Origin of the sequence: Pseudomonas sp. B707 (genome assembly GCF_022496685.1) — a bacterium.
Lineage (GTDB): Bacteria > Pseudomonadota > Gammaproteobacteria > Pseudomonadales > Pseudomonadaceae > Aquipseudomonas > Aquipseudomonas paraglycinae.
Map to the genome: position 1 here is coordinate 111,231 of NZ_WTVE01000035.1, position 201,780 is coordinate 313,010.

Below are 201,780 nucleotides of genomic sequence, written 5' to 3' on the forward strand. Positions count from 1 at the left end.
TCAGCGTGCAATTGACCCAGACCGACGGGTTTTACCATTTGAGCGTTGAAGATCAGGGGCCGGGTATCGATGAAGCGGACCGGGCACGACTGTTCGAACGGTTCTACAGCCGGGGCAATCCCGAGGGCGCGGGCCTGGGGCTGACCATCGTCAATACCATCGCCACCCGTCTGGGTGGGCGGATCACCCTGGAAAACCGGGTCGAGGGAGGCCTGCGGGCGACGCTGTCGATTCCCGCTGGTTGACCAGGTCTTGAGACCGTTTGAGTCAAGGCGCAACCATCGGCGGCGCCCTGCCTTGCAGGGTGATTGAGTCGGCATCGGGGCGCGACACCGTCTCCGGCACCGCCACCCAAAGCAGCACCAGCGCCGCCATCGCCACCCCCGCCAAGGTGAGGAACGCAACGCTGTAACCGGCCTCTTGTACCACGATGCCCGCCAGACTGTTGCTCAATGCAGCACCCAGACCGAACACCGTTGAAATCGCCCCGAGACTGACATTGAAATGCCCGGTCCCCTGCGTCAGGTCTTTCACCACCACCGGAAACAGCGCGCCGAAAATCCCCGCGCCGATGCCATCGAGCAACTGCACCGAAACCAGCCACCACGGTTCGTTCGACAGCACATACAACACGCCACGCAACGGCAGGATCAGAAACCCCGCCAGCAGCAACGGCTTGCGTCCCCACAGATCCGCTTTCGCTCCCACCAGCAGCGCGACCGGCACCATCACCAGTTGCGCCGCGACGATGCAGGCAGACGTGAGCGGCGTGGCCATCTGCAGATTGGCCTGCGCCAGTTTCTGACTCACCAGCGGCAACATCGCCGCGTTCGCCAGATGAAACAGCGCGCAGCAAATCGCAAACATCAGCAACGGTCGGTTGGTGAGCAACACGGAAAGCCCCGAAGGCTGCTTGCCCTGCCCCGTTTCGCTGGGATTCAGGCCTCGGGCGAGATCGTGGTCAATCGCGTCTGCCGACACAAAGGAAACGGCAATCACACTGGCCAGCGCCATGACCGCCATCAAATAAAACACCGCGACCGGGCCGAACAGGTACGCGGACAAACCGGCCAACAACGCGGCGCAGGCGTTGCCGGCGTGATTGAAAGTTTCGTTGCGCCCGGTTCTTCGCGTGAAGGCACGAGGCCCGGTAATGCCGAGGGTGATCGCGCAAATGGCCGGCGCGAAAATCGAAGCGGCGACGGCACTGATAGCTTGCGTCACCGCCACCAGGCTGAACGACGTCACAAACGGCAGCAGCAGGCAGCTTGCGGTGACCACCAGCGCGGCAATCGCAATCAGAGACCGTTTGAAGCGCGTGCTGTCGACCAGTGCGCCTGCCGGGGTCTGCGTGATGAGCGCGGCGATCCCGGCAATCGTCATCACCAGACCAATGCTCGCCGGCTCCCAGTGGTGAATCGCCAGCAGGTAAATCGCCAGATAAGGACCGAGCCCGTCACGCACATCGGCGAGGAAGAAATTCAGGCTGTCGAGGGACAGGTTGTTGCGGCGATCGAGGTGAGTGGCCACGGGTAACGTCTTCGTTGTCGAGGTTCTGCGAGATGACTCAACCTCCGCAAATCGAATGACCTTTTGCCAAGCGTTTTAGTTGCATGAAACAGCTTCTTTACTGGCCCATCAACAACTCGCGCTCGCCTTCGCACAACCCCACCACGTAATCCCAGACCACACGCAACCGCACCGATTTGTGCAACTCGCGCCGCGTGCTAATCCAGTAACTGCGCTCGATGCTCTCATCCGGCAACAGCGCCACCAGATCCGGATCTGACGCCGCCATGTAACAAGGCAGCACCGCAATCCCCAGCCCCGAGCGCGCCGCCTGCTGCTGGGCGATCACGCTGGTGCTGTGAAACACCACCCGTGGGTTGCGGCAGAAGCTGTTGAGAAACATCAGCTCCTGACTGAACAGCAGATCATCGACATAGCCGATCCACGCATGCCGGCCAAGATCCTCGCGGCTGCGCAATGGCGGCGCGTTGTCCAGGTAGGCGCGGCTGGCATAGAGCGCGAGCCGGTAATCGGTGAGTTTGCGGGTGACCAGCATGTCCGCCGCCGGCCGTTCCAGGTGAATGCTGATTTCCGCCTCGCGGTTGAGGATGCTGACGAAGCGCGGTACCGCCACCAGTTCCACTTCCAGCCCCGGATAGCGTTCGAACAACCCGATCATGCGGCTGGCCAAAAACATGATGCCCAGCCCTTCCGTGACGCCGACGCGAATCTTGCCCAGCGGTGCGGTGGACTGGGTGATTTCTTCCTGGGCGAGCAGCGCGACGTTTTCCATCGCTTCGGCGTGTTTGAGCAGCGCCTCCCCCGCCGGGGTCATTTCGTAGCCTTGGGCGTGCTGGACGAAGAGCGCGGTGCCGAGGCTTTTTTCGATGGCCTCGATATGCCGGGCCACGGTGGCGTGGGTGGTGTTCAGGCGGCGGGCGGCAGTGAGCAAGCGGCCGCTGCGCTGCAACTCGAGAAAGAACCGCAGGTCGTTCCAGTCGAACATGGCTTGTCCTTGTCGGCTATCGTCAGGGAGCGCTGTTTGAAAACGCACAGCGGCTGCGCAAAAACTAACATTCTTTTGACGAAAGCTAACAACTAGGATGACCGATAACAAAAACAATAAGCGAGGTCAGGGAATGCAGACTTCCCTCGATGAATTCGATTACATCGTGGTCGGCGCCGGACCGGCTGGGTGTTTGCTGGCCAATCGGCTGTCGGCGGATCCGCAGCAGCGCGTGCTGCTGCTGGAAGCCGGCGGGCGCGACAACTACCCGTGGATTCACATCCCCGTGGGTTACCTGTTCTGCATCGGCAACCCGCGCACCGACTGGTGTTTCAAGACCGAAGAGCAACCGGGCCTCAATGGCCGCGCGCTGAGTTATCCGCGCGGCAAGGTGCTGGGCGGCTGTTCGTCGATCAACGGCATGATCTACATGCGCGGCCAGGCCAACGACTATGACGGCTGGGCCGCCGAGGGCAATCCGGGCTGGGCCTGGAATGACGTGCTGCCGCTGTTCAAGCAGAGCGAAAATCACTTTGCTGGCGCAGCGGAATTCCATGGCGACAAGGGTGAATGGAGGGTCGAACGCCAGCGCCTGTCGTGGCAGATTCTCGATGCGTTCCGCAGCGCTGCCGAACAGAGCGGCATCGCCAGCATCGATGACTTCAACCAGGGCGACAACGAGGGTTGCGGCTACTTTCAGGTCAATCAGAAGGCCGGGGTGCGCTGGAATGCGGCGAAGGCGTTTCTGAAGCCGATTCGCGATCGGGCCAATCTCACGGTATTGACCGAAGTCGAAGTGGATCGCGTTCTGTTTGAAGACGGCCGCGCCTCGAAAGTCAGCGCCCGTTGGCAAGGTCAACAAAAGAGTTTCAAGGCGCGCAAGGAGATCGTGTTGTGCGCCGGCTCCGTGGGCTCGCCGAGCATTCTGCAACGCTCCGGAATCGGCCCGCGTCCGCTGCTCGAAAAGCTCGGGATCGGCGTGGTGCATGAGCTGCCGGGCGTCGGCGGCAATCTGCAGGATCACCTGCAACTGCGGCTGATCTACAAACTGGAAAACGCCCGCACCCTCAACCAGATCGCTGGCAGCGTGTGGGGCAAGATGGGCATGGGCCTGCGCTATCTGTATGACCGCAGCGGGCCTTTGTCGATGGCGCCGAGTCAGCTGGGCGCGTTTGCCCGATCCGGGCCGGAACAGACCTCGGCCAACCTCGAATATCACGTGCAGCCGCTGTCGCTGGAGCGTTTTGGCGAACCGCTGCACAGCTTCCCTGCGTTCACCGCGTCGGTGTGTGATTTGCGGCCGCAGAGCCGGGGCCGAATAGAGATCCGTTCCGCCGATCCGCAAGAAGCCCCGCTGATTCAACCCAATTACCTCAGCCATCCCGAAGACCTGCGCGTGGCCGCCGATGCGATTCGCCTGACCCGGCGCATCGTCAGCGCCCCGGCCCTGCAAGCCTTCAACCCGGTGGAATACCTGCCAGGCGCCAGCCTGCAAACCGAAGAACAACTGCACGAAGCGGCGGCGAAGATCGGCACGACGATTTTTCACCCGGTCGGCACCTGTCGCATGGGTAATGACGCGGACGCGGTGGTCGATGCGCAACTGCGGGTGCATGGCGTGCCGGGCCTGCGGATTGCCGATGCGTCGATCATGCCGCGCATTACCTCGGGCAACACTTGTTCGCCTACGCTGATGATTGCTGAAAAAGCGGCTCAGCTGATTCTCACCCCAACCGCCCGGAGTTTTCCCGCCGAAGAAAAAGCACTGACCGCACTCTCTTGACCAAAGGAACAGCGGCGCACGCCCACAAGGTCGGCGCCGACAGTGGAAACAACAAAAACAATCACTGTGAGGGATACCGATATGTCAGAACACGTTCAGCCTCTGGACGCCGTGCGCAGCACGGACGCCAGCCCCGATACCCGAAAGGTCATCTTCGCCTCGTCCCTGGGGACGGTGTTCGAGTGGTATGACTTCTTTCTCTACGGCGCCCTGGCGGCGGTCATCAGCAAGCAGTTCTTCGCCGGGGTCAACGACACCACGGCGTTCATCTTCGCACTGATGGCGTTCGCCGCAGGCTTCATCGTGCGGCCGTTCGGGGCGCTGGTGTTCGGTCGGTTGGGGGACATGATCGGGCGCAAATACACCTTCCTCGCGACCATCATCCTGATGGGCGTAGCGACCTTCGCGGTGGGCCTGCTGCCGACCTACGCCAGCATCGGAATCGCCGCGCCGATCATTCTTGTTGTGTTGCGCATGCTGCAGGGCCTGGCCCTTGGCGGCGAATATGGCGGCGCCGCAACTTACGTGGCGGAGCACGCGCCGATCGGCAAACGCGGTTTCCACACCAGCTGGATTCAATCCACTGCCACCCTCGGTCTGCTGCTGTCGCTGCTGGTGGTGCTCGGTTGCCGCTACTTCACCGGCGATCAGTTCGAAGTCTGGGGCTGGCGTATTCCGTTCCTGCTGTCGATCGTGCTGCTGGGCATTTCCACCTGGATTCGCCTGAGCCTGCATGAGTCGCCGGCCTATCTGAAAATGAAAGAGGAAGGCAAAACCAGCAAGGCACCGATCCGCGAATCCTTTGGTAAATGGGAAAACCTCAAGGTCGTGCTGATCGCACTGTTCAGCATCAACGCCGGCCAGGCGGTGACCTTTTATGCGGCGCAGTTCTACGTGCTTTTCTTCCTCACCCAGTTCCTGAAAATGGACCCGGCGGTGGCCAACAGTCTGCTGATCATCAGCGTGGTGATCGGCGCGCCGTTCTTCATCATTTTCGGCTGGCTGTCGGACAAGGTAGGGCGCAAACCGGTGCTGATGCTCGGCCTGCTGCTGGCCACCGCGCTGTACTTCCCGATCTTCAAATCCCTGGCCCACTACGCCAACCCGGCCATCGACCACGCCAGCCGTCAGGCACCGATCACCGTGGTGGCTGACCCGGCGACCTGCACCTTCCAGTTCGATCCGGTGGGCAAGGCCAAATTCGACAGCCCGTGCGACAAGGTCAAGACCTTCCTGGTCAAGCAAGGCCTGCCCTACTCCAGCGTCGCCGCCCCGGCGGGCAGCGCGGTGCAAGTGAGCGTCGGCGATGTGAAACTCGACGGCTTCGACGAAGCAGCCTTACGCGGCGCCATCACCCTCGCCGGTTATCCGCAACAGGCTGACATGCAGCAGATCAACAAACCGATGATCGTGGCCCTGATCGTCGGCCTGATCATCATCTCCGCCATGTGCTACGGCCCGCTCGCGGCGCTGATGGTCGAACTGTTCCCGACCCGCATCCGCTACACCTCGATGTCTCTGCCGTACCACATCGGTAACGGCTGGTTCGGCGGTTTCCTGCCGACCGTGTCGTTTGCGCTGGTGGTGTACACCGGGGATATCTTCTACGGGCTGTGGTACCCGGTGCTGATTACCGGGGTGAGCCTGGTGGTGGGGATGATCTGTCTGCGGGAGACCAAGAATATCGACCTCGACAAGAACTGATGCAGGCTGTCGCTGACGGGGCAGTTCCTCGTCAGCGACGTACCGTGCGGCCACTCGTCGGCGCTGTAGAACTTCTCGCGGGTCCCGATTTGCTTCGGCAAAAACTCGTCTACGATAAATCAGACCAATAGACCCTACGACGCAGAAAAGCGTTCGTGGCGTGGGGGTACGAGCCTCTGGACCCGAGGATCCTCCCATGCCTGCCAGCCTGTTTTCGTTCGCCAAAAATTCGATCACCCTCGACGCCCGTCCGGATCGCCTGGATCTGCGCGATCGCCTTTTCACTCCACGGGCGCAATCACTCCCCGCCTCCTTTCCGTCGGACGAGGACATTACCGGCAAACTGGCCGATTACCTCGGCCGGGGCATGGTGCTGTATCAGGGCAACGAAGGGGCGTGTACCGGTTTCGGACTTTCGGCGGTGATCAACTACCTGTTGTGGCGGCGTGACAGTCAATCGGTGCTGACCAGCCCGCGCCAGCTCTATCACCTGGCCAAGCTCTATGACGAATGGCCGGGTGAAGACTATGCCGGCTCCAGTTGCCGTGGTGCGTTGAAAGGCTGGCACAAACACGGTGTCTGCGAGAGAAGTCTCTGGCCCTACACCGTCGCACCGAACGGCTCGGTACCCGACTTTGAGGCACCCACCGACAACTGGGCAGAGGATGCCGTGACGCGGCCCCTGGGTGTTTACTATCGGGTTGAAAAGGATGACATCACCGCAATGATGGCGGCGCTGTATGAAACCAATGCGCTGTATGTCTCGGCCAATGTGCACAAGGGCTGGGATTTGCCAGCCACAGGCAAACCGGGTCCCAAGGTGTTCCAGAGCACCTCCCAGCTGCCTGTCATCAAGTGGAAATCAAAAGTCGAAGGCGGCCATGCCTTCGCTCTGATCGGCTACACCCACGAAGGTTTTATTGTGCAGAACTCCTGGTCCACAGACTGGGGCTTTTCGGGCTTCGCGATCCTGACCTACGAGGACTGGCTGGCCAACGGCACCGATGCCTGGACCGTTGCCCTCGGTGTGCCGATCAAGCACGGCGCCATCACACGCAGCACCAGACCTTCGAACAGCCGCAACGTTGTTCAGTCGGCATTTCTGGGGGCCCTGCCCTCCGCAAGCGCAAAGCGCGAGGGCATGTCACTGCTCTCCTTCGATTCTTCGATGGTTACCCGCAAGGGACCGCCCGCTCTGACCACGGATCAAGCCTATGGAATGACCGTGGTCATGGAGAACAACGGCAGCATCGGCCCGCGCCTCACCGATGTAGAGAATGTGCGCGCAGGCGTGGCCCGAATCGTCCGGGAAGCTCCGAAGGTCTGGTACGGCAATCTTCCTGATGCAACCCGACCCGACAAATTGCGTATCGCCGTGTTCTCCCACGGCGGGCTGAACAACGAAGCCGACTCGATCAAGCGCATTTGTGCGATGGCCCCGTACTTTCTCGAAAACGGTATCTATCCGTTATTCGTCACCTGGCGCACCGGGGTTCTGGAAACGCTGATGGACATCGTCAAGGACACATTGCCCGGCTTGTTCCCCGAGGCAGGCGGCTTCGGTGACATTTTCAAAGTGGTCAAGGACAAGGCCGCCGAAGGCCTCGATCGCACGGTGGAAATGATCACCAAAAAACTCGGTGGCGACCAGTGGAGCCAGATGAAACAGAATGCCGAGGCCGCAGCGGTCAGCGGTTTCACGCCCCGTGGTCTTGTGGAAATGACCCTGAACCTGCAGGCGCTGGTCAATGATCTGGGCGCCGATAAAGTCGAACTGCACCTGATCGGGCATTCGGCGGGGTCACTGATCAACGGACATCTGATTCGCCTGCTCTGGGCCAGGCACTTGCCAATTGCAACCTCGACCCTGATGGCTCCCGCGTGCACCCTCGATTTCGCCAACCGGACTTATCGCAGTGTCATCGAAGGTGGCGGACTGCAACGCGATGATTTCCACATGCACATCATGTCGGACAAGCGCGAACAGGATGACAATGTCATCGGTGTCTATCACAAATCACTGCTTTATCTCGTCTCCCGTTCCTATGAAGAATTGCAACGCATGCCCCTGCTGGGCATGGCCAAGAGTCTGGATGGCGCGTACCAGGATTTCAGCGATCCCAAACTCAGCGAATGGAACATCGCCGCGCAAGACATGACGACTCAATGGAACGCTTTTTTCTGGGACAACGACGTTCCTGCCGGCTTTGCCGCGACCGGTAGCGGTCTCACGCACCCCCGGGCGTCAACCCTGCACATCTATAACGACCCGAAAATGACCTATGGGCCACACACCAAGGCCGACACCTCGCATGGCGGGTTCGATAACGACTTGAACGTGATGACCACCACACTCAAGAACATCCTTGGGCTCGACGCCGACGCCAGGCTGGATCAACCCTTCATTGACCTGGATTATTGAGCTACGGAGAGCGCTCATGGCTCCTTCAGTCATCGCGCCACCGGGCGCACAGACGTTGCTGCACAGTGTGCAGATTCAGGCCAATGACCCCTGGTGCCCGACATCGGTAATGCTTGCCGTCGGTCAACGCTATTTCTTCCGCGCCACCGGCAACTGGTTCGACTGGCACGAAGAACACAACGTCAACGGCGCGGCCGTCCCGAAGCTGAAACTGTTTCTGCCACTCATCCGGTGCAAGGCACAAGGTGCCACATGGTTCACCCTGATCGGTTCGATCGACAAGGATTCGCACAGTTTTTTTCCCATCGGTGATGGCAGCCGCTGGCCGAACGGTTGGGTCGCACCGGCCAGCGGACAACTCAGGTGCTTCGCCAACGACGTGCTGTTGATGTATCGCAACAACACAAGCGCGATCACCCTGCAGGTCTGGACTTAGGTGCCTTCCTGTCGCTATGCAGAAGTGCTGAACAGTCTGGACGTAGCAGCACCCTGAAGACGTCGTTCGGACTCAATGAATGGAGCCGGCAACGCGCCGGTTCCCGAGCGTTTTTTCCGACAAAAAGAGACTGCCGACATGAATTACGAAAGTGAAGACGCACTGGCAAAAATCAACCTGGCCATCTGGCAACATGAGCAGCCCGCACAAAAAATGGCACCGGGCGCCGCTGGGGGATTCTTCTTTGGTTCCGATGGTGTGGATGTAGTTGCCCAGGGAGATTCCTGGTTCGACTACTTGCCAGGGGTGGACATCATCAAATGGCTCAAGCTGACATCCGGCTACAAGATCAAGAACTTCGCCACGGGCGGCGACACCCTGGAAAATATGGTGTACGGCACTGAAATCAAAGAAGGATCATGGACCCGGAAACCGACGGAATTCGTCGAGGTACTGGCAGAAATCAAACGCACGAAACCGGCGTTCTTTCTGTTTTCGGCCGGTGGCAACGACATCGCCGGGGACGAGTTCGCATCGTTTCTGAACCATGCCGACAGTTCGCCTCCTTCTCTACTGCGAACCGCATACGTCACCGACATCATCGACCGGGTGTTTCGAGGTGGTTACGAAGACATGATCAAGAAGGTCAAGGCTGCCAGCCCCAAGACCAGAATCATCTTCCACGGCTACGGCCGCGCCGTTCCGACCGGTAAAGGTGTGGTCAACATCGGCAACTATCGCTTCATCGGACCGTGGATCCGTCCGTCGCTGACCCGCAAGAACATTCTCGACCCACAGGTGCAGCGCAAGATCGTGGCGGACTTTATCGATCAGCTCAACGTGATGCTCCAGTCAGTCGCCAACAGCCATCAAGACGTCTACTTCCTCGACCTGAGAAACTTGATCAACGACGATGACTGGATCAACGAACTGCATCTGAATGCACTCGCATACAAACGTGTAGCGCAGGTGTTCGAGAATAAAATGGACGCACTGTTATCACCGAAGCTGGCGGCCATCCAGACGAAAGCCAAGGCGGTCGCACAGGCGTCGTTCCAGTTGCTTGAACAATCGTTGGAGAGCACCCAACCGGGGGCGCCGGCCCAGGCTCATCGTGCGGCAGCTGCGCCACCACCGGCCATCAAGCACACACGAAGCCGCAAAGCGGAGTCGGCGAAAGCCAAATCGACGACCCGGCGCAAAGGCAAGTGAGCATCAACCGGCCGCCCTCTGCGGGCGGCCGGTTGCGTTCAGACCTCGGCATCCAGCAATTCGAATTTCACCTGATCAGGGTAGAACGCAACATAGTCCTTGATTTGACTGACTGATATTTTCGGATGCTCGTACGTCCACACCGCATTCGCTCCTTCATGCCCCGGCACTTGCAGACTGAAATAGTTGGCATCGCCCTTGTACGGGCAGTAAGTGGTGTGATCGGTGCGGGCGAAGTACTTCTCGTCGATGTCTTCGCGCGGGATGTAGTAGACCGGCGGGTAATTGGCTTCGAGCAGCACCAGCGCTCGGGCAGACGCAGCTACCTGTATGCCGTGGAATTTCACAAGGAGGCAGCCTGGCTGCTCGGCGATGGTGATAACGGGACTGGGACCGGAAGTTTTCATCGGTTTCTCCTGACTGCGGCGAAGGCACCGGTTCAGGTATAACCCATGCGGGGGCATCTCGTCGGGTTCGCAGCCGAACGGCCTTTCTTCGATCAGATATGACCGCCGCTTGCGGAGGCGGCGGATTCTGGTTTCATATCACGCCCAAAACGCCCACCGACAGGAGTCATCATGCGCAAGGATTACCTGGCTTTTTTCATCTCGCTGTTCCTGTCGCGGCTGGCGGATCAGATCCTGTTGTTCATCGTGCCGTTGGTGGTATTCCAGACCACCAACAGCGCGTCCTGGGCGGGGCTTGCATTCTTCGTCGAGTCGCTGCCGCGTTTTCTCGCGTTTCCGTTGTGCGGGGCCCTGTGCGACAAGTTCTCGCCCATCAGAATCCTGCACATCAGTCAGGTCTACCGGGCGCTGCTCTGCGTGCTGGCAGTAGGGCTTTATGCCGTCTTCGGCGGTATCGCATGGCTGGTGGTGCTGTCAGCGCTGTGCGGCGTGCTGACGACTCAGGGCATCATGGCCCGCGAAGTGCTGATGCCGCATATCTTCCAACACTACAGCTACACCAAAACCCTTTCCTACTCGCAGATAGCCGACCAGACCGGACTGGTTCTGGGGCCCTTGGTGGCGGCATTGCTGCTGGAGGTTTCGGCTTGGCACTGGGTGGTGCTGTGGGTGGCCGGACTGTTCCTGCTGGCGGACCTCAGCATGCTGGTGTGGCAACGTTTCAGCCGTATCGCCCTGGAGGTGTTCGAGCAGCATCAGGACATCTGGCTGCAGCCTCTGCGCATCGCTTTCAGGCATATCCGCGAACTGGCGGAGCTGAAAAAGATCATCACCCTGGCAGTCGGGGTCAACCTGATTGTCGGGGTCACCCTGGCCACTTCGGCGGCCATGGTGCTCGGTCAATACAGCGCCGGCAAGGACGACTACGCCGTGCTGCAAGCGGCTGGCGCGGTGACCACCATCGTGATTCTGTTTTTCCTCGCCCGGGTGGTATTGCCGTTGCGCGTACTGGGTGGCGTTGCCTGTTCGATGCTCGCCGCCGGCGCCTTCATCAGCGCCCTGAGCCCGAACCTGGCGGGTTATGTGCTGGGTTTCCTGTTGATCGTCGGCTTCGACAAGATGTTCAACGTTTACATGCGCAGCATTCGCCAGCGAGTCATTCCCCCTCAGGACTTCGGCAAGACCGTGGGCGTGATCACCCTGCTCAACAACTTGTCGCAACCGCTGGCCGGTCTGTTGGTCGCACTGCTCGCCGCGCCATTGGGGACGCAACGTGTGATTCTGATTCTGGCCGTGCTGGCGACGCTGCTGGGCGTGGCGGCTCTCTGGTGGTTTGCCAGAGTACGTAATGCCCACGCCACGTCGATCCTCGAGACCGAGCAGTAACGGATTTCACTGTCGTAGAGCGATGTCCAAAAACAAAAAAACCGCAACCTGCGAAGGACTGCGGTTTTTTCGTTTCAGATTTTCCGTTTTCAGATCAGGCGACGATATCGGTCGCCACGGCCTGCCCCACCACACCCACGGCGAAGTCCACCGAGCCCTGGCCCGTCAGGTCGATGATCAGGCTGGTCTGGTTGGTCTGTTCGAAGTACGTAAGGATCGCATCGCCCGCGTGCCCGGTGAAGCCGCTGACGAAGTTCAGCGTGGCTGCGCCGGTGGCGAACCCGGCGATGCCCGACAGGTCGATCTTGTCCAGGCCGCTGGTGAAATCCATGATCCAGTCCGGCGAAGTCATGGTCGAGTCGCTGGCCGCGCCGAACACGAAGGTGTCTGCGCCTTCACCACCCCACAGCGAATCACCGCCGCCACCGCCGTAAATGATGTCGTTGCCGGCACCGCCGATCAGGTCGTTGGCCGCCGCGTTGCCGATCAGCAGGTCATTGCCCGAACCGCCAATGGCGTTTTCCACGGTCACGCCGTGGGCGATGGACACGTTGCCCACCAGACCGCCGACGTCGGAGAACGAACCTTCGTTGAGGTTGATCTTCTGGTTCTGGCTGAAGCCGGAGAAATCCAGGGTGTCATTGCCGCCGCCGTCCCATACCGAGAACACCACTTTGGAGGTGTTCGACGTGGCGCTGTAGAAGTCGCGATCGGCGTTGGAGTTGAAGCCGTACACGGTGTTGTCGGCACGGGTTTCGAAGTTGGCGCCGTAGAGTTTCTGTACTGCGACGATGTCATCCATCAACGGTGCCGAGGCGTAGGCGCCGCTGCCGTCCTTGCTGAAGTTCTGGTCGGTGTTGGCCTCGCTCCAGTAGCTCATCAGGCTGTAGCCACGGGTGTCTTCGGCGTATTTGGCGTCACCGTAGGTCGGGTTGCCGTTGCCGGCGTTGTAGGCGCCCGGGTGCGACAGGCCAAGGGTGTGGCCGATTTCGTGGGTCAGAGTCTGACGCCCGTAGTTGTTGGTGTCCGGGGTCTTGTTGACCTGGTACTGATCGTTGATCAGGTACCACGATTGGCCGTCGTAGCTGCTGCCCTGTGGCAGGTAGGCGAACGCTGCGCCGCCGGTGCTGACGTCGTAGTTGCCGAAGGTCATGTGACCGTCGCCACCCTTGCCCTCGGTGAAGGTCACGTTGGCCACGTCCGACCACGATTGCATCGCCAGCACGGCCTGGGCCTTCTGCTGGGCGCTGAACTCGCTGAAGTTGCCGAGTTTCGGGTTGTAGTTCGACGGTTTGTCGGTCAGGAAGGTGTAGGTCAGATCAATCTTGCCGTCGGCATTCCTGTCCTGCCACGACATGCCCTTGCGCAGGATTTCGTCGGCAGCCTGGTCGGCGGTGAACGACGGCTTACCGTTGACGGTCCCGGTGCCGCGATCATACAGGTGGCTGAAAGTGTCGACGGCGGTGAAGGCGCTGCTGGCCTGGGAGGAAGGTTGAGACATGGTGTACGTCCTTGTTTCTGAAGAGTCAGTGTCAGACAGAAAAGCGGCGATCTTCTGGCGAGATCGTCCTGTCACTCGCCTTGTCAGGCAGATTGAACCTGCCACAGCCGCCAACGGGGGCGCTAATCAATTTCTCGATAGCGTCCCGGATTGCCCCGACGCACGCTGTCATGACCGGCAATCCTTTTATCTGTATATCCATACAGATAAAAGTTGCCCGAACGCCCGACTCAGGCCATCCTGTGCGCCTCTTCGGGCAATGATCGACGACGGTGGTTATGCGGCTGTACCTCTGTGAAAAACCCTCCCAGGCCAAGGATATTGCGGCCGTGCTCGGCGCCAAGCGTCGGGGCGACGGCTGCTGGCTGGGAACGGATGTCACGGTGACCTGGTGCATCGGCCACCTGCTGGAAACCGCGCCGCCGGACGCCTACGACGCTAAATACAAGCGCTGGGTGCTGGCCGACCTGCCGATCATCCCGGACAAATGGAAAATGACCGTCAAGCCGCGTACCGCCAGCCAGTACAAGGCGGTCAAGCGCCTGCTCGGCGAGGCCAGCGAACTGATCATCGCCACCGACGCCGACCGCGAGGGCGAGATGATCGCCCGGGAGCTGGTCGAGCATTGCCGCTATCGCGGACCCATCCGCCGTTTGTGGCTGTCGGCGCTGGACGAAGCGTCGATTCGCAAGGCGTTGGCGTCGCTCAAACCGGGTGCTGAAACCTTCAGCCTGTATCACTCGGCACTCGGGCGCTCGCGGGCGGATTGGCTGATCGGGATGAACATGAGTCGGCTGTTCACCCTGCTCGGCCGGCAATCGGGCTATCAAGGCGTGCTGCCGGTGGGCCGGGTACAGACGCCGACCTTGCGACTGGTGGTGGATCGCGACCGCAGCATTGCCGATTTCGTGCCGGTCGCGTACTGGGCCATCGACGTGCAACTACTGCACAACGGCACGCCATTCACTGCGCAATGGCGTGCGCCAAACGATGCCTGTGACGATCAGGATCGCTGCCTCAATCAAGCCCTCGCCCAGCAAGCGGCCGCCGCAATCAGCAGCGCTGCCAGCGCCCGGGTGATCAAGCTGCGCACCGAACGCATGCGCGAAGTGGCGCCCCTGCCCTTCGATCTGGGCACCTTGCAGGAAGTCTGTTCGAAGAAACTCGGTCTCGGCGCCCAGGAAACCCTCGACATCGCCCAGGCCCTCTACGAAACCTACAAAGTCATCACCTACCCGCGCAGCGATTGCGGCTACCTGCCCCTGAGCCAGCACAGCGAGGCGCCGGGGATTCTCGCGGCGTTGCGTCAGGCCGACCCTAGCCTCGAAGCGCTGCGTGAGCATCTGGAGCCACAGCGCCGCTCTCGCGCCTGGAACGACGCCAAGGTCAGCGCCCACCACGGCATCATCCCGACCGCTGCTGCGAAAAACATGGAGCGCCTGACCGGCAAGCACCGCGCGGTCTACACGCTGATTCGCGCACGGTATCTGGCGCAGTTCCTGCCCAATCACGAATACGACCGCACCCAGGCCGATTTCGATTGCGCCGGGGAAGCCTTGCGCGCGGTTGGCAAGCAGATCATCGAGCCGGGCTGGAAACGCGCGTTGCCCGAAGCGCTGGCCCCGGCCAAGGGCCGAGAAGCCCCCGCGCCGCAAACGCTACCGACGCTGACCCAAGGTGCCGAATGCGCCGTGGCGGACGTGAAGCTCAAGGACCTGTGGACACAGCCGCCCAAGCCCTACACCGAAGGCGACCTGATCAAGGCGATGAAGAACGTCGCCAAACTGGTGGAAGATCCGCTGCTCAAGCAGAAACTCAAGGACACCACGGGCATAGGCACCGAAGCCACCCGCGCCTCGATCATTCAAGGGTTGCTGGATCGTGGTTATCTGGTGAAGAACGGCAAGGCGCTGTCCGCCACCCCCGCCGCCTTCAGCCTGATCGACGCCGTGCCGCGCGCGATTGCCGACCCCGGCACCACGGCGATCTGGGAGCAGGCGCTGGACATGGTGCAGAGCGGCGAAATGAGTCTGGAAGAGTTCGTCACCAAGCAGGCCGCGTGGATGAGCAAACAAGTGACCCGCTGCGCCGGACTGAGCCTGACCATCAGCGGCCCGCCGCCTGCCGGTAAGGCCGCTGCGCCATGGAAGAACAAACGCAAGACCACCCGGCGCAAAACCACCGGAACCAGCAAGCGTGCGGCAAAACCGGCAGCCAAATAGCCCGCTGCACGCTACTGTTTCTGCAGTGATGGTCAGGAGGCAGCCGCATGTCTGTCATCGAACTGCGCGTCGCCCGGCGTGACGAACTGGACACCCTCGAAAACCTGATGCAGTTCTACACCTATGACTTCAGCGAGTGGCTGCCGCTGAAGCTCGGCGGGCATGGGTTCTTCCCGATCCAGTTGAAAGACGATTACTGGCGCCAGCCGGCGACGCGGCCATTCCTGATCCACGTTGACGGTGAACTGGCGGGATTCGTGACCGTGGATGACCACCTCCTCATCGAAGGCGCCGACTACAACATCGGCTATTTCTTCGTCAGCCGACGCTGGCGTGGCCAAGGCGTCGCGCAGTTTGTCGCCTCTGCCCTCTTGAGCCACCTGCCCGGTCGATGGCAGATTTTCCATGTCGACGCCAACCTGCCTGCACAGCGGTTCTGGGCCCGGCTCATCCCTGAGCTGAGCGGCGGCGACTTTACCCGCCAGACCAAAACAGTGGACGGCTATCCCTGCACGTTCTACTGCCTGCGCAGCCTCTCTCCCGCTGCCTGACCGCCGCTTTTTTCATTCCAGAATGACTTTGTCCGACAATATGTAGTGACCAAAAATAATCACTACAAAACCGTTGACGGCATCGTTTTGCTTTTGCATGATGCAGACGTCTCCCCGATCGGGAGCACTGGCAACACGCTTGAGCAAGCTCGTCTGACCGCCGAGCTGTTTTTTCCGGATACACGCTGCCCACAAGGCAGATTGAAGAAGCTGACCTGGCCTGAACGTCCAGTACAAGGACGAGAAGCGCTGGCGAAAATTCTCAAGACGCTTGTGGTCGACCCTGAAAACGTCGTCAAGGAGCCTCCCGGTTTTCGCTGCTTCTCCTCGTTGTGACGCTATTGCGTAGCAGTTATTCAACACGACTACATGCAACAGACGCATGACCCCGTACTTCACACGGGCGACCGCTGACGTCCTGGTTTCGGTGCCAGGGATCAACTAACCGATGGGCTACCTGTATTAGCGAATCAACTTTGAAAGATCACCAGACTGGTCAAGGGGCAATATCATGAATCTGAACAATCAACCTACTATCGAAGAACTGGCTCGTATGTTCGCTGCGCAAAAAGACAGCCACGACAGCCATATTCTGTGGATCAGCAAGTCGGGTCAGGTCCATATCGACTGCCTGTCGCCCCATGCTGGTGAAGAAGAGTTCGACCGGAACAACCAGAACCTGCTGGCCCGCCTGAAGATGTACCGCCGCGGCCACGGCTATGTCGGCAAGAAAGCCGCGGCCGACAAGGACTTCATCGGTAATGTTCTGCAAACGCTGAAACAGGCGTGGGACTCGATGCAGAACAACAACGAAGTTCGGGTGATTGATCGGTTCTGCTAAGTTAAAACTTCAATAAACAAAAGGGCCTGCTTCGAAAGCGAAGCAGGCCCTTTTTATTGCTCGCAAAAAAAGCTCATGAACGAGTTTCCAGCACCAGCTTCATGAACGCCTCAGCCGCCGCACTGTGATAGTTGTTCTGGCGCCGCAATAACGCCGCTCCCCGCTGCGGCGCCTCGCTTTCGACACGCAACCGGCGCAACGCCCGGTCCTCGGTCGCAATCGCCTCCGGCAACATGGTCGCAATCGGCGCATGCCGGATCACTTCCAGCAACGTACTCACCGAGTTCACCTCGATCTGCACCTTGGGCGTGATGCCGTGCTGACGGAAATACTCGTCAATCGATAGCCGTGTGATGAAATCCGGCGCCAGCAAGGCGAAATCCAGCTGCGCAATGTCATCCGGGGTCAGCACCGATGAGCTGTCGTACAGCGGATGCTCGCGCCCGACCATTACCCCCAACGTCTCGACAAATGCCGGAATGCATTCAATGTCCGGATTGCGCACCGGGGTAAAGGCAATTGCAATATCCAGCGAGTCATCCGCCAGCCCGGCCTCGATGTCATCCATCGACAACTCGAAAATCTCCAGGTGAATCCCCGGATACCGCGCCACGTAATCGCGCACCAACGGCCCCACCAGATACGCCATGAATGTCGGCGTCATCGCCAGGCGCAGCGAGCCTCGGGTCAGATCCTTCACGTCATGCAACGCGCGCTTGCCCGCCTCCAGCTCCACCAGCACCCGTCGCGCGCATTCGATATAGGCCTGCCCGGCATCAGTCGGCTTCACCGAGCGCGAGGTGCGATCAAACAGATCCACACCGAGGCTTTCTTCCAGTTGGCGGATCTGTTGCGACAGGGTCGGCTGCGACACGTGCAGCGCCTCGGCCGCCCGGGTGAAGCCGCCGTGATCGGCCACGGCCAGCAGGTATCGCAAATGTCGCAGCAGCATGGGACGCCCCATCTATAGGCAGTGCTTATGCCTTGCATTGTATATCGGTCTTGGACGCTATGGATCAATCGGCAGAAGATGAATCCCACACAGCAAGCCAACCCCGAAAGGAGAAGCACCATGCAATCCCAAGCCTACAACGACAGCCGCATCGCCCTGACCACCCGCGCCCTGGATGCCAAGGCTGAGAAAAACCTGTCGTGGCAGGATCTGGCCGACGGCACCGGCCTGAGCCTGGCCTACGTCACCGCCGCCCTCCTCGGCCAGCATCCACTGCCGAAAGCCGCCGCCGAAGTGGTCGGCGACAAGCTTGAGCTGAGCGCCGAAGACGTCGCCGCCCTGCAAATCATCCCGCTGCGCGGCAGCCTCGACGGTGTGCCGACCGACCCGACCATCTACCGCTTCCACGAGATGATCCAGATCTACGGCACCACCCTGAAAGCACTGGTTCACGAGCAGTTCGGCGACGGCATCATCAGCGCGATCAACTTCAAGCTCGACATCAAGAAAGTCGAAGACCCTGAAGGCGGTTCCCGCGCCGTGGTCACCCTCGACGGCAAGTTCCTCCCGCTGCGTCCGTTCTGACCCCTCCGGGCCCGCACCCCGCGTGCGGGCCCCTCCAAACCTGAATTGCCAAATCGTAACCCCATCTGTCTGGAGGCTGCCCCATGCAAAAAATTCTGCTGACCCTTGCCCTGCTCGCCGGCCTTTGCACTCAAGCCCAGGCCGATGACGAAGCCGCCGCTTACCGCTACGGCATGTCGCTGGATATCGCCGAAGTCGTGAGCATCACCCCGGTCGCCGACGTCTGCGGCGTAGTGCCGGTCGAGATGACTTACCTCGACAGCCACGGCGCAAAACACATTCTTCAATACAGCGAATTCGGCACCGGCTGTTCGAACTGAGAGGACACACCATGAAAAACCTGATCGAAGGCTTCCTGAAGTTCCAGAACGAGGCGTTTCCACAACGCACCGAACTGTTCAAACACCTGGCGACCACCCAAACCCCGGGCACCTTGTTCATCACCTGCTCCGACAGCCGCGTCGTCCCGGAACTGCTGACCCAGCAGGAGCCCGGCGAGCTGTTCGTGATCCGCAACGCCGGCAATATCGTGCCGTCCTACAGCCCGCATCCGGGCGGGGTCTCGGCAACGGTGGAATACGCGGTGGCTGTGCTCGGCGTGACCGACATCGTGATCTGCGGCCACTCCGATTGCGGCGCCATGACCGCCATCGCCCAGTGCAAATGCATGGATCACCTGCCCGCCGTCAGCGGCTGGCTGCAACACGCCGAGTCGGCGAAAGTGGTGAATGAATCGCGACCGCACGCCAACGACGCCGCCAAACTGAGTTCGATGGTGCGGGAAAACGTGATCGCGCAACTGGCGAACATCCAGACTCACCCGAGCGTGCGCCTGGCCCAGGAGAAAGGCCTGCTGAATCTGCACGGCTGGGTCTACGACATCGAGACCGGCTCGATCGACGCGCTGAGTGCCGACCGCCGTACCTTCGTCTCGCTGGCCGAGCAACCGTCGACGTGCGCGGTGTACGGTCAGGCAGTTGATGCTGCTTGAAAACACAACGCCGCGCCCGTCATTGCGACGGGCGCGGCGTTGTTCTGTTCAGCGTTTTACGCCCAGATCGATTTGCGTCATGCGGCTGCGTACGGTGAACACACCGTCACCGGAGAGAATCGCGCTGCGGGCAAACAACCGGCCGCTTTCCCAGTTCGAAAGACCCAGTTCCGGCTTGTTCAGCGCGTACTGACCATCGACCCAACGAGTGATGCCGTTGCCCACGAACGGCGCGTTGACCGCGCTGTAGAAGCGCTCCTGAACCGCCGCGTCTTCGCTGATCAGCGACACCGTGAACTGCGGGCTGTAGCGATTGAACAGCGCGATGGCCTGATCCAGATCGTCGACGATCATCAGGCTGGTTTCCGGGGTTTCTTCCCATTCCCACTCGCGGCCCAATTGCGCTTCCGGCAACGGCTCGGCCAGGGCTTCGGTCTGGTAACCCTCGGCGCGATAGACCTCGACCGTCGCGTTCTGCCAATCGCTCGGCAGGTAGCTTTCGCTGCCTTCGACGATGTGCAATTTGCAGCCCTGACCGCGCGCGGTACCGGCCTGCTGCAAGGCATCGAGGAACAGCGGCACCAGTTCGGCAGCACGGTCGCGCTGGATCAGGCAGACATTCAAGGTGTTGCAGACCTTGCGATCCAGCGAGTTACGCACCACAGCGGCAAAGCGCTTGGCGTCGGCATCGCGATCGGCGATCAACCACGCGCCACCGGTGCCGTGCAGGCTGACGGCGGTGCCGGCCTGCTGGGCGATGCTGCCCAACTGACTGACCGCACGCCCCGAACCACGGGCCACCGCCAGCGACAGACGCCGGTCGGCGAACATCGCCCAACCGGCGGCGTGGTTGACACTCTCCACCAGCGACACCGCACCCGCCGGCAGACCGGCATCGGCCAACGCCGGGTTCAGAGCGTGGGTGACGATGGCTTGCGCGGTACCCAGCGCATCGCTGCCAATACGCAGCACGGCGGTGTTGCCGGTGCGCAATACACCGGCGGCGTCGGCGAAGACGTTCGGCCGGCCTTCGAACACGAACGCGACGATGCCCAGCGGCGATACCACCTGCTCGACCTTCCAGCCGTCGTGATCGACGCTGCTGATCACCTTGCCGCGGGTGGCCGGCGCATCACGCCAGGCACGCAGACCGGCGATCATGTCGCGGCGCATCCGCTCGTCGGCGAGCAACCGGGTGGTGGAGCGACCGCGCGCCTTGGCCCGTTCGATGTCGGCGAGGTTGGCGGTTTCGATCAGTGCCCAGGCGTCCGGGTTTTCCAGACGTTGGGCAAACAGATCGAAGAAGCGGCTGATGGCCTCATCCGGCACAGCGGACAACGCCGTAAACGCCGCCGCTGCACGCTCGATCGCCACCGATGCGGCCTGCTGATCCACCACCGGAATCAGCAACAGCTCGCCGCTCACCTGCTCCACCAGCAGATGGTCGCCGGGTCGGAAACGCTCGGCCAGTTCGGGGCTGACCACGGTGACGCGGTTACCGGCGAAAGGGATAGGCGTGCCAGCGACGAGACGTTCGAGCGCGAGAGACATGGAGCGGATTCACCATATTGAGGGCGGCCGGAAAATGTATAGGTTGGCCTCCCTCAAAGCAACACGGGCTCAGAACACCGACCAGCCAATCCGCGAACTGAGCATTTCCAGCGCCGCCATCCCCGCCAGCGAATTGCCCGCCGTGTTCAGTTCCGGCGACCACACGCACACCGTGAACTGCCCCGGCACCACCGCAACGATGCCGCCACCGACGCCGCTCTTGCCCGGCAGGCCGACGCGATAGGCGAAGTTGCCAGCCTCGTCGTAGAGGCCGCTGGTGGCCATGATCGAGTTGACTTGCTGGGTCTGGCGTCGGCTGAGGATCTGTTCGCCGCTGTGTTTGCAGAAACCGTCGTTGGCCAGGAAGCAGAACGCCCGGGCCAGGTCGATGCAGCTCATGCGCAACGCGCAGTGGCTGAAGTAGCTGCGCAGCACCGCTTCGACGTCGTTGTGAAAATTGCCGAAGGATTGCATCAGGTAAGCCATCGCTGCGTTACGCGCGCGGTGCTGGTACTCGGAGTCGGCGACCTTGCCGTCGACCATCACCTGCGGGTTGCCCGACAGCCGCCGCACGAAATCGCGCATCGACAACGCCGGTGCCGCAAAGCGTGACTGGTTGATGTCGCAGATCACCAGCGCCCCGGCATTGATGAACGGATTGCGCGGACGGCCGCGTTCGAACTCCAGCTGCACCAGCGAGTTGAACGGTTGGCCGGACGGCTCGTGGCCCAGACGCTCCCAGATCGCCTCGCCGGAATGTTCGATGGCCTGCACCAGGCTGAACACCTTGGAAATACTTTGCACCGAGAACGGCGTCTCGGCATCGCCGGCGCAATACATCTCGCCGTCATTGCCATATACGGCGATGCCCAATTGATTGGCCGGCACGGTGCCGAGGGCGGGAATGTAGTCAGCCACCTTGCCCTGCCCGATCAGGGGCCGGACAGCGTCAAGGATCTCGTTCAACAGCGCTTGCATGCCGGGTCTCGAAGTCTCGCCCCATGGGATTGCGGGGACACCGTGGCTAGACGCTGCGCCCGGCAATCGAATCACACCGGCGCTCTGTATCTCAGTGTGTACGGCCCGACGCCCGACACATCCCGCGCACAAATCCGGCCCTTCGCGACACATCAGCGATACAGCCCGGCGCTCAAATGAACCTGTCGATCGGCAGCCCCGATCAAGCCTTTGAACTCAAACATCGCATCGGAGATTCACCATGACCAAGCGCTCGAAAACCTCCCTGACCCTCGGCCTGCTGCTTGCCGGTGGCCTGGCCCTGTCCAACGCGGCTTCGGCTTCCGAAGCGTTCAGCGTCAAGCAACTGGATCACGGCTACAGCCAGTCCCAGGCCAAGGCCGACTCGGCGGAAAAAACCTCGGAAGGCAAATGCGGCGAAGGCAAGTGCGGCGCCGGCGAGTAACCCTTTTCACGGGGCACGTTGGTGCCCCGTTTTCTTTTGAATGAATGGAGCCTTCCCATGACCACAGCTCTCTCGTCGGCCGTCAAAGGCCTGCACTGGAACCTCGACCGCGCCGGCCAGTGGCTCGCGCCGCTGACCTTGCGCCTGTTCATCGCCTGGGAGTTTTTCGAATCGGGACTGGAGAAATTCAACGGCCAGAACTGGTTCGAAGACATTCAGGAGCGGTTTCCGTTTCCCTTCGACCACTTGCCGGCGACGCTGAACTGGGAGCTGTCGATGTGGGCAGAGCTGATCTGCGCGCTGGCGATCCTGATCGGATTCGGCACGCGGATTTCGGCGATTTCGCTGATTGTCGTGACCGTCGTCGCCACCGCTGCCGTGCACTGGCCGGCGGACTGGTCATCGCTGAGTGAACTGGCCCAGGGTTACGCGATCACCAACAAGGGCTTCGGCAACTTCAAACTGCCGGCGATCTACCTGGCTGCGCTGGTGCCGCTCGTATTTGCCGGGGCCGGCAAGTTGAGCGTGGATGCGTGGCTGGCGCGGTTTTTCTGGAAACGCGCCAGCCGCTGAGGATCAATGCGCCCGGTCCAGCCCCGCCAGCAACGCGCTGTCTCGGCTGTAAATGTCCGGCGCGTAGAGCACGCGACCCTGGCCATCGACCTGTGCCGTCCAGTAAGTCATGAGGATCGGCACCGGATTGCTCAGGCGGAATTCATGGGTGGTGCCGGTGGCGAGCAAGGTGTCGGTGCGCGCCTTCTCCGCCGGGCTGAGCAGGAAATCGCGCAGTTTCATCGGATGCTCGACCCGCACACAGCCGGAACTGAACGCCCGTGGCCCCTTGTCGAACAGCGCCTTGCTCGGCGTGTCGTGCAGGTACACCGAGAACGGGTTGGGGAAACGAATGACCATCTGCCCCAGCGGGTTGCGCGGCCCGGCGTCCTGACGCAGAAGGATGTTGCCGGGGTTGTCCCAGTCGATGTCGGCGGCGGCCAGCGGCTGGCCGTTGGCGTCGAGCACTTGCAGGTTCTGGCGGCTGAGGAAGGTCTGGTCCTTGCGGATTTCCGGCAGCTTGTCTTCCTTCCAGATGGTCGGCGGCACGGTCCAGGTCGGGTTCAGGGTCAGGCGCGTGACCCGGGATTTGAGCAGCGGGGTCTGGCGTTCGGCGCGCCCGACCTGGGTGCGGGTCTGCCACACCGGCAGGCCACCCTGATAAAGCGTCAGCTCGGCAGCGGCGACGTTGACCAACAAACCGTCCGGCTCCATGTCCTGGGCCATCCAGCGGAAACGTTCAAGGTTGACCCGCAACTGTTCGCGGCGGGTCAGCGGACTGATGTTGAGTTCGGCAATCGTCCCCGGCCCGACCACCCCGTCGGCCTGCAACGAATGGTTGGCCTGAAAGCTCTTCACCGCCTCCACCAATACGCCGTGATAAGCGTTGTCCGGCGTGCCGACCACACTGCTCAGGTAGCCTTCGCTGTAGAGCCGGCGGGCCAGTTCCGGCACGCGTTTGTCTTCCATGTCCGGACGCAGCAACGGGCCGTTGCCCACCGACGTCCATTGGGGCAAGGCTTTCAGGCGTTGAGCTGCGTAGAGATGGCGCAAATTCTGATACTGCGCCAGCTGCGGTCGGGCCAGATCGAAGGCAGCCGGAACGTTGTGCACGCCCGGCACGGCGATCGCCAGCAATTCAGCCTGACGGTCGCGAGGCGTTTCGTCGGAATGCCACAGAGGTTCGAAGTGCGATTGCAACAGGCGGCCGTAATGCAGATCCTGCAGGGCTTGCAGGTAGTAACGGCTGATCTCGATGTCGGCGCACAGTTCGCCGTCCTGCGGGGCGGTGAGCGCCACCGGATAGCGTTTCGGATTCAGGCCATCGTCCGCCAACAGCTGCAATTGCGCATGCAAGGCCGGCAATTGCCCGCCATCGGCCCACACCGGCAGCCAGTCCTGCTGCTGGTAGAATGCGCGCAATTGATCCAGCGCCGGGCCGTTGAGGCTGGTGCCGATCGTCGGGCACGCCTGGGGCAGGCTGATCAGCGCAGCCTGCAGCGGGCTCTGTGGCTCGATGGGCATTTCCGTCGGCACGGGCGGCAGCGTCGGGAGTCCCGGCAACGGCTCTTCGGCGCAAGCGACAAACGGCGCAGCGAGCAAACAAATGCTCAAGTAGCATGCGTACTTTTTGAACAACTGCTTTACTCCAATCCATGGCCGTCTTGATTGACGGTCAACCTTACCTCAGGTGCGGTGCACAGTCAGGCCCGATTCGCGGGCTTGCCGGGAACGACTGGACGTCAGGAGCCTAAGTGCCAAACAAGTAGCAAGTGGAGACTCACTTTAAATGTTGACGTTTTTGCGCCGACTTCTGCTGACTGCCACCGCCATTGGCGTGCTGACCAGTCCAGCCTTTGCCGCCGGCACCACTTCGCCGGTTCTGTACACCAGCCTCGCGCACGCCGCTCCGGAACTCAATCCCCAGGCGCTGAAAGGTGCCTTGAACGCCATGCAATGTGCGATCAACAACGGCGCGAAGCAGTCCCGTCACCTGGCGATCATCGACTATTCGCAGCCGTCCACCGAGCGTCGGTTGTGGATCTTCGACCTGACCCGGAAAAAACTGGTGCTGCGCGATCTGGTCGCCCACGGCTCGAACTCCGGGGAAAACTTCGCCACCCGGTTCTCCAACCGTGAAGGCAGTTTTCAGTCCAGCCTCGGCCTGTTCCGCACCCAGGAAAGTTACCAGGGCACCCACGGTTACTCGCTGCGCATGGATGGTCTGGAACCGGGCGTCAACGACATGGCCCGTGACCGCGCCATCGTGATCCACGCCGCCGACTACGTGAACCCGTTCTGGAGCAAACGTACCGGCCGTCTGGGCCGCAGCCAGGGTTGCCCGGCCGTGCGACCGCAGGTGGCCAAACGGGTGATCGACAGTCTGAAGAATGGCCAATTCATGTTCTCCTGGTACCCGGATCAGCAGTGGCTGAAATCCTCGCCGTACCTCAACTGCCAGCCACAACAGATCGCGAGCATTCTCAGCACGCACGCCAGCTGAATACTCTGTGGGAGTGCGCTGGCTCCCACAGGTTCGGTTTATTACAGATTTGTCATCGAGTTGTCGGTTTGCCGAGCGGATCGCCCGGTAGCTTGAAGTTGTCCCGGCCCAAACGCCGATCAACTTCAACGACTCGAGTGACCCATCATGAAAACCCTGATCCTCGCCTTCACCGCCCTCCTCGCCACCGGTTCCGTGTTCGCCGCCCCTGCACCGGACGCTGCCGTCATTCATGACAAAACCGGTTTCTTCGTGCACCTGGATGTCGACAAAGTCCTCTCCAGCACCGATATTTCCCAGGCTTGCGGCGTGATCCCCGCGCGACTCAACTACCTCGACCACCAGGGCCGTGAACATGTGCTGGACTATCAAGTGCAAGGCAGCGGCTGCACCAACGACCATTGAGGCGCAGTGCCCATGAATATCCTTGTTGTCGAAGACGAACCCAAGGCCGGCAACTACTTGCTCAACGGCCTGCAGGAACTGGGCTACAGCGTGAGTCTGGCCCGGGACGGCGCCGACGGTCTGCACCTGGCGCTGGAGTTCGACTTCGACGTGATCGTGCTGGACGTGATGATGCCGAAAATGGACGGCTGGGAAGTCCTGCGCCGGCTGCGCAAGGAGACCGACACGCCGGTGCTGTTCCTCACCGCCCGCGACGACATTGCCGACCGGGTCAAGGGCCTGGAACTGGGCGCCGACGATTACCTGATCAAACCGTTTTCCTTCGCCGAACTGGTGGCGCGCCTGCGCACCCTGACCCGGCGCGGGCCGATCCATGAAGAGGAGCAATTGCAGGTGGCCGATCTGCAGATCGATGTGCTCAAGCGCCGAGTCACCCGCGCCGGCAACCGGATCACCCTGACCAACAAGGAATTCGCCCTGCTGCAACTGTTCGCCACCCACACCGGGCAAGTGCTGTCGCGCTCGCTGATCGCCTCGCGGGTGTGGGACATGAATTTCGACAGTGACACCAATGTGGTCGATGTCGCCGTGCGCCGCCTGCGGGCGAAGATCGACGATCCGTTCCCGCTCAAGCTGATCCACAGCGTGCGCGGCATCGGCTACCGCTTCGATACCCAACCATGAAAATCGCCGGCACGTATTCCCTGACCTTGCGTCTGGCGCTGGTCTTCGCCGTGCTTGCCTTCGCCGCGCTGGGAGGCCTGGGCGCGGCGCTGTACAACCAACTGGAAGCAGCTCTGATTCGCCGCGACGACATCCAGTTGGTCAGTCGCGTCGATCAGTTGCGCACCTTCCTCAACGACAGCAACACCCTGGAACTGATCAAGAACAAGCCGGCGCTGTTTCAGAACATGCTCGGCAACCGCGAAGCCTTGCTGACCATCGGCGCACCCGGCCAGCCGCCGTTGCTGGTGGTCAACCCCGGCAACCTCGCCACTCCGAACTTGTCCGCCGTACCGATCGATCATCCGATGGCCCTGAGCGATGTACAGCACTTGCCGAGCGTCGACGGTGTGCCGTTTTCGGCGGTGGCGGCGACCATCGACTCGGGCGATCTGGGCAACCTGCAGGTGCTCACCGGACGCCTGATGACCGAGCGCACGGCGATGCTCGCCAATTACCGGCTCAGCGTGTACGGCCTCGCGTCACTGGCGGCGATTGTGCTGGCGCTGGTCGGCTGCCTGCTGGTGTATCGCGGCCTGCTGCCGTTGCGGCGGATTGCCCGGCACGCCCACGGGATCGGCATCGCCAACCTCGGCGAACGCCTCGACCGCCACGGCACGCCTCGGGAATTGCAGCCGATGATCGAAGCCTTCAATGCGATGTTGGACCGGCTCGACCGAGGGGTTGCGCAACTGAGCCAAGTCTCCACCGACATGGCCCACGAACTGCGCACACCGATCAACAACCTGCTCGGGGAAACCCAGGTCGCGCTGCAACAGAACCGCAGTGTGGACGCCTATCAGCAGTTGCTCGCCTCCAACGTCGAAGAACTCGAACGGCTGGCGCGGATGCTCGACAACATGCTGTTTCTCGCCCGCACCGACCCGGCCAGCGCGCTGAGCCAGCGGCAGGAACTGGACGCCGGCGATGAGATGCAACGCATTGCCGATTACTTCGAAGGCCTGGCCGCCGATGTCGGCGTCACCATCGAGGCCAGTGGCAGCGGTGTGATCTGGGCCGAACCGATGCTGCTGCGTCGGGCCCTGGCCAATCTGTGCGCCAATGCGATCAAGTACGGCGCGGCGGATTCGACGCTGCAGGTCGAAGCCATCGCCGAAGCGGACGGCAGCTACCTGCGGGTACGCAATCAGGGCGCGACCATTCCGGCGGAACATCTGTCGCGGTTGTTCGAGCGCTTCTACCGCGTCGATCCGTCCCGCGAGCGTTCGGCCCAATCCAACGGACTGGGCCTGTCGATTGTCGCGACCATCATGCAATTGCATCAGGGCCGCTACAGCGTCAGCAGCGCCGACGGCGTCACCTGCTTTGAACTGTTCTTTCCGGCACGGGAGACGCGAGACGCAGGTGCGTGAAGGCACCGAGCGCAAACGCCGCGAACATCAATGCCGAGGCCACGCCGAAAGTCATGTGCAACCCGGCCGCAATAACTTCGGCCGGTGCCTGAGTCGGATCGTCCGTGGCCAGTGCAAACACCGCGCCCATCGCCGCCGCCCCGGTGATCAACCCCAGATTGCGCGACAGCCCGAGCATGGCCGAGACCACGCCGCGCTGATCCTGAGCAACGCCGGACATCAACCCGGTGTTGTTGGCAGCCTGGAACAGCGCATAACTCAAGGCCACCACCGTGATCGGCAGCACGTATGCAAGCACTCCGAAACTCACCGGAAACAGCGCCAGCAGACCGCAACCGCAAGCCAGACCGAACAACGCGCCCGGCACCATCCGCCGCGCGCCGAAACGATCCACCAGCCGCCCGGCCGGTACGCCGCTGAACGCCGCCAGCAACGGCCCGATCGACAGCACCAGTCCTACCTGCGTGCTGGTGAGACCCAGGCCTCGGCTCAGGTAAAACGGCCCGACCACCAGCGTGGTCATCATCACCGTCGTGACCAGCAAGGTCAGCGCCAGACTGCTGCTGATTCGCGTGTCGGTGAACAATGACAGATGAATCAGCGGCGCCTTGCTCCGCTTCTCGACCAGGATGAATACCCCCACGCCCAACAGGCTGAGCAACAGCAACGTCGTGGTGAATCCATCAACCGTCATCGCCAGTGCATAGGCCGCCAGCGTCAGCATCAATACGGCGGTGCCGGGATAATCAAATGCAACACCCGAGCGCACGCTCCGATCCTTCGGCAGGTAGCGATACACCAGCCACGCATTGAGCAATCCCAACGGCACGTTGATCACAAAAATCGACTGCCAGCCGACATGCGCCATCAACAGCCCACCGAGCGACGGCCCGAGGGTGGTGCCGGTGGCCGACATCGTGGCCAGCAACCCCATCGCACTGCCGGCCCGGGATTTGGGCACCGCATCGGCCACCAGCGCGACCGTCAGCGCAAACATGATTGCCGCGCCGAGGCCCTGCACCGCCCGCGCACCGATCAGCCAGGCAAGGCTCGGCGCCAGTGCGCAAGCCAGCGAAGCAGCGGTAAAGATGCCGATGCCGATCAACAACAAGCGCCGTCGACCGAAGCCGTCACCGAGCCGCCCGACGCTGACAATCAACGTGGTGATCGCCAGCAGGTAGGCCAGAACGATCCACTGCACTTGTTGAAACGTCGCATCGAATGCCGCCGCCAGCGTGGGCAATCCGGCGTTGGCGATGCTGGTATCGAGCGACGGCATCAACATCGACAGCGCCAGACTGGTCAACGCCCAGCAGGCTGAAGGGCTCAGGGGTTCTCGGTGCATGGGGGGCTCACAGGGCAAAGGTCATGCGACACAGCCTGAGCCTCGACAATACAAGGCGCAAGACGCATGCTTCGCACTTGATACCTGCATGGAACGCCACGTCATGAATGCACCGGATCTGAACCTGTTGATCACCCTCGACGTGCTGCTGAGCGAAGGAAGCGTCGCCCGCGCCGCCGAGCGCCTGCGTTTGAGTCCGTCAGCCATGAGCCGGGCGCTGGCCCGGCTGCGGGAAACCACCGGCGATCCGCTGCTGGTGCGCGCCGGTCGCGGACTGGTGCCGACCCCGCGTGCGCTGGAGCTGCGCGACCGGGTCAGTTATCTGGTGCAGGAGGCCGAAGCGGTTTTGCGCCCGGCAGAAGTGCTCGATCCTGGCCAGTTGCGGCGCACCTTCACCCTGCGCAACACCGACGGTTTTGTCGAAACCTTCGCCGCCGCCCTGCTCGCCCGCATCGCCGAAGAGGCGCCTGGCGTGCGCCTGCGCTTTGTGCAAAAAGCCGACAAGGACAGCACGCTGCTGCGCGTAGGCCGGGTGGATCTGGAAACCGGCGTGGTCGACGACAGCACCGACCCGACGCTCCACAGCCGCATCCTGTTCCACGATCAGTGGATTGGCGTGGTGCGTGAGGGGCATCCGTTGAGCAGCGGAAAGATCAGCGCCAAACGCTTCGCTTCGGGCCAGCACATTCTGGTGTCACGCCGTGGGCGCAGCAGCGGACCGGTGGACGAAGCGCTGCTCGCCTTAGGCCTGACGCGGGACATCGTCACTTCATTCGGCGGATTTTCGGCGGCGCTGACGCTGGTCCGTGAGTCGGACCTGATCGCCACCGTTCCGGAACGTCACACCAGCAAACTGCGCACGGGCCTGCACAGCTTCGCCCTGCCATTCCGGATGCCGGACATCAGCGTGTCGATGCTCTGGCACCCGCGCATGGACGCCGACCCGGCGCACCGCTGGTTGCGCCATTGTGTGCGCGAAGTTTGCGCCTAACGCGCATCCCCGCCAGCAGGTTTGTAGAACAGAAATTTCCTGGTCTCGGCGGTTTTTCTGTATTCCTTGGCCCAACTTGGATGAACGTTGCGGTCGTGGAAATACAGGGCGCCATGGGTGCGGTCGGTGAGCTGGCGGTTCAGCGCCTTGCCGGCGATTTCCTTGGCCAGCGCGTATTCGGCATCTTCCTTGACCTGATCCGGACGCCCGTCGCACCACCAGGAAAACTGGCAGCTCTTGGTTTCCGAGCCCTGCTTGACCACCTCGCACACCGTGCCCGGAAAGCCGTCATGCCCGAGGCGATTCATCACCACACTGGCCACGCCTTCCATGTCGGCATTGTCCTTGCCCTTGGCTTCCCAATAGATACTGCGCGCCAGACAGGTGATCGGGTCGTCCAGCGGAGCGGCGCCAGCGGGGTCGACCGCCTGCGCTTCGGTCGGGGTGATGGCTTCGGATTTGGGTGCCGGGGGCGCGTCGGGTTTGTCGGCGGCCTTCTCTTCCAGAACCTCGGCTTTCGCTTCGGCCTTTTCCTTGATCGGTGCCTGATCGGTGGCCAGTGCCGCGCCGCTCAGCAAGGTCAACGCAAGACAGCAAAGCAACCCGTTCAATTGCATGATCATTCTTCCGGCAGGGCCCGATGCGGGCGAAGTGTTACGTGGTTGAGACGCCCGGTTTCCGGGGCCTTCGCAGAGTATAGACGGCAAATTGCACGGAATCGTTCTGCAGAAAAATCCGCGTTGTGAAGAAAAAGACATTGCACGAACCGGGGCCCTTTCGCGCATGATGTGCGCACTCAGCCCAAGGGAGATTTCCATGCGCTTCATGCCATCCGTTCTGCGACTTGCCGCGTTGTCCGTGGGCCTGGCGCTGGCCACTTCGGCCATGGCCACCGACGAGTCGCAATTGATCGAATCGATCAACAGCTACCGCAGCCAGCCGCAGCGTTGTGGCAGCCAGGCGTCCAGCGAATTGCCGCCGCTGTCGGCCGATCCGCGCCTGATTCTGCCGGCCAGCGGCGTGGTGGATTTGCAGCAGGCGATGTCCAGCGCTCGCTACCCGATGGTCAACGTGCAGGCGATTACCCTGAACGGGCCAAGGGATGCGGCGTCGGCGATGAAGGCGATTCAGGAGAGTTTCTGTCAGGTGGTGCTGGATCCGCAGTTCGTCGATATCGGCGTCAGTCGCGCCGACCGTGACTGGCGCATCACCCTCGCCCGACCACTGCTGTCCGCCCGCCTCGGCGACGGTCAGGCTGAAGGCCAGAAACTCCTCGAACAACTCAACGCCGCCCGCGCCCAACCGCGCCAGTGCGGCAGTCAGGCATTCGCAGCGACTGCACCGCTGGCGTGGAACGCGGTGCTCGGTGGCGTTGCCCAGGAGCATAGCCGCGAGATGGCCAACAACAATTATTTCGACCACAAGGACCGCAACGGCGGCACTCCCGGCGACCGCGCGGAACTGGCCGGTTACAGCGGCCAGCAGGTCGGCGAAAACATCGCCGCCGGGCAGGACACGGTGCAGAAAGTCGTTGCCGGCTGGCTCGCCAGCCCCGGCCATTGTGCCAACCTGATGAACCCGCAGTATCGCGAACTGGGCGCTGCCTACGCAGTCGATCCGAAGAGCAGCGCCGGGATTTACTGGACTGCGATGTTTGGCGGGGAGTAAATCCCGCGCAATAAAAACCGGAGCCAGGCTCCGGTTTTTTTATGGTCAATGAGTCCTCATTCCCGCCGCATACATCGCCAGTTTCAGCAGGCTCGCCACCACCGCCAGCGAGACCACGCTGCCCAACCAGATCAGCAGCAGCCAGCCCAGACGCTTGTACCAGGGGCTGGATTTCACCTCACGCGAATCAATGGTAGCCATCGCCAATCCTCACTTTGCCGCGGAACACGTAGTAGCTCCAGAAGGTGTACATCAGGATCACCGGCAGGATGAACAGCGCGCCGATAAGGGCGAACAACTGACTGGTGGCCGGTGAAGCCGCCGCCCACAGGCTGACCGACGGCGGGATGATGTTCGGCCAGAGGCTCAGCGCCAGCCCGATGTAACCAAGGAACATCAGCACCAGGGTGAACACGAACGGCCAGTGGGTGTGGCGCTGACGCAGCGAACGCAACAGCCCGAACAGCGCCAGCACCGCCAACACCACCAGCCCGGCGAACACGGTCAGGTGCGCATGGTTGAACCAGCGGCCAGCCAGTTCCGGATGCAGTTGCAGCGTCCACGCGCCGATCACCACCACCATCGCCAGCAGCAGCCACGCCAGCGGACGGCTGTAGTGACGCATCCGCGATTCGAGCATGCCTTCGGTCTTGACCAGCAGCCAGGTGCTGCCGAGCAAGGCGTAAGCAATCACCAGACCGACGCCGCAGACCAGCGGGAACGGCGCCAGCCAGTCGAGACCACCACCGGCGAACTGTCGATCCACCACCGGAATCCCCGCCACATACGCGCCGATCACCACGCCCTGGGAGAACGTCGCCAGCAGCGAACCGCCGATGAATGCCCAATCCCACAGATGACGTTTTTCAGCCGGCGCCTTGAAGCGAAACTCGAACGCCACACCGCGGAAAATCAGCCCTGCGAGCATGAAGATCAGCGGCAGATACAGCGCCTCCAGAATCACCCCGTAAGCCAGCGGAAACGCGCCGTACAACGCCGCGCCGCCGAGCACCAGCCAGGTTTCGTTGCCGTCCCAGACCGGTGCGACGGTGTTCATCATCACGTCGCGTTCCTGCTCGTCGCTGATCATCGGGAACAGGATCCCGAGGCCTAGATCGAAGCCGTCCATGATCACGTACATCATTACCCCGAAGGCAATGATCACGCCCCAGATCAACGAGAGATCGATACCTTGAATACCCATGACTCAACGCTCCTTTTTCAGTGGATCCGGGTCGCGGATTCGAGGTTGTCGGTGACCGCCGACAGTGGCCGGCGCGGGGTCTGCACCTGAGTGCCTTCGGGCGGATGTTCGTGGTGCGGCTGCGGGCCCTTGCTCACCAGTTTCATCATGTAGCCGATACCCACGGTGAACACCGAGCAGTAGATGACGACGAACAGCGCCAGCGAGGTGCTCATCTGCGCCACCGAGTGATGGGACGCCGCGTCATGGGTTCGCATCAGGCCGTAGACCACCCACGGCTGACGCCCGACTTCGGTGGTGATCCAACCCGCCAGCAGCGCGATCAGGCCGCTCGGCCCCATCAGCAGCACCAGCCGCTGGAAGCCGCGATGCCGGTAGACCTTGCCATTGCGCCGCAACGCCAGGCCCAACACACCGACGAGGATCATTAACATGCCCAGCCCGGCCATCACGCGGAAGCTCCAGAAGATCACGGTCGAGTTCGGCCGGTCTTCTTTCGGGAAGCTCTTGAGCGCCGGTATCTGCTTGTCGAGGCTGTGGGTGAGGATCAGGCTGCCGAGGTACGGAATCTCGATGGCGTATTTGGTTTTCTCCGCCTGCATGTCCGGGATGCCGAACAGCACCAGCGGGGTCGGCCCGTTGTCGGCGTTTTCCCAGTGGCCTTCGATGGCGGCGATTTTTGCCGGTTGGTGTTCCAGAGTGTTCAAGCCATGGGCGTCACCGACCACCGCTTGAATCGGCGCCACGATCAGCGCCATCCACAGCGCCATGGAGAACATCTTGCGCACCGGTTGGGTGTCGTTGCCACGCAGTAAATGCCAAGCCGCCGAAGCGCCGACAAAGAACGCCGTGGCGACGAATGCGGCAATCGCCATGTGCGCCAGACGGAACGGAAACGACGGGTTGAACACGATCGCCAGCCAGTCCAGCGGCATCACTCGACCGTCAACGATTTCGAAGCCTTGCGGAGTCTGCATCCAGCTGTTGGAGGCAAGAATCCAGAAGGTCGAGATCAGCGTGCCGATGGCGACCATCACCGTGGCAAAGAAGTGCAACCCTCGGCCGACGCGGTTCCAGCCGAACAGCATCACCCCGAGGAACCCGGCCTCGAGGAAGAACGCGGTCAGCACTTCATAGGTCAGCAACGGCCCGGTGACGCTGCCGGCAAAGTCAGAGAATCCGCTCCAGTTGGTGCCGAACTGGTACGCCATGACCAGCCCCGAGACCACGCCCATGCCGAAGTTGACGGCGAAGATCTTCGACCAGAAGTGGTAGAGATCGCGGTAAGTGTCGTTACGGGTTTTCAGCCACAGGCCTTCGAGCACCGCCAGGAAACTCGCGAGACCAATGGTGATCGCCGGGAAAATGATGTGGAACGAAACCGTGAACGCGAATTGAATTCGCGCCAGGTCCAGTGCCTCCAGGTTGAACATGATGATGTCCTCATCCAGGCTGAAAAGCGGCAGCACACGGCCGGGCCACCGCCAGGCGCGAACGCCTGCAGCCAGTCAAAATGCAAAAGGGTTGGATCGCGTGAGTCGGCTACGCCACCGACGACGGGATCAGGTTGCTCGCCTCGGCCGCTTCGAGGCGGATCGCCACGAACTTGGAGGTCGGCGTGTAGGTGCGGTCACCGTAGCTTTCCAGCGGCACCAGCGGATTGGTTTCCGGGTAGTACGCGGCAGCCTGCCCGGCCGGAATGTCGTAGGCGATCAGGGTGAAACCGCTGACCCGACGCTCACGCTCGTCATCCCACAGCGCTACCAGATCAACCTTCTGTCCCGGTTCAAAACCGAGCCGGCGGATGTCCTGCTCGTTGGCGAACACCACGTCGCGCATCCCGTATACACCGCGATAACGGTCGTCGAGGCCGTACAGCGTGGTGTTGTACTGATCGTGAGACCGCATGGTTTGCAGGATCAGATGCGGTTTGACCGGCAGGTTGCGCACGCCTTCGCTGATCAGATGTTCCGGCAGCACACACGGGGTGAACTGGGCCTTGCCGGATTCGGTTTTCCAGATCCGGTCGGAAGCGTTGTTGCCGAGGTGGAAACCACCCGGGATCAGCAGCTTCTCGTTGAAATTCTCGAAGCCCGGAATCACGTCGGCGATCAGGTTGCGGATGCGCCCGTAGTCGCCCACCGCCCATTCCCAATCGATCGGGTGCTTGCCCAAAGTGGCGGCGGCGATCCCGGCAATGATCGCCGGCTCGGATTTCAGATGGGCCGACTTCGGCTTCAGTTGGCCGAACGACAAGTGCACCATGCTGAAGGTGTCTTCCACCGTCACGCCTTGCGGGCCTTCGGCCTGGACGTCGATGTCGGTACGGCCGAGGCACGGCAGAATCAACGCATCACGCCCGGTCACCAGATGGCTGCGGTTGAGTTTGGTCGAGATATGCACGCTCAGGTCGAGTTTGCGCATCGCGGCGTGGGTGCGCGGGGTGTCCGGCGTAGCTTGAGCGAAGTTGCCGCCGAGCCCGATAAACACCTTGGCTTCGCCACGTTCCATGGCACCAATCGCCATGACCGTGTTGTGGCCGTGCATCCGCGGCACTTTGAAGTTGAAGCGTTTTTCCAGGGCGTCCATCAGCTCGGTCGGGGCCAGTTCGTTGATGCCCATGGTGCGGTCGCCCTGCACGTTACTGTGGCCGCGCACCGGCGACAGCCCGGCACCCGGACGGCCGACATTGCCGCGCAGCAGTTGCAGGTTGATGACTTCCTGCAGGGTCGGCACCGAGTGCACGTGTTGGGTCAGGCCCATGGCCCAGCACATGATCACGCTCTTGGCCCGGGCATACATGCGCGCTGCCAGTTCGATGTCATGCAGCGGCACACCGGACTGCTCGACGATGTGCTCCCAGTTCGTGGCATCGACTTCGGCCAGGTAGCTGTCGAGACCCGAGGTGTGCTCGGCAATGAAGGCGTGATCGAACACCGGTTCGCCGCCGGTGGCCTGGGCTTCACGTTCCCATTGCAGCAGGAACTTGGCCATGCCGCGAATCATCGCCATGTCGCCGCCCAGTGCCGGACGGAAGTACGCGGTGTTGGTCGCTTCCCAGCCGTTGCTGAGCATCTCGATCGGGTTTTGCGGATTCTGGAAGCGCTCCAGCCCACGTTCCTTGAGCGGGTTGATGCACACCACTTGAGCGCCGCGTTTCACCGCTTCTCGCAGCGGTTCGAGCATGCGCGGGTGGTTGGTGCCGGGGTTCTGGCCGATCACGAAAATCGCATCGGCGTGGTGCAGGTCTTCATAGACCACCGTGCCTTTGCCGACGCCCAGGCTCTCGCCCATGCTCACCGCACTGGCTTCGTGGCACATGTTCGAGCAGTCCGGGAAGTTGTTGGTGCCATAGGCGCGGACGAACAACTGATAGAGAAACGCCGCTTCGTTGCTGGCGCGACCCGAGGTGTAGAACTCGGCCTCGTGAGGCGATTTCAGGCCTTTGAGGTGCTTGGCGATCAGCGCGAAGGCATCGTCCCAGGTAGTTTCCACATAGCGGTCGACCCGCGCGTCGTAGCGCATCGGATGGGTGATCCGGCCTTGGTATTCGAGCCAGTAATCGCTTTGTTCGGCCAGGGTCGAGACCGTGTACTTGTTGAAGAATGCCGGGTCGACCAGGCGGCCGGTGGCTTCCCAGTTCACCGCTTTGGCGCCGTTCTCGCAGAACTTCAGCATGCTCGCGCCGGGTGCCTCACCCCAGGCGCAACCGGGGCAGTCGAAGCCGCCGTTCTGGTTGGTCTTGAGCATGGCGCGGATGTTTTTCAGGGCGTTTTCACTGCCCAGCCAGTTCTTGGTGAGGCTGATGACAGCGCCCCAACCCGCAGCGGCGCCCTTGTAGGGTTTGTAACGGTCGACTTGTGACATGGGACTTCTCCATGACGATGCACACAGGCAAAAACCTGATCGGGTTTAAACAGCGACGACTGACTTTCAAGTTAAAAAAGCGGTCGTTTCGTTTGACGGGGCCAAGGATAGGAACCGCTGCAAAAACTTGTCTAATCGCTATTAATGACTGCGTTATCGAAAGCATCTATCACGGACTTGAACCCTTTAAATACGGGCACTTGCAAAACCAGGAAGTGAAAAATACGGAATAATTATTTCATCATCGACAGCATCAATCGGCCGGTAATCAAGAGTGATTGGACGCTGTCTCAAGTTGCTCATAACCTGCGCCGACCCAATCCCTTCAATAGCGGATTTCACCCAAGCGAGGCTGTCATGTCAGAGCGCGTCTTGATCGATGGTTACAACCGCCGCGTCGACTATCTGCGCATGTCGGTCACCGACCGCTGCGACTTTCGCTGCGTGTATTGCATGGCCGAAGACATGCAGTTCCTGCCGCGCCAACGGGTGCTGACGCTGGAGGAGATCTATCAACTGGCGCAGAGCTTCGTTGCATTGGGCACCCGCAAGATTCGCCTGACCGGCGGCGAGCCGTTGATTCGCCCCGGTGTCGTCGGGTTGTGCAAGCAGATCGCCGCCCTGCCCGGCCTGCGCGAACTGTGCCTGACCACCAACGGCTCGCAGCTCGGCAAACTGGCCAGTCCGCTGTTCGACGCCGGGGTCAAACGCCTCAACGTCAGCCTCGACAGTCTTGATGCCGAGCGCTTCAAGCAGATGACCCGCACCGGTGACCTGACTCAGGTGATCGACGGCATCGACGCCGCGCGCGCCGCCGGATTTACCCGCACTAAACTCAACTGCGTGGTGATGCAGGGCCGCAACGATCACGAGATCAACGATCTGGTGCAGTTCGCCATCGAACGGGATCTGGACATTTCCTTCATCGAGGAAATGCCGCTGGGGATCATCAGCGAACACAGCCGCGCCGAGTCGTTCTTTTCCAGCACCCAGGTGCGCGAAAAGATCGCCGAGCGCTACACCCTGATCGACTCCGCCGAGTCGACCCAAGGCCCGTCGCGCTACTGGCGGCTGGCGGAAGCGCCGCACATCCGGCTGGGGTTCATCTCGCCCCACAGCCACAACTTCTGCGGCACCTGCAACCGGGTGCGGCTGACCGTCGAGGGGCGTTTGCTACTGTGTCTGGGGAACGAGCATTCGGTGGACTTGAAGGCGGTGCTGCGGGCTCATCCGGGTCAACCGGAGCGCTTGGAGAAAGCCATCATCGAAGCGATGAAACTCAAGCCTTACCGGCACAACTTTGAAGTGAACGACGACGTGCAAGTGGTGCGTTTCATGAACATGACCGGCGGTTGATCCGCCACGTTTTCAAGGCAGAGAGCCGCATGATCATCCGACCCAAGGTCAATCAATTCGCCATTCTCTTCACCCTCAAAGGCTCGATTGCCAAACGCATCGCCCTGCGCGCCCTGATGGTGACGCTGCTGGCATCGGCCATCGTGCTGGTGGAAATGCTCCACCCGAGCAACTTCACCAAGGTCAACGCCACGCCGTTCACCTTGCTTGGTCTGTCGCTGTCGATCTTCATGAATTTTCGCAACAACGCCTGCTACGACCGCTGGTACGAAGCGCGCAAGGCCTGGGGCGAAGTGATCGTGCATGTGCGCTCGGTGATTCGCGAGACTCATGTGATCCGCGAATCGGTCCAGCGTCGCCTGTTGCTGCTCAACCTCGCTGGTTTCGCCCATGCACTGAATGCGCGGTTGCGCCGGGAAGACGAAGCTGCCGCCAGCGCCCAATGGATCACCCCGCAGCACGATGCGCAGGTGCCGGATTACAGCGGGCGCATCCTGCAGACGGTGGGTCAGCAATGCTCCGATCTGCACGAATCAGGCGATCTCAGCGAATGGCGTTACATGCTGCTGGCCAATCACCTGACCAGCCTGACCCAGGCGCAGGCGGTGTGCGAGCGGATCAAGAACACGCCGCTGCCCTTCCCTTACACCCTGCTGCTGCACCGCACGATTTACCTGTTCTGCATCCTGCTGCCGTTCGCCATGGCCGAACCGCTGGGCTGGCTGACGCCGCTGTTCACGGCGATTGTCAGCTACACCTTCTTCGGGCTGGATGCGATTGCCGATGAGCTGGAGGACCCGTTCGGCCGGGATGAAAACGATTTGCCGACCGATGCGCTGGTGCGGGGTATCGAGCGGGATATTCTCTCGGAGCTGGGGACTGAGCCGTTGCCGCCGGCGCTGAAACCGGTGGACTACGTGCTCAGTTAATCGACTGCCTCCCATTCCGGGGAGGGAGACTCATCAATCCAGATGCGCCCAGGTCATGCGAAACGACGCGCCGCCCCACGGCGAATCGCCGACCTCGACCTGCCCGCCATGGGATTGCGACACCCGCCGCACCAGCGCCAGACCGAGGCCGAAGCCGCCCGTGCGGCGGTCGCGGCTGGCGTCCAGGCGCGAGAACGGTTCGAAGATTTTCTCCCGGCCTGCCAGCGGCACACCCGGCCCGTCGTCGTTGACCTGAACTTCGTACTGATCGCCGATGCGCACCAGCGACACTTCGACCCGCTGCTCGGCATAACGAATGGCATTGCGCAGCAGATTGATCACCGCCCGCGCCATGAACCGCGGTTCGATCCGCACTTCATCGACCCGGCAATCAACGATCAGCAACTGCACCCCGGCCGCCTCGGCCTCCAGCGCCACGCTGCCGACCACGCTGTCCAGCCAGTTGGCGGCCTGGATGTTTTCGCGGGTGATCACCGTCGCGCCGCGTTCGAGGCTGGCGTAGGTCAGCAGTTCGGAGACCATTTCTTCCAGCTCGCCGAGGTCGGCATACATGTCGGCGATCAGTTCGCGGTTCTGGCTGGCGTCCGGTTGCTGCTTGAGCTGATCGAGCTCGAACGACAACCGGGCAATCGGCGTGCGCAGTTCGTGGGAGACCGCGTTGGTCAGTTCGCGCTGATTGGCGATCAGGCCTTCGATGCGCGCCGCCATCAGGTTGAAGTGGCCGGCCAGGTCGCGGATGTTCGAGCGCTTGGACAGCTGGATCCGCACCGAAAGGTCGTTGTCACCGAAACGCTCGGCGGCGAGGCGCAGTTTTTCCAGATCGCGCCAGTGCGGACGAACCCAGAAGTACAGGACGATGCCCAGCAGCACAGCCAACATCAGGTAGGCCCCGGCAATGTAGAACGGCATCAGGCTCAGCTCAGGCGGCAGTTTGATGCTGAGCAACTGCGAACCACCATCGATATTGCTGATGAACTGGGTGTAATCGTCGCGGATCACCAACAGATCCTGGGCCAGTTCGGCTTTCTCCTGATCGTTAAGGTTCAGTTGGTCAGCCTCGACCAGGCTCAACGTCAGCCCGTAGTGCGGCCGCAATGCCTCCAGTTGCGCCTCGCGCGCCGCGCCCTGCTGGTCGCGCATGTGTTCGACCAGCGACCACGCTTGGCCGCGAACCGCCTCACGGTTGTAGGCCTGCATCTGGTTGTCGAGCAACGCGTTGAAGGTGTGCTCGACGGTTTGCAGCGCCGCCACCAGCCCGACGGTCATCACCAGAAACAGCCCGAGAAATAACCGCAGCATCTACAACTCCCACGCGAACGGATTGAACAGATAACCCTTGCCCCACACGGTCTTGATGCAGACCGGCTCGCGAGGGTTGTCCTTGAGTTTGTTGCGCAACTTGCTGATGTACACGTCGACGCTGCGGTTGAGGCCATCGAAGGCGATGCCGCGCATGCGGTTGAGAATGTCATCGCGCGACAGGATCTTGCCGGCGGCGCTGGCCAGCAGCCACAGCAGCTCGAATTCCATGGTGGTCAGTTCGATCAGCTCGCCCGCCAGACGCACTTCGCGGCAACTGCGGTCGATGACCAGATTGCCGAATTCCAGCGAGCTGACCACACCGCTGTCCGGCACCTGCCGGCGTTGCAGCGCGCGCAGGCGTGCGAGCAGAACAGGCGGCTTGATCGGTTTGATCACGTAGTCGTCGGCCCCGGACTCGAGGCCCAGAATATGGTCGAGGTCATCTTCCTTGGCCGTCAGAATAACAATCGGTGTGTCCGACACGCTGCGGATTTCCCGGCACACGTGCAGGCCGCTCTGCCCCGGCAGCATCAGGTCGAGCACCACCACTTTGGGCTTGAATTCGAGAAACGCGGCCACGGCCAGATCGCCGCGATGCACCGTGCGAACCTCGTAGCCGTGTTGTTCGAGAAAGTGAGCGATCAGCGTGGCCAGCCGCTCATCGTCTTCCACCAGCAGGACTCTGCCAAAACCCAGGTTATCCATAACAACCGCCGCCAACCGCTTTGTGAAGTGGGCGCCATTATGGCGGCATTCGCGGGCGAGTCGTTTATCGCAGGCAGCAAAAACCGGCCTCTGGGGCCGGTTTTCGTTGATGTTTCATACTCTTAAGAGTTTTTAACAATTCATGCCGCGACGGGTACGCCGCTGTGGAAGCGGAATTCCTCGTCCGGCGATTCGATCAGGTCCTGCTCGGCAGCGCGGACTCTCTCGATCACTTGCGCGATGTCCTTGGCGTCACCGTACTGATAGGCCAGTTTCAGGTAACCCTGGAAATGACGGGCCTCGCTTTTCAGCAGGCCGAAGTAGAACTTGCCGAGTTCATCGTCCAGATGCGGCACCAGCGCTTCGAACCGCTCGCAACTGCGCGCTTCGATGAAGGCGCCGACCACCAGGGTGTCGACCAGTTTCACCGGTTCGTGGCTGCGCACCACTTTGCGCAGGCTGGAAGCATAACGGCCGGCATGCAGCTGGCGCAGTTCGATCTTGCGTCGCTTCATGATGCGCATCACCTGCTCGTGGTGCACCAGTTCTTCCCGGGCCAGACGCGACATCATGTTGATCAGATCGACGTGGGAATGGTACTTGGCGATCAGGCTCAACGCGGTGCTGGCGGCCTTGAACTCGCAATTCTTGTGGTCGATCAGCAGGTTTTCCTGATCGGCCAGCGCGGCTTCAACCCAGGCATCAGGCGTGCGGCAACCAAGGAATTCGTGGATTTCGGGAAGGATCATGGGGCTCACGGTCAAAAGGTGTTCGAGCGAAGGGCGCCGATTATACCGGCCTGCCCGCAGACCACCAGCGGCCCGCGTTGATATGCATCAAGTCGCAGACGGATGCGCAGCAACTATAGTTGTGCAACGCCGTGCCTTTTCATTGCTGGAGACTCACTCATGCAAGCCATTCGCAGCATTCTGGTGGTCATCGAACCCGAACACGCGGAAAGCCTGGCGCTCAAGCGCGCCAAGCTGATCGCCGGGGTGACCCAGGCCCATCTGCACCTGCTGGTCTGCGACAAGAAGCACGATCACGCCGGCATGCTCAGCGTGCTCAAGGCCGCGCTGCTGGCGGACGGCTACAGCGTCACCACCGAACAGGCGTGGAACGAGAGCCTGCACGAAACCATCATCGACGTGCAGCAGGCCGAAGGCTGCGGACTGGTGATCAAGCAGCACTTCCCCGACAGCTCGTTGAAGAAGGCCCTGCTGACCCCGGCGGACTGGAAACTGCTGCGCCACTGCCCTACTCCGGTGCTGCTGGTGAAAACCGCCGGTTCGTGGAAGGACAAAGTGATTCTGGCAGCGGTCGACGTCGGCAATGCCGATGGCGAACACCGTCATCTGCACACCACGATCATCGACCACGGCTTCGACATCGCCAGCCTGGCCAAGGGGCATCTGCACGTGATTACCGCCCATCCGTCACCGATGCTGTCGGCGGCGGACCCGACGTTCCAGCTCAAGGAAACCATCGAGGCGCGCTATCGCGAGCAATGCCGGGCGTTTCAGGCTGAATTCGACATCGATGACGCTCACCTGCACGTCGAGGAAGGCCCGGCGGATGTGTTGATTCCGTTCATGGCGCACAAGCTGCAGGCGGCGGTGACCGTGATTGGCACCGTGGCGCGCAGCGGTGTGTCGGGGGCGTTGATCGGCAATACGGCCGAACAGGTGCTGGATCAATTGGAGAGTGATGTGCTGGTGCTCAAACCGCAGGAGGTTGAAGACCATTTGGTCGAATTGGCGGTGAAGCATTAAGTATTGCGGCGCCGGTAAGGCCGTCATCGCTGGCAAGCCAGCTCCCACAGGGACTTAGGTGTGCACTCCATGGAGAGCTTTACACCATCATTGTGGGAGCTGGCTTGCCAGCGATAGCAATAGATCAGTCGCCGAGGGCATCCTTGAGGAAACCGGGCGCAATGTAGCGTTGATAGTGCGCTTCCGACAGCAGGAAAAATTCCCGATCAATGGCATCGCGCAGTTCCGGCAGGTTCCAGTCGCGAAACTCCGGCAGTAGCACCATCCCGTAGGCTTCCAGATTAATGATCACCCGCGCGCCCCGGGCGATCAGCTGATACGCCCAGCAATATTCCGACTGATGCGGCACGAAGCGGATCTTGCGCTGTTCCAGTTGCAGACGCAGGCGCGCCGGATCGAAGACCTCGACCTTGCTCGCCATCACTTGTGACAGCAATTGCTCAAGACGCAGCCACACCGCACGCTTTTCTTCCTCGTTGTAACCGTTCCAATGGATCACTTCGTGGTGGAAACGCTTGCAGCCACGGCACACCAAATCACCGTAAACGGTGGAGCAGAGGCCGACGCAGGGGGTCTTGATGGTCTGATTGGGCATAAATGGGCAGAACACTTGAAACGCGGAACAGGTCGGCATGTTAGCCCTTTGTCCGCCATTCATCACCCCTCAAACGTCAGGGGCAAGCGCCGGATCAGGGTTTGCCCGAGCCGCGCACAACGCAACCAAAGTCCAATAGAGCGCGACTTACCTTTAAATTTTTTTTGCCGTAGAATCAGCCAGCCTTTTTAGGCGCCAATGTCCGTTAGAAGCTGTTTTCAAAGCGTCACGAGCACAGTCGTTCCTTCAGAGCGGTGTTGGCGTAGGGTTTTTCCAGCGGGGAAAAGCCCAACGCCAACCCTCATCAGCTCCCCGTTCTGCAGGCGTAAAACTTTGAAAGCAGCTTCTGTAAGGAATTGCCGGTAATTCTGGCCGAACGACCCACAACGTCGTGAGGAGCATGAGTACGGCAATTTCGGGATGAGCGTCCCGGACACCCATTTGGGACCACTGATGAGGGTAATAACTGTGCTTGAAGCCTACCGCAAACATATCGAAGAGCGTGCAGCCCTGGGTATCGTTCCCCAGCCGCTTAACGCCGAACAAACTGCAGGCCTGGTCGAGCTGCTGAAGAATCCTCCGGCTGGCGAAGAAGCTTTCCTCGTTGACCTGATCACCAATCGCGTACCACCAGGAGTGGACGAAGCCGCCTACGTCAAGGCCGGTTTCCTCTCCGCACTGGCCAAGGGCGAAGTCTCCTCCCCTCTGCTGGACAAGAAGCGCGCTGTAGAACTGCTCGGCACCATGCAGGGCGGCTACAACATCGTGACCCTGGTTGAACTGCTGGACGACGCCGAGCTGGCGCCAGTGGCCGCCGAAGAACTCAAGCACACCCTGCTGATGTTCGATGCCTTCCACGACGTGGCTGAAAAAGCCAAGAACGGCAACGTTCACGCCAAGGCCGTGCTGCAATCCTGGGCTGACGGCGAGTGGTTCAAGAAGCGCCCTGTACTGGCCGACAAGATCAGCCTGCGCGTCTTCAAGGTCACCGGCGAAACCAACACCGACGACCTGTCCCCTGCCCCGGACGCCTGGTCGCGTCCCGACATCCCGCTGCACGCCCTGGCCATGCTGAAAATGGCCCGTGACGGCATCGTTCCGGACGAGCAAGGCAAGACCGGCCCGATGAAGCAGATCGAAGAAATGCGCGGCCAGGGCTTCCCTATCGCCTACGTCGGTGACGTGGTCGGTACCGGTTCCTCGCGTAAATCGGCGACCAACTCGGTGCTGTGGTTCTTCGGCGACGACATCCCTTACGTGCCGAACAAGCGCGCTGGCGGTTTCTGCTTCGGCAGCAAAATCGCTCCGATCTTCTACAACACCATGGAAGATGCCGGCGCACTGCCAATCGAGTTCGACGTATCGAACATGAACATGGGCGACGTGATCGACCTGTACCCGCACGCAGGCAAAGTCTGCAAGCACGGTACTGACGAAGTCATCACCACCTTCGAAATGAAGACCCCGGTCCTGCTGGACGAAGTCCGCGCCGGCGGCCGTATCCCGCTGATCATCGGCCGTGGCCTGACCGAGAAGGCTCGCGCCGAACTGGGTCTGCCAGCGTTCGACCTGTTCAAGAAGCCGGAAGCACCGGCTGAAAGCACCAAGGGCTTCACCCTGGCGCAGAAAATGGTCGGCAAGGCTTGCGGTCTGGCAGAAGGCAAAGGCGTTCGTCCTGGCACCTACTGCGAACCGAAGATGACCACCGTAGGTTCTCAGGACACCACCGGTCCAATGACCCGTGACGAACTGAAAGACCTGGCGTGCCTGGGCTTCTCCGCTGATCTGGTGATGCAGTCCTTCTGCCACACCGCGGCTTATCCGAAGCCGATCGACGTGACCACCCACCACACCCTGCCTGACTTCATCATGACCCGCGGCGGCGTTTCCCTGCGTCCGGGCGACGGCATCATCCACTCGTGGCTGAACCGCATGCTGCTGCCGGACACCGTCGGTACCGGTGGTGACTCGCACACCCGTTTCCCGATGGGCATCTCGTTCCCGGCCGGTTCCGGTCTGGTCGCGTTCGCCGCTGCCACCGGCGTCATGCCGCTGGACATGCCGGAATCGATCCTGGTGCGCTTCAAAGGCAAAATGAAACCTGGCATCACCCTGCGTGACCTGGTTCACGCCATTCCTTACTTCGCCATCCAGAACGGTCTGCTGACCGTCGAGAAGAAAGGCAAGAAAAACGCCTTCTCCGGCCGCATCCTGGAAATCGAAGGCCTGGAAGGTCTGACCCTGGAACAGGCGTTCGAACTGTCCGACGCCTCGGCCGAACGTTCGGCTGCCGGTTGCACCATCAAGCTGTCGAAAGAGTCGATCACCGAGTACCTGCAGTCCAACGTCACCCTGCTGCGCTGGATGATCGGCGAAGGCTACGGCGATGCGCGTACCCTGGAGCGTCGTGCCCAAGCGATGGAAGCCTGGATCGCCAACCCGCAACTGATGGAAGCCGATGCCGACGCCGAATACGCCGAAGTCATCGAAATCGATCTGGCCGACATCAGCGAGCCTGTACTGTGCGCGCCGAACGATCCGGACGACGCCCGTCTGCTGTCCAGCGTTGCTGGCGAGAAAATCGACGAAGTGTTCATCGGTTCGTGCATGACCAACATCGGTCACTTCCGCGCTGCCGGTAAACTGCTGGATCAGGTCAAGGGTCAGCTGCCAACCCGTCTGTGGCTGTCGCCGCCGACCAAGATGGACGCTCACCAACTGACCGAAGAAGGCTACTACGGCATCTACGGCAAGGCCGGCGCTCGCATGGAAATGCCAGGCTGCTCGCTGTGCATGGGTAACCAGGCACGCGTTGAGCCGAACAGCACCGTGGTGTCGACTTCGACCCGTAACTTCCCGAACCGTCTGGGCGACGGCGCGAACGTCTACCTGGCCTCGGCTGAGCTGGCGTCCGTTGCTTCGATCCTGGGTCGCCTGCCGACCGTCGAGGAGTACATGGAATACGCTGGCAAGATCGACAGTATGGCGGCCGACGTTTACCGCTACCTGTCCTTCGACCAGATTGCCGAGTTCCGTGAAGCTGCTGCGAACGCCAAGATCCCTGTCGTTCAAGCCTAACGCTGCAACGCAATGAAAAACGCCGCCCATCGCGAGATGAGCGGCGTTTTTTTTATGCCTACCGAGTAAGGCCTATCCCCGCGTTGATCGTTCCCACGCTCCGCGTGGGAATGCAGCCAAGGACGCTCTGCGTCCCGAACCGTGACGCAGAGCGTCACAAGAGGCATTCCCACGCAGACGGTTCGACGCCTCGACGTGGGAACGATCAACCGCAAACCATACAGGCACAAAAAAGGCCGACCTGCGAGGCAGGTCGACCTTTCTGTTTCACAAGATCAAACGGGATCCTGTGTTGAACCTCAAGCAGTCAGCGAGTAGATCAACGCCGAAATCGCCACCAGCCCCACTGCGGTGACAAACACGTTCGACATCTGCCCACGATAACGGGCCATCGCCGGCACTTTGCGGATCGCGTACATCGGCATCAGGAACAGGATCGCCGCGATGACCGGGCCACCGATGGTTTCGATCATGCCGAGGATGCTCGGGTTCAGGGTCGCCACGATCCAGCACACTACCAGCATGAACGCCGCCACAATGCGATCCAGGGCCTTGGCGCCCGGACGCTTGCCGCTTTTGACGATCAAGCCTTTCAGGCCTTCGCTGGCACCGATGTAGTGACCGAGGAACGACTTGGAGATCGCCACGAACGCAATCAGCGGCGCCGCGAACGCGATGGTCGGGTTGCTGAAGTGGTTGGCCAGGTACGACAGGATCGACAGGTTCTGCGCCTTGGCTTCCGCCAGTTGCTCCGGCGACAGGGTCAGTACGCAGCTGAACACGAAGAACAGCACCATCACCACCATCAGCAGATGGGCGCGGGACAGGATCTGCGAGCTGCGCTCGTCAGCGTGAACGCCATAACGACGCTTCTGATCCACCGCAAATGCCGAGATGATCGGCGAGTGGTTGAACGAGAACACCATCACCGGAATTGCCAGCCACAGCGTGTGCAGCAGCGCCGACGGCGCCGGCACTTGCGAAGCCGTGGTCAGGATGCCGCCGTTCCAGTGCGGAATCAGGTACACCGCCAGGAACAGCAGCGCGACGATGAACGGATACACCATCAGGCTCATGGCCTTGACGATCACTTGCTCGCCGCAGCGCACCACGGCCAGCAGGCCGAGGATCAGCACGAACGACAGCAGCGCGCGCGGTGGCGGCGTGATGTGCAGTTGGTGTTCGAGGAAACTGGCGACCGTGTTGGTCAGGCCGACGCTGTAGATCAGCAGGATCGGGAAGATCGCGAAGAAGTACAGCAGAGTGATCAGCGCGCCGGCCTTGATGCCGAAATGCTGTTCCACCACGTCAGTGATGTCGGCGCCTTCGCGACCGGAAAGCACGAAGCGGGTCAGGCCGCGGTGTGCGTAGAACGTCATCGGGAAGGCCAGCAGCGCGAGGATCACCAGCGGCCAGAAGCCACCCAGACCTGCATTGATCGGCAAAAACAGGGTACCGGCACCGATGGCCGTCCCGAACAGTCCCAACATCCAGGTAGTGTCATGGCGATTCCAGCTCGACAGTTCGGCTGGTGCTGCCGCTTCAAAGCGTTGTTCCACGCTATTGGCCTGATCATTCATCCGGTCGGATCTCCGCATTCCGGTCACTTGCCACTCGGTCAGGACGCGTCGGAAAAAACCGACAGACATGCTCCGGCCGAAACAGGGGCGCGATTCTCCGCGATAAATGAGCAGAAGCAAAGACTTAGCTGAGGAATGGTTGTACGGAGCAGATCGGAGGCTTGTCGCTTTTGGGAAAAAGCCTGTCGGCGCCAGATACGCGACATGTCGTTTTATGACATGTACCGGCGCCGAATGAGCCATGGGAAAGCCCGATCAGATCGATCGGGCCAATATGAAGCCGAGGAACATGCAAAAGATGCCCAGACCCATCAACCCCCAGATCGGGCGCATTTCTTTCCTGTCTTTGATACGTATTTTTTCGGCCCACTCATCGTGTTCCCGTTCCAGTTGTTCCATTCTGGCTTTGGCGTCATAGGTGCTCATGTTAATTTCCTTTTGAGTCATGTGTCTGAAGATTGCGAAAACGAACGCTCAAAACTTGAAAAAGACGCCTGCCAATGCCGCGCTTGCCGTCAACACGCCGGCCACCACCGCAACTGGATAAAAATACGTCTCCCACTTCAGCTTCTTCTGTTCCGCCATAAGCTTCTGCCGCTCAGCTATCAGTTTTCGCGTTTCGTTATGCAGCCTGTCGAGTTCCAGGTTTTCGCGGTTGTTCTGAAGCATTGGCCTTCCTTGGCTGATGGCAATTTCCGTCCGGATTACTGCTTCGTCATGAAGAACGCATCCCGTCCTGCTCTCTATAATTCCGCGCTTCTCACCCCGCCGTATAGCGGATGAATCCGGCAGCACTCGTAGGCAACATCCGTAAATCCCGCAGGACGGTGCGTCCATTTCCTAACGTTTTTAAACAACCTCACCGTCTGGCATTTTTCGGCTATACCCAATGGCGAATTGACTGACATCCCCGTCCAGTCCCCTCACCTGTGGAGCCATCCCATGCCTCTCGTCCGCGTCGACATCAAGAAAAACCCGGACCCGACGTTCGCCAAACGCATTGGCGAAGTGATCTACGCCGCCCTGCGCAGCGAGATCAATGTGCCGGAACACGACAATTTCCAGGTGCTGGCCGAGCATGACGACCAGCACTTCGTCTATGACCCGCAATACCTGGGGATCCAACGCAGCGACGGCATCGTGTTCATCCAGCTGACCATCAGCGAAGGCCGCACCGTGGAGATGAAACAACGGCTGTTCCAGACCATCGCGCGCAACCTGAACCAGCAACTGGCCGTGCGTCAGGAAGACGTGTTCATCAATCTGGTGGAAGTGAAAAAAGAGAACTGGTCATTCGGCAACGGCATCGCCCAGTACGTGACGTGATCCAGTGACCGCCAGCGCCGACATCACCTTCTGACGAAGCACCCGCGCGCTCCCCGCATCAGCTCCTACACTGCCTGATGCGGGGCAGTGCCGGCCATTGCCAAAACGCTCTGGAATCAGCACTCTGAACCGACTTTTGCGCCCGAAGACCGACGATCACAGGAGCCGAGCAATGCCCGCCACCGTTCTGGTACTGGTTGAAACCATCAATGACTATTTGCCGATTCTCGAGCGTCAGGGTTTTCACCTGATTCTCGCGCCGACCCCTGCCGAACGCGCGCAAGCCATCGCCACCCACGGGGCACGGATCGACGCGGTGCTGACCCGTGGCCCACTGGGTTTATATGCTGAAGAAATCGCGGCCTTGCCCGCGCTGAAAATCATCTGCGTGATCGGCGCCGGTTACGAGCAGGTCGACCTGCAGGCCGCCAGCGACCGTGGCCTGACCGTGACCAACGGCGCAGGCGTCAACGCTTCGTCGGTGGCCGACCACGCCATGGCGATGCTGCTGGCGCTGGTGCGGGACATTCCGCGCTGCGATGCCGCAGTGCGTCGCGGCGAGTGGCCGAAGATCATGCGCCCGTCGCTGGCCGGCAAGCGTCTGGGGATTCTCGGTCTGGGCGCAGTGGGGATGGCGATTGCCAAACGCGCAGGCCTGGGCTTCGACATGGAGATCAGCTACCACAACCGTCAGGTGCGCAGTGACGTGCCTTACGCGTTCTGCTCGACCCCGACCGAACTGGCCCGGGCCTCGGACTTTCTGGTGGTCGCCACGCCCGGCGGCATCGGCAGCCAGCATCTGGTGACCCGCCCGGTGCTTGATGCCCTGGGGCCCAATGGTTTCATCGTCAACATTGCCCGCGCCAGTGTTATCGCCACCGCCGACCTGATCAGCGCGCTGGAACAGCGGCGAATCGCCGGCGCAGCGCTGGATGTTTTCGATCACGAACCGCAAGTACCCGATGCGCTGAAGGGCCTGAGCAACGTGCTTCTCACCCCGCACGTCGCCGGGCTGTCACCGGAAGCCACCCAAGGCACCGTGGAGCTGGTGGGCAAAAATCTGGTGGCGTTCTTCTCCGGACAACCGGTGCTGACGCCGCTCCAGTTGCCGCCGAAACTCAACAACCAGCGCGTGCACTAAAGCACGCCGAGCAAGGTCCACAGACGCCGGGATTCGGCGTCTGCCGAAATCAGCTCGCCGAGCAACTCACTCAACGGCTTGTTGCCCCACTCCACCCCGCGCCGGATCAGATACGGCACCGGGCTGTGGGGTTCGGTGCGGGCCAGGTACTCGGCGATCAGCAGCAATTGCCGATAAGCCTCTTCTCGACTGGCCGGTTCGCGCGGCACTGGCGCGGCTTCGGGCGTGGCCGCGACAGACGCTTCAACCGGTGAGACTGCGACCGGCGCAGGCGGCGGTGCCGACAGTGGTTGTTGTGGGTGCATGGCGATGAACTCCTGAACCAGTATCAACAACGCTTGAAGGGTGTCCTGCAACGGCCCGAGCCCCGGCCCCTGATCTCCCAGATACGCATCGCACCAGGCATCGAGACGCTGCAGGTGTTGCAGGCTCAGCAGCAGATTGCCTTGATGGCGCAGCCAGAACGCCATGGGCGTGGCACGCACCTGCTCGATGAGTTTCTTGTGCTCGCTGCGCGCCGTTTCGGCCGACGCCTTGGCGCCTTTGGAGTCGTTGGCCTGCACCTGCCGCACCTGAATCCGCCGCCAGGTTTCGAGGGTGTAGCCCTCAAAATCGCTGTTGTTGGCGCCAAACAAAGGCACCCGGGTCAGCAGCACTTCACTGTAGCGTCGCACCAGCCATTCCAGCGGAATCGCTCTCCACGACTGGTCACCGTCGTCGGCCTGCGGATGCAGATGTTCGGGATAGCGCTCACACAGACCGGCAATCAGCGCCAGACTGCCCGGCAGTCCATCGAGTGCCTGCAAATGCAGCCAGGCCTCGCCCAGCCAGGCGCTGAGCATCAGGTCCTTGCTGCGTTCGAGCAATAACGTGGTGGTCAGCCGCTCGACTTCCGGCCAGTTGGCGCGTTTCAGGGTCGACTGCCAGACACCCGTGGGCAAACTCGCGTCGTCCTCGCGGCGCAGATCGCGCAACTGGTCGTACTCGCGCTCATAGCGCAGATCCGCACCACAGGGCGCGTCGTCGCTGATGGGCGCGAGCAACTGATCGATCAGGTCCGGCAACGGGGTCGAGGGCAGGCTCACAAATCCTCCTTCTGCGATTCAAGGGCGGCGGTGGTGCCGGTCACCTGGAACGGTGAGCGCGGCGCGCGGGTCGGCAACGGCGGAATCGACAACGGCAGTTTCGAGCCCTGGCTCATCAGCGACACACGCACGAACATCCGGGTGAATTCGCTGGTCACGCTGTCGTTCTGCGCGGTAACCGGCAGGCGCAGGCTCAGCGGAAAATCGGTGTAATCCATGCTCGGCTGGCGCTGCACCGAGAAGTGCGCGCGCATCAGGCGCAGCAGCGACCACGGCCCGCCATACTCCCAGCCGGCCTCCAGATCACGCACCACCAGGTTCGGTTGCAGCGGATCGTTGACCGGACGCTCCTTGCCGTTGCGCGCCCAGCGCAGGGTCAGGCGGATCGGCTGGCCGGGCATCCAGCGCAGGTTCGGCTGATCGGCAGCGGGATAGCTGATCTGCTGATTGCCGGCCAGCAAGCCCCAGGCAATCACTTGATCGGCGCCCTTCTCCTCTTCGCGGTCGGTGCGCCAGCGCACGTCCAGCTCGACGCCGAGAATCCCGCTCTTGTCGCGCACGAAAAGTGGCGTCAGCCAGACGCTGGCCTGCTTCACCCGGTTGAGAAAATCTTCTGCCGCCAGCCGCTCCGGGGTCTGGCTCAGGACCAGTCCGGCCTGGGCCACCGGCAAGCGCTTGTCGATGATTTCCAGAAAGTGCTGGACCCGCGCCGGGTCGGCATCCTGCGCCTGCACGCCGTTGGCAAACGGAAAGCGGTCGGCCAGGTATTGATTGAAGTAGGTGGCCAGCTCGTTCCACGCGGCGGCCGCCTGTTGCTGTTGCAGAAACTGGCAGCGTTGCAGGGCCGACTGTTGCAACTCCACCGCCCGCATCGCCAGGGTGCCGCGCCCGCCGGTCAGATTGGCGGTCTGCAACACCTGCACGCAGGAACCGGTGTCCATTTCAATGAAGTCGCGGCTGACCAGTTGCTCGATCTGCGCCGGTGAACTGGCGGGGTTGGAATCCTTGTACTTGAGCAATTCGTCATTGAGCGCGCTGAACTGGGTCACGCGCTCGTAATCCAGCGCCGACAGATTGCCCTGCTGGGTCTTCAGCCACTCCAGCGCCGGAGCGCGACGCTCGGTGATGCCGAGCATGGTGTTGAATTGCTGCTTGAGGCTCAGTTTCAGATCCTGCACGTCGCTGGCGCCGTAGAGTTGCAGGCCGAGGTTTTTCGAGCCGTCCCACTGACTGATTTCCGTGCGGCCACCGAACAGCGGCTGCGCGGTGATTTCATCCAGCCCGCCAACGATCTGCGCCATCGCCCGGCGGTTCAGCGCCCCTTGCAGACGTGCCGCCAGATCACTGCGATGGACTTCGATAAAGGCTTTTTGCAGGTTCATCGCCTGCACGGCCTGCACGTTGAACACCGCGTAGGGATGAGTCTGGTCATCGTGATCCTTGAGACTCAACCACATCGCTTGCGCGGCGGCAGTTTCGGCCGCTTGCAGCAATGCTTCGCGATAGGCCGGCGGAATGCGCGGCAACTCTTCGGCGACGTAGCTCTTGTAGCTGGCGAAATAATTCAGCGACTCGTTGAGGTCATCGCCGTCCACGGTCTGACCCTGCCTGTTGACGCTGTCCTGACTGGCGCGCAGGGCAATCGAGACGAAGTCACGCTTGAATAGCGCCTGCACCGCGTTGTTGAGCTTGACCACCTGATCCTGCAACGCCAGTTGCCCGCTGCCCTGCTGCACCAGCAGATTGCCCCGCGAACCCACCTGGGCGATCCATTGATCGCGAAAACTCTGCTGCAACTTGCCGGCCTGCGCATCAAGCTGCTGCTCTACGGGCGGGCCCAGCAATGAACTCTTGCGCACCTTGTCGAGAAATTCGCGATAACCCGGCACCAGTTCCTGACCCTTGCCGCGACTCCAGGTCGAGTTGGTCAGGGCGATCGCCGCTTGCAGGTCGTCGATCAGCGCGCGCAGGTCTTCCAGTTCGGTGAGGCTGTTGCCACTCCCGGCTTCAAGCTGTTCCAGATGCAACTTGAGGTAGCCGGCCTTGCTGACGAAGTTGTCGGCCAGAAAATACTGATCGAGCCAGCGCTCCATCAGCCCGGTGAAATTACTCACGATCAACGGCCGTTCAACGCTCAGATCCAGCGCCTGCAAGTCGCCGCCATCACTGGCTGCGAGCAGCCGGTTGTAGTAGGCGGCATGGGGCAAGGTGCCGGCGTTGAGGTTGAGTGAAAGCGCGCTGTTGCTCAGCTGCGCCAAATCCTCCAGCGGCGTCCGCTGATTGTTCTGCACCTGAGCGAACAACTGGTTCTGTTGTTCCAGACGCAAGGCCCGCTCGACCAGATCCGTGGCCTTCTGATAATTCTGCCACTGCGCCGGGTCTTCGCTTTCGACGCTGGTACGCCGGTCGGTGGCGCGGATCGCCTTGATTTTCGCCAGCTCCGCGACCAGCAGATCGTGCAGCGGTTGCAGCATGTGGCGCTGGGTCGATCTGAACACTTCCTGTTCGAGTCGCCCGTCCAGCGAAGAAAACCACGACGTCGGAAAGGCCAGCGAAACGTAGTGCCAGTGCGGCGCCCGTTCCAGCACCCGCCAGAAGTTCTGCACGTTGCGCCGGGTCGGCTCGACCCGATGCTCGTCGTCGGTGACCGCCACGTAATTCTTCTGTGCGCCTTGCAGCAGCCGCGCCAGTTCATGAGCGTCCTTGACCGATGCGTGCCAGACCCAGAACATCGCCACCGCCCAGACCACCCCGACCACCAGCGCCACCCCGGCGGTCACTCGCTGCCAGCGCTGGCGCAAGCGCAACAGGCGCGGCACGCCCTGGGCCAGTCCGCGTTCGCCGACGATTCGCTGGCGCCACAACTGACGCACAAACGCACTTTGCTGCAGGCCGCTGTCATCGGCAGAAAAACCGTCCAGCGCATCGTCGGCCGGCTGATTGGCCGTCAGGTAAACGCCACGAAAACATGGCGCCTCGCCCTGAGCGTTGCCTTGAAACACCGGCTCCAGCACGTTCTGCAAACCGCGGCGCAGGATTTCCAGACGTTCCGGCAAGGCGTACAGATCCGCACTCAAATGCCCGGACAAGGTGCCGATTTCGATCACCGCTTCCGCCACCGCACGGTGCAACCGATCCAGCGCCTGATCGCTCCATTGCCCCTGCCACACCGCATCGCGGGCATAGGGCGACGACCAGCCCAAGGTGCGATCGCGGGCCTCGTCCGGCAAGGCGCTGATCAGTTCCTGAAATCCCGGCAGTTCTTCCAGCCCGGTGATGACCACGTACACCGGCAGGCTCAGACCAAAGCGCTGCAACAGATCGATGAAACGCCGACGCGCCGCCAGACCGAGCTGCGTGGCCTGTTCCAGATTGCTCAGCCGACTGACCGGCACCGTCCAGATCACCCCGTCCAGCGGCCGCTTGCTGCGCAGGCGCAGGATCAACCCGAGCAAGCGCCACCAGCCGCCGCGTTGCAGGTGCATGCCGTCTTCCGGCAGAAACAGCGCCTGCGGCACCACCAGCACCGCGCCTTCGGAGTCCGACCACCAACGGCCGAACCACGCCGGTTTGTCAGTGGGTTGCAAACGCCATTGAGTGGCGAGTTGCGCGCCCTGGGTTTCATCGCCGAGCATCAGCAGCCACGGCATCTGATAACGGTCGTGGGCGCCCTGCTCCTGTTCCATGTGCCGCACGGCGGCGTAGAAACTGCGGATCGCCGCGCCGCTCTGGGTGCGCAGCCACCACACCGCCACCGCGATGATCACCAGCAGCAGAAGGATGGCGACCACCCAGGCCACAATCGTCAGGGTACTCATGAGTCTTGCTCCGGCGCCGTCAGCGTATCGGGCGCCTGCAACACCGGCTCCAGTTCCTGACGGATGTCGCGCCACAGAAACTGCCCGAGCCCGGTCAGCAGCAGAATCATCGCCAGAATGCCCAGCGCCAGACGAAAGCCATCGGGCAACGCCGTGCGCACCGGCAACTGCAAGGGTGTCGCCAGCGAAGGCTGTACCAGTCGCTGACTGACACCCGCGTAATCGGCCTCGTCCTGCCAGGCAAACGTGAACAGGGCCCGCCGCCATTTTTCCCGTTGCACCTGACCCTGCTCACCGCGCAGGCGTCCGTGGAAACCGAGGATCAGGCACTGCAAATACACGTTGGCCAGATCGCGAGTGGTGGGCTGCTGTTCATCGAGCAAGGTCTGGATCGCCGCCGGCACTTGCTCGCCGGCCTGACGGCTGGAATACAGTCGCGACTCCAGGGGTTTTTCCTGCCAGGCACTCTGGCCCGGCCACGGGCTGAACAACAGGGTCTCATCGACCAGCGCGACAAAGGCATACACCAACGCCTTGACCTGTTCGGTCGCCGAATCGCCCACTCGGGCAAACGCGGTGCGCCACAACCGTTGCGAAGCCTGGGTCGAGAGTTCGACCACGGTTTCGACCAGCGCCGCTTCGTCCTCGCTGTCCTTGGGCAACTGGCTCCAGTCCTGCGACCACTGCTGCCACGTCTGGCGGAACGCACTGCTCAGCGGAGCGTCCTGCAACCCGAGGCTTGCGGCACTTCCTTGCGACATACGACGTTCCTTGTGTGATCAGGCACGTTCACTGTTCTGGGCGACAAACAACACCACTTGCCACGGGCTGCTGGTCAGCCGGGTGGCCGGCGCGGCGATCATCAGCGGCAGTTGCGCGTCGAACCAGCTGCCTTCGGCGGTCACCACGAACAACCGGGTGTCTTCGCCGACGCTGTAAGCCACCTGCTCGCTGCGGCTCATGGCCTGATGCGTCAGACCGCTCATGCGCTGGCGGCTGAGCAACGCGATGTGCGGCGCCGAAGCGATGATCGCGCCCCGCAACCACTCGCCGGCTGCCTGCTCGCTTGCACCGTTGGGCATGCGCAGGCCGATGACCAGACGCTGGCTCGGTTGCTCGTCCGGCAACTGAATGGAAAAGCTCTGCTCGCCGCGCTCGAACGCGATGCTGCGATAACCGGCGCGGATCAGTTCCAGGGTGTTTTCCAGCCAGTCGAGCAACGGTTCGTAACCGCGCTGCAATTCGAGAAAATCCAATGGCGCAAAAGCCGGCACGCCCGCCAGCGGATCCAGCGCCGACCACGCACCGGCGAGTCCCAGCAGTTGCACATAAATGCTTTGCGGATGAGCGACACGACTGATCAGCGCCCCTTCCACTTCCGGCAACCGCGCCCACAACGCCGTCATCTGCCGACGGATTTCCAGCGCGTCATCCTGATTGCCGGCCTGCAGCGCCTGGCGCAATCGCCCGCCGAGAAACAGGCACTTCTCCCGCGCCCGCGCGCAGAGCCCGGCCACCCGTCGACCCAATGGCGATTCCGGCAGCAGGACCGGTGTCGGCGGCGTGTACGGCAACGGCAGGAAACCGCCGCCCTCCTTGCGGATTTTCAGCAGCGGCAGGCAGATCGAATCGGCTTTGTTCAGTTGCGTACACAGCCGTGGATTGGGACGCCACACCGTGATCGATTCAGGAAATTCACCGCTGGTGAGATCCGGTAACGCCTCGCCGACCACCGATTGCAGACGCCCCTTGAGCGGCAACAACTGGCCGGCGCGCCACAGCGGACTGATCGCCAGATAAACCGTCACCGTCGCATCGTCCGTGGCGTCGATCGCGGCAGCGATGTCCAGCTCCAGCGTCGGGTCAACGCCGACTTGCAGATTGACCGGCAGACCGTCCGGCATCGTCCCTTGCAACGACAGCACCCGCAGCACCCCGGCACTCATCGCCGAAGGGTCGAACTCCATGTGGCTGATCCCGAAGAACCATGGATTGCACGCCTGAGCCAGATGCGCGCCGAGCGCCTCGGCCCGCAGGCCCTGTAACTGAAAATGCTGTGGCAGCAATTGCATGCCTTCATGCCAGCAGACCGCGTCAGGTAGCAGACTCATACGACTCCCTTCGACTGCACCGCGAACCGGCGGCGGACGGTGTGTTTCAGTTTTCCTTGCTGACCAGGCTCATCTCGCGACTGTCGAACTTGAGCCATGCGTCGCTCTGATCGTCCAGCCGCAGGCGGTGCGCTCCGGGAGTGTTATAGCTGGCGAAGACCAAAAGTCCAGCCGCCCGCTTGCCCCCCAAAGGGAACGGCTGGCGGTCGATGAATTGCCCCGGCACCAGCTCCAGCCCCCACACGCTCATCAGCTGACGATAGTCGCGCTGGTACTGCTCGCGCTCGGCAAACCACTGACGGGCACTGATGCCCGACAGTTGCTTGAGCAGATCCGGATCGTTGACCGCGATGAAATCCACGGCGATCGGAGTGTCGTCATTGGCCTTGGGAGCGACGTCGAGGGTCAGGCTGTCGAGATCGACTTTCGGCCCGAAAAACGAACAACCGGCGAGCAGCGCAAACCCGATTGTTAGAAAAAGTCGTGCAGACAAAATGAATTTTCCTTTTCGCCAGTCAGTCCAAAAAAGTTTTTCGCTTGCATTTTTATAGACCTGTTCTAGCGTCTTGGGTAGTTCGGTTCCTACAGCCGAATGAGGAAGGTTTGTCAAAGGAACGACAGGTCATCTGCCACCCTTTCTAACCTGTGGTCCAGCAAGGGAAAGCGATGAACGGGCCTCCCCGATGCATTGCGCCCGCTCATCGCATCGGAGTCCGCCGACATGGCAGAAAGTACCCAGCACAAGCTCGACCGGGTTCGCCCGCCCCGCGTGCAAATCACCTACGACGTCGAAATCGGCAATGCCATCGAGAAAAAGGAATTGCCGCTGGTAGTCGGCATCCTCGCCGACCTCTCGGGCAAGCCGCTCGAACCCTTGGCAAAACTGACCGAACGCCGTTTCACCGAAATCGACCGCGACAACTTCAACGACGTCCTCGCCTCCATCGCCCCCCGCGCCACGCTGCAAGTCAACAACACCCTCAGCGGCGACGACAGCAAGCTCAACATCGAACTCAACTTCAAGCACATCGACGACTTCGACCCGGTCAAGGTGGTGGAGCAAGTCACGCCGCTGCGGCGCCTGTTCGAGGCCCGCCAGCGTCTGCGCGACCTGCTGACCAAACTCGACGGCAATGACGATCTGGACAAGCTGCTGCGCGACGTCATCGCCAACACCGAAGGCTTGCAAGAGATCAAGTCGGCCCGCCCGGACACCGCTGTCCCGGCCGCTGATGCCGAAGCTCCGGCCGAACCGCAAGCCTGATCGTCCACCTGACCGAGGAAGAATTCGCCATGCCCGCCGCCGCCCAGAATCAAGCCAGCGAAAATGCTGCCGCCGAGACTTTATCCCTGCTTGATCGAATCATCGCCGAGGGCCGCATGGCCCATGACGACAGTCAGCAGGATTACGCCCGCGACATGCTCGCGGAATTCGCCACCCAGGTGCTCGACGAAGGCATGGCCATCGACAAGGACACCGTGGCGATGATCAACGACCGCATCAGCCAGATCGACGAGCTGATCAGCGCCCAGCTCAACGAAGTGCTGCACCACCCGGACCTGCAAAAACTCGAAGCGTCCTGGCGTGGCCTGCACATGCTGGTGCAGAACACCGAAACCAGCACCCGGCTGAAACTGCGCCTGCTCAACGTGACCCAGAAAGAGCTGCAGAACGATCTGGAAAAAGCCGTCGAGTTCGACCAGAGCGCGCTGTTCAAGAAGATTTACGAAGAGGAATACGGCACCTTCGGTGGCCATCCGTTCAGCCTGCTGGTGGGTGACTACACCTTCGGCCGCCACCCGCAGGACATCGGCCTGCTGGAGAAACTGTCGAACGTCGCCGCGGCCGCCCACGCCCCCTTCATCGCTGCTGCCAGCCCACGGCTGTTCGACATGAACAGCTTCACCGAACTGGCGGTGCCGCGTGACCTGTCGAAAGTGTTCGAGAGCCAGGAGCTGATCAAGTGGCGCTCGTTCCGCGAAAGCGAAGACTCGCGTTACGTCTCCCTGGTGCTGCCGCACTTCCTGCTGCGCCTGCCTTACGGCCCGGACACTTCGCCAGTGGAAGGCATCAACTACGTCGAAGACACCAACGGCACCGACCACAGCAAATACCTGTGGGGCAACGCCGCGTGGGCGCTGTCGCAACGTATCACCGAAGCCTTTGCCAAATACGGCTGGTGCGCGGCGATCCGTGGCGCTGAAGGCGGCGGCGCGGTTGAAGGTCTGCCGGCGCACACCTTCCGCACCAGCTCCGGTGATCTGTCGCTGAAATGCCCGACCGAAGTGGCGATCACCGACCGCCGCGAGAAAGAGCTCAACGACCTCGGTTTCATCGCCCTGTGCCACAAGAAGAACAGCGACATCGCGGTGTTCTTCGGCGGTCAGACCACCAACAAATCCAAGGTCTACAACACCAACGAGGCCAACGCCAACGCACGGATCTCGGCGATGCTGCCGTACGTGCTCGCGGCCTCGCGTTTCGCCCATTACCTGAAGGTGATCATGCGCGACAAGGTCGGCAGCTTCATGACCCGCGACAACGTGCAGACCTACCTCAACAACTGGATCGCCGACTACGTGCTGATCAACGACAACGCGCCGCAGGAAATCAAGGCGCAGTACCCGTTGCGTGAAGCGCGGGTGGACGTCACCGAAGTCGCCGGCAAGCCTGGTGCCTATCGCGCGACGGTATTCCTGCGGCCGCACTTCCAGCTCGAAGAGCTGACCGCGTCGATCCGCCTGGTTGCGACCCTGCCGCCACCGGTAGCCGCCTGACCTGCACACGCCCGCAGGGTTTTCCTGCGGGCGCCTCCCGTTTGCCTAGCGCGACACCTTTCAGGAGTTTCAAGCGATGGATGCAATCATTCTCGACCTCGGCGGCGACATCAAAGGCGACAGCCTGCTCGAGGGTTACGCGGACAAGATCGAAGTCATGTCCTACAGCCACAACGTGGCGATGCAAGTCACCAACGACGTCAGCAACTCGGAGCGCACCTCCGGCAAGCCCCACGTCGGCGAGTTCACCCTGACCAAATTCGTCGACACCTCCACACCGTCGCTCAACGAATACTGCTGCGCCGGCAAACCGATCCCGGAAGCCAAGATCACCATCGGCCGCAACGCCGCCGAAGGCAGCGGGCAACTGCTGCCGTTCATCATCTACACCCTGACCAACGTGGTGATTTCCAACGTCAGCGTCAGCGGCGGTACCGGCGGCAAACCGGTGGAAACCCTGTCCCTGAACTTCACCAAGATCAAATGGGAACTCACCGCGCAGAAAGACGACGGCACCAAGGAAGGCACAGCGGCCTCGACCTGGGACATGGCCGCCAACAAGCTCGTCAGCTAACCCGGCGGCGCGGCCATGGCAGGCACCGGCTTACTTCCACCGCTGTTCGAACGCCTCGCCTCGAGCGAGGGCGACGAGGCGCGGGAGTTCGATCGGCAGGATTTGCTCGACTCGGTGCACGCCGAGCTCGGGCGCCTGTTCAACACCCGCCGTGGCCCGCGCCCCCTGACCTCCCCGCCCAGTGTCATCGACTACGGCATCGCGGACTGGAGCGCCCTGCAACAACAGCGCAGCGATGACCGGCGTCGTCTGGCGCGGGACATTCGCGAAGCCATCACCCATTTCGAACCACGCCTGCTGCTCGGCGAGGTTCAGGTCAATCCCCTGCCCGAGCACCCGCAGCGCCTGAGCATTCGCCTGACCGGTGAATTGCGCAGCGGCTCGCAGCACTGGCCGGTGGCATTTGTCATCGAGCCCTGCAACGAAGGGCTGGAGGTGCGCCATGAGCGACTCGATTGACCCGCAATTGCTCGACTACTACCAGCGCGAACTGACCTGGCTGCGACATGCCGGCGGACAGTTTGCCGAACGCTATCCGAAAGTCGCACGACGGCTGGAACTGTCCCCCGGCGAATGCCCCGATCCGCACGTCGAACGATTGCTGGAAGGTTTCGCCCTGCTCGCCGCACGTCTGCAACGGCGGCTGGATGACGACTACGCCGAATTCAGCGACGCGCTGCTCGAACAGCTTTATCCCCTGGCCATGCGCCCGTTGCCGTCGTGCGCGATCGTCCAGTTCGAACCGGACCCGAGCAAAGGCAACCTCGACGGCGGCTATCCCCTCCCCCGGGACACGCCATTGTTCGTCACCACCAGCAAGGGCGAGAGCATTCACTTTCGCACCAGCGCCGCCGTGCGTTTGTGGCCAGTCGAAGTCAGCGAAGCCTTGTTGCTGGGTAGCGATGAAGCCCAGGCGCTGACCGGTGTGGCGCAGTCCCGCTCGGCGTTGCGCCTGAGTCTGCGTTGCCTCGGCGACAGTCAGTGGTCCGAGCTTGGCATCGAACACTTGCGCATTCACCTGGCCGCATCACCAGTGATCAACGCCAGCCTCTATGACCTGCTCGGCGCCCACGCGGTGCAGGTGCTGGCCGGCTCGCCGGGGAGCATTCCCGCCGGCGTGAAAGGTCTGCCGAAGATGGTTGGTTTCGCCGACGACGAAGTGCTGCTGCCGGACGAAGACGGCGTGCATCCAGGTATGCGCCTGCTGGCCGAGTACTTCGCGTTCCCGGACAAATTCCACTTCTTTGATCTGCCACTGTCCGGCGTATCGAGTGACAGCCAGACGCTGTATCTGTACATCGTTTTTGATCGGGCCCCGGCCGGCCGATTGCACTTGCAGGCCAGCGATATAGCGCTGGGCTGCGCGCCGGTGATCAACCTGTTCCCGCGCACTTCGGAGCCGCTGCGCCCGGACGGCACCCGCAGTGAGTATCGACTGATCGCCGACAGCCACCGGGAAAACAGCGTCGAGATCCACAGCATCCGCAGCGTGCGCGCCAGCTCCGCCAGCGGTGTGCAACGGCTGCCGGCGTATTTCGGCAGCCAGCACAGCAGCGGTGACCGGCAACGTTACTGGCATGCGCGGCGAGTCAACGGACAGACGCCGAACCGGCTCGGCAGCGATCTGTTGGTCAGCGTTGTCGACACCCGTTTCGAACCGCAGACCGATCTGCCCGATTACAGCCTGACCGCCGAACTGCTCTGCACCAATCGGCATCTGGCCCAGAGCCTGCCCGCCGGTACACCGCTGGGTTTCGAACGGCCGGGTCCGGTGGCGTGGGCACGCCTGCGCAATCCCCCGAGCCCGCAGAGCCTGCCGCGTCTGGACGGTGATTCGCGCTGGCGGCTGGTCTCGCAACTGACCCTCAATCATAAGTCGCTGGTCGAAGGGCCGCAGGCACTGGATGCGCTGAAGGAAATCCTGACCCTGCACAACCTGCGCGATGAAGCCAGCGCCCTGCGCCAGATTGAAGGTCTGCTGAGCCTCGGTTGCGAACGAGTAATCGGCCATGTCGGCGCCGACGCCTGGCGCGGCTGGCGCAACGGGCTTGAAGTGCAATTGCAGCTTGATCCACAGCATTTCGTCGGCAGCAGCGCGGTGTTGTTTTCAGCGGTGCTCGCGCAATTCTTTTCGGTGTACGCCACGGCCAATCGCTTTGTGCGCACGGTGCTCATGCAGGCAGACAAGGAGGTCAAGGCATGGCAACCCCAAGCCGGCATGCCCCTGTCGCTCTGACCCTGAGCCAGCGCCTGCGCCGTGATCCACAGGCGTTCGAATGGTTGCAGGCGTTGCTGTTGCTGGAGCGCGAACAGCCCCAGGCCGACGCCCTTGGTTCGGGTACATCGCCACAGGCCGAAGCGCTGAAATTGCGCGGGCCGCTGACGCCGTTGTTCGCCGCCAGCCAGATCGAAAGCCTGGAAGAAAACCCCGGTGAACCGCTGACCCTGAACTCGCCGATGTTCGGCCTCGGCGGCCCCGACGGCCCGCTGCCTTACGCCTATCAGGAATGGCTGCAACAACGTGCGCGGGCCAAGGATCACGCGCCCGCCGAGTTCCTCGACCTGTTCCAGCATCGGCTGCTGAGCCTGCTATACAAGGTGATGCGCAAACACCGGATCGCCCTCGGTTTCACCACGCCCGGCGCTTCGCCCGTGCAGGCGCAATTACGGGCGCTGACAGGGTTGTTGCCCAAGTCCCTGCAGGAACGCCAGGCGATTCCCGACTGCGCCGTTCTGGCCTGCACCGCGTTGTACGCCGATGGCCGCCGGTCATTGGCGGGGTTCGCGGCGATTGTCCGTGAGCAGTTTTCCGTGGCGGTGGAACTGAGCGCTTACGAGGGGGCGTGGCGTGAGATTCCACGTGCCAGCCGCAGCGTCATGAAGGCCGGCGGACGCAATCTGCAGCTCGGCCGCAGTGCTGTCGCCGGTACTCGGGTCTGGGATGAACATGCCGGAATTCGTCTGACGCTGGGGCCGCTGCCATCGACGCAGGCCGCGCGATTCCTGCCGGAAGGCGAAGCGCATCCGGCACTGGCCAGCCTTGCTGCGCTGTATTTCGGCCCGGATCTGGACGTGAAACTGGTGCTGCTGGTGCGCGGTGCGGGGCCGCTGCAACTCGGCCGACAAACCCCGGCCCTGCTGAGCTGGAACGGTGGCCTGCAACGCCAGACCAGCCTCGCCGTGCAACGGATCGAAACCCGCCTGCGTCAGCTGGAGATTACCTGAAATGGAACTGGCCAGCCTGATCGGACGCCTCAACCCGGACAACCGCCGCGCCCTCGAACGTGCCGCGCAACGGTGTTTGCAGCGCGGGCATCACTTTGTCGAGATCGAGCATCTACTACTGGAGTTGCTGGATATCGAGGGCGGCGATTTTGCTTTTCTGCTGCCGCGCTTCGGGCTGGAGCGTGATGCGCTGACGGCGGAGATCAACAAGGCGCTGGACCTGTTCAAGACCGGCAGCACGCGCACGCCGGCGCTGTCTTCGCACACGCTGGGATTGTTGGAAGACGCCGTGGTGCAGGCGAGTGTGCTGGGGATCGACAGCATTCGTTCCGGCTTGCTGTTGCTGGCGCTGATCGATCGCGACGAACGCCGCAGCCTGCTGCTCAACAGCGCGTCGTCATTGCTGCGAATTCCGAAAGAAGCCTTGCGCGCAAACCTGCTGGAATGGACGGCAAACTCCCGTGAGCACGTTGGCCCGCGCTCTGTGTCTTCGGGGAGTCCAACGCCACGGCAAGACTCTGTGCTCGATCAATACACCCAGGATCTGACCGCCGACGCCCATGCCGGGCGCATCGACCCGATCGTCGGTCGCGATGGCGAAATCCGCCAGTGCGTCGACATTCTTCTGAGACGCCGGCAGAACAACCCGATTCTGGTCGGCGCACCCGGAGTCGGCAAAACTGCCGTGGTCGAAGGCCTGGCACTGCGCATCGCCGCCGGGGATGTGCCGCCGTCGTTGCAGGAAGTCAGTTTGCGGGTGCTCGACCTTGGTTTGCTGCAGGCCGGGGCCGGGGTCAAAGGCGAATTCGAACAGCGGCTCAAAGGTGTGATCGACGCAGTTCGCAGCGCCGACAAGCCGATCATCCTGTTCATCGACGAGGCCCACACGCTGATCGGCGCTGGCGGTGCCGAGGGTGGCAGCGACGCGGCCAACTTGCTCAAACCCGCGCTGGCCCGAGGAGAGTTGCGCACGCTGGCCGCGACGACCTGGATGGAATACAAAAAATATTTCGAGAAAGACCCGGCCCTCGCCCGCCGCTTCCAACTGGTGCAGGTGGAAGAGCCGGACGAAACCACCGCCGTGGAAATGCTACGTGGCGTCGCCGCCAAACTCGAACAGCATCACGGCGTGCAAGTGCTGGATGCCGCGATCCACGAAGCGGTGAAACTCTCGCACCGCTACATCTCCGGCCGCCAGTTGCCGGACAAGGCCATCAGCGTCCTCGACACCGCCTGCGCCCGGGTCGCCCTCGGCCAGCACGACGTGCCGCCACCGCTGGAGAGCCTGCGCCACCGTCAGCAAAGCCTCAAAGAAGAAGTTGAACGCCTGCGCCGGGAACAGGCCACGGGGCTTGATCACCGCGAGCGCATCACCCTGCTGGAAAGCGAATCGAAGACCAACGTCCAGGCCATCCGCGAACTTGAAACCCGCTGGAGTGAAGAGCGCGTGGCGGTGCGTGAACTGCTCGACACTCGCCGCGAATTACTTGACCTCAGTGAACGCGCCGACAGCGACAAACCGGATGAAGCCACCGACAGCCGCATCGATCACCTCGCCGCCGAACTGCTGCGCCTGGAAGCCGGGCTCGATGCGATTCGCCAGGACGATCCGCTGGTGCCCGAACAGGTCGACGGCAAAACCGTCGCCGCCGTGATCGCCGGCTGGACCGGCATCCCCGTCGGCAAAATGCTCGCCGACGAAGCCCACGCCGTGCGCACCCTCGGCACACGCATGGGCCTGCGAGTGATGGGCCAGAGCACTGCGCTCAACACCATCGCCCAACGATTGCAGGCCTATCGTGCGGGTCTCACCGATCCGCAAAAACCGGTTGGCGTGTTTCTGCTGGTCGGCCCCACGGGCGTTGGCAAAACCGAAACCGCGTATGCGCTGGCCGATGCCTTGTACGGCGGCGAACGCAACCTGATCAGCATCAATCTCTCGGAATATCAGGAAGCCCACACCGTCAGCCAGCTCAAGGGCGCACCACCCGGCTATGTCGGTTACGGCAGCGGCGGCGTGCTGACCGAAGCCGTGCGGCGCAAACCGTATTCGGTGGTGTTGCTGGATGAAATCGAAAAGGCGCATCCGGATGTGCTGGAAGCGTTTTACAACGTGTTCGACAAGGGCTTGATGGAAGACGGAACCGGGTTGGTGGTCGATTTCAAGAACACCGTGATGCTCGCCACCAGCAATGTCGGCGCCGAACTGTTGCTCGATACACCGACTACACAACTCGGCTCGGAAGTCTTCAACGAGGCGCTGCACAAAGTCCTCCTGCAAGCCTTCCGCCCGGCTTTTCTGGCACGCATGACGGTGGTCGCGTATCGGCCGCTGGATGAGCAGACGCTGGAAGGGATTGTGCTGGCGAAGCTGGAAAAACTGCGGGGCCGTTACAAGGCGGCTACCGGCAAGCAGTTCGAGTTTGATTCGGGAATCGTCAAAGCCGTGCTCGCCAAATGCAGCGCAGCAGGCGCGCGGGATGTCGAGAACGTGCTGATGACGCAGGTGACAGGGAAATTGGCGGAGTGGGTGTTGGAGTAAATGACGTACTGTCATTGAAAGCTAAAAAAATACAGGAGTTAATGGAATGCCGTTACCCAGCGCGCCTCAACAGAGACCTGTTATCAACGTTTTGTCACCGCACAATCCCAACCATCTCTGCATCCTCAGTGTTGTGCTGGGTGTCATCGGGCAGCATGTCACCACCAAGAGCCCGGAAGAGGTACAGGCCTACACTCACCCTGGTGAAAGTACCATTTATGTTGCAGCGAACAAAAATGGCGAGTCATTGATTGCCGCCTGTGAGGTGCTTCTAACCGCCATACACCCCGGTGGTAGTAATGCACTCATGGAAGCGGCCAGAATTCTCCATGTGTTGTTCTCGGAAACGGACCGAGTGATCAATCAGAACATCCCGGAATACGAGTTGCAGGAAAGCTGGCTGAAGAGCAATCAGGTTGGTAATAAAAATGGCAATTGGGCGACAGACGAAAACTCCAAACTGGTCAGATGGAAGTTTCTCGATCGCGCGCCGATCATTCCTGACACCAAACTTTACGTTACCAACATGCCCAGCAAGACCGCGGAGGAAAAGGCAAAGGTCGCCGAAAAAATTCTTGAATTGACCTACAACCCCCGCCTCAACACCAAACAACTCAATAACCTATTGAATTTGGTCAAGGCATTCAAAGAGCAGAAACCATTGCCACGTACGGTGGTGCTGAGCCCGATAACAAAAATAACCAACACTCCTCCAACACCGCATGCCCTGCAATATGTAGAGAATGATGGCTACCATGCGGAAATTTCGCTGATGCGAGCTTTGATTATCGGCAGTGGCTTCAAACCCGTTATCAAGGGAAATCTGGGCGGTAAAAAAGCCGCATGCGCAAAGTGCAGCGCCTGGTTCAGCAAGGTTAAAACGCTGTCGGCGAATCAGATTGATCCTTCTTTTCCAAACGAAGCTGAATTCGGTAATTTGCGACCACAACGACAATCACCTACCAATTGGGCGGCGCCAAAGTTCTCCCCCCACGTTTTTTCCTCGACTGACTTCACTGTTTTCAAAACGGTGTATGAAGGCGCCGGCAAGGTCACGACAAGCGCAGAAGAAGAACTCATGGAATTCACTTGAGGCTGGTCAGCCCATCACAACAGAGTCGCCAACGTCTACGTTCAGGGGATTTAGGGGATTTAAGGGGACAGATTTATTTATGCGAAACAAATAAATCCGTCCCTTCAGGAGAGCAGCAAGCCTATTGGTAAATTTTCAAGATTGCAGGCCTTTAACGGGACTAACGCCAATGCCATTGAATCCGGAATACAAATCCACCACTGTCAACGTAAACGGTAGCAACGTCACGGTGCCTCTTTATGCAAAGGCAACTTTGACATCGACCAACATGACCGGCGGCTCGGGTCCGGATCAGTCCTTGCGACCACCGGGATTCGTGTCCGGTACTTGCCCGGAACATCATCAACGAGGGCATCTGATTGGAAACAAGCTGGGCGGCAGCGGAACCGATCTTCGGAATCTGGTAACACTGACCGAAGGTAGCAACCATCCAATCATGTATGAGTACGAAGCCATGGTTTACGAGTACGTGAAGAAGAATCCCGGGATCGAGTTTGTGTATCAAGTCACCGCACAGTACGACACCTCGCGCTACTTGGTTGCGCAAGTTGCACCCGGTGGTTCGACATCCGGGGCTGCCAACAATCCTTACTGCCCGCTTCCCTGCCCGGAATCTTTACGAATCGACTTTTTCTACGCAGAAGCACCTGGAAAGTTGAATTACCCATTGATATATCGGGTTTTGACGGAGCATGGTGAAGGCTGGAACACTGGACCGCTCTATATTCTCAACGGCGTGTACAAGTTTCACGAAGGTAGCCCGAAACATGTCGCCCAAGGCTGCTGGGCATCGTGAGGTGACTATGAGCTTCGATATTTTCCCGACACTCGAACACGAGATAAGGCTGAGCCCTCCTGAGCGCGCGGTCACACTGATCGCTGCCTGCAATACCAATGAAATCGGCCGATTCAATGTTCGTGAAACCGTCTATCAAACACTCATTGGCTCCAGACCCGAACAGCGAAAAACTCAGTCCTGGATATTTACCTCCAGTGTGATCCGCGCACAGACGGACAGCCGCGATCGGGTCATGGTGTTTGTCAGCGTCAAGAAAAAATATTTGAAAAAAGTATCTGACTCACTCAATGGATGGAGCTGCCCCCACGGGACGCCAATGCAGGTCATCAAAGTTCAACATGGCATCGCATCCTCACAACTTGTTTTTGCGAATTCTTGATCGGAGGCAATGCGGATGCCCCGCTCCACCGACAGCAACACTACGCTCTCCCTCACCGCCACCTCGCTGTCGGCGCTTTACCCTGAGTCGCTCTCCGGTGAGGAAACCCTGAACAACCTCGGCGTTCAAACCCTCAACGGATTGAATGACGGTACCTCGCTCACCCTCACCAGCGCCGTTGCCACCCACGTCACCACCACCCTGCACAACGACGCTCAATTGCGCCCGTTCGATGCCTTGGTCGCTGAAATTCGCCAACTGCCTGCCGATGCCACCGCCGAGCGCTATCAGTTGGTTTTAAGACCGTGGCTCTGGTGGTTGACCCTGGCCAGCAACAACCGCGTATTCCAGAACCTCACCACCTCCGACATCGTCACCACAATCTTCAAAGCTCACGGTTTCACCGATTTCAAACTCTCACTGACCGGCAGTTACACCCCACGTGAATACTGCGTGCAGTACGGAGAAACCGATTTCGCCTTCGTCTCGCGCCTGCTGGAGGAGGAAGGCATCTTCTGGTTTTTTACCCATCAAGACGGCAAACACACGCTGGTGCTGGGCGACAGCAACGACGCCTTCGTACAGATTCCCAACGGGCCGAAGGTCAAGTATCTGGGTCAGCAATTGGGTGAGCGCGAGCTGCACGGCATCCGCTCAGGCCAGGTGTGTCTGCAAGCGGTGGCCGAGGTGTACAAGGCGACGGATTACGAGTTCACCACGCCGACCACTTCACTCTATGGCCAGGCCGAAGCCGTGGCCGGACCGCGTTCGATCTACGAGCATCCCGGCGGTTACAACGCCAAGGCTCGGGGCGATGCATTGACCAAACAGCGGGTCGACGGGCTTCGCAGTGAAGAGAAACGCTTTGTTGGCGAAAGCGACTGCCGCTGGCTGATTCCAGGCCACTGGTTCACCCTCGACGGCCACGAAAACGCGAGCCTGAACATCGACTGGGTCGTCACTCGGGTGACCCATGACGCCAGCCACGAAAGCTATCGCAATCGCTTCGAAGCAATCCCCAAGGCCACGCCGTTTCGTCCGCAACGCCTCACGCCCAAACCGCGCATGCACCCGCAGACCGCCATCGTAGTCGGCAAGTCCGGCGAGGAAATCTGGACCGACGAATACGGCCGGATCAAGTTGCAGTTCCCGTGGGATCGCGACGGCAAGAATGACGAAACCAGTTCCTGCTGGGTGCGCGTGGTGCTGCCGTGGAGCGGCAAGGGTTTCGGCATGCAGTTCGTGCCGCGGATCGGTCAGGAAGTCATCGTGACCTTCATCGACGGGGATCCGGACCGGCCGCTGGTGACCGGTTGCGTCTACAACGGTGATAACGCCCTGCCCTATGCCTTGCCGGCGAACCAGACCCAGTCGGGAATCAAGACCCAATCGTCCAAGGGTGGCGGTGGTTTCAACGAACTGCGTTTCGAGGACAAGAAAGACGCCGAAGAAGTGTTCCTGCAAGCGCAGAAAGATCTGAAGATCAACGTGCTCAACGACACCACCGCCACCGTCGGCCACGACGAAACCCTCACGGTGCAGAACGCCCGCACCCTTACGGTCAAGGAAGGCGACGAAACCGTCACGCTGGAGAAAGGCAAACGCAGCGTGACGATCCAGACCGGCAGCGACAGCCTCGATGTGAAGGACAGCCGCACCGTGAAAGTCGGCGCCGACCAGAACCACAGCACCGGCGGCAACTACACCGACAAGGTCACCGGCGATTACAGCCTGACGGTGGACGGCAACCTGACGATCAAGGTCAGCGGCACCCTCACCCTGCAAAGCGGCGGCAGTTTCACGATCAAGAGCGGTGCAGATCTGGCGACTTCGGCCAGCACTTCGATCACCCAGAAGGCCGGCACCGCCATGACCAATCAGGCCGGCACTTCGCTGGACAACAAGGCCGGAACCACGCTGACCAACGACGCCGGCATCAGCCTGACCAACAAGGGCGCTGCCTCACAGACCGTGGACGGCGGCGGCATGCTGACCATCAAGGGCGGGCTGGTGCAGGTCAACTGACAAGGAGAAGCCATGGCGATCACACCACTGGATCTGCAGCAGGATGACAAACACCTCAAGGGGCGATTGCAGGACGGCCAGCTCGACGGCCCGTTGAACATCAAGGATGACGGGCGCCCGCAGGCGGATCTGAATTACAGCCAGGGCGAATTGCAGGGCACGTCCCTGCTCTATCACCCCAATGGCAAGGTTTCGGCGCAGATGCCGTTTGTGCGTGACAAGCTGCAAGGCATTGCCAGTTTCTACGCGCCCGAGGGCTGGCTGCAGCGCAAGGCCAGCTATCGGCGCGGGTTGTTGCATGGCGAGGCGTTCAATTACTTTCCGGACGGGCAAGTAGCGGAGGCCGAGTTCTATCGCGATGGCGTGCGTGAGGGGCGCTATCAGCGCTTTCATCCCAACGGCAAGCCGGCGGTGGATGCGCGTTATCTGAATGGGCAGTTGATGGAACCGGAGCAAGGGTTTGCCGAGGACGGGCGGCCGCTGGATGCCGATGGCAAACCGATTTCCCGGGTGCGCTGGTGGTTTCGCAAATGGACGGATCCGCAGCAGGCCTGAAAAGCCCCCTCACCCTAGCCCTCTCCCGAAGGGAGAGGGAACCGATCCGGGAATATTGGCGAGTTCCACCGACGTGAAAGATTTGCGCTGAATCCATAATCGCTCGGTCGATCAGGTCGATGTAAGCCGAATGACACCTCGGTCGGCTCCCTCTCCCTCCGGGCGGTCCGACGTTTCGGGAGGGCTGGGGTGAGGGCCATGGATTTAACGACAAGCGAAGAAGCTCAGGGAATCAACATCTGCATCTGCCCCGGCATCACGATCTTGATCACCCCTGCCCAGTTGCACATCAACGTGCTGTTGGCATCGATCGCCGGCATCCCGCCCAGCAGTAAGGTCGGCGCACCGCCGGGGATCCACGGCGTGGCGGTGGCGGGAATGCACGGCATCGGCGTCAACACGCCCAGCGCCGCAGCCGTGGCAGCAGCGACCATCGGGTTGGCCATGCTCATGCACATGCCGAACGTGGTGACGTTGACCAGCGGAATGTGATCCATGATGTTCGCCGCCGGCATCCCGCCGGTCAGCGTGCGGTTGACCGGCAGCACGTTGAGCACCGCCGGTGCGGCACCGAAACTGCATTGCAGGGTGGCGCTGGCACAGACTTGCGGGCAGCCCATTTCAAAGCTCCTTCGTAAACAAGGCATACGCGCTAAACCTTAGTCGCCAGCGGCCCCGCGCGCACATTCCCAAAGGTGATTATCGTCCAACACGCTAACCTATAAGACCGAACCGCGCTTGTGACGACCCGAGCGCGCCATTAGATTAGCCAATGATGTGTGGCCTCCAAAATAAGCAGAAGGGATAAGCATGGCGCTTACTGACCAGTCCACCCGTATCCGCTCTGGCGAAGAACTCGATGCCAGCCTGATCGATCCGTACCTCAAGGCGCACATTCCGGGCCTGACCGGCACGCCGCAGATCAGCCAGTTTCCCGGCGGCGCGTCGAACCTGACCTACCTGCTGGAATACCCGGACCAGGAATTCGTCCTGCGCCGTCCGCCGTTCGGCCACAAAGCCAAGTCCGCCCACGACATGGGCCGCGAATTCCGCATCCTCAACCAGTTGCGCGATGGCTTCCCGTATTGCCCGAAAGCCTACGTGCACTGCACCGACGATTCGGTGATCGGCGCCGAGTTCTACGTGATGGAACGGGTCAAGGGCATCATCCTGCGCTCGGACCTGCCGCCGGAACTGGGCCTCGACCCGGCCAAAACCGAAGCCCTGTGCAAGAGCTTCATCGACCGTTTCGTCGAACTGCACCGCGTCGATTACAACGCCTGCGGCCTCGGCGATCTGGGCAAACCGGAAGGCTACGTCGCCCGCCAGATCAAAGGCTGGAGCGAGCGTTACGAAAAAGCCCTGACCCCGGACGCACCGCACTGGGAACAGGTCAAAGCCTGGCTCAACGACAAGATGCCGGCCGATCACCCGACCTCCAGCATCGTGCACAACGACTACCGCTTCGACAACGTCATCCTCGACCCGAACAACCCGATGCAGATCATCGGCGTGCTCGACTGGGAACTGACCACCCTCGGCGATCCGCTGATGGACCTGGGCAACACCCTCGCCTACTGGATCCAGGCCGACGACCCGGCACCGGTGCAACTGATGCGCCGCCAGCCAAGCCACGCGCCGGGCATGCTGACCCGCCGCGAATTCGTCGATTACTACGCCGAGCGTTCGGGCATCCAGATCGACAATTTCGACTTCTACTACACCTACGGCCTGTTCCGCCTGGCCGGCATCGTGCAGCAGATCTACTACCGCTTCTTCCATGGCCAGACCCAGGACAAACGCTTCGCGCAGTTCATTCACATGAACAAACTGCTGGAGCAGATGAGCCTGCAGGTCATTGCCAAATCCAGCCTCTGATGACGGCGTTATAACAAGGCTTACTACAAGGGAATCCCATGTCCAAGACTCAGTTGTTCGACCTCGACGGCAAGATCGCTTTCGTCTCCGGCGCCAGCCGCGGCATCGGTGAAGCCATCGCCAAACTGCTGGCCCAGCAAGGCGCCCACGTCATCGTTTCGAGCCGCAAACTCGAAGGCTGCCAACATGTGGCCGACGCCATCATCGCCGCCGGCGGCAAGGCCACCGCCATCGCCTGCCACATCGGCGAAATGGAACAGATCAGCCAGGTCTTCGCCGGGATCAAGGAACAGTTCGGGCGCCTGGACATCCTGGTCAACAACGCCGCGACCAACCCGCAATTCTGCAACGTACTGGACACCGACCTCGGCGCCTTCCAGAAAACCGTCGACGTGAACATTCGCGGCTACTTCTTCATGTCGGTGGAAGCCGGCAAGCTGATGCGCGAAAACGGCGGCGGCAGCATCATCAACGTAGCGTCGATCAACGGCATTTCGCCGGGGATCTTCCAGGGCATCTACTCGGTGACCAAAGCCGCCGTGATCAACATGACCAAAGTCTTCGCCAAGGAATGCGCGCAATTCGGCATCCGCTGCAACGCCCTGCTGCCAGGCCTGACCGACACCAAGTTCGCCTCGGCCCTGGTGAAGAACGACGCCATCCTGAAACAGGCCCTGACGCAGATCCCGCTCAAGCGCGTAGCCGACCCGAGCGAAATGGCCGGCGCCGTGCTGTACCTGGCGAGCGATGCCTCGAGCTACACCACTGGCGTATCGCTGAACGTGGACGGCGGATTCCTGTCCTGATCCGCTTCTGACGCAAAACAAAAGGCAGCCCAAGGGCTGCCTTTTTCATGCCTCCAAAACCTTCGGCAACTGCCAGCCGAAATGCACCGACAACAACCGCAACAACAAACACGCCGCCCCCGCCAGCAACGCAGCCGCCACCGGCGGCACACCCAGCCTGCGCCCGACAATCAATACCGCCGCACCGACAAACGCCGAACTGGCATACAGATCCGCCTGCAACACCACCGGCACCCGCGCCAGCACAATGTCACGCAGCACCCCGCCGCCGACCCCGGTAATCGTGCCCATCAGCATGGCCACAAACGGCGAGATCCCGAAATTCAACGCCTTCTGCGCCCCGGCCACGGCAAACAACGCCAGACCCGCCGCATCCAGCACGATCAGCGTCGAACCGGACCAACCCAGCACCTGCTCATGAAAAACAAACGCCACCCCGCCCATGGCAAACGCCAGCGCCGGATAACGCCAGTCCGCCACAGCCTTGGGCGGCGTCGCACCGATCAACAGATCACGCGTCACCCCGCCACCGAGCGCGACGATGAACGCAATCACCATCACCCCGAGCAGATCGAGCTGACTGCGCATCGCCGCAATCGCGCCTTCAACCGCAAACACCGCCGTACCGACCAGATCGGCCACCAGCACAATCCACTCGACCCGCGCCTTCACAGGCGCCCGGCTTATTGAGTGACGCAACGGGTCTTGGTGATGTGTCGAGTCACTTGCCCGTCGGCATACGCATCACCGGCGACCTCGGTATTTTCCATGACCTGACAAGTCCGCTCAGGCGGCGGAGGCGGTGCTGCCGGCGGAGGGGGTGGAGGACTGGCGCAACCACTGAGCAGCACCAGACCGAAAGCCGACAACAACGAAGAACACACGCGTTTCCCAGGATTGTTCATAGGATGACCCGCGATGAATGGAAGAAAACTCCCGTCGCCGAGCAGGACAACGCCCGGTTATGGAAACCGAACCACTCATTCCTTATAGACCAGTGGGGGGTGAGTGCCAGTGAAATGGTGGGATTGGGGGGAATTGGCTGTCGATTTTGGGCGGAGTTGTTGATTGGATCGTGGGTTCCGACGAATCGAGGACAACCTCAAGAGCCGGCCCTCACCCCAGCCCTCTCCCGGAGGGAGAGGGGGCCTACGGAGTTGTTCATTCGAGTTACATCGACCTGAACCAGCGAGGCGAACTCAGGTTTTGAAGAGCACAGTCGGCCTTACGCTCTTCACACTTCACACTTCACACTTCACACTTCACTCCCCACCCCTCACCACCCGCTCTTAACCACTCAAAACGATGAGCGTTAGCTCGAGTACCGCTTTTGATCGCAGGGCCCGTCGGCAGGCTGAGTGGAGGGATTGATCCGGGGGTGGGAGCGCAGCGACCGTGCGGCGCAGCCGCATGCATCGAGAGGAGGTGCAGCGAAGCAAACCGTAGGCGATGCCCCCGGATCAATCCCGGAGCGAAGGAACACCGAGCCAAAGCGAGGTGCCGAACGTCAGGGTAAAGCCTTTTTGGTTACTTTTGAGGCGTTTGTCAAAAGTGACCCGCTGTAAGAGCGGAACCGCCAGCCGCAACACCCGAAGAAACGGATACACACCCAAACCCAAAAACAGCATGGTCGGCCCAAAGGCCGCCAAGTTCAACTGGGCGAGCGCAAAGAATTACTCTCAAGCTCATACCGCAACTCACCAATCAAAGCATCCACCGCCTCTGGAGTTCGCAAGGCACCAAGACTCAACCCACTAATCACCAGATCCACCCGCCCCGAAACCGGCTCATAAAGCTTCACAGTCAGCGAATGATCCCCATCCACCACACACTCACAAGCCAACGGCGAAAAACTACGCTCAAGCCGAGCCCGCAACTGCGCCAGATAAATCATAGCGCCAGCTCCACACAACCAGGCTCAACAACCAACAACACATTCATAAAGGGCTGATCCATTAGCAGGTTCCAAAAAGACACGATCACCAAAAAAATGCATCGCACCTCAACAGACTAAGAACACCCCGCCCGATCAAACACCCGAATTTGCACCCCCTGAACTAGTGCATTTGCACCTTACCGCTGCCCCCGACCGCCCCCCGAAAACAACCCACGCTCGCGAGCCCAGACAATCGCCTCGCTGCGACTGTGCACATCCAGCTTCGAATACACCGTCGCCACATGATTGCGCACCGTGTTCGGCGCCAGCTTCAGCCGCGCAGCAATCTCCTTGTCCGCCAGCCCCTCACAGATCAGCGCCAACACATCACGCTCCCGGGCCGTCAGATCGGTGAACGACACGCTCGGCAGCTGCGGCGAGTTGACCTTCTTCACATTGGCCAGCTTTTCGATCAACGTCCGACTGAACCAGGATGCATCCTTCATCACCTCTTCAATCGCCGCCACCAGCTCAAGCTCGGTGCGCTTGCGCTCGGTGATGTCCATCAGCACCAGCAGATAGCACACCGCGTCCTGGATGTTGACGGTGTCGGCGGACATCGCGCACTCCAGCAGCTCGGCGTCTTTCCTGCGGATCCGCATATCGACGCGGTCAACGCGGCCGGTTTTCTCCAGTGCCGCCAGTAACCGGGCGCGTTCCGCCGGTTCATCGATGAAGTCCAGTTGCGCGACGGTCTTGCCGAGCACGTCGTCGCTCTCGTAAGCCAGGGTATCGAGAAAGGCCTGATTGACGTCGATCAGCCGCTGCTCATCGGCGCTGCAAATCAGGATCGGTACCGGCGTCAGGCGAAAGGCCTTGGCGAACCGCTCTTCACTCTGGCGCAGGGCGACTTCGGCCTTATGCCTGAGCTCCATGTCGACAAACGAAAACAGCATGCAATCCTCGTCATTGAGCACCAGCGGCTGCCCCGCGACGATCACCTGTTTAATGCCACCGTCCGGCAATCGCAGCTCGGCCTGCATCTGCGGGATCGTCGCGACATCGCGCAGGCGCTGGATCGCCAGGTCCTTGCGCTCGGCCTGTTCGAGAATATCCAGCTCATAGGTCGAGGCGCCGATCACTTGATCGCGGGTGTAGCCAGTCATCTCCAGGAACCCCGGATTGACCTTGATATAACGCAAGTCGCTGAGACGGCAGATCACCGCCGGCGCCGGATTGGCATTGAAGGTTTTTTCGAAGCGCTGTTCGGCATTGGCCCAGTCGGTGACGTCGCTCATGATCAGCACCAGCGACTCGATGTCGCCGTCGCGATCGGTCAGCACCATGCTGCGCACGCTGTGCACCCAGGTGCGTTCCTCATCACTGTTCGGGGTGACTTCGACCAACACGTCGCTGAAGGTTTCGCCGGTGGCTACGCGGCTGATCGGGTATTGCTCCGGTGTCAGCGTGTGGTTGTTGCGATAGCGCAGGTTGAAGCGCTCGACGTATTCCCCGGCATTGTTGCCCAGCTCGCCGATCCGGCTGACGCCATGCATCGCCAGCGCCGCCTCGTTGGCCCAGAGAATCGTCTGGTCGAGTTCCAGCAGAATCACCCCGTCGGACAGCCCGGCGATGATCTGCTGCAACTGACGGCGATTGGTTTCGGTGGTCAGGACGTCCCGGCTCATTGGTTCTCCACAAGTTCGCGCATGTGAAGTTTACGACCGCAGGCCGTTGTGATCGTGCCGGGCAACTTTGTCCCCGATTACCGAGCGCTGTGATCGACCAGCTCGCGCAGCGTATCGAGAAACAGCTTGAGCACCGGCGAGGCATCGTCCGCTCGATAAGTCGCGTACAGCGGCACTTGCGGCAACGCCGGGGTCAGGCGCCGGAACACCAGTCCGGCGGGAGCCAACTGCTCGATCGATGCGGGTAACAGCGCCACGCCAAACCCGGCGCGAACCAGACTGAGCAAGGTCTGCACCTCGATCACCTGCTGGCGGATCTGCGGAGTGAACCCGGCCTGAATGCAGCACTGATAGAGAAAATTGGCGAACCGCGACTGCTTCAATTCCAGCGCCACAAACGGCTCCTGCGCCAGATCAGCCGGCGCCAGCACCTCGCGTCGGGCCAGCGGGTGATCCTGCGGCATCACCACATGGATCGGTTCATGGATCAGCAATTCATTGCGCAATTGCGGGTCGTCATAACCGACGCGGAACACGCAGGCGTCGATGCGTTTTTCCTTCAACGCCTTGACCTGGGCCGCCGGGGTCATTTCATGCAAACGCCAGGTCACCTGCGGATAGCGCTCGCGAAACAGGTGCAGCGCCTTGGGCAGCACGCCGACCATCACCGAACTGATCATGCCGATTTCCAGCTCGCCCAGTTGCCCGCGACCAGTTTGGCGGGTCAGGTCCAGCGCCCGCTCGAGTTGCTCGAACACCAGCGGCGCCTGCTCCTTGAGCATCTGCCCCGCCGCTGTCAGCTCGACCCGATGGTGGCTGCGCTCGAACAGCGGCGTGCCGAGTTCTTCCTCCAGCAAACGAATCTGCTGGCTCAGCGGCGGCTGGCAGATGTGCAGCCGTTCGGCGGCGCGACCGAAGTGCAGCTCATCGGCCAGGGCCATGAAGTACCGCAGCAAACGCAGGTCCATGGCGACTTACCCCAGGTTCAGTGGCGTGGAACGCTGACGCACCCCGGTCAGGCTGAACAGCGCATTGGCAATCGCCGGGACCACCGACGGACTGCCCAGCTCCCCGACGCCGCCCGGTTTGTCCGGCTGGCCATCGAGCACGAGAATGTCCACCGGCGGCATGTCGGACATGCGGGTGACGCGATAGTCGTGGAAATTGCTCTGCACCACTCTGCCCTGCTGGATGTCGAGACGATCGAATAGCGCGTGGCCGAGGCCCCACATCAATCCGCCGTAAATCTGCTCCTCGACCCCGCCGGGCGACACCGCCAGACCGCAATCGACCACACAGGTCAGCTTCTCGACCCGCACCTTGCCGTCCACTTTCGCGACCCGCGCCACCACGGCGATGAAACTGGTGTAGCCCTGATTGGTGGCGATCCCCAGCGCCGTGTCCGGCGGCAGTTTCTGGCCCCAACCGGCGCGTTCAGCGGCCTGCTTCAGCACCGCCACATGCCGTGGCCGCTCCTGCATGTTGACCAGCCGGAATGCCAACGGATCTTCACCGGCCGCGTGGGCCAGTTCATCCATGAAGCTTTCCACGGCGAACACGTTGGGAATGAAGCTCACCGAGCGATACCAACCGCTGGGCACGTTGCTTTCGTGTTTGACCCAGTTCAGCTCCAGGTGCGGCGGACGGTAGGCGAAGTCCCACGCGGTGATCGCTTCGGTGGTGCTGTAATCCATGTGATCCGGACGCTCGAAATAGCCCGGCTCCCACTGTTCCGGCGAGGCAGGCGACACCGCGTGCAGTTGCAGCGCGGTGAGTTTGCCTTGGGCATCCAGCGCGCCTTTTACCCGATGCAGCGTGGCCGGGTGATTGAACAGCGCGTGCATCTCGTCTTCGCGGCTGTTGAGCAGTTTCACCGGCACGCCGGTCTTCTGCGCCAGATACGCGACCTCGAACAACCAGTATTTGGCTTCCCGCGCACCGAAGCTGCCACCGGACACCAGCTCATGAATGGTGACTTTTTCCTTGCCGATGCCGCACACGGTTTGCGCCGCTTCCAGCGCCGACGACGGCACCTGCACGCCGCCCCAGTAGGTGATCGCCTTGTCCTTGACCTGCGCGGTGATGCAGATCGGCTCCAGCGGGTTCTGCACCTTGTAGGGCATGGTGTAATCGGCTTCGAGCAGCTTCGCCGCACCCCGCCATCGTCCCGCGACATCGCCCTGGGCCATGGCTTTGACGGTTTGCGTTGCCGGGTCGCTGATCGCTGCGATCTGCGCCCTGGCCAGATCGGCGCTGTCGAAGCCGGCCAGCGGGGAATCGCTCCATTTGATCTCCAGCAGCTTGCGTCCCTGTTGCGCGGCCCAGAACGTTTCGGCCAGTACCGCGACGCCTTCGAGGTTGCCACCGAGCACGTCCGACCGACCGGGAATCGCGATCACCTTGCGCACACCCGGCACCTGCAACGCGGCCGCCGAATCCACCGCGACAACCTTCGCGCCCACTACCGGTGCGCGTTGAATCACCGCCACCAGCATCCCCGGCAACTGCACGTCGATGCTGTACTTGAAGCGTCCGCAAACCTTGGCCGCCGCATCGCGTTTGTGGCGCAGTTTGCCGATGTACTTGAACTGCGCCGGATCCTTCAGCGTGACGTTAGCCGGTGCCGGCAGATGCGCCGCCGCGCCGGCCAGTTCGCCGTAGCCGAGGCTGCGTTTGCTCGATGCATGCACGACCCGGCCTTCCTCGGTAGAGCAACTGTCGGGGCTGACTTTCCACTGCTGCGCCGCCGCACTGATCAGCAGCGCCCGCGCCGTGGCGCCAGCCATGCGCAAGCGATCGTACTCCAGCGACACACTGGTGCTGCCGCCGGTGGAGAAGACTTTCCAGACCGGATGAATGTAGGTGTCGAAGAACGGATCTTCCGGGGTGATGACCTGCACCGTCATCGGGTTCACGTCCAGTTCCTCGGCCACACATGCGGCCAGCGCGGTCTGGGTTCCGGTACCGGAATCGTGCTTGTGCACCACCAGTTTCACCGTGCCGTCGGGCAGCACGCGCACCCAGGCGTTGGGTTCGAATTCAGTGGCCGAGGTTTTCGCTTCAGTCGCCGCCGCACCGGAAGGCAGGTACAGCGCAATCGCCAGACCGGACGCCACCGTCACCGCCTGCTTGAGAAACACTCGGCGCGAGGGTTCATGAAGCGTGCCGTCGATGAGGCTCATCACGCCTCCTTCGGCGCATTCGCCGCACGTTTGATCGCTTTGTTGATGCGCCCGTAAGTGCCGCAACGGCAGATATTCCCGGACATCGCGTTGCGGATCGAGTCATCGTTGACCGGTGCGCCGGTGTTGAGCAGTGCGGCGGCGGACATGATCTGCCCGGATTGACAGTAGCCGCATTGCGGCACATCTTCGGCGACCCAGGCCAGTTGCAGCGGATGGTTTTCGCTGGGCGACAGGCCCTCGATGGTGGTGATGCTGTGGCCCGCGACGGCGGCCAGCGGCAACTGGCAGGAGCGCACCGCGACGCCGTTCAGGTGCACGGTGCAGGCACCGCACAGGCCCATGCCGCAACCGAACTTGGTGCCGGTGAGTTTCAACTGATCACGCAACACCCATAACAAGGGCATGGAGGGGGACGCCTCATCCAGCTCGCGTCGTTCGCCGTTAACCGTGAATGCAATCATTGTCAGGCTCCAAAAGAGCGGCCCGTCTTTGTGCGGGCCTGGTGACCGATTATTGGAACCCCCGGCAACGCGCGGCCAGCGACGATTTCTGCCAACCGGTGTAAGCAGGACTAACAACATGTACAAGCGATACCCGTCGGTGCAGTCCATGAGCGCGTTCATTCACGCGGCGCGCAGCGGCAGTTTTTCCAGCGCCGCGCGCAAGCTCGACCTGACCCACAGCGCGATCAGCCAGCAGATCCGCGCCCTGGAAGACTTCATCGGCCAGCCGCTGTTCGTGCGCGAAGGCGGCGGCAGCAACCTGACCGACGCCGGGCAGCTGTTTGCCAGCGTGCTGTCGGATGGCCTGGCGCAGATTGACCGGGCGCTGTCCTCGGTGAAAAACCGCAGCGTGGCCCAGCGACTGACCCTGGATGTGGACAGCGAACTGGCGCAGAGCTGGCTCAATCCGCGCTTGCCGCAGTTGCTCGACGGCTTGCCGGATTACGAAGTGACAATCCTGTCGATGCCGCGCAGTGATCGCAGCACGTTCGAACGGGTGGACCTGTCGCTGCGCTATGGCTATGGCGATTGGGACGATTGCGAAATGACGCAGATCTGCGGGGATCGGGTGTTGGCGGTTGCGTCTCCGGCGTTGCTTGAGCGGCATGGTTTGCAGGTGCCACTGGGCCCGGCGCAGATTCTTGAACTGCCACTGTTGGGGTATACGCGACGGTCGTGGATTCCGTGGCTGGATGCGGCGGGGATGACACCGACCGAACCGCCGGCGCGAGTGATTTTCGATAATGCGGCGAATCTGATTGCGGCGGCTGAAGCGGGTGTTGGTGCGGGGCTGGTGCGTGGATTACTGGCTGCCGATGCGTTGCGCAGCGGGCGGCTGGTGGCGTTGAACGAGGCGCAGATTGCGGCGCATTACAACCTGTATGCGGTGTGGCCGCATGGGCAGGCTGAGCGGGTCGCGCCGGTGGTTGAGATCATCAAACAGTTGGCTCTGAGTACGCTTGAGAATGCTGCCCTCACCCTAGCCCTCTCCCAGAGGTAGAGGGGACCGATCGGGGGATGCTCAAGAAGTCCGCCGACCTGAATCTGCTTTACCGAATCCATAATCGACTGGATCTTTCAGGTCGATGTACAGCGCAAGACACCTCGGTCAGTCCCCTCTCCCTCCGGGAGAGGGCTAGGGTGAGGGCAGGCTTTTGATCTTCCCCTATATCCCAGAAGTATCACCACCCCACCCAATTAATATTGTACGAACCCTCCCCCGCCTTCCAATACTCGCCTCAAGCAACCACCCACCCGGGCCGGATGCGAACAGGCGAGGGAATGCGCGAGTGCTGCGCATAGAAACGGCCGATTGCCCGGGACGTGGATGCTGTGAGCCGCAAGGCTCCCTTCCCCGCTATCAGGAGATCGACTTCAATGATCATCGATATCAGCTGCTATCCCACGGATCTCGTGGACCTCGCCTGGAGGCATGACGGTGACCCGTTCACCGGCGAGCGTCTGCTGGAGATGATGGATGGCCCGTACATGGTCAACGGCAAGCCTCGCCGCATCGACAAAGCCTTCATCCAGCCGCCGCAGGGCAACACCATCTACACCTGGACCGACGGCGAATTGTCGGGCCGCGAATCCATCGACGCCTACATGGCCTACACCCTGAAAATGGTCCAGACCTACCCGGACCGTTTCATCGGCTGCTTCGTCTACAACCCGCGCTGCGGCGTGGAAAACGGCGTCGAGGCGATCGAGCGTTACGTGAAAGAACACGGTTTCAAGATGGTGCAGATGCAGGCCAACATGCACGCCTACCGTCCTGACCGCGCGCTGGACTGGGTCCGTCCGGCCTTCGAGAAATGTGCCGAGCTGGGCATCCCGGTCAAGCTGCACACCGGCGACGGGCCTTACAGCATCCCGTCGGAATGGGTGCCGATGATCAAGGAGTTCCCCAACGTCGATTTCATCATGGCCCACTTCGGTGTGCAGACCGGCGGCGTCTACGTGTTCGAACCGATGCAGTGGGCGATGGAGCTGCCCAACGTCTATTGCGAGTCCGGCTGGTGCCTGCAATCGCGGATCGTCGAGTTCGCCAAGGTCCTGCCGACCCACAAGATCCTGTTCGGCACCGACACCCCGCCGAACGAACCGGGCATGTGGCTGCGCCTGCTCGAAGTGCTCTGCCACGAGCCGCCGCAGGGCCTTAACCTCGACGAGGACACCCTCGAAGACTACCTGGGCAACAACACCGCACGGATGATTGGCCTCGAGCCGTCCCCGCCGCCGCGTTCCGTTTCCGAAGCAGAGGCGCAACTCAAGCGCCCCGTCACCACCCAACTGGCCAGGAGCTGAACCGATGATCATCGACACCCATCTGCACCCCACCAACCTGGTCGACGAGGCCTGGCGCCACACCGGCGAACCGTTCACCGGCGAGCGCATGCTCAAGCTGATGGACGGCCCGTACATGATCAACGGCAAGCCGCGCCGGATCGACATGGGTTTCATCCAGCCGCCACCGGGCAACACCGGTTATCGCGACGGCAACCGCCGTGGCCGCGAGGGCGTGCGTGACTACATGTCCTATGTGGCCGAACTGTGCGTGAAGTACCCGGACCGCTTCATCGGCAACTTCAATTTCAACCCGCGCTGGGGACCGGAAAACGGCGCGGCGGAGCTGGAATTTCACATCAAGGAATACGGCTTCAAGATGCTCAAGCTGCACGCCAACATGCACGGCTATCGCCCGGATCGCGCACTTGACTGGCTGCGCCCGGCGATGAAGGTCTGCGCCAAGTACAACATCGTGGTGCTGATCCACACCGGCGACGGCCCGTACACCATTCCGACGATGTTCTACCCGATCATCCGCGAGTTCCCGATGGTCAATTTCATCATCGGTCACTTCGGCATCCAGACCGGCGGCAACTACTCGTTCGAAGCGTTCTGGATGGCGATGGACACGCCGAACGTGTACTGCGAATCCGGCTGGTGCTTCCAGTCGCGGATCGTCGAGTTCGCCAAGGAGCTGCCGCGCAACAAGATCGTGTTCGGCACCGACTCGCCGCCGAACGAACCGGGCATGTGGCTGCGCGAGCTGGAAGTGTTGTGCTCGCCGGCGCCGCAGGGCCTGGGGATCGACGAGGATCACCTTGAGGATTACCTGGGCAACAACATCGCCCGGTTGTGCGGGATCGAACCGACCCCGCCGCCCAAGGATCTGGCCGAAGCGGACATTCGCCTGACCACGACCTACCTCTAAACAGGGTCTGACCCGGCTTCAACCCAGCCACACAGCGACTTTACAGGCGCGAAGATGATCCGGCGTTCGCTCGACCGGCAGGCCAACGGCTTGTCGATCGAACGCCAGCCTCACCCCTGCGCGCCTGCTTTTTACGAGGTGAAACCATGACCCGTTCGACGCTCGGCGACTCTCAGGATTTTCACGTATTCATCGACGCCTATCGCCGCCAGTACCCGGACGATGTGCTGACCATCACCCAACCCCTTTCTGCCGATCAGGACGTCACCGCCCTGGTCGATGCCCTCGCCGCTCAGGGCCGCGATCCGCTGCTGATCTGCGAAAACGTCGGCAACCTCGGTGTGCCGGTGGCGACCAATCTGTTCGCCTCCCGTCGGCGCATCGCCCGGCTGTTCGGCGTCAGTGCCGCGCAGTTGCACGAAACCTTCCAGACCCGCGCCAACCAGCCGATCGCGCCGCGCTACGTCGAAACCGGCCCAGTGCTCGACGAAGTCTTCGAAGGCGAAACCCTGGACCTGGCGCTACTGCCGATGCTCAAGCATTTCGACAGTGATCGCGGCCCCTACATCACCAACGCGATCATCATCGCCGAGGACCCGCAGACCGGCATCGCCAACATGAGCTACCACCGCTCGATGCGTCACGCCCGTCAGGCCCTGGCTACCAGCCTGCATTCACGCGGGCATCTGTGGCGGATGCTGCAGACCGCCCGCGAACGCGGCGAAGAACTGCGCGTGGCCATGGTCGTCGGCGCGCATCCGCTGTTCATGCTCGCCGCCGCTGCACGCCTGCCCTACGGCAGCGATGAACGCGCAGTGGCCGGCGGGCTGTTCGGTGCGCCGCTGGAACTGGTGAAGACTCCGCGCTACGGCATCGGCGTGCCGGCTTACGCCGAGTTTGTGCTCGAAGGCGCGATAGACCCGACGGCCTATGCCGAAGAAGGTCCGTTCGGCGAATTCAGCGGTTATTCCTCGGATCGCTCGACCAACAACGTGCTGCGCGTCGATACCCTGTTGCGGCGCAAGGACGCGTGGCTGGTGGACGTGATGGGCGGGCGCTACGCCGAGCACCTGACCCTGGCGCGGCTGCCACGCGAAGCGGAGATGAGCGAGAAGCTCAAGGCACGCTTCCCCGCCGTCACCGCCGTGCATTACCCGAACTCCGGCACGCATTTTCATTGCTACGTGGCGCTGGATCAAAGCCGCGACGGCGAGGCCCGGCAGATCATGCTGGCCTTGCTCGGCTGGGATCCGTACCTGAAAACCGTGATCGCGGTGGACAGCGATATCGACCTCACCGACGACAGCCAGGTGCTGTGGGCGCTGGCCACGCATTTCCAGCCGCACCTCGACATATTCACGATTGACGGATTGCCCGGCAGTCCTCTGGATCCGTCGTCCTCGGTCAATGGCACCACATCGCGCATGGGGCTGGATGCCACGCGCGGTTCTGGGTTTGACGGGATCAAGGCACAGCTCGATCAGGACGTGCTCGAACGCGCGCGGCAACTGCTTGAAGGTCTGCCATCGTGAACCACCAGCGGATGGTGGTCGGCATCAGCGGCGCGTCCGGCTTCATCTACGGCGTGCGCCTGCTGGAGTTGCTGGCCGAGCTGAACATCGAAAGCCACTTGATCATCAGCCGCGCCGCGCTGCTGACCATGGCCCACGAAACCGACTACAAACTGGCCGACGTCACCGCCCTCGCCAGCCATTACCACCGCGCCGACGACGTGGCCGCCGGGATCGCCAGCGGTTCGTTCCGCTGCCTGGGCATGGTGGTCGCGCCGTGTTCAATGAGGACGCTGGCGGAGATCGCCACCGGCACCTCATCGGGGCTGATCGGCCGCGCCGCCGACGTCACCCTCAAGGAACGCCGCACCCTGGTGCTGATGGCCCGCGAGACGCCACTGACCCTCGCCCACCTGCGCAACATGACCGCCGTCACCGAGATGGGCGGCATCATCGCCCCGCCGGTCCCGGCCTTCTACGCCCGCCCAGACAGCCTGGCGCAAATGGTCGACCACAGCCTCGGCCGCGTCCTCGACCTGTTCGGCCTCGATGCCGGCACTGCGCTGCGCTGGGGTGAAACTCCGGCCCCCAGCCAAATCCAGCCTCACTCCCCTTCATCGTGCACCGGTCTATCAATACCAAGGAGCCTCACATGAACACCCCCTTCAACGCCCCGACCCCGAACACCAAAATCCCGGTCACCATCCTCACCGGGTTCCTCGGTGCCGGCAAAACCACCCTGCTCAATTACATCCTCAAGGAGAACCACGGCCGCAAGATCGCGGTGATCGAAAACGAGTTCGGCGAAGTCGGCATCGACGGCGATCTGGTGCTCAGTTCCGAGACCGAAGAGATCTACGAAATGGTCAACGGCTGCGTCTGCTGCACCGCCGAAGTCCGCGAGGACCTGGTGCGGATCGTCCGCGAACTGGTGGCGCGTCCGGTGCGGCTCGACCACATCCTGATCGAGACCAGCGGCCTGGCCGACCCGTACCCGGTGGCCCAGAGTTTCTTCATCAACGACCCGATCGCCGAGGAAGTCGAACTCGACGCCATCGTGACCATGGTCGATGCCAAACACATCGCCCAGCATCTGGAAGATTTGCAACTGGACGGCGTCGACAATCAGGCGGTGGATCAGATCGTCTGCGCCGACCGCATCGTCATCAACAAGGTTGATCTGGTCAGTTCCGAAGAGGTGGAAACCCTGCGCGGCAAGATCCGCGGATTGAACGCCACGGCGGATCTGGTGACCTCGACCCACGCACAGATCGACCTGTCGAAGATCCTCGGCATCGGCGCCTTCGAATGCACGCAGAAGCTGATGGAAATCGGCGCGGATCAGCACGATCACGATCACCACGAGCATGACCATCACGCTGAAGAGCCCGATCACGAGCACGACCCGAGCGTGTCCTCAGTGGGCATCGCCGTGGACGGCGCAGTCAACCTGATGGCCTTCCACCGCTGGATCAGCGAGTTGCGCAGTTCCCAAGCCGACAACCTGTACCGCATGAAAGGCGTGCTCGCGGTGGCCAACGAAGACCAGCGCTACGTGCTGCAAGGCGTGCACAGCCTGGTGGAGTTCCGCGCCTCGACCGCGTGGGGCAGCGAGCCTCGCTCGAGCAAGATCGTGTTCATCGGCCGCGACCTGGATCGGGCGGCGCTGAACCAGGGCTTCGCCGCCTGCCTGGCCGGCTGAAACCCGGCATCGGAGCCGGTGGATGGCGGTTCCGGGCACACAGAACGAATACCCCTCTGTACCGAATAACAACAGCTAGAGGTGATTCCCCATGTCGTCAGCCAGTTCCTCCTCCACCGTCCACCCTGTCGACCGCGTCCTGCCGGTGCGACAGATGCTCACCCTCGGCCTGCAACACATGGCCGTCTCGTACATCGGCGCCATCGCCGTGCCGTTGATTGTCGCCAGTGCCCTGAAGATGTCCCACGCCGACACGGTGGTGCTGATCAGCACCACGCTGTTCTGCTCCGGCATCGCCACCCTGTTGCAGACCGTCGGTTTCTGGAAGTTCGGCGTACGCCTGCCGATTCTGCAAGGCGTGGCGTTCAGCAGCGTCGGGCCGGTGATCGCCATCGGCAGCAACCCGGAGGTGGGATTCTCCGGGGTCTGCGGGGCGGTGATCGGTGCGGGGATTTTCACCATGTTGATCGCGCCGTTCGTGGGCCGCTTGCGACGGTTTTTCCCGCCGGTGGTGACTGGCTGCATCGTCACCGTGATCGGCTTGCAGCTGTTTCCGATTGCTTATGAATGGGTCGGCGGCGGGCGCAACGCGAGCAACTTCGGCGCGCCGGCGTTTCTCGCCGTGGCCGTGGTGGTGTTGCTGACCATCCTGCTGGTCAACCGCTATGGCAGCCCGTTGCTGCGCAACATGGCAGTGCTGGTCGGGATGCTGGTGGGCGCCGGTCTGGCTTACGGTCTGGGCATGGGCAACTTTCACAGCGTCGAGGACGCGCCGTGGCTGACCGTGCCCTATCCGTTCTACTTCGGCTTGCCGACCTTCAGTCTGATCCCCATCGCCACCATGGTGGTGGTGATGATCGTGCAGATGGTCGAATCCATGGGGCTGTTCGTGGCCATTGGAGACATTGTCGACAAACCGGTGGAAGACAAACAGGTGATCAACGGCCTGCGCGCCAATGGCCTGGCCAGCACCATCGCCGGGATGTTCGCCGCGTTTCCGTTCATTGCCTTCATGGAGAACGTCGGGCTGGTGATCCTGACCGGCGTGCGCAGCCGCTGGGTGGTGGCGATCAGCGGTCTGTTGATGTGCTCGATTGCGCTGGTGCCGAAGGCCGGGGCGATCATCGCCTCGATGCCGACCGCCGCGCTGGGCGGTGCCGGCATCGCCATGTTCGGCGTGGTTGCAGCGGCCGGGATCCAGACCCTGGCCAAGGTCGATTACGAGCGCAATCGCTACAACGTGCTGATCGTCGGTTTCACCATCGCCGCCGCCCTGGTGCCGGTGCTCGCCCCGACCCTGTTCAAACAACTGCCCGAGTGGTCACAGCCGTTCCTGCACAGCAGCGTGGTCATCGCCTGCCTGGTGTCGGTGCTGCTCAACGCGGCGCTCAACGGCGTCAGCGTGCCAGAAACCACACCCGGCAAATCCGCCTCGCACATCCTCTGACTGGAGCTGCCCATGACTCAACTTCAAAACATCCTGATCAAGCACCCGGTGGCGGTGATGACCGGCCTGCGCGGCCCCCGTGCCCGGGCCGGCGCGGTGGACATCCGCGTGGTCAACGGCCGGATCGCGGAAATGTCCGCCAACCTTGAGCCGCAACCCGGTGAGCGAGTGATCGACGCGCGAAATTCGGTGGTCTACCCGGGCTGGATCAACACCCACCATCACCTGTTCCAGAACCTGCTCAAAGCCGTGCCCGAAGGTTTGAATCAGGACCTGCAAGGCTGGCTGGCCAGCGTGCCCTATCCGCGCCTGAACCGCTTCACCCCGCAACTGGCGCGGATCGCCGCACGGCTGGGGATGGTCGAACTGCTGCTGTCCGGCGTCACCACCTGCGCCGATCACCATTACCTCTACCACGCCCACGGCAGCACCGAGACCGGCGACTTGCTGTTCGACCTCGCCGAGGAATTCGGCCTGCGTTTTGTGCTCTGCCGTGGCGGTGCGCTGGAGTCGGCGAGCGCACACCCAGGCTTCTCGAAAACCGCGCTGCAACCGGAATCCCTGGAGCAAATGGTCGGCGATATCGAACGGCTGAAATCGCGCTACCACCAGGACACCCCGGATGCTCTGCGCCGGGTGGTGGTGGCGCCAACCACGCCGACCTTCTCGCTACCGCCAACGTTGTTGCGCGAACTGGCGCACACCGCCCGAGGCATGGGATTGCGCCTGCACACGCACCTGTCTGAAACCGAAAACTACGTGAACTTCTGCCGCGACAAGTACAACTGCCTGCCGGTGGAATTCGTCGCCGAACACGAATGGCTCGGCCCGGACGTCTGGTTCGCCCACGCCGTGCACCTGCAACCGGGGGAAATCCGCATGCTCGCCCGGACCGGCACCGGCGTCTCCCACTGCCCGGTGAGCAACGCCCGGCTGGGCAGCGGCGTCGCACCGATCCCGCAGATGTATGAGGCCGGCGTGCCGATCTCCCTCGGCGTCGACGGCGTGGCCTCCAACGAATCCGGAAGCATGGTCGGCGAAGCCAACACCGCCTGGCTGATCCACCGCGCCGAACAAGGCGCCTCCGCCACCACCGCCGAAGACGTCATCCACTGGGGCACGGCCGGCGGCGCGCAAGTCCTTGGCCTCGGTGCGGTCGGCACACTGGAAATCGGCCAGGCAGCGGACCTGGTGATCTACAGCCTCGACCATCCACGCTTCTACGGTTTCCACGACAGCGCCGTCGCACCGGTCGTCGCGGGTGAGCCGATTGCCGTGAAATACAGCCTGGTGGGTGGGCGGATCGTCGTCGACAACGGCGTGATTCCGGGGCTGGATATCGAGCGGATGCGGGCCGAGGCCTGGGAGGGTGTGCAGGCGATGATGAAGGTCGACGATTGATGGATGACCGGTGGGAGCGACGGTGCGACGATTCGCCTCGTCGGCTCCCGCCGGCGGCATTAGCGCCCTGCGCTTTTGTCGACTAACGTTAGTACCTCATCGGATTGAGCCCCTGCCGGTTACACCGGGCTCTTGATCAAGGAGAGACTGATGACATCCCGCCGCCTCATCGAACAGACCTATCGCACCTGGTCCAGCCCCATCCTGCTGGAGCTGAAAAAGCGCGAGCACCAGATGGCGCCGGCCGAACGCCAGGCGCTCGAGAATGTGCTGGTGGAAAGGCGATTGCTGGACGTTGGCAACCCGAACGGCAGTGACCGTCGCAAAGGTTCGGCGAACACCAACGAAAGACCCGGGTAGTCGCAAGCCAACGTGCAAAAACTGTGGGAGCAAGCTCGCTCCCACAGGTAAAGCTTTGCCTGGCAATAGAATGTTTTGCCGACCCATCCAGCTCTGTCCGTGTTCACGCCGCGCGTTGCCCCCCGGCCACCGCCGCCGAAGCTGCCAGCATCGCGCGAAGCAACACCGCACACCCGGCCGCCAGATCGTCCGGCGCGGCGTTTTCGATTTCGTTGTGGCTGATGCCGCCTTCGCACGGTACGAAGATCATCCCGGCCGGACCCAGTTCGGCGAGGAAAATCGCGTCGTGGCCGGCGCCGCTGACGATGTCCATGTGCGACAGGCCCAGACCTTTGGCGGCGCCGCGCACGGCTTCGACGCAGCCCTTTTCGAAATACAGCGGCGGGAAGTCGGCGGTCGGGGTCAGTTCATAGGTCAGGCCGTGTTCCTCGCAGGTCGCTTCGATGACTTGCTTGACCTCGGCGATCATCGAGTCGAGGCGTGCCGGTTCCAGGTGGCGGAAGTCGAGGGTCATGCGCACCTCACCCGGAATAACGTTGCGCGAGCCGGGATAGGCTTGCAGGCAACCGACGGTGCCGCAGGCGTGGGGTTGGTGCCCGAGCGCCGCGCGATTGACCGCGCCGACGATCACCGAGGCGCCGACTAGGGCGTCCTTGCGCAGGTGCATCGGGGTCGGACCGGCGTGGGCTTCGACGCCGCGCAGTTTCAGGTCGAACCACTTCTGCCCCAGTGCGCCGAGCACAACACCGATGGTTTTCTGTTCGTCCTCAAGGATCGGGCCTTGCTCGATATGTGCTTCGAAATAGGCGCCGACCTTGTGCCCGCTGACCTTGCGCTGCCCGGCGTAGCCGATGGCGTTCAGCGCTTCGCCGACCGTAACGCCGTCGGCATCGACCTTGGCCAGGGTCTCTTCGAGGGTGAATTTTTCCGCGAACACGCCGGAGCCCATCATGCACGGGGCGAAGCGCGAGCCTTCCTCGTTGGTCCAGACCACCACTTCCAGCGGTGCCTCGGTTTCCACGCCGAGGTCGTTGAGAGTGCGCAACACCTCGACCCCGGCCAGCACGCCGAAGCAGCCGTCGAACTTGCCGCCGGTGGGCTGGGTGTCGATATGGCTGCCGGTCATCACCGGCGGCAGGTTCGGATTACGGCCGGGACGACGGGCGAAGATGTTGCCGACTTCATCGACCGTGACGCTGCAACCGGCGTCCTTGCACCACTGCACGAACAGGTCGCGGGCCTGGCGATCGAGGTCGGTCAGCGCGAGGCGACAGACCCCTCCCTTGACCGTGGCGCCGAGCTTGGCGAGCTCCATGAGCGACGCCCACAAGCGGTCGCGGTTGATGTGCTGATGGGTCGATTGCAGAACGTCTACGGCTGCGTTCATGGGGATCTCCTCAGGCAGTTAGTTCCCACGCTCTGCGTGGGAATTCATCCATGGACGCTCTGCGTCCGCTGTGGGGACGCGGAGCGTCCCGGGCTGTGTTCCCGTGCAGAGCGTGGGAACGATCATCTGCTATACCGGTGTTTTCACGGCAGAAGGCTGCGCACGCATCGCGCACAACCCGTAATAGATCAACCCGCCCAGCGCCGAGCCGGTGAACCAGCCGTAGCTGTAGAACCAGCTGAACGCGCTGCTGCCCAGCGACAGCAGGGTCAGCACCACCGGCACGCCGAAGGCGATGAACCCGGCCCAGTTCCACGCCGGGTACACGTCGTCGCGGTACAGGCCGGCCAGGTCCAGTTGCTGTTTCTTGATCAGGAAATAGTCCACCACCATGATCCCGGCGATCGGCCCGAGCAGGCTGGAATAGCCCAGCAGCCAGTTCGAATACACGGTTTCCAGGCTGACATCGGAGACGATCAGCCCGAGCTTCTTCAACAGCTCATGGCCCATCAGCGCCAAGCCGACGAACCCGGTGAGGATCACCGCTTTGGTGCGGTTGATCACCTTCGGCGCGATGTTCTGGAAGTCGTTGGTTGGCGAAACGATGTTCGCGGCGGTATTAGTCGACAGCGTGGCGATAATGATCAGGGCCATGGCCACCGCGACCCACACCGGGCTCTGGATATGGCCGATCAGCGTCACCGGATCGGAGACGCTGACGCCCACCAGTTTCACCGAAGCGGCGGTCATCACCACGCCCAGTGCGGCGAACAGGAACATGGTCAGCGGCAGGCCGAAAATCTGCCCGAGGATCTGATCCTTCTGGCTGCGGGCATAACGGCTGAAGTCGGGAATGTTCAACGACAGGGTGGCCCAGAAACCGACCATCGCCGTCAGCCCGGCGGCGAAGTAACTGACCACACTCGCGCCCTCGGGACGCTTCGGCGGAATCGCCAGCAGTTCAGTCATCGAAACATTCGGCATGGCCCACACCAGCAACCCGATGCCGACCGCCACCAGCAGCGGTGCCGACAGGGTTTCCAGCCATTTGATCGACTCGGCGCCACGGATCACCACCCACAGGTTCAGCGCCCAGAAGACCATGAAACCGATCACCTCCCCCGTCCCGCCAAGGGATTTCCAGCCCTCGAACACCGAGCCGAGAAACAGGTGAATTGCCAGCCCGCCAAACATGGTCTGGATGCCGAACCAGCCGCACGCCACCAGCGCGCGGATCAGGCACGGCACGTTGGAGCCGAGAATCCCGAACGACGAGCGCAGCAGCACGGGAAACGGAATCCCGTACTTGGTGCCGGGAAACGCGTTGAGCGTGAGGGGAATCAAGACGATGACGTTGGCAAACAGAATCGCCAGCAAGGCCTCGCCGACGCTAAGGCCGAAATACGCGGTGAGGACGCCGCCGAGGGTGTAGGTCGGCACGCAGATCGACATGCCGACCCACAGCGCGGTGATGTGCCATTTGTTCCAGGTTCGTTCGCGCACCTTGGTCGGTGCCATGTCGTGGTTGTAACGGGGACTGTCGAGGACGTCGCTGCCGGCTTCGAGTTCGAACAAGCCGTCGCGCTCGGTCACTTGCGATCTGTTCTGTTGCATGGCCGCTCCACTGTTCTTCTGATTATTTTTTTGCTCATCAGGCGGCTGCACACGCAGGTGCGAGCCGGACGATGGCCGGAGGAACTGACAACTTTCATGCACCGGCCATGGTGTCAGCGGCGGCATCAATAAACGTGCCGGGTGCCCCGCTTTCGCATCGGGCCGTGCTTCTATTTTTTTGTAACCGACTGATGTTTATCAGTTTTAATTATTCACCTGGTGAGGCCGCGAAAACTTGACTGAACACTCAGGCTAAATGCCAGGCAAGTTGTCCGAACTGTCAGGACTCAATCTGGTGCACTGCATTATTTTTCTTCAGAACGCCTCACCCGCAGCTCAACTTCAAGCGGCTGATTTCACATAGGAAATCTTGCTCATATTTCCAACCTGTCAAGTGCGTCAAAATGGTGAAGCGCCTCACCATTTTGGTGATTTTGTATTTTTATCGTTATTTATCAACGATTTAAAACAGTAATAAGCTTATAAAAAATAATCTTGATCAATTGCAGAACTGCGACTAGCGTCTATTCCTGACAGCGCTGACAAGATTACGCATTTGGCGCTGCAAACAATAAAACACTAGAACCGGCACAAGTCGGTCATGCCTGCGAGGAACTCGGAATGTCTCTGTTGATCCGTGGCGCCACCGTTGTTACCCATGATGAAAGTTACCGCGCCGATGTCTATTGCGCTGACGGCGTGATCAAAGCCATTGGTGAAAACCTGGATGTTCCCGCCGGCGCCGAAGTACTCGACGGCAGCGGCCAATACCTGATGCCCGGCGGCATCGATCCGCACACCCACATGCAACTCCCGTTCATGGGCACCGTGGCCAGCGAAGATTTCTACAGCGGCACCGCCGCAGGCCTGGCCGGCGGCACCACCTCGATCATCGATTTCGTGATTCCCAATCCGCAGCAGTCGCTGCTCGAAGCGTTTCACCAGTGGCGCGGCTGGGCGGAAAAGTCCGCCTCCGACTACGGCTTCCACGTCGCGATCACTTGGTGGAGCGAGCAGGTGCGGGAGGAAATGGCCGAGCTGGTCAGCCATCACGGGATCAACAGCTTCAAGCATTTCATGGCCTACAAGAACGCGATCATGGCCGCCGACGACACGCTGGTGGCGAGCTTCGAGCGCTGCCTGGAACTGGGCGCGGTGCCGACCGTGCATGCGGAAAACGGCGAGCTGGTCTATCACCTGCAACGCAAGTTGATGGCCCAGGGCATCACCGGGCCGGAAGCGCATCCGCTGTCTCGGCCCTCACAAGTTGAAGGCGAAGCCGCGAGCCGGGCGATCCGCATCGCTGAAACCATCGGAACCCCGCTGTACCTGGTGCACGTCTCGACCAAGGAGGCCCTCGACGAAATCACCTATGCCCGCAGCAAGGGCCAACCGGTCTACGGCGAAGTGCTGGCCGGGCATCTGCTGCTGGACGACAGTGTCTATCAGCACCCGGACTGGCAGACCGCCGCCGGTTACGTGATGAGCCCGCCGTTCCGCCCGCGCGGGCATCAGGACGCGCTGTGGCATGGTTTGCAAAGCGGCAATCTGCACACCACCGCCACCGACCATTGCTGCTTCTGCGCCGAGCAGAAAGCCGCCGGCCGCGACGATTTCAGCAAGATCCCCAACGGCACCGCCGGCATCGAAGACCGCATGGCGGTGTTGTGGGATGAAGGGGTGAACTCGGGACGGTTGTCGATGCAGGACTTCGTCGCTCTCACCTCCACCAACACCGCGAAGATCTTCAACCTCTACCCGCGCAAAGGCGCGATCCGCGTCGGCGCCGATGCCGACCTGGTGCTGTGGGACCCGCAAGGCACCCGCACCATCTCCGCCAAGACCCACCATCAGCAGGTGGATTTCAACATCTTCGAAGGCAAGACCGTGACCGGTGTGCCGAGCCATACCGTCAGCCAGGGCCGGGTGGTCTGGGCCGACGGTGAACTGCGCGCCGAGCGTGGGGCGGGCCGGTATATCGAACGGCCGGCGTATCCGGCGGTGTTTGATTTGCTGAGCAAGCGGGCTGAGTTGCACAGGCCTGTGGCCGTCAAGCGCTGATTCCCTGATTGCCGATGATCGTTCCCACGCTCTGCGTGGGAATGCCTCAAGGGACGCTCTGCGTCCAGTGACGCGGAGCGTCAAGGGCTGCATTCCCACGCGGAGCGTGGGAACGATCAAACACAACACAAAAAACCACTGCCCGACAGAGGCAGAAAACCTCAAATAACCGTGAGGCAAAAAACCGTGATCGAGACCCTGAACCATCTCCCGCACCCGCACGAAAGTGCGGCCGCCCTCGCCGGCCACTTCACCGATCTGGCGCCGCCGCTCAACGACCGTCAGGCGCATCTGGAAGCCTCGCGCTGCCTGTATTGCTACGACGCGCCGTGCGTGAATGCGTGCCCGAGTGAGATCGACATTCCGTCGTTCATCCGCAATATCCATCAGGACAACGTGACAGGCGCCGCGCAGAAAATCCTTTCGGCAAACATCCTCGGCGGCAGTTGCGCGCGGGTCTGTCCGACCGAGATCCTCTGCCAGCAAGCCTGCGTGCGCAACAACGCCCACGAATGCGCGCCTGTGCTGATCGGCCTGCTGCAACGCTATGCCGTGGACAACGCGCACTTCACCGAGCACCCGTTCCAGCGCGCCGCCGCCACCGGTAAACGCATCGCCGTGGTTGGTGCCGGCCCGGCGGGTTTGTCCTGCGCGCATCGCAGCGCCATGCATGGTCACGACGTGGTGATTTTCGAGGCACGGGAAAAGGCTGGCGGGCTCAACGAATACGGAATCGCCAAGTACAAACTGGTCGACGACTACGCGCAGAAGGAACTGGATTTCCTCCTGCAGATCGGCGGCATCGAAATCCGCCACGGCCAGAAACTCGGTGAGAATCTGACCCTCAGCGAATTGCACCAACAGTTCGACGCGGTGTTCCTCGGTCTAGGCCTGAACGCTAGCAAGCAACTCGGCCTGGCCCACGAAGACGCCCCCGGCCTGCTCGCCGCCACTGACTACATCCGCGAATTGCGCCAGGCCGATGACCTGTCGCAACTGCCGCTGGCCGAACGTTGCATCGTCCTCGGCGCCGGTAACACCGCCATCGACATGGCCGTGCAAATGGCCCGCCTCGGCGCCCGCGACGTCAATCTGGTCTATCGCCGTGGCGCGGCGGACATGGGCGCCACCGGCCATGAACAAGACATCGCCAAGGCCAATCAGGTGCGACTGCTGACCTGGGCGCAACCGGACGAAGTGCTGCTCGACGCGCAAGGCAAGGTGCGCGGCATGCGTTTCGCCCGCACCCATCTGGTGGATGGTCGCCTGCAAACCACTGGCGAGACGTTCGAACTGGCCGCCGATGCGATCTTCAAAGCCATCGGTCAGGCCTTCGACGGCAGCGCCCTCGCCGACCCGCTGGCCCGCGAACTCAAGCGTCAGGGCGAACGCATCCAGGTCGATGAAAACCTGCGCACCAGTATCCCCGGCGTGTACGCAGGCGGCGACTGCACCAGCCTCGATCAGGACCTGACCGTGCAAGCGGTGCAACACGGCAAGCGCGCCGCTGAGGCGATCAACGCTCAACTGATGCTTAATGTGGAGGCTGCGTAAATGGCCGATCTCTCGATTGTCTTCGCCGGTATCAAAGCCCCCAATCCGTTCTGGCTGGCCTCCGCGCCGCCGACCGACAAGGCCTACAACGTGGTGCGCGCCTTCGAGGCCGGCTGGGGCGGCGTGGTCTGGAAAACCCTGGGTGAAGACCCGGCGGCGGTCAACGTGTCGTCGCGTTATTCGGCGCACTACGGCGCCAACCGCGAAGTGCTGGGCATCAACAACATCGAACTGATCACCGACCGTTCGCTGGAAATCAACCTGCGGGAAATCACCCAGGTGAAGAAGGACTGGCCGGATCGCGCGCTGATCGTGTCGCTGATGGTGCCGTGCGTCGAAGAGTCGTGGAAACACATCCTGCCACTGGTGGAAGCCACCGGCGCTGACGGCATCGAGCTGAACTTCGGCTGCCCCCACGGCATGCCCGAGCGCGGCATGGGCGCGGCGGTCGGTCAGGTGCCGGAGTATGTCGAGCAGGTTACGCGCTGGTGCAAGACCTATTGCTCGCTGCCGGTGATCGTCAAACTCACACCGAACATCACCGACATCCGCGTCGCCGCCCGCGCCGCGCATCGGGGCGGCGCCGATGCAGTGTCGCTGATCAACACCATCAACTCGATCACCAGCGTCGACCTCGAACACATGGTCGCCCTGCCCACCGTCGGCAGCAAAAGTACCCACGGCGGTTATTGCGGCTCGGCAGTGAAGCCGATCGCGCTGAACATGGTCGCGGAAATCGCCCGTGATCCGCAGACCCAGGGCCTGCCGATCTGCGGCATTGGCGGCATTGGCAGCTGGCGTGACGCGGCGGAGTTCATCGCCTTGGGCAGCGGCGCGGTGCAAGTGTGCACAGCGGCGATGCTGCACGGTTTCCGGATTGTCGATGAAATGAAGGATGGCTTGTCGCGGTGGATGGACAGCCAGGGTTACGCCAGCATTGCCGAGTTTTCCGGGCGCGCGGTGGGCAATACCACGGACTGGAAGTACCTGGACATCAATTATCAGGTGATTGCGAAGATCGACCAGGAGGCGTGCATTGGTTGCGGGCGTTGCCACATTGCCTGCGAGGACACTTCACACCAGGCCATCAGCAGCCTGAAACAGGCCGATGGCACGCACACATATGAAGTGATCGATGATGAGTGTGTGGGGTGCAATCTGTGCCAGATCACCTGCCCGGTGGCGGATTGCATCGAGATGGTGCCGATGGAGACGGGCAAGCCGTTTCTGGACTGGAATCATGATCCGAGGAATCCGTATCACGTTGCTGTCTAGATTGCCTGCTGATCCAGAAGTCCCCTCACCCTAACCCTCTCCCCGAGGGAGAGGGGACTGATTGGGGGATACTGACGAACTGCACCGACGTGAGAGTTTTGCGTTGAATCCATAACCGAAACAGATAGAACTACGCTGTGAATCCATAACCGAAACGGCCGGAACAAGGCTTTGAAACCATAATCAACTCGCTGGTTCAGGTCGATGTAACCCGCAAGACACCTCGGTCGGCTCCCTCTCCCTCCGGGCGGTCCGACGTTTCGGGAGGGCTGGGGTGAGGGCCAGCTTTTGACTTTCAAGGTTCTAATCCAATCCCCCGCAAGATCACGCTGGTCACCGTCTGCACCGCCCGCTCGAACTGCATGTCCGACAGCGGCTGATGCTCATTCAAAATATTCACCTGATGATCAAAGTCCGCATAGTGCTGCGTCGACGCCCAGATCATGTACAGCAGGCTAGAAGGCTCCACCGGCAGAATCCGCTTGTCCTCCACCCACTGCCGGATCTTCGCCTCCTTCATCTTCGCCCAGTCATACAGGCTCACATCCAGCGCCTCGCCGAGGGTCGGGGCGCCGTGGATGATTTCGTTGGCCCAGACTTTCGACCCGTAAGGCCGGCTGCGCGAGTGGTTCATCTTGGCGCGGATGTAGCTGCTGAGCACCACGCGCGGATCGTCGAACATCTCGAAGCACAGCGCGTCCTGCTTCCACACTTCCAGCAGGTCGAACAGCACTGCGCTGTACAGTTCGCTCTTGGTCGAAAAGTAGTAATGCAGGTTGGATCGCGGCAGCTGCACTTCAGCCGCGATGTCCGCCATGGCGGTGCCGCCGAAACCTTTTTCGGCGAAGACTTTTTCCGCCGCCAGCAGGATCTTGTCGACGTTGGTGCGGCGGATTTCGATCTTGTGATTGCCCATGAGGGCTCCCTGAAGACAACGTTGTTGAAGACTAGCATCCGCTCTGGGCAAGGGGCGACAGCCGAGAACGATTCTTCACACACTTGGGCTTTTTTCTGGTTTAGGATCGCCCTCCTTCTCCCCGTCAGACACTGAAGGATCTGTCCATGACCATTCGAAAGCGCATCGCTGCGGATGATCCGCAGCTCGCCGCACTGTGGGAGCGCTCGGTCCGCGCCACTCACGACTTCCTCCCGGAAGACGATATCCATCGGCTGTTCCCGCTGGTGCGTGACACCTACCTGCCCGCGCTGGATGTGCAGGTTTTCGAGAACCCCGATCACTCCCCGGCAGGCTTCATCGCTACCGACGACGACACCGTGCAGATGCTGTTCATCGACCCGGCTCAGCGTGGCCAAGGTATCGGCCGACGCCTGCTCGACCACGTCCGGCGCCCGTTGCTGAAGGTCGACGTCAACGAACAGAACCCGCAAGCCCACGGCTTCTATCGGCACTACGGATTCGAAGACATCGGCCGCTCGGCACTCGACGGCGAAGGCCGGCCCTTTCCGGTCATTCACATGCGCCTGAAAGCCCTGTGATCCAGGTTCTATACTCAGCCCGCCATTTCACTGAAAGGAATCTTTCCATGTCGATGAAAAACCTGTTCACCACTGGCGCGCTGCTGGCCTCGCTGATCGTCACTTCCCAGGCCTTCGCCCACGCCCATCTGGAAAGCCAGACCCCGGCCGCCGACAGCACCGTCGCGGCACCGGCGGATCTGCGCCTGGTGTTTTCCGAAGGCGTCGAAGCCAGCTTCACCAAAGTTACCGTGACCCACGACGGCAAGCCGGTGAAAGTCAAACCGCTGACCACCGAAGGTGACAAGAAAACCCTGATCGTCACCCCCGAAGCACCACTGACCGCTGGCGAGTACAAGGTCGAATGGCATGCGGTGTCGGTCGACACGCACAAAAGCGAAGGCGCCTATCAGTTCAAGGTTGGCCAGTAATTCATGAGTGAAGCGCTGGTGCTGTGCCGGTTCCTGCATTTCATCGTGGTGTTGATGCTGTTCGGGGCCTGGCTGTTCCGGCCGCTGCTGCTCAAGGGTGAAGCGCCGGCACTGGATCGGCAGTTGGCGCGACTGGCTCGCTGGCTGGTGGCGATTGCCCTGCTCAGCGGCGTCATCTGGGCGTTGTTGATTACTGCAAGCATGGCCGGTTCGGCGGCTGCCGCTTTTGATCCGGCCACCGTCGAGCTGGTTCTCGGTCATACGTTTTTCGGTCAGGTCTGGCGCTGGCATCTGTTGATCAATGCGCTGTTGCTGGCGTTGCTGTTTACGCCGTGGCGTTCGAACCGGCCATTGCGGCTGGGCCTGAGCGCGCTGCTGCTGATGACGCTGGCACCGGTCGGACACGGGGCGATGCTCGATGGCTTCAGCGGGCAAATGCTGATCCTCAATCAAGTCATTCACCTGACGTGTGTCGGCGCCTGGCTCGGCGGGCTGCTGATGCTGGTGATGATCCTGCGCCAACCTGACAAAGACATGCGCGAAATCTTGCAGCGTTTCAGCGGACTCGGTTACGCACTGGTCGCCGGCCTGCTGATCACCGGGCTGATCAACGTGCGCGTGCTCACCGGCCAATGGTGGCCGACACCGCTGTTCTCGGGATTCGCCCTGATACTGCTGATCAAGGCGCTGCTGGTGTCCGGCATGCTTGCACTGGCGCTGTTCAATCGCGTGCGGATCAACGATTGTGAACAACGGCTCGACACCCTCAAGCACAGCGTCATGCTCGAATGGCTGCTGGGGATCGGCGCCGTGGCGGCGGTGTCCGTGCTCGGCACCCTGCCGCCAATGATCGCCGCCTGAGGTCAGTGTTTCTGGGTGTCGCCCGCCGCCGTATCAATGCTGACCACCACCGACATCCCCGGCCGCAAACGCTCGCTCTCCTGCTGATCTGGATCGATGGTGATGCGCACCGGCACCCGCTGGGCGATTTTCACGAAGTTGCCGGTGGCGTTGTCGGCCTGCAACAACGCGAATTCGGAACCGGTGCCCGGCGAGATGTGCTGCACGTGGCCGGTGAATTTGCGGTGGTTCAAGGCATCGACGGTGAAGCTCGCCGGTTGCCCGACGCGCACATTGTCCATCTGGGTTTCCTTGAGGTTGGCGATCACCCATTTCTGGTTCGGCACCAGCGCCATCAACTGCGCCCCGGAGTTGACGTAGGCGCCGAGGCGCACGCCAATCTGCCCCAACTGACCGTCACGTGGAGCAATGATCCGAGTGTTGGACAAGTCGATCCGCGCCAGCTGCACCGCCGCCTCGGCGCTGGCCACCGCCGCTTCCAGAGAGCCGCGATTGACGATCACCGTTTGCAGATCCTGCCGGGCGATTTCCAGATTGGCCTTGGCCTGCGCCACCGCCGCAATGCTTTGGGCGTTGGCGGCCAGCGCCACGTCCATCTCGCGCTTGGACACGGAGCCGTCATTGACCAGCGCTTTGTTGCGTCGCAGATCCGCCTCGCTTTTGCGTAGCTGCGCTTCGCTGTCGGCCACCACCGCCTGACGTAACTTGATCGTCGCCTCGGCGCTGTTGCGCTGCTGCACCACGTTGGCCAGTGAAGCTTTCTGCACCGCCAGTTGTGCCAGCGACTGGTCGAGACGTTGCTGATAGATACGATCATCAAGACGCACCAGCAAATCCCCTTCCTTCACAAACTGGAAATCCTGCACCGGCACTTCAAACACATAACCGCTGAGCTGCGGACCGATGATCGTCACCTGCCCGCGCACCAAGGCGTTTTCGGTGGTCTCAACTGCGCTGCTGAACGGCGGTAGCTGCCAGGCGTAAAGCACGATCAGCACACCGACGATAGCAATCGCGGCAAACCCCAGCGATGAGATGATCCGCACCCGCAACGAGCGCGGCTCGGTGTTCGGTGATGACGGCGGCGCCACACCTTCAGGGGTGGCGGCGATGGCATTGGTGGTCGTGGTAGTCGGTTCGGTCATGAAGAAGTGGAACCGCTGGAAGGTACGGAAGGTGTCGGGGCGACGGCTTTGGTGGTGCTGATCAGCCACAGCGCACGGATGGAAATCCAGATCATGGTCAGGATCGCGATCACCGCGATCAGCATGAACACATCGTTATAGGCCAGTACGTTGGCTTCGCGGGTAGCGGCGTTGGCCAGGCTGCGAATGCCCTGCAGATTGCGCAGACTCGGGTCGGCAATCACGGAACCGACCGCCGACCCGCCGCTCTGCACCCGGGCGGCGACGCGGGGATCAGACATCACCAGTTGCTCGACGATGTGGCTGGAATGAAACTTCTCGCGCACGATCTGGAACGTCCCCAGCAACGCCGCGCCGATCAGACCGCCGAGGTTGTTGCAGATCCCGAACAACACCGAAAAACTCACGAGGTTGCGCGGGTTGGTCAGCACGTTGCGCGTGCCCAGCACCATGGTCGGGCCGAGGAAAAAGGTACTGCCGAACGCCAGCAGGAACTGGCTGAAATACAGGTTGCCGGGGCGGGTCAGGTTGTTCGATGAGCTGTCCATGATCGAGCCGGTGGCCATCAACGCCAGCGAAATGATCAGCGGCATCAACAGGTGTTTCGGGTCGATGGTCAGCGCACTGGTCAGCAGCCCGGCGACGCTGCCGATCAGCATCACCACATACAGGCTATGAAGCTGCTGGCTGCTCATGTTCAGGTTCTGCATGAAGCCCACGGCGCCAGTGGATTGCTCCGAGGTCACCATGCGAATCAGGATCACCGCCAGCGCCAGGCGGATCATCACCCCGCTGCCGAGCCAGCGGGTCATCAGCATCGGGTTGCTGCGGTTATGTTCGATGGCCAGCCCCGCGAGAATCAGCGCAATCGACGCGGCCAGGGCGATACCGATCCAGTCGGCTTCCAGCCACCAGTCGATCCGCCCCAAGGACAACACCGCGCACAACAGCGCGACGCCGCTGGCGAGGATCGCGAAGGTCAGGAAGTCGAGCGGTTCGAAGGTCTTGAACCGGTCACCCGGCGGAAGTTTGAGCATCAGGACGCAGCCCAGCGACAGCAACGCCATGCCCAACTCAAACAGGTACAGGCCGCGCCATTCGGCGATCTGCAGCAGGTCTTCGGAAAACAGTCGCGCCAGCGGCAAGGCCAGCTGTGAAGTGCCGAGGCCCAGCACCAGCGCCTTCATCCGCCATTTGGCCGGGAACGCCTGCACCATGTAATACAGGCCCAGCGAGCTCAACGCCGCGCCGACCATGCCGTGGGCCGCACGCACGGCAATCGCCGAATTCAGGTCATTGACGAACAGATGGCCGAAGGTCACCAGCGCATACAGCACCAGAAACACCTCGGTGAACGCGCGCAAGCCGAACTGCTGGCGAAACTTCACCAGCAGCAGGTTCATCGACACGTTGGTCATCACGTACGCCGCCGGTAGCCAGGCCATCTCCGCCGTGGTCGCCCCGAGCGCGCCTTGCAGGTAAGGCAGGTTGGCGACCACCAGCGCATTACCCAGCCCACCGGTCACCGCCACAAGCACGCCCACCAGCGCATAAGCCAGGCGCTTGGGGTTGGAATGCAGCGGCGTCGAGGGGGAACCGGGCAGACTGGGCTTCTCGTGCGGCTGCCAGTTGCGCGGGGCGTATTGGTTCATTGATTGGCCTTATACGGTGATGGCTTGAGTTTGCCGCAAAACTGCAGCCAAACACATATCCCTGTGGGAGCGAGCCTGCTCGCTCCCACCAGAAATTCGTGCATCGCAATTCGTAAATTTTGTTTAAAAGTCATCTCGCCCGCAGCGGATTTTTCCCGGGCCTGGCGAATGCCAACCTTGCTTCACTTCTCAACCTGCAAGGTGCCCGATATGACCACTCCCCGCTGGCAACGCTCCCCGCGTCTGCTGAAAAACCTGCTGGCCGCCACGCTGTTGCTGCCCGCCCTCGCCTTTGCCCAAGAACGCCCGTGGCCGGACGGCTCGCAACTGGTGATTTCGGTGTCGATGCAATTCGAAACCGGCGGCCAGCCCGAAGGCGCTGAAAGCCCGTTCTCCGGCACACCGCTGCCAAAAGGCTACCCGGACCTGCCGGCACAGACCTGGTTTGATTACGGCTACAAGGAAGGCCTGTGGCGCATGCTCGATCTGTGGGATCGCACCGGCATCAAAGTGACCTCCCACGTGGTCGGCGAAGCGGCGCTCAAGCACCCGGAACTGGCCAAGGCGATTGCCGAGCGCGGTCATGAACTGGCGGCCCACGGCATGCGCTGGGCCGACTCGTACAACATGAATTACGCCCAGGAAAAACAGTTCATCGGCGACGGCGTCGCAGCGGTGGAGAAAATCACCGGCCAGCGCTCGGTCGGCTACAACGCCAACTGGCTGCGCCGCAGCCCCAATACGCTGAAGGTGCTGCAGGATCTGAACTTCACCTATCACATCGACGACGTCAGCCGCGACGAGCCGTTCGTGACCATGGTCCGTGGGCGCAAATTCGCCGTGGTGCCGTACACCCTACGCAACAACGACATCGTGCTGATCGAGGGCCGTCACTACTCCGCCGAGCAGTTCTATCAGCAACTGGTGCTGGAATTTGATCGCCTCTACGCCGAAGGCGCGAGCAAGCGGCGGATGATGTCGGTGAGCCTGCACGACCGTATTGGCGGCACGCCCGCGATGGTCGAGGCCATGGAGCGTTTTATCCGGTACGCCCAGTCGCATCCGAAGGTGAGTTTCATGCGCAAGGATCAGATCGCACAAATCGTGCTGACCGAAAAAAATCCACTGATCGATAACACGGAGGCGCTCTACAACCAATAAAAGCGGCCCGAAGCAGCCTTCCTCACAGCATTTGGAGGGCTGCTCGCTCACGGGAAGTCATCGTACGACGCCCTGTTGACTTTTCCGGAAAACCTCGCAAATATCCGCAACCATGTTGTACGACGACGTATAACAAATAATAAAAACAACAAATGAAACAGGGAGCGTCACAGTGAGCACATTCGTCTGCAATTCCGTCCGCACGTCCCGTTTTTCTACCCCCCGCCCGCGTTCCACCCTGAGCCTGATCGGCTGCGGCAGCCTCGCCCTGGTTTTGCCAATGAGCGCAGACGCCGAGGGCTTCATCGAAGACAGCAAAGCCACCCTGAACCTGCGTAACGCCTACTTCAATCGCAACTTCGTCAACCCGAACTATCCGCAGGGCAAGGCTGAAGAATGGACGCAGAACTTCATCCTCGACGCCAAATCCGGTTTCACCCAAGGCACTGTCGGCTTCGGCCTGGACGTACTGGGGCTGTACTCGCAGAAGCTCGATGGCGGCAAAGGCACGGGCGGTACGCAGCTGCTGCCGATCCACGATGGCGGGCGCCCGGCGGACAATTTCGGGCGCCTGGGCGTGGCGCTCAAAGCCAAGGTGTCGAAGACCGAATTGAAGGTCGGCGAATGGATGCCGGTGTTGCCCATCCTGCGCTCGGATGATGGCCGCTCCCTGCCCCAGACGTTTCGCGGCGGCCAGATCACCTCTACCGAAATCAATGGTTTGACCCTTTACGGTGGCCAGTTCCGTGGCAACAGCCCGCGCAACGATGCCAGCATGGAAGACATGTCGATGAACGGCCGCGGCGCATTCACGTCCGACCGCTTCAACTTCGGTGGCGGCGAATACACCTTCAACGACAAACGCACCCTTGTCGGTGTGTGGTACGCCGAACTCAGCGACATCTACCAGCAGCAGTACTTCAACCTCAGCCACAGCCAGCCGCTGGGCGACTGGACACTGGGCGCCAACCTCGGATTCTTCACCGGCAAGGAAGACGGCAGCGCCCAGGCCGGCGACCTCGACAACAAAACCGCTTTCGCCATGCTCTCGGCCCGGTACGGCGGCAACACGTTCTACATCGGCTTGCAAAAGCTCAGCGGCGACGATGCCTGGATGCGCGTCAACGGCACCAGCGGCGGCACCCTGGCCAACGACAGCTACAACGCCAGTTACGACAACGCGCAGGAGCGTTCCTGGCAGATCCGCCACGACTACAACTTCGTAGTCCTCGGCGTCCCCGGGCTGACGCTGATGAACCGCTACATCAGCGGCGACAACGTGCACACCGGCACCATCACCGATGGCAAGGAATGGGGTCGCGAATCGGAACTGGCCTACACCGTGCAGAGCGGCCCGCTGAAGAACCTCAACGTCAAATGGCGCAACGCGACGATTCGCCGGGACTTCAGCACCAATGAATTCGACGAGAACCGGATCTTCATCAGTTACCCGATTTCCTTGCTGTAGACCCGAACATGGCATGAGCGGAAGGTGAATCAGCCTTCCGTCATTTACACCGAAAGTCGCGTTGACAAGTTCCGGAAACCCTACCGATACTTCAGCGCAGTCATACGACAACCTACAACAAACCTAATAACAACGTGTAAGGGATTGCCATGACGTCCACCCCCACCGCCCCAACTCCGTTCAATCGCCTGCTGCTGACCGGCGCCGCCGGTGGCCTGGGCAAAGTCTTGCGCGAACGTCTGCGCCCCTACGCCAACGTACTGCGCCTGTCGGACATCGCTGCCCTCGCCCCGGCCATCGATGACCGCGAAGAAATCGTGCTCTGCGACCTCGCCGACAAAGCTGCCGTGCATCAGCTGGTCGAAGGCGTGGATGCGATCCTGCACTTCGGCGGTGTCTCGGTGGAGCGCCCCTTCGAAGAAATCCTCGGCGCCAACATCTGCGGCGTATTCCATATCTATGAAGCGGCACGCCGACACGGTGTGAAGCGGGTGATCTTCGCCAGCTCCAACCATGTCATCGGCTTCTACAAACAGGACGAACACCTCGACGCCAGCTCTGCTCGTCGCCCCGACGGCTACTACGGTCTGTCCAAGTCCTACGGCGAAGACATGGCCAGTTTCTACTTCGATCGCTATGGCATCGAAACCGTCAGCATCCGCATCGGCTCGTCGTTTCCCGAACCACAGAACCGCCGAATGATGCACACCTGGCTGAGCTTCGACGACCTCACTCAACTGCTCGAACGTTCGCTGTACACCCCCAACGTCGGCCACACCGTGGTTTATGGCATGTCCGCCAACAAGGACGTGTGGTGGGACAACCGCTTCGCCAGCCACCTCGGTTTCGAGGCCAAAGACACGTCCGAAGTGTTTCGCGACAAGGTCGAGGCGCAGCCGATGCCCGCCAGCGATGACCCGGCGCGGATCTATCAGGGCGGCGCCTTCGTTGCGGCCGGCCCGTTCGGCGATTGATCGCTGCGCTTGTCCGTCTCCAAAAGCACAAACCAAGGGAATGAGTATGCAAGCCGAATTGATCGTCGACGCCCGCAACGCGGTCGGTGAAAGCCCGGTCTGGGTGCCACAGGAAAACGCCTTGTACTGGGTCGATATCCCCAACGGTGGTCTGCAACGCTGGAGCGCCGACACTGGCCACGTCCATGCCTGGAAGACTCCCGAAATGCTTGCCTGCCTCGCCCGCCACAGCAAGGGCGGCTGGGTGGCCGGTATGGAGAGCGGGTTCTTTCACTTGCAACCGCACAGCGATGGCAGCCTCGACAGCGAGCAACTGGCGAGCGTCGGACACAGCCGTCAGGACATGCGTCTGAACGACGGTCGCTGCGACCGTCAGGGCCGGTTCTGGGCCGGCAGCATGGTGCTGAACATGGGCCTGAATCTGCCCGAGGGCCGGCTCTATCGTTACGGTGCCGGGCAAACAGGCGTGATCGAGGCACAGCTTGATGGCTTCATCGTGCCCAACGGTCTGGGCTTCAGCCCGGACGGCAAAACCATGTACCTGTCGGACTCGCACCCGAACGTGCAACTGATCTGGGCTTTCGATTACGACACCGAGACAGGCACACCCTCCAACCGCAGGGTGTTCGTGGACATGAACCATTTTTACGGCCGTCCCGACGGCGCTGCCGTGGATGCCGATGGCTGCTACTGGATCTGCGCCAACGATGTCGGCCTGATCCATCGTTTTACCCCCGACGGTCGCCTTGACCGCTCGCTGCAGGTACCGGTGAAAAAACCCACCATGTGCGCCTTCGGTGGCAGCCGGATGGACACTTTGTTCGTGACCTCGATCCGCCCCGGCGACGACCAGGATCCGCAATCGCTGGCCGGCGGCGTGTTCGCCCTCAACCCCGGCGTCAAAGGCCTGCCGGAGCCATTGTTCGACGACCTGCTGTAACCCCCTGCTGCATCGCTGTGCCTTGAACACAAAAATAACAAGACTGGAGAACCCCTCATGGACTTCAAACGCACGTTGCTCGCCGCCGCTCTCCCCCTCGCGCTCACCTTCGGCAGCGCCGCCCATGCGCTGGAAATCAAATTCGCCGACATCCATCCCGCCGGTTATCCGACCGTGGTCGCTGAAGAACAGTTGGGCAAGACCCTGGTTGCCGAAAGTGACGGCAAGCTGACCTTCAAAATGTTTCCTGGCGGCGTGCTCGGCTCGGAAAAGGAAGTGGTCGAACAGGCTCAGGTCGGCGCCATCCAGATGGCCCGCGTCAGCCTCGGTATCGTCGGTCCGGTGGTGCCGGACGTGAACGTGTTCAACATGCCGTTCGTGTTCCGTGATCAGGCGCACATGCGCAAGATCATCGACGGTGAAATCGGTGACGAAATCCTCGACAAGATCACTAACTCCGAATTCAACCTCGTGGCGCTGGCGTGGATGGACGGCGGCACGCGCAACATCTACACCAAGAAACCGGTGCGCAGCCTCGAAGACCTCAAGGGTATGAAAATCCGTGTGCAGGGCAACCCGATGTTCATCGAAACCATCAACGCCATGGGCGGCAACGGGATCGCCATGGACACCGGCGAAATCTTCAGTGCGCTGCAGACCGGCGTTATCGACGGCGCGGAAAACAATCCGCCGACCCTGCTTGAACACAACCACTACCAGAACGCCAAGTTCTACAGCCTGACCGGGCACCTGATCCTGCCCGAACCGATCGTGATGTCGAAAATCACTTGGGAAAAACTCACTCCCGATCAGCAGACCCTGGTGAAAAAAGCCGCCAAGGCTGCGCAGGCCCAGGAGCGCACCTTGTGGGATGCCAAGTCGGCCAGCAGTGAAGAGAAACTCAAGGCCGCCGGCGTCGAGTTCATCACCGTCGACAAGAAACCCTTCTACGAGGCCACCGCTTCGATCCGCGAAAAATACGGCGCGCCCTACGTCGACCTGATCAAGCGCATCGAAGCCGTTCAGTAACCTCCCTGCCCCCAATACAAGGCCCGGCAGCGCTGGCGTCGCTCGACGCTCACGCCTGCCCGGTTACGGTGGAACCCGATGAAGAATTTGCTGCTGCGCATCAATGACCGGATTTACATGGCCTGCATCTGGGTCGCCGGTCTGTCGGTGCTGACCATTTCCCTGATCATTCCCTGGGGCGTGTTCGCCCGTTACGTCCTCGGCACCGGTTCAAGCTGGCCGGAGCCCACCGCCATCCTGCTGATGATGGTCTTCACCTTCATCGGCGCCGCCGCCAGCTATCGCGCCGGTGCGCACATGGCGGTGGCGATGGTCACCGATCGCCTGCAACCGAAGATGCGCCGAACCATGAGCATTATTTCGCAAGTGCTCATGGGCACCATCTGCCTGTTCATGACCATCTGGGGCACCAAGCTGTGCCTGTCGACGTGGAACCAGTTCATGAGCGCCCTGCCGACATTGCGGGTCGGCATCACCTACATGCCGATCCCCGTGGGTGGTGCGCTGACGCTGATTTTCGTGCTGGAAAAACTGTTGCTCGGCGATCAAAGCAATCGCCGCGTGGTGCGGTTCGACCTGGTTGAAGAAAACGAAGGGGCTGCCTGATGGACGCATTGATTCTGCTGGGCAGTTTTATCGCACTGATCCTGATCGGCATGCCGGTTGCCTACGCGCTCGGGCTGTCGGCGCTGATCGGCGCATGGTGGATCGACATCCCGTTTCAGGCCTTGATGATCCAGGTGGCGGGCGGGGTGAACAAATTCTCCCTGTTGGCGATTCCGTTCTTCGTGCTGGCGGGCGCGATCATGGCCGAGGGCGGCATGTCGCGACGGCTGGTGGCGTTCGCCGGGGTGCTGGTGGGGTTCGTGCGTGGCGGGCTGTCGCTGGTCAACATCATGGCCTCGACCTTTTTCGGTGCGATTTCCGGGTCGTCGGTTGCTGATACGGCGTCGGTGGGTTCGGTGCTGATCCCGGAAATGGAGCGCAAAGGCTACCCTCGGGAATTCTCTACAGCGGTCACCGTCAGTGGTTCGGTGCAGGCTCTGCTGACTCCACCGAGTCACAACTCGGTGCTCTACTCGCTGGCCGCCGGCGGCACCGTTTCGATTGCTTCGCTGTTCATGGCCGGCGTGGTGCCGGGTCTGCTGATGAGCGCGTGCCTGATGGTGTTGTGTCTGATTTTTGCGCGCAAACGCGACTACCCCAAGGGCGAAGTGATCCCGCTGCGCGAAGCCCTGAAGATCTGCGGCGAAGCCTTGTGGGGCCTGATGGCGATGGTGATCATTCTCGGCGGGATTCTGTCGGGGATCTTCACGGCCACCGAGTCGGCGGCCATTGCCGTGCTGTGGTCGTTTTTCGTCACCATGTTCATCTACCGCGACTACAAATGGAGTGAACTGCCGAAACTCATGCACCGCACAGTGCGCACCATTTCCATCGTGATGATTCTGATCGGCTTCGCCGCCAGTTTCGGCTACATCATGACCCTGATGCAGATCCCGGCGAAGATCACCACGCTGTTCCTGACCCTGTCCGACAACCGCTACGTGATCCTGATGTGCATCAACGTCATGCTGCTGTTGCTCGGCACCGTGATGGACATGGCGCCGCTGATCCTGATCCTCACGCCGATCCTGATGCCGGTGATCCTCGGTATCGGCGTCGACCCGGTGCAGTTCGGCATGATCATGCTGGTCAACCTCGGTATCGGCCTGATAACGCCACCGGTGGGAGCCGTGCTGTTCGTGGGTTCGGCGGTGGGCAAGGTCAGTATCGAAAGTACGGTGAAGGCGCTGCTGCCGTTCTACGCCGTGCTGTTCCTGGTGCTGATGCTGGTGACCTACGTTCCAGCGCTGTCGCTGTGGTTACCGCATCTGGTGTTGTAACGCTGACGCTGTGGCGAGGGCGCCTGGTTCTCGCCACAGGTTTTGTCTCACGCACACAGCAACATGTAAGCGGCGACCACCAGACATACGCTGGCAAACCCCACCTGCAACGTCCTCGCCGGCACCCGCGCGCAGAGTTTGCGGCCGATGATCATGCCGACGATGCTGGCCACGATGAACGACGCGCCAAGATGATCGATCCGCACCCCGGCATGGAACGCGCCGATCACGCCGATGGCGGAAATCAGGCTGATGACCATCAAGGACGTGGCGACGATCCCGCGCATCTGCACATCGGTCAGTTGCTTGAACGCCGGCACGATCAGAAACCCGCCGCCAACCCCCAGCAACCCGGACACCACGCCGGTGACCGCGCCCAGTGCCGCGAGGGTCGCGGTGCATTTGGCGGTCCAGTCGAAACGGCCGGTCTGCTCATTGAGCATGCAGTTCTTCTGGCCCCAACTGGCGTGGCCATGGTCGCTGGGTCCCTGCTGCTGGCGTTCGCGGCGCAGCATGCGCCACGCCACCATCACCATCAGCAGGCTGAACAGGATCATCAGGACCTTTTCCGGCAACTGATGGGCGAAGTAGATGCCCACCGGCGAAAACACCGCGCCGAGCGCCGCGATCAGTAGCGCCGCGCGATAACGCACCAGACCATGGCGCAAACCATCGATCGCGCCGACCGCCGCTGCGCTACCCACCGCAAACAACGCCACCGGCGCCGCCTGCGTCATCGTCCAGCCCAGCCCGAGCACCAGCGCCGGCACGGCGAGAATCCCGCCGCCGGCCCCGGTCATACCGAGGATCAATCCCATCACCACGCCAAACAGGCTTGCCAGCAACATAGAGTGTTCTCAGTCGATCCTGGACAGGCTTGTCAGCCATTCGCGGCCCTTGAGCATGCCGTTCCAGTAGAACCACGGCAGCAACGTCGCCTTCAGCCACCACGCGGAGCGGCGCGGCACGGTCGGGTCGAGGGGAAAGGTTGGCAGCAGTTTTCCGCCATAGCCGAACTCGGCGAGGATCACCTTGCCCTTCTCCACCGTCAGCGGGCAGGAACCGTAGCCGTCGTACTTCAACGGCAGCGCCAGTTCTTTGCGCACCGCCAGCAGGTTTTCCGCCACCACCACAACTTGCTTGCGCACTGCCGCGGCGGTTTTCGCATTGGTGGTGCCGCAGATATCGCCCAAGGCAAACACTTCGGGATAGCGCGGGTGTTGCAGGGTGTGCGGGTTGACCTCGCACCAGCCGGCGGCATCGGCCAGCGGACTTTGCGCGATGAAGTCCGGTGAAACCTGCGGCGGAACGACGTGCAGCAGATCGAAAGTCTTGGCCTGGCGGGTGACGTTACCCTCCGCATCCTTGACGTCGAACCAGGCGGTTTTCGCCGGGCCGTCGACCTTCACCAGATTGGAATTGAACGCCAGCCGCGCGTTGTATTTGTCGATGTACTTCATCAGCGGCGGCACAAAGGTCGGCACACCGAATAACGCAGCTCCGGCCAGATTGAACTCGACCTCGACCTTGCTCAGCACGCTGCGCTTGAGCCAGTGATCGCAGGACAGGTACAGCGCCTTTTGCGGCGCGCCGGCGCACTTGATCGGGATCGACGGCTGGGTGAACAGCGCTTTGCCGCCGCGCAGTTTCTGCACCTGATCCCAGGTGTATTGCGCGTGCTGATAGCTGTAGTTGGAGGTGACGCCGTGCTGGCCGAGGCTTTCCTGCAGGCCTTCGATCTTCTCCCACGCCAGGCGCAGGCCGGGGCAGACGATCAGGTTCTGATAGGTGATGGTGCGTTGATCGTTGAGGGTGAGACGGCGCTGGTCGGGGTCGATGCCGGTCACGGCTGCCTGAATCCAGGTGGCCTGACGCGGCATCACCTTGTTCATCGGTCGGGCGGTGTCTTTGGCATCAAAGGCGCCACCGCCGACCAGCGTCCACGCCGGCTGGTAGTAATGCAGGGTGCTCGGCTCGATCACCGTGATTTTCAGGCCGGGATCGCGCTTGAGCAGGCTCGCGACAAAACCGATGCCGGCAGTGCCGCCGCCGATGACCACGATGTCCGCACTGATGGATGGGCCCCAGTGTTGATCGTTCATTGTTTGTTCCTTATGGCTGCACGCAAGGATAGCCGGGTCTATTGCGCCCAGCTTTTGAGCACGGCTCCGCAGTAGAGTCCGGAAAGGGTTTTCATCACCTGGATCACTTCGTGACTGGCGAGACCGTAAAAAATGTACTTGCCTTCACGACGGGTCGCGACCAGCCCTTCATCGCGCAGGATGCCCAGTTGCTGGGACAGGGTAGGCTGACGCACGCCGGTCATTTTCTCCAGCTCGCCGACGTTGCGCTCGCCCTGGGTCAACTGGCACAGGATCAATAGCCGATCCTCGTTGGCCAGGGCCTTGAGCAGCGAACAGGCCTTGGAGGCCGAGGCCCTCAGCTGGGCGACTTCACATTCGGTCAGACTGGATTGCATTTGCAGGATGCCTTCAACGTCACTTAAGCTGCGGACATTATGTGTTTACATAAAGTGTTGCAACCTGACTTTTCACCTTCCTGCACAGGACCGCGTACATGCCCGCGCTGATTGAAGCTTTCCTCGACCCCGCCTCTTCGACCTACAGCTACGTGGTCTACGAGGCCGACGGCGGGCAGTGCGCAATCGTCGATCCGGTGCTTGATTACGACGGCGCCGCCGGCCGCACCTGCACGGCTCAAGCGGACAAGATCATCGCCTTCGTGCACGCCCATAACCTGCAAGTGCAGTGGCTGCTGGAAACCCACGCCCACGCCGATCACTTGTCCGCCGCGCCTTATCTGCGCCGGGAACTGGGCGGGAAAATCGCGATTGGCGAATCGATCAGCAAAGTGCAGAACGTGTTCAAGGCGCTGTTCAACCTGGAACCGGAATTTCGCGTCGACGGCTCGCAGTTCGATCACCTGTTCGCACCGAACGAATCGTTCAGGATCGGCAATCTCAAGGCCACCGCCCTGCACGTTCCCGGCCACACCCCGGCGGACATGGCTTACCTGATCGACGGCGAACAGATCCTGGTGGGCGACACGCTGTTCATGCCCGATGTCGGCACCGCCCGTTGCGACTTTCCCGGCGGCAACGCCCATCAATTGTTCAATTCGATTCACAAACTGCTGGCCTTCCCCGCCAGCGTGAAGCTCTACGTCTGCCACGACTACCCGCCGCAAGGTCGCGACTCGCAGTGCCAGACCACAGTGGGTGAACAGCGCAAAAGCAATATCCACGTGCATGACGGCGTCGACGAAGCCGCGTTTGTCGAGATGCGCACCAAGCGCGATGCAGGGTTGGGCATGCCGACGCTGTTGCTGCCGGCGATTCAGGTGAATGTGCGCGCAGGAAATTTTCCACCGGCGGAAGGCAATGGCGTTGTTTACCTGAAGATTCCGATCAACTCCGTGTAAGAAAAAATCATTGAAGGAACCGGAAACAAGGGGATTCGTACCTGTCACGTCGGATCCCATGAACTGGGCGTAATCTCGGCCGACAGGCAGACTTCATGGGGTAATCAACCCATGGAGATTTGGCAATATGGATATTCGCCGTAACCATCGCGACCTGACGCCGGAACAGAAACACGCCTTCGTAAATGCCATTCTGATACTGAAAAACCAGACGCCCAGCGTGCTGCGCCCGGGCCAGCAGAGTCGCTACGATGACTTTGTACAGATCCACAAGAATTCCATGGGACGAGGTAACCCGATCTTCCCCAACCCCCATGGAACCCCTTTATTTTTTCCCTGGCATCGCGTCCTGATTCGCCAGTTCGAGCTTGAACTGCAAGCCGCCGCAGACAACCCGACCATCACGCTGCCGTACTGGAACTGGAGCATGAATGGTGCGGATGACCCCTTTACTGACGATTTCATGGGCAGAGACGGCGACCCGACGCAAAACCAGCGGGTAACCATTGGCCCGTTTGCCCTCGAGCGTCGTTTATTCGGCATAAAGGTCTGGGATGGTGAGACAGGAGATCCTGGCTTGCGGCGCAACTTCGGAGCAGGCCCCTCACCGCTCCCCTCTGCGCTGGATGTCGAAACCTTATTGAACAGAACGCCCTACTGGCTCGAACCGACCGGATGGGAAAATCTGACGGAAATGATGCACAACGATGTGCATGCCTGGGTTGGAGGCAACATGGGCGAAGCCTCCTCTCCCAACGATCCGTTGTTCTTCTTGCACCACTGTTATCTCGACTTTCTCTGGGAGCGCTGGAAGCGCAAACACCCGACCGAGCCGGTGATCGCATTTCCCGAGAACGCACCACACGGGATGCTCGGTTCAACGCTGATGTTCAATCCGGACAATGAACCTGCGCCCTGGCTTCAGCCTTTCAGGGTGGAACAGACCTTGAACACGGCAAGTCTGGATTACGGCTATGCCGATCTCTGATCAGGGCTGAGCACTCAGCTCCCGAGGATCAGGCCATTGGCCGGTAATGGCAGTGCCGTTTTGTAGCGCACCTGCTTGAGGGCAAAGCTTGACCGGATGTTCGCCACACCGGGGACTTTGGTCAGAAAGTCCATCATGAAGCGTTCAAGCGCCTGAATGGTCGGCACCAGCACGCGGATCAGATAATCCGGGTCGCCGGCCATCAGGTAGCACTCCATGACTTCGGGGCGGTCGGAAATCGCCTCTTCGAAATGCTGCAGCGCTTCCTCTACCTGTTTCTCGAGACTGACGTGGATGAACACGTTGACGTGCAGCCCCAGCAGGTCGGCATCCAGCAGGGTCACCTGCTCGCGGATCAGCCCCAGCTCTTCCATTGCCTTGACCCGGTTGAAGCACGGCGTCGGCGACAGATTGACCGAACGGGCCAGGTCGGCGTTGGTGATGCGCGCGTTCTCCTGAAGGCTGTTGAGAATGCCGATGTCGGTACGGTCCAGTTTGCGCATGAGATAAAACCACCTGTTTTTTATGTTTATGCAGAATTTCTATCTGCAAATGATCTTCAGCGCAACGAAACAGAGAGAAATATTCTTCTTGCCCGGGCCTATGATTGTTGTAGGACAAGATTTCTTTTATCGAAGAATGACTGCCAGCTCACTACAAGAAATTCACAAGATCGAGCGTAGAAGCCATGACCCAAGCGTATGAACCGCTGCGTCTGCACGTCCCTGAACCCTCGGGCCGCCCAGGCTGCAAAACCGATTTCTCCTACCTGCATCTGACCGATGCGGGCACGGTGCGTAAACCTTCCATCGACGTTGAACCGGCCGACACTGCCGACCTGGCTCGTGGCCTGATCCGCGTGCTCGACGACCAGGGCAACGCTCTCGGCCCGTGGGCTGAAAACGTGCCGGTCGAGATCCTGCGCAAAGGCATGCGCGCCATGCTCAAGACCCGGATCTACGACAACCGCATGGTGGTCGCCCAGCGTCAGAAAAAAATGTCGTTCTACATGCAGAGCCTTGGCGAAGAAGCCATCGGCAGCGCCCAGGCCCTGGCCTTGAACATCGACGACATGTGCTTCCCGACCTACCGCCAGCAAAGCATTCTGATGGCTCGCGACGTACCGCTGGTCGACCTGATCTGCCAACTGCTGTCCAACGAGCGCGATCCGCTCAAGGGCCGTCAACTGCCGATCATGTACTCGGTCAAGGACGCAGGCTTCTTCACCATTTCCGGCAACCTCGCCACTCAGTTCATTCAAGGCGTGGGCTGGGGCATGGCCTCGGCGATCAAGGGCGACACCAAAATCGCCTCCGCCTGGATCGGCGATGGTGCCACCGCCGAATCGGACTTCCACACCGCCCTCACCTTCGCCCACGTTTATCGTGCGCCGGTGATCCTCAATGTGGTCAACAACCAGTGGGCGATCTCGACCTTCCAGGCCATCGCCGGTGGTGAAGCCACCACCTTCGCCGGACGCGGCGTCGGTTGCGGCATCGCTTCCCTGCGGGTCGATGGCAACGATTTCTACGCGGTCTACGCCGCCTCCGCCTGGGCTGCAGAACGCGCTCGCCGCAACCTCGGCCCGACCATGATCGAATGGGTCACCTACCGCGCCGGCCCACACTCGACTTCCGACGATCCGTCCAAATACCGTCCTGCCGACGACTGGAGCCACTTCCCGCTGGGCGACCCGATCGCCCGCCTGAAACAGCACCTGATCAAGGTCGGCCACTGGTCGGAAGAAGAGCACGCCGCCGTAAGCGCCGAGCTTGAAGCCGAAGTGATCGCTGCACAGAAACAGGCCGAACAGTACGGCACCCTCGCCGGCGGCCAGATTCCAAGCGCCGCGACCATGTTCGAAGACGTCTACAAAGAGATGCCTGAGCACTTGAAGCGCCAGCGTCAGCAGTTGGGAATCTGACATGAACGATCACAACAACAATATTCAGTTGGAAACCGCCATGACCACGACCACCATGACCATGATCCAAGCCCTGCGCTCGGCCATGGATGTGATGCTTGAGCGTGACGACAACGTTGTGGTGTTCGGCCAGGACGTCGGCTACTTCGGCGGCGTATTCCGTTGCACCGAAGGCCTGCAGACCAAGTACGGCACCTCGCGGGTGTTCGATGCGCCGATTTCCGAGAGCGGCATCGTCGGTGTCGCCGTTGGCATGGGCGCTTATGGTTTGCGTCCGGTCGCCGAGATTCAGTTCGCCGACTACGTGTACCCGGCGTCCGACCAGATTATTTCCGAAGCCGCCCGTCTGCGTTATCGCTCGGCCGGCGAGTTCACCGCCCCGATGACCCTGCGCATGCCCTGCGGCGGCGGCATCTACGGCGGCCAGACCCACAGCCAGAGCATCGAGGCGATGTTCACTCAGGTCTGCGGTCTGCGCACGGTCATGCCTTCCAACCCGTATGACGCCAAAGGCCTGCTGATCGCCTCCATCGAAAACGATGATCCGGTGATCTTCCTCGAGCCGAAACGCCTGTACAACGGCCCGTTCGACGGCCATCACGACCGCCCGGTAACCCCGTGGTCGAAACACCCGCAAGCTCAGGTGCCGGACGGTTACTACACCGTGCCGCTGGACGTTGCCGCCATCACCCGTCCGGGCAAGGACGTGACCGTACTGACCTACGGCACCACCGTTTACGTATCGCAAGTTGCGGCCGAAGAATCCGGCGTTGACGCTGAAGTCATCGACCTGCGCAGCCTGTGGCCGCTGGACCTGGAAACCATCGTCAAATCCGTGAAGAAAACCGGCCGTTGCGTGGTGGTTCACGAAGCCACCCGCACCTGCGGTTTCGGCGCCGAACTGGTGTCGCTGGTGCAAGAGCATTGCTTCCACCACCTGGAAGCGCCGATCGAACGCGTCACCGGTTGGGACACCCCCTACCCGCACGCGCAGGAGTGGGCGTATTTCCCTGGGCCGTCCCGAGTGGGCGCGGCGCTGAAACGGGTCATGGAGGTCTGAATGGGCACGCACGTTATCAAGATGCCGGACATCGGCGAAGGCATCGCAGAAGTAGAACTGTCGCAGTGGCACGTCAAGGTCGGCGATCTGGTCGTTGAAGATCAGGTGCTGGCGGATGTGATGACCGACAAGGCAATGGTCGACATTCCGTCGCCAGTCCACGGCAAGGTGATTGCGCTGGGCGGTCAGCCGGGTGAAGTGATGGCGGTCGGCAGTATTCTGATCAGCATCGAGGTTGAAGGCGCAGGCAATCTGAAGGAGTCGGACAAACCGGCACCTGTGGCGGCGAAAGAAACTCCAGTCGCAACCAAAGTTGAAGCTGTCGTTGAAAGCAAACCTGCTCCCGCCGCACCACGTCCGGCAGCTGCCGTTTGCCAGGGTCCGATGGTTGCTCGCCAAGCCGATGAGCGTCCGCTGGCCTCGCCGGCCGTGCGCAAGCATGCGCTGGACCTGGGCATTCAATTGCGTCTGGTGCGCGGTTCCGGCCCGGCCGGTCGCGTGTTGCACGAAGACCTCGACGCCTATCTGGCGCAAGGTCAGTCGAAAGCTTCGGCGCCGGTCGCCGCCGCGTACACCCAGCGCAACGATGAAGAGCAGATTCAGGTTATCGGCATGCGCCGCAAGATTGCCCAGCGCATGCAGGACGCCACTCAGCGTGCCGCGCACTTCAGTTATGTCGAGGAAATCGACGTCACCGCGATTGAAGAGCTGCGTGCCCACCTAAACGAAAAACACGGCGCGAGTCGTGGCAAGCTGACCTTGCTGCCGTTCCTCGTGCGCGCACTGGTCGTCGCCCTGCGCGACTTCCCGCAAATGAACGCCCGTTACGACGACGAAGCCCAGGTCATCACCCGCCTCGGCGCGGTGCATGTCGGCGTCGCTACCCAAAGCGATGTCGGCCTGATGGTGCCGGTGGTGCGTCACGCCGAAGCGCGCAGCCTCTGGGACAGCGCGGCGGAAATCTCCCGCCTCGCCACCGCCGCCCGCAACGGCAAAGCCAGCCGCGATGAACTCTCCGGCTCGACCATCACCCTGACTAGCCTCGGCGCCCTCGGCGGCATCGTCAGCACCCCGGTGCTGAATCTGCCGGAAGTGGCGATCGTCGGCGTCAACAAAATCGTCGAACGCCCGATGGTCGTCAAAGGCCAAGTGGTGATCCGCAAGATGATGAACCTCTCCAGCTCCTTCGATCACCGCGTGGTCGACGGCATGGACGCGGCGCTCTTCATCCAGGCCATTCGTGGCTTGCTCGAACAACCCGCGACCCTGTTTGTGGAGTGATGGCATGCAAACTCTGAACACCACGCTGCTGATCATCGGCGGCGGCCCCGGCGGTTACGTGACGGCCATTCGCGCCGGGCAACTGGGCATTCCGACCATTCTGGTCGAGGGCGAATCGCTGGGCGGCACCTGCCTGAACATCGGCTGCATTCCGTCAAAAGCACTGATTCATGTGGCCGAACAGTTTCACCAGACTCAGCATCACAACCAGCATTCGGCACTGGGCATCAGCGTTTCGGCGCCGACCCTCGACATCACCAAGAGCGTCGAATGGAAGGACGGCATCGTTGATCGCCTGACCACCGGCGTCGCCGCGTTGCTAAAGAAGAACAAGGTTCAGGTCATCAATGGCTGGGCCAAGGTCATCGACGGCAAGACCGTGGAAGTCGGCGACACCCGCATCCAGTGCGAACACCTGGTGCTAGCCACCGGTTCGAAAAGCGTCAATCTGCCGATCCTGCCGATTGGCGGGCCGATCATATCGTCCACCGAGGCGCTGGCGCCGAAGTCGGTGCCGAAACGCCTGATCGTGGTGGGCGGTGGTTACATCGGTCTGGAGCTGGGCATTGCCTATCGCAAGCTCGGCGCCGAGGTCAGTGTGGTCGAGGCGCAGGATCGGATCCTGCCGGCCTACGACGCCGAACTGACCCAACCGGTGCACGATGCGCTGAAGCAACTGGGCGTGAAGCTGTACCTCAAGCACAGCGTGCTGGGCTTCGACGGGACATTGCAGGTGCGCGATCCGAACGGCGACACCCTGAACCTGGAAACCGATCAGGTGCTGGTGGCCGTCGGTCGCAAACCCAATACCCAGGGCTGGAACCTTGAAGCCCTGAACCTGGACATGAACGGCTCGGCGCTCAAGATCGACAGCCGCTGCCAGACCAGCATGCGCAACGTCTACGCCATCGGCGACCTGAGCGGCGAGCCGATGCTGGCCCACCGCGCCATGGCCCAGGGCGAAATGGTCGCCGAGCTGATCAGCGGCAAGACCCGCGAATTCAACCCGACCGCCATCGTTGCCGTGTGCTTTACCGACCCGGAACTGGTGGTCGTCGGCAAGACCCCGAAAGAGGCCAAGGCGGCGGGACTTGACTGCATCGTGTCGAACTTCCCGTTCGCGGCCAATGGCCGGGCGATGACGCTGGAATCGAAAACCGGCTTCGTGCGGGTGGTCGCCCGTCGGGACAATCATGTGATTGTCGGCTGGCAGGCGGTCGGTGTCGGGGTGTCGGAGCTGTCGACCGCGTTCGCGCAAAGCCTGGAAATGGGTGCGCGACTGGAAGACATCGGCGGCACCATCCACGCGCACCCGACACTGGGTGAAGCGGTGCAGGAAGCGGCGTTGCGTGCGCTTGGGCACGCGTTGCACCTGTAACGCTCGGTCGCAGATCGTTCCCACGCTCCGCGTGGGAATGCCTCCACGGACGCTCCGCGTTCGGCTGTTGGGACGCAGAGCGTCCCGGACTGCATTCCCACGCAGAGCGTGGGAACGATCAAAGGCAGAGATTTCGGGCTGCGAAACCGCTCAAGAATGAAGTATTGTTGTGCCCATCCAAAAAAACGTCAGAAGCCTTGAACCGCTTCGGCGGTTGTTCAGTGATAGAGGGTGTCATGGGTAACGAAAGCATCAACTGGGACAAGCTGGGTTTTGACTACATCAAGACCGACAAACGCTATCTGTCGTACTTTCGCAATGGCGAGTGGGACAAAGGCACCCTGACCGAAGACAACGTGCTGCACATCAGCGAAGGCTCCACTGCCCTTCACTATGGCCAGCAATGCTTCGAAGGCCTGAAGGCCTATCGTTGCAAGGACGGCTCGATCAACCTGTTCCGTCCGGACCAGAACGCCGCGCGCATGCAGCGCAGCTGCGCCCGCCTGCTGATGCCGCATGTGTCCACCGAGCAGTTCATCGAAGCGTGCAAGGAAGTGGTTCGCGCCAACGAGCGCTTCATCCCGCCTTACGGCACCGGCGGCGCGCTGTACCTGCGCCCGTTCGTGATCGGCGTGGGTGACAACATCGGCGTGCGTACCGCACCTGAGTTCATCTTCTCGGTGTTCGCGATCCCGGTCGGTGCCTACTTCAAGGGCGGCCTGACCCCGCACAACTTCCAGATTTCCACCTTCGACCGCGCCGCGCCACAAGGCACCGGTGCCGCCAAGGTCGGTGGCAACTACGCCGCCAGTCTGATGCCGGGCTCCCAGGCCAAGAAAGCGCACTTCGCTGACGCCATCTACCTGGATCCGCTGACCCACAAGAAGATCGAGGAAGTCGGTTCGGCCAACTTCTTCGGGATCACCCACGACAACAAGTTCGTGACCCCGAACTCGCCCTCGGTACTGCCGGGTATCACCCGTCTGTCGCTGATCGAACTGGCCAAGTCCCGTCTGGGGCTGGAAGTGGTCGAAGGCGACGTGTTCATCGACAAGCTGTCGGACTTCAAGGAAGCCGGTGCTTGCGGTACTGCGGCGGTGATCACCCCGATCGGTGGCATCAGCTACAACGACCACCTGCACGTGTTCCACAGCGAAACCGAAGTCGGCCCTGTGACCCAGAAGCTCTACAAAGAGCTGACCGGCGTACAGACTGGCGACGTCGAAGCGCCAGCAGGCTGGATCGTCAAGGTTTGACCTGACGGCCAGATGCACAAAAGCCCCCATCGAGTGATCGATGGGGGCTATTTTATTCGTTTGGCTCCGTGGCCTTCATGGCAATCCGCTTGCCCGCACGACCGGCAATGCCGCTCGCCTGCCCGTTCTGCTGCTTGCCCATTCGTGCCTGGGTAATCAATCCGGGAATCAGCTCTCCTTCCGGCAGGTTCTTCCAGAACCGCGTCGGCAAATGCCCCTGCATGACTTTCTCGTTCAAACGCGCCGGGTTGAAGATGTGGCTGTAGTACGTCAGCCACAAGTCACCGTGGGGATCGTCGACGTTCTGCGCCAGTTGCTGCCACTCCAGCGGACACTGACGTTCATGGATCAGTTGTTCACCATCGTAATAAACCCCGTCGCGAGGCGTGGCGATCAGCCAGCGATGCCGGCCCATGCGCCCGATAAAGTGTTCGCTGGCGCTGTGCAGAATGTCGTGGGCCGGTTCGTGCCATGCGACGTATTGCGGGCCCGGCAGCTCTGGCGGGCGCTCGATGAAGCGCACGAACGCATGCAGATGATGGGCTTCGCGCTGCACCTGCTTGATCCGCCGCTGCAACTCGCTGCCCAGCTTGTCGCCGGCCATCATTGCCGTGCGGTCACCGTGGCTGACTCGCCACAGCACTTCATACAGCAAACTCCAGCGCTGATCGCCACGGTATCGCGACGCTTGTTCCAGGGTGTCGAGCAACGCACGCGGAATCCGTGCCTGAAACGGCCCCTGCCCTTCGGGCACCGCCACGTCACTGGCAAACAGATCACTTACCCCTTCCGACGCCCAGCTCACCAGACTCGGATCGATTTCATGGCTGAGCAGCCAGCGCGCCTGTTGGCGCCAGGTGTCGAACAGGTCGTCGCAGTCGAGATTGATCATCACCACAGCCCCATCTGTTGCGGCATTGGTCGGTCGCGCAACTGCTGATAAAGCATCTGGCTAGTGACCTCGGCCTGCTGCGGGTGGTAATCGCTGGTGATGATGAACGGCTTGGCCTTGGCCAGCACACAGCGCATGCGCGCCACGTCTTCGTAGCGAATGCGCCGCTGCCGACGCAGTTCCACCAGACGTTCGGTGGTGCGCAAGCCGATGCCGGGTATGCGCGAAATCAACGCCGGTTCGGCACGATTGAGATCCAGCGGGAACACCTCGCGATTCTGTAGCGCCCAGGCCAGTTTCGGGTCGATGTCCAGCGCCAGATTGCCCGGCCCCGTAAGCAACTCACCGGCGGTATAGCCATAACCGCGCAACAGAAAATCCGCCTGATACAACCGGTGCTCGCGCATCAGTGGCGGTGCGGCCAGTGGCACACTTTTAGGACTGTCGGGAATCGGACTGAAGTCCGAGTAATAGACCCGGCGCAAACGGAAGTTGCCGTAGAGCGCCTGTGCGCTGTGCAGGATGGTGCTGTCGTCGGTGTCATCGGCACCCACAATCATTTGCGTGCTCTGCCCGGCCGGGGCGAACTTTGGTGCGCGAGGTTCGTTGAGCACGGTCTGCACACCGGTGTAGATGGTGTTCATCGCCTGCTTGATCGAACCGATGTGCTTCTCCGGCGCAAGAGTTTGCAGGCTGACATCGGTGGGCAATTCGATGTTGACGCTCAGGCGATCCGCGTAACGACCGGCCTCTTCGATCAACGCAGGATCCGCATCGGGAATGGTCTTGAGGTGAATGTAGCCACGGAACTCATGCTCTTCGCGCAGCAGCTTGGCGACGCGCACCAGTTGCTCCATGGTGTAGTCCGCCGAACGAATGATTCCTGAGCTGAGAAACAGCCCGCTGACGCAATTGCGCCGGTAGAAATCCAGGGTCAGCGTCACCACTTCCTCGGGCGTGAAACGCGCACGCGGCACGTCACTGGAGCGCCGGTTGACGCAGTATTGGCAGTCGTAGAGACAGAAGTTGGTCAGCAGAATCTTGAGCAGCGACACGCAACGCCCGTCCGGCGTGTAGCTGTGGCAGATGCCCATGCCATCGGTTGATCCCAGCCCGCTTTTGCCCTCGGAACTGCGCTTGGGCGCGCCACTGCTCGCACAAGAAGCGTCGTACTTGGCGGCGTCGGCGAGGATGCTGAGCTTGTCAATGATTTGCATGGCACGGACTCGATACTGTTCGCATATACAGTATAGACAGCGATTGGCTCACACAAGGTGCAATGCCGCTCTTCGTCGGAATGTCGCACCGCAGCAGTCAGGTCAATTTGACTCAGCAGCAGTCAGATTGACTCGACCCCACAAGCGTCATAATGACTATCAACCCTACGCAGCCCTTGATATCAAAGGCTGTCCGGCATGGCCCGAAAATTGACTGACTCCCCGTAGCCATTTGGCTGAAGACCAAAACGGGAGTCGAACATGGATCATGTTTTTCAGGGCAAGCTTGCCGTCGTCACCGGTGCCAGTTCAGGCATAGGCCTGGCCGCTACCGAGCGTCTGCTGGATCAAGGCGCGCGCGTATTGGCCATGTCGCGAAAACTCGGCGTACTGGCCGAACTGCTTGAACGGTATCCCCACCAACTGGTCTGGCATCCCGGCGATGTCACTCAAGCCTCTGACCTTGGCTCCTTGGCCGAGCAGGCTGCGAGTCTGGGCCCGGTGAGCTTCGTGGTGCCCAATGCCGGTATCGCAGAGCTCGCCGACGGGCTCGACAGTTCGGCGTTCGATCGCCAATGGGCAGTGAACGGCGCAGGTGCCCTGAACACCTTGGCCGCCCTGCGCCCGCACCTTGCAGACAAGGCGTCAGTGGTGTTCATCGGTACTTTTCTGGCCGGAATCAGTTTCGCGGGACTGGCCGCCTACATCGCGTCAAAAGCGGCGTTGATCGCCCATGCCCGAACCCTTGCAGTCGAGCTGGCACCCCATGGTGTGCGCATCAATTGTGTCTCCCCCGGCCCGACCGCAACGCCGATCTGGTCAACGCTGGGCCTGAGTGACGAAGCGCTCGGCGACGTGGCCCAAGGCGTCAACAAACGACTATTGGGCGGACAATTCCTCGAACCTGCGGCAGTGGCCGACGTCATTCTTTTCCAGTTGGGCAATGGCGCACGCGGCGTCATCGGTCAGGATTGGGTGGTCGACAGCGGATACACCTTGAGCTAACGCGCATGCACCGATCCGGGCGTGGAATCAGCCAACTGGCGACCTGACGAATCCCGCCCGGCTTCGGGCAAAACCAGCCCCCAGCGCGATGACAATTCTCGGCGCCCCTGCACCGTCAATGTCAGCGCGCGACTGTCCAGATCCTGCGTCACCCATTTGCGCTTCAATGCAGCCTGCAATAACGCCGCCCCGAGCGAACCGCCCAGATGCGGCCGACGCATGCTCCAGTCCAGGCACGGGCAGGCAAAGCGGCGGCGCATCGTCGACAGATCCTTGACCTCAATGCCCAGCCCTTCAAAAAACGCCTCGCCGCTGTCACTGAGGCGATAAACCTGCTCATCGGTTTCCACCAGCCAACCGCCCTCCAGCAACCGGTCATGCAACAACACCGCCAGCGTCCCGGCCATGTGGTCGTAGCAGGTGCGGGCGAATTGCAGGCGATCCGGCGTGTGCGGTTTGAAGGTCGGTGCGGGGTTCTGACCGATCACCATCAGCGCTTCCAGCGCCTGGGCCACGCGCTTGTCGGCGAGGCTGTAATAACGGTGGCGGCCCTGCACATGCAGGCGCACCAGCGCCAAATCCTTGAGCTTGGCCAGGTGTGCGCTGGCGGTCGAGGCGCTGACGTCGGCGAGGGTCGCCAGCTCCGTGGCGGTGCGGGCGTGGCCGTCCATCAGCGAGCACAGCATTTTCGTTCGCGCCGGTTCCGCGATGGCGGCGGCCACTTGCGAAACGCCGATGTCTTGATGTTCTGCGTGCATATTTCGCTCCCGGACGAATCATCGCCCTCAAGGACTGGAGATAGTAGCAACACTTTCCCCACCGACAAGGTTGCGATCCATGGACCCGATCATCGCTGCGACTCACGCCGATCCCTATCCCTACTACGCCGAACTGCGCGCGGCGGGCGGGCTGACGTTTCATCACGGACTGAAACTGTGGGTTGCCAGTAGCGCCCGCGCGGTGTGCGCGGTGCTGGCGCATCCGGATTGCCGCGTGCGCCCGGTGCAGGAACCGGTGCCCAAAGCCATCGTCGATGGCATGGCGGGCAAGGTGTTTGGCCTTTTGATGCGTATGAATGACGGCGAAGCTCAGCGCTGCCCGCGTTCGGCCATCGAGTCGCCGCTGGGGCTGTTTGATCGGCAAGAAGTCAGCGTTTTGGTGTCCGCGCGGCTGATAACGAACGACGCCGAAGGCCTCTATAAAGCAATGTTTCGCGGCCCCGTGTGCGTGGTTGCATCGCTGCTCGGATTCACCCCGGCGCAGGCGCGGGTCATCAGTGAACTGACGGCGGATTTCGCGGCGTGTCTGTCGCCGCTGAGCAATGACCTGCAACTGACCGCAGCCCATCGGGCGGCGGAGCAATTGCGCGCTTACTTTATTGAATTGCTGGCGGATCCGAATCCGTTTCTCGCCGACATCCAACAGCGTTTTGTCGGCGAGGAGGATGTGCTGCTCGCCAACCTGATCGGCCTCTGTTCGCAGACATTCGAAGCCACCGCCGGGCTTATCGGTAATGCGCTGGTGGCGTTGCAGCGTCAGCCTGAATTACGCGCGGCGTCAGTGGATTCGTTGCTGGCTGAAGTCCAGCGCTTCGATCCTTCGGTACAGAACACCCGCCGATTTGTGGCGAACAGCTGTGAAATCGACGGCGTGCGGCTGGAAGCAGGTGACGTGATTCTGGTGCTGCTGGCCTCGGCCAATCGCGATCCGGCACTCAATGAAAACCCGGATCGCTTTATGCCGGATCGCCCGAATCGCCGCAGCTTCACGTTCGGCAGCGGTCGGCATCAATGCCCCGGACAGACGCTGGCAATGACGATCGCCAGCGCCACGCTCACCGAAATCCTCGCCCACAACGTTGATCCGGGAAGATTCACGTGGCACTACCGGCCTTCGCTGAATGGACGAGTTCCGATGTTCAGCGAGGTGCAGCCTTAAGCGTTGCGCAATTCGATGGTCAGGTGCGAAAGTTCATGCACCGGCGCCAGGCGCTCACGGATCGCGTCGGCAGTCACGCCCGCCACCGCGACCACACTGACAATCGCCGCCCGCGCCTGCGGGCCGACCTGCCAGACGTGCAAATCGCTGATGCGCACATCATCGGAGGTTTCCAGCAGTTCGCGGATCTCCTCGGCCACGGGTTCATCGGTGGTGTCGAGCAACACGGCGGCGCTGTCGCGCATCAGGTTCCAGGCCCATTTGGCGATGACGATGGAACCGACGATGCCCATCACCGGGTCCATCCACACCCAGCCCAGATAGCGCCCGGCCAGCAGCGCGGCAATCGCCAGCACCGACGTCAACGCGTCCGCCAATACGTGCACGTAGGCTGAACGCAGGTTGTTGTCGTGATGGTGGTGATGGCCATGATCGTGGCTGTGGTCGTGACTATGGCCGTGGTCGTGATGGCTGTGGTGACCGGCCAGCAGAAAAGCGCTGAGCAGGTTGACGCCCAGGCCGACCACGGCAATCAAGGTTGCTTCGCCGAACGCCACACTGGTTGGCTGGAACAGACGGAAAACCGATTCCCCGGCAATCCCCAGCGACACCAGCCCCAACACCATCGCCGAGGCAAAACCCGCCAGATCACCGACCTTGCCGGTGCCGAAACTGTAGCGTCGGTTGTTGGCGTTACGCCGAGCAAAACCATAGGCTGCCGCCGCGATGCCCAAGGCGCCGGCGTGGGTCGCCATGTGGAAACCGTCGGCCAGCAATGCCATGGAACCGGTGAGATAACCGGCGGCAATTTCGCCGATCATCATCACGAAAGTCAGCACCACCACCCACAGGGTGCGGCGGGCGTTTTCATCGTGCGAAGCACCGAGAAACTGGTGGTTGTGGGAAAAGTCATCAACCTTGAGGGTCATGATGTCGGCGCTCACTTGGAATATCGGCGGATGGCCAGCAGCAACTCTTCCACGCCCTGGGCGCGGGCTTCATCGCTGAGGTCGGGACGGGCGACATGCTCGCGGGCGTGGGCCTCAATGAACTGCTCCATCAAGCCATTGACCGCGCCGCGAATCGCCGCCATCAGGTGCAACGTCTTGGCACAATCGGCCTCGGACTCCAGCGCCCGTTCAACCGCCTGAACCTGCCCGGCAATACGCCGGACCCGGTTGAGCAATTCGCCTTTGTGTTCGTGCGTGTGCGACATACCTATACCTCCTACCCCTATATGGCGAGCATAGTCGCTGTTCCGATCGAGAGGGGCAAGGCCTGTTTTCGACCATCCGTCGCAGCTTGAATTTTTGACGTGAAAGGATTGAGGCGGAGCGTCAGTCGGCAACCGCCTCTGGAAGGTGTTTCAGAGGCAGGATCGTTGAGAACCCTCGTCTGTCAGGCCCATTGCAGTGGCGAGGACGACGAGAAGCAGAGGTCTACGTCCAGTTGCGCTGCAGCCGACAGGTTGACCAGCGCATCCAGAGAGAACTTGTCGATTTTGCCGTTGAGTACGTCGTTGAGGCGCGGCTGGGTGATGCCTAGACGCTTGGCCGCCTCCTTCTGCGGAAGCTCCCAGGCACGAATCGTTTCGCACAACGTGCGCATCAGCTTGGCCCGCAGGCGCATGTTGGCCGCTTCCTGCGGCGTGTCTTCCAGTGCATCCCAGACGCTTGCGAAACGCTGGGAAGAGTTTTGATGATCCGTCATGGTTCAACCTATTTCCTGGTATCTGGCCCGTGCCAGTTCTATGTCTCGCGTCTCGGTTTTGCGCGTGGTCTTTTGCAGGGCGTGCAGCACATAAATCGCGTCAGGCCGGTTGACCACATAAAACACTCGATACGCTCCTGAATCCTCGGTGATTCGGATTTCATTGACGCCCCGCCCGACGGTCTTCATGGGGCGCCAGTCAAAGGGTTCGTCACCCTGCTGCAACAGATCCAATTGGAATCCGGCAGCTCTGCGAGCATCGAGGGGAAAAGCTCTCAGATCCTTGAGCGCACTCCCGACAAATACCACGTCCTTGTGTCTTGGCATTGGCTTCTCCTGTGTTGGAAGGAAAAGCGTAATAGCCCGGACGGAATCGTGTTGCACAGGTGTGTTGCAAGGAATGGCAGCGATCACATACCAGCAGACTATATCGAAACCGATATAAATCAAGTTTGAATTGGCTTATCTGACATTTGGTATCACAAAGTAGAAATTCGCGAGCCAGCGCACCTGATATGCCGACGCAGAACCCTTGTGGGAGCGAGCTTGCTCGCGATGGCGGACTGAAAAATGAAGCATCATTTTGCCCTCATCCGAGAGGCTACATCGCCTTGCGCCTTTGCCTACAACTACGCCAGAATCCGCCGGCTTGTGCAGCTTGGGGCCTGCCAGTAACTTGATTCGCATCACTGAATGGTCAGTGAACGGGTTTAGTCGCTCGGTGCTTTTTCTCAAGTTCGCAAACTGTCATTCAGTCAGGTATCTCTACGCCTGTACTCAATGGTAGCTGTGCGCAGGGCGCCTTCGGGTGCGCCGGTAATGCTTGGGTACTGGTCGACTAACCTGCGTACAGCTGCCACCTATTGTTTAGTCGCAAGAACGTGTCAGCCTCATTTTGAGGTTACCCAGCAAATGTTCAAATACGTTCCCGATCCACCCGAAACTGACGTACCCAACGAGTCCGACCCAACCTCTCCTTACTCCACAACAGACTCAAAAAAACTCCACGAAGCCGCCGAGCGCGCCCTCGACCATTACCTGAAACCCACCGCCCCGAAACAACACTGCCCCGGCCGCATGTTCCTGGTCGCCCCCGACCTGGATCAACATGCCCTGCTGGCCCACGCCTGCGAGTCGATGGCTTCGGCCAGCGTGATGCTCGGCGACTTCGCCGCGCTGCTGGACCCGCCCTACCGCAGCACCGTGCTGGGCATCGCCCAAGTGGTGATGTGTGGCGAGCTCGCCGTGAACCGGGCGCTGGACACTCTCGATGCCACGACCTGAGGAACACCCCATGGAAAGCAAATCCGATGCACACGTCGTCGCCGCCCTGATCTCCATCGGCCTCAACGAGAAAGACAGCCAATGGGCCCAGAAAGCCTGCCTGCTACTGCTCGAGAGTGAACGGAAATCCATCGTCAGCGCCGCCCTCACCGCCCTCGTCCAGATTGCCCGCGACCATGGCGAACTGGACCGCAACCGCCTGCTGCCGGCACTCACCAGCGTAAAGCGCAGATTTCCAAGCCTGACCGGCACGGTTGCCGCGACGCTGGATGAGATGGCGATGGCTGCGTAACACCCAGGGCACAAGGCAAGAAAAAAACCGCTGCCTCCGTGAAGGGAGGCAGCGGGTTCAGTGTTTTCCTAGCTCTCCAATAACAAGGTTAACCCCCAAGTAAATATAGGAGGCTTTTAATGTTTTTATGGATAAGTGGCTTTTTGAAAGGTGATGAAGAGGACGACTCTTTGAAGTTTGAACTGACGGTGAAGCCTGAGGCAGAAGCTGCGGTTTTAGCGTTGCTGGGTTGGGAAAGCCTAGAAGAAAGCGAGGCCGGAGAATGGTTATTGAATGACGGTCAGGTCCGGCAAATCGCTTCAGTCCTTAATGAACACCTACCAACTGAACTAGATCTTTTTATCGGGGTTCGGGAATAGTTGAGTCTTTTCTATCAAGAACCAACAGTGAACCACGATGAAGCAGTGAGGATTCTTGAAAGCGGCGTGGAAAGGAATGTTGTCGCTGGATTGATTTCTATTGGCTTGAACGAATCAGACAGAATCTGGGCTCAGCAAACCTGCCTGAAGTATTTCGCCAGCAGCAATGAGTCGGTTGTCGCATCTGCCATTACCGCTTTGGGCCACATTGCTCGAAGGCACGGCAAACTGGACAAAGACATTGCCTTCGCGGCTCTGGAAGAAGCAAAGACAAGATTCCCCTCCCTGGAAGGCGTGATCGCAGACACGCTTGACGACATTGAGGCATTTACCTGATTCATCGGGCCCTTGCATGCAGGACGTTGTGATCAGGAACGCCCCTCATCACAACGTACTCACCCACGAGCTTCAATCCTCCCGCGTCAAAACCTCCAGCAACTCAATCTCGAACACCAGATTCGAATTCGGCGGAATCTTGCCCATCGTCCGTTCGCCATAACCCAGATGCGCCGGCACCAGCAGTTTGCGCTTGCCGCCAACCTGCATCCCCATGATCCCCTGATCCCAGCCCTTGATCACCCGGCCCGTGCCGATCACGCACTGAAACGGCTTGCCCCGGCTCCAGGACGAATCGAATTCGGTGCCGTCTTCCAGCCAACCGGTGTATTGGGTGGTGATCAACGCGCCTTTGACGGCGGCTTTTCCGTCTCCGGTCTGAAGATCGATTATCTGCAGTTCATCATTCATAACATTCACTCTATCGTTCCGCTGGCCGCCGTTTTCCCAGAAATACCGGCCATTGGCAACCGTTTGACCCTACGTCGGCCGTGATGGATGATGGCCACCCGCTACCAATCCTGATCGATACGCCATGACAGCGACGCTTGAATGACTCAACTCTGGATCAGCTTCGCCATTGTCGTTGTGCTGTTGGTTGTGATCGCCGTTCTGATCCGCCGAGTGCGCGCGCTTCGTCAGCAACTCGCCGAGTATCGCGAACTGCTCACCCGCGCCGCCGAGGGCCAGAACATCCGTCAGGATGGCGACGCCGACCGCTTCAAGCGCAGCCAGTATTTTGCGCGGATCGGCACTTGGGATTGGGAAGTCGACACGGATCGACTCTATTGGTCCGACGCAATATTCGGCATGTTCGGCTTCAAGATCGGCGAAGTGACGCCCTCCTACGCGCTGTTCTGTTCCTGCGTACACCCCGATGACCGCGCCAGGGTGCGCGCGGGGGAATTGCGATGCCTGGAGACCGGCGAAAACCACGACGAGGAGTACCGCGTGGTCTGGCCCGACGGCACAATCCGCTGGCTGCGGGAAACCGGCAATGTGGTGCGCAACGATCACGACGCGGTGATCAAGATGATGGGTGTGGTACGCGACATCACCGAAGAAAAGGCCTCGGCCAGCTACCTCCAGCACCTGGCCCACTTCGACCCGCTGACCGGACTGCCCAACCGGCTGGTGCTGGAAGAACGGCTATCGGAAGCACTGGAACATGCGCGCATGACCGAGACGCGGGTGGCGTTGGTGTTTATCGATCTCAACGGCTTCAAGCGATCAACGACCGCTACGGTCACGCCGCCGGCGACCGCGTTCTGATCACCACCGCCACGCGCCTGAAACGCATCCTGCGGGTCAGCGACACCGTCGCACGGATCGGCGGCGACGAATTCGTAGTCATCCTGCAAGGCCTCGCCCCCGGTCTGAACCTGCAGGACGAAGCGCGCAGCATCTGCCAGAAGATCTTCATCGAACTGTCCCCGCCCATTCCCATCGGCAACGACCAACGCCACATCGGCACCAGCCTCGGCGTCGCCGTCTTCCCCGACCACGCACCGACCATGGACCGGTTGCTGCACATTGCGGATCTGGCGATGTATGAGGCCAAACGCAGTGGGAACAATCAGTATCGGTTGGGCGGCGGGCAGACGCTGAGTCATGGCCGGGCTGATTGAATTTCAGCGCTCGGGTGTACCGAACACAACGCCATTGAAGGTATGCGTGCAGCATTGGCAGTAGGGCGTCATGTCTTCGGCTTTCAGGGCGGGATTGACGATTTGCAGGCGCTTCTGTTCATCGACATACAGGCCATTGAAGTAACTCGATTCACCGAGCCGCACTATTTCTTCCCGGTCACTTTCAAGCACAGCGACCATCCAGAACACCGGCTCTTGCCGATCCAGCCGCGACACGGCTTCACTGAAAATCTCGTCCCAATCACCGCCAACACGCGACAGCAAAAAGCGAAACAAGGGCGTGTAATCGAAGCCACGGTGCTGGATCCCATGCATCGAGCCGCGTGTGGCCTCGTTGTGGATTTCAGCCTTGGTGTTTCGCTGATGCCGGTAATGTCCGCCGGGATTGTTGCGACGGACGTTATGGGTGGTCGTATTTTCTTTGCGGTAAAGGGGTTTCTTATCCAACCTATTGCTCCTGACATCCAGTCACTCGAAACGCCCCTCGCGTTTTACCGGAACGGCGCTCGAATGCAATCAACCGTCCATGGCCAATTGTTGCTTGAGGTCAGCGCTCCACCGGCTGAATCGCCACAATCGTCCCGTTGGTGATCATCACCATCACGTATTTATCGTTGATCTGTACCCACTGCGCCTGCGGTTCCGGCTGCTTGAGGCCTTTCTGTTTCCAGTTTTTGATGGCTTTTTCGCTGCGCTGGTAAATGTCCGGGGCGCGGTCGTTGACGTTCAGTTCGCGGTTGCCGGTCGGTGATTGTTCGACGGTGTCGTTCGAGGTTTGCGCCGCTTGAACGAGAGGGCTGATCCCGGCGATGCCGGCGACGAGGGCCAGGCTGGCGATTAGGGTCTTGTTGTTCATCGGTGAACCTCCTGAGATATGTGATACCTGAACTCCGACTGCGCGGCTCTGGAATCATTCCTTGTTTTTTGATGAAGCTGAACCGGAGATTGTAGTCGCGCCCCGGAACGCGATCCGGGCTCGTCCGCCACCGGGCGAATACAGTCAACGGCATCCATTTGCGATAAGATCGCGCGCCCCTGCCGAGTGAATAAGGACATCACCGTGAAGATCTACCTCATCGTCAATCTGGTATTGCTTGCGCTGCTGGGGCTCTACGCTGTCAATCTTTTCAACAAGCTTGTTGCCCGGCGCAACGAGATCAAGAACGCATTTGCCCAGGTCGAAGTGCAGCTCAAACGCCGCTATGACCTGATCCCCAATCTGGTCAGCATTGCCAAGGGTTATCTGGCCCATGAGCGCGAAACCCTTGAAGCGGTGATCGCCGCACGCAATGCCGCCGTGGCCGGACTTGAGGCTGCACAGGCGAAACCGGGCAGCGCCCAGAACATCGCGCAATTGGGGCGGGCGGACAGCGCACTCAGCAGCGCGGTGGGTCGCTTGAACCTGACGCTGGAGGCTTATCCGGAACTCAAGGCCTCGCAGAACATGCAACAACTGAGCGAAGAGCTGAGCAGCACCGAAAACAAGGTGAGTTTCGCGCGGCAGGCGTTCAACGATGCGGTGATGGCCTACAACACGCTCAAGCAGAGCTTTCCGGCGGTGCTGCTGGCGGCCAGTTTTGGCCATCGCGAGGATGCGGTTCCGTTGAAGTTTGCCGATACGCTGGCCATCAAGACCGCGCCCAACGTTTCTTTCTGATTGCTGCTCTCCATGGATGGCCCGATGAACTTTTTCGAACGACAAACCCAGGCCCGAAACCAGACGCAACGGCTGGTGTGCATGATGATTCTGGCGATTGTCATGCTGATCGGGATGACCAGCCTGCCCTTCGTCTTCAATGGTTTTGAGGATTACCTGAGCGGGACTGGCACGCTGGCGGACGCGTTTCTGGCAATGGCCGTTATCGCATCGTTCATCAGCAGCATCGTGGTGATTGGCGGTCTGCTGAAATATCGGCAACTGCGGGCGGGCGGCAAGGTCGTCGCGGAGAAACTGGGTGGCCGCCTGCTTAATGGCAATGTGCGTACCCTGGACGAGCAGCGGTTGATGAACGTCGTCGAAGAAATGGCGATTGCCTCCGGCACCTGCATGCCGGCGGTGTATCTGTTACCGGACGAAAGCATCAACGCCTTCGCGGCCGGATTTACACCGGAGGACGCGGCCATTGGTGTGACCCGTGGCGCGGTGACGCTGCTGACCCGGGAAGAACTGCAAGGGGTGATCGCCCACGAATTCAGCCACATTTTCAACGGTGACATGCGCCTAAACACGCAATTGGTGGCAGTGGTGCACGGCCTGTTGATGCTGGGGCTGGCTGGCACTTACATAATGGCCAGCCTGCTCAAGCGCGACAAACGCGACGTGCGATTGATGCTGGTGGTTTTTGCACTCGGTGCCGCGTTGTGCGTGGCCGGGTTTATCGGGAATCTGTACGGCAATCTGATCAAGGCCGCAGTCAGTCGTCAGCATGAGTTCCTCGCTGATGCCAGCGCGGTGCAGTACACGCGCAATCCGCAAAGCATTGTCGGTGCCCTGAAAAAAATCGGCGCCCATGCACAAGGCTCGGTAATCAGATCGCCCCGTGCCGCCGAGTTCAGTCATTTGTTTTTCAGCACCGGCGGATCAGGTTGGCTGAGCCGGATGTTTGCGACCCACCCTGATCTGAGCGTGCGGATTCGTCGGATCGATCCGCAGTGGGACGGGAGTTTTACGACGGCTGCCGCAGCGGGCAAACCGTTGCCTGATCAGATGGCGGCAACGGCGGATTGATTCAGACTCCACGTCCACGGATGGCTAGATGAATTTCTTTGAACAACAGTGCCGGGCCAAACGTCGCTCGGTGCAGCTCGTGATCCTGATGTTTCTCGCCGTACTCGGCTTGGTTCTTGTGTCCTTCATGCTCCTGATTCTGCCGATCTCGTACGGCAAAACGCTCGAGGATCTTGCGGAAAACTGGCAGTTTTTCGCGATCATTGCAGCGCTGGTAACGGGTGTTGTGTTGCTCGGCGGGCTGGTCAAATACATCGAACTGAAAGGGGGCGGCAAAGTGGTCGCGCGCCGTTTGGGTGGTCGTCTGATCAACCATGACGCGCGGACTCTGGAAGAGCGCCGCCTGGTCAACGTAGTGGAGGAAATGGCCTTGGCGTCCGGCACCGCAGTCCCTCCCGTGTATCTGCTGCCAGATCTGGGCATCAATGCATTTGCTGCCGGCCTCGCTCCTCAGGATGCAGTGATTGGCGTCACTCAAGGTGCGATAAGTCTTTTGTCACGCGATGAACTGCAAGGTGTGATCGCCCACGAATTCAGCCATATCTATAACGGCGACATGCGCCTGAACACTCAACTGGTAGCGATCGTCCATGGGATCATGGTGATCGGGTTGGCGGGAAACCATTTCTTGCGCGGTCTTGAGGACACACCACATTCATCTGCCAATCGTAAGCAACCGACCATTCTGGTCAGCATGTTTGGCACTGCGCTGTGCATTGTCGGATTCTCCGGGACGTTCTTCGGCAACCTGATCAAGGCTGCAGTCAGCCGGCAACGCGAATTCCTGGCCGATGCGACCGCCGTGCAATACACCCGCAACCCCGACAGTATCGTCGGGGCACTGAAGAAAATCGGCGGGTATAAAATGGGCTCGACCCTCAAGGCCGCCCGTGCCGCCGAGTTCAGCCACCTGTTTTTCGGCCCTGGCACTTCCAGCTCTCTTCTGCTCTCGGGCCATCCGGATCTGCGTGAACGCATTCGCAGGATAGACCCTGACTGGGACGGGACTTTTGTGAACATCGCCGCACCAGCGCAAGACTCGATGGTAGCCAGAACCGTACAGGCAGCGACGCCAAAACAGCTGCCATAGCACGCCATTGATCTGCATAGCACATCAATCCATGCCAACAATGCAATTAACAAATCGATCCCTGCGCGCCACTATCCGCCCCAATAAAAACCGTGCGCCGCCTCCCCGTCGCGCACGTCATAAAAGCGGTGGAGTACTTTTCTATGACAGCCTCAATCCCACACGGCGGCTCGCGGGCCGGCGCCATTTTCCGGGTGACCTCGGGTAACTTCCTCGAACAGTTCGACTTCTTTCTGTTCGGTTTCTATGCCACGCAGATCGCGGCGGTGTTCTTTCCGGCGAGCAGTGAGTTCGCGTCCCTGATGATGACTTTCGCAGTGTTCGGCGCAGGCTTTTTGATGCGTCCGCTGGGGGCCATCGTGCTCGGCGCGTACATCGATGACGTCGGTCGGCGCAAAGGTCTGATCGTCACCCTGTCGATCATGGCCAGCGGCACGATCTTGATTGTGCTGGTGCCCGGATACGAAACCATCGGTCTGTTCGCCCCGGCGCTGGTGTTGATCGGAAGGCTGTTGCAAGGCTTCTCCGCCGGTGCGGAACTGGGCGGGGTTTCGGTGTATCTCTCCGAAATCGCCACGCCCGGTCGCAAAGGCTTTTTCACCGCCTGGCAGTCGGCCAGTCAGCAGGTGGCCATCGTCGTCGCCGCCGCGCTCGGTTACGGCTTGAACCAATGGATGGCGCCGGAAGCGGTCGCCGATTGGGGCTGGCGTATTCCGTTTTTCGTCGGCTGCATGATCGTGCCGTTCATCTTCTTTCTGCGACGCAATCTGGCGGAAACCGAGGAGTTCGCCGCCCGTAAACACCGTCCGAGCATGAAGGAAGTGTTCCGCACCCTCGGCCAGAACTGGGGCGTGGTACTGGGCGGGATGCTGATGGTCGCCCTGACCACCACCGCGTTTTACTTGATCACTGTGTACGCGCCGACCTTCGGCAAAACCGTGCTGCACCTGAGCACATCGGATGCGTTGCTGGTGACGCTGCTGGTGGGTGTTTCCAACTTCTTCTGGCTGCCGATTGGCGGGGCGTTGTCCGATCGCGTCGGCCGCCGTCCAGTGCTGATCGCCATGGCGCTGCTGGCGCTGACCACCACGTATCCAGCGCTGTCGTACCTGGTGCAGGCGCCGAGCTTCAGTCACATGCTGCTGTCGCTGTTGTGGCTGTCGTTTATCTACGGCCTGTACAACGGCGCAATGATTCCGGCGCTGACCGAAATCATGCCGGTGGAAGTGCGGGTGGCCGGTTTCTCCCTGGCTTACAGCCTCGCCACTGCCGTGTTCGGCGGATTCACTCCAGCGATGTCGACCTTCCTGATCCAGTACACCGGCGACAAAGCCGCACCGGGTTACTGGATGAGCATTGGCGCGCTCTGCGCATTGGGCGCGACGCTTTATCTGTATCGCCGGGCCGGCGGTCGTCTGCAACCTGTTACTGCCTGAGAACATCACCATGAAAAAACTGTTTACCGTTTCAGCCCTGCTCGCCGGTCTTGCGTTCAACGTTGCGGCCCAGGCCGAAGAACTGCGGGTCATGACTTCCGGCGGTTTCACCGCCGCCTACAAGATCCTCGGGCCGAGATTCGCCGCCGCCACCGGCAACACGCTGGACACCCAACTCGGCCCGTCGATGGGCAAGGCGCCGGAGGCAATCCCCAATCGCCTCGCCCGTGGTGAAAAGGCCGACGTGGTGATCATGGTCGGCTATGCCCTCGATGATCTGATCAAGCAAGGCAAGGTCGATCCGGCGTCGCGGGTGGAACTGGCGGATTCGCGAATTGGCCTGGTGGTGCGCGAAGGCGCGTCGAAACCGGACATCAGCAACGTCGACGCCCTGAAGAAAACCCTGCTTGATGCGAAATCGGTGGCCTACTCCGACAGCGCCAGCGGCGTGTACATCGAGCAGCAGTTGTTCAAGAAACTCGGCATTGAAGATCAGCTGAAACCCAAGGCGAAGATGATCCCGAAAATCCCGGTCGGCTCGGTGGTCGCCACCGGCGACTATCAACTGGGCTTCCAGCAGGTCAGCGAATTGCTGCCGGTGCCGGGGGTGAGTTTTGTGGCGAAGATTCCGGAGTCGGTGCAGTCGGTCACGCGGTTTGCAGCGGGCATTCCAGTGGGCGCGCAGCACCCGCAGGAAGCCAAGGCGTTGCTCGCTTATCTCGCCTCACCTGCCGCCCAGGCTGACGTGCAGGCCACCGGGCTGGATTCGGTCAAGCGCTGACCGTCGGCGGCTGGACTTTCATTTCCACCACCAGCCGCTCCAGTTCCAGTGCCGCCGGGGTCAGCGTACGACCCCGGCGTTTGATGATGCCGACACTGCGCATCACTTGCGGATCGGTCAGCGGCACCCGCGTCAGAATCGGATGATCCGCCGCCGGCATCGCCATCAACGGCACCGCCGCCACGCCCAACCCCGCCTCCACCAGACCAATCATGGTCGTCACATGCCGCGTCTCGCAGATGCTCGGGCGCTGCGGCACCACTTTGGCCAGCGCCTGGTCCAGCAGAAAACGGTTGCCGGAAGTCTTGTCGAGCGAGATGTAATCCTGCCGGTAGAACTCGTCCCAGGTCACGCTGCTGCGCCCCGCCAGCGGATGATCGCGGCGACAGGCAACGACGTAGCTCTCCTGCACCAGCGGTTCGAAATCCACGCCCGCCTCCTGGGTGCCCATGAAACTCAGACCGAAATCCGCCTCGCCGTTGACCACCGCGCTCAGCACGTCGTGGGCGCTGGAATCGAGGACTTTGACTTTGATTCGCGGGAACTGCTGGTGATAGCGCGCGACCACGCTCGGCATGAAGTAGTACGCCGCCGACGGCACGCAAGCGACGGTTACGTGGCCCTGCCGATTCGAGGCGACTTCGCTGATGCCGAGCAACGCGACGTCCAGATCGTCGAGCAAACGTTCGACGCTGGGCATGAAACCGCGTCCGGCCTGGGTCAGACTGACCTTGCGCGTGGTGCGTTCGAACAGCTTCACACCGAGGGCGTCTTCGAGCTTTTCGATGCGCCGGCTCAGGGCCGGTTGCGACAGGCGCACGGTGTCGGCGGCCTTGCGGAAACTGCCCTGCTCGACGACGGCGCGAAAGGCTTGCAGGTCGTTGAGGTCGAAGTTGATGGCCATGGAAGACTCGAAAGGAATTGATTCGCTGAGGCTATAAATGTAACCAATTGATGCAAATTATTACAGAAGCACATCTGCTCAATCAGGCTCTGCGCTGGATCTGCAATCATTTCAGCCTTTATCCTTGTCGCCCCCCGCCGTACCGCGTTACTGGAGTTCCGCTCATGCCCCATGAAGGCAATCTGTTGCAAGCCGCCGTCGTCTTTCTCTTCGCCGCCGTGCTCACCGTTCCCCTGGCCAAGCGCCTGCAACTGGGCGCGGTGCTCGGTTATCTGTTTGCCGGGGTGATCATCGGCCCGTCGGTGCTGGGCCTGATCGGCAATCCGCAAAGCGTCAGCCATATCTCGGAACTGGGGGTGGTGCTGCTGTTGTTCATCATCGGGCTCGAGCTGTCGCCGCGACGCTTGTGGGTGATGCGCAAATCGGTGTTCGGCGTGGGCCTGGCGCAGGTGCTGCTGACCGGTTCGGTGATTGGTGTGCTGGCGCTGTCGGTGTTCGGCCAGCCGTTGAACAGCGCGATTGTCTTGGGCTTGGGTCTGGCGCTGTCGTCCACCGCGTTTGGCCTGCAAAGCCTCGCCGAGCGCAAGGAACTGACCAGCCCCCACGGTCGGCTGGCGTTTGCGATTCTGCTGTTCCAGGACATCGCCGCGATCCCGCTGATCGCGCTGGTGCCGATGCTCGCGGGGGTCGATCACCACACCAGCACCGCCGACGACGTGCGCCACAGTTTGCAGGTGCTCGGCGGCATCGCGGTGGTGGTGATCGGCGGACGTTATCTGCTGCGTCCGGTGTTCCGCATCGTGGCGAAAACCGGTCTGCCGGAAGTCTCCACCGCCACCGCGTTGCTGGTGGTGATCGGCACCGCGTGGCTGATGGACATGGTTGGTGTGTCGATGGCGTTGGGCGCGTTTCTTGCCGGGTTGCTGTTGGCGGATTCGGAATATCGCCATGAGCTGGAAGCGCAGATCGAGCCGTTCAAGGGCCTGCTGCTGGGGCTGTTTTTCATCAGCGTCGGCATGGGCGCCAACCTCAGTCTGCTGCTCAGCGCGCCGATCACGGTGCTGGGGCTGACGCTGTTGCTGATCGCCCTGAAGTTGCCGTTGTTGTTTGTAGTCGGGCGTCTGGCCGGTGGATTGAACAAGGTCAGCGCGATTCGCCTCGGCATCGTGCTGGCGGCAGGCGGTGAGTTTGCTTTCGTAGTGTTCAAGATTGGCCGCGATCAAGGCCTGTTTGAACCACGTCTGTACGACCTGCTGGTGCTGACCATCACCCTGTCGATGGCCGTCACGCCGCTGTTGCTGCTGGTCTGCGCACGGCTGGTCAGCCCGAAGGTGCAGCCGGTGGAAGTGCCGGAGAAATTCCGCCAGATCGAGACCGAATCCCCACGGGTAGTGATCGCCGGCATGGGCCGTATGGGGCAGATCGTGGCGCGGATCCTGCGGGCGCAGAACATCAAGTTCGTGGCGCTGGACACCTCGGTGGAAACCATCGAACTGTCGCGCAGTTTTGGTGGCGTACCGGTGTTCTACGGTGACCCGATGCGTCCGGAAATCCTCAGTGCGGCCAAGGTCGGTGAAGCGGAGTACTTCGTGATTGCCACAGATGATCCGGAAACCAACATCAAGACCGCCGAGATCGTGCGCAAGCTCTACCCAGACATGAAGATCATCGCCCGGGCGCGTAACCGGCAGCATGTTCATCGGTTGGTGGATGTGGGGGCCGATCCGATCCGGGAGACCTATTACTCAAGTCTGGAAATGAGCCGCCGCACCCTGGTTGGCCTTGGCTTGACCCAGGCTCAGGCCGATGCGCGGATCAAGCGCTTCAAGCACCATGACGAACAGGTGCTGGAAGCTCAACACGCGGTGTACGACGACGCGGCCAAAGTGCTGCAGACCGCCCAGGAAGCGCGGGCGGAACTGGCCCGGCTGTTCGAGTCGGATCAACTGGAAGAACAATCGGGCAAGTCCTGAGTTCTTGCTGATCGTTCCCACGTCGAGACGTCGAACCGTCCGCGTGGGAATGCAGCCCAGGACGCTCCGCGTCCCTTCCAGAGCTGGAACGCGGAGCGTCCCTTGAGGCATTCCCACGCGGAGCGTGGGAACGATCAGATGGGAGCCAGCAGGCTCAGGCTATCTCCAGCTCCCTCTCTTCTTTGGCCGGCACCACTTCAAACCGGTCCGCCAGAAACGGCGTGATGTCCAGCGGCAGCGGTTCATCGTTGACCAGCTTGTCCAGCAACACCCCGGTGATCGCCGACGTCAGCACCCCGGTGCGGAAATGCCCGCAGGCGTTGAGATACCCCTCCACCCCGGCCATCGGCCCGAGAATCGGCAGCTCATCCGGCGAGCCCGGCCGCAACCCGGCCCAGGTGCGTTTGAGGTTGATGTCCGCCAGTTCCGGCAAACAACGCACCGCGCCCTGCACCAGCCCGGCGATTTCCGGCCAGGTGGTGGTGACGTCGAAGCCCTTGTCCTCGGTGGTGCTGCCGATCAGGATTTCGCCGTTGTCCTTCTGCGCCATGTAGCAATCGCTGGTGGTCAGGCAACCGTTGAGGATTTTCGGCAGACGTTCGGTCAGCAGGATCTGGCCTTTCACCGGTTTCACCGGAATCCGGATGCCCGTGGCCCACTCGCTCAAATCCGCCGCCCAAGCGCCAGCGGCGTTGATCAGGGTCTTGCAGTGAAACACCCCGGCTTCGGCCGTCTGTACGCCAGTCACCCGCGTGCTGTGATGCAGCACGCCGGTGATGTTGGTGTTGACGTACATGTCCACGCCATTTTGCCGGGCGCCTTCGGTGTAGGCATCGGCCAGACGGAACGGGCTGACCTGGTGGTCGCAGAGAAACTCCAGCGCCCCGCGCGCTTCATGGCTGACGCTCGGCTCTGACTCGCGCAATGCCGCCTGATCCAGCCAGCGCACCTGATCGGCCAGGTGCGGAATGCAGCCGACGATGTGCTCGGCGTACAACCGGTCTTCATCGTCATAGATCACGAATTTGAGCCCGGTCTTTTCGAACTTGAAATCCATCCCGTGATTGTCACGCAGCTCGCGGTGCAGCGCCGGGTACAGCGCGTTGGACTGCAAGGCGAAATCGAAAAACGACGGCGGCAGGATGTGCGGTGTGCTGGAGTCAACCGCCACCGCCGCGCCCTGGGTTTCGCACTTGCGGTTGGCCGACATCATGCGGAAGAAAATCACCCCGCAACCCAATCCCACCGACTCGCCAATCGCCCACAAACCACCGGCCGAAGCGCGGGTCGCGTTGCCCGGGCGCTTGGCGTCGATCAGCGCAACCTTGAGGCCTTTGCGCTTGGACAATTGGTAGGCGATGGACGCGCCGATCACACCGCCGCCGGCGATGACCACGTCATAGAACTTACTCATGGGAAACGGCCTCCGTGCCGAGGGACTGGAACGCGGAAAAAGGAATCGGATCGATGGGGAAGCGCGGCCGCAGCCAGCCGACATCCTTGCGCCCGGTGGACTGACGCAAGCGGTCGCTGCAATAGCCGACGCACATCCGCCCCTGACAGTCGCCCATGCTTACGCGGGTGCGCATTTTCAGGCTGGCGATGTCTTGCACGCCCTGCTCCAGCGCGCGGTCGATGTCAGCGCGGGTCGCGTGTTCGCAGCGGCAGATCACCGTGTCGGCAGCCGGCAATGCGGTCTGTCCGACGCCGCGTTCGGTGTAGCGATCCACCGCCGCGCGGAAACGCACGATGGCTTTGAGTTTGCCCAGGTAACGGTCGCGACGGACGCGCGCCAGTTCCTCTTCAAGCACACCGCGTTGCAGCAGGATCGAAGTGGCGGCGATCTTGCCGGCCAGCATCGCCGCTTCACCGCCACGAATCCCGCCCATGTCACCGGCCAGATGCACGTGGGGCTCGCTGCTCTGCTGCCAGATATTGGCGTTGGCGCGCAGGTAACCGTCGTCGCTGAAGCCGTGATCCAGGCCCATCTGCTGACTCAGTTGCGTGCGCGGAATGAAGCCGTAACCGACCGCGAGGGTCTTTGCTTCGAAGCGTTCGACGCGGCTCATGTCCGGTTCCCACGTTGCCGAGTACGGCGCCACGCTGACGCTTTTCAGTTCGCCTTCGCCGTGCGCTTCGACCACGCCCCAGCCGTAGTTCATCGGGATGCCATGCAGTTTCAGATAAGCGAGCATGCTCAAGCCATCGAGGAACAGTTGCGGCTTGTTCAGCAGTGCCAGACTTTCCTTGGCGATCTTGCCGAACGCGCAGGCCTCGTAGACCCCGGCCACGCTCACACCCGACGCATGCAACTGAGTCGCCACCAGCGGCAACAGCGGCCCGGTACCGGCGATCACCACCGGCCCCTGCGGTTTGACCACGCCGCTTTTGATCTGCAATTGCAGGCCGCCGAGCATGATCACGCCGGGCAGCGTCCAGCCTGGAAACGGCACGCTGCGTTCATGGCAACCGGCGGCCAGCAGCAACTGCGGGTATTCGATTTCGTGCAGTCGCTCGTCGCCGTCCAGCACCACCAGCGAGCGCGTGCCTTCGGCGCCGACCACGCGGTGGTTGAGGCGCACGTCGATCAGCCCGGACTGCTCCTGAAAATCACCGTGCAGTTTGCCCAACGCCTCGGAATAGCGCGGCCCCAGATAATCCAGCTGCACGCCGTCACGCAGCGGCCCGCGATAGACCACGCCACCCAGGCGCGATGCTTCTTCGAGCAAGGTGCAGCGCACCCCGTGCAGGGCCAGTTCGATGGCCGCGGCCATTCCCGCCGGGCCACCCCCTACGATCACCGGATTCTGGCTCATACCACCTCCTGCCCGTGAATGCGGTTGACCTGGGTCTCGATCAGCATGCCGTCGCGCACCACGGTCTGGCAGGCTCGACGCTTGTGCCGGCCGTTGATTTTCACCAGGCAGCACTGGCACACGCCCATGCCGCAATAGGCACCGCTGATCTGGTTGTGATCGTTGCGCGCGACCTGGCGCACGCCGAGGGACTGAATGACGCTGAGCACGGTTTCGCCGATGGCGGCGGTGACCGGCTGGCCGTTGATGTGGACAGTCATATCCGCCTGCGCCAAAGGCTGGATATCGAAGGTTCTTTCTAGGCAGTGCATTGCAATGATCATCCGTGAAAGGTTCAGGTGAGGTTGAAACAGCTCCTTGCTGCACTACACCTCGCCGGCACGTCGGGTGTTATCTCTCTATCGGGCCGGCAGGTTGGTTCCGCTCGCGCAGCAAAGTGCGCGCAAGCAATGTAGTCGATCCAGCGGCAAGGGCCTGGAAATTTCACGGTAGGGGATATTGCGCCGACGAATATTGATCCAGGCCATGGAAATGACTGGTCGGTTCTGCGCCTTCGGCCCCGCGCAGAAAGCAAAAAGCCGCTTCAACCCGAAGGTGGAAGCGGCCAAGGCATGTGCCTCAAGGAATCAGTGCACGAACAGGGCGATCAGGATGATGATCGGGATTGGAACACCGAGGAAAAACAGCAGTAGTGAGCGCATGGTGGTTCTCCTTGATTAACGGACTGGCGGCAGCGTGGTCGTGGTGTAGGTTTCGACTTCGACGTACTCGACCGCATCCCGGCGACGACCGCCGAAGGTGGCCGAGAGGCTGGCGAAGAACGCACCGGCCAACAGTGCGATGAACATCCACAGCGTGGTCCAGGCAGCGACTTTGGCGGCGGTGTCGGCGGCTTGTTGCGCTTTCAGCTTGGCGTCGGCGATGGCTTTCTGGGTACGGGCGTAGATTTCATCGACCCGACGTTCGGCGTCGGCCTGGGTCAGGTTGGTACGCTGAGCGACCAGTTGTGCGAGGTAGGTACGGTCTTCGGCGCTGAGCTGACCGTTGGCCAGGCTTTGGGCGAAGATCCGGGTTACGGTGCCACGGGCGGCGTCATCGCTGACGGCGGCGGGACGATCGTCGCGGAACAGGCTGTCGACGAAGTAGCCGTACTGGTCACTGTCGGTGTTGCCGGCCGCTGTGCCGGCCGCTTGCGTCATGGCACCGGCAGCGCCGCCGACAACACTCGCACCGGCCTGCACGCCACCGCTGACGATGCTGCTGACCGAGCCGACCACCAGCGTTGCGGTGACCAGCGTCGCGACACACCAGGAAAGGAAGCCATGGGCGGTGTCGCGGAAATACACCTCGTCACCGTGCATGTTGGCCCACTTCACTCGCAAGCGACCAGCAATGTAGCCGCCGAGCCCCGAAGCGATGATTTGCGTGGCCGCCAGCCAGATAATGGTGGAAATGCCCAGGCCCTTGGCGCTGACGCCCTCCCCGGCCCACGGTGAAACGGCGGAGAAGCCCAGACCGAAGCCCAGCAGCACGAGAATCAGCGACAGTGCCGCCGCAGCGGCAGCCCCTGCGAAGATCGCGCCCCAGGACACCCCCGAGACGTTGCTCGACTCTCCTTCGTAGGCAGGATAAAACCCATCAGAGGATCTATTCATTGTTGTAGTGCTCCAGGCATGAAAAATGGTGTTACAACTCGTCAACAGAGGAATTGCAGTGACCGTGCCAGTCGCCCACATTAAATAAATCGTTTGAATTCAATAGCTTAAAAAGTCTGAACTTCCTAAGACCATGCAAATTGCAACAACGGGTCGATAACAGCGGGTTTTATGCATTGGCACAAAAGCCCGGCCGTGGCGTTTGTATCCGCTAAAACATGAAAGTTAATTTAAAGCGCCGGCGCAAAATCTTGGCAAAATGCTGCCATTGCGTTTGAACAGACCAGCAGGCCCACCATGACTCGCATCCTCACCATCGAAGACGACGCCGTGACCGCCCGGGAAATTGTCGCCGAACTGAGCAGCCACGGCCTCGACGTGGACTGGGTCGACAACGGCCGTGAAGGCCTGGACCGCGCCGTCAGCGGCAACTACGACCTGATCACCCTCGACCGCATGCTGCCGGAGCTTGATGGCCTGGCCATCGTCACCACCCTGCGCACCATGGGCGTGGCCACGCCGATCCTGATGATCAGCGCCCTCTCCGATGTCGACGAGCGCGTTCGCGGCTTGCGCGCCGGCGGCGATGACTACCTGACCAAACCGTTCGCCACCGATGAAATGGCCGCCCGGGTCGAAGTGTTGCTGCGTCGCCAGAACAGCAACGGCGCCCAGCCGACCACGTTGCAGGTGGCGGACCTGCAACTCGACCTGATCAGCCACGAAGCCCGACGCGCCGAGCAGGTGCTGACATTGTTGCCGACCGAGTACAAATTGCTGGAATTCCTGATGCGCAACAGCGGCCAGATCCTGTCGCGGATGATGATTTTCGAGGAAGTCTGGGGCTATCACTTCGACCCCGGCACTAACCTGATCGACGTGCACATCGGCCGCCTGCGCAAGAAGATCGACCCGCCGGGCAATGTCCCGCTGATCCGCACGGTGCGAGGCTCGGGTTATGTCATTGCCGAACCCGTCTGACGGTTGGCGCTCCTCCAGCAGCCGCTTGCTGGCGCTGTACAGTTCGCTGTTCGTGGCCTGGAGCGCGATCCTCATGGGTGTCATGTACTTCGAGGTGTCCGGTTATCTCGACAATCTGGCCAAACATTCGCTGATGCAACGTCAGCATCTGTTTTCGCACTTTCGCGGCGATCAGCTGGAAGACGCGCTCGCCGCCAGCATGACGTTCGACATTCGTGGCATCGACGCCTACGGTCTGTTCGACGCTCAGCACCGTTACCTGGGTGGCGCGTTGCAGAGGATCCCCGAGGGCCTGCCGCTGGACGGCAAGATCCACATGCTCAGCGAATGCGCCGACTCCGACGACCCGACCCTGCCCGCCGACAGCTGCGACGCGGTAGCCACCCCGACCCGCGACGGTCGCTGGCTGGTGCTGCTGCGTGACAACGGCTCGCTGTTCGCGGTGACGAAGATCATTCTGCATGCGCTGCTCTGGGGCGTGTCGCTGACGATTGTGCCGGGGATCATCGGCTGGCATCTGCTGCGTCGTCGGCCGCTGCGGCGGATCCGGGCGATCCAGGCCAGCGCCCAGTCGATTGTCGCCGGCGATCTGACCCACCGTTTGCCACTGTCCAATCGCCGAGATGAGCTGGACATGCTCGCCGCCATCGTCAATGCCATGCTCGATCGCATCGAGCGCTTGATGAACGAAGTCAAAGGCGTGTGCGACAACATCGCCCATGACCTGCGCACCCCGCTGACCCGCTTGCGCGCGCAGTTGTATCGCATGCAGCAGCAGGCCGGCGAAGGCTCGCCGGAAGCGGTGCAACTGGATCTGGTGCTGGCCGAGGCCGATACGCTGATGGCGCGGTTTCGCGGGTTGCTGAGGATTTCCGAGCTTGAGGATCGTCAGCGGCGCTCGGGGTTTGTCGAGCTTGATCCGGTGTTGTTGCTGCAGGAACTGCACGAGTTCTATCTGCCGCTGGCCGAAGACGACGAGCTGCGTTTCGAGCTGAACATGCCTGAAACGCTGCCGATGTTGAACGGCGATCGGGCGTTGCTGTTTGAAGCGCTGGCGAACCTGTTGAGCAACTCGATCAAGTTCACCCCGGCCGGTGGCACGGTGGTGTTGCGCGGGGTCAATGATGCGGGGCATACGCGGATCGAAGTGCATGACTCCGGGCCCGGCATTCCCGAGTCGGAACGGGAGGCGGTGTTCCAGCGGTTCTACCGCGCCGAGGGCGGGCAATTGCAGAACGGCTTTGGTCTGGGACTGTCGATCGTCGCGGCGATCGTCAACCTGCATGGGTTCAGCCTTGAGGTGGGACGCAGCGATCTGGGCGGGGCGAAGCTGGTGCTGGATTGTCGGCAGAGTCTGATTTCACAGTCTTGAACTTCATGTATTCCCCATGTGGGAACCAGCCTGCTGGCGATGACGGCGTGTCAGTCAATGAATAGTTGAATGATCGACCGTTATCGCTAGCAGGCTAGCTCCCACAAGGGGTTCTTGCAGAAACTCAGGCGGGGTAGTTGGCGCGCAGCGCTTCGAGCCCGCCCTGATAGATCCCTCTAAACAGCGCCACCACTTCCTCATCAGTCACGCCCTTGGCCGTGAAGCGTCCCGACCACGTCACCTTCGCGCCCTGCCCTTGGGGCTCAACACGAATCGTCGCCAGATAATCGGTGGCCGGAAACGGTGCCTGCAGAATCGAATAGCTGTAGGTTTTGCCCGCGTTATCGAACGTTTCCAGACGCTCGACCACCACGCCACCGTCAGCGGTTTGCAGGGTGCGCACACGCCCGCCTTCGCTCAGTTCGCTGTTGGGAATGAACGGCAGCCAGTCCGGCAAGGTGTTGAAGCCGCCAATCAATTGCCAGACCTGATCGGCCGAAGCCGGGATGTCGATCGTTGCTGATGCTGTTGCCATAAATAAAAAGTCTCTCTCGATAAGTTCAGATAGTCAGGCTGTCGACCACGCCGCCATCGACCCGCAAAGCGGCGCCGGTGGTGGCCGAAGACAGCGGTGAAGCGATGTAGGTAACCAGGTGCGCGACCTCTTCGACATCCGCCACGCGCTGGATGATCGAGCTCGGACGGGCCCGGCGCACAAAGGCGTCAGCCTCGTCCCGCAGGCTGCGCCCAGATTCGGCGGCGGCATCCTTGAGCATTTCTTCGACACCGTCGGTGAAGGTCGGCCCCGGGAGGATCGCGTTGACCGTAACCCCGGTGCCCGCCAGGCGTTTGGCAAGGCCATGGGACACCGCGAGGTTGGCGCTTTTGGTCACGCCGTAGTTGATCATGTCGGCCGGGGTGGCCACGCCGGATTCCGAAGACAGGAAGATCACCCGCCCCCAGCCCTGCTCGACCATCGCCGGCACGTAATGCCGCGACAGGCGCACGCCGGAGATCACGTTGATTTCATAGAAGCGCGTCCACTCATCGTCCGGCGCGTCGAAGAAATCCACGGCGTTGTAGATGCCGAGGTTGTTCACCAGGATGTCGGCTTTCGGTTCGGCGGCGAACAGTTTCTGCGCGCCTTCGGCCGTGCCCAGATCCGCCGTCAGACCCCGCAGTTGCGCGCCCGGCACCTTGTCTCGAATGCTTGCCAGCGCCTGCTCGACCTTGGCCGCGTCGCGACCGATCACCACCACCGTGGCGCCCGCCTCGGCCAGCGACTGGCTGATGCCCAAACCGATGCCCGCCGTGCTGCCGCTGACAATCGCCAGTTTTCCGCTCAGATCGATCTTCATGCTTTCACCTCGTCGATGGGTAATGGTGCACGTTCGGACACCAGTTTCGCTTCACGCATGGCCTGCCAGAAACCGGCCGGAATGACCGCCGACAGCGCCGCCACATCTTCAGCGATGCGCCCCGGTTTGCTCGCGCCGGGAATCACTGCCGCCACGGCCGGATTGGCCAGCGAGAATTGTAGTGCAGCCGCTTTGACATCGACGCCGTAGGCGGCAGCGATGCGTTTGATCTGCTCGACTCTGGCAACGATTTCAGGACTGGCTTTCTGGTATTCGAAGTGCGCGCCACCGGCCAGAATCCCCGAGCTGTATGGGCCGCCGACCACGATTTCAACGTTCTGCGCCCGGGCCGAATCCATCAAGCGCTGCAGAGCGCGGTCGTGGTCGAGCAAGGTGTAGCGGCCGGCCAACAGGAAGCCGTCAGGCTGCGCCTCGGTCAGGTCCAGCGTCAACTCGCACGGTTCAACCTTGTTCACGCCCAGGCCCCAGCCCTTGATCACGCCTTCTTCACGCAGGCGGGTCAGGACTTTGAAGGCGCCGGTGCGTGCCTGATTGAAATACTCGAGCCATTGGTCGCCGTAGAAATCCTGAGCGATATCGTGGACCCAGACGATGTCGAGGCGATCGGTTTTCAGACGCTTGAGGCTGTCTTCGATCGAACGCAAGGTGGCGTCGGCGCTGTAGTCGTTGACGATCTTGTTCGGGCGACCGTGCTCGAACACCCCGCTTTTCTCGCCCAGATCCCGGGCGGCGGCGTCTTCGACTTCATCGAGAATCACCCGGCCGACCTTGGTGCTGAGCACATATTCGTCGCGTTTGTAGCGGGACAGTGCTTCGCCGAGGCGGATTTCCGACAGGCCCGAGCCGTAGAACGGCGCGGTGTCGAAGTAACGCACGCCGGCATCCCACGCCGCGTGCACGGTGGCCTGGGCTTCTTCCTCAGGAATGGCGCGGAACATGTTGCCCAGCGGCGCGGTGCCGAAGCCGAGTTGGCCGGGAAGTTTGTCTTTCAAGCTCATGATGCTGTCCTCGTAGTTCGTGGTCGGTGTTGACCGTTGAGCAGATCCTAGATTGCGCCACTCAGACCGTCCAAGACATAATCCGCAGCACTTGAGTCCCTGAAGGTCTGACATGATCGACATCCGCCAATTGCGCTACTTCGTCGCCGTCGCCGAGGAAGAACACGTCGGCCGCGCCGCCGAGCGCCTGCACATTTCCCAGTCGCCCCTGAGCCGACAGATCGCCCAGCTGGAAGAGCGCTTGGGCCTGACCCTGTTCGAACGCAGCCAGCAGCGCATCCGCCTGACCCGCGACGGCCAGACCTTTCTCGCCGAAACCCGCGCCCTGCTGACCCACGCCAACCGCCTGGAATCTCTCGGCAAACGCCTGGGCCGTGGCGAAGAAGGCGGCCTGTGCATCGGCTACATCGAGAACGCGATGCACGCCGGGGTCTTGCCCAACGCCTTGCGCGTGCTGCGGGTCGACCGGCCCAACGTGCATGTCGCGCTGTACAACCTGAGTTCCGCCGAACAACTGGAAGGCCTGCGTCAGCGTAGCCTCGATATCGCGCTGGTCAGTGAACCGCCGACGATCGACGACCCGGACCTGCTGGGCTTTCAGGTACTGGACGACCCGATGCTGCTGGCGCTGCCCGAACATCACCCGTTCGCGACGCAGGCTTCGCTGACCCCGGACCATCTGGCCGATCAGGAATGGATCGGCGTGCAGCCACGCCAAGGCGCTGACGATGAGTTCGTCAGCGCCTGCATCCGCGCAGGTTTCACCCCGGATGTACGGATGCAGGCCACCGAGCCGTTTACCGCGTTGGGGCTGGTCGCTTCGGGGCTGGGGATCGCGATGATCCAGAAAGGCCTGAGCCATAACGCACCGCCGGGCGTGGTGCTGCGGGAAGTGCCGTGGCTGGCGTTCACCACGCCGTTGTGGGCGGCTTGGCACCGAGTCAATTTACGGCCGTTGGTGGAGACGTTTCGTAAAGTGTTGACCGGGTCCGATATTTCCGCCGCCTGAATAGCCCTCCCGAAACGTCGGACCGCCCGTAGGGAGAGGGGACCTATCGAGGGATATTGACGCGATAAATCGACCTGAAAATCTGGTGTGAATCTATAACCAGGTTGATCCGGCACTGAGGGTTGGCTTGGTCTACAGTGACTTTTTCATCCCACTTCACAAGGACGTGAAGCATGCAAAATCGCCCTACTTTCGAACAACGCCAGTTTGCCCGCCACTTGCGCACCTCCCAGACGGACTGCGAACAACTGCTCTGGCAGAAGCTGCGGGCGCGGCAGGTGGCGGGGCTGAAATTTCGCCGGCAGGCGCCGGTTCCGCCGTTTGTGCTGGATTTCTATTGTGTGGAATTGAAGCTGGCGGTGGAGCTGGATGGGGGGCAGCATTTTGAGGAGGCGGGAGAAATTCATGACCGGCGGCGTACGGTTTATCTTCAGCGGCTGGGGATTGAGGTGGTGCGGTTCAGCAATCTGGAGGTGATTCGGCAGATGGGGGATGTGCTGGAGCAGATTGTGCGGGTTGCGGAGGTTTTGAGAGCGCGATCCTGATCCGAAAAGCGCCCTCACCCCAGCCCTCTCCCGGAGGGAGAGGGAGCCGATCGGGGGATATTGTCGGAATACATCGACCTGAAAAATCTGCGGTGAATCCATAATCGACTCGGTTTTTCAGGTCGATGCTTGGAATCCATAATGGACTCGGTTTTTCAGGTCGATGTACCTCTTAAGACACCTCGGTCGGCTCCCTCTCCCCCGGGGAGAGGGCTGGGGTGAGGGCCAACGGTCGACGCAGAATGCACGACAGTCCCGGAACCCATAATCGAATCTGTGTCTCAGGCCAATGCTTGGAATCCATAATCGACTCGGTGCATCAGGTCGATGTACCTCTCAAGACACCTCGGTCGGCCCCCTCTCCCTCCGGGAGAGGGCTGGGGTGAGGGCCAGCGGTCGACACGGAATCCATGAGCATTCAAGATCCCAACCGCGCCCACCCCGCCACCAGTTGCGTACTGATACTCACCCCGCCGCAAACAATGACCACCACATCATTCGCCCCCGCCAACGCCGGATGGTCGAGGTACGCCACCGCCAGCGAAACCCCGCACGCAGGCTCCACCAACTGCCGCAGATCACCGGCATATCGCACCACCCCCATGATCGCGTCGTCATCCGACAGCACCAGACATTCATGATCGAACTCGCCGATATGCTCTACCGGCCAAGCCGCCACCTGAGCAGCTCCGAGGGAGGTGGCGACGGTGTCGATGCGGCTCAGGCGCACCGGATGACCAGCCTTGACGGCCGCAGCGAACGAGGCAGCGCCTGTAGTTTCGCAGGTGATGATGCGGCAGTCTCGGCGATCATGCCGTAGCAGCCCGGTGAGAATTCCCGCCAGCAAACCACCGCCGCCAACCGACGTAACCACGGTATCGACCTGCGGGCAGGCGTCGAGTATTTCGTCGACCATCGTGCTGTGCCCTTCCCACAGTACCGGGTGATCGAAGGCCGGCACGTATTCGGTGTCTGCCGCGCTGGCCAGTTCCCGCGCTCGCTGGTTGGCCTCGTCCCAGACTTTGCCGTGGACGATAACCTCCGCGCCGGTGCGGCGAATACGCGCGCGGGTCGCTTCGGGCGTTGTGTGCGGCACCACGATGCAGGCTTGCAGGCCCAGGCTGACGGCGGCCACCGCCGTGGCCAGTCCGGCATTGCCGCCGGACGGACACACGACCTTGGGCTTGCCCTGCGCCGCTGCCTGACTGCACAACAAGCCCATGCCACGCAGCTTGAACGAGCCGCACGGTTGCAGGTTTTCCAGCTTCAGCCAGATGCGCCGGGAAGCGGTCGACAGGGTCGGATGGAGGATCAGCGGCGTGCGGATGTGCAGCATGGCGGACTCCCGAAGCGGCGGCTCGGATGATCGGAACGTCTCTGCCTGAAGTTTAGTCCACGCCCCTGCCACCAGCTAAACGCCGGGGATCGTGCCGGGATCTACACTGAACGGAACAGCCGTGAGGTGCTTATGAAAATGTCTGCGCAAATGACCGTGGTCGCAGTGCTCGCCACCCTCGCCTATCTGGGCCTGGCGATGTGGGGCATCGGTGGCGTGGCGGTGTTCTTTTCTCACGGCGCTCTGGTCGTGGTGGCACTGGCCACGCTGGCCATGGTGGTGGCTTCGCTCTTTACGGAAGTGAACCTGAGTACCGGCGAACGCGAGGACCGGGCCAATCGCTGGGTGATTCCGGCGTTTGCCGTGATCGGACTGGTCAGTGCCTTTCTGCCGGCTTACTGCGACCGCATCGGTTTCTGGACCATCGGCCGCGAAGGTACCCGTTGGCTGGGCGCGTTGCTGTTTATCGTTGGGGGTGGATTGCGCTTGTGGCCGGTGTTTGTGCTCGGCCATCGGTTCAGCGGGCTGGTGGCGATTCAGCCGGGGCACCGGTTGGTCACCGAAGGCATCTACCGGCATCTGCGCAACCCCAGTTATCTGGGGCTGGTGATCAATGCGATCGGTTGGGCGCTGGCGTTTCGCTCGGTGGTCGGCCTGTTGCTCGCGGCGCTGACGCTGATCCCGCTGATCGCCCGCATCCACTCCGAAGAGGCCCTGCTGCGCACGCAGTTCGGTGCCGAATACGACGCCTATTGCGCCCGCAGCTGGCGCTTGGTGCCCGGAGTTTATTGACGTTGCAGGCGCAACTGGCCGTCGCTGTCGATGCTCAGCGCAATGTCGCGGTAACTGGCGATGGTCGCGTGTACGGTTTCCAGAGGATGCTGGTGAGTCGTGGTGATGATCATCAACGGCGCACCGGCGGCTTCAGCGGCCTGAATGCCGACAGTGGCGTCTTCGAAAATCAGGCAGTCCGCCGGTTCCAGGCCCAAGCGTTTGGCGGCCAGTCGATAACCGGCCGGATCCGGTTTGCCGGCGGTCACGTCTTCAGCGGTGATCATCACCGCAGGCTCCGGAATACCCGCCGCCGCCATCCGCCGCAATGCCAGATCCCGTGGCGCCGAGGTCACCATGGCCCAGCGATCCGCCGGCAACGATTTGAGAAACGCTGCCGCGCCGGGGATCTCGACGATGCCTTCGACGTCTTCGATTTCCGCCTCGGTGATGAACGCCGCTTGCGCTTCGGCGTCCACGCCCGGCAGGTTCAAACGCGTGATGGTGTCGATGGCGCGCACGCCGTGGATGGTCGGCAGGAACGTTTCGACGTTCACCCCGTGGCGCACGGCCCAGGCGGACCAGATCCGCTCGGCGGCGGCGATGGAGTTGAGGACGGTGCCGTCCATGTCGAACAGGAACGCGCCGAACGCGCGGTTGAAAACAGCATCGTGAGAAGACAAAAGATCACTTCCTCGCAAGGGGCCGGGCAACGATGCCCGGCAATGTAGCACTTGCGGGACGCTTCAGTGCAGACGCGGCGCCTTGGATTTGAACGCACCGTCAACACAGTCGAGCAACTGGCCGATGGCCCACGGCTTCTTGATGAACGCCACCGGATGCTTCACGCCCGAGGTTTCCGGCGTTTCATAACCGGACATGACCATCACCGGTTTGTCCGGCCAGCGCTCGCCGACCAGATTGGCCAGGTCCGCCCCGTTGAGGGTGCCGGGCATGGTGATGTCGGTGAGCAGCAGCGCGACTTCCGGCGCGTGCTCTTCCAGGTATTGCGAAGCCGCATCGGCACTGGTCTGCGGTTCGACCTTGAAACCTTCCTCCTGAAGAATTTCGCACAGAAACTCCAGAATCAACGGATCGTCCTCGACTACCAGAATCAATCCGCCAGGAAGGTGCGCGCTCGACGTCGAAATTGGACACATGAACTGGCACTCCCTGAATTGCATGAACGATTTAGCGGCTTGAATCCGCTGCTTATCAGGTATGAGCAGCACCTTCTACAGAAATTCATTTTTGATACAGGTCTTTTCGATAACACTGGGTCAACGGGCAGTCGCCGCCGCGTAATTGCGGTTAAAATGCGCGCCCTTTTGCTGGCCGATCCTGATTGATGAACCCTCAAGCCCTCGCCGTTCTCCACGCCCACCTGCTCACCGCGCTGACGTCGGCACCCGCCGAAACCCGGCGCCTGTTCCATGGGCGCGGGCGTTGCTGGCTGGGGCTGGAGCAAGTCACCGTGGACTGGCTGCAAGGCGTCGTGCTGGTGTCGCTGTTCAAGGAGCCCGAGGCTTCGCAGCTGGACGACCTCAAGCGCCTGCTGCTGGAAATCACCGGTTCGGAGCCATGGCAGCAGTCCGGCGCCCACACTTTGTTGATCCAGCACCGTTACCTGCCGCAGAGCACCGCCGAATGGGTATTGGGTGAAGAGATCGACGAAATGACCATCGTCGAGGGCGGGCTGAAATATCGGGTGGATCTGGGCCGCAAGCAGAACACCGGGCTGTTCCTCGACATGCGCTACGGCCGCAACTGGGTGCGCGAACAGGCGGCGGGCAAACGGGTACTGAACCTGTTCGCCTACACCTGCGGCTTTTCGGTGGCGGCCATCGAGGGCGGCGCCAGCCATGTGGTCAACCTCGACATGTCCCGCGCCGCGCTGAGCCGGGGCCGCGACAATCACCGGCTGAACGGGCATGACCTGAGCAAGGTGAGTTTCCTCGGCCACGACCTGTTCAAGTCCTGGGGCAAGGTGATCAACAGCGGCCCTTATGATCTGGTGATCATCGACCCGCCGTCGTTTCAGAAAGGCAGTTTTCTGCTGACCAAGGATTACCAGCGCGTGCTGCGTCGTCTGCCGGAATTGCTGACTGCCCAAGGCAGCGTGCTGGCGTGCATGAACGACCCTTCGTTCGGCTCCGACTTCCTGATCGACGGCGTGACCCAGGAAGCGCCGAGCCTGCGCTTCGAGCAGCGGCTGGAAAATCCGCCGGAGTTTCCGGATATCGACCCGGAAAGCGGTCTGAAGGCGCTGCTGTTCAAGCAGATCGGCTGACCCGCTCAGCGCGGCCGCAACACCAGCGCAAACAACTCGCCATGCCCGGTGACGTTGAGCTTGTGATAGAGATTGCGCCGGTGCACCTTCACGGTCTCCGGCGAAATGTTCATGTGCTGGGCGATGGCCTTGCTGGAAAAGCCCTGGAGAATCAGACGCGCCGTATCGATCTCGCGCGCGGTCAGACGGGCGTCGAAGCGGTCGAGCAGCGCCGCAATATCGCCGACCGGCGCCTCGACCGTCGCACCTTGCGGCGGCATCAACTGCACATGCCGACGCATCGCTGACAGCACCCAATCCCGCACGCAGAGCAGGCGCCCCTGCTCCTGCAAACTGAACGCCGTCGAACGGCCCATCGACAATCCGAGCACGCCGTCGTCGAGGTTGACCAGAAATTGCAGCTCATCTGCGCCGACCACCGAGCGGAAGTAACTCTGGTAGTACTCGCTGTGCAGAAACTGGTCCGGCGCAACCGACGCGAGGCTGTGCAAACCATCGGCGATCCCGGCGCAGGCGGCCTGATAGAACGGATCGAGCAGGTACATGCCGGCACAGTAACCGGCCAGTTCTTCCTGCTCGTCGGCGCGACCCTGGCTGTCGAAGTCGATCAGCAATTGCGGCGGGCGCCCCGTCTGCATCACCGCCACCAGCGCATTGTCCAACGGCACCAGCAACCGCAGCGTATCGACCAGCGCCCGCCAGAAACCGTCCTGACCGACCGTGGCGAACACCCGCGCCAGGCTCTGGTGCACCGGCAATTCCTGCAGCAACGCGTCCACGCTCTACCCCTTTTGAGTAACCCATGATGGGAATGGGTGCGGCGCGGCCCGCCCGATAGGCTGACCACTCCTGTTCATCACCGGCCTGCCAACAGGCCAGGAGTGCCGCATCATGCGTGGTCATCGTGGGTATATCAACCTGGGTCTGATGGGCATTTTGTCCGCGGCGCTGAGTGCGCAGGCAGCCGATGCGCCGAGCGTGCATGTCTATAACTGGTACGACTACATCGGCCCGAACACCCTGCATGATTTCAAGCGTGACAGCGGTATCGAACCGGTCTACGACACCTTCGACAGCGCCGAAGTCCTGGAAGGCAAACTGATGACCAGCCGCAGCGGCTACGACGTGGTGGTGGCGAGCAATTTCAGCCTGCCGACCCTGATCAAGGCCGGCGCCCTCGCCCCGCTGCCCCGCGACCAACTGCCCGGCTGGAAGAACCTCGACAACGACCTGCTGAACAAACTGGCCAATAACGACCCCGGCAACCAGTACGCCGTACCTTATCTGTGGGGCACCAACGGCATCGGCTACAACGTCGACAAGGTGCGCGCCGTGCTGGGCGACAAGGCCCCGGTGGATTCGTGGGACCTGGTGTTCAAGGAAGAGAACCTGGCCAAGCTCGGCGAATGCGGTGTGGCGATGCTCGATTCGCCGTCGGAAATGCTCCCGGTCGCGCTGCATTATCTCGGCCTGCCGCCGAACAGCACCAACGCCGAGGACTATCAGAAAGCCGAAGCGCTGCTGCTGAAACTGCGCCCGCACATTGCCTACTTCAACTCCTCGAAATTCATCAGTGATCTGTCCAACGGCAACATCTGCGTGGCGGTCGGCTGGTCCGGCGCGATGCTCGAAGCCAGGACCACCGCCGAGCAGGCCGGCAACGGCGTGAAGATTCAGTACAGCCTGCCGAAGGAAGGTGCGCCGGTGTGGTTCGACACACTGGTCTTGCTCAAGGACGCACCGCATCCGGCTCAGGGTCTCGCGTTCATCGACTACCTGCTGCGGCCCGATGTGATTGCGCCGGTCAGCGATCACCTGTCCTACCCCAACGGCAATCGCGCCGCCACGGCGCTGGTTGCCCAGGCCACCCGCGACAATCCTGCGGTGTACCCGTCAGCCACGGCGATGGCCACGTTGTACACCCTCGAACCCTTGCCCAAAGCCACCGAACGGGTGCGTACGCGGGTGTGGAGCAAGGTCAAGAACGGTCAATAAAAGCCCTCGAATCACTGCCTTCAACAGAGAGAACATCAATGAAACCACGTGCCCGCGATCTCCATATCCGCATCGGTCAAATGCAACCCGGCCCGCTCAACGCCATCACCGACGTACCCGGCGTACGAATCGGCCATAGCAACGTACGCGGCCGCACTGCCAGCGGTCGTGACATTTGCAGCGGCGTCACCCTGATCGAACCACGCGCCGGTTCGACCAACGCACAACCGTGTTTCGCCGGCGTCCACGTACTCAACGGCAACGGTGACGCCACAGGACTGGAGTGGATTCGCGAAGCCGGCCTGCTGACCAGTCCGATCGCCTTCACCAACACTCACAGCCTCGGCGTGGTGCGCGATGCCTTGATCGAACTGGATCGCGCGCAGCAACCGGACGACGGTCGGCTCTACTGGAACATGCCGGTGGTGCTGGAAACCTTCGATGGCTTGCTCAACGACATCAACGGCTTTCATGTGAAGCCCAAGCATGTGGCCGAAGCGATGAGCAATGCCGTTGACGGCCCGGTGCAGGAAGGCGCGGTGGGCGGTGGCAGCGGCATGATCTGTCATGAATTCAAGGGCGGGATCGGCACCGCATCACGCCGCTTGAGCAAGGCTCAGGGTGGCTGGACAGTGGGTGCCATCGTCCAGGCCAACCACGGGATTCGCAGCGAATTGCGGGTCGATGGCTACCCGGTCGGGCGATATATGGAACAGGTGGATTCGCCGTTCCTGCGCGCTTCGTTGCCACATCCGGGCATGGGCTCGATCGTAGTGGCCCTCGCCACCGATGCACCGCTGTTACCGCATCAATGCACGCGACTGGCGCAACGGGCGAGCCTCGGTCTGGCGCGTACTGGCGGTGGCAATGAGGATCATAGCGGCGACATCTTCATCGCCTTCGCCACCGGCAACGGTCATATCCCGCCCGCCGCTTACGAAGGCAAAGGCGCGTCGACTTGCGACGGCTTGCAGATGGTGAACAACGATCACATCAGCGAGTTGTTCCTGGCGGCGACCGAGGCGGTTGAAGAGGCGATCATCAACGCCCTGCTGGCCAGCGACAGCACCGAAGGCAACGGGCATTCGGTGCCGGGGCTGGATGCCGGGACCCTGCTCGCAGCTCTCGAAAAAGCCGGCTGGCCGGGCGCTCGCTGACATTCAGCGGAACAACCCAAGTCCGAGTTCGCGCGCCGCCTGCAACTGCATCGCCGGATCGCTCGACTCGGACTCCAGCAACAATGCCGAGCCCGCCACCGTCGCCCCGCAGTAATCGAAAATCCCGTGATCGATCTGCGTCTTCATCGCCGCGCCGTAGCCGTGGCGCTCGTAAGTGCGCACATCCGCTCCGCCGAGTCCGACCAGGTGTACGCGCAATCGTCCAAGTTTTTTCAGCGTCTTGTCGCCGTCGAAATCGTACGCCCAGCCATTGCTGAACACCCGGTCGATCCAGCCCTTGAGCAGCGCCGGCATCGACCACCAGAACACCGGATAAACCAGCACCAGCGCATCGGCTCGGTCGATGCGCGCCTGCTCGTCCAGTACGTCTTGCGGTGGCGCGGATTCGCGGTGATGCACCGCCCAGTCGGCCACGCCAAAGCGCGGATCAAATTCTTCGGCGTGCAGGTCGGCGATTTCGAAGGTGTTGGAGGGATCGCTTTCCGACAGGCCTTTGGCAATCTGCTGCGCCAACGCGTGGGTCAGCGAACGTGGATCATCGTGATCGACAACAATCAATGCGTGCATGGGGAAATCTCCGGTTGGTGATTGCTGACCAAGGGCTTACCCTTGCGAAAAGCTACGATTGGTAATCTACTACTAGTAAGTTATCTTCAGTAAGTTACGTTTGGTATATAAGCGATGTCAACCACTGAAATCCCAGAACCCGCACAACCCCGTCGACGCCTGTCACGGGAAGACCGCCAGCGCCAGTTGCTCGACATGGCTTGGCAACTGATTCGCGAAGAAGGCACCGATGCCCTGACCCTCGGCTATCTGGCGGAAAAGGCCGGCGTGACCAAACCGGTGGTCTACGACCATTTCACCACCCGCGCCGGTCTGCTCGCAGCGCTGTATCAGGATTTCGACCGACGCCAGACGGCGGTGATGGACGCAGCACTGGCCAATGCCGAAGCGACCTTGAGCGGCACTGCGACGGTGATTGCCACGGCGTATGTCGATTGCGTGCTGACCCAGGGCAACGAGATTCCGGGAGTGATTGCCGCCTTGGCGAGCACGCCGGATTTGGAGAGGATCAAGCGCGAATACGAGGCGATCTTTCTGGAGAAGTGCCGCAGCGTGCTCTCGCCTTTCGCTGACGGCGCAGAGATCGGTCAGGCAGGATTACGTGCCATGCTCGGCGCCGCCGAAGCCTTGTCACAAGCGGCGGCCACCAGCGAAATCAGCGCCGAACAGGCCCGTGACGAGCTGTTGGCAACCATCATTGCGATGGTCGAAAGAGCCGCCGCACGCGCTACCCAGGCAGGTGACTGACGGTACTTGAGCGCATCAGCCCACCTTCCTACGATGGAACTACGCAGTCGCTTGGTCCGCCAAGCCGTTGCGTAGGTGCGGGTGCTCTGAACCCCAATCAAGCCCGCACCTGGCTTCATGCGCATCTTGAGCCTCGCGGGCTCTACTTCCTCCCCATCAAAGAGTCTTGAGGCTCTTTTTTTGTCTCTGAAAATCAGCGTTCGGGTTCGCGGCGGATCGAACGCCACGTGGCCTGGGCCAGCAATTCGCGATAAGCCTTCGGACTGCCCTGCACTCGCCCGGACAACCACGCGCGGCAATAGCTGTCGGCCTGCCCGACGATCAGTGACGGCAGCAGTTCGGCGGGGCATTCATTGAGTTCAGCCGCACGCCCCGACTCGGCCAGCCAGTTACGCAGGCCAAGGTTGCGGGTCTTGTTGCGCTCGGCCAGTTCATCCTTGTGCGGCCCCCGGGTCACGGCATAACGCGCGTGATACTGGAACCGCGCCCATTCCGGTTGGTTCTCGACCCAATCCACATAGCTGTAGACCAACGCCTGCACGCCCTCTTCGGTGGTCGTCGCGTCAGCCAGATAGGCGTCGCGCAGGCGCGCCTGATCCTCCAGCGCGGTGAAGAACAGCGCGGCCACCAGCCCTTCCTTGTTGCCGAAATGGTGGTAGATCGCCCCGACACTGGTGTCGCACTCGGCACGGATCATTTCGATGGTAGTGGCCTCGATGCCCTGCTCGTTGAAGAGGCGCAGGGCCTTGCGAAAGATGTCGCGCTTGAGTTCGGCGCGGCGGCCGGGGTAGCTGCGTTCGAGTAGATCTGCGGTGTCCATGAGCCTTGAAAATCCGGGTAAAGGGCACATCCGTGCCGATGATCGAAACACGCACAGGTTGACAGATTTCCCGCGGACAGAATACCGTTCCGTTACAGAACAATATTCTGTAACGGAACATGATTCTGTAAATCCATTTACTGCGAGGCTTCATCCATGAGTCAGTTTCTCAGCATGTTCAACAGCGTCGGTTCCCAGGCGTTCAGCCAAATGGCCTGCCAGGTCGCGCCGTACTTCAGCACCATCAATCCGCTGGTGACCGAGTTGCGGGTAGGTTCGGCGCAGGTGCAAGTGCCGTTTCGCCGCGAGATCACCAACCACCTCGGTACCGTGCACGCAATCGCCCTGTGCAACGCTGCCGAATTGGCGGCCGGGATGATGACCGACGTGTCGATTCCCGCCGGCGCGCGCTGGATTCCAAAAGGCATGACCGTCGAATACCTGGCCAAGGCCAAGACCGACGTGACCGCCGTGGCCAACGGCGAAGGACTGGACTGGCAGACCGAAGGCGACAAGATCGTGCCGGTGGATGTCCACGACGCCGAAGGCAAGAAAGTGTTCACGGCGCGGATCACCATGAACGTGAAACTGTCCTGAAATCACCGGCACAAAAAAGCCCTTGCTGCGCTGATCGCAACAAGGGCTTTCGTCGTTTCAAAGGGAAGGGATCAGTGAACGGTCAGACGCTGACGAACAAATTCTTCGGTGCGGCGAGTGACCTGATCCAGATGCCGGTCGCGCTGTTTCTCGGCATCGAGCATTGCCCGCTTGCCGTGCTTTTGCAGCAAGTAGGTGTGGATCTGCTGCACTTCCAGCGAACGGTAGATCGGCGTCGTGTCGATAAAACCGCGCAGCCCGTTGCTGCGGTAGTGCCGGGTGCTCATCAGCACCTGCGTCTCCAGTTGGCCCAGCACTTCAAAGCCCAGCGCCTCGAAATACGGCACCTTGCCGATGCTGCAGGTCAGCTCGGCATGGGGGTAACGCGCCACCATGTCCGCGATCAGCGAACGGGCTACGCCCTGACGTCGATGCCCCTCGCGCACTGCCAGATAGGCCACGTTGCACGCCTCCCAATCACCCTGCACCGGCAGGTACAACAGGAAGCCGATCACCTGCTCCGGATCATCGTCATCGGTGGCCACCAGCAGTTCCACCTCAGTGCCCTTCTCGCCGTTCAACGCCTCCAGATACAGATGCACCTCGTAGCCGACCGCGTACTGATAGACGTTGTACAACAGGTTGCTCGGGCCGAGGCCGATGGCACTGATGTCGGTCAGGTTGTCGACCACCATCTGCAGGATCTGACTGTTGACGCCTTCGGGGCATGGGGATTTGTAGTGGGTGATGCGGGGCATGGCGGGGGAACTCCGGCGGTAAAACACAAGTTGCCGGGTGGGTTGAGCGACCGGCGAACCGCGACATCATACCCTGTGCAAGCCTGACAAAAATTTCATCTGCCCGAGAACGGATCTTTCGCCGATTTGGCGTCCAATTTTTCAGCTGCGTTCATTTTCCGACGCACGCCTTGAGGAGCTGCCATGAACGTTCTGCGTTGCGCGAAAACAATGAAATGCTTGCTCGCTGCCGCGCTGGTGGCGATCACCCTGTCGGGCTGTGTCGTCGAACCGGTTCGCCCGCATCGGCCACCACCGATCGTCGAAGTGGTTCCGGTCATGCCTGCGCCGGGTTATCACTGGGTCGCCGGGCATTACCGCTGGGCCGGCAACCAATGGCGCTGGATGCCGGGACATTGGCGGGCGTATTGAGGCCCTTCACTGCGCGGGGGCAACGACCTTGAACTTGATGTCGATGTCCTTGGACACCACGGTGTCCGCCCACTCCCCCGCGCCGAGGCCGAACTCGTCGCGCTTGAGTACCAGTTCGCCGTCGAAAATGCCGATGCTGCTGTCGGGTTTGAGTTGCACCGGCACCTGCACCTCACGGGTGATGCCTTTGAGGGTGAGGTGGCCGTCGACCAGATAACGGTTGTCGCCGGCCGGGCTGAAGCGGGTCGATTCGAACACCGCCACCGGGAATTTATTGGTGTCGAACCACGCCGGTTTCACTAACTCGGTGTTGGCGTCTTCACTGCCGGCGTCGATGCTGGTCAGGTCGATGTGCAGCGTGGTGCGGGCGCTGGCCAGGTTGTCGCTGTCGAAATCCAGCATCGCGTCGAACTTGCCGAAGGTGCCGTACATCTGCGAGCCCATCTGGCTGTAAGTGAAACTGATCTGGCTGGCGGTGGTGTTGACCCGGGTGTACTCCACCGCATTCGCAGCAGGGATGAAGGTCAGGAAAGACGCGGCCGCCAACAACAATCGAATCGACATGCAATGCTCCGGCGCCCGATGGGGCTCGAATGACTTAAGCAAACATCCGTCACTTGCGCCAGTTCCGCCAACGCCCAACCGGATCAGTCCGTTACACCAACCGCTCGATCTTCTGGTGCTTCCAGACCCGCGTGTAATACAGCGTCTGCAGCACCAGCATCCCAAGATACGCAATCGGAAACGCCATCCACACGCCCTGCAAACCGAACTGCCCGTCCAGCCAGTAGGCCGCCGGCAACTGCACGCCGAGTACGCAGATGATCGCCACGCCCACCGGCACCAGCACCGTACCGCTGGCGCGCATGATGCCGCCGATGATCGCCTGGAAACCGAAGATCAGCAGGCTCCACAACATGATGTGCAACAGATGCTCGGCCATCACCCGGGTCGAGTCTTCGGTCAGAAACAGCCCGAGCAACCAGTGCGACAACAGGTAGCCCGCCAGGATCAAACCACCCGTGAGGCACACGTTGATCCAAAGCCCGGTGCGCAGGATCGGCCCCATCCGCTCAAGCCGTCCGGCACCGATTGCCTGGGCGCCGAGGATGGACGCGGTGATCGCAATCGACAGCGCCGGAAACTGCACGTAGTTGACGATCTGCGTCACAGCGCCGTAGGCCGCCGTCGCCTGCGAGCCGTGCTGGTTGACCAGCGCCAGAATCACCAGCTCCGACAGCGACAGCACGATCATCTGCACCCCGGTCGGCAGACCGATGCGCAACACCTTGCCGAGAATCGCGCCGTCCAGTCGCAGCGCCGCGAAGAACTCGCGATCCGGCGCCAGCGGATGGCCCTTGCGGATCAGGCTCCATGACAGCCACGCCATCGCCGCCAGCGTACCGGCCAGACCGGCGAACGCCGCGCTTTGAATCCCCAGTTGCGGCAAGCCGAACCAGCCGCGAATGAACGCCGGGGTCAGCGCCAGTCCGACCACGGTCGACAGCAACAGCGCCAGCATCGGCGACAGCGTGTCACTCACCCCGCGCAACAACTGGGTGAACAACACGTACACCAGCACAACCGGCAAGGTCCACATCATCACCCGGGCATAGGCCACCGCATCATCCAGCACATCCGCCGGCGTCCCCAAACCCTGCAAGGCCTCACGCGCAAACACACTGCCCAGCACCGCCGCCACCAGCCCGATCAACACCCCCAGCAACAACGTCGCCCCGGCAATCACCTTGACCATGTGCGACTCACGCGCGCCCCACGCCTGACCGATCAACACCCCTGCCCCGGCGCCCAGACCGATGACCAGCGCGATAAAGAAAAAAATGATCGGAAACATCCCCGACACCGCCGCCAGCGCCTGCGTACCAAGCATCTGGCCGATGTAGATGCTGTTAACCGTGCCCGACATCGATTGCAGGAAGTTCGACAGCACCATCGGGGCCAGGAACAGCAGGTAGGTTTTCCAGAGGGGGGATTGAGCGGGGGTTTGCATTGAGGGTCCGTCTCGGGTGGGAGCTGATGACAGAGTCTAAGGTATGCAATGCGGTTCAGGTCGTACCCGTTTGCATTAAAACTTCGTAATCTGCACCCCGACCAATCTGCAAAGCCTCTCCATCACGACAGGAAGTGAATACCTCCCATGCGCCGTTCCCCGTTTCTGCTGAGTTGCACCTTATTGACCGCTCTGGCGACGAGCGTCCACGCCGGCCCCGCGCCCTCGCCCGAAGTGGTGCAAGGATTGGTGAACACCCTGAACGAACGCCTGAACATCGGCGACCTCGTCGCCCTGACCAAATGGGACAGCGGCAAGCCGATCCAGGACAGTCCCCGTGAGGCGCAGGTGATCGACAACGCCCGCAAGCTGGCTGCCGAACGCAAGCTCGATCCGGAAGACGTCGCGCAATTGATTGCCGCGCAGATGGAGGCCAACAAACTGGTGCAGTACGGTTTGCTCGCACAATGGCAAGCGGCCGGTGCCGCGCCGGACACGCCGCGACCGGATCTGGGCAAGCAGATTCGCCCGCGTCTGGACGAGTTGCAAACCCGTCTGCTGCAGCAATACGCCGACTTCACACCCTACCGTCACGATCCGAACTGCCCGGCGTGGCTGGCCAAGGCGCGTACCGGCCTGACCCGTGATGCGCTGCATGATCTGGCCCTGACCCGCGCCACCGGAGAGCTGTGCATTCGGCCGCTGGTGCCCTAGAACAAGGGTCCTGGCATTCATTGCTGGCGTCGATAGTCACCATCAGTTCAATGAAGTTCTCATAAAAAATCCGCGGCGTAACATCGGCTCCATACCCAACAAACAACACCCCTGGAGCACACGATCATGAAACGCCAAATCCTTCTCGGCATCGCTTTCTCGGTTCTTGCAGTCAACGCTTTTGCAGCCAAACCCGCCCACACCATGATCGCCGAAGGCGGTTCGGATCGGTTGATTGAAAGTCGCTTGGCCGAGGGTGGTTCGGATCGTCTGCAAGAACGCCGCGTTGCTGAAGGTGGCGCTGATCGCCTGCAAGAACGTCGCGTTGCTGAAGGTGGCGCTGATCGCCTGCAAGAACGCCGTGTGGCTGAAGGTGGCGCTGATCGTCTGATCGAACGCCGCGTTGCCGAAGGTGGCGCTGATCGCCTGCAAGAACGTCGCGTTGCCGAAGGTGGCTCGGATCGTCTGCTGGAACGCCGCGTAGCGTAACTCCGCTGTTTTACCGCAACACAAAGAAAAGCCCGGCCTGATCAGCCGGGCTTTTTCACGTCCAACCGGTGCTTATTGCACGGTTTTCAGTTTGACCACGTCACCGGAGACCTTGGTGGTGTAGCCGCTCAGGACCCATGCCCAGAACCAGTTTTCCTGAATCTGAGTGTTGATCATGGCATCGCCGCCCTTGGCCTGGATGGCGGCCTCTTGCGCACGGACGAAACGGCTGTTCTGCCGGATCGGGATCACGCCGAACAGCATCAGGCCGGTGGCAGTGGCTTCGCTGTGGCCAATCACGGTGTATTGGCTGCTGTCGTAATGTCTGGTGTTCATCGGCGTGCCGGTGCAACCTGCCAGAACCACACCGAACAGTGCGGCGGCGACTACTTTGCTGAGGTATTTCACTGCGAGACTCCATGGGAAAACGCCCGGGATCCGTCTCTCGGGCGGCGCACACTTTACCGAACGCAGTGGCTCATTGATATCGGCCTCGGCAGACTTTCATTAAACGCCTTGCTGGCAGCCCGTCCGCGATGTCGCATACCATGGCGCCACTTCAATAAAAACAGACATTTCTCCATGCTCAAAGCCAGTCTGCGCAGCCACCTGACCCTTTGGTTTGCCGGTTTGTCTCTGCTGACGCTATTGAGCGTGGGCTTTTACGTCGGTGATATCGCCACTGAGCAAATGAAACGCGCCAGCGGCAATGCGCTGCTGAGTACCGCGCGGTCGGCGGCGACACTGCTGGGCGAGCAGTTGCGCGAGCGGCAACTGGAGGTCTATCTGCTCAGCCGGGCGCCGCATCTGGAACGCGGCGATCTGGACAATCCGGCAATTCTCAAATCGATGCAGCTGCGCACCGAAGCCCGCTCCGAATATGCGTGGATGGGGGTGACCGATGCTCAGGGGCGTGTGCATCAGGCAGTCAACGGTTTGCTGGTAGGTCAGGTCGTGCTACAGCGCCCATGGTTTCAGGCCGGTCTGCGCGGGGAATACACCGGCGATCCGCACGAAGCCGTTTTGTTGGCGAAACTGTTGCCGGGTCTGCCCAACGGCGAGCCACTGCGCTTCATCGACTTCGCCGCGCCCATCCGCAACGCCGATGGGCAGGTGATCGGTGTGCTCGGCGCCCATGCGCACTGGAGCTGGGTCACGCACATCGTCGAATCGGCAGCGATGTCGCACAAGGGGGCGGAGCCGGATATCGAAGCGCTGATCATCGATCACGACGGCAAGGTGCTGTACCCGGAAGCGCTGGTTGGTCAACAAATGCCGGCCAAGGATCAGAAGTCCCCGGGCTGGGTCGTCGGCAACGGGTACCTGACCAGCGAGGTGACTGTGCCGACGCCTACGGGCACCGCGCTGTCGTGGTCGATTGCCGTGCGTCAACCACTGGACACTGCGCTGCAACCGGCGCGACTGCTGTTTTATAAATTGCTGTTGCTGGGGGTTTTCGCCGCCGTGGCATTCGGACTGGTTGCGTATTACCTGGCGCTGTACCTGAGCCGACCCATCGAGCACCTCGCGCGTTCAGCCCAAAAAGTGCAGAACAACCAGCCTGGTGCGGACTTTCCGCTCCGGCATCCCGTGCGGGAAATTGCCCAGCTCGGCCAGTCCATCGATGCCATGACCCAGTCGCTGCTTGCCAAGGAGCGTGAGCTGCAAGAGACCAACGCTTCGCTCGAAGCCACCGTCGCCCAACGCACGGCGGCCCTGACCCTGGCCAACGCCGAGTTGCTGAACCTCGCTACCCACGATGGCTTGACCGGTGTCTACAACCGTCGCCGCTTCGACGAAAAACTCACCGAATACAGCCTGTTGTTTCGTCGTACCGGGCGGCCGTTTGCATTGCTTCTGATTGATGCCGATCACTTCAAGCACATCAACGACACTCACGGCCATGCAGCCGGCGACGACGTACTGCAGCAATTGGCGCAGCTGATCCAGATCAGCATCCGGAGCACGGATTTTGTCGCCCGTTACGGAGGCGAAGAATTTGCGGTGCTGCTGCCGGAAATCGCCAAGCCCGATACGCCTGATATCGTCGCCGAGAAGATTCGGTCAGCGATTGCCGAGGCGACCTTTCCAGCGGCCGGCGCGGTGACGGTCAGCATCGGTGTCGGCCTGGCCGACCCGGCCGACAACGCTCCGACAGCACTGCTCAAACGTGCTGATCAACAGTTGTATCAGGCGAAAGCCGAGGGTCGTAATCGCGTAGCCTGCCAGACGTCACTCACCGAAGTTAACGGACTCGGCTGACCCGCGATTGAATCAGGTGTTGGTCTTCAATCGGGTCCAGAACCGTGTCATCAACCGGGCAATCGCTGCTGGCAGTTCTTCACAGTGAACGGGAACTGCATTGCGCAGCTCCCGCACAGACGCTTCATTGCTGAGAAAAGGTCTGAAGATACGCCAACAAATTATCGATCTTCTCTTCATCACTCAGCCCCCAAAAGATCATCCGCGTCCCCGGCACCACGCCCTTCGGATCCTTCAGATACTTCGTCAGCGTTTCACGATCCCAGGTCAGGCCGGAGTTTTTCATCGCGTCGGAATACACGTAATTCGCCGACGTCCCCGCCGGGCGGCCGATGATGCCGTTGAGTTCCGGGCCGAAACCCGGGCGGGCGGATTCGCCGACCTGGTGGCAGCCGCCGCACAGGCGCGGGAAGATTTTGGCGCCGGCCTCGGCGTCACCGGCAGCCAGTATTGGCGTGCTGAACAGGCCTGCGTTGAGGATCAGGGCGAGCGTCAATACAGCGTTTTTCATCAGGGATTTCCAGATCTTCGGCGGCGCCAAGGGTAATCGTGCGCGGCAAGTTGCGCTACAGGTAGGCGCCCACGACCTGACGAACTTTGAGCAAGGCTTGACGCAGGACAAGCATGTCCACCGATCCCAGCGCCAGGCGAATCGCGTGCGGCACATGGGTGGACACGGTGAAGGGTTCTGCGGTGGTGACGGAAACCTGCTCGTGCATCAACTCGACCACGATGTGGTCGGCCCGCACATCTTCCGGCAGCGGCAACCAAAGGAAATACGAAGAGGGATGGCTGACGGTCGGGAGACCTTCGAGGATCTGAGCAGCCAGTGCTTGCCGGGCTTGGGCGTCGCTGCGCTTTTGTGCTTCGAGGAAGGTGACGGTGCCGTCGTCGAGCCAGCCGCAGGCGATGGCGGTCATCACGCCGGGGGTGTTCCAGGTGGTGGCGCGGATGATCCGCTCCAGCGCCGCCACCTGCTCGACCGGCGCGGCAATGAAGCCGACACGCAGGCCGGTGGCGATGTTTTTCGACAGGCCCGACACGTAGACCGTGCGTTCCGGCGCGAGATCGGCCAACGGGGGCGGCGGGTTATCGACCAGAAAGGCGTAGGCCGCGTCTTCGATGATCGTCAGATCATGCCGGCGGGCAATCGCGATCAAATCCTCGCGCTGTGCCAGAGGCATTACCCAGCCCAATGGATTGTGCAGGGTCGGCATGCTGTACACGGCACGCACCGGTCGTTGGCGGCAGAGTTTGTCGAGGGCCGCCAGATCGGGGCCCTGCTCATTGACGGGAATCGCCACCACTTCCAGGTGCAGCGCTTCGGCCAGTACTTTGAATCCGGAGTAGGTCAAGGCGTCGGCGGCGATCACATCACCGGGTTTGAGCAGCGCCATCAGCGTTACCGCCAGCCCTTGCTGGGCGCCGTTGACGATCAACACCTGCTCGGCGTCGACACTCAAACCCCGTGTTTGCAGGTGCCGCGCCACCGAGGCCCGTTCATGCTGGCGACCGGCGTGGGGCTGATAGCGCAGCAGCGCCTCGAGGTCGCCGGACAGCGCCAGTTGCCGCAACGCGGTGCGCAGCAGCTCGGCCTGCCCCGGCAATGACGGGTAGTTGAAGTTCAGATCGATCATGCCGACCGCGACGTCCTTCTGGTCAATCCCCTGCCCCGGCAACAACGACGTTTCCCGCACAAACGTGCCGCGCCCGGCTTCGCCGCTGACCAGGCCCATGGCCTCAAGCTCGGCGTATACGCGCGAGGCGGTGACCAGCGCCAGCCCTTCGTTCGCTGCCAGTTGCCGGTGAGTCGGTAAGCGAGTGCCGGGCAAAAGGCGACCGGAGCGAATGTCGGCGGCATAGGTGTCGACGAGGGTCTTGTAACGGGAGCGCGGCATGTCGGGCTGTATCCATGACAATTCTTTGATTGTGCTGATTCTCGTCCCTAGGATTGTTTCAACGCAACCCACCACTGAGCGCAATGCGTATGGAACGAACCACCCAACTCGGCACCCCGGCCCTGGAAAAAACCAGCGGCTGGATCAATGGCTTTATCGGCGTCGTGATCTTCAGCGGCTCGCTGCCTGCCACGCGGCTGGCGGTGCTGGAATTCGACCCGGTGTTTCTCACCGTCATCCGCGCGACCATCGCCGGCGCCCTGGCGTTGTGCCTGTTGTGGCTGTTTCGCGAACGGCGTCCGGCGCGGGATCAGTGGTTGTCGTTGCTGATCGTCGCGCTGGGCGTGGTTGTGGGTTTCCCGTTGTTAACGGCCCTGGCGCTGCAATACGTGACGTCGGCGCATTCCATTGTGTTTGTAGGACTGCTGCCGCTGGCGACGGCGATTTTCGGCGTGCTGCGCGGCGGTGAGCGGCCGCGTCCGGTGTTCTGGATTTTTTCGGTGCTGGGCAGTTCGCTGGTGGTCGGTTTTGCTATCTCACAAGGCCTGACCGCCTCGCCCACCGGTGATCTGCTGATGCTGGCAGCGATCCTCGCCTGCGGCCTCGGTTACGCCGAAGGCGCAAAACTGTCGCGCACCCTCGGCGGCTGGCAGGTGATCTGTTGGGCGCTGGTACTGTCGTTGCCGGTGATGGCCGTGCTGAGCGTATGGCTGGCGCCCGCCTCGTTCAGCGGTATCAGCGTGTCGGCGTGGGTTTGCCTCGCGTACGTTTCGCTGTTCAGCATGCTGATCGGTTTTGTGTTCTGGTATCGCGGGCTGGCTCAGGGCGGGATTGCGGCGGTCGGGCAGCTGCAATTGCTGCAGCCGTTTTTCGGCCTGGCACTGGCCGCGACCTTGCTGCATGAACATGTCAGCGTGAGCATGCTGGTGGTGACGCTGGGGGTGATCCTGTGCGTGGCCGGGGCGAAGAAATTCGCCAAATAGTTTTCAGCTCGCGCCGGATTTCCATTCTCGCGGGCTGAGTCCGGTCTTGCGCCGAAACGCCCGGGCCAGCGCCGACGGACTTTCATAACCGACCTCTTCGGCGATCAACGCAATCGGCCGTCCCTCACGCAGGCGTTTCTGCGCGAGGCTGATCCGCCAGCTCACCAGATAATCCACCGGCGTCTGCCCCACCACCCGCCGGAAGTGTTCGGCGAAACCGGCGCGGGACAGATTGGCGGCACTCGCCAGCTCGGCGACGCTCCAGGCCTTGGCCGGCTGGTCGTGCATCAGGTTCAAGGCTCGGGAAATCTTCGGATCGGCCAGCCCGGCCATCATGCCCGGCTGCTGGTTGCGACTGCTGATTAAATGGCGCAACAACAGAATCACCAGCAATTCGAACAATCGGTCCATCACCGCTTCGCGCCCGCAGTGTCCGTCGAAAGCTTCTTTGAACAGCCACTCCAGGGTGTTGGCCATTTCCGGGAGGTCGGCGAGTTTCAGCACCAGATAATCCGGCAGCGCTTCCGCCAAAGCATTGCCCGCACCGCCGTCGAAGGTCAGCGAAGCGCACACCAGTTGCGTGCCCATGCCTTCATCGGCGAACAAGCGATGGGCCATGGGACGGGGGAAAAAGATCAGGGTCGGTTCGTTGAGCGAAATTTCAGGATCACTCCCGGGTTTGAGCAACAGCTCCCCCGCCTGCAACAGGTGCACATGCCCGCACACCTGATCGCCGCCGTAGGCGCTCACCCCGCAGAACGTGCCGCTGTGAAAGGTGCCGGCATTGACGCCGAAGTGGCTGAGCAGCGTGGAAAGGCGATCCATGACTGATTCTCGCAAGGACAGGTTTGGACGATCTGTCGCATATCCTCGACGATTTGCACCCAAAGTACCAGCCGCGCTCCGTAGCATTCACTCCATCCCCGGCGCACTTCGCACCGGAATTTCGGAGAATCACCATGAGCCGCATCGCCCCTCTCAGCCTCGAAACCGCCACCGACGCCACTCGCCCGACACTCGAAGGCGTGCAGAAAAAAATCGGCTTCCTGCCCAACCTGTTCAAGACCCTCGCCGTCGCACCTGTCGCGCTGGATGCCTACGTGCAAATCTCCGCCACTCTGGGCAAGACCTCACTGAGCGCCAAGGAAAAAGAGGCGGTGTATCTGGCCACCTCGCAAGTCAACGGTTGCGACTATTGCCTGGCGGCGCACACCCTGTTCGCCAGCAAGGCCGGGCTGGCAGCAGAAGAAATCATCGAAGCGCGTCACGGTCGGTTGAATGCTTTTGCCACCCTCGCCCATCAACTGACCGAAACCCGTGGTCATCTGAACGATGAGCAGATTGCCGCCGCCCGCGCTGCCGGCATCGACGACAAGAAGATCATCGAAGTGATCGCCGTCGTCGCCGCGCAAACCCTCACCAACTACCTGAACAACGTGGCGCTGACCGATATCGACTTCCCCGCCATCGATGCCTGACCAGTGACCGGGGTCGATCTCAGTCGTGATCGACCCCGGCGCGTTTCAGCAACTTCTTGCAGCGCTCGGACAGGTGAAACACCTGCAACTGCTTGCCCGCCTTGGCATAGCGTTCGCGCAGGGTTTTCAGCGCGGCGATGGCCGAGTAATCGACAAAGCTCAGGTGCCGGCAATCCAGCGTCACCCGTTGCGGGTCACTGGCCGGGTCGAACTGATTGAGGAACGGCGTGGTCGAGGCAAAGAACAGCGTACCGTGCAGGCGATACAGTTTGCTGCCGTCCGCTTCCAGATGTTCATCGGCGTACAGCTCGCGCGCTTGCTGCCAGGCAAAATTCAGCGCCGCGATAATGATCCCGCACAGCACTGCCGTGGCCAGATCGGTGAACACCGTGATGGTGGTTACCGCGATGATCACCAGCACATCGTTGAGCGGCACTTTGTTCAGCACCCGCAACGAGGCCCAGGCAAACGTCTGCTGCGACACCACGAACATCACGCCCACCAGCGCCGCCAGCGGAATCCGCTCGATCAGCGGCGACAGAAACAGAATGAACAGCAGAATCAAAACCCCGGCCACCACCCCGGACAAACGCCCGCGCCCGCCGGAACTGAGGTTGATCACGGTCTGACCGATCATCGCGCAACCGCCCATGCCGCCGAAGGCACCGGAGACTACGTTTGCCGCACCCAACGCCACGCATTCGCGATCCGGATAGCCACGGGTTTCGGTGATTTCGTCGGTGAGGTTGAGGGTCAGCAGGGTTTCCAGCAGGCCGACCAGCGCCATCAGAATCGCGTAGGGCGCGATGATGCGCAGGGTGTCCAGCGTCCACGGGATGTCCGGCAGCGCGAAGGTCGGCAAGCCGCCGGCGATGTGCGCCATGTCGCCGAGGGTGCGGGTCGGCAGGCCGAGCAGGTAAACCAGCAAACCGACGCCGAGGATCGCCACCAGTGCCGGCGGCACGGCGCGGGTCAGGCGCGGCAGGATGTAGACGATGGCCATGGTCAGCAGCACCAGCCCGGTCATCAGGTACAACGGCGTGCCGCTGAGCCACTGTTCACCGCTCTTGAAATGCTCCAGTTGCGCCAGCGCGATGATGATCGCCAGACCGTTGACGAACCCGAGCATCACCGGGTGCGGCACCATGCGCACCAGTTTGCCCAGCCGCAGCAGCCCGAACGCCATCATGATCAAGCCACCGAGCAACACCGTCGCTAACAGATATTGCACACCGTGTTGCACCACCAACGCGACGATCACCACCGCCATCGAACCGGCCGCTCCGGACACCATGCCCGGCCGGCCACCGAACAGCGCGGTCAGCGTGCAAATGATGAAGGCGCCGTACAGGCCCATCAGCGGATTGAGGTGGGCCACCAGCGCAAACGCAATGCATTCGGGCAACAGGGCAAACGAGGTGGTGAGTCCGGCCAGGACATCGGCGCGCAGACGAATCGGTTTCATGGCTTACCTGACAGAGCGGCCGACGGGCGCGGCCGCATGCATTGGCGCAAAAGAGCGCCGCGGAAAAAGAGGGTTGCGGATGTTACGCAAATGCGCCGGCGTGGGCTAGCAATCGCTGACAGGAACGGGTTGGCGCTCTATGCTTGCGCGCTTCATCGATCAACGGGTTTGAACATGTCACCGCTATCCACTCGCGAAGTCTGCCAGCGATTGCGCGATGCGGCGTTGGAGGTTTGCGCGCTACAGCATATTGCGCAGGAATCCGGGCCCGGCCAGATCTCGGTCGAGATCGACGGCTGGCAGCTGTTGCTCGACTTTGACGGTCAGCGCCTGCATCACTGCCTGCATTGCCGGTGCCCGGAAGATCGGGTGTGGCGACTCGACACGACTCAGCGTTTCGGCACCGACCCGGTCAGCCTGCTCAGCACCTGGGAGCTGGCGCAGATCGAGCGGTTGCTGAGGGCCGACTGAGCGGATCAGCCCTGCCGCAAGTCCAGCAGGTAGGTGTAATAGCCGGTGTCACGTACCCAACCGAGTGATTCGTACAAACCCTGGGCGGTGAAATTGTCGGTGGCGGTTTCCAGCACCAGTCCCTTGGCGCCGGTTTCGACGGCGAAGTTGCGGGCGGTGTTCATCAATAGTCGCCCCACTCCACGGCCACGGGCGGCCGGCGAGGTGAACAGGTCGCTGAGCAACCAGGTGCGATGGGCGTCAATCGAGGAAAACGTCGGATACAGCTGCACGAATCCCAGCGCCTCACCGCTTTCATCCTCAACCAGAAAAATCGCCGATTCATTGCCGGCCATGCGTTCGGCGATGAAGGCCAGCGATTGCTTGAGATTTGACGGCTGGCCATAAAAACCGCGATAGCCGTCGAACAGCTTCGCCACCGCGTCGAGGTGAATCGTCGTGGCGCGCAGTGCCTGAAGGGTCATTGTCACTTTCCTGAGGTTACTGAAATTGAAACCAGCATAGCGCTGAGGAGCGAGTTCGCTGGCCTAATCGCTATATAGTTTTGTATATTTCAAACCCGAAATGGCCAGACCCTCCATGCCGTCCATGAGCAGCATCCGCGAACGCAACCAGCAACTGATCCTGGCCGCCGCCAGTGAAGAATTCGCCGCCAACGGCTTCGACGCGACCCAGACCCGCGACATCGCCGCCCGCGCCGGTGTGCCCAAGGCCAATCTTTATTACTACTTCCAGAGCAAGGAAAACCTCTACGGCAAAGTGCTGCTCGGCTTCGTCGAACCGTTGCTGGAAGCCTCGGCGGTGCTGCGCGAAAGCGACGACCCACTGATTGGCCTGCGCGCCTACGTTGCCGCCCGCATCCGCATCGCCCGCGAGCATCCGGAAATCGCCAAGGTTTTCAGTGGTGAGTTGCTGCTCGGCGGCCGCCAGTTGCCCGACGAATGCCGCGACCTGCTGCACGGCGAAGCCCGGCGCAATGTCGAGTGCCTGCGCAGCTGGATCGACCGCGGGCTGCTGGCGCCGGTGGATCCCGAGCATCTGATGCTGTTTATCTGGTCGGCGACGCGCACCTATACCAACATTGGCTGGCAGATGGGGCGCATCACCGGACGGGAGGTGCCGCAGGATGAGGATTATGCGGTGGCGGCGGAGACGATTACGCGGTTGGTGTTGAGCGGTGCGGTGTCCGAGCCGGTGAGTGATGTTCGCAGGTTGATGTTTGCGACCTGAACGGGAGAGTCAGGGCATCAGGTCCAGAGGTAGTGTCGCATCCCCCGCCAAACGTTCACGCCATGCCAGCAGCACATCAGGCACCCGCTTTTTCCATTTGGGAACGTTGGTGTAATACCGCGCCCTGACTTTGCGTTGCTCATCGAAAACCAATAGCACCAGCCAAACTCGGCCTCCCGGCGCGCTCATCAGAATCGCCGCGTTGCTGGAAGCCAGACCTCGCAGCCAGAACTCATTGACCTCACCCCCCGGCACATCACTAGAGGTCTCGCCGGCTGCCATTGAGCCGCTATTTTGCAGCAGCGTCCGATAGTCATTTTTGAGCAACGTGCGTAATGCCTGATCTTCTTGCTGCGTACGCACGACGCCAAGGCTCAGCAAGTCGTATTCAATCGCGATCGGTTGGTCAGATGCCACATACCTTCCATCGTAGTAAACGCCCATCCCGCCACCACAAGCCCCCTCACCTCCGTCGGAATCAACATCCAGCAAACCGTTGAGGGCGCTGAATTTCAGGGTGCAGTTGCCTTCAGCGAAATGCGCTACGGCACCGTCGATTGTGGCCACACCGTCCATGTCACCAGAGTTGCCACCATTTGACGCAGAAACATCAAAGGCAATATGCGTGGCGTCCACACGCTTGGTTATGACTTCTGCCGCCGATGAAACGCCCCACGGAATCATCTGCCAGGTGGCATCCCAGCTGAAAGGCTTGGCCACGTATTCAAGTGCTTTCAGACGCATCAAATATTCACGGCGCAGGCAGGAGCTATTGGCAGCGCATTGATTGCGCTGTTTCAACCATGAACGCTGATCAGCCTTGAGCGCTTGCGGGTCAGCCACCTGCGCCAACGTTGTCCGCCAGAGCGCCCCGAGTTTCTCATCGAGACTCGAGGTATACGGATCCGCACAAACGGCTTTTTCAACCGGGCTGGAAGCGCCAGCACAGTCGAAACTGGCAGCGTGGGAGGCGGTAGCAAATACGAAAGACGTCAGCAGCAAGGCGTGACGGAGATTGAAAACGAGCATCGACAGATTCCATTCCTGAGGCGGCGGCAGTATGCCGGGCCCGGGCTATCGATGGCGGGCAACCGGGCTCTAGCGCAAGAAAGAGTCAGAATGTGATCCCGGCCGCCGGCTTCACATCGATCCTCGCCACGGAACCGGTCAGGTGCGCCCAGTCCTTGTTGTGTTCGGCGATGATGTCTTCGGCGCTCATGTTGCCGTTGTCGACGGTGGAGTGCGCGTCGGCCGCCAGTTCCACGTCGTAGCCCAGTTGATGGGCCTGGCGCACGGTGGCGTTGACGCAGTAATCGGTTTGCAGGCCGCAGATCACCAGGCGATCGAAGTCTTCCCGGGGGATCAGTTTCTGCAGGTTGGTCTGGTAGAACGAGTCGTTGGCGGTCTTGTCGACGCGCAGATCGCCGGGCGCGGTGGCCAGGCCGTCAGCCAGTTGCCAGCCCTCGGCACCGTGGGCAAACGGGCTGTCCTTTTCGTTGTGCTGGATCAACACCACCGGCACACCCGATTGACGCGCGCGGGCGCTGAGGCCGTTGATGGTATCGATCACCCGTTTGATGTCGTGGCACTCGTATTCGCCTGTGCACAGGGCGCGCTGGACATCGATGATCAGCAATGCGGTGGTCATGGTGAGCCTTCCTTGATCGGTCCTTGAGACAGGGGCGGACGTGTGCCCGCCCCCTTTTTACTCTGCTCAGTAACCCAATGACAACCCGGTGTTGCGCCGTGGATCGTTGGCGCCGTAGAAGCGGTTCTTGCCGACCGGTTTACCCCCCAGCGACGGTGCACCGACCAGAATCGCGGCGATGTGGTTGGCGTCCTGCGGCCCCGCAAACTTGTGGCCCCAGCTCTCGAGAATCTTCTTCGTGTCGGGGCTGGCGGCGAAGTCTTCGAGGTTGGTTTCCTCCGGCATCCACTGCTGGTGGAAGCGCGGCGCATCGACCGCTTCCTGCAGGCCCATGCCGTAGTCGATGACGTTGAGCATGGTCAGCAGGGTCGCGGTGATGATGCGACTGCCACCCGGCGTACCGACCACCATCACCACTTTGCCGTCCTTGGTGACGATGGTCGGGCTCATCGAAGACAGCGGCGCCTTGCCGGGAGCGATGGCGTTGGCTTCGCCCTGCACTAGGCCGTACATGTTCGGCACGCCGACCTTGGAGGTGAAGTCGTCCATTTCATCGTTGAGGATCACCCCGGTCTTGCTCGCCATCACCCCCGCACCGAACCAGTCATTGAGGGTGTAGGTGACCGAGACCGCGTTGCCCCACTTGTCGACGATCGAATAGTGCGTGGTGTTGCTGCCTTCATGGGGCGCGACGCCGGGTTTGAGTTCCGCCGACACACCGGCCTTCTGCGGCTGGATCGCGTTGCGCAGCTTGGTCGCGTAGTTCTTGTCCAGCAGGTGTTCGATCGGGTTTTTCACGAAATCCGGGTCGCCCAGATAGCTGTTGCGATCCACGTACGCATGGCGCATTGCCTCGATCTGGTAGTGCATGCCCTGGGCCGAATGGAAGCCCAGATCTTTCATCGGATAGCCTTCGAGGATGTTCATGATCTGGCAGATCACCACCCCGCCGGAGCTTGGAGGCGGTGCCGATACGACGTGATAACCGCGATAGTCGCACTCCACCGGGGCCAGTTCGCGGGTCTTGTATTTGTCAAGGTCGGCCTGGGTGATGATGCCCTTGTTGGCCTGGCTGGACGTGACGATGGCGTCGGCCACCCAGCCTTTGTAGAAACCGTCGGCGCCTTTTTCGGAAATGGTGCGCAGGGTTTTGCCCAGGTCCTTCTGCACCAGTTTCTGCCCGACCTGCATCGGTTCGCCGTTGCTCAGAAAGATCGCACCGGAATCCTTGATGTCCTTCTTGAACACGTCAGTGGCGTATTCCAGCAGCTCGACGTCGCCCTGCTCCAGTTCGAACCCGTCTTCGGCCAGTTTGATGGCCGGGGCAATCATTTCCTTGCGCGGCTTGGTGCCGTACTTGCTCAGCGCCAGCTCCATGCCGGACACGGTTCCCGGAACGCCGACCGCGAGGTGGCCACGGGTACTCAGGTCCGGAATGACGTTGCCGTCTTTGTCGAGGTACATGTTGGCCGTTGCGGCCAGCGGGGCTTTTTCGCGGAAGTCGAGGAAGGTCTTGCGTCCGTCCGCCAGTTGAATGGTCATGAAACCACCACCACCGAGGTTGCCCGCCGCCGGGTAAACCACCGCCAGTGCATAGCCCACGGCGACCGCCGCATCCACCGCGTTGCCGCCACTTTTCAACACGTCGACACCCACGTGAGTGGCCAGGTGCTGGGCGGTGACCACCATGCCGTTTTCGGCAGCAACCGGGGCAACCGAGGCGGCGTGGGCCATTAGGCAGCTGAGCACCAATGAGGTCGCAATCAGCGATTTGGCAAAAGGTTCGTACTTCATGAGTCGGTCTCTTCTTTTTATAAGGTAGGAAAGCGCTTCAAGAGCATCAGCCAGTATGGTCGCGATTACGGTTTGCGCCTCCCTGATCCGGCAGTATGCTGGGCGCAGTTTTCGCCCCAACCCGGAGTTTTCCCCATGGCCTATACGTTCATCACCCTGCCCTCGCCCATCGGCGAGTTGAAGCTGGTCGCGAACGGCTCACGTCTGGCCGCCATCCTCTGGGAAAACGACAAACCGAACCGGGTGCGACTGGGACCGATGAGCGAAGCACCGGACAATCCGGTGTTGATGAAAACCGCGCGACAGCTGGAAGAATATTTTGCAGGAACGCGAAACGCGTTCGATCTGGAGCTGGACTTTGCCGGCACCGACTTCCAGAAAAAGGTCTGGGCCGCACTGCTGACCATTCCGTTTGGTGAAACCCGCACCTACAGCCAGATCGCCGAACAGATCGGTCACCCGAGCGCGGTGCGTGCCGTCGGCGCGGCGAACGGGCGCAATCCGATTTCGATCATTGCGCCGTGCCACCGAGTCATCGGTGCCTCAGGCAAACTGACCGGTTTTGCCGGAGGCCTGGAAGCCAAGGAGCGCTTGCTGACCCTGGAGGGTGGCCAGTGGTCGGACATCGGTAAAACCGGTGACTTGTTTTAACTGCCAAACAGGTTATTCATCGCCGCGTATTGCAGCAGCATGATGGTCTTGGCATCGCAGATCTCGCCTCGATGGAACGCCGCCAGCGCGTCGTCGAAACGCCACTCCAGCACTTCAAGTTCTTCGGTCTCTTCTTTCAGACCGCCCCCCTCACTGACCTTTGACGAGGCATCGTACTCGGCGATGAAAAAGTGCAGTTTCTCGGTCACCGAGCCGGGGCTCATGTAGGCCTCGAACACCTTCTTCACGTCATGCACGCGGTAGCCGGTTTCTTCCTCGGCCTCGTCGCGAATGCGCTGCTCCGGCGCCGCGCCTTCAAGCAATCCGGCCGCCACTTCAATCAGCAGACCGTCATGACCGTTGACGAACACCGGCAGGCGGAACTGCCGGGTCAGCACCACGGTGTGCTGCTCGCGGTTGAACAGCAGAATCGCCGCGCCATTGCCACGGTCGTAGACCTCGCGCGTCTGGCGCTGCCAGTCACCGTTGTTGCGGTGATAGTCGAAGGTGATTTTCTTCAGCAGATACCAGTCGTGGGACAACACCTGGGTATCGACGATGTTGACCCGCTCGGCTGTGTTGGACATGACGCCTGATCCTTTTTTGTCATCGGAAGATGGCCATGGTAGGTGAAATGATGCGAACCGCCGACGAAAAAAAGCCCGGCAGCGCTACCGGGCTTTTCCTTCATTGACTACTGATGCGCCACGTTCACCGTTGCTGTATCAGTGCCCTGGGCCGCAGACGGCGCCCCGTGAATCAGGGGTCCATAACGACGACTGAATTCCCAGTTGTACGGCACGCGATCCTTGCTGGTGCCGTTGTCCCAGTTCACCGACCAGGTCATCAGGCCCTTGATCGGATGCCCTTTGACCGCCAGACGTTTCATCGCGTTGCCGACCACGGTTTTGTCGATCACGTAACCGGTGGCGGCGGCATCGACGTTGGCCGGTAGGCCGATGACGAACTTGTCCGCCGGGATCTTCGTGAAACCGCGAGTACCGGTCACAAGGCTCTCGGTCAGGTAATAGAGGAAATCCTCTTTCATCGCGTCGTTGTTCTGGGCGATCCACGCGCCGTTGCCGTTATTGGCTTCCGGCACCCAGACCCCGTCGCCGCCCTGGTTGTAGAACTGCGGAGCGATGAAGTCGTAATAGCCTTCCAGCGCTTGCAGGTAACCAACGTATTTGCCGGAGGTGGTCAGGTACGGAAACTCCGGCGCCATGCTGATGATGAAATGCTTGCCCTGGCCTGCGTAGTGATCCTTGACCAGTTTCAGCGCGGCCGGCAGGACGGTCTTGTTGGCAGCGAAATCAATCGCGCTCTGTTCAAGATCGATGTCCAGACCATCGAAGCCGTAGGTTTCCACCAGACGGATGATTTCGTTGGCCAGCGGTTGCTCCTGACCGGCGCGCAACTCGATGTGCGCATCGGCACCGCCCAGGGAAATCAGCACGGCCCGTCCCTGACTGTTGAGCACGCCGACCTGACGGCGGAACTCGGCATCGGAGACGTTGAACGGCTTGAAGGTCGGAATCCCGCTGCCCTTCATGAAGGCCACCGCGACCACGTTGTATTCCTTCGGCACGTTTTCCAGCGCGATGTTGGCGAACTGACCGCGCTGGTAACCGTCGCTCGGGCCGGCCGGCCAGTTGTGCCAGAAGCCCATGAGGATCTTCTTGCCGGCAAGGCTTGGCATCAGCGACGCCGCGTCGCTGGCCTGGTTTTTCAATAGGGTGAAGTCGATGTTTGACATGTTCTAATCCTTCAGAACGTGTGGGTTTGACGTTGCGGACTTATTTGAAGTCCACATCGAAGGCCTGATAGAAGGCGTTGCCGGTGTTGGCGACGATCCACATCAGGGCGATGACGTGATGACCCTGCTTGTTGTCCGGAAGTTTCACGGCGTGGTTGACCTTGGCTTTCAGTTCCGCCGAATGACTGTAGTACGGCACTTGCGGATAGAAATCCTCGGCGAAGGGTTGCGCTTCCAGTTGCGCTCGGGTGATGCGTTGTTTCGGGTCCCAGCCATCCTTGGTGATCAGCCAGCGATAACCGCGGGTGGTGTGCGGCGCGGTGTACTCCCATTTGACCTCAAGGGTCTGGCCGGGGGTGACATTGAGCAGCGGCCAGGAGAACGGACGCCCGAGTTTCTTGCTCATTTCTTCTGCGGTGAAGTTCACACAGTCACGTGCGTCGTTCTTGCCGCCACTGAGAATATAGCCGTCAGCCGGCGGTACGACGCTCGGGTTGTCGCTTTCGAAGGGCGCCGGGAACGGACCGGCCGCGAGTGCCGGGAAGTTCTTGCCGCCTTCCATTTCATTGACCTGCCAGCCGCCGAGCAATCCTTGCTCGATGGCCACCGCGCCGCGGCTTGCAGGGGAAATGACGCGACCGTGTCGCAGTTGGGTTTGAGCTTGTGGTTGGTTCATGTTTTTCACTCCGTTGATTTAAGAACTCTCCTGTCCGAGGAGAGGCCTTCAAGCTAACGGAGGGGGATTTTTTGTCCATCGGCGGTTTTGTCGCAGTCTGCCTCGACGAAACTCGAAAAACGCCGAAAACACTGTATATAAACACAGTATATTGCGACGACGCTCACCCGACACATGGCAAAAGGACTACACCGCGTCATTACAAAAACCTGCATTCACCGCTTCAGGGAAGCTGCGCCTTGAACTCCTTTTCATACTGCCCGGCGAGCTGCTCCTTTTGCTTGTCGTCGAGCAGCTTGCCGGCCATCTGGAAGAACTTCTGCTCTTCTTCCTGCAGGTGGTGATGGACCTTCTCCGAGAGCTTTTTCGCCGTGGCCAGCCAGGCCGGGCTGGACATCTCGGTCTCGTCGAGCTCTTCCATCATTTCGTCCATTTCATGGTGCTCGGCGATGGCATGGCGGCTGAGGTCGACACCGTTGTCGAACTCCATCAGCGGGATATAGAAATGGCGCTCTTCGGCCGTTTCGTGAGCCTGAAGCTCAGCCTTCAGTTGCTTGTAGGCCTCCACCCTTTCCGGGGTGTCACCGCTGGTCTTGATCAACGATTTCGCGTAGGTCCGCTGACGATCATGGCTTTCACGCAGGGCTTCGAAAATGTTCATGGAATCTCCCAGGCAAACGCGTTCCGGATGGACGCCCTAAAGGGCTAGACCCCGGAGCGGGAGCGACGGTTCCAAGCGATTGCTTCAATCGGCTGCGGCGCGATAGGCTGCCGATTCATTACTACAAGGAAGACAACATGACGTTGCGGATCGAGCTGTCACAGGACCCCACCGAAGAACAGCGCGCAGCCATCCTGGCGCCCCTGCGTGCCCATAACATCGCCAAGGCCGGACCTTCGCTGTACGAACCGGTCGCGTTGCTGGTGCGCGACGATAACGACGCGATCCTCGGTGGCCTCTATGGGCACACGTTTTATCGGTGGCTGTTTATCGAGTTGCTGGCGGTGCCGGAGGAAGGCCGGGGACAGGGCATCGGCTCGAAGCTGATGAACATGGTCGAGGAATTCGCCCGGGAAAAGGACTGCGTGGGGATCTGGCTCGATACCTTTGATTTTCAGGCGCCCGGGTTCTACAAAAAACTGGGATATACCGAGTGTGGCGAGATTGTGGATTATCCGCTGGGGCACAAGCGGCATTTCTTCCAGAAGCGTTTGATTGATTGAATTCAGCGACCCTCGCCCGCAGGCTGGCGAGGGTCGCAAATTTCAACGCATTCAACTGCCCGTTACAGACAGGTCGCCAGCGCTGCCAAGCGGCGCTTGGCCACAAAATCATCCTTCTGCGCGTAGTAATTCAAAACCGTGCCGGACGCATCCGTGGTCAAGTCGACAAACGACTCCGCCGAGCGCGTATAGACCGTCGAACCGCCCTTCTTGCCCGGTTGCAGATACGCCGCCGCGTCCACGCCGAACACCGCTTCGTCCTGCCAGGCGAATTGCACGCACTGGGCCACGACTTTTTCGGGCTTGTCCGAATTCAGGGTCTTGTAAGGGGTTTGCGTGCGGGCGTCTTCCATCGCCGAACCCGCGCAACCGGCCAGCAGGGTTGCCGCCAGCGCCACCATCAGCATTCGCATTGCATTCGCTCATTCGGAAAAAAGCGGACTGTATCACCGCAACGCCAAAAATCGTTCTGCTTTACTGCATTTAGAGCGCGACACATGCCGGCCGCTGCGGCACATTAACGGTCATCAGCCTTACAAGGAAAGCCCATGGCGCCTACTGACCAGCGACACGAACAGGCCCTGAAACTGTTTCTCGATGCGCGCCCGGAACTGCGCGAAGCCCTTGACCACCTCAACCCGCTGCTGGCCCAGGCCAAGGGCGAAACCCAGGCGCAGTACCGCGAAGAACGTCTGCACGAAGCCTTCGAAGCCGAGGCCGAAAGCCAGGGTTTGTTCGCCTGGGAACTGACGCTGCAACTCACCGCCGCGACGCCCGAGGAGTATCAGGCGCAACGCCTGGAAGTGCATCGCGAAGTGGCGGAAATGGCCGGCATGGACTGGCTGGAATATTGCGATCTGTATGGCATAGAACCGTAAACCCCGCTCAAGGACGCTGCCTCGATGCTGCCTTCCACCTCGACCCACCGCGCCAGCCCCGGACATCTTCATATACAGAAATGGCGCGGCCGTGTGGGGCTGGCGCTGGTTGCCAGCCTTTCGGTACTGGCCGGCATGACCGACGCCATAGGTTTCATGGCCAGCGGCGATTTCGTTTCCTTCATGAGCGGCAACACCACGCGGCTGGCGGTGGCGATCAGCGATGGCGACAGCGCACTGACGTTAAGGCTGATCCTGCTGGTCGCGACGTTCATTGTCGGCAATGCCCTCGGAGTCGTGGTCAGCCGGCTGGGTGGTCGGCGGGCGCTGCCGTTGCTGCTATCCATCGCCGCTCTGCTCTGTTTGGCAGCCTGGCCCTTTGACACGCAACTGCCGGCCCTGCTGGCAGCGATCATTGCGATGGGCATGCTCAACGCAGCGGTGGAAGAAGTGAACGGTCTGCCGGTCGGGCTGACGTACGTCACCGGCGCCCTGTCCCGATTCGGTCGAGGATTGGGCCGGTGGGTGCTCGGCGAACGGCGAAGTGGCTGGCGGGTGCAACTGGTGCCGTGGAGCGGGATGCTGGTCGGCGCCATTCTGGGGGCGGTGCTGGAACATCATCTGGGACTCAAGGCGATGTTGGTCAGCGGTCTGTTCGCCGCCGTACTGGGGCTGCTGACCCTGAAGATTCCGCGGCGCTGGCAACTGGGCTACATGCCACGCTGAAGGACACCTGCTCGCATCGAGACGGGCGCGGGAAACATCCGCTTCGCCGCCCCGCCGAGAAAGCTTTATCATGGCCGCAGTTTTGCTGATCGAGTCCGTCATGAAGTTCGCCATTGCGCTGTTTTCCGCCGCCCATGCGCCCTCCTCGCGCCGCGCCCTGCTGTTCGCCCAGGCTGCGCTGGCCGGCGGGCATGAAATTGTCCGGCTGTTTTTCTATCAGGACGGGGTCCACAACGCGTCCGACGCCGTGGTCACGCCGCAGGACGAGCTGGACCTGCTCAAGCAGTGGCGAACCTTTATCACCGAACAAAACCTCGACGGCGTGGTGTGCATCGCCGCGGCCCTGCGCCGTGGCGTGTTGAATACGGAGGAAGCCGGGCGTTATCAGCGTGATGCCGTGGCCGTCAGCGCACCGTGGGAATTGTCCGGCCTCGGCCAGTTGCATGACGCGGTGCAGGACGCCGACCGCCTGATCTGTTTCGGAGGCGCATGACATGGCCAAATCCCTTCTGATTATCAGCCGTCAATCGCCGTGGTCCGGCCCCGGTGCCCGCGAAGCGCTGGACATCGTGCTCGCCGGTGGCGCCTTCGATCTGCCGATCGGTCTGCTGTTTCTCGACGACGGCGTGTTGCAACTGGCCGCCGGGCAAAACGCCAAGGCCCTGCAACAGAAAGACCTGAGCGCCAACCTGCAAGCGTTGCCGATGTTCGGCGTCGAAGAGCTGTTCTACTGCGCCGACAGCGCCAGTGTTCGCGGCCTCGGCGATCGTTCGCTGGACGAGGCGCAGCCCTTGGCCGCTGAGCAAATCACCGCCCTCATTGACCGTTACGACCAGGTGATCACCCTCTGATGTCGACTCTGCATGTGTTGTCCCATTCCCCGTTCGGCGACGAACGCCTGACCAGTTGCCTGCGCCTGCTGGGTGCCAGCGATGCTCTGTTGCTGTCGGGCGATGCCGCTTATGCGTTGCAACCCGGCACTGCGCCGCTCAATGCGCTGGAAACCCGCCGGGTGAAATTGTTCGTGCTGGCCGAAGACGCGCAAGCCCGTGCCGTGCAGGTTCCGGACTGGGCCGAAGCCATCGATTACCCGGCCTTCGTCGAACTGTCGATCCAATACGACAAGGTCAACAGCTGGCTATGAATGCGCTGACCGTCGGCGCCCGCGCCATTGAACTGGACAAGGACGGCTTTCTGGTCGACCTCAACGACTGGTCGGCCGAAGTCGCCAGCGCCCTCGCCGCTGCCGAAGACATCGAACTGAGCCCGGAACACTGGGAAGTCCTCGAATTGCTGCGCAGCTTCTACGCCGAATTCCAGCTGTCACCGGCCACCCGGCCGCTGATCAAGTACACCGCGCTCAAGCTCGGCGCGGAGAAAGGCAACAGCCTGCACCTGAACCGACTGTTCAAAGGCACCCCTGCCAAACTCGCCGCGAAACTGGCGGGCCTGCCCAAACCGACGAATTGCCTATGACCGACTATCCAGCGCTGACCCTCGAAACGCCCGCCGAGCATCCGTTCGCCCAGTTCGTGCGCATCCTCGGCAAGGGCAAGCGCGGCGCCCGCGACCTGACCCGCGAGGAAGCCCGGGAAGCCATGGGCATGGTGCTCGACGAAGCGGTCGAGGAAACCCAGCTCGGCGCGTTCCTGATGTTGCTGCGGCACAAGGAAGAAAGCGCCGAGGAAATGGCCGGTTTCACCGAGGCTCTGCGTGAGCGCTTGCAGGCACCGGCACTGAACGTCGATCTGGACTGGCCGACCTATGCCGGCAAGAAGCGTCACCTGCCGTGGTATCTGCTGGCCGCCAAGTGCCTGGCACAGAACGGCGTGCGCATCTTCATGCACGGCGGTGGCGCGCACACCGCCGGGCGCTTGTACTCCGAACAACTGCTCGGTGAGCTGAACATTCCGCTGTGCCGCAACTGGCAACAGGTCGGCGCGGCGCTGGATAACGGTGGCCTGGCGTTCATGCCGCTGGTGGACTGGGCGCCGCAGCTGCAACGGATGATCGATCTGCGTAACACCCTCGGCCTGCGTTCACCGATCCACTCGCTGGCGCGGATTCTCAATCCGCTGGGCGCACGTTGCGGCCTGCAGAGTATTTTCCACCCCGGCTATCAAGCGGTGCACCGCGATGCCAGCGGCCTGCTCGGCGACACGGCGATCGTGATCAAGGGCGACGGCGGCGAAATCGAGATCAACCCGGATGCCGACAGTCACTTGTACGGCACCACCGGCGGCGAGAGCTGGGACGAGGAATGGCCGCAGCTGTCGGCGCAGCGTCACGTCAAACCGGCGTCGCTGGATATCGAGCATTTGAAGGCTGTCTGGCGTGGCGATGTGGTCGACAGCTATCCGCAAATGGCGCTGATCTCGACCATGGCGTTGGCGCTGCGCGGCCTCGGCCAGAGCCGTGAACAGGCTTTCGAAACCGCCGAGCAATACTGGGCCGCGCGGGACAAATCGATTTAACCGATCATTAACGCCCGATCTTTGCGCTTTTTGTTCGAACTCATCGGAATAGACTCGGCTCCAACGATTATTGGTTACTGGAGTCTTGATCATGGGTTTACTCGTCGACGGCCGCTGGCAGGACAAGTGGTACGAAAGCAGCAAGGACGGCGCGTTCCAGCGCGAACAGGCGCAGCGCCGCAACTGGGTCACTCGCAACGGCGAGCCAGGCCCGAGCGGTGAAGGCGGTTTTGCCGCCGAAGCCGGGCGTTACCACCTTTATGTCTCTCTCGCCTGTCCGTGGGCTCATCGCACGCTGATTCTGCGCAAGCTCAAGGGCCTGGAAAGCCTGATCGACGTTTCCGTCGTCAGCTGGCTGATGCTGGAAAACGGCTGGACCTTCGATCAGAACCTCGGTTCGACCGGCGACAAACTCGACCACTTCGACTTCATGCACCAGCGCTACACCGCCGACACCGCCGACTACACCGGCCGCGTCACCGTGCCGGTGCTGTGGGACAAGAAGCTCAAGCGCATCGTCAGCAACGAATCGGCGGAGATCATCCGCATGTTCAACAGTGCGTTCGATGACTTGACCGGCAACGATCTGGACTTCTACCCGGCACCGTTACGCAGCGAAATCGATGCGCTGAACGAGCGGATCTACCCTGCCGTGAACAACGGCGTGTATCGCGCCGGGTTCGCCACCTCGCAAAATGCCTATGAAGAAGCCTTCGATGACGTGTTTACCGAACTGGATCATCTGGAGCAAGTGCTGGACGCCAACCGTTATCTGACGGGCGAATACCTGACCGAGGCGGACGTGCGCTTGTTCACCACGCTGATTCGTTTCGACGCGGTGTATCACGGGCACTTCAAATGCAATCTGCGGCGGATCAGCGATTATCCGAATCTGTCGAACTGGCTGCGTGAGATGTACCAGTGGCCGGGCGTTGCCGAGACCGTGGATTTCCAGCACATCAAGAATCACTACTACGGCAGCCACAAGACCATCAACCCGACCGGGGTTGTACCGAAGGGGCCGGAGCAGGATTTCACTGTTGCCCATGACCGGGACCGGTTGGGCGGGAAAGGGGTTTGGCGCAGAGGTTGAAAGCAGGATCGTTCCCACCGCGTGGGAACGATCCCTTCAGAGTCGTCAGATTTGACCCTGAGCGCCCTCGAACCACGCCAGTTTCTCGCGCAGTTGCACCACTTCGCCGACGATCACCAGCGTCGGCGCATGCACTTCATGCTCCGCCACCAGACGCGGCAGGTCGGCCAGCGTGCCGGTAAAGACCCGCTGATTGACCGTGGTGCCCTGCTGGATCAGCGCGGCCGGCGTTTCAGCTGCGCGACCATGCTTGATCAACTGCTCGCAGATGATCGGCAACCCCACCAGGCCCATGTAGAACACCAGCGTCTGCGCCGGCGCGACAAGGTCGGCCCACGGCAGATCGGTGGAACCGTCCTTCAGGTGACCGGTAACGAAACGCACCGACTGCGCGTAATCGCGATGAGTCAGCGGAATCCCGGCATACGCCGCGCAACCGCTGGCCGCCGTGATGCCCGGCACCACCTGGAACGGGATGCCATGGGCCGCCAGTTCCTCGATCTCTTCGCCGCCACGGCCGAAGATGAACGGATCCCCGCCCTTCAACCGCACCACACGCTTGCCGGCCTTGGCCAGATCCACCAGTTGCTGGTTGATCTGATCCTGCGGCACGGCGTGATCGGCGCGACGTTTGCCGACGTAGACACGCTCGGCATCGCGGCGGCACAGCTCAAGAATCGCCGGAGCCACCAAGCGGTCGTACAGCACCACATCGGCTTGCTGCATCAGGCGCAAGGCGCGGAAGGTCAGCAGATCCGGATCACCCGGCCCTGCGCCCACCAGATACACCTCACCGGTCGTAACCATGGCTTCGCCGTCAATCTTGGCTTGCAGCAAACGTTCGGCTTCGGCGCCCTGTCCTGCCAGTTGCCGATCAGCAATCGGCCCCTGGAACACGTCCTCCCAAAAACCGCGACGTTGCTGCACATCGGGAAACAGGCCTTTGACCTGATCGCGAAACCGCGCGGCCAGACCGGCCAGATGGCCGTAGGTCGAGGGAATCCAGGTTTCGATCTTGGCGCGGATCAGCCGGGCCAGCACCGGCGCATCGCCGCCGCTGGAGACCGCGATGATCAGCGGTGAGCGATCGACGATTGCCGGGAAAATCACGCTGCACAGCGCCGGCGCATCGACCACATTGACCGGCACGCAACGCCGATGGGCATCGGCGGAAACTTGCGCGTTCAACGCTTCGTCGTCGGTGGCGGCAATGATCAGCCCGCAACCGTCCAGATCCGTTTCGGCGTAGCCACGCAGCAGGCATTCGCCACCGCTGGCGGCAACCAGTTCGCGCAGTTGCGCTTCGATTTCAGGTGCGACCACCCGCAGCAGCGCACCGGCATCGGCCAGCAGGCGGGACTTGCGCAAGGCAATCTCCCCCCCACCGACGACCAACACACGACTGCCGCGCAGGTTGTGAAACAGCGGCAGATATTTCATTTAGCCGATGACCTCAAGGCCACCCATGTACGGCTTCAGCACGTCCGGCACACGGATCGAACCGTCGGCCTGCTGGTAGTTTTCCAGCACGGCAACCAGGGTACGTCCGACCGCCAGACCGGAACCGTTCAAGGTGTGCACCAGCTCAGGCTTGCCGGTTTCCGGGTTGCGGAAACGCGCCTGCATGCGGCGGGCCTGGAAGTCGCCGCAGTTGGAGCACGACGAGATTTCACGGTACTTGTCCTGGCTCGGGATCCACACTTCCAGGTCGTACGTCTTGACCGCGCTGAAGCCCATGTCGCCGGTGCACAGCGCCAGGGTGCGGTAAGGCAGCTCCAGCAGTTGCAGAACTTTCTCGGCGTTGGCGGTCAGGCTTTCCAGCGCTTCCATCGACTTCGACGGCTCGACGATCTGGACCATTTCAACTTTGTCGAACTGGTGCTGACGGATCATGCCGCGAGTGTCACGACCCGACGCGCCGGCTTCGCTGCGGAAGCACGGAGTGTGGGCAACGAACTTGATCGGCAGCTGCTTCGAATCGACGATTTCACCGGCCACGATGTTGGTCAGCGACACTTCGGCGGTCGGGATCAGGTACAGATCGGCTTCACCTTCGCGAGCGATCTTGAACAGGTCTTCTTCGAACTTCGGCAGTTGACCGGTGCCTTGCAGCGCCGGGGCCTGAACCAGATAAGGCGTGTAGGCCTCTTCGTAGCCGTGCTCGGTGACGTGCAGGTTGATCATGAACTGCGCCAGTGCGCGGTGCAGACGGGCAATCGGGCCACGCAGCAGGGCGAAACGTGCGCCGGACAGCTTGGCGGCGGTTTCGAAATCGAGCCAGCCGAACTTCTCGCCCAGGGCCACGTGGTCCTGAACCGGGAAGTCGAAAGCGGTCGGAGTGCCCCAGCGGCGTACTTCGACGTTGCCGTCTTCGTCTTCGCCGACCGGTACCGATTCGTGCGGCAGGTTCGGAATACCCAGCAGGATCGAATCCAGTTCGGTCTGGATCGCGTCCAGCTCGACTTTACCGGCACTCAGTTCGCCCGCCATGCGCTCGACGTCCGCCATCAGCGGCGCGATGTCTTCGCCGCGCTGCTTGGCCTGACCGATGGATTTGGAGCGCGCGTTACGCTCAGCCTGCAGTGCTTCGGTGCGGGTCTGGACGGTCTTGCGCTGTTCTTCCAGCGCTTCGATGCGCGCGACATCCAGGGCAAAGCCACGGGAAGCCAGGCGGTCCGCTACGTCCTGGAGGTTGCTACGTAACAGTTTGGAATCGAGCATGTCGGTTTCTCGTTATCAAAGTTTGGTCAGGGACAGGCCGGCCCAGGTCGCGAGCAGCCCGCCGAATACGCTGATGGCCGCATAGCCCAGGGCCAGCGGCACTTGCCCGCTTTCCAGCAGGCGCACCGTATCCAGTGAAAAGGATGAAAAAGTCGTCAGCCCCCCGAGGAAGCCGACCATCAACCCGGCACGTACCTCGATCGGTACTTCCGGGCGTATCAAAAACAGGCCGTACAACACGCCAATCAGCAGACAGCCCACGATATTAACGGCCAGCGTCGCGGTATAGAAGTGCCGCGGCCAATTGGCGTTGACCCAATTGCCGGTGGCGAAGCGCAACAGGGTGCCGGCAATCCCGCCGACGGAGACTGCAACGATCAATGGAACCACTATTTTCTCCGCTGCCGGGGGCTTAAACGATCAAGTTGGGCGAGGTGGTTGAGCTTTTCGCCGATCTTCAACTCCAGGCCGCGCGGCACCGGTTGGTAGAAGGGAATCGGGTCGAGTTCTTCCGGGAAATAGTCTTCGCCGGCTGCATAGGCGTCCGGTTCGTCGTGGGCGTAACGGTATTCGTCGCCATAACCCAATTGCTTCATCAATTTGGTCGGCGCATTGCGCAGGTGCAGCGGCACTTCCAGCGAGCCGTGTTCGGCGGCGGCGCGCAGCGCGGTCTTGAAGCCCATGTACACCGCGTTGCTTTTCGGTGCACAAGCCAGATACGTAATAGCTTGAGCCACTGCCAACTCACCTTCCGGGCTGCCAAGTCGCTCCTGCACTTCCCACGCCGCCAGGCACAGGCTCAGTGCGCGCGGGTCGGCGTTACCGATGTCTTCGCTGGCCATGCGCACCACGCGCCGGGCCAGGTACAGCGGATCGCAGCCGCCGTCGATCATTCGCGCAAACCAGTACAGCGCGCCGTCCGGATTCGACCCACGAACCGATTTGTGCAACGCAGAAATCTGGTCGTAGAACGCTTCACCGCCCTTGTCGAAACGCCGGCGAGTGTCGCCGAGCAGGCTTTGCAGCAGCTCGGTGCCCATCTCGCTGTTGTCTTCGGCCAGGTCCGAGGCGTTTTCCAGCAGGTTCAGCAGGCGCCGGCCATCACCGTCGGCGGCGGACAGCAGCATCTGGAAGCCTTCATCGCTGAGGGTCAGATGTCGCTTGCCCAAACCACGTTCTTCAGTGAGCGCGCGGTGCACCAGTTTGCGCAACGCCGCTTCGTCGAGGCTCTTGAGTACGTAGACCCGCGCCCGCGACAGCAATGCGTTGTTCAGTTCGAAAGAAGGGTTTTCAGTGGTGGCGCCAATGAAGATCAGCGTACCGTCCTCAACGTACGGTAGAAACGCATCCTGTTGAGACTTGTTGAAGCGGTGAACCTCATCGACAAACAGGATCGTGCGCTTGCCGTACTGGCCGGCCTGCTGCTTGGCGATTTCCACCGCCTGACGGATCTCCTTGACCCCGGCCAAGACGGCCGACACCGTTTCGAAGTGCGCATCCGAGACTTCCGCCAGCAACCGCGCCAGGGTGGTTTTGCCCACGCCCGGCGGGCCCCAGAAGATCATCGAGTGCAGGGCACCCTGCTCCAGCGCTTCGCGCAAAGGCTTGCCGCGAGCGAGCACGTGTTCCTGACCGACGTACTCATCCAGATTGGTCGCCCGCAAACGGGCGGCCAGTGGCTGGGCAATCGGTGCACTGCGAAACAGATCCATCACGTACCGTTGAAACCTCTGTGTTTATTCCTGGATCACGTCGGCACCCTTCGGGATGTCGAACTTGAACTTCGATGCCGGGACCGCTTCGTTGGCCTTCACACCGGTAAACAGGATGTTGGTGCGCTGGCCGACGCTGTCGATCAGTTGCATGTCATTGACCAGACCGTTGCGGAACGACAGGCGCAGACTGTCGAACAGGGTGTCCTTGGTTTTCGGCTTCAGGGTGAAGTCGATCACGCCGCCGGCCTCTTTGGCGCTGATGTCGAAGCTCTGGCTGATCTTCGACACGTCGCCGGACAGCAACAGCGCCGGGGTCTGGGTCAGACGCTCATCGAGCTTCTTGATAGTGGCCTGCTCCAGGTCCGGGTCCCACAGGGTGACTTTCTTGCCGTCAGACACCATGGTCTGCTCGGCTGGCGCATTGGTGTGCCAGTAGAACAGGCCCGGACGCTGCAGGGTCATGTCGCCGGTGGTTTCCTGCAACTGGGTGCCGCTGCCGTCGAGGGTCAGCTGGGAGAAGTTGGCGGTCAGGGTCTTGGATGTTTCGAGCAATTGGGTCAGGCGAGCCACATCCTTGTCATCGGCGTGAGCCGTGAGGGTGGTCAGAGCCAGTACCGGCAGCAACATGCGGATAAGACGCATGGGAGTCCTCTTGAATACTCGTGGGAAAGTGGACGGCGCTTCATGCACCGTCCATTGCATTTGGATCAGGGTATCGAATCAGTCGCGTACCGGGCCAGGGGCCAGTACTTCGCGGGAACCGTTGGTGTTCATCGACGTCACGACCCCGGCCATTTCCATGGCTTCGATCATGCGTGCGGCACGGTTGTAGCCGATCTTCAGCTTGCGCTGTACAGCGGAGATGGAGGCGCGACGGCTTTCCAGCACGAACTGCACGGCTTCGTCGTACAGCGCGTCAGCTTCCGGATCGTCGCCGTCACCGCCGCCGCTGCTGCCTTCGAAACCACTGCCCGCATCTTCGACACCGTTGAGGATGTCGTCGTTGTATTCCGGTGCACCGCGCAGCTTCCAGGCTTCAACCACCCGGTGAACTTCATCGTCGGACACAAAGGCGCCGTGAACCCGGATCGGCAGGCTGGTGCCCGGCGGCATGTAGAGCATGTCACCGTGGCCGAGCAGTTGCTCGGCGCCGCCCTGGTCGATGATGGTCCGGGAGTCGATCTTGCTCGATACCTGGAACGCCATCCGCGTCGGGATGTTGGCCTTGATCAGACCGGTGATCACGTCTACCGATGGCCGCTGGGTCGCGAGGATCAGATGGATACCGGCCGCACGCGCCTTCTGGGCGATACGGGCGATCAGTTCTTCTACCTTCTTGCCGACGATCATCATCATGTCGGCGAATTCGTCCACGACCACGACGATGGTCGGCAGCTTCTGCAGCAGCGGCGCTTCATCGTGGATGCTTTCGCGTTTGTACAGCGGATCGCTCAGGGGCTCGCCGGCGTCCTGGGCTTCCTTGACCTTGGCGTTGAAGCCGGACAGGTTTCGCACGCCCATCTTCGCCATCAGCTTGTAGCGACGCTCCATCTCGGCCACGCTCCAGCGCAGGGCGTTGGCGGCGTCTTTCATGTCGGTCACGACCGGGCACAGCAGGTGCGGAATGCCTTCGTAGATCGACAGCTCGAGCATTTTCGGGTCGATCATGATCAGCTTGGCGTCGTCCGGGCCGGACTTGAACAGGATCGACAGGATCATCGCGTTCACGCCCACCGACTTACCGGAACCGGTGGTACCGGCCACCAACAGGTGCGGCATCTTCGCCAGGTCAGTGATGACCGGCTTGCCGCCGATGTCGTGGCCCAGAGCCAGGGTGACAGGCGATTTGAAGTTGTCGTACTCAGGCGTCGACAGCACTTCGGAGAAGCGCACGATCTGCCGGTCTTCGTTGGGGATCTCGATACCGACGGTGGTCTTGCCCGGAATCACTTCCACCACCCGCACACTGGTCACGGCCAGCGAACGTGCAAGGTCTTTCGCCAGGTTGGCGATACGGCTGACCTTCACGCCGGCAGCAGGCTGGATTTCGTAACGGGTAATGACCGGACCGGGGTGAATCGAATCCACGGTGACTTCGACGCCGAACTCCTTGAGCTTGATCTCCAGCAAGTGGCCGACCGCCGCCAGGGATTCGGGCGAATAATTGAGTTGTTTCTTTTCAGCCGGGTCGAGAATCGAGATCGGCGGCAAGGTGCCTTCCACGGCGCTGTCGACGAACAACGGCACCTGCTTCTCTTTCTGCACGCGCTTGCTTGGCTCCGGCGCCTTGACCGGAGCCGGGGCGATGACCGGCGGAACCTGTTTCTCGCGCTCGGACATGTGCTTGCTCAGAGCCTGCTCGCGCTCGATCAGACGCTCCTTGACCTTGGCCTGCTCGCGTTTGTCGGTGACCGTCGGTGCAACCACGTCATGCACGCGATCGTCGACTTCACGCAGTTGCGCGACCAGTTGCTTGCGCTCGGTGCGCGCCGACCACCAGCGGTTGACCGCGCCCTGGAACAGTTCGAACAGGTCGAGGGTGATCTTGCCGGTGATGTCCATCACCTTGAACCACGACAGGTCAGTGAACACCGTCAGGCCGAACAGGAACAGTGCGATGAACAGCAACGTGCTGCCCTGAATGTTCAGGGCATTACGGGCCAGATCACCAAGGCTTTCGCCCAGCGCACCACCGGCACCAGCCGGCAGACCGGTGGCGGCATGGAAATGGATGTGCGCCAGCGCGGCGCCGGACAACACCAGAAACACCAGGCCGATCAGGCGCCAGGAGAACAGCCAGCCGCTCCACTGCCACGGTTCGTGACGCTGACGGAAGATCTGATACGCCTTGATCGCCAGCAGCAACGGGAAGATGTACGCGAAATAACCCAGCACCATGAACAGGATGTCGGCGCTGTAGGAACCGGCCGGGCCGCCGAAGTTCTGCACGTCGTCGATCTTGCTGTTGTGGCTCCAGCCCGGATCGTCCTTGCCATAGGTCAGCAACGCCATCATCAGGAACAGGCACAAGGCACCGATGGCAATCAATGCACCTTCCTTGAGCCGGTAGTGCAACTGTTGACGCCAGAGCGGAACGACTGTTTTTGGTGCTTCCGTGGATTTCTTCAAAACGCTTCTTTTCCTGCGCCAGAGGCGCGTCCATCTATTGAATGACGATAAAAAACTGCCCAATCCAGGCAGGTAAAAAAATTGACGGGCGCAACGGAGACTACTTTTAACACTGCGCCCCGCCTTTTATAAACACGGCACGCGGCGAATATTCTGTAACAGCCCGGCATTGTACGGGTTTGCGCGTTCGATGCCATGCTTCCAGGCCCCAGGTTCAAGCATAGCCAAACGCACAACACCCGGCGTTCAATTTGAGCATGCATTACCTTTTGTGACAAAGGCTTATGAGGTGTATTTGATGAACGTAGCGAAGCATTCGCGCCTCATTTCCCCTGAGTGCAACACATTGGCATCGGCAACCTTGCCCGCACCGGTGCAACGCCCGATTACGACCGCATCCGGATGCTCAAGTTGCAGAGGTCAAAACACAGCACCTCAGTGGAGGACATTCGCGTCATTTCCCGGCACACTTTACCTCGGGCCCAGCGCCCACCGCCCTCCCCTTCTGCAAGCCTGGACGCCATGCTGACTTGGTTACAACGCAATTCACTGACTTTCCCGCCACTGGAAAAGGCCATGCGCGATCCCAACGGATTGCTGGCGGCCGGAGGCGACCTGTCCGCCGATCGCTTGATCCAGGCTTATCGTCACGGCTGCTTTCCATGGTTTTCCGAAGGTCAGCCGATTCTCTGGTGGTCGCCGGATCCGCGCACCGTGCTTTTTCCCGACGAACTGCACGTCTCGCGCAGCCTCGGCAAATTGATGCGCCAACAGCGTTATCAAGTGACCTTCGATCAGGATTTCGACGCCGTGATCCACGCCTGCGCCGCCCCCAGGGAATACGCCGACGGCACCTGGATCACCGAGGCGATGCAGGACGCCTATATCGAATTGCATCGGCGCGGTTTTGCTCACTCGGTGGAAGTCTGGGATGAGGGCGAACTGGTCGGCGGCCTGTACGGCCTGGCGATGGGGCAGCTGTTCTTCGGCGAGTCGATGTTCAGCCGCGCGGACAACGCGTCCAAGTACGGTTTTGCGACGCTGGTGCAACATCTGAAACAGGCGGGTTTCGTATTGATTGACTGCCAGATGCCTACCGATCATCTGCACAGCCTTGGCGCCCGGGCGATTTCCCGCTCTGCATTCGCCGACTATCTGGCCAGACACCTTGATCAACCCAATCACGCGACCTGGGTTTGCTGAGCGACTTTTGCGCGCGTGGCTTACACTTAATTCACCAGCTTACCCTTGAGGGTTGATCATGACCGAGTTGGCGCGGTTGAAGTTTTATGCCACTCAGCCTCACTCTTGCAGTTATCTGCCCGAGGAACAGGCGACGACCCTGTTTCTCGACCCGAGCCAGCCCATGGATGTGCATGTCTACGCAGACCTGTCAGAAATGGGCTTTCGTCGCAGCGGCGACCATCTGTACCGCCCGCATTGCCAGAACTGCAATGCCTGCGTGCCTGCGCGCATTCCTGTTGCGCAGTTCAACCCCAACCGGCAGCAGAAACGTATTTTCAAGCGCAACATCGATTTGCAAGTGCGCCCGGTCAAGCCGGCGTTCAGCGAAGAGTACTTCGACCTCTATCAGCGCTACATCGAACAGCGCCACGCGGATGGCGACATGTACCCGCCGAGCCGCGATCAATTCTCGACCTTTCTGGTACGCGACCTGCCCTTCTCACGCTTCTACGAGTTCCGGCTCGACGGACGGTTGCTGGCAGTTGCCGTGACCGATCTGCTGCCCAACGGCCTGTCGGCGGTCTACACCTTTTACGAGCCGACGGAGGAACGCCGCAGCCTGGGCCGTTACGCAATCCTCTGGCAAATCGCCGAAGCCCAGCGGCTGGGGCTTGAGGCGGTGTACCTGGGTTACTGGATCAAAAACTGCAAAAAGATGAACTACAAGACCCAATATCGGCCTATCGAACTGCTGATCAATCAGCGCTGGGTCGTCCTGAACTAAACGCAAACCCTAAACCCCTTGGCGTAAACCCCATTTTTCGGGCACAATGCACGCCGCTTTTGCCTGGCGCAGTTGCACCGGGCCATTCATTGGATACCGAGGGCTTTACTGCATGTCGAAAGAAGACAGCTTCGAAATGGAAGGCACTGTCGTCGACACCCTGCCCAACACCATGTTTCGTGTGGAGTTGGAAAATGGGCACGTCGTAACCGCGCATATTTCCGGCAAGATGCGCAAGAACTACATTCGTATTCTTACCGGTGACAAAGTGCGCGTCGAGCTGACGCCCTATGACTTGAGCAAAGGGCGTATTACTTACCGCGCTCGCTAATCAAGTCAATACAAGACGCCCGGCATTTGCCGGGCGTTTTTGTTTGTCTGGGTTTTGGGTTTGTGCTTGAGTTTTGGGTGTATATCCGTTGCTTCGGGAGCTGCCCCTGGCGGTTTCGCTCTTACAGCGAGTCACTTTTGACAAACGCCTCAAAAGTAACCAAAAAGTCTACGCCCCGGCGTACGGCACTTCGCTTAGGCTCAGTGTTCCCTCGCTACGGTGTCCATCAGGGGGCATCGCCTACGGTTTGCTTCGCTGCACCTCCTCTCGATGTATGCGGCTTCGCCGCACGGCGCTGCGCGCCTACCCCCTGATGGACACCTCCGCTCGGCCTGCCGAAGGGACTAAAGATCAAAAGCAGATCAAGAGCCAGATCAAGAGCCCCTCACCCTAGCCCTCCCGAAACGTCGGACCGCCCGTAGGGAGAGGGAACTGATCGAGGTGTATGGCAGAGCTA

Annotated in this window: 202 protein-coding genes and 2 pseudogenes (1 of these 204 cut by a window edge); 114 read left to right on the forward strand and 90 right to left on the reverse strand. The window is 61.3% G+C overall.

The window, feature by feature from the left end; all coding sequences use genetic code 11:
- Positions 1–245: the 3' portion of an ATP-binding protein gene (locus GQX66_RS25565; protein WP_085746137.1), read on the forward strand. The gene continues 1,123 nt to the left of window position 1, outside the view; 245 of the gene's 1,368 nt are visible here — the last part of the coding sequence; the start codon falls outside the window, past its left edge; the stop codon is at positions 243–245.
- Between the two features lie 22 nt (positions 246–267).
- Here the strand turns inward: GQX66_RS25565 and GQX66_RS25570 are convergent, their stop codons facing one another.
- Both GQX66_RS25570 and GQX66_RS25575 read right to left on the reverse strand, forming a co-directional pair.
- Positions 268–1,530 (reverse strand): MFS transporter, encoded by a 1,263-nt coding sequence (locus tag GQX66_RS25570; RefSeq protein ID WP_240871966.1) that lies wholly within the window; start codon positions 1,528–1,530, stop codon positions 268–270.
- 97 nt (positions 1,531–1,627) lie between these two features.
- Entirely contained in the window at positions 1,628–2,515 is an 888-nt protein-coding gene (locus GQX66_RS25575; RefSeq protein ID WP_039767081.1) for a LysR family transcriptional regulator, read from the reverse strand.
- Positions 2,516–2,648: 133 nt separating this feature from the next.
- On the opposite strand from GQX66_RS25575, the gene GQX66_RS25580 reads away from it, so the two are divergent.
- From GQX66_RS25580 to GQX66_RS25600, 5 genes are all read left to right on the forward strand, one after another.
- A complete protein-coding gene (locus tag GQX66_RS25580) occupies positions 2,649–4,298 on the forward strand; it encodes a GMC family oxidoreductase N-terminal domain-containing protein (protein WP_240871967.1) in 1,650 nt (549 codons plus the stop codon).
- An 81-nt stretch (positions 4,299–4,379) separates the two neighbouring features.
- Positions 4,380–6,002, forward strand: a complete 1,623-nt coding sequence (locus tag GQX66_RS25585) for an MFS transporter (RefSeq protein WP_240871968.1) — start codon at positions 4,380–4,382, stop codon at positions 6,000–6,002.
- 196 nt (positions 6,003–6,198) lie between these two features.
- Positions 6,199–8,424, forward strand: coding sequence for a C1 family peptidase (locus tag GQX66_RS25590; protein ID WP_102717591.1), 2,226 nt, complete (start codon positions 6,199–6,201; stop codon positions 8,422–8,424).
- A 16-nt stretch (positions 8,425–8,440) separates the two neighbouring features.
- Entirely contained in the window at positions 8,441–8,860 is a 420-nt protein-coding gene (locus tag GQX66_RS25595; protein ID WP_240871969.1) for a hypothetical protein, read from the forward strand.
- 138 nt (positions 8,861–8,998) lie between these two features.
- On the forward strand, positions 8,999–10,072 hold the full coding sequence (locus GQX66_RS25600; protein ID WP_158247901.1) for an SGNH/GDSL hydrolase family protein: 1,074 nt from the start codon (positions 8,999–9,001) through the stop codon (positions 10,070–10,072).
- A 38-nt stretch (positions 10,073–10,110) separates the two neighbouring features.
- Here the strand turns inward: GQX66_RS25600 and GQX66_RS25605 are convergent, their stop codons facing one another.
- Complete coding sequence (locus tag GQX66_RS25605; RefSeq protein ID WP_102717594.1) at positions 10,111–10,479, reverse strand: DUF427 domain-containing protein; 369 nt, start codon at positions 10,477–10,479, stop codon at positions 10,111–10,113.
- A 171-nt stretch (positions 10,480–10,650) separates the two neighbouring features.
- Between GQX66_RS25605 and GQX66_RS25610 the strand changes: the two genes are divergently transcribed.
- A complete protein-coding gene (locus GQX66_RS25610) occupies positions 10,651–11,865 on the forward strand; it encodes an MFS transporter (RefSeq protein WP_240871970.1) in 1,215 nt (404 codons plus the stop codon).
- Between the two features lie 94 nt (positions 11,866–11,959).
- Here GQX66_RS25610 and GQX66_RS25615 read toward each other — a convergent pair whose 3' ends face one another.
- Positions 11,960–13,366 (reverse strand): serralysin family metalloprotease, encoded by a 1,407-nt coding sequence (locus tag GQX66_RS25615; RefSeq protein ID WP_240871971.1) that lies wholly within the window; start codon positions 13,364–13,366, stop codon positions 11,960–11,962.
- A gap of 278 nt (positions 13,367–13,644) precedes the next feature.
- Here GQX66_RS25615 and GQX66_RS25620 point away from each other — a divergent pair, with 278 nt between their 5' ends.
- Positions 13,645–15,588 (forward strand): DNA topoisomerase III, encoded by a 1,944-nt coding sequence (locus GQX66_RS25620; RefSeq protein ID WP_129973176.1) that lies wholly within the window; start codon positions 13,645–13,647, stop codon positions 15,586–15,588.
- A gap of 47 nt (positions 15,589–15,635) precedes the next feature.
- Positions 15,636–16,139 (forward strand): GNAT family N-acetyltransferase, encoded by a 504-nt coding sequence (locus GQX66_RS25625; protein WP_085746128.1) that lies wholly within the window; start codon positions 15,636–15,638, stop codon positions 16,137–16,139.
- 12 nt (positions 16,140–16,151) lie between these two features.
- On the opposite strand, the gene GQX66_RS25630 is transcribed toward GQX66_RS25625, so the two are convergent.
- Positions 16,152–16,523 carry a hypothetical protein gene (locus GQX66_RS25630; RefSeq protein WP_052026217.1) on the reverse strand — a complete coding sequence of 124 codons (372 nt, stop codon included), beginning with the start codon at positions 16,521–16,523 and terminating at the stop codon, positions 16,152–16,154.
- 127 nt (positions 16,524–16,650) lie between these two features.
- Here GQX66_RS25630 and GQX66_RS25635 point away from each other — a divergent pair, with 127 nt between their 5' ends.
- Positions 16,651–16,980, forward strand: a complete 330-nt coding sequence (locus GQX66_RS25635) for a hypothetical protein (protein ID WP_011334739.1) — start codon at positions 16,651–16,653, stop codon at positions 16,978–16,980.
- Between the two features lie 73 nt (positions 16,981–17,053).
- Here GQX66_RS25635 and cynR read toward each other — a convergent pair whose 3' ends face one another.
- A complete protein-coding gene (gene cynR / locus GQX66_RS25640; RefSeq protein WP_102717598.1) occupies positions 17,054–17,932 on the reverse strand; it encodes a transcriptional regulator CynR in 879 nt (292 codons plus the stop codon).
- A gap of 120 nt (positions 17,933–18,052) precedes the next feature.
- Here cynR and cynS point away from each other — a divergent pair, with 120 nt between their 5' ends.
- The 3 genes from cynS to GQX66_RS25655 all read left to right on the forward strand — a co-directional run bounded on the left by cynS (position 18,053) and on the right by GQX66_RS25655 (position 19,508).
- On the forward strand, positions 18,053–18,517 hold the full coding sequence (cynS, locus tag GQX66_RS25645; protein ID WP_102687038.1) for a cyanase: 465 nt from the start codon (positions 18,053–18,055) through the stop codon (positions 18,515–18,517).
- Between the two features lie 83 nt (positions 18,518–18,600).
- A complete protein-coding gene (locus tag GQX66_RS25650; protein ID WP_240871972.1) occupies positions 18,601–18,837 on the forward strand; it encodes a DUF2790 domain-containing protein in 237 nt (78 codons plus the stop codon).
- An 11-nt stretch (positions 18,838–18,848) separates the two neighbouring features.
- Entirely contained in the window at positions 18,849–19,508 is a 660-nt protein-coding gene (locus GQX66_RS25655) for a carbonic anhydrase (RefSeq protein WP_007950573.1), read from the forward strand.
- A gap of 48 nt (positions 19,509–19,556) precedes the next feature.
- Here GQX66_RS25655 and GQX66_RS25660 read toward each other — a convergent pair whose 3' ends face one another.
- Together GQX66_RS25660 and glsB are read right to left on the reverse strand one after the other, a co-directional pair.
- Complete coding sequence (locus GQX66_RS25660) at positions 19,557–21,059, reverse strand: aldehyde dehydrogenase family protein (protein WP_240871973.1); 1,503 nt, start codon at positions 21,057–21,059, stop codon at positions 19,557–19,559.
- Positions 21,060–21,128: 69 nt separating this feature from the next.
- The gene (gene glsB / locus GQX66_RS25665) at positions 21,129–22,037 is read right to left on the reverse strand and encodes a glutaminase B (RefSeq protein WP_064379522.1); all 909 of its coding nucleotides are present in this window, start codon (positions 22,035–22,037) and stop codon (positions 21,129–21,131) included.
- Positions 22,038–22,278: 241 nt separating this feature from the next.
- Here glsB and GQX66_RS25670 point away from each other — a divergent pair, with 241 nt between their 5' ends.
- Positions 22,279–22,482 (forward strand): hypothetical protein, encoded by a 204-nt coding sequence (locus GQX66_RS25670; RefSeq protein WP_085746122.1) that lies wholly within the window; start codon positions 22,279–22,281, stop codon positions 22,480–22,482.
- Positions 22,483–22,539: 57 nt separating this feature from the next.
- A complete protein-coding gene (locus GQX66_RS25675; RefSeq protein WP_102687035.1) occupies positions 22,540–23,055 on the forward strand; it encodes a DoxX family protein in 516 nt (171 codons plus the stop codon).
- A gap of 3 nt (positions 23,056–23,058) precedes the next feature.
- On the opposite strand, the gene GQX66_RS25680 is transcribed toward GQX66_RS25675, so the two are convergent.
- A complete protein-coding gene (locus GQX66_RS25680; RefSeq protein ID WP_102687034.1) occupies positions 23,059–24,672 on the reverse strand; it encodes a L,D-transpeptidase family protein in 1,614 nt (537 codons plus the stop codon).
- 151 nt (positions 24,673–24,823) lie between these two features.
- On the opposite strand from GQX66_RS25680, the gene GQX66_RS25685 reads away from it, so the two are divergent.
- From GQX66_RS25685 to GQX66_RS25700, 4 genes are all read left to right on the forward strand, one after another.
- Positions 24,824–25,537, forward strand: coding sequence for a murein L,D-transpeptidase catalytic domain family protein (locus tag GQX66_RS25685; protein ID WP_085746119.1), 714 nt, complete (start codon positions 24,824–24,826; stop codon positions 25,535–25,537).
- A gap of 147 nt (positions 25,538–25,684) precedes the next feature.
- Positions 25,685–25,942, forward strand: a complete 258-nt coding sequence (locus GQX66_RS25690) for a DUF2790 domain-containing protein (protein WP_129973170.1) — start codon at positions 25,685–25,687, stop codon at positions 25,940–25,942.
- A gap of 12 nt (positions 25,943–25,954) precedes the next feature.
- Positions 25,955–26,626 (forward strand): heavy metal response regulator transcription factor, encoded by a 672-nt coding sequence (locus GQX66_RS25695; RefSeq protein ID WP_007950581.1) that lies wholly within the window; start codon positions 25,955–25,957, stop codon positions 26,624–26,626.
- Positions 26,623–28,038: a heavy metal sensor histidine kinase gene (locus GQX66_RS25700; protein WP_134022182.1), complete on the forward strand. Its 1,416-nt coding sequence runs from the start codon at positions 26,623–26,625 to the stop codon at positions 28,036–28,038. Before GQX66_RS25695 ends, GQX66_RS25700 begins: the two co-directional genes overlap by 4 nt.
- Here GQX66_RS25700 and GQX66_RS25705 read toward each other — a convergent pair.
- The gene (locus GQX66_RS25705) at positions 27,983–29,383 is read right to left on the reverse strand and encodes an MFS transporter (protein ID WP_129973168.1); all 1,401 of its coding nucleotides are present in this window, start codon (positions 29,381–29,383) and stop codon (positions 27,983–27,985) included. The genes GQX66_RS25700 and GQX66_RS25705 overlap by 56 nt on opposite strands.
- 103 nt (positions 29,384–29,486) lie before the next feature.
- Between GQX66_RS25705 and GQX66_RS25710 the strand changes: the two genes are divergently transcribed.
- On the forward strand, positions 29,487–30,374 hold the full coding sequence (locus tag GQX66_RS25710; RefSeq protein WP_102717605.1) for a LysR family transcriptional regulator: 888 nt from the start codon (positions 29,487–29,489) through the stop codon (positions 30,372–30,374).
- Here the strand turns inward: GQX66_RS25710 and GQX66_RS25715 are convergent.
- Positions 30,371–30,991, reverse strand: coding sequence for a cell wall hydrolase (locus tag GQX66_RS25715; RefSeq protein WP_085746115.1), 621 nt, complete (start codon positions 30,989–30,991; stop codon positions 30,371–30,373). The two genes, GQX66_RS25710 and GQX66_RS25715, sit on opposite strands and share 4 nt — an antisense overlap.
- Before the next feature lie 199 nt (positions 30,992–31,190).
- Here GQX66_RS25715 and GQX66_RS25720 point away from each other — a divergent pair, with 199 nt between their 5' ends.
- Positions 31,191–32,042, forward strand: a complete 852-nt coding sequence (locus GQX66_RS25720; RefSeq protein WP_085746114.1) for a CAP domain-containing protein — start codon at positions 31,191–31,193, stop codon at positions 32,040–32,042.
- Between the two features lie 45 nt (positions 32,043–32,087).
- Here the strand turns inward: GQX66_RS25720 and GQX66_RS25725 are convergent, their stop codons facing one another.
- The 4 genes from GQX66_RS25725 to GQX66_RS25740 all read right to left on the reverse strand — a co-directional run bounded on the left by GQX66_RS25725 (position 32,088) and on the right by GQX66_RS25740 (position 37,113).
- Positions 32,088–32,243: a DUF2474 domain-containing protein gene (locus tag GQX66_RS25725; protein WP_102687029.1), complete on the reverse strand. Its 156-nt coding sequence runs from the start codon at positions 32,241–32,243 to the stop codon at positions 32,088–32,090.
- Positions 32,230–33,246, reverse strand: coding sequence for a cytochrome d ubiquinol oxidase subunit II (cydB, locus tag GQX66_RS25730; protein WP_102687028.1), 1,017 nt, complete (start codon positions 33,244–33,246; stop codon positions 32,230–32,232). Before cydB ends, GQX66_RS25725 begins: the two co-directional genes overlap by 14 nt.
- A 17-nt stretch (positions 33,247–33,263) precedes the next feature.
- Entirely contained in the window at positions 33,264–34,679 is a 1,416-nt protein-coding gene (locus GQX66_RS25735) for a cytochrome ubiquinol oxidase subunit I (protein ID WP_102687102.1), read from the reverse strand.
- A gap of 109 nt (positions 34,680–34,788) precedes the next feature.
- Entirely contained in the window at positions 34,789–37,113 is a 2,325-nt protein-coding gene (locus GQX66_RS25740) for an FdhF/YdeP family oxidoreductase (RefSeq protein WP_236190014.1), read from the reverse strand.
- A gap of 357 nt (positions 37,114–37,470) precedes the next feature.
- On the opposite strand from GQX66_RS25740, the gene moaA reads away from it, so the two are divergent.
- On the forward strand, positions 37,471–38,469 hold the full coding sequence (gene moaA, locus GQX66_RS25745; protein ID WP_064380492.1) for a GTP 3',8-cyclase MoaA: 999 nt from the start codon (positions 37,471–37,473) through the stop codon (positions 38,467–38,469).
- A 29-nt stretch (positions 38,470–38,498) separates the two neighbouring features.
- Positions 38,499–39,398, forward strand: a complete 900-nt coding sequence (locus GQX66_RS25750) for a bestrophin family protein (protein ID WP_240871974.1) — start codon at positions 38,499–38,501, stop codon at positions 39,396–39,398.
- A gap of 33 nt (positions 39,399–39,431) precedes the next feature.
- On the opposite strand, the gene GQX66_RS25755 is transcribed toward GQX66_RS25750, so the two are convergent.
- The 3 genes from GQX66_RS25755 to miaE all read right to left on the reverse strand — a co-directional run bounded on the left by GQX66_RS25755 (position 39,432) and on the right by miaE (position 42,175).
- Positions 39,432–40,718 (reverse strand): ATP-binding protein, encoded by a 1,287-nt coding sequence (locus GQX66_RS25755; RefSeq protein ID WP_240871975.1) that lies wholly within the window; start codon positions 40,716–40,718, stop codon positions 39,432–39,434.
- Positions 40,719–41,426: a response regulator gene (locus GQX66_RS25760; protein ID WP_236195979.1), complete on the reverse strand. Its 708-nt coding sequence runs from the start codon at positions 41,424–41,426 to the stop codon at positions 40,719–40,721.
- Positions 41,427–41,566: 140 nt separating this feature from the next.
- On the reverse strand, positions 41,567–42,175 hold the full coding sequence (gene miaE / locus GQX66_RS25765) for a tRNA isopentenyl-2-thiomethyl-A-37 hydroxylase MiaE (RefSeq protein WP_240871976.1): 609 nt from the start codon (positions 42,173–42,175) through the stop codon (positions 41,567–41,569).
- A 159-nt stretch (positions 42,176–42,334) separates the two neighbouring features.
- Between miaE and GQX66_RS25770 the strand changes: the two genes are divergently transcribed.
- A complete protein-coding gene (locus GQX66_RS25770) occupies positions 42,335–43,198 on the forward strand; it encodes a universal stress protein (RefSeq protein WP_007958823.1) in 864 nt (287 codons plus the stop codon).
- A 124-nt stretch (positions 43,199–43,322) separates the two neighbouring features.
- Here GQX66_RS25770 and GQX66_RS25775 read toward each other — a convergent pair whose 3' ends face one another.
- Positions 43,323–43,793: a DUF1289 domain-containing protein gene (locus GQX66_RS25775; RefSeq protein WP_039767141.1), complete on the reverse strand. Its 471-nt coding sequence runs from the start codon at positions 43,791–43,793 to the stop codon at positions 43,323–43,325.
- Between the two features lie 468 nt (positions 43,794–44,261).
- Here GQX66_RS25775 and acnB point away from each other — a divergent pair, with 468 nt between their 5' ends.
- Positions 44,262–46,871 carry a bifunctional aconitate hydratase 2/2-methylisocitrate dehydratase gene (acnB, locus tag GQX66_RS25780; protein WP_045121882.1) on the forward strand — a complete coding sequence of 870 codons (2,610 nt, stop codon included), beginning with the start codon at positions 44,262–44,264 and terminating at the stop codon, positions 46,869–46,871.
- Between the two features lie 299 nt (positions 46,872–47,170).
- On the opposite strand, the gene GQX66_RS25785 is transcribed toward acnB, so the two are convergent.
- The 3 genes from GQX66_RS25785 to GQX66_RS25795 form a co-directional block, all read right to left on the reverse strand.
- Positions 47,171–48,451, reverse strand: coding sequence for an HAAAP family serine/threonine permease (locus GQX66_RS25785; RefSeq protein WP_039767145.1), 1,281 nt, complete (start codon positions 48,449–48,451; stop codon positions 47,171–47,173).
- A gap of 255 nt (positions 48,452–48,706) precedes the next feature.
- Positions 48,707–48,877 (reverse strand): hypothetical protein, encoded by a 171-nt coding sequence (locus GQX66_RS25790; protein ID WP_007958834.1) that lies wholly within the window; start codon positions 48,875–48,877, stop codon positions 48,707–48,709.
- A 48-nt stretch (positions 48,878–48,925) separates the two neighbouring features.
- On the reverse strand, positions 48,926–49,120 hold the full coding sequence (locus GQX66_RS25795) for a hypothetical protein (RefSeq protein WP_007958836.1): 195 nt from the start codon (positions 49,118–49,120) through the stop codon (positions 48,926–48,928).
- A gap of 273 nt (positions 49,121–49,393) precedes the next feature.
- Here GQX66_RS25795 and GQX66_RS25800 point away from each other — a divergent pair, with 273 nt between their 5' ends.
- Both GQX66_RS25800 and GQX66_RS25805 read left to right on the forward strand, forming a co-directional pair.
- Positions 49,394–49,777, forward strand: coding sequence for a tautomerase family protein (locus tag GQX66_RS25800; RefSeq protein ID WP_007958838.1), 384 nt, complete (start codon positions 49,394–49,396; stop codon positions 49,775–49,777).
- A gap of 172 nt (positions 49,778–49,949) precedes the next feature.
- Entirely contained in the window at positions 49,950–50,918 is a 969-nt protein-coding gene (locus tag GQX66_RS25805) for a 2-hydroxyacid dehydrogenase (protein WP_007958849.1), read from the forward strand.
- On the opposite strand, the gene tssA is transcribed toward GQX66_RS25805, so the two are convergent.
- Genes tssA through GQX66_RS25830 form a run of 5 tightly spaced genes read right to left on the reverse strand, consistent with a single transcriptional unit; the run spans position 50,915 to position 58,425 of the window.
- Positions 50,915–52,003: a type VI secretion system protein TssA gene (gene tssA, locus GQX66_RS25810; RefSeq protein WP_102717612.1), complete on the reverse strand. Its 1,089-nt coding sequence runs from the start codon at positions 52,001–52,003 to the stop codon at positions 50,915–50,917. The genes GQX66_RS25805 and tssA overlap by 4 nt on opposite strands.
- On the reverse strand, positions 52,000–55,821 hold the full coding sequence (locus GQX66_RS25815; protein ID WP_240871977.1) for a type VI secretion protein IcmF/TssM N-terminal domain-containing protein: 3,822 nt from the start codon (positions 55,819–55,821) through the stop codon (positions 52,000–52,002). Before GQX66_RS25815 ends, tssA begins: the two co-directional genes overlap by 4 nt.
- Positions 55,818–56,582: a DotU/TssL family secretion system protein gene (locus tag GQX66_RS25820; protein ID WP_236189986.1), complete on the reverse strand. Its 765-nt coding sequence runs from the start codon at positions 56,580–56,582 to the stop codon at positions 55,818–55,820. The genes GQX66_RS25815 and GQX66_RS25820 overlap by 4 nt, the downstream gene beginning before the upstream one ends.
- A gap of 18 nt (positions 56,583–56,600) precedes the next feature.
- The gene (tssK, locus tag GQX66_RS25825; RefSeq protein ID WP_240871978.1) at positions 56,601–57,932 is read right to left on the reverse strand and encodes a type VI secretion system baseplate subunit TssK; all 1,332 of its coding nucleotides are present in this window, start codon (positions 57,930–57,932) and stop codon (positions 56,601–56,603) included.
- Positions 57,933–57,978: 46 nt separating this feature from the next.
- Positions 57,979–58,425 carry a hypothetical protein gene (locus GQX66_RS25830; protein WP_039767163.1) on the reverse strand — a complete coding sequence of 149 codons (447 nt, stop codon included), beginning with the start codon at positions 58,423–58,425 and terminating at the stop codon, positions 57,979–57,981.
- Positions 58,426–58,653: 228 nt separating this feature from the next.
- Here GQX66_RS25830 and tssB point away from each other — a divergent pair, with 228 nt between their 5' ends.
- The 12 genes from tssB (at position 58,654) to GQX66_RS25890 (ending at position 71,902) form a co-directional block, all read left to right on the forward strand.
- Positions 58,654–59,196 (forward strand): type VI secretion system contractile sheath small subunit, encoded by a 543-nt coding sequence (tssB, locus tag GQX66_RS25835; RefSeq protein WP_007958861.1) that lies wholly within the window; start codon positions 58,654–58,656, stop codon positions 59,194–59,196.
- 29 nt (positions 59,197–59,225) lie between these two features.
- The gene (gene tssC / locus GQX66_RS25840) at positions 59,226–60,710 is read left to right on the forward strand and encodes a type VI secretion system contractile sheath large subunit (RefSeq protein ID WP_039767165.1); all 1,485 of its coding nucleotides are present in this window, start codon (positions 59,226–59,228) and stop codon (positions 60,708–60,710) included.
- Between the two features lie 76 nt (positions 60,711–60,786).
- Complete coding sequence (locus GQX66_RS25845) at positions 60,787–61,284, forward strand: Hcp family type VI secretion system effector (RefSeq protein WP_007958866.1); 498 nt, start codon at positions 60,787–60,789, stop codon at positions 61,282–61,284.
- A 15-nt stretch (positions 61,285–61,299) separates the two neighbouring features.
- Positions 61,300–61,743, forward strand: coding sequence for a type VI secretion system baseplate subunit TssE (gene tssE / locus GQX66_RS25850; protein ID WP_240871979.1), 444 nt, complete (start codon positions 61,300–61,302; stop codon positions 61,741–61,743).
- Complete coding sequence (tssF, locus tag GQX66_RS25855) at positions 61,727–63,520, forward strand: type VI secretion system baseplate subunit TssF (protein ID WP_240871980.1); 1,794 nt, start codon at positions 61,727–61,729, stop codon at positions 63,518–63,520. Before tssE ends, tssF begins: the two co-directional genes overlap by 17 nt.
- Positions 63,484–64,509, forward strand: coding sequence for a type VI secretion system baseplate subunit TssG (tssG, locus tag GQX66_RS25860; RefSeq protein ID WP_102687018.1), 1,026 nt, complete (start codon positions 63,484–63,486; stop codon positions 64,507–64,509). The genes tssF and tssG overlap by 37 nt, the downstream gene beginning before the upstream one ends.
- 1 nt (position 64,510) lies before the next feature.
- Complete coding sequence (gene tssH / locus GQX66_RS25865) at positions 64,511–67,051, forward strand: type VI secretion system ATPase TssH (protein WP_240871981.1); 2,541 nt, start codon at positions 64,511–64,513, stop codon at positions 67,049–67,051.
- Positions 67,052–67,097: 46 nt separating this feature from the next.
- Positions 67,098–68,144, forward strand: a complete 1,047-nt coding sequence (locus GQX66_RS25870; protein ID WP_085746096.1) for a hypothetical protein — start codon at positions 67,098–67,100, stop codon at positions 68,142–68,144.
- Between the two features lie 169 nt (positions 68,145–68,313).
- Positions 68,314–68,940, forward strand: coding sequence for a DNA/RNA non-specific endonuclease (locus tag GQX66_RS25875; RefSeq protein ID WP_007958878.1), 627 nt, complete (start codon positions 68,314–68,316; stop codon positions 68,938–68,940).
- Between the two features lie 7 nt (positions 68,941–68,947).
- Positions 68,948–69,322: a hypothetical protein gene (locus GQX66_RS25880; RefSeq protein ID WP_007958880.1), complete on the forward strand. Its 375-nt coding sequence runs from the start codon at positions 68,948–68,950 to the stop codon at positions 69,320–69,322.
- A 15-nt stretch (positions 69,323–69,337) separates the two neighbouring features.
- On the forward strand, positions 69,338–71,347 hold the full coding sequence (gene tssI, locus GQX66_RS25885; RefSeq protein ID WP_134022206.1) for a type VI secretion system tip protein VgrG: 2,010 nt from the start codon (positions 69,338–69,340) through the stop codon (positions 71,345–71,347).
- 12 nt (positions 71,348–71,359) lie between these two features.
- Positions 71,360–71,902, forward strand: coding sequence for a toxin-antitoxin system YwqK family antitoxin (locus tag GQX66_RS25890; RefSeq protein WP_102687015.1), 543 nt, complete (start codon positions 71,360–71,362; stop codon positions 71,900–71,902).
- 224 nt (positions 71,903–72,126) lie between these two features.
- On the opposite strand, the gene GQX66_RS25895 is transcribed toward GQX66_RS25890, so the two are convergent.
- A complete protein-coding gene (locus GQX66_RS25895; protein ID WP_007958887.1) occupies positions 72,127–72,522 on the reverse strand; it encodes a DUF4280 domain-containing protein in 396 nt (131 codons plus the stop codon).
- A 190-nt stretch (positions 72,523–72,712) separates the two neighbouring features.
- Between GQX66_RS25895 and GQX66_RS25900 the strand changes: the two genes are divergently transcribed.
- On the forward strand, positions 72,713–73,780 hold the full coding sequence (locus GQX66_RS25900; protein ID WP_240871982.1) for a phosphotransferase family protein: 1,068 nt from the start codon (positions 72,713–72,715) through the stop codon (positions 73,778–73,780).
- A gap of 38 nt (positions 73,781–73,818) precedes the next feature.
- Positions 73,819–74,586, forward strand: a complete 768-nt coding sequence (locus GQX66_RS25905; RefSeq protein ID WP_064380507.1) for an SDR family oxidoreductase — start codon at positions 73,819–73,821, stop codon at positions 74,584–74,586.
- A gap of 45 nt (positions 74,587–74,631) precedes the next feature.
- Here GQX66_RS25905 and GQX66_RS25910 read toward each other — a convergent pair whose 3' ends face one another.
- The 6 genes from GQX66_RS25910 to GQX66_RS25935 form a co-directional block, all read right to left on the reverse strand.
- Entirely contained in the window at positions 74,632–75,228 is a 597-nt protein-coding gene (locus GQX66_RS25910; protein ID WP_240871983.1) for a TRIC cation channel family protein, read from the reverse strand.
- Positions 75,229–76,237: 1,009 nt separating this feature from the next.
- A complete protein-coding gene (locus tag GQX66_RS25915; RefSeq protein ID WP_084776931.1) occupies positions 76,238–76,480 on the reverse strand; it encodes a DUF1652 domain-containing protein in 243 nt (80 codons plus the stop codon).
- A 179-nt stretch (positions 76,481–76,659) separates the two neighbouring features.
- Positions 76,660–78,150 (reverse strand): helix-turn-helix transcriptional regulator, encoded by a 1,491-nt coding sequence (locus tag GQX66_RS25920; RefSeq protein ID WP_240871984.1) that lies wholly within the window; start codon positions 78,148–78,150, stop codon positions 76,660–76,662.
- A gap of 77 nt (positions 78,151–78,227) precedes the next feature.
- Positions 78,228–79,118, reverse strand: a complete 891-nt coding sequence (locus GQX66_RS25925; protein WP_179694516.1) for a LysR family transcriptional regulator — start codon at positions 79,116–79,118, stop codon at positions 78,228–78,230.
- Between the two features lie 6 nt (positions 79,119–79,124).
- On the reverse strand, positions 79,125–81,332 hold the full coding sequence (locus GQX66_RS25930) for a molybdopterin cofactor-binding domain-containing protein (RefSeq protein ID WP_240871985.1): 2,208 nt from the start codon (positions 81,330–81,332) through the stop codon (positions 79,125–79,127).
- Positions 81,332–81,796, reverse strand: a complete 465-nt coding sequence (locus GQX66_RS25935; protein WP_085602752.1) for a (2Fe-2S)-binding protein — start codon at positions 81,794–81,796, stop codon at positions 81,332–81,334. Before GQX66_RS25935 ends, GQX66_RS25930 begins: the two co-directional genes overlap by 1 nt.
- Positions 81,797–81,914: 118 nt before the next feature.
- On the opposite strand from GQX66_RS25935, the gene GQX66_RS25940 reads away from it, so the two are divergent.
- From GQX66_RS25940 to GQX66_RS25980, 9 genes are all read left to right on the forward strand, one after another.
- Positions 81,915–82,838 (forward strand): LysR substrate-binding domain-containing protein, encoded by a 924-nt coding sequence (locus tag GQX66_RS25940; RefSeq protein WP_240871986.1) that lies wholly within the window; start codon positions 81,915–81,917, stop codon positions 82,836–82,838.
- 377 nt (positions 82,839–83,215) lie between these two features.
- The gene (locus GQX66_RS25945) at positions 83,216–84,145 is read left to right on the forward strand and encodes an amidohydrolase family protein (RefSeq protein WP_007952852.1); all 930 of its coding nucleotides are present in this window, start codon (positions 83,216–83,218) and stop codon (positions 84,143–84,145) included.
- Between the two features lie 4 nt (positions 84,146–84,149).
- Positions 84,150–85,055: an amidohydrolase family protein gene (locus tag GQX66_RS25950; RefSeq protein WP_007952854.1), complete on the forward strand. Its 906-nt coding sequence runs from the start codon at positions 84,150–84,152 to the stop codon at positions 85,053–85,055.
- A 146-nt stretch (positions 85,056–85,201) separates the two neighbouring features.
- Entirely contained in the window at positions 85,202–86,587 is a 1,386-nt protein-coding gene (locus GQX66_RS25955; RefSeq protein ID WP_240871987.1) for a UbiD family decarboxylase, read from the forward strand.
- An 11-nt stretch (positions 86,588–86,598) separates the two neighbouring features.
- Positions 86,599–87,222 carry a UbiX family flavin prenyltransferase gene (locus tag GQX66_RS25960; RefSeq protein ID WP_129974135.1) on the forward strand — a complete coding sequence of 208 codons (624 nt, stop codon included), beginning with the start codon at positions 86,599–86,601 and terminating at the stop codon, positions 87,220–87,222.
- Positions 87,219–88,268, forward strand: coding sequence for a GTP-binding protein (locus tag GQX66_RS25965; RefSeq protein WP_102687757.1), 1,050 nt, complete (start codon positions 87,219–87,221; stop codon positions 88,266–88,268). The genes GQX66_RS25960 and GQX66_RS25965 overlap by 4 nt, the downstream gene beginning before the upstream one ends.
- A 91-nt stretch (positions 88,269–88,359) precedes the next feature.
- Positions 88,360–89,715 carry a nucleobase:cation symporter-2 family protein gene (locus GQX66_RS25970; RefSeq protein ID WP_085746084.1) on the forward strand — a complete coding sequence of 452 codons (1,356 nt, stop codon included), beginning with the start codon at positions 88,360–88,362 and terminating at the stop codon, positions 89,713–89,715.
- Between the two features lie 12 nt (positions 89,716–89,727).
- Positions 89,728–91,116 carry an amidohydrolase family protein gene (locus GQX66_RS25975; protein WP_240871988.1) on the forward strand — a complete coding sequence of 463 codons (1,389 nt, stop codon included), beginning with the start codon at positions 89,728–89,730 and terminating at the stop codon, positions 91,114–91,116.
- Between the two features lie 150 nt (positions 91,117–91,266).
- A complete protein-coding gene (locus GQX66_RS25980; RefSeq protein WP_102687759.1) occupies positions 91,267–91,476 on the forward strand; it encodes a hypothetical protein in 210 nt (69 codons plus the stop codon).
- Positions 91,477–91,579: 103 nt separating this feature from the next.
- Here GQX66_RS25980 and GQX66_RS25985 read toward each other — a convergent pair whose 3' ends face one another.
- Both GQX66_RS25985 and GQX66_RS25990 read right to left on the reverse strand, forming a co-directional pair.
- Positions 91,580–92,863, reverse strand: a complete 1,284-nt coding sequence (locus GQX66_RS25985; protein WP_085746081.1) for a Zn-dependent hydrolase — start codon at positions 92,861–92,863, stop codon at positions 91,580–91,582.
- A 129-nt stretch (positions 92,864–92,992) separates the two neighbouring features.
- On the reverse strand, positions 92,993–94,477 hold the full coding sequence (locus tag GQX66_RS25990) for an NCS1 family nucleobase:cation symporter-1 (RefSeq protein ID WP_102718265.1): 1,485 nt from the start codon (positions 94,475–94,477) through the stop codon (positions 92,993–92,995).
- 621 nt (positions 94,478–95,098) lie between these two features.
- Here GQX66_RS25990 and hydA point away from each other — a divergent pair.
- From hydA to preA, 3 genes are all read left to right on the forward strand, one after another.
- Entirely contained in the window at positions 95,099–96,538 is a 1,440-nt protein-coding gene (hydA, locus tag GQX66_RS25995; RefSeq protein WP_240871989.1) for a dihydropyrimidinase, read from the forward strand.
- Positions 96,539–96,724: 186 nt separating this feature from the next.
- Positions 96,725–98,092: an NAD(P)-dependent oxidoreductase gene (locus GQX66_RS26000; protein ID WP_240871990.1), complete on the forward strand. Its 1,368-nt coding sequence runs from the start codon at positions 96,725–96,727 to the stop codon at positions 98,090–98,092.
- Complete coding sequence (gene preA / locus GQX66_RS26005; RefSeq protein ID WP_129974353.1) at positions 98,093–99,367, forward strand: NAD-dependent dihydropyrimidine dehydrogenase subunit PreA; 1,275 nt, start codon at positions 98,093–98,095, stop codon at positions 99,365–99,367.
- 295 nt (positions 99,368–99,662) lie between these two features.
- Here the strand turns inward: preA and GQX66_RS26010 are convergent, their stop codons facing one another.
- The gene (locus GQX66_RS26010) at positions 99,663–100,283 is read right to left on the reverse strand and encodes a TetR/AcrR family transcriptional regulator (RefSeq protein ID WP_007952885.1); all 621 of its coding nucleotides are present in this window, start codon (positions 100,281–100,283) and stop codon (positions 99,663–99,665) included.
- Between the two features lie 146 nt (positions 100,284–100,429).
- Here GQX66_RS26010 and GQX66_RS26015 point away from each other — a divergent pair, with 146 nt between their 5' ends.
- The 3 genes from GQX66_RS26015 to copD are packed head-to-tail and all read left to right on the forward strand — an operon-like array spanning position 100,430 to position 102,135.
- On the forward strand, positions 100,430–100,864 hold the full coding sequence (locus GQX66_RS26015; protein ID WP_085648338.1) for a GNAT family N-acetyltransferase: 435 nt from the start codon (positions 100,430–100,432) through the stop codon (positions 100,862–100,864).
- A 47-nt stretch (positions 100,865–100,911) separates the two neighbouring features.
- Entirely contained in the window at positions 100,912–101,274 is a 363-nt protein-coding gene (gene copC, locus GQX66_RS26020; protein WP_240871991.1) for a copper homeostasis periplasmic binding protein CopC, read from the forward strand.
- A 3-nt stretch (positions 101,275–101,277) separates the two neighbouring features.
- The gene (gene copD, locus GQX66_RS26025; RefSeq protein WP_085746075.1) at positions 101,278–102,135 is read left to right on the forward strand and encodes a copper homeostasis membrane protein CopD; all 858 of its coding nucleotides are present in this window, start codon (positions 101,278–101,280) and stop codon (positions 102,133–102,135) included.
- A 2-nt stretch (positions 102,136–102,137) separates the two neighbouring features.
- On the opposite strand, the gene GQX66_RS26030 is transcribed toward copD, so the two are convergent.
- Positions 102,138–103,280, reverse strand: coding sequence for an HlyD family secretion protein (locus tag GQX66_RS26030; protein WP_039767224.1), 1,143 nt, complete (start codon positions 103,278–103,280; stop codon positions 102,138–102,140).
- Positions 103,277–104,932, reverse strand: coding sequence for an MFS transporter (locus tag GQX66_RS26035; protein ID WP_240871992.1), 1,656 nt, complete (start codon positions 104,930–104,932; stop codon positions 103,277–103,279). Before GQX66_RS26035 ends, GQX66_RS26030 begins: the two co-directional genes overlap by 4 nt.
- A gap of 210 nt (positions 104,933–105,142) precedes the next feature.
- Between GQX66_RS26035 and GQX66_RS26040 the strand changes: the two genes are divergently transcribed.
- The 7 genes from GQX66_RS26040 (at position 105,143) to GQX66_RS26070 (ending at position 112,390) form a co-directional block, all read left to right on the forward strand.
- The gene (locus GQX66_RS26040) at positions 105,143–106,093 is read left to right on the forward strand and encodes a polysaccharide deacetylase family protein (RefSeq protein WP_085746073.1); all 951 of its coding nucleotides are present in this window, start codon (positions 105,143–105,145) and stop codon (positions 106,091–106,093) included.
- A gap of 172 nt (positions 106,094–106,265) precedes the next feature.
- On the forward strand, positions 106,266–107,561 hold the full coding sequence (locus GQX66_RS26045; protein WP_240871993.1) for an OprD family porin: 1,296 nt from the start codon (positions 106,266–106,268) through the stop codon (positions 107,559–107,561).
- 149 nt (positions 107,562–107,710) lie between these two features.
- On the forward strand, positions 107,711–108,535 hold the full coding sequence (locus GQX66_RS26050) for an NAD(P)-dependent oxidoreductase (protein WP_102718260.1): 825 nt from the start codon (positions 107,711–107,713) through the stop codon (positions 108,533–108,535).
- Between the two features lie 46 nt (positions 108,536–108,581).
- Positions 108,582–109,475: an SMP-30/gluconolactonase/LRE family protein gene (locus GQX66_RS26055; RefSeq protein ID WP_129974004.1), complete on the forward strand. Its 894-nt coding sequence runs from the start codon at positions 108,582–108,584 to the stop codon at positions 109,473–109,475.
- Positions 109,476–109,532: 57 nt separating this feature from the next.
- The gene (locus GQX66_RS26060) at positions 109,533–110,504 is read left to right on the forward strand and encodes a TRAP transporter substrate-binding protein (protein ID WP_134023214.1); all 972 of its coding nucleotides are present in this window, start codon (positions 109,533–109,535) and stop codon (positions 110,502–110,504) included.
- 78 nt (positions 110,505–110,582) lie between these two features.
- Positions 110,583–111,110, forward strand: coding sequence for a TRAP transporter small permease (locus GQX66_RS26065; RefSeq protein ID WP_129974002.1), 528 nt, complete (start codon positions 110,583–110,585; stop codon positions 111,108–111,110).
- Positions 111,110–112,390 (forward strand): TRAP transporter large permease, encoded by a 1,281-nt coding sequence (locus GQX66_RS26070; protein ID WP_011334824.1) that lies wholly within the window; start codon positions 111,110–111,112, stop codon positions 112,388–112,390. The genes GQX66_RS26065 and GQX66_RS26070 overlap by 1 nt, the downstream gene beginning before the upstream one ends.
- A gap of 47 nt (positions 112,391–112,437) precedes the next feature.
- On the opposite strand, the gene GQX66_RS26075 is transcribed toward GQX66_RS26070, so the two are convergent.
- Genes GQX66_RS26075 through GQX66_RS26085 form a run of 3 tightly spaced genes read right to left on the reverse strand, consistent with a single transcriptional unit; the run spans position 112,438 to position 114,869 of the window.
- Complete coding sequence (locus GQX66_RS26075) at positions 112,438–113,238, reverse strand: sulfite exporter TauE/SafE family protein (protein WP_085746066.1); 801 nt, start codon at positions 113,236–113,238, stop codon at positions 112,438–112,440.
- Between the two features lie 9 nt (positions 113,239–113,247).
- Positions 113,248–114,492, reverse strand: a complete 1,245-nt coding sequence (locus GQX66_RS26080; RefSeq protein WP_240871994.1) for an FAD/NAD(P)-binding oxidoreductase — start codon at positions 114,490–114,492, stop codon at positions 113,248–113,250.
- Between the two features lie 38 nt (positions 114,493–114,530).
- On the reverse strand, positions 114,531–114,869 hold the full coding sequence (locus GQX66_RS26085; RefSeq protein ID WP_007952897.1) for a metalloregulator ArsR/SmtB family transcription factor: 339 nt from the start codon (positions 114,867–114,869) through the stop codon (positions 114,531–114,533).
- Positions 114,870–114,967: 98 nt separating this feature from the next.
- On the opposite strand from GQX66_RS26085, the gene GQX66_RS26090 reads away from it, so the two are divergent.
- On the forward strand, positions 114,968–115,831 hold the full coding sequence (locus GQX66_RS26090) for an MBL fold metallo-hydrolase (protein ID WP_102687771.1): 864 nt from the start codon (positions 114,968–114,970) through the stop codon (positions 115,829–115,831).
- Between the two features lie 127 nt (positions 115,832–115,958).
- Positions 115,959–116,819, forward strand: coding sequence for a tyrosinase family protein (locus GQX66_RS26095; RefSeq protein ID WP_085746063.1), 861 nt, complete (start codon positions 115,959–115,961; stop codon positions 116,817–116,819).
- 14 nt (positions 116,820–116,833) lie between these two features.
- On the opposite strand, the gene bkdR is transcribed toward GQX66_RS26095, so the two are convergent.
- The gene (gene bkdR, locus GQX66_RS26100; protein ID WP_085602691.1) at positions 116,834–117,322 is read right to left on the reverse strand and encodes a Bkd operon transcriptional regulator BkdR; all 489 of its coding nucleotides are present in this window, start codon (positions 117,320–117,322) and stop codon (positions 116,834–116,836) included.
- A gap of 185 nt (positions 117,323–117,507) precedes the next feature.
- Between bkdR and GQX66_RS26105 the strand changes: the two genes are divergently transcribed.
- The 5 genes from GQX66_RS26105 to GQX66_RS26125 all read left to right on the forward strand — a co-directional run bounded on the left by GQX66_RS26105 (position 117,508) and on the right by GQX66_RS26125 (position 123,718).
- Positions 117,508–118,743, forward strand: coding sequence for a 3-methyl-2-oxobutanoate dehydrogenase (2-methylpropanoyl-transferring) subunit alpha (locus GQX66_RS26105; protein WP_007952906.1), 1,236 nt, complete (start codon positions 117,508–117,510; stop codon positions 118,741–118,743).
- Position 118,744: 1 nt separating this feature from the next.
- Positions 118,745–119,803, forward strand: coding sequence for an alpha-ketoacid dehydrogenase subunit beta (locus tag GQX66_RS26110; RefSeq protein ID WP_003224000.1), 1,059 nt, complete (start codon positions 118,745–118,747; stop codon positions 119,801–119,803).
- Positions 119,804–121,084 carry a dihydrolipoamide acetyltransferase family protein gene (locus tag GQX66_RS26115; RefSeq protein WP_085746062.1) on the forward strand — a complete coding sequence of 427 codons (1,281 nt, stop codon included), beginning with the start codon at positions 119,804–119,806 and terminating at the stop codon, positions 121,082–121,084. It abuts the gene before it with no gap.
- 4 nt (positions 121,085–121,088) lie between these two features.
- A complete protein-coding gene (gene lpdA / locus GQX66_RS26120) occupies positions 121,089–122,462 on the forward strand; it encodes a dihydrolipoyl dehydrogenase (protein ID WP_240871995.1) in 1,374 nt (457 codons plus the stop codon).
- A 236-nt stretch (positions 122,463–122,698) separates the two neighbouring features.
- Entirely contained in the window at positions 122,699–123,718 is a 1,020-nt protein-coding gene (locus GQX66_RS26125; protein ID WP_011334831.1) for a branched-chain amino acid aminotransferase, read from the forward strand.
- 52 nt (positions 123,719–123,770) lie between these two features.
- Here GQX66_RS26125 and GQX66_RS26130 read toward each other — a convergent pair whose 3' ends face one another.
- On the reverse strand, positions 123,771–124,610 hold the full coding sequence (locus tag GQX66_RS26130; RefSeq protein WP_236188966.1) for a TIGR03915 family putative DNA repair protein: 840 nt from the start codon (positions 124,608–124,610) through the stop codon (positions 123,771–123,773).
- Positions 124,610–125,827 (reverse strand): putative DNA modification/repair radical SAM protein, encoded by a 1,218-nt coding sequence (locus tag GQX66_RS26135; protein WP_240871996.1) that lies wholly within the window; start codon positions 125,825–125,827, stop codon positions 124,610–124,612. Before GQX66_RS26135 ends, GQX66_RS26130 begins: the two co-directional genes overlap by 1 nt.
- Before the next feature lie 261 nt (positions 125,828–126,088).
- Here GQX66_RS26135 and GQX66_RS26140 point away from each other — a divergent pair, with 261 nt between their 5' ends.
- On the forward strand, positions 126,089–126,832 hold the full coding sequence (locus GQX66_RS26140) for an SDR family oxidoreductase (RefSeq protein ID WP_240871997.1): 744 nt from the start codon (positions 126,089–126,091) through the stop codon (positions 126,830–126,832).
- Here GQX66_RS26140 and GQX66_RS26145 read toward each other — a convergent pair.
- A complete protein-coding gene (locus GQX66_RS26145; protein WP_240871998.1) occupies positions 126,829–127,590 on the reverse strand; it encodes a helix-turn-helix transcriptional regulator in 762 nt (253 codons plus the stop codon). The genes GQX66_RS26140 and GQX66_RS26145 overlap by 4 nt on opposite strands.
- Positions 127,591–127,669: 79 nt before the next feature.
- On the opposite strand from GQX66_RS26145, the gene GQX66_RS26150 reads away from it, so the two are divergent.
- Entirely contained in the window at positions 127,670–128,770 is a 1,101-nt protein-coding gene (locus GQX66_RS26150) for a cytochrome P450 (protein WP_240871999.1), read from the forward strand.
- Here the strand turns inward: GQX66_RS26150 and dmeF are convergent.
- The 4 genes from dmeF to GQX66_RS26170 all read right to left on the reverse strand — a co-directional run bounded on the left by dmeF (position 128,767) and on the right by GQX66_RS26170 (position 130,807).
- Positions 128,767–129,699, reverse strand: coding sequence for a CDF family Co(II)/Ni(II) efflux transporter DmeF (gene dmeF / locus GQX66_RS26155; RefSeq protein WP_041475578.1), 933 nt, complete (start codon positions 129,697–129,699; stop codon positions 128,767–128,769). The two genes, GQX66_RS26150 and dmeF, sit on opposite strands and share 4 nt — an antisense overlap.
- Before the next feature lie 11 nt (positions 129,700–129,710).
- On the reverse strand, positions 129,711–129,986 hold the full coding sequence (locus GQX66_RS26160; RefSeq protein ID WP_085746055.1) for a metal/formaldehyde-sensitive transcriptional repressor: 276 nt from the start codon (positions 129,984–129,986) through the stop codon (positions 129,711–129,713).
- Between the two features lie 182 nt (positions 129,987–130,168).
- Positions 130,169–130,480 (reverse strand): XRE family transcriptional regulator, encoded by a 312-nt coding sequence (locus GQX66_RS26165; RefSeq protein WP_096822566.1) that lies wholly within the window; start codon positions 130,478–130,480, stop codon positions 130,169–130,171.
- Positions 130,481–130,483: 3 nt separating this feature from the next.
- On the reverse strand, positions 130,484–130,807 hold the full coding sequence (locus GQX66_RS26170) for a type II toxin-antitoxin system RelE/ParE family toxin (protein WP_102687780.1): 324 nt from the start codon (positions 130,805–130,807) through the stop codon (positions 130,484–130,486).
- Positions 130,808–131,392: 585 nt separating this feature from the next.
- Here GQX66_RS26170 and GQX66_RS26175 point away from each other — a divergent pair.
- The 4 genes from GQX66_RS26175 (at position 131,393) to GQX66_RS26190 (ending at position 132,751) form a co-directional block, all read left to right on the forward strand.
- Positions 131,393–131,764: a DUF6124 family protein gene (locus GQX66_RS26175; protein WP_129973993.1), complete on the forward strand. Its 372-nt coding sequence runs from the start codon at positions 131,393–131,395 to the stop codon at positions 131,762–131,764.
- A gap of 10 nt (positions 131,765–131,774) precedes the next feature.
- Positions 131,775–132,056 carry a hypothetical protein gene (locus GQX66_RS26180; RefSeq protein ID WP_129973992.1) on the forward strand — a complete coding sequence of 94 codons (282 nt, stop codon included), beginning with the start codon at positions 131,775–131,777 and terminating at the stop codon, positions 132,054–132,056.
- Positions 132,057–132,175: 119 nt separating this feature from the next.
- A complete protein-coding gene (locus GQX66_RS26185) occupies positions 132,176–132,415 on the forward strand; it encodes a pyocin S6 family toxin immunity protein (RefSeq protein WP_011334842.1) in 240 nt (79 codons plus the stop codon).
- Between the two features lie 27 nt (positions 132,416–132,442).
- Entirely contained in the window at positions 132,443–132,751 is a 309-nt protein-coding gene (locus tag GQX66_RS26190; RefSeq protein ID WP_240664954.1) for a hypothetical protein, read from the forward strand.
- 72 nt (positions 132,752–132,823) lie between these two features.
- Here the strand turns inward: GQX66_RS26190 and GQX66_RS26195 are convergent, their stop codons facing one another.
- Entirely contained in the window at positions 132,824–133,162 is a 339-nt protein-coding gene (locus tag GQX66_RS26195; RefSeq protein ID WP_064380576.1) for an FKBP-type peptidyl-prolyl cis-trans isomerase, read from the reverse strand.
- Between the two features lie 141 nt (positions 133,163–133,303).
- On the opposite strand from GQX66_RS26195, the pseudogene GQX66_RS26200 reads away from it, so the two are divergent.
- Positions 133,304–134,379 (forward strand): annotated as a pseudogene (locus tag GQX66_RS26200) (sensor domain-containing diguanylate cyclase).
- A gap of 3 nt (positions 134,380–134,382) precedes the next feature.
- Here GQX66_RS26200 and GQX66_RS26205 read toward each other — a convergent pair.
- On the reverse strand, positions 134,383–134,847 hold the full coding sequence (locus GQX66_RS26205) for a hypothetical protein (protein ID WP_129973990.1): 465 nt from the start codon (positions 134,845–134,847) through the stop codon (positions 134,383–134,385).
- Positions 134,848–134,947: 100 nt separating this feature from the next.
- On the reverse strand, positions 134,948–135,256 hold the full coding sequence (locus GQX66_RS26210) for an RcnB family protein (protein ID WP_064597595.1): 309 nt from the start codon (positions 135,254–135,256) through the stop codon (positions 134,948–134,950).
- A 204-nt stretch (positions 135,257–135,460) separates the two neighbouring features.
- Between GQX66_RS26210 and GQX66_RS26215 the strand changes: the two genes are divergently transcribed.
- The 5 genes from GQX66_RS26215 to GQX66_RS26235 all read left to right on the forward strand — a co-directional run bounded on the left by GQX66_RS26215 (position 135,461) and on the right by GQX66_RS26235 (position 140,435).
- Positions 135,461–136,057, forward strand: coding sequence for a LemA family protein (locus GQX66_RS26215; protein WP_102687787.1), 597 nt, complete (start codon positions 135,461–135,463; stop codon positions 136,055–136,057).
- A gap of 24 nt (positions 136,058–136,081) precedes the next feature.
- Positions 136,082–137,128 (forward strand): M48 family metallopeptidase, encoded by a 1,047-nt coding sequence (locus tag GQX66_RS26220; protein WP_129973989.1) that lies wholly within the window; start codon positions 136,082–136,084, stop codon positions 137,126–137,128.
- A gap of 28 nt (positions 137,129–137,156) precedes the next feature.
- Positions 137,157–138,218: a M48 family metallopeptidase gene (locus GQX66_RS26225; RefSeq protein WP_240872000.1), complete on the forward strand. Its 1,062-nt coding sequence runs from the start codon at positions 137,157–137,159 to the stop codon at positions 138,216–138,218.
- Between the two features lie 143 nt (positions 138,219–138,361).
- Positions 138,362–139,654, forward strand: coding sequence for an MFS transporter (locus GQX66_RS26230; RefSeq protein WP_240872001.1), 1,293 nt, complete (start codon positions 138,362–138,364; stop codon positions 139,652–139,654).
- Positions 139,655–139,664: 10 nt separating this feature from the next.
- Complete coding sequence (locus tag GQX66_RS26235; protein ID WP_240872002.1) at positions 139,665–140,435, forward strand: substrate-binding domain-containing protein; 771 nt, start codon at positions 139,665–139,667, stop codon at positions 140,433–140,435.
- On the opposite strand, the gene GQX66_RS26240 is transcribed toward GQX66_RS26235, so the two are convergent.
- On the reverse strand, positions 140,425–141,339 hold the full coding sequence (locus GQX66_RS26240; RefSeq protein WP_007952946.1) for a LysR family transcriptional regulator: 915 nt from the start codon (positions 141,337–141,339) through the stop codon (positions 140,425–140,427). The genes GQX66_RS26235 and GQX66_RS26240 overlap by 11 nt on opposite strands.
- A 164-nt stretch (positions 141,340–141,503) precedes the next feature.
- Between GQX66_RS26240 and GQX66_RS26245 the strand changes: the two genes are divergently transcribed.
- Positions 141,504–143,312: a monovalent cation:proton antiporter-2 (CPA2) family protein gene (locus GQX66_RS26245; protein ID WP_064380587.1), complete on the forward strand. Its 1,809-nt coding sequence runs from the start codon at positions 141,504–141,506 to the stop codon at positions 143,310–143,312.
- Positions 143,313–143,466: 154 nt separating this feature from the next.
- Here GQX66_RS26245 and hcnC read toward each other — a convergent pair whose 3' ends face one another.
- From hcnC to GQX66_RS26265, 4 genes are all read right to left on the reverse strand, one after another.
- A complete protein-coding gene (hcnC, locus tag GQX66_RS26250) occupies positions 143,467–144,726 on the reverse strand; it encodes a cyanide-forming glycine dehydrogenase subunit HcnC (protein WP_240872003.1) in 1,260 nt (419 codons plus the stop codon).
- On the reverse strand, positions 144,719–146,128 hold the full coding sequence (gene hcnB / locus GQX66_RS26255) for a cyanide-forming glycine dehydrogenase subunit HcnB (RefSeq protein WP_240872004.1): 1,410 nt from the start codon (positions 146,126–146,128) through the stop codon (positions 144,719–144,721). Before hcnB ends, hcnC begins: the two co-directional genes overlap by 8 nt.
- Positions 146,125–146,439 (reverse strand): cyanide-forming glycine dehydrogenase subunit HcnA, encoded by a 315-nt coding sequence (hcnA, locus tag GQX66_RS26260; RefSeq protein ID WP_102687833.1) that lies wholly within the window; start codon positions 146,437–146,439, stop codon positions 146,125–146,127. Before hcnA ends, hcnB begins: the two co-directional genes overlap by 4 nt.
- A 405-nt stretch (positions 146,440–146,844) precedes the next feature.
- Positions 146,845–147,783 carry a hypothetical protein gene (locus tag GQX66_RS26265; RefSeq protein ID WP_102687794.1) on the reverse strand — a complete coding sequence of 313 codons (939 nt, stop codon included), beginning with the start codon at positions 147,781–147,783 and terminating at the stop codon, positions 146,845–146,847.
- A gap of 297 nt (positions 147,784–148,080) precedes the next feature.
- On the opposite strand from GQX66_RS26265, the gene GQX66_RS26270 reads away from it, so the two are divergent.
- Positions 148,081–148,764 carry a response regulator transcription factor gene (locus tag GQX66_RS26270; protein ID WP_007952956.1) on the forward strand — a complete coding sequence of 228 codons (684 nt, stop codon included), beginning with the start codon at positions 148,081–148,083 and terminating at the stop codon, positions 148,762–148,764.
- Positions 148,742–150,136: a HAMP domain-containing sensor histidine kinase gene (locus GQX66_RS26275; RefSeq protein ID WP_129974125.1), complete on the forward strand. Its 1,395-nt coding sequence runs from the start codon at positions 148,742–148,744 to the stop codon at positions 150,134–150,136. The genes GQX66_RS26270 and GQX66_RS26275 overlap by 23 nt, the downstream gene beginning before the upstream one ends.
- A gap of 124 nt (positions 150,137–150,260) precedes the next feature.
- On the opposite strand, the gene GQX66_RS26280 is transcribed toward GQX66_RS26275, so the two are convergent.
- From GQX66_RS26280 to GQX66_RS26290, 3 genes are read right to left on the reverse strand one after another with little or no spacing between them, the layout of a single operon-like run.
- Entirely contained in the window at positions 150,261–150,671 is a 411-nt protein-coding gene (locus GQX66_RS26280; RefSeq protein ID WP_129974124.1) for an SRPBCC family protein, read from the reverse strand.
- A 25-nt stretch (positions 150,672–150,696) separates the two neighbouring features.
- Positions 150,697–151,494, reverse strand: a complete 798-nt coding sequence (locus tag GQX66_RS26285; protein WP_007952959.1) for an SDR family oxidoreductase — start codon at positions 151,492–151,494, stop codon at positions 150,697–150,699.
- Positions 151,491–152,513 (reverse strand): aldo/keto reductase, encoded by a 1,023-nt coding sequence (locus tag GQX66_RS26290; RefSeq protein WP_129974123.1) that lies wholly within the window; start codon positions 152,511–152,513, stop codon positions 151,491–151,493. The genes GQX66_RS26285 and GQX66_RS26290 overlap by 4 nt, the downstream gene beginning before the upstream one ends.
- 112 nt (positions 152,514–152,625) lie before the next feature.
- On the opposite strand from GQX66_RS26290, the gene GQX66_RS26295 reads away from it, so the two are divergent.
- Both GQX66_RS26295 and GQX66_RS26300 read left to right on the forward strand, forming a co-directional pair.
- Positions 152,626–153,522 carry a LysR substrate-binding domain-containing protein gene (locus GQX66_RS26295; protein WP_240872005.1) on the forward strand — a complete coding sequence of 299 codons (897 nt, stop codon included), beginning with the start codon at positions 152,626–152,628 and terminating at the stop codon, positions 153,520–153,522.
- A gap of 173 nt (positions 153,523–153,695) precedes the next feature.
- Positions 153,696–154,067 (forward strand): endonuclease domain-containing protein, encoded by a 372-nt coding sequence (locus GQX66_RS26300; RefSeq protein ID WP_129974121.1) that lies wholly within the window; start codon positions 153,696–153,698, stop codon positions 154,065–154,067.
- A gap of 418 nt (positions 154,068–154,485) precedes the next feature.
- On the opposite strand, the gene GQX66_RS26305 is transcribed toward GQX66_RS26300, so the two are convergent.
- Complete coding sequence (locus GQX66_RS26305; RefSeq protein ID WP_240872006.1) at positions 154,486–155,403, reverse strand: pyridoxal-phosphate dependent enzyme; 918 nt, start codon at positions 155,401–155,403, stop codon at positions 154,486–154,488.
- A 132-nt stretch (positions 155,404–155,535) separates the two neighbouring features.
- Between GQX66_RS26305 and GQX66_RS26310 the strand changes: the two genes are divergently transcribed.
- Positions 155,536–156,195 carry an isoprenylcysteine carboxylmethyltransferase family protein gene (locus GQX66_RS26310; RefSeq protein WP_085654273.1) on the forward strand — a complete coding sequence of 220 codons (660 nt, stop codon included), beginning with the start codon at positions 155,536–155,538 and terminating at the stop codon, positions 156,193–156,195.
- Here the strand turns inward: GQX66_RS26310 and GQX66_RS26315 are convergent.
- Together GQX66_RS26315 and GQX66_RS26320 are read right to left on the reverse strand one after the other, a co-directional pair.
- The gene (locus GQX66_RS26315; RefSeq protein WP_134023966.1) at positions 156,189–156,857 is read right to left on the reverse strand and encodes an HAD family hydrolase; all 669 of its coding nucleotides are present in this window, start codon (positions 156,855–156,857) and stop codon (positions 156,189–156,191) included. The genes GQX66_RS26310 and GQX66_RS26315 overlap by 7 nt on opposite strands.
- 63 nt (positions 156,858–156,920) lie before the next feature.
- Positions 156,921–157,334: a response regulator gene (locus tag GQX66_RS26320; RefSeq protein WP_085746029.1), complete on the reverse strand. Its 414-nt coding sequence runs from the start codon at positions 157,332–157,334 to the stop codon at positions 156,921–156,923.
- 188 nt (positions 157,335–157,522) lie between these two features.
- Here GQX66_RS26320 and GQX66_RS26325 point away from each other — a divergent pair, with 188 nt between their 5' ends.
- A complete protein-coding gene (locus tag GQX66_RS26325; RefSeq protein WP_129974118.1) occupies positions 157,523–158,464 on the forward strand; it encodes a class I SAM-dependent methyltransferase in 942 nt (313 codons plus the stop codon).
- A gap of 5 nt (positions 158,465–158,469) precedes the next feature.
- Here GQX66_RS26325 and GQX66_RS26330 read toward each other — a convergent pair whose 3' ends face one another.
- A complete protein-coding gene (locus GQX66_RS26330; RefSeq protein ID WP_240872007.1) occupies positions 158,470–159,243 on the reverse strand; it encodes a helix-turn-helix transcriptional regulator in 774 nt (257 codons plus the stop codon).
- A 112-nt stretch (positions 159,244–159,355) separates the two neighbouring features.
- Between GQX66_RS26330 and GQX66_RS26335 the strand changes: the two genes are divergently transcribed.
- The gene (locus GQX66_RS26335) at positions 159,356–160,459 is read left to right on the forward strand and encodes a polyamine ABC transporter substrate-binding protein (protein WP_134023964.1); all 1,104 of its coding nucleotides are present in this window, start codon (positions 159,356–159,358) and stop codon (positions 160,457–160,459) included.
- A gap of 38 nt (positions 160,460–160,497) precedes the next feature.
- Positions 160,498–161,616, forward strand: a complete 1,119-nt coding sequence (locus GQX66_RS26340; RefSeq protein ID WP_129974115.1) for a P1 family peptidase — start codon at positions 160,498–160,500, stop codon at positions 161,614–161,616.
- A gap of 3 nt (positions 161,617–161,619) precedes the next feature.
- Here the strand turns inward: GQX66_RS26340 and GQX66_RS26345 are convergent, their stop codons facing one another.
- A complete protein-coding gene (locus GQX66_RS26345) occupies positions 161,620–162,204 on the reverse strand; it encodes an NAD(P)H-dependent oxidoreductase (protein WP_102687805.1) in 585 nt (194 codons plus the stop codon).
- A gap of 114 nt (positions 162,205–162,318) precedes the next feature.
- Between GQX66_RS26345 and GQX66_RS26350 the strand changes: the two genes are divergently transcribed.
- Positions 162,319–162,951: a TetR/AcrR family transcriptional regulator gene (locus tag GQX66_RS26350; RefSeq protein WP_085746023.1), complete on the forward strand. Its 633-nt coding sequence runs from the start codon at positions 162,319–162,321 to the stop codon at positions 162,949–162,951.
- Between the two features lie 193 nt (positions 162,952–163,144).
- On the opposite strand, the gene GQX66_RS26355 is transcribed toward GQX66_RS26350, so the two are convergent.
- On the reverse strand, positions 163,145–163,771 hold the full coding sequence (locus GQX66_RS26355; protein WP_134023960.1) for a TetR/AcrR family transcriptional regulator: 627 nt from the start codon (positions 163,769–163,771) through the stop codon (positions 163,145–163,147).
- 156 nt (positions 163,772–163,927) lie between these two features.
- Here GQX66_RS26355 and GQX66_RS26360 point away from each other — a divergent pair, with 156 nt between their 5' ends.
- A complete protein-coding gene (locus tag GQX66_RS26360; RefSeq protein ID WP_134023958.1) occupies positions 163,928–164,368 on the forward strand; it encodes a hotdog fold domain-containing protein in 441 nt (146 codons plus the stop codon).
- Positions 164,369–164,439: 71 nt separating this feature from the next.
- Here GQX66_RS26360 and GQX66_RS26365 read toward each other — a convergent pair whose 3' ends face one another.
- Positions 164,440–165,126 carry a GNAT family N-acetyltransferase gene (locus GQX66_RS26365; protein WP_240872008.1) on the reverse strand — a complete coding sequence of 229 codons (687 nt, stop codon included), beginning with the start codon at positions 165,124–165,126 and terminating at the stop codon, positions 164,440–164,442.
- A 183-nt stretch (positions 165,127–165,309) separates the two neighbouring features.
- Here GQX66_RS26365 and GQX66_RS26370 point away from each other — a divergent pair, with 183 nt between their 5' ends.
- Positions 165,310–165,537, forward strand: a complete 228-nt coding sequence (locus GQX66_RS26370) for a YXWGXW repeat-containing protein (RefSeq protein ID WP_085746019.1) — start codon at positions 165,310–165,312, stop codon at positions 165,535–165,537.
- Positions 165,538–165,543: 6 nt separating this feature from the next.
- On the opposite strand, the gene GQX66_RS26375 is transcribed toward GQX66_RS26370, so the two are convergent.
- Both GQX66_RS26375 and GQX66_RS26380 read right to left on the reverse strand, forming a co-directional pair.
- Entirely contained in the window at positions 165,544–166,101 is a 558-nt protein-coding gene (locus tag GQX66_RS26375) for a YceI family protein (protein ID WP_240872009.1), read from the reverse strand.
- Between the two features lie 91 nt (positions 166,102–166,192).
- On the reverse strand, positions 166,193–167,548 hold the full coding sequence (locus GQX66_RS26380) for an MATE family efflux transporter (protein WP_240872010.1): 1,356 nt from the start codon (positions 167,546–167,548) through the stop codon (positions 166,193–166,195).
- Between the two features lie 147 nt (positions 167,549–167,695).
- Here GQX66_RS26380 and GQX66_RS26385 point away from each other — a divergent pair, with 147 nt between their 5' ends.
- Together GQX66_RS26385 and GQX66_RS26390 are read left to right on the forward strand one after the other, a co-directional pair.
- Positions 167,696–168,262, forward strand: a complete 567-nt coding sequence (locus tag GQX66_RS26385) for a chorismate mutase (protein WP_240872011.1) — start codon at positions 167,696–167,698, stop codon at positions 168,260–168,262.
- Between the two features lie 126 nt (positions 168,263–168,388).
- Positions 168,389–168,751, forward strand: coding sequence for a hypothetical protein (locus GQX66_RS26390; protein WP_240872012.1), 363 nt, complete (start codon positions 168,389–168,391; stop codon positions 168,749–168,751).
- Between the two features lie 72 nt (positions 168,752–168,823).
- On the opposite strand, the gene GQX66_RS26395 is transcribed toward GQX66_RS26390, so the two are convergent.
- On the reverse strand, positions 168,824–169,159 hold the full coding sequence (locus GQX66_RS26395; RefSeq protein WP_039767351.1) for a hypothetical protein: 336 nt from the start codon (positions 169,157–169,159) through the stop codon (positions 168,824–168,826).
- 174 nt (positions 169,160–169,333) lie between these two features.
- On the opposite strand from GQX66_RS26395, the gene GQX66_RS26400 reads away from it, so the two are divergent.
- On the forward strand, positions 169,334–171,013 hold the full coding sequence (locus tag GQX66_RS26400) for a diguanylate cyclase (RefSeq protein WP_129972728.1): 1,680 nt from the start codon (positions 169,334–169,336) through the stop codon (positions 171,011–171,013).
- 124 nt (positions 171,014–171,137) lie between these two features.
- On the opposite strand, the gene GQX66_RS26405 is transcribed toward GQX66_RS26400, so the two are convergent.
- Both GQX66_RS26405 and GQX66_RS26410 read right to left on the reverse strand, forming a co-directional pair.
- Entirely contained in the window at positions 171,138–171,524 is a 387-nt protein-coding gene (locus GQX66_RS26405; RefSeq protein WP_240872013.1) for a cytochrome c family protein, read from the reverse strand.
- Between the two features lie 55 nt (positions 171,525–171,579).
- A complete protein-coding gene (locus tag GQX66_RS26410; RefSeq protein ID WP_085746007.1) occupies positions 171,580–172,911 on the reverse strand; it encodes a PLP-dependent aminotransferase family protein in 1,332 nt (443 codons plus the stop codon).
- 89 nt (positions 172,912–173,000) lie between these two features.
- On the opposite strand from GQX66_RS26410, the gene GQX66_RS26415 reads away from it, so the two are divergent.
- Positions 173,001–173,894, forward strand: coding sequence for a DMT family transporter (locus tag GQX66_RS26415; protein WP_085746006.1), 894 nt, complete (start codon positions 173,001–173,003; stop codon positions 173,892–173,894).
- A 3-nt stretch (positions 173,895–173,897) separates the two neighbouring features.
- Here the strand turns inward: GQX66_RS26415 and GQX66_RS26420 are convergent, their stop codons facing one another.
- Complete coding sequence (locus GQX66_RS26420; RefSeq protein ID WP_085746005.1) at positions 173,898–174,719, reverse strand: AraC family transcriptional regulator; 822 nt, start codon at positions 174,717–174,719, stop codon at positions 173,898–173,900.
- Between the two features lie 134 nt (positions 174,720–174,853).
- Between GQX66_RS26420 and GQX66_RS26425 the strand changes: the two genes are divergently transcribed.
- The gene (locus GQX66_RS26425; protein WP_085746004.1) at positions 174,854–175,372 is read left to right on the forward strand and encodes a peroxidase-related enzyme; all 519 of its coding nucleotides are present in this window, start codon (positions 174,854–174,856) and stop codon (positions 175,370–175,372) included.
- A gap of 19 nt (positions 175,373–175,391) precedes the next feature.
- On the opposite strand, the gene GQX66_RS26430 is transcribed toward GQX66_RS26425, so the two are convergent.
- Entirely contained in the window at positions 175,392–176,837 is a 1,446-nt protein-coding gene (locus GQX66_RS26430; RefSeq protein ID WP_085613247.1) for a SulP family inorganic anion transporter, read from the reverse strand.
- A 174-nt stretch (positions 176,838–177,011) separates the two neighbouring features.
- Between GQX66_RS26430 and GQX66_RS26435 the strand changes: the two genes are divergently transcribed.
- Entirely contained in the window at positions 177,012–177,308 is a 297-nt protein-coding gene (locus GQX66_RS26435) for a hypothetical protein (protein WP_240872014.1), read from the forward strand.
- A gap of 5 nt (positions 177,309–177,313) precedes the next feature.
- Here GQX66_RS26435 and GQX66_RS26440 read toward each other — a convergent pair whose 3' ends face one another.
- The gene (locus tag GQX66_RS26440; protein WP_240872015.1) at positions 177,314–177,772 is read right to left on the reverse strand and encodes a GNAT family N-acetyltransferase; all 459 of its coding nucleotides are present in this window, start codon (positions 177,770–177,772) and stop codon (positions 177,314–177,316) included.
- A 124-nt stretch (positions 177,773–177,896) separates the two neighbouring features.
- Here GQX66_RS26440 and GQX66_RS26445 point away from each other — a divergent pair, with 124 nt between their 5' ends.
- On the forward strand, positions 177,897–178,538 hold the full coding sequence (locus GQX66_RS26445; protein WP_240872054.1) for a TetR/AcrR family transcriptional regulator: 642 nt from the start codon (positions 177,897–177,899) through the stop codon (positions 178,536–178,538).
- Between the two features lie 9 nt (positions 178,539–178,547).
- Here GQX66_RS26445 and GQX66_RS26450 read toward each other — a convergent pair whose 3' ends face one another.
- The 3 genes from GQX66_RS26450 to ggt form a co-directional block, all read right to left on the reverse strand.
- Positions 178,548–179,567 (reverse strand): lysozyme inhibitor LprI family protein, encoded by a 1,020-nt coding sequence (locus tag GQX66_RS26450; protein WP_240872016.1) that lies wholly within the window; start codon positions 179,565–179,567, stop codon positions 178,548–178,550.
- An 85-nt stretch (positions 179,568–179,652) separates the two neighbouring features.
- Positions 179,653–180,186, reverse strand: coding sequence for a cysteine hydrolase family protein (locus tag GQX66_RS26455; protein WP_011334925.1), 534 nt, complete (start codon positions 180,184–180,186; stop codon positions 179,653–179,655).
- 66 nt (positions 180,187–180,252) lie between these two features.
- Positions 180,253–181,980: a gamma-glutamyltransferase gene (gene ggt / locus GQX66_RS26460; protein WP_240872017.1), complete on the reverse strand. Its 1,728-nt coding sequence runs from the start codon at positions 181,978–181,980 to the stop codon at positions 180,253–180,255.
- A gap of 135 nt (positions 181,981–182,115) precedes the next feature.
- On the opposite strand from ggt, the gene GQX66_RS26465 reads away from it, so the two are divergent.
- On the forward strand, positions 182,116–182,631 hold the full coding sequence (locus GQX66_RS26465) for a methylated-DNA--[protein]-cysteine S-methyltransferase (RefSeq protein ID WP_240872018.1): 516 nt from the start codon (positions 182,116–182,118) through the stop codon (positions 182,629–182,631).
- Here the strand turns inward: GQX66_RS26465 and GQX66_RS26470 are convergent.
- From GQX66_RS26470 to GQX66_RS26485, 4 genes and pseudogenes are all read right to left on the reverse strand, one after another.
- Positions 182,628–183,218 (reverse strand): NUDIX domain-containing protein, encoded by a 591-nt coding sequence (locus tag GQX66_RS26470; protein ID WP_240872019.1) that lies wholly within the window; start codon positions 183,216–183,218, stop codon positions 182,628–182,630. The two genes, GQX66_RS26465 and GQX66_RS26470, sit on opposite strands and share 4 nt — an antisense overlap.
- 167 nt (positions 183,219–183,385) lie before the next feature.
- Positions 183,386–184,387, reverse strand: a pseudogene (locus tag GQX66_RS26475) (chitinase); the annotation flags it as partial.
- A gap of 40 nt (positions 184,388–184,427) precedes the next feature.
- Positions 184,428–185,063, reverse strand: a complete 636-nt coding sequence (locus GQX66_RS26480) for a lytic polysaccharide monooxygenase auxiliary activity family 9 protein (protein WP_240872020.1) — start codon at positions 185,061–185,063, stop codon at positions 184,428–184,430.
- Between the two features lie 223 nt (positions 185,064–185,286).
- Entirely contained in the window at positions 185,287–185,724 is a 438-nt protein-coding gene (locus tag GQX66_RS26485) for a hemerythrin domain-containing protein (protein WP_115078454.1), read from the reverse strand.
- A 137-nt stretch (positions 185,725–185,861) separates the two neighbouring features.
- Between GQX66_RS26485 and GQX66_RS26490 the strand changes: the two genes are divergently transcribed.
- Positions 185,862–186,287 (forward strand): GNAT family N-acetyltransferase, encoded by a 426-nt coding sequence (locus tag GQX66_RS26490; RefSeq protein WP_011334932.1) that lies wholly within the window; start codon positions 185,862–185,864, stop codon positions 186,285–186,287.
- A 62-nt stretch (positions 186,288–186,349) separates the two neighbouring features.
- Here GQX66_RS26490 and GQX66_RS26495 read toward each other — a convergent pair whose 3' ends face one another.
- Positions 186,350–186,700: a hypothetical protein gene (locus GQX66_RS26495; RefSeq protein ID WP_007958217.1), complete on the reverse strand. Its 351-nt coding sequence runs from the start codon at positions 186,698–186,700 to the stop codon at positions 186,350–186,352.
- Positions 186,701–186,835: 135 nt separating this feature from the next.
- On the opposite strand from GQX66_RS26495, the gene GQX66_RS26500 reads away from it, so the two are divergent.
- The 8 genes from GQX66_RS26500 to GQX66_RS26535 all read left to right on the forward strand — a co-directional run bounded on the left by GQX66_RS26500 (position 186,836) and on the right by GQX66_RS26535 (position 191,458).
- Positions 186,836–187,165 (forward strand): DUF6388 family protein, encoded by a 330-nt coding sequence (locus tag GQX66_RS26500; RefSeq protein WP_007958215.1) that lies wholly within the window; start codon positions 186,836–186,838, stop codon positions 187,163–187,165.
- A gap of 24 nt (positions 187,166–187,189) precedes the next feature.
- Positions 187,190–187,891 (forward strand): YoaK family protein, encoded by a 702-nt coding sequence (locus tag GQX66_RS26505; RefSeq protein ID WP_007958213.1) that lies wholly within the window; start codon positions 187,190–187,192, stop codon positions 187,889–187,891.
- Between the two features lie 100 nt (positions 187,892–187,991).
- Positions 187,992–188,384, forward strand: coding sequence for a sulfurtransferase complex subunit TusD (gene tusD, locus GQX66_RS26510; RefSeq protein WP_240872055.1), 393 nt, complete (start codon positions 187,992–187,994; stop codon positions 188,382–188,384).
- A gap of 1 nt (position 188,385) precedes the next feature.
- Positions 188,386–188,742: a sulfurtransferase complex subunit TusC gene (gene tusC, locus GQX66_RS26515; RefSeq protein WP_039767393.1), complete on the forward strand. Its 357-nt coding sequence runs from the start codon at positions 188,386–188,388 to the stop codon at positions 188,740–188,742.
- A complete protein-coding gene (tusB, locus tag GQX66_RS26520) occupies positions 188,742–189,035 on the forward strand; it encodes a sulfurtransferase complex subunit TusB (RefSeq protein ID WP_102687826.1) in 294 nt (97 codons plus the stop codon). Before tusC ends, tusB begins: the two co-directional genes overlap by 1 nt.
- A complete protein-coding gene (locus tag GQX66_RS26525) occupies positions 189,032–189,367 on the forward strand; it encodes a TusE/DsrC/DsvC family sulfur relay protein (protein WP_007958196.1) in 336 nt (111 codons plus the stop codon). The genes tusB and GQX66_RS26525 overlap by 4 nt, the downstream gene beginning before the upstream one ends.
- Positions 189,364–190,365: a glycosyl transferase family protein gene (locus GQX66_RS26530; protein WP_240872021.1), complete on the forward strand. Its 1,002-nt coding sequence runs from the start codon at positions 189,364–189,366 to the stop codon at positions 190,363–190,365. The genes GQX66_RS26525 and GQX66_RS26530 overlap by 4 nt, the downstream gene beginning before the upstream one ends.
- Positions 190,366–190,456: 91 nt before the next feature.
- Entirely contained in the window at positions 190,457–191,458 is a 1,002-nt protein-coding gene (locus tag GQX66_RS26535) for a glutathione S-transferase family protein (RefSeq protein ID WP_236189022.1), read from the forward strand.
- A 45-nt stretch (positions 191,459–191,503) separates the two neighbouring features.
- Here GQX66_RS26535 and cysG read toward each other — a convergent pair whose 3' ends face one another.
- The 6 genes from cysG to GQX66_RS26565 all read right to left on the reverse strand — a co-directional run bounded on the left by cysG (position 191,504) and on the right by GQX66_RS26565 (position 199,023).
- Positions 191,504–192,898 (reverse strand): siroheme synthase CysG, encoded by a 1,395-nt coding sequence (cysG, locus tag GQX66_RS26540; protein ID WP_236189024.1) that lies wholly within the window; start codon positions 192,896–192,898, stop codon positions 191,504–191,506.
- Positions 192,899–194,179: a serine--tRNA ligase gene (gene serS / locus GQX66_RS26545; protein ID WP_074688938.1), complete on the reverse strand. Its 1,281-nt coding sequence runs from the start codon at positions 194,177–194,179 to the stop codon at positions 192,899–192,901.
- Positions 194,180–194,194: 15 nt separating this feature from the next.
- Positions 194,195–194,569, reverse strand: coding sequence for a fluoride efflux transporter CrcB (gene crcB / locus GQX66_RS26550; protein WP_007958188.1), 375 nt, complete (start codon positions 194,567–194,569; stop codon positions 194,195–194,197).
- A complete protein-coding gene (locus GQX66_RS26555) occupies positions 194,569–195,891 on the reverse strand; it encodes a replication-associated recombination protein A (RefSeq protein ID WP_007958186.1) in 1,323 nt (440 codons plus the stop codon). The genes crcB and GQX66_RS26555 overlap by 1 nt, the downstream gene beginning before the upstream one ends.
- A gap of 24 nt (positions 195,892–195,915) precedes the next feature.
- Positions 195,916–196,536: an outer membrane lipoprotein chaperone LolA gene (lolA, locus tag GQX66_RS26560; protein ID WP_007958184.1), complete on the reverse strand. Its 621-nt coding sequence runs from the start codon at positions 196,534–196,536 to the stop codon at positions 195,916–195,918.
- A 78-nt stretch (positions 196,537–196,614) separates the two neighbouring features.
- Positions 196,615–199,023 carry a DNA translocase FtsK gene (locus tag GQX66_RS26565; RefSeq protein WP_240872022.1) on the reverse strand — a complete coding sequence of 803 codons (2,409 nt, stop codon included), beginning with the start codon at positions 199,021–199,023 and terminating at the stop codon, positions 196,615–196,617.
- A gap of 522 nt (positions 199,024–199,545) precedes the next feature.
- Between GQX66_RS26565 and aat the strand changes: the two genes are divergently transcribed.
- The 3 genes from aat to infA all read left to right on the forward strand — a co-directional run bounded on the left by aat (position 199,546) and on the right by infA (position 201,323).
- A complete protein-coding gene (gene aat, locus GQX66_RS26570) occupies positions 199,546–200,226 on the forward strand; it encodes a leucyl/phenylalanyl-tRNA--protein transferase (RefSeq protein ID WP_240872023.1) in 681 nt (226 codons plus the stop codon).
- Between the two features lie 58 nt (positions 200,227–200,284).
- The gene (locus tag GQX66_RS26575; protein ID WP_102718731.1) at positions 200,285–200,992 is read left to right on the forward strand and encodes an arginyltransferase; all 708 of its coding nucleotides are present in this window, start codon (positions 200,285–200,287) and stop codon (positions 200,990–200,992) included.
- Between the two features lie 112 nt (positions 200,993–201,104).
- Complete coding sequence (gene infA, locus GQX66_RS26580) at positions 201,105–201,323, forward strand: translation initiation factor IF-1 (RefSeq protein WP_002553999.1); 219 nt, start codon at positions 201,105–201,107, stop codon at positions 201,321–201,323.
- Positions 201,324–201,780 lie beyond the last annotated feature (457 nt).

What these genes read in the sequence shown, in the direction of transcription:
- GQX66_RS25575 (WP_039767081.1), bottom strand. Translation starts at nt 2,515, where the DNA reads ATGTTCGACTGGAACGACCTGCGGTTCTTTCTCGAGTTGCAGCGCAGC.
- GQX66_RS25580 (WP_240871967.1), top strand. Translation starts at nt 2,649, where the DNA reads ATGCAGACTTCCCTCGATGAATTCGATTACATCGTGGTCGGCGCCGGA.
- GQX66_RS25585 (WP_240871968.1), top strand. Translation starts at nt 4,380, where the DNA reads ATGTCAGAACACGTTCAGCCTCTGGACGCCGTGCGCAGCACGGACGCC.
- GQX66_RS25590 (WP_102717591.1), top strand. Translation starts at nt 6,199, where the DNA reads ATGCCTGCCAGCCTGTTTTCGTTCGCCAAAAATTCGATCACCCTCGAC.
- GQX66_RS25595 (WP_240871969.1), top strand. Translation starts at nt 8,441, where the DNA reads ATGGCTCCTTCAGTCATCGCGCCACCGGGCGCACAGACGTTGCTGCAC.
- GQX66_RS25600 (WP_158247901.1), top strand. Translation starts at nt 8,999, where the DNA reads ATGAATTACGAAAGTGAAGACGCACTGGCAAAAATCAACCTGGCCATC.
- GQX66_RS25605 (WP_102717594.1), bottom strand. Translation starts at nt 10,479, where the DNA reads ATGAAAACTTCCGGTCCCAGTCCCGTTATCACCATCGCCGAGCAGCCA.
- GQX66_RS25610 (WP_240871970.1), top strand. Translation starts at nt 10,651, where the DNA reads ATGCGCAAGGATTACCTGGCTTTTTTCATCTCGCTGTTCCTGTCGCGG.
- GQX66_RS25615 (WP_240871971.1), bottom strand. Translation starts at nt 13,366, where the DNA reads ATGTCTCAACCTTCCTCCCAGGCCAGCAGCGCCTTCACCGCCGTCGAC.
- GQX66_RS25620 (WP_129973176.1), top strand. Translation starts at nt 13,645, where the DNA reads ATGCGGCTGTACCTCTGTGAAAAACCCTCCCAGGCCAAGGATATTGCG.
- GQX66_RS25625 (WP_085746128.1), top strand. Translation starts at nt 15,636, where the DNA reads ATGTCTGTCATCGAACTGCGCGTCGCCCGGCGTGACGAACTGGACACC.
- GQX66_RS25630 (WP_052026217.1), bottom strand. Translation starts at nt 16,523, where the DNA reads ATGCGTCTGTTGCATGTAGTCGTGTTGAATAACTGCTACGCAATAGCG.
- GQX66_RS25635 (WP_011334739.1), top strand. Translation starts at nt 16,651, where the DNA reads ATGAATCTGAACAATCAACCTACTATCGAAGAACTGGCTCGTATGTTC.
- cynR (WP_102717598.1), bottom strand. Translation starts at nt 17,932, where the DNA reads ATGCTGCTGCGACATTTGCGATACCTGCTGGCCGTGGCCGATCACGGC.
- cynS (WP_102687038.1), top strand. Translation starts at nt 18,053, where the DNA reads ATGCAATCCCAAGCCTACAACGACAGCCGCATCGCCCTGACCACCCGC.
- GQX66_RS25650 (WP_240871972.1), top strand. Translation starts at nt 18,601, where the DNA reads ATGCAAAAAATTCTGCTGACCCTTGCCCTGCTCGCCGGCCTTTGCACT.
- GQX66_RS25655 (WP_007950573.1), top strand. Translation starts at nt 18,849, where the DNA reads ATGAAAAACCTGATCGAAGGCTTCCTGAAGTTCCAGAACGAGGCGTTT.
- GQX66_RS25660 (WP_240871973.1), bottom strand. Translation starts at nt 21,059, where the DNA reads ATGTCTCTCGCGCTCGAACGTCTCGTCGCTGGCACGCCTATCCCTTTC.
- glsB (WP_064379522.1), bottom strand. Translation starts at nt 22,037, where the DNA reads ATGCAAGCGCTGTTGAACGAGATCCTTGACGCTGTCCGGCCCCTGATC.
- GQX66_RS25670 (WP_085746122.1), top strand. Translation starts at nt 22,279, where the DNA reads ATGACCAAGCGCTCGAAAACCTCCCTGACCCTCGGCCTGCTGCTTGCC.
- GQX66_RS25675 (WP_102687035.1), top strand. Translation starts at nt 22,540, where the DNA reads ATGACCACAGCTCTCTCGTCGGCCGTCAAAGGCCTGCACTGGAACCTC.
- GQX66_RS25685 (WP_085746119.1), top strand. Translation starts at nt 24,824, where the DNA reads ATGTTGACGTTTTTGCGCCGACTTCTGCTGACTGCCACCGCCATTGGC.
- GQX66_RS25690 (WP_129973170.1), top strand. Translation starts at nt 25,685, where the DNA reads ATGAAAACCCTGATCCTCGCCTTCACCGCCCTCCTCGCCACCGGTTCC.
- GQX66_RS25695 (WP_007950581.1), top strand. Translation starts at nt 25,955, where the DNA reads ATGAATATCCTTGTTGTCGAAGACGAACCCAAGGCCGGCAACTACTTG.
- GQX66_RS25700 (WP_134022182.1), top strand. Translation starts at nt 26,623, where the DNA reads ATGAAAATCGCCGGCACGTATTCCCTGACCTTGCGTCTGGCGCTGGTC.
- GQX66_RS25705 (WP_129973168.1), bottom strand. Translation starts at nt 29,383, where the DNA reads ATGCACCGAGAACCCCTGAGCCCTTCAGCCTGCTGGGCGTTGACCAGT.
- GQX66_RS25710 (WP_102717605.1), top strand. Translation starts at nt 29,487, where the DNA reads ATGAATGCACCGGATCTGAACCTGTTGATCACCCTCGACGTGCTGCTG.
- GQX66_RS25715 (WP_085746115.1), bottom strand. Translation starts at nt 30,991, where the DNA reads ATGCAATTGAACGGGTTGCTTTGCTGTCTTGCGTTGACCTTGCTGAGC.
- GQX66_RS25720 (WP_085746114.1), top strand. Translation starts at nt 31,191, where the DNA reads ATGCGCTTCATGCCATCCGTTCTGCGACTTGCCGCGTTGTCCGTGGGC.
- GQX66_RS25725 (WP_102687029.1), bottom strand. Translation starts at nt 32,243, where the DNA reads ATGGCTACCATTGATTCGCGTGAGGTGAAATCCAGCCCCTGGTACAAG.
- cydB (WP_102687028.1), bottom strand. Translation starts at nt 33,246, where the DNA reads ATGGGTATTCAAGGTATCGATCTCTCGTTGATCTGGGGCGTGATCATT.
- GQX66_RS25735 (WP_102687102.1), bottom strand. Translation starts at nt 34,679, where the DNA reads ATGTTCAACCTGGAGGCACTGGACCTGGCGCGAATTCAATTCGCGTTC.
- GQX66_RS25740 (WP_236190014.1), bottom strand. Translation starts at nt 37,113, where the DNA reads ATGTCACAAGTCGACCGTTACAAACCCTACAAGGGCGCCGCTGCGGGT.
- moaA (WP_064380492.1), top strand. Translation starts at nt 37,471, where the DNA reads ATGTCAGAGCGCGTCTTGATCGATGGTTACAACCGCCGCGTCGACTAT.
- GQX66_RS25750 (WP_240871974.1), top strand. Translation starts at nt 38,499, where the DNA reads ATGATCATCCGACCCAAGGTCAATCAATTCGCCATTCTCTTCACCCTC.
- GQX66_RS25755 (WP_240871975.1), bottom strand. Translation starts at nt 40,718, where the DNA reads ATGCTGCGGTTATTTCTCGGGCTGTTTCTGGTGATGACCGTCGGGCTG.
- GQX66_RS25760 (WP_236195979.1), bottom strand. Translation starts at nt 41,426, where the DNA reads ATGGATAACCTGGGTTTTGGCAGAGTCCTGCTGGTGGAAGACGATGAG.
- miaE (WP_240871976.1), bottom strand. Translation starts at nt 42,175, where the DNA reads ATGATCCTTCCCGAAATCCACGAATTCCTTGGTTGCCGCACGCCTGAT.
- GQX66_RS25770 (WP_007958823.1), top strand. Translation starts at nt 42,335, where the DNA reads ATGCAAGCCATTCGCAGCATTCTGGTGGTCATCGAACCCGAACACGCG.
- GQX66_RS25775 (WP_039767141.1), bottom strand. Translation starts at nt 43,793, where the DNA reads ATGCCCAATCAGACCATCAAGACCCCCTGCGTCGGCCTCTGCTCCACC.
- GQX66_RS25785 (WP_039767145.1), bottom strand. Translation starts at nt 48,451, where the DNA reads ATGAATGATCAGGCCAATAGCGTGGAACAACGCTTTGAAGCGGCAGCA.
- GQX66_RS25790 (WP_007958834.1), bottom strand. Translation starts at nt 48,877, where the DNA reads ATGAGCACCTATGACGCCAAAGCCAGAATGGAACAACTGGAACGGGAA.
- GQX66_RS25795 (WP_007958836.1), bottom strand. Translation starts at nt 49,120, where the DNA reads ATGCTTCAGAACAACCGCGAAAACCTGGAACTCGACAGGCTGCATAAC.
- GQX66_RS25800 (WP_007958838.1), top strand. Translation starts at nt 49,394, where the DNA reads ATGCCTCTCGTCCGCGTCGACATCAAGAAAAACCCGGACCCGACGTTC.
- GQX66_RS25805 (WP_007958849.1), top strand. Translation starts at nt 49,950, where the DNA reads ATGCCCGCCACCGTTCTGGTACTGGTTGAAACCATCAATGACTATTTG.
- GQX66_RS25815 (WP_240871977.1), bottom strand. Translation starts at nt 55,821, where the DNA reads ATGAGTACCCTGACGATTGTGGCCTGGGTGGTCGCCATCCTTCTGCTG.
- GQX66_RS25820 (WP_236189986.1), bottom strand. Translation starts at nt 56,582, where the DNA reads ATGTCGCAAGGAAGTGCCGCAAGCCTCGGGTTGCAGGACGCTCCGCTG.
- tssK (WP_240871978.1), bottom strand. Translation starts at nt 57,932, where the DNA reads ATGAGTCTGCTACCTGACGCGGTCTGCTGGCATGAAGGCATGCAATTG.
- tssB (WP_007958861.1), top strand. Translation starts at nt 58,654, where the DNA reads ATGGCAGAAAGTACCCAGCACAAGCTCGACCGGGTTCGCCCGCCCCGC.
- tssC (WP_039767165.1), top strand. Translation starts at nt 59,226, where the DNA reads ATGCCCGCCGCCGCCCAGAATCAAGCCAGCGAAAATGCTGCCGCCGAG.
- GQX66_RS25845 (WP_007958866.1), top strand. Translation starts at nt 60,787, where the DNA reads ATGGATGCAATCATTCTCGACCTCGGCGGCGACATCAAAGGCGACAGC.
- tssE (WP_240871979.1), top strand. Translation starts at nt 61,300, where the DNA reads ATGGCAGGCACCGGCTTACTTCCACCGCTGTTCGAACGCCTCGCCTCG.
- tssF (WP_240871980.1), top strand. Translation starts at nt 61,727, where the DNA reads ATGAGCGACTCGATTGACCCGCAATTGCTCGACTACTACCAGCGCGAA.
- tssG (WP_102687018.1), top strand. Translation starts at nt 63,484, where the DNA reads ATGGCAACCCCAAGCCGGCATGCCCCTGTCGCTCTGACCCTGAGCCAG.
- tssH (WP_240871981.1), top strand. Translation starts at nt 64,511, where the DNA reads ATGGAACTGGCCAGCCTGATCGGACGCCTCAACCCGGACAACCGCCGC.
- GQX66_RS25870 (WP_085746096.1), top strand. Translation starts at nt 67,098, where the DNA reads ATGCCGTTACCCAGCGCGCCTCAACAGAGACCTGTTATCAACGTTTTG.
- GQX66_RS25875 (WP_007958878.1), top strand. Translation starts at nt 68,314, where the DNA reads ATGCCATTGAATCCGGAATACAAATCCACCACTGTCAACGTAAACGGT.
- GQX66_RS25880 (WP_007958880.1), top strand. Translation starts at nt 68,948, where the DNA reads ATGAGCTTCGATATTTTCCCGACACTCGAACACGAGATAAGGCTGAGC.
- tssI (WP_134022206.1), top strand. Translation starts at nt 69,338, where the DNA reads ATGCCCCGCTCCACCGACAGCAACACTACGCTCTCCCTCACCGCCACC.
- GQX66_RS25890 (WP_102687015.1), top strand. Translation starts at nt 71,360, where the DNA reads ATGGCGATCACACCACTGGATCTGCAGCAGGATGACAAACACCTCAAG.
- GQX66_RS25895 (WP_007958887.1), bottom strand. Translation starts at nt 72,522, where the DNA reads ATGGGCTGCCCGCAAGTCTGTGCCAGCGCCACCCTGCAATGCAGTTTC.
- GQX66_RS25900 (WP_240871982.1), top strand. Translation starts at nt 72,713, where the DNA reads ATGGCGCTTACTGACCAGTCCACCCGTATCCGCTCTGGCGAAGAACTC.
- GQX66_RS25905 (WP_064380507.1), top strand. Translation starts at nt 73,819, where the DNA reads ATGTCCAAGACTCAGTTGTTCGACCTCGACGGCAAGATCGCTTTCGTC.
- GQX66_RS25915 (WP_084776931.1), bottom strand. Translation starts at nt 76,480, where the DNA reads ATGATTTATCTGGCGCAGTTGCGGGCTCGGCTTGAGCGTAGTTTTTCG.
- GQX66_RS25920 (WP_240871984.1), bottom strand. Translation starts at nt 78,150, where the DNA reads ATGAGCCGGGACGTCCTGACCACCGAAACCAATCGCCGTCAGTTGCAG.
- GQX66_RS25925 (WP_179694516.1), bottom strand. Translation starts at nt 79,118, where the DNA reads ATGGACCTGCGTTTGCTGCGGTACTTCATGGCCCTGGCCGATGAGCTG.
- GQX66_RS25930 (WP_240871985.1), bottom strand. Translation starts at nt 81,332, where the DNA reads ATGAGCCTCATCGACGGCACGCTTCATGAACCCTCGCGCCGAGTGTTT.
- GQX66_RS25935 (WP_085602752.1), bottom strand. Translation starts at nt 81,796, where the DNA reads ATGATTGCATTCACGGTTAACGGCGAACGACGCGAGCTGGATGAGGCG.
- GQX66_RS25940 (WP_240871986.1), top strand. Translation starts at nt 81,915, where the DNA reads ATGTACAAGCGATACCCGTCGGTGCAGTCCATGAGCGCGTTCATTCAC.
- GQX66_RS25945 (WP_007952852.1), top strand. Translation starts at nt 83,216, where the DNA reads ATGATCATCGATATCAGCTGCTATCCCACGGATCTCGTGGACCTCGCC.
- GQX66_RS25950 (WP_007952854.1), top strand. Translation starts at nt 84,150, where the DNA reads ATGATCATCGACACCCATCTGCACCCCACCAACCTGGTCGACGAGGCC.
- GQX66_RS25955 (WP_240871987.1), top strand. Translation starts at nt 85,202, where the DNA reads ATGACCCGTTCGACGCTCGGCGACTCTCAGGATTTTCACGTATTCATC.
- GQX66_RS25960 (WP_129974135.1), top strand. Translation starts at nt 86,599, where the DNA reads ATGGTGGTCGGCATCAGCGGCGCGTCCGGCTTCATCTACGGCGTGCGC.
- GQX66_RS25965 (WP_102687757.1), top strand. Translation starts at nt 87,219, where the DNA reads ATGAACACCCCCTTCAACGCCCCGACCCCGAACACCAAAATCCCGGTC.
- GQX66_RS25970 (WP_085746084.1), top strand. Translation starts at nt 88,360, where the DNA reads ATGTCGTCAGCCAGTTCCTCCTCCACCGTCCACCCTGTCGACCGCGTC.
- GQX66_RS25975 (WP_240871988.1), top strand. Translation starts at nt 89,728, where the DNA reads ATGACTCAACTTCAAAACATCCTGATCAAGCACCCGGTGGCGGTGATG.
- GQX66_RS25980 (WP_102687759.1), top strand. Translation starts at nt 91,267, where the DNA reads ATGACATCCCGCCGCCTCATCGAACAGACCTATCGCACCTGGTCCAGC.
- GQX66_RS25985 (WP_085746081.1), bottom strand. Translation starts at nt 92,863, where the DNA reads ATGAACGCAGCCGTAGACGTTCTGCAATCGACCCATCAGCACATCAAC.
- GQX66_RS25990 (WP_102718265.1), bottom strand. Translation starts at nt 94,477, where the DNA reads ATGCAACAGAACAGATCGCAAGTGACCGAGCGCGACGGCTTGTTCGAA.
- hydA (WP_240871989.1), top strand. Translation starts at nt 95,099, where the DNA reads ATGTCTCTGTTGATCCGTGGCGCCACCGTTGTTACCCATGATGAAAGT.
- preA (WP_129974353.1), top strand. Translation starts at nt 98,093, where the DNA reads ATGGCCGATCTCTCGATTGTCTTCGCCGGTATCAAAGCCCCCAATCCG.
- GQX66_RS26010 (WP_007952885.1), bottom strand. Translation starts at nt 100,283, where the DNA reads ATGGGCAATCACAAGATCGAAATCCGCCGCACCAACGTCGACAAGATC.
- GQX66_RS26015 (WP_085648338.1), top strand. Translation starts at nt 100,430, where the DNA reads ATGACCATTCGAAAGCGCATCGCTGCGGATGATCCGCAGCTCGCCGCA.
- copC (WP_240871991.1), top strand. Translation starts at nt 100,912, where the DNA reads ATGTCGATGAAAAACCTGTTCACCACTGGCGCGCTGCTGGCCTCGCTG.
- copD (WP_085746075.1), top strand. Translation starts at nt 101,278, where the DNA reads ATGAGTGAAGCGCTGGTGCTGTGCCGGTTCCTGCATTTCATCGTGGTG.
- GQX66_RS26030 (WP_039767224.1), bottom strand. Translation starts at nt 103,280, where the DNA reads ATGACCGAACCGACTACCACGACCACCAATGCCATCGCCGCCACCCCT.
- GQX66_RS26035 (WP_240871992.1), bottom strand. Translation starts at nt 104,932, where the DNA reads ATGAACCAATACGCCCCGCGCAACTGGCAGCCGCACGAGAAGCCCAGT.
- GQX66_RS26040 (WP_085746073.1), top strand. Translation starts at nt 105,143, where the DNA reads ATGACCACTCCCCGCTGGCAACGCTCCCCGCGTCTGCTGAAAAACCTG.
- GQX66_RS26050 (WP_102718260.1), top strand. Translation starts at nt 107,711, where the DNA reads ATGACGTCCACCCCCACCGCCCCAACTCCGTTCAATCGCCTGCTGCTG.
- GQX66_RS26055 (WP_129974004.1), top strand. Translation starts at nt 108,582, where the DNA reads ATGCAAGCCGAATTGATCGTCGACGCCCGCAACGCGGTCGGTGAAAGC.
- GQX66_RS26060 (WP_134023214.1), top strand. Translation starts at nt 109,533, where the DNA reads ATGGACTTCAAACGCACGTTGCTCGCCGCCGCTCTCCCCCTCGCGCTC.
- GQX66_RS26065 (WP_129974002.1), top strand. Translation starts at nt 110,583, where the DNA reads ATGAAGAATTTGCTGCTGCGCATCAATGACCGGATTTACATGGCCTGC.
- GQX66_RS26070 (WP_011334824.1), top strand. Translation starts at nt 111,110, where the DNA reads ATGGACGCATTGATTCTGCTGGGCAGTTTTATCGCACTGATCCTGATC.
- GQX66_RS26075 (WP_085746066.1), bottom strand. Translation starts at nt 113,238, where the DNA reads ATGTTGCTGGCAAGCCTGTTTGGCGTGGTGATGGGATTGATCCTCGGT.
- GQX66_RS26080 (WP_240871994.1), bottom strand. Translation starts at nt 114,492, where the DNA reads ATGAACGATCAACACTGGGGCCCATCCATCAGTGCGGACATCGTGGTC.
- GQX66_RS26085 (WP_007952897.1), bottom strand. Translation starts at nt 114,869, where the DNA reads ATGCAATCCAGTCTGACCGAATGTGAAGTCGCCCAGCTGAGGGCCTCG.
- GQX66_RS26090 (WP_102687771.1), top strand. Translation starts at nt 114,968, where the DNA reads ATGCCCGCGCTGATTGAAGCTTTCCTCGACCCCGCCTCTTCGACCTAC.
- GQX66_RS26095 (WP_085746063.1), top strand. Translation starts at nt 115,959, where the DNA reads ATGGATATTCGCCGTAACCATCGCGACCTGACGCCGGAACAGAAACAC.
- bkdR (WP_085602691.1), bottom strand. Translation starts at nt 117,322, where the DNA reads ATGCGCAAACTGGACCGTACCGACATCGGCATTCTCAACAGCCTTCAG.
- GQX66_RS26105 (WP_007952906.1), top strand. Translation starts at nt 117,508, where the DNA reads ATGACCCAAGCGTATGAACCGCTGCGTCTGCACGTCCCTGAACCCTCG.
- GQX66_RS26110 (WP_003224000.1), top strand. Translation starts at nt 118,745, where the DNA reads ATGAACGATCACAACAACAATATTCAGTTGGAAACCGCCATGACCACG.
- GQX66_RS26115 (WP_085746062.1), top strand. Translation starts at nt 119,804, where the DNA reads ATGGGCACGCACGTTATCAAGATGCCGGACATCGGCGAAGGCATCGCA.
- lpdA (WP_240871995.1), top strand. Translation starts at nt 121,089, where the DNA reads ATGCAAACTCTGAACACCACGCTGCTGATCATCGGCGGCGGCCCCGGC.
- GQX66_RS26125 (WP_011334831.1), top strand. Translation starts at nt 122,699, where the DNA reads ATGGGTAACGAAAGCATCAACTGGGACAAGCTGGGTTTTGACTACATC.
- GQX66_RS26130 (WP_236188966.1), bottom strand. Translation starts at nt 124,610, where the DNA reads ATGATCAATCTCGACTGCGACGACCTGTTCGACACCTGGCGCCAACAG.
- GQX66_RS26135 (WP_240871996.1), bottom strand. Translation starts at nt 125,827, where the DNA reads ATGCAAATCATTGACAAGCTCAGCATCCTCGCCGACGCCGCCAAGTAC.
- GQX66_RS26140 (WP_240871997.1), top strand. Translation starts at nt 126,089, where the DNA reads ATGGATCATGTTTTTCAGGGCAAGCTTGCCGTCGTCACCGGTGCCAGT.
- GQX66_RS26145 (WP_240871998.1), bottom strand. Translation starts at nt 127,590, where the DNA reads ATGCACGCAGAACATCAAGACATCGGCGTTTCGCAAGTGGCCGCCGCC.
- GQX66_RS26150 (WP_240871999.1), top strand. Translation starts at nt 127,670, where the DNA reads ATGGACCCGATCATCGCTGCGACTCACGCCGATCCCTATCCCTACTAC.
- dmeF (WP_041475578.1), bottom strand. Translation starts at nt 129,699, where the DNA reads ATGACCCTCAAGGTTGATGACTTTTCCCACAACCACCAGTTTCTCGGT.
- GQX66_RS26160 (WP_085746055.1), bottom strand. Translation starts at nt 129,986, where the DNA reads ATGTCGCACACGCACGAACACAAAGGCGAATTGCTCAACCGGGTCCGG.
- GQX66_RS26165 (WP_096822566.1), bottom strand. Translation starts at nt 130,480, where the DNA reads ATGACGGATCATCAAAACTCTTCCCAGCGTTTCGCAAGCGTCTGGGAT.
- GQX66_RS26170 (WP_102687780.1), bottom strand. Translation starts at nt 130,807, where the DNA reads ATGCCAAGACACAAGGACGTGGTATTTGTCGGGAGTGCGCTCAAGGAT.
- GQX66_RS26175 (WP_129973993.1), top strand. Translation starts at nt 131,393, where the DNA reads ATGTTCAAATACGTTCCCGATCCACCCGAAACTGACGTACCCAACGAG.
- GQX66_RS26180 (WP_129973992.1), top strand. Translation starts at nt 131,775, where the DNA reads ATGGAAAGCAAATCCGATGCACACGTCGTCGCCGCCCTGATCTCCATC.
- GQX66_RS26185 (WP_011334842.1), top strand. Translation starts at nt 132,176, where the DNA reads ATGTTTTTATGGATAAGTGGCTTTTTGAAAGGTGATGAAGAGGACGAC.
- GQX66_RS26195 (WP_064380576.1), bottom strand. Translation starts at nt 133,162, where the DNA reads ATGAATGATGAACTGCAGATAATCGATCTTCAGACCGGAGACGGAAAA.
- GQX66_RS26210 (WP_064597595.1), bottom strand. Translation starts at nt 135,256, where the DNA reads ATGAACAACAAGACCCTAATCGCCAGCCTGGCCCTCGTCGCCGGCATC.
- GQX66_RS26220 (WP_129973989.1), top strand. Translation starts at nt 136,082, where the DNA reads ATGAACTTTTTCGAACGACAAACCCAGGCCCGAAACCAGACGCAACGG.
- GQX66_RS26225 (WP_240872000.1), top strand. Translation starts at nt 137,157, where the DNA reads ATGAATTTCTTTGAACAACAGTGCCGGGCCAAACGTCGCTCGGTGCAG.
- GQX66_RS26230 (WP_240872001.1), top strand. Translation starts at nt 138,362, where the DNA reads ATGACAGCCTCAATCCCACACGGCGGCTCGCGGGCCGGCGCCATTTTC.
- GQX66_RS26235 (WP_240872002.1), top strand. Translation starts at nt 139,665, where the DNA reads ATGAAAAAACTGTTTACCGTTTCAGCCCTGCTCGCCGGTCTTGCGTTC.
- GQX66_RS26240 (WP_007952946.1), bottom strand. Translation starts at nt 141,339, where the DNA reads ATGGCCATCAACTTCGACCTCAACGACCTGCAAGCCTTTCGCGCCGTC.
- GQX66_RS26245 (WP_064380587.1), top strand. Translation starts at nt 141,504, where the DNA reads ATGCCCCATGAAGGCAATCTGTTGCAAGCCGCCGTCGTCTTTCTCTTC.
- hcnC (WP_240872003.1), bottom strand. Translation starts at nt 144,726, where the DNA reads ATGAGTAAGTTCTATGACGTGGTCATCGCCGGCGGCGGTGTGATCGGC.
- hcnB (WP_240872004.1), bottom strand. Translation starts at nt 146,128, where the DNA reads ATGAGCCAGAATCCGGTGATCGTAGGGGGTGGCCCGGCGGGAATGGCC.
- hcnA (WP_102687833.1), bottom strand. Translation starts at nt 146,439, where the DNA reads ATGCACTGCCTAGAAAGAACCTTCGATATCCAGCCTTTGGCGCAGGCG.
- GQX66_RS26265 (WP_102687794.1), bottom strand. Translation starts at nt 147,783, where the DNA reads ATGAATAGATCCTCTGATGGGTTTTATCCTGCCTACGAAGGAGAGTCG.
- GQX66_RS26270 (WP_007952956.1), top strand. Translation starts at nt 148,081, where the DNA reads ATGACTCGCATCCTCACCATCGAAGACGACGCCGTGACCGCCCGGGAA.
- GQX66_RS26275 (WP_129974125.1), top strand. Translation starts at nt 148,742, where the DNA reads ATGTCATTGCCGAACCCGTCTGACGGTTGGCGCTCCTCCAGCAGCCGC.
- GQX66_RS26280 (WP_129974124.1), bottom strand. Translation starts at nt 150,671, where the DNA reads ATGGCAACAGCATCAGCAACGATCGACATCCCGGCTTCGGCCGATCAG.
- GQX66_RS26285 (WP_007952959.1), bottom strand. Translation starts at nt 151,494, where the DNA reads ATGAAGATCGATCTGAGCGGAAAACTGGCGATTGTCAGCGGCAGCACG.
- GQX66_RS26290 (WP_129974123.1), bottom strand. Translation starts at nt 152,513, where the DNA reads ATGAGCTTGAAAGACAAACTTCCCGGCCAACTCGGCTTCGGCACCGCG.
- GQX66_RS26295 (WP_240872005.1), top strand. Translation starts at nt 152,626, where the DNA reads ATGATCGACATCCGCCAATTGCGCTACTTCGTCGCCGTCGCCGAGGAA.
- GQX66_RS26300 (WP_129974121.1), top strand. Translation starts at nt 153,696, where the DNA reads ATGCAAAATCGCCCTACTTTCGAACAACGCCAGTTTGCCCGCCACTTG.
- GQX66_RS26305 (WP_240872006.1), bottom strand. Translation starts at nt 155,403, where the DNA reads ATGCTGCACATCCGCACGCCGCTGATCCTCCATCCGACCCTGTCGACC.
- GQX66_RS26310 (WP_085654273.1), top strand. Translation starts at nt 155,536, where the DNA reads ATGAAAATGTCTGCGCAAATGACCGTGGTCGCAGTGCTCGCCACCCTC.
- GQX66_RS26320 (WP_085746029.1), bottom strand. Translation starts at nt 157,334, where the DNA reads ATGTGTCCAATTTCGACGTCGAGCGCGCACCTTCCTGGCGGATTGATT.
- GQX66_RS26325 (WP_129974118.1), top strand. Translation starts at nt 157,523, where the DNA reads ATGAACCCTCAAGCCCTCGCCGTTCTCCACGCCCACCTGCTCACCGCG.
- GQX66_RS26335 (WP_134023964.1), top strand. Translation starts at nt 159,356, where the DNA reads ATGCGTGGTCATCGTGGGTATATCAACCTGGGTCTGATGGGCATTTTG.
- GQX66_RS26340 (WP_129974115.1), top strand. Translation starts at nt 160,498, where the DNA reads ATGAAACCACGTGCCCGCGATCTCCATATCCGCATCGGTCAAATGCAA.
- GQX66_RS26345 (WP_102687805.1), bottom strand. Translation starts at nt 162,204, where the DNA reads ATGCACGCATTGATTGTTGTCGATCACGATGATCCACGTTCGCTGACC.
- GQX66_RS26350 (WP_085746023.1), top strand. Translation starts at nt 162,319, where the DNA reads ATGTCAACCACTGAAATCCCAGAACCCGCACAACCCCGTCGACGCCTG.
- GQX66_RS26355 (WP_134023960.1), bottom strand. Translation starts at nt 163,771, where the DNA reads ATGGACACCGCAGATCTACTCGAACGCAGCTACCCCGGCCGCCGCGCC.
- GQX66_RS26360 (WP_134023958.1), top strand. Translation starts at nt 163,928, where the DNA reads ATGAGTCAGTTTCTCAGCATGTTCAACAGCGTCGGTTCCCAGGCGTTC.
- GQX66_RS26365 (WP_240872008.1), bottom strand. Translation starts at nt 165,126, where the DNA reads ATGCCCCGCATCACCCACTACAAATCCCCATGCCCCGAAGGCGTCAAC.
- GQX66_RS26370 (WP_085746019.1), top strand. Translation starts at nt 165,310, where the DNA reads ATGAACGTTCTGCGTTGCGCGAAAACAATGAAATGCTTGCTCGCTGCC.
- GQX66_RS26375 (WP_240872009.1), bottom strand. Translation starts at nt 166,101, where the DNA reads ATGTCGATTCGATTGTTGTTGGCGGCCGCGTCTTTCCTGACCTTCATC.
- GQX66_RS26380 (WP_240872010.1), bottom strand. Translation starts at nt 167,548, where the DNA reads ATGCAAACCCCCGCTCAATCCCCCCTCTGGAAAACCTACCTGCTGTTC.
- GQX66_RS26385 (WP_240872011.1), top strand. Translation starts at nt 167,696, where the DNA reads ATGCGCCGTTCCCCGTTTCTGCTGAGTTGCACCTTATTGACCGCTCTG.
- GQX66_RS26390 (WP_240872012.1), top strand. Translation starts at nt 168,389, where the DNA reads ATGAAACGCCAAATCCTTCTCGGCATCGCTTTCTCGGTTCTTGCAGTC.
- GQX66_RS26400 (WP_129972728.1), top strand. Translation starts at nt 169,334, where the DNA reads ATGCTCAAAGCCAGTCTGCGCAGCCACCTGACCCTTTGGTTTGCCGGT.
- GQX66_RS26405 (WP_240872013.1), bottom strand. Translation starts at nt 171,524, where the DNA reads ATGAAAAACGCTGTATTGACGCTCGCCCTGATCCTCAACGCAGGCCTG.
- GQX66_RS26410 (WP_085746007.1), bottom strand. Translation starts at nt 172,911, where the DNA reads ATGCCGCGCTCCCGTTACAAGACCCTCGTCGACACCTATGCCGCCGAC.
- GQX66_RS26415 (WP_085746006.1), top strand. Translation starts at nt 173,001, where the DNA reads ATGGAACGAACCACCCAACTCGGCACCCCGGCCCTGGAAAAAACCAGC.
- GQX66_RS26420 (WP_085746005.1), bottom strand. Translation starts at nt 174,719, where the DNA reads ATGGATCGCCTTTCCACGCTGCTCAGCCACTTCGGCGTCAATGCCGGC.
- GQX66_RS26425 (WP_085746004.1), top strand. Translation starts at nt 174,854, where the DNA reads ATGAGCCGCATCGCCCCTCTCAGCCTCGAAACCGCCACCGACGCCACT.
- GQX66_RS26430 (WP_085613247.1), bottom strand. Translation starts at nt 176,837, where the DNA reads ATGAAACCGATTCGTCTGCGCGCCGATGTCCTGGCCGGACTCACCACC.
- GQX66_RS26435 (WP_240872014.1), top strand. Translation starts at nt 177,012, where the DNA reads ATGTCACCGCTATCCACTCGCGAAGTCTGCCAGCGATTGCGCGATGCG.
- GQX66_RS26440 (WP_240872015.1), bottom strand. Translation starts at nt 177,772, where the DNA reads ATGACCCTTCAGGCACTGCGCGCCACGACGATTCACCTCGACGCGGTG.
- GQX66_RS26445 (WP_240872054.1), top strand. Translation starts at nt 177,897, where the DNA reads ATGAGCAGCATCCGCGAACGCAACCAGCAACTGATCCTGGCCGCCGCC.
- GQX66_RS26450 (WP_240872016.1), bottom strand. Translation starts at nt 179,567, where the DNA reads ATGCTCGTTTTCAATCTCCGTCACGCCTTGCTGCTGACGTCTTTCGTA.
- GQX66_RS26455 (WP_011334925.1), bottom strand. Translation starts at nt 180,186, where the DNA reads ATGACCACCGCATTGCTGATCATCGATGTCCAGCGCGCCCTGTGCACA.
- ggt (WP_240872017.1), bottom strand. Translation starts at nt 181,980, where the DNA reads ATGAAGTACGAACCTTTTGCCAAATCGCTGATTGCGACCTCATTGGTG.
- GQX66_RS26465 (WP_240872018.1), top strand. Translation starts at nt 182,116, where the DNA reads ATGGCCTATACGTTCATCACCCTGCCCTCGCCCATCGGCGAGTTGAAG.
- GQX66_RS26470 (WP_240872019.1), bottom strand. Translation starts at nt 183,218, where the DNA reads ATGTCCAACACAGCCGAGCGGGTCAACATCGTCGATACCCAGGTGTTG.
- GQX66_RS26480 (WP_240872020.1), bottom strand. Translation starts at nt 185,063, where the DNA reads ATGAACCAACCACAAGCTCAAACCCAACTGCGACACGGTCGCGTCATT.
- GQX66_RS26485 (WP_115078454.1), bottom strand. Translation starts at nt 185,724, where the DNA reads ATGAACATTTTCGAAGCCCTGCGTGAAAGCCATGATCGTCAGCGGACC.
- GQX66_RS26490 (WP_011334932.1), top strand. Translation starts at nt 185,862, where the DNA reads ATGACGTTGCGGATCGAGCTGTCACAGGACCCCACCGAAGAACAGCGC.
- GQX66_RS26495 (WP_007958217.1), bottom strand. Translation starts at nt 186,700, where the DNA reads ATGCGAATGCTGATGGTGGCGCTGGCGGCAACCCTGCTGGCCGGTTGC.
- GQX66_RS26500 (WP_007958215.1), top strand. Translation starts at nt 186,836, where the DNA reads ATGGCGCCTACTGACCAGCGACACGAACAGGCCCTGAAACTGTTTCTC.
- GQX66_RS26505 (WP_007958213.1), top strand. Translation starts at nt 187,190, where the DNA reads ATGCTGCCTTCCACCTCGACCCACCGCGCCAGCCCCGGACATCTTCAT.
- tusD (WP_240872055.1), top strand. Translation starts at nt 187,992, where the DNA reads ATGAAGTTCGCCATTGCGCTGTTTTCCGCCGCCCATGCGCCCTCCTCG.
- tusC (WP_039767393.1), top strand. Translation starts at nt 188,386, where the DNA reads ATGGCCAAATCCCTTCTGATTATCAGCCGTCAATCGCCGTGGTCCGGC.
- tusB (WP_102687826.1), top strand. Translation starts at nt 188,742, where the DNA reads ATGTCGACTCTGCATGTGTTGTCCCATTCCCCGTTCGGCGACGAACGC.
- GQX66_RS26525 (WP_007958196.1), top strand. Translation starts at nt 189,032, where the DNA reads ATGAATGCGCTGACCGTCGGCGCCCGCGCCATTGAACTGGACAAGGAC.
- GQX66_RS26530 (WP_240872021.1), top strand. Translation starts at nt 189,364, where the DNA reads ATGACCGACTATCCAGCGCTGACCCTCGAAACGCCCGCCGAGCATCCG.
- GQX66_RS26535 (WP_236189022.1), top strand. Translation starts at nt 190,457, where the DNA reads ATGGGTTTACTCGTCGACGGCCGCTGGCAGGACAAGTGGTACGAAAGC.
- cysG (WP_236189024.1), bottom strand. Translation starts at nt 192,898, where the DNA reads ATGAAATATCTGCCGCTGTTTCACAACCTGCGCGGCAGTCGTGTGTTG.
- serS (WP_074688938.1), bottom strand. Translation starts at nt 194,179, where the DNA reads ATGCTCGATTCCAAACTGTTACGTAGCAACCTCCAGGACGTAGCGGAC.
- GQX66_RS26555 (WP_007958186.1), bottom strand. Translation starts at nt 195,891, where the DNA reads ATGGATCTGTTTCGCAGTGCACCGATTGCCCAGCCACTGGCCGCCCGT.
- lolA (WP_007958184.1), bottom strand. Translation starts at nt 196,536, where the DNA reads ATGCGTCTTATCCGCATGTTGCTGCCGGTACTGGCTCTGACCACCCTC.
- aat (WP_240872023.1), top strand. Translation starts at nt 199,546, where the DNA reads ATGCTGACTTGGTTACAACGCAATTCACTGACTTTCCCGCCACTGGAA.
- GQX66_RS26575 (WP_102718731.1), top strand. Translation starts at nt 200,285, where the DNA reads ATGACCGAGTTGGCGCGGTTGAAGTTTTATGCCACTCAGCCTCACTCT.
- infA (WP_002553999.1), top strand. Translation starts at nt 201,105, where the DNA reads ATGTCGAAAGAAGACAGCTTCGAAATGGAAGGCACTGTCGTCGACACC.